Genomic DNA, 219353 nt, shown 5'->3' with positions numbered 1-219353 from the left:
AACTGCGCGGCGGCACGGTCATGCGCGGAGCGCCCGATCCTCAGGCGTGGTCGCTGGCCCGCTTGAGTGCCCAACTCGCCGAGTTGCCGCTGCCGATTGGCGACGCTGAGGTGCGCCTCGACACGCCGCAGGGCGTCTGGTTGCTGCTGCCGCATTTGGGCGGCCACAGGGCGGCGCAGGGCGCGGACATCGAAGAGGCCAGAGCGAGAATGAGCGACTTTCCAGAGTAAAGGGGGCGAGAAGGGCGAGTGGAGCGGTGAATGAGCAGCGCTTGATTTCTTGAGAATAGGAGCCGCTATCATGCTCTCCATGCAGCCGGGCGACACCCTTTTAATAGAAGATGAAAGCGCTCAGCGGGCCTTTGGGGCCTTGCTCTCGGCGCAGCTCGCTCCGCACACCGTCCTGTTTCTGGAGGGCGAACTCGGCGCGGGCAAAACCACCTTGACGCAGGGCCTGATCGCCGCGCTGGGCTTTGAAGGTCTGGTCAGCAGTCCCACCTACGCCCTGATGCAGCTCTACCCCACGCCGCAGGGCGCGGCGCTGCACGTGGACGCTTACCGCGTGCAGCATGCCCAAGAACTCTACGAAATGGACTTGGAGCGCCTCAGTGAAGAAGCCCGCCTGAGCATCATCGAATGGGGCCAACTTTTTTACGGTGACTTTCCGGAGTCCTGGCTGCTGAAACTGGAGCACGACGAACAGGGGCGGCGAATCACCCGGCTGCGCTGAGGCGGCTTTTGTTTTTCCTCAGCTCAGTCCGCCTCTGGCATAGAGGCCGCCCACTACGAAGGTCAGCAGCACGAACGTCAACGACGCGGCAGTCAGACCAAGGGCATTTTTTGAAGTTTTTTGGGCGCTGCGCTGCGGCAGCCAGTAGAGCAGCATCAGCAGGCCCAGTGCGCCCAGACCGCCAAGGTAGTGCACATACTTTTGCACGATGCCTAGCCCCTGGTCGAGCAGTTTGATGCCGATCAGCGCCTGAACCATCAGCGCGATTTGCAGCACGATCAGCGAGGCGCGTTGCAGCGGGCCAAAATTCTTGAGGACGTACGCGCCGCGCCAGTTGATAACGAGAGCGGCGAGAGCGGCCAGCACCACCAAACCGCCGACGGCGTTGTGAACGAGGGGCTTTACGATAAGTTCATCCATGCCGAGTCTCCTTGAAGTGTTGCAATCTCTGCTTACCTACCGGTAAGTCAACTAATGCCGAGTCTAGGTTAACCCTGACGGCATGTCAACGTCTGCTGCGGCTGGGAAAATGAAATGTTAAAAAAGTGAGCAAGGTAAGCTGGAAGTCAGTTAGAAAGAGCTAAACTCACACTATGAAAGGCTTAGGCTGGCCCCTCCTGTTTGCGCCGCTTCTCTGGGCGTGCGGCACGGCGGCTGGGCCGAGCCTGAGTAGCGCCGGTCTCAGCGGCCCCGCCCTGCAAAACGCGGCGAGTGTGCCGCCGATCAGCGCCGGAGAACTGCTGGCCGCGCCCACCAAGCTGGCCATCGGCGGAATGAAGATCAGCGCCGAGGCCACGCCGTACCTGAGTGCGCTGACGTGCGTGGGCCGGCCCTGTGCCGGCAACTTCGTGGTGCCAGTCACGCTGCGCTCTAGCACCGGCCCGCTCAATACTTTTAAGGTCACGGGCGTTTATGTGATTACCGAGGGGGGGGTGTGGCGCTCCGGTGTCGAATCGCAAGACCGCCGCCACTGCTCGGGCGCGGCCAACTGCTTGCAAGCGGTGGGGCGCGGCAGCGCCAACTTGTCGAGCAGCGACGCCGTGCAGGTCGTGCTGATGTTCCAAGACGCGGCAGGCAAAACCTACAAGCTGCGCGACAGCAAAGCGGTGGTCAGCGGCGGGCAGTAACCAGAGCGCCGCAGCCCCCGCCAATGATGGGCGAGTTCCAAAGAACGCACCACGCTCAAAGGCGCTAGGCTGTGCGCATGGCTAAGCTCAGCGGAACCACTGTAATGCTCACCGGAGCGGGCGGCGCACTGGCGACTGCTATCGCCCAAGAACTCATCGACGCAGGCGCAGAACTCATTTTGGTGGGGCGCGGTGAAGCGCTTAAACGCGCTGAAGACCGCTTTCCCGCCAAAAAAGCCCTCGACCTCGACTTGACCGATCCCGACTGCGTGGACATTCTCAAAAAGCAGCGGGCCGACGTGCTGATTCACACCATCGGTGCATTTAGCGCACAGGACGCCCACAAAGCCAGCGAAAAAGATTATCAAGCGATGTTCGGAGCCAATATGCAGTCGCTGTTTCACGCGGCTCAGGGCGTCTTGCCGCACATGATCAAGCAAAAAGAAGGCATGATTTTGGGCGTCTCAGCAGGGCAAGCCGCCAAGATGAGCGGCCCCGGCGCGGCGCTCTACACCGCCAGCAAAGCGGCAGTGGCGGCTTACCTGCTCAGCATCCACGACGAACTCAAAGCCAAAGGCGTGACCACCCTGACCCTTTACCCGATGGGCGCAATCGACACCTCCTCCAACCGCGAGTCGGGCCTGACTTGGGAAGCCACCATCGACCCGCGTGCGTTGGCGCAGACCCTCGCCCACGCCATCACCCGCCCGGCGCGGGCGCACATGACCGAACTCAAGGTGTATCCAGAACTCTAAACCGTTCGTCAAAAAAGAAGCGCTTACTGCCGGCTCAGGGCCACTTGCCGCTCGCGCCAGACCTGAGCGGTCAGCAGCGCGGCGGCCTGTACCGCCAGCGACGGCGCGTACCAGTGCGGGCGTTTGAGCAGGGTCAATGCGCCCAGCAGCAGCAGTTGGCTGCTCAGCCCCAAGTTGGCGCTGAGCGTCAGGGCAGCGAGCGGCGTATACGCTTGGCGGTCTTGCGGGGTGGGCTGAGGGCCGGCCACCGAGCGCAACCGAGCTTCAAACAAGCGGCTGAGCATCTGCTCCTGCGGTACGAAGTACAGCGCATAGAATTTTTCCAGTGCTGCCAGCACCGCCGGATTGTCGCCTTGCTGCGCCGCTGGGGCGCGGAAAGTTTCGCCTCTGGCGGCGCGGTAATCGCGCTCCCACAGGTAATCGGTGCTGAGAATCAGGCTCAGCAGCAGCGTGGCACTGGGGCCGATCAGGGGGCCGTGTAGGGCTGTGAGCAGCGCCAAATTGCCCAGCACGTCCATTTCGCTGTCGAGGTAGCGCCCGCTGAGGGTGGTCTGATCGGTGGCGCGGGCAAGTTGGCCGTCGAAGTTGTCGAGAACGGTTTTGAGTTGCAGCAGCAGTGCCGGAGCCAGCCAAGCGCCGCGCCGCAGCCCAGCGGCGGCCAGCAGCGTCAGGCCGGTGTGAAACAGCACCACCTGGGTGGGCCTCAACTTGGTGCGGGCGGCGGGAGCCACCAATAGTTGCGCTAGAGGCCGGAAGATTCGCTCGGCAGCCCACTCGTCGGCGGGGCGGGCCTTGCGGGTTTGGGCGAGACCGGGGGTCATGCGGGCTTGGAGGCGACTTTGGCGGTGGAGTTGGCGGCGGTGGGTAGCGCGGCCAAAAACACTACTAGCGCCGCGCCCAGCGCTTCTAGAATGCCGCGCGGGTAAGCTGTCAACAGGTGACTTAGCAGTACCCCTTCTAACGCGCTGAGCGCCCGCATCCAGGTGGGGGCGGCGGGGTTGAGGCTGGCGAACGCGCCCAGCGCCAAAGCCCCCAGCACGGCGGCCAGCAGCCACAGCAAAATTTTCAAAAGGAGCGTGAGCGCTTTCACGGACGGGTTTGCTCGGCAATCATGGCGGGCATTCTAGCGACGTGAGGTTGGAACGCGGTGAAAAAGTGTATGGCCGCGCAAGGTCGCCGCCATTTGGCAGGCCCGCCCTGTTTTACACTCAGGCTATGTTTGCCTCTTCCCCGCCCAGTTTGCCCGCCCGCGTGCGCGTGTCGCGCTTGCCGTTGCCGCCCGCTCCAGCTGTACAGCTGCGGCTTAAAACCCTCTTTGCTGCTCAGCCCGGTTTGCCCCTTTCACAGCTCATGGCGGGCACGGTGGCGGTGGCCGGAGGCAAAGTCATCGGCGCGGCGCTGAGCTGGCCGGGCGCGGAGGGTCAGCTACAGTGCGGCCTGGAACTCGAAAGCGGCTGGCGCGGGCGCGGTATCGAAGAAGCGCTGCTCGGGTTGCTGACGCCTGACCAATCCATAACCGAGCAGCCCACAGCTGACCGACCCAGAACTGAGCAGCTGTGAGCGCCACCGACTTGTCCGCTTCGCTCAATCCGTTTGCTCCGGCGCGTCGCTCGCTGAGTATCGGGCTGCTGCTGGGCGTGCTGCTGATCGCCTTCGAGTCGCTGGCGGTGGCCACCGCACTGCCGGAAGTGGCCCGTGAACTTCATGGCCTCAAGCTCTACGGCTGGCCGCTGAGCGCTTTTTTTATGGGCTTTATGGTCGGCACGGTGGGGCTGGGTGCGCTGGCTGACCGCGACGGGCCGTTCGTGCCGGTGTTGATCGCGCTGCTGCTGTTCGCTGCTGGCCTCGGCGTGGCGGGACTCTCCCCCAGCATGGCGGTGCTAATCGGCGGCCGCATTTTGCAGGGGCTGGGCGGCGGTGCCATCGTGTCGGTGGCGTACTTGGTCATCAACACCGCTTACCCTGACGCTATGCGGGCCAGAATGCTGGCGCTGCTGAGTAGCGCCTGGGTGCTGCCCGCGCTGCTCGGCCCGGCTCTGGCGAGCTACGTGACGGGGCGCTGGTCGTGGCGTGGGGTGTTCTTGGGGTTGCTGCCGCTGGTCATCTTGGCTGCTGGGTTGCTGCTGCCTACCCTCCGCACCTTGAGGGGCGCGGGCACGCCGCTGAGCCGCACTCGCCTGTGGGCAGTGGTGTTGGCCGCGATTGGCGTCACGCTGGGGCTGGCGGGCATCACCGAGTTGGGGCAGGGCAAATGGCTGGGCGGCTTGCTGCTGCTGCCGGGGCTGGGGCTGGCTCTGCCGGCGCTGGGCCGCCTCTTTCCGGCCCGCATGCTGGCTCTCGGTACGCCGCTGAGCGCGGGGTACGCGGTGCGGTTTTTGCTGGCCTTCGCTTTTTTTGGCAGCGAGTCGATTTTGCCGCTGGGCTTGGCGGAGCTTCGCGGCCTGACGCTGCTGCAAGCCGGGCTGTTCTTGACGGGCGGAGCGCTGATCTGGTCGGCCACCAGTTTGATTCATTCGCGCTTTGACGAGCGCACGCAGGGCCAGCGGCGCTCCTCGGTGGTGCGGCTCGGCTCGCTGGCGATCGGCAGCGGCCTGTTGGGCCTACTTGCCGCGCTGGTCTTTCCCGCTTTGCCGATTGCGTTGGGGGTCTTTTTCTGGATTTTGGCGGCGTTTGGCATGGGTCTGGCCTTTCCGGCACATGTTTTGGTGGTCATGCAGCACGCGCCCAGCGGGCAACAAGGCGAAGTCAGCGGCACGCTGCAACTCGCCGACATGCTCGGCAGCGCTCTGGGTGCGGGCCTCGGCGGAGCGCTGGTGGCGGCCCTCGGCGCGGCGGGCGGCGTGCCCTGGCAACTCGGCTTGACCTTCGGACTGGCTTTCTTCACCGCTGTGGTGGCGGGGCGGCTGCGCGGGCAAAGCGGAGCAGGCACAGCAACTTCTGAGGGCGACCTTGCCCATGACTGAAGCACTTCAGTCTGTGCCGCATTACCATCTCAACTCGCCCGCCTCAGTGCGCCAGAGGATTGGCTTGCTCGGCGTGTTCGTTCACGGTGAATGAGACAGCCCGCAACTGGCTGACTTCAATTGGAATCTTTGAAGCAGCATGGGCCAAGCGCGGTGGCGTTCAGCTTTGCTAAGCCGTTTGAGCGGGCCGAACCAACCGCTCCTGTCTGCCCTCACCCTAAGACTCGCCTCCCGTCACCTTCCGAGCGGGCTGTTAAACTTGCCTTCATAACGACTGAAAGGCTTCCGATTGTGCCTGCACATCTGGACAAGTACCAGCCCGTGCCCTAAACTTTGAACTGAGTATAAAATTATCTATTTGTCCCGTTCTCGCCTCAGGAGGTACTTTCCGTGACTGCCACTCAAACCCCACCGACTGCCCAGCATCAACCCCAGCCCTCTCCCATTCAGAAGGCCGCCGTGATCGGCGCGGGCGTAATGGGCGCGGCAATTGCTGCCCAACTGACCAACGCGGGTATTCCGGTGGTGCTGCTCGATATCGTGTTGCCGGATAAGCCTGACCGCAACTTTCTGGCCAAAGCAGGCATCGAACGCGCTCTGAAAGCCAGCCCCGCCGCTTTCATGGCCCCTGAGAACGCCAAGCTGATCACGGTGGGCAACTTGGAAGACGACCTCGCCAAAATCAAAGACGCCGACTGGATTATCGAAGCGATCATCGAGAAGCTGGACGCCAAGCACGATCTCTGGGAGAAAGTGGAGAAGGTCGCCAAGAAAACGGCCATCATCTCCAGCAACTCCAGCGGCATTCCAATGCATCTTCAAGTGGAAGGCCGTTCGGACGACTTCAAGAGCCGTTTCGTGGGGGCGCACTTCTTCAACCCGCCGCGCTACCTGCACCTCCTGGAAGTCATTCCCACCGACCAGACCAGCCCGGAAGTGATTCGCGCCTTCTCCGAATTTGCCGATCACACGCTGGGCAAAGGCGTGGTCGTCGCCAACGACGTGCCGGGCTTCGTGGGCAACCGCATCGGCGTTTACGGCATGGTGCGGGCCATGAAACGGATGGAAGAAAACGGCCTGACCCCCGCCGTGGTCGATCAGCTGACCGGCCCGGCGATTGGCCGCCCCAAGAGCGCGACGTTTCGCACCGCCGATCTGTCGGGCCTGGACATCATCTATCACGTCGCCAATGACATCGGCAAGGTGACGGGCGACGACGAGGACTTTACCCTGACTGACACCTTCAAGAAACTGGTGGAAGACAAGAAGTGGCTGGGCGACAAGACCGGAAGTGGGTTCTACAAGAAAACCAAAGATGAGCGCGGCAAGACCAAGATTCTGACGCTGAATCTGGACAATCTGGAGTACGAAGACCAAGCACCAGTCAAGATCGGTGTGCTGGACGCCCTCAAAGGCAAGCCGCTGAATGATCGCGTCAAGGGCCTCTACGAAGTGGAAGGCAAAGAAGGCGACTTCATGCGCGGCGTGATGAACGACGGCTTCTGGTACGCCGCCAAGATGGCCGGAACCGTGTCGGGGCAACTTCAGGACATCGACAACGCGCTGAAATGGGGCTTCGGCTGGGAGCAGGGGCCGTTCGAGACGATGGACGCGCTGGGTGTGCAAACCGTCATCGGCAATCTGGAGAAAGAGGGCCGCCGCCTGCCGCCGCTGCTCCAGAAGATGAAAGACGAGGGCCGCGATAAGTTTTACAACGGCGCTGAAATCGTGGACGCCAAAGGTGAAATGCAGCCCTACGCCGCGCCGTATTTGATTCTCAGCGACCTCAAAAAAGACGCCAGCAAGGTCGTCAAGAAGACCGGTGGCGCGAGCTTGGTTGACCTGGGTGACGGCGTGCTGCTGCTCGAATTCCACTCCAAGATGAATGCGCTGGGTGAGGACGCCATTCGGATGATCGGCACGGCGCACAAAACCGTGCAGGAGATGGGCTACGCCGGACTGGTTGTCGGCAATCAGGGCGAGAACTTCAGTGCGGGCGCGAATTTGCCGCTGATTTTGTCGCAGGCCCAGGACGAGGAGTGGGACGAACTCGACGCGGCCATCAAGCTGTTTCAGCAGGCCACGACCAGCCTGAGATTCTCGCCGCATCCCGTCGTGGTGGCTCCCTTTAACCTCACGCTGGGCGGCGGCACCGAGATGGCCCTGCACGCCGACGCCGTGACCGCCAGCGCCGAAACGTACATGGGCCTCGTCGAAGTCGGCGTGGGCCTGATTCCCGGCGGCGGCGGCACCAAAGAAATGCTGCTGCGCTTCACTGACCAAACCTTGCCGGGTCAGCCGCTCCTCCCCGCCGTGCAACGCGCCTTTGAGCTGATCGGCACCGCCAAAGTCAGCACCAGCGCTCAGGACGCTCGCAAACTCGGTTTCCTGCGCAAGAGCGACGAAACGGTGATGAACCGCGACAACTTGCTGGCCGAGGCCAAGCGCAAGGTGCTGGAACTCGCTCCCGGCTACGTGCAGCCCGCCATGCGGATGGACATTCCGGTGATGGGTGAAGCGGCGATTGGCGCGATCAAGAGCGCCCTCTACGGTTTGGTGGAAGGCGGCTATGCCAGCAAGTATGACCGCGAAGTGTCGCTGCAACTGGCCAACATTTTGGCAGGCGGCGCGACCAACAATCGTCAAGCCCGCGTAACTGAGCAGCAACTCCTTGACCTGGAACGTGAGGCCTTTTTGACGCTGGCCGGGAAGAAGGGCACGCAAGACCGGATCGCACACATGCTCAAGACCGGCAAGCCGCTGCGGAACTAAAACGGCGTCGGTTCACACCTCTGTCCACTTTGGAGATACTTCCCCATGACCCCCACCCCCAAATCTTCCTTCCCCGTCTTCGCCCGCGTGCTGCTGGGCGTGGGCCTCGGCGCGGCGGCCACACTCGGCACCGGCTGGTACTTTGCCGACGGTCTGGTGCGGGCGCGGCCTGTCAAGCGGCCCGTTTACAAGACCCGCGTGCTGGCCGTATCGCGCGAGAACCACGAGACGATGATTCAGCTCACCCGCAATTACGCCACTGCCCGCGCCGGGGCCGTCACACTCGACTGGGACGCTGAGGACGGCGGCTCGCTGCTGGGGCCAGTGGTGGAGGGCGGCTCCAAGTGGGTCAAGCGGCCCCTGCTGCGCGGAGGACAGTACCTCAGGCCGGGTTTGGCGGTGCGGCCCAGTTCGGTGGGCCTCGGCAACCCAGCGGGGCGCGGGCTGATCTTCGACAATCTGGTGCTCAGCGGCGAGCACGGCCCGCTTCCGGCCTGGTTCGTGCCGGGCAAGGAAGGCGCAATCGGGGCCAACCCCCAGCAAGACTGGGTCATCATCATGCACGGCTATCAGGGCCTGCGCCAAGACGCCCTGCGCTTTTTGCCGACCTATCACGACTTTGGCCTGAGCAGCTTGGTGGTCACTTACCGCAACGCGCACGGTGCGGGCCGCACGCCGCAGGGCGTCTACCGGCTCAGCGCCGAGGAGTGGGAAGACCTGGAAGTGGCGGTGCAATATGCCCGCGACCACGGAGCCAAGCGGATTGTATTGATGGGCCTGAGCATGGGCGGCAGCATCACGCTGGCGTTCATGCGGCGCAGCAAACTGGCCCAGTATGTCAACGCGGTGGTGCTCGATTCGCCCGCCCTAGAGTGGCGCGAACTGATCAAGCATTTTGCCGTCCGGCTGCGGCTTCCGGTGTTCCTTGCGCCCATCGTGGAGAAGCTGACCACCCTCAAGAGCGGCCAGGATTTCGACGCGGTCGATCACCTCAGCCACGCCCACGTCTATGACCGCCACATGCTGATCTTTCATGGCAGCGCCGACGACACCGTGCCCGTTTCGCAGCTCGACCGCCTGTTCGAGGCCCGGCCCGATTTGATCGAGTACGTGCGGGTGGAAGGCGCAGAACACCTCCGAAACTGGAATATGGATATAGAGAATTACGAGCGCCGCCTGCGCCAGTATCTCAGCCGGATGCTGGGGCCGCTTGAAGCTCAACACTCTGAAATAAATACCCCTTCTCAAAAGGAGAATCCCAATGTCTAACCCCACTGCCAATCCTGCGCGTGAAGCCGTGATCGTTTCCGCCGTCCGCACCGCCGTTGGGCGCGGCGTTAAAGGCACCCTCGCTAACACCCGCCCCGACGATCTGGCCGCGCTGGTCATGAAAGAAGCGCTGGCCCGCGTCGGCGTTGATCCCGCCATCGTGGAGGACGTGATCTTCGGTTGCGCCATTCCCGAGGCCGAACAAGGGCTCAACATTGCCCGCCTCGCCGCGCTGCAAGCTGGATTTCCCGATTCGGTGGGCGGCGTGACCGTCAACCGCTTTTGCTCATCGGGCCTGCAAACGGTGGCGATGGCGGCGGCGGCTATTCAGGCCGGACACTTCGACGTGATCTTGGCGGGCGGCGTGGAGAGCATGAGCATGGTGCCGATGAGCGGCCACAACCCCAGCCCCAACCTGAGCCTCGTCGACAAGCGCCCGGAAGCCTACATCAACATGGGCCTGACCGCTGAGAACGTGGCCGCCCAGTACAACGTCAGCAAGGAAGATCAGGACGCCTTCGCGGTGCGCAGCCACCAGCGGGCCGCCGCCGCGCAGGACGCGGGCAAATTCAAAGACGAGATCGTGCCGGTGCCGGTGCGCGTAGACAAGGTCAAGGGAACAAAGATCACTTCCGAAACCGTGATGTACGCCGACGACGAACTGATTCGCCGCGACACCACCTTGGAGGGCCTCGCCAAGCTGCGCCCCGCCTTCAAGATGGGCGGCTCGGTGACGGCGGGCAACGCTTCGCCCTTCTCGGACGGAGCCTCGGCGCTGCTGCTGATGAGCCGAGAGAAGGCCGACGAGCTGGGCCTGAAGCCGCTGGCCAAGTTCATCGGCTTCACGGTGGCGGGCGTTGGGCCGGAAGTGATGGGCATCGGGCCAGTCGAGGCCGTGCCGAAGGTCTTGAAGCAAAACGGGCTGACCCTGGCGGACATGGACCTGATCGAACTCAACGAAGCGTTCGCGGCCCAGAGTCTGGCTGTCATTCGCACGCTGGGCATCAACGAGGAGATCACCAACGTCAACGGCGGGGCGATTGCGCTGGGCCACCCGCTCGGCTGCTCGGGGGCCAAGCTGACCACCACCGCCATTCACGAACTGCGGCGGCGCGGCGGCGGCAAAGCGCTGATCACCATGTGCATCGGCGGCGGCATGGGCGCGGCGGGGATCATCGAAGTGTATCCGGCGGAAGGGCAGGCGGCGGACTGAGCGCCAGTTTCAAACTTCAGTAAGCGTGTGTCCCCCGGTGAAAGCTGGGGGCGCGTTTTTTTGCTTAGCAGGCCAAGTATCTTACGCCAAGCTGACCATTACGGGAGTATAACGGGGAGGATGAAACCCTTAGTTCTTCTTACTCTGGCCCTCGGCAGCCTTGCCAGCGCCCAGAACGTCGATCCCACGCCCACTGTCGAGCTGCGGATTCTGGAAACCACCGATCTGCACACCTCCGCGCTCGGCTACGACTACTACCAGGACAAGCCCACTGGCGAGTTCGGCTTCGAGTACACCGCCACGCTGATCGAAAATGCCAAGAAAGAAAAGCGCAACACGCTGCTCTACGACAACGGCGACCTTATTCAGGGCAATCCGCTGGGCGATTACGTGGCCCGCGTCGATCCGCTCAAGCCCGGCGAAATGCACCCGATGCACGCGGCCATGAAGCTGCTCGGCTACGACGCGGGCAACCTCGGCAACCACGAATTCAATTACGGCCTTCCCTTCCTCCAGCAGGTGATGGCGGCGGCTCCCATGCCGATGGTCAACGCCAACGTCTACATCGATGACGGCGACAACAACCCCGACAACGACAAGAACGCCTTTACGCCCTACCTGATTCAGCGCAAGATCGTGTATGACGCTCAGGGCCGCCCGCAGGTGCTCAACGTGGGGGTGATCGGCTTGCTGCCGCCGCAGATCATGCAGTGGGACAAGACCAACCTCGACGGTAAGGTCACGACCCGCGACATCGTGGAGACGGCCAAAAAATTCGTGCCAATGATGAAAGCTCAGGGGGCCGACATCATCATCGCGATTGCCCACAGCGGCATCAACGCCGACTACGTGCCGGGGCAGGAAAATGCGGCCACCGAACTCACCAAAGTCGGCGGTATCGACGTGGTGCTCAGCGGCCACAGCCACCAGGAATTTCCGGGGCCGGTCTACAAGGATATTCCCGGCGCGGACATCACCAAGGGCACCATTAATGGCAAAGCCGTCGTGATGGCCGGATTCTGGGGCAACGATCTGGGCATCATTGACCTCAAATTGCAAAAAGTGGCGGGCGTCTGGAAGGTTCAGGATACCCAGTCGGCGCTGCGCCCGATCTGGGACAAGGTGGCCAAAGTCAATCTGGTCAAACCCGACCCGCGCATCGCTCTGGCGGTCAAGGCGGCCAACGAAGGCACGCTGGCTTATGTGCGCGGCAAGGTGGCCGACCTCTCAGCCCCCATCAACTCGTACTGGGCGCTGGTGCAAGACGACCCCAGCGTGCAGCTCGTCGCCAGTGCCCAGATCGCCTACGTCAAGGCGGCTTTGGCGGGCGGCAAGTACGCCGACTTACCAGTGCTGTCGGCGGCGGCTCCCTTCAAAGCGGGCGGACGCGCCGGAGCGAGCTACTACACCGATATTCCGGCGGGCACGCTGGCGATCAAGAACGTGGCCGATCTGTATGTTTATCCCAACACGGTGCAGGCCGTGCTGGTCACGGGAGCACAGGTGCAGGAGTGGCTGGAGCGCTCAGCGGCCCAATTCAAGCAGATCGATCCCAAGAACACCGCGCCGCAAGACCTCGTCGAGACCAGCTTTCCCACCTATAACTTCGATGTCATCGACGGCGTGACCTACCAGATCGACGTCAGCCAGCCCAGCCGCTACGACGTGGGCGGCAAGCTGGCCAATCCCGGCGCTCACCGCATCAAGGAGCTGATGTTCGGGGGCAAGCCGATTGACCCCGCCGCGCAGTTCGTGGTCGCCACCAACAACTACCGCGCTTCTGGCGGTGGTAACTTCCCCGGCCTCGACGGCAAGAACATCATCTTGCAGGCTCCCGACGAAACCCGTGAAGCCCTCGTCCAGTACTTCCAGGCGCAGAAGACCGTCAACCCCACCGCCGACAACAACTGGAAACTGACGCCGCTGCCGGGCGTGAGCCTGCTTTACGCCACCGGCCCCAACGCCCAGAAATTCCTGCCCGCCAACGCCACCTTGCAAAAAATGCAGGACGACGGTTTCGCCCAGTACGTGATCAAGTTCTAGACCTCTGAACACGTAAAAAACCGGCCATTCCCTGATCTGGGAGTGGCCGGTTTTTTACGTTGCTGTTAAGCCAGCGTTTCTTCCAGTACCTTCACTCTGCTGAGCTTGCGGTGTGCCGTCAGTGCCTGAGCAACCACCTGATCCATGTTGTAGTACTTGTAAGTCGCCAGCCGCCCCACGAACATCACGTTCGGCGTCGCCTGGGCTAGTACCTCGTATTTCTTGTACAGGAGAGCGTTCTCGGGCCTCGGCACCGGATAATACGGATCACCCTCGGCGCGGGGCAGTTCGTAGACCACGCTGGTCTGGGCGTGAGATTGCCCAGTGATGTGCTTGAACTCGCTGACGCGGGTGTAGGCGTAGTCGTTGGGATAGTTGACCGTCCCCACCGGCAGCATTTGCTCCTGCGCGTGCGTCTCGTGAACAAATTCCAAGCTGCGGTAAGGCAATTTGCCGAAGCGGTAGTCGAAGTAGGCGTCCACTGGGCCGGTGTAGATCATCTGAGCGAACGGCACGAAGTCGGCAATCTCGCGGTAATCGGTGTTGGTCATCACCTTGATGTTGGGGTGGGCCAGCATCCGCTCAAACATCCGGGTATAGCCGTGCAGCGGCATCACCTGATAGGTGTCGGCAAAATAGCGGTCGTCGCGGTTGGTGCGGGTCGGCACGCGGGCCGTCACCGAGGCGTCAAGTTCGGAGGGGTCTAGGCCCCACTGCTTGCGGGTGTAGCCCCTAAAGAACTTGTTGTAGAGGTCGCGCCCGACCTTGCTGACCACCACGTCCTCGCTGGTGCGAATCTTCTCGGCGGGTTCGGCCACCGAGGCGAAGAACTCTTCGACCTGAAAGGCAGTCAGGCTCAGGCCGTACAGCTGGTTGACGGTATCGAGGTTGATCGGAATGGGAAGTAGTTGCCCGTCCACGCTGGCCTTGACCCGGTGCTGGTAGGGCCGCCACTCGGTGAAGCGCGAGAGGTAATCAAAGACCTCACGGCTGTTGGTATGGAAGATGTGCGGGCCGTAGGGGTGAATCAAAACGCCCGCGTCGTCGTAGCGGTCGTAAGCGTTGCCGCCGATGTGCGCCCTTTTGTCCACGATCAACACCGACTTGCCTTCTGAGGCCAGCCGCTCGGCCAGCACCGACCCGGCAAAGCCCGCCCCCACGATCAGGTAATCGAAGCCGCTGGACATTAAGGGCAGCTCAGTCATCTGCGGCCTCAGTTTTTGTAGCCTTACGGCCTCTCGCTTCATTCATCCGTGTCTCCATCTCGGCCCAAGTCTGCGACCACGACAGCCCGGCCAAATAAGCGTCGGCACGGGCTTGCCGGTCATGGCCTTCCGGCTGGTGGCGTTCGGCAAGAGCGGCTTCACAGGCCGCCTCGAAGTCGTCGGCGCGGTTGGCAATTCGCACTAGATCTTGCTCACCGTAGGGCCGCACCACGTCGCGGATTTCAGTCGACACCACCGGCACGCCCGCCGCCAGGTATTCCGGCGTCTTGGTCGGCGAGATGAACTCGGTGGACGCGTTGCGGGCAAACAGCAGCAGCGCCACGTCCCAGTGCGCCAGATACTGAGGCAACTCGGCGTAGCTTTTCATGCCCAAGTAGTGCAGGTTGGCGGCGCGGGGCAAATCGCCTTCCTGAATTTTGACAACTGGCCCCAGCAACACGAATTGCCACTCGGGGCGGCGCTCGGCCAACTCGGCGAGCAGGGCGGTGTCGAAGCGCTCGTCGATCACGCCGTAAAAGCCCAAGCGGGGGCGGTTCAAGTCGGCTTGATCGGCGGGATCGGGCAGCTCGCGGCGGGCGCGGGCAAAGTGGGCCTTGTCCACGCTGGAGGGAAACGGGTAGGCGTGTGGGTGCTGCTCGCGTTTGGCTTCCCAGAGGCGGTGGCCGCCGGTAAAGACCAGATCGGCCCGCGCCAAAAGCTGCTGCTCGCGGGGGCGCAACTCCGGCGGCGCGAAGCGGAAATTGGCCAGCTCGTCCATGCAGTCGTAAATCACCAAGCTGGGATCAAGCGCGGTGACCAGCGGCATTTCCATCGGGGTGTAAACCCATAAGGTGTACTCGTGCCACGCTTCGCTGAGGGCCAGTTCATTGAGCATGGCCGCCGTGCGGGCCTGTGAGGCAGCAGCGTCTAAGCCTTCCAGCAAGCGCGGCACAACGACCGTGACCCCGTATTCGGTAGAGCGGATCTCCAGTGAGCTGTCCCACTCCCCGAAAAGGGGCGGCTCCACGTAATACACCCGCCGGTCACGCGCCGCCTGACCCATCAAATGCTGCGGGCGCTGAAAGACGAAATCCCATCTGAGGTGGGCCAAACAAATCAAGTCGCCCTGCCGTGCCATTTTTGCCGCGTTTTCTTCCACAGTTTTTCTCCCAATGACTTGCCGAACGAAGCTGGCAAGCCCCCAAATTGATTTATAAATCTCAATTCACTTGTGAAAACCTGTGTAAAGATGACCGAAGTGCAATTCAGTCCACATTGGGTTTCCATCAACCAAAAATTGGCTGTTGATGAAGACAAGAAAGCGGTGTTGTCCAAATTGCTGAGCCTTTCTAGACTTGCCGAGTTTAGCCGCAGAAGTGGGGCACAAATAGAGCGATTTGCCTCAGAGGGCTTCATTTGATGTTTAGCGGAGGTCAATCTTGACCCAAAAACACTTCATCTCTTGCTTAAGACTTCAGGCCACTTCACCCAAGCTCAATTTGGAATGGGTTGGGGAAAGAGTTGGGTCAGTTCCTCTCTCCCATTGGCTCCTGAACTTTTGCTCGGTCTCTGTATGCCTACACGCCGCGTAAGCGCTGCCACCCGCACTCTTGTTTCCTTTTGTCAAGGTCTGCCGTGCTAGCTTTTTCGGTATGCGCGTACTTCACACCGCCGACTTCCACGCTGGGCGCACTTTGCGCGGCTATGACCGCACCCCCGAAATCCGCGACGCCCTGAATGAAATTGTGGGGTTGGCCCGCAGCGAGAAGGTTGATGCCGTGCTGGTGGCGGGCGACCTCTTCGATACGGTCAACCCGCCCGCCGACGCTGAAGCGGCCATCTTCGCTTTTTTTCTGGCGCTGCGCGACGCAGGTATTCCCAGCATCGTGATCGCCGGAAACCACGACAGCGCCTCGCGGCTCTCAGGCCTCAGCGGGCTGCTCGGCTGGGTGGGCGTGCAGGTGGTGGCCCAGCCCAGCCACGATCCGCGCCAGATGATCCGCACGGTGGAAACCAGAAGCGGCGAGAAATTGGTGGTGGGCGCACTCCCCTACCTCTCCGAGCGCCGATTGGTCAAAGCCGCTGACGTGATGGGGGCCGAGGTCGGCTTGTGGCGGCAAAAGTACCGTGAGGGCATGAAGTTCTTTCTGGGTCAGCTGGCGGCGGGCTTTGAAGCGGGAGCGGTCAACATGCTGATGCTGCACGCCACCCTCGACGGCGCGGTGGCCAGCGGCTCGGATAGGGGAATGCAGTTCGATTTGACCAACGCTTATACCGTCTCGCCGCTCCAGCTTCCGGCGGCGGCGCAGTATGTGGCGCTGGGCCACGTCCACAAGCCGCAGGAACTCGGCGCGTCCCCGCTGGCCTGCTACTCGGGCAGCATTATCCAGCTCGATTTTGGGGAGGGTGGCGAGAAAAAACAGGTCAATCTGGTGGAAGTCGAAGCGGGGCGGCCTGCCAAAGTCCACCCTATTCCGCTCGTCAGCGGCAAGGAGCTGAGAACCATTCGGGCCGATCTGGAAACATTGGATGCCCGCCTCAGCGCTGTGAAAGGCTTTGACGGCCTGCTGAAAGTGGTGGTGCGTGCGCCCGCTGGAACCGCTTTGCCCGGACTCAAAGACCGGGTGCTGCGGCAATTCCCCAATGCGCTGGGGGTGGAGCTGGAAGCCGTCAAGGATGAGGCGACGGTGCAGGCGGCGAGCCGCGAGGGCTTGAGCATTGAGCAGCTTTACGAGCGCTATCACCAAGAGCGGCGCGGCGAGTTGCCGGACGCCCTGCGGCGGGTCTTCAAAGAAACCGATACAGCGGTGCGTGAAGCGGCTGGGGACGGGATATGAAACCTCTTCAGCTCAGCGTTCAGGGCTTCATGCCGTTCCGCGATCAGGTGGAGGTCGATTTCACTGACCTGCAACTCTTCGCCATTCAGGGAGCCACCGGCAGCGGCAAGAGCAGTCTGCTCGACGCCATTACCTACGCCCTCTACGGTGAAACCGACCGCCTCGGCCAGACCGGGCTGGACGCGCTGATTTCCACTGGCGAGAAGTCGTTTACCGTCAGCCTGACCTTCGAGAGCGGCGGGCAAACCTACCGGGTGGTTCGCAACAAGGGGCGCAAAGCCGCCGAAAATCAGGTCAGGATCGAGCAGCACAGCCTAGACGCGGCGGGTAAAGTCAGGTGGCTCAACCTCTCCGAGAACACCACCCGCGCCACCCAGAACCGCATCAGCAAGGTCTTGGGGCTGGATTTCAAAAGCTTTACCCGCGCCGTGATGCTGCCGCAGGGCAAGTTTGACGCCCTGCTGCGTGGCTCCAAAGCCGAGCGCCAGAAGCTGCTGGGCGAACTGACCAACATCGGCCACGTCGCCGAGATGCACTCGCACGCCGCCGAGCGCAGCAAGACCCTCAAGTTTGAGTTGGCGGGCGTGCATCACCTCCTTGAGGGCGAGTATGCGGGCGTGTCTAGGGCGGCGCTGGACGATCTGAAAGCCGAGCGCAGCCGCCTAGAAACTGAGGCGCAGACGCTGACCGATGACCGCGACGCCCTGCAAGCCGAGTTGACCCGTTTGCGGGCGCAGGAGAGCTTGCATCAGGAGTGGGAAGCGCAGGGCCGCAAGCTGAGCGACCTCAACGTGCAGGCGACGGCGGCAAGGGAAGGCGCGGCGCGGGCCGAGCGGGCCAGAACAGTAGCGGGGGCGCTCCCACTCTTGGACACCGCCCAACAAGCGCGGGCGGCGGCGGCCGGAGCCGAGCGAATTGCCCACCAAACCCAAACGGCTCTCGGTGCGGCGCAAACGGCCCTGAACCAAGCGGCGGGAGGTGAGCAGGCGGCCCTGAGCGCACAGGAGAGCGGCAGCCAGCAGGCCAACCAGCGTTTGGAGCGGGCCGAGCGGGTGGCCGAGGCTTTACCGCTGCTGCGGAGCGCCGCTCAGGCTGAGCAGGCCGCTGAACGGGCGAGCAGCGCCCAGCAAGCTGCCCAGACCGCCTTGGCCGCCGCCGAGCGCCAGCAAGCCAGCCTGACCCAAGCCGAAGCCAGCGCCCAGCAGCAAGCCGAGCGCATTCCTGATTTGGAAGCCCGCGCCGAGCTGCTCAAGAATGCCCAGAGCGATCTGGCCCGACTCAAACGTGCTGGGGGCAACCTTCAAACCACCCACGCTCAACCGCTGCCCTGGGACGAAGACGCCCACTTTGCCGCCCACGAAGCCGCCCAGAAGCTGGAGCACTTGAAAGCCGAGAAGGTCAAGCTGGAAGCTGAAAAAGCCGGACTCAGTGCCGGACGCGCCCGCTACGCGCTCGACGAGCAGTTGCAGCGCCAGGAAAAAAGTGAGATGGAGCAGATCGAGCAAGACGGGCGGCTGCTCAAAGCCGACTTCGAGCGGGCCGAAGCGGCTCTGGAGGTCGCCGTCAAGCAGGCTGGGTTGAGCGCTCACCGCGCCCACCTGCACTTGGGGCAGCCGTGCCCGCTGTGTGAACAGGAAGTCCGCACCTTGCCGAGCGGCCCCATCGCCGACGTGGAGGAGCTGAGGGCTACCAAAGAAGCCGTTCAGCAGCGCTTAGACGAGCGGCGTGACCGGTTCAAGAATTTGCGGGCCTCCAGCACGGTTCGCTTAGGGCAGCTTGAAGAAAAGGCCCGTGAACTCAGCGACTGGGAAGCTGCCCTGCATGATCGTGAAAGCGATCTGCGAACCGGCGCAGCCAAGTACAGCGGCGAGGAACCCGAACAGGCCAAGCGCTTGCTGGCGGGGCTGGCCGCGCGGGTGCAACTGGCCGGCCGCGATCCGGCGGGCGAGCGGCAAAAAGTGCTGAACGAAGTCAGCAGTCTCAAAGCCGCGCTGGACAGTGCCAGAGCCGCCCAGGCCAAAGCTGGAGCCAGCCACGCCGCCGCCGCCGCCACCTTGCAAGGAGCTCAGGCCGCCCTCGCTGAGCGCCGCGCCGAAGCTGAGCAAGCTGGGGCCGCGCTGCAAACAGTCTTGCTGAGCCTGAGCTTGTCTGCCGAGCAGGTGCAGGCCGCGCCCGATCCGGCGGAGGAGCGCCGCGCTGCCCAGCAGCAGCTCAAAGCGCTGGCGGGCGCACTCGACAGCGCCCGGCGCACGCTGGCCGACGCGCAGGCCCGCCAAGCTGCCGCCGCCGCTACTTCTGAAGCTGCACGAACCAATGCCGATCAGCGCGGGGCTGACGCTATTCGTGCCGAGGCTGCCTTGCAAGCGGTGCTGGACAGTCTCGGCCTCAGCGCTGAAGAGGTGCAGGCGTCCGCTTTGCCCGAAGCCGAGATCCGTGCCCTCGAAGCAGCTTTACGCAGCCACCTCGCCGAGCGTGAGCAGGTGCTGGCAGCTCTGAGCGCCCTGGAAACCAAACTCGGCGGCGTAACATTTGATCCGGCCCGTTTGTCACAGGCGCAGCGCGATTTGTATGCGGCGGAAGCGGCGCTCGGCGCGGCACGCGGTCGCATCGGTGAGTTGGCCGAGTCGCTGCGGGCCGGAGCCGAGAGATTGGAGCGCAAATCTGAACTGTCGGGCAAGGCCGGTCAACTGGCCAGCACCCTCGATCTGTGGACGACGCTGAGCAACTCGCTGCGGGCCAACGAGTTTCAGCAGTACCTGCTGCAAGAAGTCGAGAGCCGCTTGCTGGCAGGCGCGGGCGAACTGCTGTTTGAGATCAGCGATGGGCGCTACCGTCTGGCCCTGGACGGCGGAGACTACATGGTGCAAGACCTCTGGAACGCGGGAGAGACGCGGGGCGTCAAAACCCTGTCGGGCGGCGAAACCTTTCTGGCAAGCCTCTCGCTGGCGATTGCCCTCAGCGACTACCTCGCCGGAAACCGCATTCTGGGCGCACTCTTCCTAGATGAGGGCTTCGGCACCCTCGACCCGCAGGCGCTCGACTCGGTGGCCGGAGCGCTGGAAAATCTGCGGACGCAGGGCCGGATGGTCGGCGTGATTACCCACGTGGAGAGCTTGTCGGAGCGGCTCCCCAGTCGCCTGCTGATCAGCAAAAGTGTGGCCGGAAGCAGTGTGCAGCGGATTGACAGCTAGCGTCCCATCAGTGATTTTGTGCGATGACTTTCACCATTCGGTCTTGATAAGCCCGCAAATCGAGGGTGTTGCCGGGGGCCTGATCCATCATCAGGGCGAAGGCCAGCACGTGCCCCGATTTGCCGCGCACATACCCGGCCAGGCTGGAGACGCCCGGCAGCGTGCCGGTTTTGGCCCGCACGTCCAGCCCGCTGCCGACGAAGCGCCCAGCCAGCGTGCCGCCGAGAGCGCGGGCCTCGGCGCTGGCCTCGCCGGTTGCGCCACGCGGCAGCGCTTCGATAAACAGGTTTTTGCGCTGGGTAAAGGCATCTAAGGGCGTGATCGGGGTCTTTGAAGCAGTGATCGGCAAGTCGTACATCCGGCTCAACACCGTCACCAGGCTGCGCGGGGTTAGGCGGTTACCGCCCGACAACCCTGAGGCGTCGTTGAGGCTCATTGGCGCGGCGTTGACACCGACTTTGGTCAGGAAGGCGCGGAGTCCGGCGACCATGCCCGCGTGGGTCACGGCTCCGTTGCCGGCCACCTTGCTGCCGAGTTCGGCGGCGATCTGCTCGGCCCAGACATTGTCGCTGGGCTTGAGGGTTTGCTTGGCCAGCTCGATCAGCGGTTGGCTGCGAACGGTGGCGAGGCCGAGTTCGGGTGGGGGCGCGGGCAACGGCGGCGAAGCGCCCGGAATCACGCTGCCGAACTGCTGCACCGCCGCTTGCCCGACCACATGACCCAGCGAGCTACTCTGCCCGCCGCCCACCTGAATGCCCGCCGCCCGCAACTGGCCTTCAAAGGCGCTGATGACGCGCTCGGCGTAGCGCTCGGCAGTGTCATTCCAGCCCGGATATTCACTCAGACGCACTGCCACCACAGGAGTACCCAGCGGCAAAGCAGGCCAAGTGCTGCTGTCGACTGTGGGCGCTAGGCGCACCTCGCCAACACTTTTGATGCCTTTGGCTGAGAGCTGCTTGGCGAGCGCGGCCAGAGAATAGCGGCCCTGGATGCTGAAGCTGGGATCGCCGCCGCCGCGCAGGGTAACGGAGCTGAGCGCTGAGGCTTTGCCGTTGACTTCTGCGGCGCTGGCCGTCACATCGGCGCTGTACCACGCCTGCGGCCCAGATTGGCTGAGGCGGGCGGCCATACTGACGATTTTTAGGGTAGACGCTGGAGTAAACAGCTCGTCGGGGCGGGAGGCTTCCACCACCTTGCCAGTCGTGAGGTCGCGCACCAGCAGGCCAGTGTGGGCGGGGCTGGGCGGGCGCTGAAGAAGCGCTGAAACCGCCGGACTCAGCACCGGGCGCAGCGTCACCTCCGCCGCGCCAGCGAGTGAGGCGGCCAGCAGCGGCGCAATCAGGAGCGGCACAGTAAGCAGAGAACGCACCGACACAGGGTAACAGACACGGGTGAAAAAGCGAACAAATAGCTCTGGTGAAGATGCTCTGGTAGAGCTGCTCAGGTCATGCAGATGACTGGGTCAGCCTTGAAATCCCCCCTGAGGGGAGGCGGGAAGGAATAGTTCAATTAACGTCAGTTTCAGACATTTTCCTTGACACCCTCCCCCCTAGGATCTAGCCTGAACACATGATGACCAAACGAAATCGCGGCTACACCATCAAGCGTCTTTGGCTGGCTGGGCTTCTGTTGATGGCTGGTGCCGGGGCGAGCATGCCGGGAATGAAGATGGATAAGGCGCAGGCAAGCCAGTCTCCGGCAAGTCACTCCAGCCCAGCCTCCGGCATGGCGAGTGACACGCTCGGCCACCTCAAGGCCTTGAAGGGCCGCGCTTTTGATGTGGCGTTCGCGCAGGCCATGACCCAGCATCATCAGATGGCGCTCGATATGGCCGCCTTGGAATTGGCTGAGGGTACCCGGCAGACGGTCAAGGCGGCGGCGAAAGCCGTGATTGCTGGGCAGACCAAAGAGATTGGGCAGATGAAGGCTTGGCTCAGCACTTGGAAGGCGGCTGCGCCGAGCGGCAAGATGGCCTTGACTCAGCCCAAAGCGGGTCAAGTCGACCGTTGGTTTCTGACTGAAATGCTGCCGCATCACCGGGGCGCAGTGGAGATGAGTCGAGTGGCCCTCAAAAACAGCCAAAGCGCCGAGGTCAAGACGCTGGCCCGCCAAATCATCGCCGCTCAAAACAAAGAAATCAGCCAGTATCAAACATGGCTGGGGGCGCTCAAGTGAGTGAGCGCTGCGGCAGCGAACCCGGCCACCTGTGAATGCCTGAAGATTCGCGCAAACGTGAAGTGGCGCTGATGAGGGCGCTGATTCAAGACCCCGAGAGCAGCACTACTTCAGCCAAGCTCAACCCTTAAAAGCCGGAACCTTGCCCCCGTAAATCTGGTAAGCGTCGCACACGTCTTGCAGCACGCACTTGCCGCACTTCGGGAAGCTGAAGCTGCACACCCGCTGCCCGTGGCGCAGCAAATTGATGTGCAGCTCATAGAGCAGTGGTGGCTCCGGTGGCAGCAAACTGAGCAACGCTTTGTGCGCCGCCTGCTCACCCATTTTGGGAATCGCCCCGATGCGGGTGGTGATGCGGTGAACGTGGGTATCCACTGGGAAAACCGGCTTGGCATAGTTGAACAGCAACACCAGCGAAGCGGTCTTGACGCCGACTCCCGGCAGAGCAGTCAGCCATTTGAGGCCCGCCTCAGGCGTTAGCTCGATCAGAAAGTCCAGATCGTAATTACCGCGCTCGGCTTTGACGGCTTTCAAAGTGGCCTGAATGCGTGGGGCTTTCTGGTCGGGGTAATTGCTCAGGCGTATAGCGTGGGCCACCGCCTCGGTCGGGGCGTCCACGATGGCGTCCCAGTCGCCCAATTCGCGTAACTCCTGATAAGCGGCGTCCTCGTTGGCGGCGGTGGTGCGCTGAGACAAAATGGTGCTGATGAGTTCGTGCATGGCCTCGCGGCGCGGCGTGAGCGGCACCTCACCGTACTCGGCACGGAAGCGCTTATACACAGTGAGCAGTAAGGCAGCCCGTGCTTCGGGGGGCTGGTTGACGTTGAGATCGTGATTTGTGTCGGTGTCGGGCAACTCGAACAGCGGCAGCTCAGGCATAAGCTTCACGCTAGAACCTGGGCGGGTGGGTTGGGTGGGTGAAGCGCTCAGGTTTCCTCCACCAACGGCCAAGAAAAGCCCAGCCACTTCACAGGGCTGGGCGAAAATTTAATGTGGTTGGAGAGCGCTTATTTACGTCCACTCGCCTCGGCGTTGTCGGCGGCGCTGCTCAGATTCGCGCCCTTGCCGGGCGTTTCGTCGCGGCCCCCTTCGGCAGGGTCGGCACGGTCAGCGGTGTCTATGCCGCCGGTGCCTTTGCCCTTGTCCTCGGCGGGAATCGGGTGGCTCTGGCCCTCGGCGGGCGAAGTGTCGGCGGGATCGCTGCTGATCTTGGGATCGGTCATGCCAGCATGATGCTCCCCGCACGAAGCCGAAAAGTTCAAGACAAAGTGAAGAGAGCTTGTGGGATGCCGCTTACTCAGTGCCCCCCGAAATGCCCCATCTGCGGCACATTCGGCAACCAGGCGGGGCGGGCCACCACTTCGCCGAAGAGGTCGTACTCGTCGCTTTCCTCAATGCGGGCTTCCACGATGTCCCCAATTTTGATCTGTCCGGCGAACTCGCCCGCGTAGAGGTAAACCTGTCCGTCAATGCCCGGTGCGTCGCCTTTGGTGCGGCCAATCAAGCGCGTTCCGGCGGCGTCGCCTTCGTCATCGTTGAACTCGTCGATGATGATCGGCATGACCCGGCCCACTTTTTCAGCCAGTTTCTCAGCGCTGATACGTTGGGCCACTTCCATAAAGCGGGCCAACCGTTCCTGCTTGACGTCCTCCGGCACGGGGTTGCCCAGCGCGTTGGCATCGGCTTCTTCCACATCGCTGTAGGGAAACGCGCCCACGCGGTCTAAGCGGGCGTCTTGCAGAAAGGTCAGCAACTCCTGAAAGTCGCTCTCGGTTTCGCCAGGAAAACCCACGATAAAGGTCGAGCGGATCACCAGTTCGGGGCAGATCTCACGCCAGCGCCGGATGGTGTCGAGCTGCTTGCCCGCTCCGGGGCGGCGCATGGCCCGCAAGATTTTGGGGCTGGCGTGCTGGAGCGGGACATCCAAGTACGGTAAGATCTTGCCTGCCGCCATCAGTTCCACCACTTTTTCCACGTGCGGATACGGGTAGACATAGTGCATTCTGACCCAGGCTCCCATTTCACCCAACTTGGCGGCCAGGTCGGTCAGATGGGCGCGGACTTGCTGCTCCTGAAATTCGCTCTCGCGATACCGGATGTCCACGCCGTAAGCGCTGGTGTCCTGCGAGATGACGACCAGTTCTTTGGTGCCGCCCGCCACCAGCCGGTAGGCCTCATACAGCACGGCGGCGGCGTCGCGGCTGACTTGCTTGCCGCGCAGCTTGGGAATGATGCAAAACGAGCAGGTGTGGTTGCAGCCCTCGGCAATTTTGAGGTAAGCGAAGTGGCGTGGGGTGAGCTTGACACTGGGCGCGAACACGTCGCCGTGCGAGGTGGCCTCACGCACGGGCGCACTCACGCCGCTGCGGGCACCCGGCGCGGCGGTCGGCAGCAAATCGGTAAAGGGGTTTTGCTCCATCGGCAGCAGCTCGCGCACGTGGCGCATCACATCGTCCACCGCTTCGCTGCCGGTAATGGCCGCCACTTTGGGATGGCGCTCCAGAATCTTTTCGGGCCGCTCGCCGAGGCAGCCGGTCACGATGACTTTGCCGGTGGCGTCCAGCGCCTCGCCAATCGCTGCCAGACTTTCCTCTACAGCGGGCGTGATAAAGCCGCAGGTGTTGACGATCACGGTATCGGCCTCGCCGTAGTTGTCGGCAATCTGGTAGCCTTCCACACGTAACTGAGTCAAAATCCGCTCGGAATCCACGAGGGCTTTGGGGCAACCCAGGCTGATAAAGCCCACTTTATTTTTATGTTGGGGCTGGCTTGCAAATTGATCGGTGAAATCAAGAACGGTCATGCTTCTTTGCTCCTCAAGGCGGCCTGGCCCTGAGTGAGGACGCCGCATGTCAGCCGCCCAGTATAACGGAGCGGCTTGGCGGCAAAGGTGAGTTCTGCTGTCGGGCTGTCGGAATTCGGAACTTCAGTCGTCGCCCAGTTCGCCCAACCGCACTTCCTCCATGATCTCGTCGGGAGTGAGTTGGAGCAAGTCGGCGTCGTGGATCATGTTGCGCTCGGCGCGGAGTTCTTGCAGCACGGCGTCCAGCTTGGCGTGCAGCTCGCGGGTGTCTTCGTTCTGGGCGTTTTGAATCAGGAACACCATCAAAAAGGTGACGATGGTGGTGCCGGTATTGATGACCAACTGCCAGCCGTCTGAAAAGCGGAACAGCGGCCCGGTGACCACCCACACCACCAAGCTCGTCAGCGCCAGGGTAAAAGCGGTGGCCGTACCGGAAAAGTCGGCGATGCGTCTGGAGAGGCGCTGAAATCGGGCTTCTAGACTGATGGTACGGCGCTTGATCGGCGCAATGGTTATAGGTGGAGTGTGGGGCAAAACGTCGGTACGCGGCATGGCAACACCTCCTGACGGCAACAGGGCCTTAAAGAGTCTGTGCCCAGCGGTTAAGCCTGACTTGAAGCCAGCTGACGTTTAAGCCAGTGGAGGCCCAAAACTCTGTACCCTACTGAGATGACTTCCCACATCCCCGATTTGATCGCCAAAAAGCGCGACGGCCAAGAACATAGCCGCGCTGAGCTGGAAACCCTGGTTCTGGGCTACACACGCGGCGAGGTGCCGGATTACCAGATCAGCGCCTGGCTGATGGCGATCTACTTGCGCGGCATGACGCCCCGCGAAGTGGCCGATTTGACCTTGGTGATGGCAGGAAGCGGCGACCAATTTGACTTGAGCAGCCTCAGCAACACCGTTGACAAGCATTCCACCGGCGGTGTGGGCGACAAGACCAGCCTCATCCTGACGCCGATGCTGGCGGCGCTGGGCCTGACGGTGGCCAAGATGAGCGGTCGCGGGCTGGCCCATACCGGCGGCACCATCGACAAATTGGAGAGCATTCCCGGCTGGGACGGCACTTTATCGGACGAGGCATTTCTGGCACAGGCCCGCGAAATTGGGCTGGCTTTGGTGGGTCAGAGCAAAGACCTCGCGCCCGCCGACGGCCTGCTCTACGCTCTGCGCGACGTGACGGCCACCGTCGCCTGCTTGCCGCTGATCGCCAGCAGCATCATGTCCAAGAAGCTGGCCAGTGGAGCGCAAACCATCGTGCTGGACGTGAAAGTCGGCGCGGGCGCGTTTATGAAAACACTGGACGACGGGCGCGAACTGGCCCGCGCGATGGTGGACATCGGCAGCCACGCGGGGCGCAAGGTGCGGGCAGTGCTGACCGATATGGACGCGCCGCTGGGCCACCTGGCAGGCAATAGTCTGGAAGTGCAGGAAGCGGTTGCGACCCTCAACGGACACGGCCCGCACGATCTGACTGAGCTGTGCGTGGCGCTGGCGGTAGAAGCGCTGGCCGCTTACGGTCAAGACCCGCATGAGGCCGAGTCACGCGCCCGTCAGACCCTGCAAGACGGCTCGGCCCTTGCCAAGTTCCGCGCCTTCGTGGCAGCGCAGGGCGGCGATCCCACCTTCGTTGACCACCCCGACAAGCTGGATGTGGCCCCCGGACGCGCCGAAGTGCTGGCCGAGGCGAGCGGTTATTTGCAAGCGGTGGACGCCTTGGCGGTGGGTCAGGCGGTGCTGGTGCTGGGCGGCGGGCGCGAGCGCAAAGGCGAGCAGATCGATCACGGCGTCGGGGTTGAGTTGGTCAAGAAACCCGGCGAAGCAGTGCAAGCGGGCGAGGTGCTGGCCCGGATTTATCACCGAGACGGACGCGGCCTGGACACGGCGCTGGAGCTGCTGCGCGGCGGCCTCAGCGTCGGATCAACTCAGCTGGAAGTGCCGGAGCTGATTTTGGGTCGGGTGGAGTAAGTGAAAAGCGGTGTCTAGCCGGGCTGTTTTGGCGGTGGTGGCTGGCCTGATTGTTCTGGTGCCACTCGGTCTTCTGGCCAGTTCTGTCTGGAACCCAGGTTTGGATTTGCGGAGTCCCAGCGACGCCAGAGAATGGATCAGACTCTGTGCCAAAGGCCGTGAAGACTTGTACTGTCAAACGGCCCGAACTGTCCTGAGAGACATCAAGGGCCCAATCGTTTTCCTCATTCCCAATCAAGGCGACAGAGACACCACGCGGGATATTCTTGAGTGGATGGGTGGCAAGCTCAATCAGAGCGATTTAGAACGACTGGTACGGGCCAATCTCTTTGCCGGTTCAAGCCTTCAGCATGGCCCGCTCAAAGCCTTGGACGGACAGGAGCGCAACATCAATTGCCGTGTTCCTAACCGCAGAGATGTTTGTGAAGTGGACGGTTTGATTGTGGGCGGCAAGGCCAATTTCGCTTCGCGGAACTCGGCGGATGGAGCCGTTTACTTGGCGACGAGGCGGCCCAACACCAAGGGGTACGACTTTTTGCTGCCTCTCCAGTAGGCAGGAAGGGCCGCTTACACTTCCAAGGTGCAGACCGTCATTTCTGTTACCCTTACTCCATGCGTCTCCTTTTGCTGATCGTCGTGTTGGTGCTGCATTTGGTGTTCGGCTTGCTCAACATCAACTCGCTGATGTTCACGCATGACATCAACATGGGCTTTGCCGTTTACACCGGGCCGCTGGGCCTGATTTTGCTGATCACCAGCGCCCTGGTCGCTGTGCTGGCTTACGTGGCCGCCAGTTTCAGCAGCCTGCGCCGCGAGGCCGATACCGCCAAGCTGCTGCGCGACCTCGATTCGGTGCGCCAGAGCCTCGACAGCCAGGAAGCCAGCCGCTTTGCCCAGCTTCAGGCGGCGCTCGACAAGCGTTTTGCGGGCTTAGACACCCAACTGACCCAGAGCCGCAGCTTGCCGCCCGCGTCTGCACTGCTGACCAAAGACGACGGCGTGAGCAACGGCCAACTCAAGCAGGATTTGGGCGCACTCAGCGCTTTTTTGCGCCGTAAACTGGGCGATTAGGTTCAGCCAAAAAGCTTTTTAGCAAGAATTTGTACTCAGTCCAGCTCGGCCGCTCTCGGTGGGCGCAGCGTTGGTCCTCCCGCTAGAATGCCGTGATAAAGGAGCGTTCCCCTTGGCCCTCGACAAATTTTTCCGCAGGCGTCGCCCGCAGGTCAGCCCGCCCAGCGAAGCGGATACCCCTGATTTGTGGGGCAAATGCCCGCAGTGTAAAGAAAATGTGTATCTGCGTGATCTGGCGCTGGGCGCTTACGTCTGTCCGCACTGCGGTTTTCACCACCGCCTCGGCGCGTCCAAGCGCATGGAAGTCTTGTTCGACGCGCCGCTGATGCAGTGGTCGGGCAGCATCTACCCGGTGGACGCGCTGAACTTTCAAGACACCGAAAGTTATCCGCAGCGTCTCAAGCGGGCGCAAATCAAGACGGGCCGCCCCGACGCCATTCTGACCGGGCGCGGCCAGATCGAAGGCGTGAGCGTGGCCGCCGCCATCATGGATTTCGAGTTTTCCGGCGGTAGCATGGGCAGCGTGGTGGGCGAAGAGATTGCCCGCGCCGCCGAGCGGGCCGGTGAGGAGGGCTTGCCGCTGGTGCTGGTGGCGGCTTCCGGCGGAGCCAGAATGCAGGAAAGCGCCTTGTCACTGATGCAGATGGCCAAAACGACGGTGGCGCTGGAAGCGCTCTCCAGCCGGGGGCTGCCGTACATCAGCATTCTGACCGACCCCACCACCGGCGGCGTGACCGCCAGCTTTGCCACCATCGCCGACGTGATCGTGGCCGAGCCGGGAGCCCTGATCGGCTTCGCGGGGCCGAGGGTCATTCAGCAGACCATTCGTCAGAACTTGCCGGAAGGTTTTCAGCGGGCCGAATTTCTGCTTGAACACGGCATGGTGGACATGATCGTCGATAGGCGCGAGCAGCGCGGTGAGCTGGCCAAGCTCCTGCGGCTGCTGCTTCCTGAAGCGTCCGTGCCCCAGCGGGAGCAGGCGTCGTGAGCGAGGGCAAACCCATTAAACCCACCGCTGAAACGCTGCGCGAACTCGGAGCCCGTATCCGCGACCTCGAGGGCACCGCCAAAAGCACCGGGCAAAATCTGGACACCGCCCTGACGCCGCTGCGTGCTCAGCTCGCTTACCTGCGCGGGCAAGTCAGCATGACCCGCTGGGAACGGGTGCAGCTCGCCCGCATCGCCGGACGGCCCACCGCGCTTGATTACGTCGAGCGCCTGACCTCCGAGTTCGTGGAGTTGCACGGCGACAGAACCTACGGCGACGACCAGGCCCTGATCGGTGGCCCGGCCCGCTGGCAAGGGCGGCGCGTGATGCTGATCATGCAGCAAAAGGGACGCGACACCAAAGACAAGATCAAGCGGCGTTTTGGCAGCTCCAACCCCGAGGGCTACCGCAAGGCTGTGCGCTTGATGGACTTGGCCGACAAATTTGGGCTGCCGGTGGTGGCGCTCATTGACACGCAGGGCGCTTATCCGGGCTTGGAAGCCGAGGAACGCGGCCAAGGCTGGGCGATTGCCGAGAGCATCCAGCGGATGAGCCGCCTGAGAGTGCCCGCCGTCTGCGCCGTGATCGGTGAGGGCGGCAGCGGCGGGGCGCTGGCCATCGGGATCGGCAACCGGGTGCTGATTATGGAAAACGCCTGGTACTCGGTGATTTCGCCCGAAGGTGCGGCCAGCATCATCTGGAAAGACAGTGCCAAAGCCCCCGAAGCGGCGGAAGCCCTCAAGCTCACTGCGCCGGATCTGCTCGAACTCGGCATCGTGGAAGAAGTCATTCCCGAACCGGTGGGTGGAGCGCACCTCGATGTGGACGCCGCCGCCGAAGCACTGGGCGAAGCGGTCGGCCGCCACTTGGGCGAACTCGCCCAGCAAACGCCGGAGCAGTGGGTCAGCGGACGGGCGGCGCGGTTTCGGCGGTTGGGCGCTTACCGGGAAGACTGAGGGCCGGAGCGGGTTTGACCAGCCCGGCCGTCTTTTTCTCCCCCACAGGCCTTTCTTCCTCTTACCCGCCTCAATCCGTCACAATAAAGGCTATGACTGCCGTTTCTCCTGATGTCCGCTTGCCCGGCCTCCACGCCGAAGCGGGCGATCCGCACACCCGTTTGAGCCGCGCTCTGGCCGACCTCGAAGGGGCCGACTGGGGCTTATTCTTGGCCGATCAAGCCGCGCTGGCCCGCCAACTCTTCGCGCAATTCGGCCCCGGTACGCTGCGGGTCGATGCCCGCTTGGGGGTCAGCCGCGAGGTGTTCGCCTCGGCTGGGCTGGCGGTGGCCACCATCGACGCTGACTGGCGCGGCGCGGTGGCGGTGTGGCTGCTCGAACCCGACGAACGCGCCCTCAAGCGGGCCAAACGGGCGGGCGTGCCGGTGCTGGTAGACGCCACGCTGGCCCCCGGCGGCGGCTGGCTGGGCCGTGAGGCGACGCTGATCGTTTACCGCGACGCCGCGACCATCAGCGGTTTCGGCGACGTGACGGCCTCGGCCCTTTTCGGCGCGGGCAGCGCTCCGCCGCGCCGCGCTCCCGCGCCCAGCGACCTCGGCATGGCCATGATCTTGCGTGATCTGGCGACCTTGCCGCTCAGACTGGCCCGCGCCGCCCGCACCACCGTCTCGTTGATGGAGCGCTTCGCGGGCGCGGCGCAGGAAGTCGGACCAACCGCGCTGCTGCTCGCGCCTGACAGCGCACCCGACAGCCACGCGCCCCTCGGCGGCGTGCTGGCGGCGTCGCGTAACGTGGGCGCAGGCACACTGATCACTCCGGGCGTGCAAGGGCTAGACGCGGTGCTGGCTTTGCTGCGCGGCGAAACCCAAGTCTGGGATGAGCAAAGTCAGGCCAACCAAGCCCCATCCGCTTCTTCAACGGTGAGCAGGGACGACAGGAACGAAAACGACAAGAACGAAGCGGGCGCAACCGGCGCAGCGCTGAGTGAAACCAGTCCAAGCGAAACCAGCTTGCCTGCTTCCACTGCTGCTCAACCTGCTGCCCAAACCGCCCGCCCGCTTGCACCCACTCCCGAGCCGCTGTCCTATGTACCGGAGATCGTTTTTTCAGACAGTGCGCCGCATCCCGAGCCGGAGCGCAGGCGTGAGGAAGTCGAGGAACAAGCGCCCGAACTGACAGACGCGGATTCGGAGGCCGAGTCTCCAAGCACAGCCGCGCCCGCCGACTTGCCTGACACGGGCCGCAGGCCGCAGCGCTGGCCCAAGTCGGGGCGGCGGCAAGAGCAGCGTTCAGAAGATTGGAACCGCTCGGCTCAGTCCGGTCAACCCGAACCCGAAGCGGAGCAAGCCCAAGACCGTCTTCAGGACACAGCTTCAACTGGAGAAAACGCTGCCGGCTCGGCTGAAAGTCAACCGGCCGAGCTTGCTCCTGAGCCGCCCGCCCTGCCCAGCGAGCCGCCTCAACCTGAAATCGTGCTGACCCCCGACCTGCCGCCCGCCGAGAGCAAAGACCCCACCGAGGGCCTCAGCGACGAGCAGCGGGCTGTTTTCGCTCGGTTGCGCGACTGGCGCAACGCCGAGGCCAAGCGTCAGGAGATCAGCCGCTTCATTATTGCCAGCAACGCGACGCTGGCCGAAATTGCCAGAAGCGCTCCGAGAGACGAAACCGAACTCCGGAAGGTGCGCGGCATGGGGCCGGAACGGGTTCGCAAGTACGGCGAGGCGATTTTGGGTACGGTGCAGCCGGACTGAGTACGCACTGAGCACGTCAAGCGGGACGCCCCTACTACAGAGGCGTCCCACTTTCTTGTGTGTCAGATGTCTTCGCTGCCGCTGTCCATTCTGACCACTTTGGGCCGGAACTCGCCCAACACGTCCACCAATTCGCTCTGAGCAGCGATCACGTCCTGAATGCGCTTGTAAGCCTGCGGCGCTTCGTCGATGCCGCCGCCGAGCAGGGTCACGCCTTTGTCTTTCAGGTAAGCGCTGACTTCCGACTTGCTCAGCGTATTCTGAGCGGCTTTGCGCCCGAGTTGGCGGCCCGCGCCGTGCGAAGCGCTGGCCAGCGAAGGAGCGTGACCTTTGCCGCGCACCAAGTACCCTGGATCGGCCATGCTGCCGGGAATCAGGCCGAGTTGTCCGGCGGCGGCAGGGGTGGCTCCCTTGCGGTGAACGATGAGTTCCGAGCCGCCGACCTGCTCTTTCCAGGCCAGGTTGTGGCTGTTGTGGGCGCTTAATGCGGGCGTCTGGCCCAGCGCTTTGGCGATTCGGGCATGAATCTGCTCGTGGTTGGCCAGCGCGTAACGGCCCGCCAGGTTCATGGCCTGCCAATACGCCTGGCCCTCTTCACTGTCCAAGCTGAGCCAGGCCAGCTTTTTGGCGCTGGGATGCAGGGTCGGGTGCAAGCTCTCGGCCAGCTTGGTGAAGTGACCCGCCACCTGCGCCCCAAAGCCGCGTGAGCCGCTGTGGGTGAGCAGGGCGAGGTACGTTCCGGCGTCCAATCCCAATTCCGATTGACCCAGCGTAAAGCTGCCGAACTCGGCGAAATGGTTGCCGCTGCCCGAGGAGCCGATTTGATCGGCGGCTTTGTCGTGCAACCGGCGCAAGATCGGCTGGTCATCCCAAACCGCTTCGTCCAAGACGTCGTGGCCGATGCGCTCACGGCGCTCGAAGCTGACGCCAGCACCGAAGCGGGTGTGCTTTTGCAGGAGGGCCAGTGCTTCGGCAGTTTTGAGGGTATCGGCGGGCACGGCAAAGACGGAGAGGCGCATCGAGCAGCCAATGTCAACCCCCACACCGTAAGGGATCACCGCGTTTTCAGCGGCCAGCACGCCGCCAATCGGCAGCCCGTAGCCGACGTGGGCGTCGGGCATCAGTGCTCCGGCGCGGGTGATTGGCAAGCGCATCGCCACGTTCATTTGATCGCGTGCGCCCTGATCGATCAGGGCCGCGCCAAATTGGGCATACGGCAAGGCGGCGGAGCGCAGGGCGTCGGCGGCGTGCAGGTCGGTGTGGGCCTGCTGAGTCAGCAACTCGCGCACCAAGTCGGCGTAGACGCCACTTTGAAAGCCAGCCGGATCGGCCTTGACCTTTGAAAGTTCATCCAGAATGGCGCTGCGCTCCAAGCCAGCCGCTTCCCGAAGCTGCGCGGCGGCCAGAGCCAGCCCAATGCTTTTGTTGGTAAATCCCAGTTTGGTGATGTATTTGCCGTTCATGGTTCGTTCCTAAATTGGATGAAGTGAAGTGGAGCGTGGGCTGCCTGGTACGGGGTCTGAATCTGAACTTTGCCTCATGGCTGGCCCTCCTTGGTGTTGGCTTACGGCACAGTCTGCCGCGCCGCGCCGGCTTTTGCCTGCGCCAAATGGCTCACCACCGCCAGAATCTGGCTAAGCCTTGTGACTGAAAGGCTGTAACCAAATAGCCTTGCTCAGTCTTCCGAAGCCTGCACTGCGCCTCTCCCCTGCCCCAAACGGCGTCCGAGGCCCCAGTAGTACAGCTGCGCCAGCAAAAACACGCCCGCGCCCAGCCAGAACACCCGCACGCCGCCGCTTTGCCACAGTGCTCCGCCCAAAACCGGGCCCAGCGAGTAGCCGAGCGCTTCGGTGGCCATCACCACGCCCCAAGCAGCGGCGCGGTTTTGCGGCGGGAGGGTCTGGCCCACCAGCCCGTTCCAGCCGGCCATGAAGGTGCCGTAGCCGAGGCCGATCAGCGCGGCGATCAGCCACAACGAACGCGTCAGCAGCTCGGCGGAGTAGCCGGCCAGCCCAAAAGTAAACGCCAGCAGCAACAGTCCCGGCCCCAGCACGGAGCGGGGGCTGAGTTGGTCGGCCAGGCGGCCCGCCAGCAGCAGCGCCGCCAGCAGGCACGCTCCGCCCAGCATGGCTGGCCCCAGCAGATCGGTGAGGCTGAGGTTTAAGCGCCTCAGCAACGGATAAAACAAAGTCACCAACAAGCCTGGTGCGAGCATCTGGGCAAAGGCGGCGGGCAGGAGGGCGGCGACTTTTTGCCACTGGGCCTTCCAGTGCTCAAAGCTTTGGCTTCGCGTCTCACTGCCGCCGGTTTCCCCACCACTCAGGCGCAACGCTGCCAAGCTCAGTGCCAGCACCGTCACCACCGCTTGTGCGGCCAGCAGCAAGGTGGGCACTCCGGCGGGCGAGCGCAGCATCAGTTGGCCGATGCCCAGCGTGCCCAGCGCGATTCCGGGCGCGACGCTCAGGTTGGTCACCGACAGCGCCCGCGCTTCACGCCCGGTGAGGGCGTACTGCTGCGACACCGCCATCACGCTGGGCCACAAGGCCGCGTAAAAGACGCCCCAAACAGCGGCCAGCACCAGCAGAGGCCAAAAGCCCGCGCCACCGAGCACCGCCAGAATCACGCCGAGTCCCAGCACGCTGCTGCCGATCAGCGCTCCGCCGAGGCCGAGGCGCTGCGTCACCAGACCCACCGGCCCTTTGGCCAGCGCGTCCATCAGATAATGAATGCCCACGATGCTGCCGACCTGAGCGCTGCTGAGGCCGTACTGAGCGGCCATCAGCGGCAAGAACGCCACGACCAAGCCTGCCCGCACAAACTCGCTGACCATCAGCAGGGCGATCAAGCGTAGAGGCAAGCTGGGCCGAGTCCAAAGCACGCTCCAACTTAGCGCGTTGGCTGGCTTCACATCACGGCCTTCACTTTCTTCATCTCAGCGACTTTAAGGTAAACGTTATGAAGTTGCATTTGCTGGCGTTACTGGCGCTCCTCCCGCTGAGCCAAAGCCACGCTGCCGGTTCAGAATCGGCGCTGCTGAGCGGCATCAACGCCTTGCGTGCTCAGGGTATTTCCTGCGCGGGAGTCTCTCGCCCCCGCAGCGCTCCGCTGACCTGGACGGCCACCAACAGCAGCGCGGCCCGTTTGCAGGCCACCTACATGGCCCAGACTGGGCGCGTCAGTCACACCGGAGCGGGCGGCACTTCGCCGCGTGTGCGGGCCGCTTCGACCGGTGTGCGCGGCCCCAACATGAGCGAGATCATTTATCTGAATGTGGGTTTGAACGCTTCTCAAGCTGTGAATTGGTGGCGCAACTCGCCGGTTCACTGCTACGCCCTGACCAATGCGGCTTACACCAAAGCGGGCATGAGCATCGTGCGGGCCGGGCGCGGCACAGCCTATGTGATGGTGCTGAGCAACTGAGCTGAGGCGTGAGGAGGGCACCAAAGAAAGGGGCGAGGAAATCTAAGTTCCCTCGCCCCTTTCTTTGATAACTGAATCTTGGCTTACTTGGTGGGCAGCATCACCGCTACGCTTCTCAGGGTCAGGCTGGGGATGGTCGTCTTGAGGGTGGCCGCGCCCGTCGCCAAATTGAGGCTATAGAGCGTGGTGGAGGTGCCGGCGCTGACGCTCAGGTAGGCTTCGTCTAGGCCGTAGATGTCCAAGCCGGTGTTGGCAGTGGCGTCCACGCCCAGCGGCCCAACCGTGTTGAGGACGCTGAAGTTGCCTGCCGGAGCCGGATCAGCCGCGCTGGTGTGCTTGACCAAGATGTCGAGGTCGGCGTCCACACTGTAGAGGGTGGTGGCGGTGGCGTCAGGTTTGAAGTCCTTGAAGCTGTTGGTATAAGCGGCGGCGACCAAGTTGGGATTTTTGCCGGTGTTGGCGTCGGTGGACAGGAAGGTGAGGGTACCGTCAGCCGTGACCGTGCCCGACGTGGCAGCGGTGGTGGCCGGAGTCAGGCGGTAGTTCATATCATTTGCCGAGAGGACGCGCAGGCGCTGAGCCGCCGGGTTGAAGTCAATGACCTGCGCCGTGCCGACACCCGGAGTCGCTGCCGACACGGTAAAGGTGGCCGCGCCGCTGTCGGTGTTGATGGTGTAGAGCTTGCCGTTGGTGGTCAGGCCGGTGAGCAGACCGCCGTTGGTGTTGAAGTCGATGTCGGCCAGGGTTTCGCCACTGCCGAGTCCGGTGATGCTGGTGGTGGTCAAGCTGGCCGCCGCGTTGTCTGCGCCGAACTTGGCGAGCTGCCCGCTGCTGGTCAGGCCGTAGACCAAGCGGCCCTGCGGCGCGGCGGGCACGGGCGCGGCAGGCAAGCTGAGGGCGATGCTTTTCAGGGTCAAGCTGGGAAGGGTGGTTTTGAGGGTGGCCGCGCCCGTCGTCAGATTGAGGCTGTAGAGGTTGGTGCTCCCGTTGCTGCTGGCGCTGAGATAGGCTTCATTCAGGCCGTAGATGTCAAAGCCGGTGTTGCCGTCGATGTTGATGCCCAGTGCGCCCACGGTATTGAGGACGCTGAAGGTGCCTGCCGCGTCCGCCGCGCTGGTGTGCTTGACCAAGACATCGAGGTCGGCGTCCACGCTGTAGAGGGTGGTGGCGCTGGCGTCAGGCTTGAAGTCCTTGAAGCTGTTGGTGTAGGCGGCGGCGACCAGGTTGGGGTTTTTGCCGGTGTTGGTATCGCCCGCGATGTAGCTCAGCGGGCCGTCCAGGGTCACGGTGCCTGCCGTGGCAGCGGTGGTGGCCGGGGTCAAGCGGTAGTTGATGTCGCCCGCCGAGAGCACGCGCAGACGCTGAGCGGCCGGGTTGAAGTCGATCGCTTGCGCCGTGCCGACACCCGGAGTCGCTGCCGATACGGTAAAGGTGGCCGCGCCGCTGTCGGTGTTGATGGTGTAGAGCTTGCCGTTGGTGGTCAGGCCAGTGAGCAGACCGCCGTTGGTGTTGACATCGATATCGGCCAGGGTTTCGCCACTGCCGAGTCCGGTGATGCTGGTGGTGGTCAGGCTGGCAGCGGCGTTGTCTGCGCCGAACTTGGCGAGCTGCCCGCTGCTGGTCAGGCCGTAGACCAAGCGGCCCTGCGGCGCGGCGGGCACATTGGGCTTGGGATCAGGCTTGGGCGCGGGCAAGGAAGTACAAGCGGCCAAACTCAGCGCGGCGAAAAGGGCAGCAGACGGAAGAATAATTTTGTTCATGGTTCTCCTTACGGATAGGGCAAAATGAGGAAGCCTCGGTACTTAGAGCATTTGTCAAAAAAGAAGTTCTTTTTTGACCGACTAACGGGAGTGGAATAGAGAGAGCATTTGGGAGGATGGATGGCTGAGCGTGCTTTTTGCTCAGACATCTATTCGCACAGATGCTCTAGGCCAAAACCGCCGACTCCAGCTTGCGGATGGGGGTTCGTTTAGAGGTATCCAACTCTAAGGGGGGTTGGATGTGGAAGCACGCTTAGATAAACACAAGATGAAAGAGCTGGTGAAGCGTTGAGCTGAGCGTGAAGGGTGAATTTCCCCACAGCCGCGCTGACCGCTTCATCTTCAGCGCAGGACAAAGGGAGCAGACTGCACTCATGAGTGCGCCCACTTCTGAGCAAGCTGAACTTACGGGCAGCGGCGAGCGTTTTCCCGACACTGCGCCCAAGCCGGCCACCAGTCCAGAACTCGCGGCCCCGTCGCCACCCCAGGAACTGGAACTCGGGCAAGTCGCCGCGCCCGCCTTTAAGCGCCGCTTGGTGGCACTAGACGCTTGGCGCGGCATGACCATTTTGCTGATGTTGCTGGTCAATAACGTGTCGCTGGGCCAGTACACCCCCGCCCAACTCGTCCACGCGTCCTGGGACGGGGGCCTGACGCTGACCGACTTGGTGTTTCCGTGGTTTCTTTTCTGTGCGGGCGCGTCCATTCCGTTCTCGCTGGGCAAGCGCACCGAGAGCCGCTGGTGGCCCGACCGAGACACCGTCATCAAGCTGTTTCAGCGGGCCATTCCGCTGTACTTGGTGGGAGCGCTGCTGACCAGCGTGGAAAACAAAAGCCTGATCTGGGGATTGGGCGTGCTGCAACTCATCGCGCTGGCCTCGCTGTGTGCCGGACTGTTCGCCCGTTTTCCGTCGCTGTCGCGGCTGGGCGTGGCGCTGGGGCTGCTGCTCGGCTACCGATTTTTCCTGCTCAGTGCTCCGTTTAGCGAAACGGAAAATGCCGTGCAGCAAATCAACGACTTGTTTCTGAGCGGCATTGGTCTGCGCGGTCTGACCTCGGTGATTCCGGCCACCGCCCTGGTGCTGCTCGGCAGCGTGGCGGCTCAACCTCTGCGCGACAAGAAACGCGAAGTGCCGCTGCTGCTCGCGCTCGGCGTGGCGCTGACGGTGGCGGGCTGGCTGACGGCAGATTCGCTGGGCTTCAACAAAGCGGTCTGGACGCCCTCCTACATCCTGTATTCCGCCGGACTCGGCACGCTGGGGATGCTGGCCTTTTATTTGGTTGGCGATACCCGCCGGGGTCAGTTCGCTTGGCTGCTCAGCCCCTTTACAGTCGCGGGACGAAACTCTTTATGGGCTTACGTCTTTCCGATTTTGCTCAAGCTGTGGATTCTCAACATTTGGCAAGTCAACTGGACGGGTCAGCAACGCAGCATCTTGGCCTCGCTGCTGACCCTCGCGCAACGGCAGTTTGGGGTTCAGGGCGGCGGCTGGCTGTACACCCTGGGCTACGTGGGCGCGGTTTGGCTGGCGCTGTGGGTGCTGGCGCGGCGCAATTTCATCTGGAAGCTGTAGAAGGAGAGCGCCGCTTGCTGCCTGCGCGTTTCATACTTGGCTGACTGCCGCCGAGTACCTTAGAAAACTTAGTACCTTAAAAGAGTCGTCGCTCCTTGTTTTTTCTTCTCTCCCACGAGGTTTTCTGATGTTTAATTTCCCCACTTCCAAAGCCCAAATCCTGCTGGCCCTTCCCCTGTTGCTCGGCTCGGTCTACGCTGCTGCCCCGGCCCCCGCCCCCAAAGATGCCGCCTACGCTTACGGCAGCTCCGCCTTCAATGCGCTGGCGCAGGATTCTTACGCGGTTCGCGCCCTCAAAACGCCGGAGTTCAGCACTTGGCTGGAGGGCAAATACGCCGCCGCCAATTTTCCGCTGAGCGGCGGCAAAACCCTGCTGGCAGGCTTGGCGGCCCGCAAAGCGGCCATTGCGGCGGCCAGCGGCGACCAGCGCGATCAGTTGGCCCAAGACACAGCGCAGTGGGCACACACCTTCATCAAAAAAATTCTGCCGAATTTCAGTTTGGAGCGCGGCTACGAGTTCGCCTACGCCGTCAGCAGCGGGCAGCGCCAGTGCTTGCTGCAAAGCCTGCTGATCTCGGCGCTGCTTCAGCAAACCGGGCTGGACGCGGGCGCAGTAATGGTGTGGCAAAACGACAAGGGGCAGGAGAGCAACCTCGGTCACGTCGTGGCGCTGGTGAGGCTGCCCAGCGGTAAGGCGGCTCTGCTCGACGACGCCAGCGATCCCAAGCCGTTTATGACCCACCAGGGTCTGCTGCTGCGCGACGGTGACGCCTACCGCTTTGTCCACCCCGTGTATGACGGTGAAAAGATCACCGGCTTCAAGCGGCCCGACACCCAGAAGAGCGTGGCGCTGGCCTCGGCGCGGCCCCTCGACCTGGCTTACCTCAAGTCGCAAATCAACTACTACCGGGGCGAGCGCACTGACGGCGGCTTTATGGGCGCTGGCGGCAATTACGCCGGCAAAAGCACCCAGACTGGACTGGCCCAGAGCGCCAAGTTCTTGCAGCAGGCCATCAGCGACGATTCCCAAAACGCGCTGGCGACCTACGTGCTGGGTTTGGTGCAGCGCAAACTCGGCCAAAACGTGCAGGCCAAGGCCAGCATCTTGGCGGGCGTCAAGCTGTATCAGGTTCAAGGCCACCTTCCGGCTGGCCCCGCCGACGCGCTCAAATGGGCGCAGAGCAACTAAATGCGTAAGGTCAATGTTCTAGCCGCTTTGCCGCTGGCCCTGCTCACGCTGGCTTACGCCCAGAGTCCCATTTCCATTCCGGCCAAACCTCTCAAATTGCCCGGTGAAACGCAGCCGATTGCGCCCGGCACCCGCCGAGCCGCGCCCATTCCCGAAATCACCCTGACCCCGCCGGTAGCTCAGGTGCTGAAAATCCAGTATCTCAGCAACGGTCACATCGAAGTGGCGGGCGCGGTGGTGCTGTTGCAACCGAATGAAGTGGATCAGGCCCGCCAATTGGCTGCCCGCGTCGCGGCCCGTACCCTCGCGGCGCGGCCCAGCCTTAGCGAGGTGGACGTCAGCATATACAACAAAGTGGGGTACGGCGGCTTCGGCGGCCCGCTGCCAATTCTGACGCTCAGCGCTCCGCGCAGCCGCATCAACGAGGTCGCGGCGTGGGCAGCAGGCAGCGCCACGTATGACCGGGCTTGGGAAGCGCTGGGCAGCGTCACGCCCGGAGGCGGCGACACCGGCAAAATCGCCGACAAGGTGCGCGAGCAGACCATCAACTTTTACGGCAGCGTGGATCAAAAGCTGGCCGACGCCCGCACCCGTAGCGCCAGCCAAGTCAAGGGCGGTATCCAGGATGGTCTGCTTTACGGCGGCAATATCCTGAGGCCCCTTGCCGCCCTGACCTTCGACGACGCCCCCCACCCGATGTACGAGCCGCTGCTGCTGGATTTGCTCAGGCGCGGTCAGGTAAAGGCCACCTTCTTCGTGATTGGCCGCAACGCCCGCGCTTACCCGTACTTCGTGCGCGACATGGTGCAGCAGGGCCACGAAGTCGGCAACCACACCTACCACCACGTCCGGCTGCCGCCGCTGAGCCTCAATGCCGCCATCACCGAAATGAGCCTGACCAACCAAACGCTGCGCCGCCTCACCGGGCAGCCCATCAAGTACTTCCGGCCCCCCGGCGGTGATTACACTCCCCAAACATTGGACGCGGCGCGGGCGCTGGGCCTGAGCACCGTGTTCTGGACGGATGACCCCGCCGACTTCCAAAACCCCGGCGACGCGGTGCTGGAAAGCCGCTTTGACCGCAAGCTCCACCCTGGCGGCATCGTGCTGCTCCACGACAACGCGGTAGAGACCATGAATGTCTTCGGTGATTTTCTCAAGTATGCCAAGCGGCGCGGCGTCAGCCTGACCACCGTAAGCGAGATGCTTGCCGGCAAGAGCGCCGGCCTGATGAAGCCGGCAAGCCCAACACAAAGTGCCAAAAAAGGGCTAAACATTGACAAGCTGGGGCAGGGCCACTAAACTCTATTTCGCTTGTCCTGTACAAGTGTTTGTGGAGTTTATCTCCCGTACTTGGCTTTGCTGGGGTGGCGGAATTGGTAGACGCGCACGCTTGAGGTGCGTGTAAGGTAACTTGTGTGGGTTCAAGTCCCATCCTCAGCACCAAACAAAACGCTAGGTCTCTTAACTTTGTTTTGAATCCTGAACCGCCGAGAAACCTCACTCGGCGGGCGTTTTTTTGGCTTGAGAGAAAGCGTTAAGGCGTCATACGAGCGCTCTCAAACTCCCGCCGCAGCATGCCCAGCTTGACGCTGTCCCAGCGCTGCCCATCCCAGCTTCGGGCTTCGGGAATGCGGGCGCACTCGCGGTAGCCGACCCGCTCGGCGGCGCGGATCATTCGGGCATTGCCGCTCATGGTGATGAGGTGAGCGGGCTTCTCGGCAAAGGTGACGGCTGTCCAGAGATTCAGCGCCCGCGTGCCGAGACCGCCGCTCCAGTGCTGCGGATCAAAAATCACCACGCCGAGTTCTTACCAGCCGCCGCCTGAGGGAGCCTCCTCGAAGCGGCTGAGAAAGCCGATGCACTCGCCGCCTAGCGCCACGATCTGCTGATCTTCATTCCAAGGACTCGCGTCGGCGCGTTCGGTGTAGGCTTCAAAACTCAGGAATGGGCACTCTTTGTCGAAATACGGCCCGTCCCAGCGCTGCCATTCGGGGTTTTGTTCGGTGTACATCCAGCGGTAGAGCGTCGGCAAGTCTTGCGGCAGTCGGGAACGGACGCTCAGAGCGGATAAGCGACTCACTCGCTCACCGTCAGCGGAAACACGCCCGTGAACAGTCTCGGCCACGCCAAATGCGCCGCTCCTACGTCCAGCTTCAGGCCGCTGTCGGCAAAATGCCGTTCCCACAGCGCCCAAATCTGCGGCGTGATGCTGGCCTGCAAGTGCTGTTCGGCGTCTGCTCGCTGCACCCCCAAATCGTAAGGACTCGGCGCGTCCAACTTGCCCCGCACCTCGGAGCGCACGGAGGCCTGATACAGCGCGTCGTCCACCATCTGCGAAAAGAGAGCCTGAACCTGCACGGCGCGGCTGACGATGTTGCCGGAGAGTTTGCCGAACGCCACGGCGCTGCCCAGCGTGTTTCCTGCTGTATTCCAGGCCGAGTAGCTGGCGAGCTTGGCAAGGGGCAAGCCTTGCAACATGGCCCACAGCCGCCGCTCGGCTCCGTTGGGATAGGCGATATCGGCCAGCGCCACACGGCGTCCGGCGGCCAGCTCCTCAGTCAGACGGTCAACAAAGGCAGGGAGGTGGCGCTCAGCGGTGTCCACGCTAGCAAAATCCGGTTGGCGGTTGGCTTGCCGCTTGCCGGGAGTGTTGACCATCAGCACGAAGTCGGCCTCGGCGGGGGTGTCTGCAATTCGGCAGCCTGCCGCCCGCAGGTGGGCGCGAATCAGTTCGCCAGCGAGCCTGTCTTCGTAAATCAGCTCGGCGTTTTGACCGCCCAAGCCGCTGTAAATCACGTAAGCGCGTTGCGACGCCGGACTCAGGGCGCGGGCGATCAGGGCGCACGGCACCTCATCGGCTCCAGGGTAGATGTCCACCTTGCTCCAGAGTTCCAGTGCGTCGGTTTGGCCCTCCAGGGCGCGGCGGTCGAGCGCGGCCAGCCCGTATTCGGCGGTGTCGTCCAGCGTCAGGCAGAGGTGCTCGATGACGCCCGACTTCGCCAACTCCAGCGCGGCGAGGTGCAGGGCGTGGTTGCGCTTTCTGGTGCCCAGCCAATCGCTGAGGATGTCGGGCGGCAGGGCGGCGCGGGCCTGCTCCAGCGCGGGGCGCTCGCCTTCACCGTGCCGGGAGAGGCGGTCAGCGGCCACGCCGTAAGCCCGCAGCCAGTGGCCCCATTCGCCGTAGTAGGGTTTCTCCTCGTGCGGGTCGTTGTCGTGGGCGACGCGCACCACCACCCCGAAAGCGTAAATCTTGAGAAGCGGATTGAGCGTCTTGATTTCGTTCAGCACTTCTAAGCGTGCCAGCACTTCCGCCAGCGAGTCCGTGACGCGGCGGGCCGGAATCATCCCGCCGAGCGTCAGGGTTTCCAGACAGACCACCAGCACGTCCGAACTGGGAGCCATTTTGAGCAGCCATTGGCGCAGCTTGCCGGTGTCGCCGGGCGTGAAGAAAAACGGCAGGGCTTTTTGGGGCGGCACGCCGACTTCAGCCCCCACCATCTGGGCCAGTAAAGTCGGCAAGCTGAGGGTCACGGGGCGGGTATCCGGCGGAACCAGCAGCAGGCGCGTCACCCGCCGAGCAGCTCCGTCACCCACGTCACCACGTCGCCGCGCATGTTTTGGCTGGTGTAATGGCCCACCCCTGGATACACGCGGGCGCTGAATTTCTCGGGGCAGCCTGCCGTTTCGTAAGCCCGTGCCAGCGCGGTGGCGGTGGGGGCGTGGTGCTGCTCAAAAGGAAAAATCGGGTCGCTGTCGCCGCTGAGCAGCAGCAGAGGCGTGGGCGCAAAGCCCTCGGTGTGGGTGTTGGGGCGCTGGGCTTCCAGAAAAACGCGGACGCCGGGGGCGTTGACGCTGGGTTCTTCCCAGACACCGGAGGTGATCAGCGCCGCCGCGCCGCCGATGCGTTTTTCCTTGCGGGCGAGGGTTAGCGCCACGTAGCCGCCCATGCTGCTGCCCGCCACAAAGAGGGGGAGCCTGCTATTGGGTTTGGGGCCGAATTCGTCTTGCAGCACCGTGAAAAACGCCTCGGCCTCGGCCACGCTGCGGCGGGCACTTTCCCAGACAAACTCGCGGTGGTTGAGGCCCGTCTGGTTGAGCGCCCTTTCACCGTGCAGCGGCGCGTCGGGGATGATGACGGCCACGCCCTGAGCGGTCAGCGGCGAGTAGACGCCGAGCTTGCCTTCCTTGGCCGCGCCCGCGCCGTGATAGACCACCAGCAGGGCGCAAATCGGCAGGCTGGGCCGCTCCACCAAACACGGAATACGGGCAAAAGTGCGCCGCTCGATGCTGTACGGCACGCCGCCGATATTGGGCGCGGCGTGCGGGTCGTCCACTGAAAAAGTGCGGTCATCGGTCATCGGTTCTCCCCCATTTGACCCGCATTCTCTCATAAAGCTGGGCATCTGGCTTAAACGTTGGCCCCCCACTCGCGCAGCCGCTCCCGCAAAGCTGCGCCCCCAACTCGCCGCACGTCGCCGCCGTACTCCCGCGCGGCCCACGCCGCCGCCACGCCCGCCGCTTCGCCCATGCTGTGACAGTTTTGCTGCACTCTGATAGAACTCTGCGCCTCGAAGCTGCTGCTGGCCGATCTTCCCGGCACCAGCAGATTGGAAATGCCCTGCGGCACAATCGCCCGGTAAGGAATCTCGTGATAAGCGTCGGCGGCAAAGTAAGGCGCGGTGCCCTCACGTTCGTGCAGGAGTTTGGCCCCGCCTTTGACGCTGTGAATATCCACCGGGTAATGGTTTTTGCAGATGCTGTCTTCAAACTTGCGGCATTCCAGAATATCGGTGAGGGTCAGAGTGTAGTCACCCACAATGCGCCGTGTCTCGCGCACGCCGACCATCGGGGCGTAGGTTCCCAGATAAGCGTCCTCGCAGCCCGGCAAGTACAGGCGGCAAAAGTTGATGAGCCGCTCAATGCTCTCCCGCCCGTCTGTTTGGGCTGCTGACAAATGCCAGGGATTTGCGCCGTCGTTGAGGTCGGCCCGGATGCGTGGGCAGTTGAAACTCAGCTCACTGGCTCTGCCCGGCACGCTGAACGCTTGGAAGTAATCGCCGTCGCGCTCTTCCAGCACGCCGTCTGAAATGGCTTGCCGAAACAGCGGTTCCAGGCTGCTCTTTTTGTTCCAGACCATCCAGAAGTGCATGAAGCGCGGCGATTCTTGCCACTGGCCGTTTTGGGTCAGGAAAGCGCACAGCCGCTCCAAGTCCACCCCTGCCAGCGAGAAGCGCAGGCTCATGGCCTGGTGCAGGCCGTCCTCGTCTCCGGCGTGAAAGGGGACGCCCGCCGCCGCTGCCACGTCCGCGTCTCCGGTGGCGTCGATAAAGGCGTCGGCGCTGATGGCCTGCAAGCTGCCTTTGTTGTGAATGACCAGCGAAGTGATGCGCTCATCCTTCACAATCGGCGCAACCACGTTGGTGTGATACAGCACCTCGCCGCCCGCTTCTATAAGCATGCGCTCCAGCACATACTTGAGGCCCTCGGGGTTAAACCAGTTGTCGTTGCCGCCCCCGTCATGTGCGCCGTCGCCGCGTGAGAGCAGGCGGGCTTTGAGCTGATCAGTCAGGCCCCGGTTGAGATTGACACCCCCTGAAACATTTTTCATCAGCGGCGTAACCCAGGCGTTGGTTCCGGTGCCGCCCAGACTGCCCTGCGCTTCCAGCACCAGGACTTTTGCGCCTTCGCGGGCCGCCGCTATGCCTGCAATGGCCCCCGCCGTGCCGCCGCCCGCAATCAGCACATCCCAGCGCTGGGGGAGGTGGGTGTAGGGCAAGCTGAGCGGGAAGTTCACTTGATATTGACCGTGCCGTAAGACTTGCCGTTGACGAAGACCTCGAAGGGATTGGTTCGGGCGGGCGTGCCGGGATCGGTGTAGATCTCCGCTACACGGCCCGTGACGGGCGGGCAGCCGACGCTTCCGGCCAGTGGACGTCCCTGAACAGAGAAGGCCAATCGGCTGGCACTGCGCCGCTTGGCTTCAAAGTTGGTGAAGTGATAGCAGCCGCCATCAGCCACACTGACCGTGACCGTGAGCGCTTCACGGGCTCCCACGCTGTCGGGCAGCTTCACGTCAAGCACTTCCAGCGCAACCGGCGGACTACTCGCCCCGCTTGGTTTGGTTTGACAGGCGCTCAGGCCGAGCGTCATCAGTAGAAACATCCTCTTGAGATTCACCGTTGACCTCCCTACTGGCTTACGGGTTGACTGTGACCATGCCATACGATTTGCCGTTGACGAAGACTTCAAAAGGATTAGAGCGGGCGGGATTGTCAGTGTCAGTGTCAGCATAAATCACGTCTTGGTAGGCGGCGTAGGCGAGGCAAACCACGTTCTTGCCAGTTTTTTCGCTGCCCTGCGCGAGCAGCTTGAGTGACGTCTTCGTGCGCTGCTGCACTTCAAGGCTCTTGAATTTGAGGCAATCACCCACCAAAACCGTGACTTTGATCGGCAAGTCTTCGCTGGCTCCGATGCGGTCGGTGAACGCCACTTTGGTTACGTCCAGCAGTACTGTTTGAGTGGTCGGCCCACCCTGACAACCCGTCAACGCCAGCGCCGCCAATCCCAATAAAGGCCAAGTTTTCATGCGTTTACCCCTTCACCGCGCCCTCGATCCCCTTCATAAAGTAGCGTTGCAGCGAGGCGAACACAATTAAAATTGGAATAATCACCAGTACTGCGCCTGCCATGGTCGCCCGACTGTTGGTCGCAAAAGTACCCGATAACTCCAGCAGCCCCGCCGAGAGCGGCAGCATTTGCGGGTCAAGCGGCAAAATCCGCGCCCACAGAAAGCTGTTCCACAGCGCCACGAATTCCAGAATGGCAAACGCCGCGATGGTCGGCATCGACAGCGGCAACATGATCCGCCGCCAGATGGTCAGCTCTTTTGCGCCGTCGATGCGGGCGGCCTCGATCAGCTCGATTGGCACGCCCATGTACGCCTGACGAATCAGAAACAGCCCGATGATACTCGCCACGCTCGGCAGCACGATGGCGGCGTACTGGGTAATGGTGTCCCAGACAGGGCCGCGCTGTTCGAGTAGACCCAGCTTGATGGTGGTGATGTAATTGACGATGAGGCCCGCTTCGTTGGGCAGCACCACTAGAGCAAGGATGGCGTAAAAAATCAGGTCGCGGCCCGGAAAGCGCATTTTGGCAAGGGGGTAGGCCGCCAGTGCCGCAAAAGTGACGCTGGCAATCACGCCCACCGTGCAAATCACGACGCTGTTGAGCACCATCCGCAAAAAAGGAACGGTGGTGCCGCTCAGCACTGCCGCGTAATTCTTGAGGCTGAGGCCGCTGGGCAGCAGCTTGGCCTCGTAGATGTTGCCGGTCGGCTCCAAACTGGTAATCAGCGTCCAGTAAAACGGGTAGAGCATCACCAGCGCGATGGTGGTCAGCACCGTGTAGGCCGCGAAATTATGCAGGCGCGTGCGCCGCCGTTTCTGCGCTCTGAGATGAGCGGCCTGGGGAGAGGTGGTGGGGTCAGTCTTGGGAGAAGTGGTCATTTAACCGTCCACCCGCCCGCCGCGAGTCATCTTGAAGTTGATCAGCCCAAACACCAGGCTGATGACCGCCACCACGATGCCTGCCGCCGCCGCGTAGCCATAGCGGAAGTCCTGAAAGGCCTTGGCATAATTGAAAAACAGAGCCGTATAGGTGCTGCCGACTGGCCCGCCCTGCGTCATCACGAAGATTTCCTCAAAGACTTTGACGGCGCTGATGGTGCTCATCAGGCTGCACACCAAAATGGTGGGGCGCAGGCCCGGCAAGGTGATATTTACAAAGACCTGCCAGCGCGTGGCTCCGTCGATCACCGCCGCTTCTTCCAGCTCCCGCCCGATGCTTTGCAGGCCCGCTAAATACAGCACCATGTAATAGCCGATGCCCTTCCACAGCGTCACGAACATTACCGCGTAGAGCGCTGAGCCGGGGTTGTTGAGTAGGCTGCTGTCGCGCTGCATCAGGCCGAGGTGCATCAGCACGAAGTTGACCGGGCCGGACTGCTGGTACATCCATGTCCAGATCAGACCGACCACCGCGAACGAAGTTACGACGGGCACGTAGTAGGCAGTGCGAAAAAAGCCGATGCCTTTGAGGGGACGGTTGACCAGCATCGCCACGCCAATGCTGAGAAGCTGAATAAACGGCACCACCAGCAGGTATTTGAGGCTGTTGACGACGCCGCTCCAGAATTGCTGATCCTTGATGAGTTCGCGGAAATTGTCCAGCCCGACAAACTCTGGCGGCGAGATGATGTTGTATTTGGTAAAGGCCAGATACGTGCCGAAGATGACCGGCCAGGTGTGGTACAGCATCAGCAGCGCCAGAAACGGCAGCATGAAGCCGTAGGCCAGCAGCGTGGTGCGAATGGTGCGGCGGCGGCCTGCGCTTAGGGGAGTTGGGGTGGGGCGGGTTAAGCTCAAGTTGTTTCCTTTAGAGTGGCGATTGCTCCCAACTTCACTTTCCCACCACTGTCAGCCCCACCAGCGTCGGATTGGCCTGCTTGCTTTCGCTTATCAGCGTCACCGTTTTAATCACTTGATCGGGCTTGGGATTGACCCAATCCAGCACGCCCAGATTCACGGCCAGCCCGTCTTTGGTTTGGCCGCGCCAGCCCGGAGCCTGCACCATGCTGCTCGGCGTCAGTTCCGTCCAGGCGCGGATGTGGCGGCCATATTCCAGCGGTTGCACGATTTTGCTGCCATCGGCATAGGCGATTTCGTAGCGGCCTATCAGCTCGCGGTTGACGGGAGTGGTCCAGCCCGTGGTGTGCAGGAAGGCGAGGCGGGCAGCTTTCTGGTTGAGTTCAATGGTGGCTTGCGTGGGCAAATCCGACGCCGCGCCTCTCGCACCTTTGAGCATCACCGCCCCGCTAATGGCAAAGCGGTACGCGCCAATTTTGACATTTCCGGTGGGCAAGCCTGACAAATCGATGTCTGGCCCCTTGTGAATCCAGCCGTTTTCGTCGTTGTCGGCCAGCGTGCGGGTTACCAGTTTGGAGAGGTCGACCAGTTGCCCGGCGTGCTGAGCGTAAGGCGTCGGCGCGTAGAGGTCGCGGTAAGTCGTTTCGGCCAATGTGGGGTCCACTTCGGCCAGCGGTTTGGCGGCGGGGTTCCAAAAGCTGTTGCCGCCGCGCACATAATTGACGCCCTGATCGGCCTGACCGTCCCAGATGCTGGGATTGCCGAAGTAGCCCGTCCAGCGGGTCTGAATCATGCCATTTGCACCACGTTTCAGCGCCGCCGCCGCATACGTCTCGGTATTGAGCGGGTCGCCCCAGCTCGTGCCCAGAGCGGTAAATCCAGCGTCTTTGATGGTGCTGAGAATGGGGTAATCGGGAGCCGGATTGTAGTTCCACGAAGCGACGGTCAGGTCTTTGGGAAGCTGGGCGGGCAAGCTGCTCACCACCGAATCGGCAAAGGCGGCGTCGTGCCAGATGATCGTGCCCACGTTCATAGACTTCAGGTAATCGTGCAGCTTGATGGTGTCGTCCACGAACAATTTCTCGAAGCCCACCGCTTTGCCGTTCTCACGGGCTGGGAAACGGTCACGGTTTCTGACTTCGTCGTGGCCGAGGTGAATCTGCTTGGGCTTAAAGGTTTCCACCGCTTCCTTGAGCACCGGAAACAACACACGAGTGTACGTTTCGGGGTTGAGCGTGTCGTAGGCGTAGGGATTTTGAGACTGCGGGTCTTGCACCAAATCTAGGTTTTTGCCGCCCTGAAACATCCAGGCGACGTGACCCAGCGTCTCGATCAGCGGAATCGGCTCCAGGCCGTAGCTGCGGGCCAGGTCGGCCACCCGCGCCGCCTCCGCCTTGGTTGCCCCGCCCGCTGAGGCCCAGCCGCCCGCTCTGGCCACGTCCCACTGCACGTAATTGCTCATGATCAGCACGGCGTTGTATTTGAGTTCGGCCAGCATCGGAATCAGGCGGTCATTGACGCCTTTGCTGTACGAGTCGAGGTAGATCATGGCGACACGCTGTTTCAGGCCCGGAAAGTCCTGAATGCGGGCAAAGCGCAGCCCAGCAGGCGTCAGCAGTTGCCGCAGCGTCTGAGCGCCGTAATACGCGCCCCTGGCATCGGCTCCGACGATGTAGGCTCCCCCAGCATCCACCCACAGCGCGTAGCCTTCCGGCTGCTCGGTATACAGGCCCGCTGCTTTGGCTTTGGCCGCCAGTTCGGTGTCTGCGCGGGTGCCGATGGTGATATTGAGCTTGCCACTGTCGGCTAATTTTTGCTCCAGGCGGGTTTGCCACTCGGCTTTCAAATCACGCGCTGCCCAGCTCAGTTCCGGTGCGCTCCCCACCAATTTGAGGCCCAGATTCGTGAGCGGCAATACTCCGGCGGAAAACTCAGCTTTCTGCGGCGCGGGAATCAGCACTTTGCTGGGTTGGGCCGCCAGCGCGTCCAGCACAGGAGTCAGAGCGGCAGGCGCAGCCAGGGCGGGCGTGAGAAGAAGGGCAGCGGTAAGGAGTACCTTCTTTCCTCCCTTTCCCACAAGTCCAATCACAAACTGGCGTTCCAGGCTTTCACAATATCGTCGAGCGCCGCTTTGGCCGTTTTCTGACCCAACATGGCCGCTTCGACATTATCTTTGAAGACTTTGTTGAGCTTGGAGGCGTCAGGATAGATCAAAGTCAAGTCTTTGGCTTTTTTGAGTTCTTTGCTGCTGACCAGTCGGCCTTGATCGGTGGCGTTGGTGCCGCCCGCTTTGAAATACTTGTCGCCGCTGGCTTTGACCGTCGAAGGAAAGGTCGTCTGGGTCACTTTGGAAAAAGCCAGTTGATTGGTGTCGTTGGTTAAAAAGAGAGCCAATTTCTGGGACAGTTCTTTGTCTTTCACGCCCTTGGGAATCACCATTCCCATCAGTGGCGTATGAATCAAGTTTCCAGCAATGTTAATGGGGTAAGGCGCGACTTTGGTCAAATTATAGACATCTTTGTTGTCGTTGGCGACCCGCAAAATAAACTGCGGCCCAGTAATCAGCATCGCCAGTTTGCCCGAGGAATACAGCTCGGTGGCCCCCACATAGCCGCGCCGCATGGTGTCTTCAGGGATATAGCCTCTTTTGTAGAGGTCAACATAGGTTTGGAGAAGCTGAATGTGCTTGTCCGAATTGAAGACGGCTTTGCTCTTGTCGCCACTTAAAATCGGTAAGCCTGCTTCTTGAAACAAGTACAGCAGGCCCGTGCCGTTGATGTTGGGCATAAAGCCGTACAAGCCGGTTTTGTCTTTGACTTGCTTGGCGGCGGCGATCATGGTTTGAATGGTCAGTGGGGGTTTGTTGGGATCGAGTCCGGCTTTCTTAAAAATGTCGGTGTTGTAAGCGACGACTTTGGGTGCCCAGTACCACGGCGTGCCGTAGACTTTGTTGTCAAAAGTAAAAGTGGACAGCGGCGAGGCGAAATAGAGTTTCTTCTGGGCGTCACTGAGCGGCATGGCTTCCAGTGCGCCCTGCTGCACCATTTTCACCGTCATGTCGCTGCTGAGATTCACCACGGCGGGCGGGCGGCCAGCGGCGACGGCAGCCAGCAGCTTTTGCTCGATGGCGGTGGCGGGCACGTCCACCCATTTCACTTCTACAGTGGGGTTTTCTTTTTCAAACTGGGTAGACAAGCGGTTCATCTCGTCGTTAAACAGCGGCGCGAGCGAGATGGTCCAGAATTCAAGAGTGGTCTTTTGAGCGCTGGCCGCAGAAGCGCTGAGCAAAGCGGCGCTCAGCAGCAGATTCCTTTTTAGCATTTAGCCAATTTATCCTGTCTTTGGCCGCTTGAGGTAAGAAGGCCAGTCAGACAAGCCCAGTCAGCCAAATCGCAGTCAACTGGTGGTAAGTGGAATCAGATGTGCACTTTGAACCGCGCTGCACGCCAAGACCTCGCCGGACTCGGTGTCCAAAGTCAGGACGGTATAAGCGGCGTTGGCATGGCGAAACAACTCCTGCCGCATGGCTTCACGCGGAGTCAACCCGCTCAGCGCACACAGTAGGCCCGTGAGAGCAAGGCCGTGTGACACCGCCAGCACCACTTCACCGGCCTTTCGGGGGCGGGCCGTCTCAAACCAGTCCAGCATCCGCGCGGTGGTCTGGGCAAAGCTCTCGCCGCCGGGCGGGTGCAGCAAGCTGAAATCCTGCGTCCAGGCCTCGGCAAACCGGGGATTCTCGGCCAAAAGTTCGCTGAGCAGGTGGCCTTCGTGCTCGCCAAATTCCTGTTCGCGCAGCCTTACATCGGTGGTGATAGGCAAACCGAGCCGTGCGGCCACCTCGCCCGCCGTCTGCTCGGCCCGCAGCAAATCGCTGGCCCAGATTTGGCTGGGGCGGCTCTCCAACGCGGCGATGTGGCTGGCCAGTTGCCCCGCCTGCGCCTGACCCGTTTCGTCCAAAGGCACCTGAGAACGGCCCTGTATTTTACCGGCGCTGTTGTGGGCGGTGCGGCCATGCCTTGCCAGCAGCAACGTGCTCACGGCACCACCCGCGTTCCGGCTTGGCCCGCCGCCGCCCGTTCCAGTACGCCCGCCTGCATCCCGCTGGCAATAGTGGCGTAGGCCGCGCCGCGCCTGAGGGCGTCGAGGGCGGCCCGCACTTTGGGAATCATCCCGCCGCCGATCCAGCCTTCCGCAATGCCTTCTTCGGCTTCCTCGCGGCTGAGCTGCTCCACCAGTGATGCAGCGTCGGGAAAATGGCGGTACACCCCGTCCACGTCGGTCAAAAAGATCACGCCTTCCCTCAGCGCTCCGGCGACTGCGCCCGCCACTGTATCGGCGTTGATGTTCAGTGCTGCTCCTCTCTTGTCCACCGCCACACAGCCCACCACCGGCGTCAGGCCGACGCTGAGCAGCTTGCGGAGCAGTTCGGCGTTGACACTGACGATTTTGCCGACTCTTCCCAGTTCACCGCCCAGCGGCTCGGCCACCAGCAAGTTGCTGTCGTGGCCCATCAGGCCCACCGCGCTGCCGATTTCGTAAGACAGTTCTTTATTGAGCTGTCCCAGCGCCATCTCAATGACGTGCATGGCTTCGGGCGTGGTGACGCGCAGGCCGCGCACGAACTCACTTCTCAGGCCGCGCCGCTCCAGTTCGCGTTCGATGACGGGGCCGCCGCCGTGAACGACCACCAGCGAATGCTCACGGCAAAGGGCGGCGAGTTCGTGGGCCACCGTGCGCCGCAGCTCCACATTTTTCATGGCGTTGCCGCCGTACTTGACGATCATGCTGCTCAGGATAAAGCGCCGGGCTGCCCGAAGTCAGCGCTCAGCTCAGCGCGGCAGGCTGCGGCTCGGGCTGGCAGTGCAGCGGCTTGGCGTACCAGGTCATGACTGGGCGGGCGTCGGTGGCAAAAGTAAACCCGAGGCGCTCCCAGAACTTGACGGCCCTTTGGTTGTCGCCCAGTACGCTGGCCAGCAGCCGCCGACTGTCGGGCAGACGCTTTTCCAGGTCGCGCACGACCCGCTCGCCCAGCCCGCGTGACTGAATATCGCCGCGAATCAGCAGCAAATTGATGGTCACGTCGCCCGCGTAGGGGTAATTGAGTTTGTAATCGAGGCTGCCCACCGCTTCGCCGCCCTGATAGAGCAGCTCCAAGTGGCGGCGCGAATCGTAGAGCGCGGTTTCGATGTCCCGCGTGACTTCTTGCAGAGACGGCACCCGACTGCCCAGCAGCGCGAAATAGCTGGGTGTGGCTTGGTACAGATGGTGGAGCAAAGGTGCGTGGTGCAGAGCGACGGGTTGTACCTTCAAGGGTCATTCCTCCCCTTCCTGCATAAGGAAGCACCCTACACAGGGGAAATACGAGCGCGGACGAACTTTAAGACCCCACCAGCATACCCTTCGGTGTCAAATGAAAAGTGAAAAGGGCTTATATGGTGGTGGGGGTAAGGTGCTGGCCCCCTGAGCCCCCTGTCTCTGTTTCCGTACCAAACGGCTATGGGAAATGAACGGTGAGCGACCTGACTGGCGGCTGAGATCGGCCCACCTATAACCCCGCAGTGCGGAACTTCTGCCCGCTGCCTGACTCCATTTCAAATAAGACCTCCTTGCTACCATGCTTGCATGACCGCCGTTCTTCCTGACCTTTCTACACCCGTTGCCAACCAGCGCGGCTTTTATGCCCGGCGCTTAGAGGCCCGCACGCCGCAGTTTCCCGGTGCGGTGCTGGCCCCGATGGCCGGGTACAGCGACGCCCCGATGCGCCAGCTCTGCGCCGAGGCCGGGGCGCTGTGGACGGTCAGTGAAATGATCAGCTCACGCGGCCTGGTGCTGGGCAACGAGGACGCCGATTTGATTATCGGCAAACCCTACAAAGGTGAAGTGGGCCGCGTGGTGCAGCTTTTCGGAGCCGACCCTGACATCTTGGCCGAAGCCTCCCGCAAAGCCGCAGAGTGGTTCGATGCCGCCGCCATCGACCTCAACATGGGCTGCCCCGTGCCCAAAGTGCGCGGCAAAGGCGGAGCCTGCCTCCTCCAAACGCCCGAAGTGGCCTACACCCTGATCTCGGCCATGCGCGGGGCCGTGCCGCTGGACGTGAGCGCCAAAATCCGGCTGGGCTTCGATACCAACCGCGCTGTGGAAGTCGCGCAGGGTCTGGAGGCGGCGGGCGTGAGCTTGATTACCGTTCACGGGCGCACCTCGGCCCAGCGCTACACCGGGCAGGCCGATTGGGACGCGATTGCGGCAGTGGCCGCCAGCGTCCGCGTGCCGGTGATTGGCAGCGGTGACGTACTGAGCGCTGAGCAGGCCCGTGAGCGCCTCAAAACCGGTGTGGCCGCTGTGATGATCGGGCGCGGCGCGGTGGGCCAGCCGTGGATTTTCAGCGAACTGCTGGAAGACGGTTTTGCGCTTCCTGATTTGAAGGCGTGGGCGTCTACCGCGCTGCGCCACACCCGCTTGAACGCCCAGTGGTATGGCGAATGGCGCGGCATGAAGCAGATGAGAAAAGTTTTGCCGCGCTACTTGGCGGGCGCTGAGCCTTTGCCGAGCGAGTTGCGTGACGCTTTGGTGCGCCTCGACACCTTGCTGCAGGCCGAGGCGCTGCTGCGTCCCCTGGTAGGTCAGATGGAAGACGGGCGGGCCGACTTGGCAAGTGCCTAAGTAAAAGCTGGCTGAATGATGAAAGCGACTTTGGCCGGACACCGCAAGTGAATAAGTCAAGCGAGTATGCTCTAATACCCCCATGAATGTCCGCGAATATTACACGTACCTTGCTGCTGCACGCGAGCAACTGTGGAATTTTTTGCGTGCATTGCCGGAAGATGATCTGAATGCCGCCCTTATTGATGGCGACCGCTTTCACAACATCAAAGACCTCTTGCTGCACGTCATTGACATCGAAGACCACTGGGTGCATGTGATTGCGCGTGGAGACGGCCTCGAGGCCAGCGCTTTTCAGCACGACTGGGTCAGGCCGCAAGCCGAGCAGTACCAGCTTTCGTGGATTTTGGATTACGGCAAAGCGGTGCAGAGGCGTACTCAGGATTTTCTGGAATCGCAACCGGATTTCAGCGCTTCGGTCAAGCTGGTTCAAGACGATCCGGCCTCGGCCAACGCCACTTTGGATCAACTGTTGTGGTACGTGATGACCCATGAGGTTCGCCATACCGCTCAAATCGCCCTCTTGGTGCGTCAACTCGGCCACACTCCGCCTTGGCTCGATTACCTGCGCTTCGTGCGGCCTCAAATGCCCGAAATCGCTCTTGAAGATGACGCTGGCCTTGAGGACGAAGAGTAAAGCCGGTCAGCAACAGGAATAATCTGACCGCCGATTTGCGGTTGGGAACTTTTATAGAGTGTAAAGAAAACGCCCACCAATAAGGGGGCGTCGAAATCAATCTCGGTTTGTTGGGGAATGTGGCCTTAGCTTGCCCAGAGGCTGCGAGCGCCGTTGGTTTGCTTGGTGGTATCGACGGTGGGGCTGGCAAACGCTGCGCCGACCAAAGCGAGGGCCAGCAACGCGAGGATAGTTTTCTTCATATTTCACCTCCTGAGTCTCAGATAGCTCCCACTTTAGCCGACTTTATTCATTGTCGCAACGCTACTTTGTACTGCAAAATTGGCTCAGCGGCATGGTGGAAAAGGTAAGCAGTTGGCAAGAAGGTAAGGCCTGTCTCCTTGTGTTCACCTTCTCTATTTTCTGATACCCACTCGACCTGAAAGTCGACCGCTGTTCCAGTCGTTTGACTGTGCAGAGGCGGCGTCAGAAGGGGTATGCTTTTCAGATGTCGGCAACGCTCCAAACCACCGAACGGCCTACGCCCTCCAGCCCCTCTAATAGCACCCCACCAACAATGCCGCAACCCGTGCCAGCAAGCCGCCTGACGCATCAGCCTCAGCGCGGCTTGCTCATCGTCATGACCGGCGCTTCGGGGGTGGGCAAAGGCACCCTGCGCGAAAAATGGCTCAACGACCAAGACGTTTTTTACTCGATGTCGTGGACGACCCGCCCCGCCCGCAGCGGAGAGCGTCCCGGCCTCGATTACCACTTCGTAACGCCGGAGCAGTTTGAAGCCCACGCTCAGTCCGGCGGCTTTTTGGAACATGCCGAGTTTGTCGGCAACCGCTACGGCACGCCCAAAGGCCCGATTGATGAAGCGCTCTCACGCGGCCAAGACGTGATTTTGGAAGTGGAAGTGCTGGGAGCCATGCAGGTGGCCGCCCAGTCCAGCGAAGCGGTGCTGATTTTCATCATGCCGCCGAGCCTCACCGAGTTGCGCCGCCGCTTGGAAGGCCGCGCCACCGAGACGCCCGAGCGAATTGAAAAGCGGCTGGCCCGCGCCCGCGAAGAAATCCTGGAAGCCCACCATTTCCGCTACGTGGTGGTCAACGACGATTTGGACCGCGCCGTGGATGATCTGTGCGCCGTCCAGCGGGCCGAGCGGCTCAAAGCCCAGCGCTACAGCGCCGCCGATTTGCAAAGTATCGTAGATCAGTGACGGCGAAGCGCCCGTGAACGTGCTGATTCTCGGTGGAACTCAGTTTATCGGGCGACACACCGTGGAAGCCGCCCTCGCGGCGGGGCACCGAGTCAGCGTCTTTAACCGGGGCCAGTCGCCGGATGAGCTGCCTGCCGAAATCGAGCGCCTGCGCGGCGACAGAGATCAGGGCAAATCGGGCCTGACCGCGTTGATGGGCCGCCAGTGGGACGCCTGTGTGGATGTCAGCGGCTACCTGCCCCAGCAGGTCAGAGCCAGCGCCGAACTGCTCAGTGGGCAAGTCGGGCGCTACGTGTATATCAGCTCGCGGGCCGTCTACGCCGAGCCGTGTCCGCTGCCCATTACCGAGCAGTCGGCCTTGCAAGCGCCCGCTGCCGAAGACATAACCGAGATCAATGGTGAAACCTACGGCCCACTCAAAGTCGCCTGCGAACAGATCGTGCAAGCCCTCTACCCTGACGCCTGCACCATTCTACGGCCTCAAATCGTGGTCGGCCCGCATGATGCCAACCCGCGTTACCCGTACTGGGCGGTGCGGGCAGCAAGGGGCGGCGTGATGCTGGCTCCCGGTGACGGCTCCGATCATTTGCAAGTTGCCGATGTGCGCGACGTGTCCCGATTTGTGCTGAAGGTGATCGCAGACGGGCGTTCTGGAGTCTTCAATCTGGCGGGGCCGCGCCTGATCTGGGCCGATTTTTTGCGGCGCTGCGGCGCTACGGACGTGCATTGGGTAGATGCGGACACACTCAAGCAGGCGCTGCTGGATACCGAAGAACTCAGCTTGTATGTGGCCGACACCGATCCGCAGGCGGGACGCATGAACGTCAGCTTTGACCGGGCCATCCAAGCGGGCTTCACGCTGACGGCTCCCGAAGTCACGGCGCGGGACACGCGAACTTGGTGGAGCCGCCAGTCGGTGCCGTTTACCCTGACGCCCGAACGCGAAGTGCAGGTGCTCAGCAGACTTGACCCGACTTGAGCAGCGCTATTCTTGTGCCATGACCAAGCGCCCAAGTTTGCCGCAAAATATCCTCTCTATTCAGTCATGGGTCAGTTACGGGCATGTCGGCAACGCCGCCGCCGTGTTTCCGCTTCAGCGGCTGGGCTTTGAGGTGTGGGCCATCAACACGGTGCAGTTTTCCAACCACACCGGCTACGGTGCTTGGACGGGGCCAGTGTTCGCGCCGGAAATGGTGGCTGAGCTGATAGACGGCATAGAAGCCAGAGGCGTGCTACCGACGTGCGGCGCGGTGCTGAGCGGCTACATGGGCAGTGAGGGCACGGTGGCGGCGGTGGTGGACGCGGTGAAACGGATTCGGGCCGCCAATCCCGAGGCCCTGTACTGCTGCGACCCGGTAATGGGCGATTACGGGCGCGGCGTGTTCGTGCGGCCCGAGTTGCCGGAGCGCATCACGGCGCTGGCCATTCCCGAGGCCGACATTCTGACGCCCAACCAATTTGAGCTGGAACTGCTGACAGGCCAGAAGATAGAGACGCTGGAAGACGCCCTGAAGGCTTCTCGCCAACTCAGAGAGCGGATGCGTGGGGGCGGCCCCCGCGTGGTGGTCGTGACCAGTTTGGTGCGTTCGGATGCATCACCTGAGAGCATTGAAACCCTCGCCGTCACCGCCGAGGGCGCTTGGTTGTGCTCCACGCCGCTGCTGCCGCTTGAGCCGCCGCGCAACGGCACCGGGGACGCCATCGCCGCGCTGTTTCTGGGGCAATACCTGAGCAGCAACCAAGCGGGCGAGGCGCTGAGCTTGGCGACCAGCGCTTTGTATGCCCTGCTAGAAATCACCCACGCCGCTGACAGCCGTGAAATTCAGCTGGTGGCCGCGCAGGACGAATATAATCGGCCAAATCGGGTGTTTGAAGCGGAGCAGGTGGGGTGAGTCAGATTGAGGCCAGTTCGGTCAGCGCTCGATTCGCTCCATGAAGATGCTGTTGCCAAGCTTGGCCGTATTGCTCCTCTTGATCGGATCACTCTCGCAGGCGGCCGGTCTAAACGTCCCACTGGAAGCGCAACGATACCTGCAAGGCTGCATTACCTCAATTGCAGTCGCGGAAGTCAGGGAGCCGAGCCTCGCTGACACGCTAACTGGGCCGCTATCTTGCGACTCCCCAGCCTTCGATATGGCCCAATCGTATTACGGCGAGTCGAGCAGCCCTGCCGTCGCTGGAAGCCGAGTCAACTTGGGCGCGGGCAAGCTTGGAGACTTCAGAGTGACGGTCACAGACATTAGCGGCAAAGTCTGGACTGGCACCGAGTCGAATAGGCCCAAGGTCAAGCCCCGGCTCCCTTCCCCGCAGTGGCTTGCTCAAGCTCAAGCAGCGGCGTACCAAGTTGCAGCCCAAAATACAGCCCGAAGTTGCGTCACGGCCATAGAGATTTACAAAGTGAACAATCTTGAACGCCTCCAACCTGAATGGGAAGGCAAAGGTTGTGTTGAAGTGGACTTGGTGGCAGCGGGCAACAGCGCGGCCATTGAGAAGAGTCTCATCACATTCCGTCCCGATACTGAGGAAGGCTACCAAGTCACTGTTTGGCCCAAACTGGGCGGCGAAGTGGTAGTGATGCCTGCTACGTTGACACTTAAGCCGCCCAACCTGCAAAAAGAGCCGTCCAGTCCACCGACGCTGCCTCAACCACTTGGCTTCATTCTGGGCTGCTTTCTTGCTTTTCTTGTGGGTGGTCTCACATTGCTACTCACCACCTTTAAGTTGCCGAGTAGCCGGATAGTGGGTGGTCTAGGGATGGGTTTAGGCATGGTGCTGGTGGCTACAGCGCTGCTCTTCCCGACGAATTGCTGTCCGACCACCAACGACAGTTGGGTGCCATTCATTGTCAGTGCGTTCGGTGAACTCGCTCGGCTGTTGCTCACTGGTGCGCCCCTACTAATACCGCCGCGTCTGGCTCACTGGTGGGGACGTGAAGCTTGGTGGGTCAGTGTGGGCAATGCTGTGCTGGTCGGTGTATTTGTGCTGGTTGGGATAGGAGGAAGTTTATCAGTTGAGGGGCTTTCGGATGGCCTCCAAGCCACGTTCCAATCTGTTCTGCCTGTTCTCTCTGCCGCTTTGGTAGTGTGGGTGCTTTGGCAGCGGCTACGGCGCGGCAAGCCACCAACCGTCTATCCCTGAACCCAGTTCACTTTCCCGCGCTAAACTCCGGCCATGAGTCACCAAACCGTTCGGCTCACCTCCCAAGGTGAGGTCGCCACCCTGACCATCATTTCCAAAAAAGGCAGTATGGGGCCAACTTTCTGGCGAGAAATGGCCGAAGTCTTGCCCCAACTTGCTCAGGCCAGAGCGCTGATCATTCGCGGCGAGGAGTTGTTCAGCGCGGGGTTGGACGTGAAAGCCTCGGCCCAGAGCATCGGCGAGTCACTGGGCAATTTAGAAAAGTTCCGCGCCCAAGTCGCCCCGATGCATCTGGCCTTTGAAGGCGTGGCGGCGCTGCCCATTCCAGTGATCGCCGCCGTACACGGCTGGTGCATCGGAGCAGGCACCGAACTGATCAGCGCCTGCGATATTCGTCTGTGCAGCGCGGACGCCCGCTTCAGCTTGCCGGAAGTGCGCCTCGGCATCGCTGCCGATCTGGGCGGCCTCCAGCGCCTCCCCGCCATCGTGGGGCAGGGCTGGGCGCGGCAACTGGCCCTCACCGGAGAGCCGATCGACGCCGTCAGAGCCGAGCGCATTGGCTTGGTCACTGAAGTGCTCACAGACCCCGAAGCCTTGTTTGCCCGCGCTGCGGAGTTGGCTGCTCACCTCTCCAGTTTGCCGCCAAAGGCGCTGGAAGGCACCAAAAAAGTGCTCAACGCTGCTTTGCCCCATGCCGAGAGTCTGAGTCAGGCGGTGGACTGGAACGCCGAGCACATGACAGCGGAGGGGCTGGCGGCGGCGTTTCGGAAGTGAAATAACTTTGGTCGCTGTGCTCATTCTCCCCTTCCAGCGGAGCTAAAAGCGAAGCCCTTCATCTTTATTCCTCTCCCTTTTCAGGGGGTCGTGAGCAGCAAAAACCACCACAACCACAAGGAGACACCATGACCCAGCCACACCCCGCAACTTCGACCTTCCGCCCTGATTTGCTGGCGGGCAAGCACGCCCTGATTACCGGCGGCGGCAGCGGCATCAACCTCGGCATTGCCCAGAGCTTCGCGGCGCACGGCTGCGCCATCACGATTCTGGGCCGCAACCTCGAAAAAGCCCAGAACGCGGCGGCGGGCATCGTGGCAGAGGGCGGCAAAGCCATTGGCGTCAGCGCCGACGTGCGCGACTTCGCGGCCATGCAAGCAGCAGTCGCGCAGGCCATAGCCGCTCAGGGCGACTTCGACATCGTGCTGGCGGGTGCGGCGGGCAACTTCCCGGCCCCGGTGGACGGCATCAGCCCCAACGGCTTCAAAACGGTGGTGGAAATCGATTTGATCGGCACCTACCACACCATCAAAGCGGCGGCCCCGCACCTGAAGCAGCCCGGCAACATCCTCAGCATCAGCGCCTACGGTGTGCCAGTGCCGATGCAGGCGCATGTGGTGGCGGCCAAGGCCGGTGTGGACGCCCTGACGCAAACGTTAGCGGTGGAGTGGGGGCTGCGCGGCGTGCGCGTCAATGCCATCATTCCCGGCCCGATTGACGGCACCGAGGGCATGGCCCGCCTTGCGCCCGACGAAAAAACGCGCTCGCAATTTACCCGCACTGTGCCGCTGGGCCGTTTCGGGGTGCCGCAAGACATCGCCAACGCAGCGCTGTTTTTGGTCTCCGACGCCGCCAGCTACATCACCGGCGTGATTTTGCCGGTAGACGGCGGCCAGAACATGCTCGGCGGTGCGCCGCAGTACCAGATGTATTTGGCGATGCAGGCGGCGGAAAAAGCCAAAACCAGCTAAGCAAAAAGCCAGCTAAGCTCCTTTGATTTCACCGCCCATCCGCCCCGCTGCGGTGGCCCTGCGCCCGCTGGCCGCCACGAGTTTGCCCGCCTGACCCAACCCAAAGGCGGGCATATCGACGTACACCGTTTCGTACTCTCCTGCCGCCACGCGGTAAGTTTCGTGCCAGATACCCACCGTGCCGCCCGATGTTCTGGCGCTTTGGTTAAAGGCCCGCCACGCCGGAAGGTGAACGTGCTGGCGCGACTGGGCGTAGGCGTTGAGGTGTTCGCTGCTGCGCCAGAACTGAATCAGGGTGGTTCCCGCGAAGCGCCCGCCGAGGAGGCCGAGTTCCGGCGCTTTCTCCAGTTCGGCGAGCATTTTGGGCATCGCCAAAAACACCGGCAGCCATGCCGATACCTTCCACGGCTTGTTGATCCGCATTCCGATCATAAACACCACGAAGTCCCCGTCAAGCTCGGCAGTCAAGCGGCTGGGTGCAGGGTTGGCACGGGTGCTGACCGTCTGTGTGTCTGGGCCAGTTGTTGCGCTGCTGGGCGTCATAGGTTGCTCCCTGACCGCTAACCATCCATTTTGAATGGTCTACTCTGGATGGTCTGAAGAAAGTGTAGACTGTCAGGGTGAGTGATGCAAGTCAGGCGCTGGGCCCTTCGGCTTATATCGTGCTGGGACTGCTGAGTCAGTGCGGCAGCGGCACCTCCTACGACCTCAAGCGCTGGGCTGACGAATCGGTCGGCCATTTCTGGAACTTTCCGCGCTCGCAGCTGTACGCCGAGCCGCAGCGCCTCGTTTCGCTGGGCCTGCTCAACGACACACAGGAAGACGGCGGGCGGCGCAAACGCACTTATCAGGTGACGCCAGCGGGGAGAGCGGCGCTGCAAGACTGGCTGTCTGAGCCTGCCGGTTTTCCCGAACTGCGCGACCTCGGCCTGCTCAAGCTGTTTTTTGCCGAGGAAGGCTCGCCTCAGCAGGTGCGGCAACTCGCTGCCGAGCAACTGCAAGTTCACCGCGAGCGCTTGGCGGTGTATCAAGCGCTCAGCCGCCTTCCTGACCTCTCAGCGGCAGGCCCGAGTGCGTTTGGGCGGCACACCTTGCGGATGGGTTTTTTGTACCAGGAAGCCAACATCACCTTTTGGACAGAGCTTTTGGATTCGTTTTCTGTGCCGCCGCTTCTGGTGCCAGAGCCGCCTATGTCAAAGTAGGAAGCGATGCGCCGCTTCAAGTTGCCCCGCCTCCATCTGCCCCCGCTGAACGTCTCTCGCCTCGGCTGGGCGTATTTGCTGCTGCTGGCGCTGGTGTGGGCGCTGGGCGAGTGGGTGGCCGAGCGAACGCTGCCGACTTTGCTGCTGGCCTATGTGCCTCCGGTGCTGCTGGCTTGGCCCGCGCCAATTTTGCTGCTGCTGGTGCTGCTGAGACTGGTGCGGCGCGGCGACGTGCGCGGCCTTTTTCCGGCGCTGCTGTCATGCGGGGCGGCACTGTTTTATTTGGGTTTCACCTGGCACAGTGCCGAGCCTCCCCAGCCTAGTGATTTCAAATTGCTGACCTACAACATCGCTCGTGGAAGGCTCGGCAACGTCGAGCGGCTGTCCAACCAAATCCGCGCTGCAAATGCCGACATCATCACCCTGCAGGAAACCAACGGCGTGCGTTGGCCGTTTACCGACGAGCTTTTGGCCAAGTTGCCCGGCTACTTCGTTTCGCGCTCCGGCACGCTGGGGGCCGAAGTCGTCACGCTCAGCCGCTTTCCGGTGGTGTCCACCCGCGAAGTCGTTTTGCCCAACACCACCCGCCGCTTTCTGGTGACGCGTCTCAAGACCCCGCAGGGCGAATTGACGCTGATCAACCTGCACCTTTCAACCGTGATGCTCAGCAAAGTCTTGGACGGTGAAGCGATGACCACCCGCGGCAACCGGCAACAGCAGTTAGAAATTTTTCAGCGCGAAGCCGCCGCCATCAGCGGGCCGCTGATCGTCGCCGGAGACTTCAACACTCCGCCGCGTGGACGAATTTACCGCGCCCTGACCGCCGAGTTGAGTGACGCTTGGGACACGGCTGGGCGGGGCTTTGGCTACACCTTCATGGCCAGTTGGCCGGTGTTGCGAATTGACCATGTGCTCTCGCGCGGTTCCGCTGCTGTGAAGCTCAGTGCCGTGAGCGCCGAAGTGCAGCCTGCTGGCGGCAGCGATCACCGGGCGCTCTTAGTCGTGCTGCGCTTCACGCCTCAACAAACCCAGCTCCCATAGAGTGACGCGTCTCGTTTACGCTCTCACTGCGCCGGGAGTATGCTGGCCGCTATGCGAATCATGGCTGTGTTTGCCCATCCTGATGACGAAATAGGCTGTATCGGCACCCTCGCCAAGCACGCGGCACGCGGCGACGAAGTGATGTTGGTCTGGACGACTTTGGGCGAACTCGCTTCACAATTTGGCGACGCCCCGCACGAAGAAGTCACCAAAATTCGCCGCCAGCACGGCGCGTGGGTGGCCGACAAGATCGGCGCTCAGCACCACTTTCTCGATATGGGCGACAGCCGCATGACCGGTAGCCGCGCCGAGGGGTTGCAACTCGCCCGCCTCTACGCTCAGTTTCGGCCCAATGCCGTCATCACCTGGAGCGACGACCACCCTCACCCCGACCACCGCATGAGCGCCAAAATCGCTTACGACGCCATCACCTTGGCCCGCATTCCTAAAATCATTAACGAAGCCGATCCGGTTTTGCCGCCGCCCGATCTGAGCGACACGCCGAATTTGGAAAGCGGCGAAGAAGTTCAGAAGCGCGAGCCCTGGCGCGAGAGCATCCGTTTCTACCAGTACTACGCGCCCGCCAGCCCCTATCCCGAAGTCCTGATCAACGTAGAAGATACGTTGGAGGTGGCCGCCGAGGTGATGGGCTTTTATCAAGACTTTTACAAGTGGGCTTGGAGCTCCGAGCAGTTCCGCGAGGGCCGTGAGCGCACCGGGCAACTCGGCGGTGTTAAGGCGGCGGAGCGTTTCAATGTCCGCATGGCCCACCTGCGGGCGCGGGACTTTCTGGACTGATCCTCAACTCAGAAGCCGCCGCCGACTTAAGGTGGGCGCAGCCAGAGTCACCAACTCAGGCGAGGCATTCTCATCCCAGCATCAAGTCGTGAAATTCTTCGAGGAGCGTCTCGCCTTCCTCAATGCTGCGGGCCACCACGAAGATGGTGTCTTCTCCGGCGATGGTGCCCACAATGTCGTCGCGGCTGAGCTTGTCGAGCAGCAGGGCAATGCCCGAAGCGTGGCCCTCGGCGGTGCGGATCACCAGCATGTTCTCGCCCCGGTCAACGTCATGCACCATGTTTTGAAACAGGCGGGCGAGTTCGCCTTCCAAGTTCTCGTTGCCGCGCACCTGCGCCAGCGAGTAGCGGTGCCGCCCTTTGCCCATCGGCACCCGCACCAAGCGCAGCTCGTTAATATCGCGGCTGACGGTGGCCTGCGTCACCTGAACGCCCTCTGAGAGTAAGCGTTCTACCAACTCGCCCTGGGTAGAGACATTTTCGCGGGCAATAATTTCTTGAATACGCTTTTGGCGCTGATCCTTGCTGAGCATAGGCGGGCATTCTAGCGCATAATTATGCAGTAGAATGCTGCATATACACTTGCAAAGCTTCGTCCAGCAATCGGGTGGCCACCTCGCGTTTGCTCAGGCGCGGCCACTCTTCAAAGCTGCCGTTCGGGCGCACCAAGGTGACTTGGTTGTCGTCGCCGCCAAACGAGGTGCCCTGCTGGGTAGGGTAGTTGAGCAAAATAAAGTCGGCGTTTTTGCGCTGCGCTTTGAGGGCCGCCCGCTCCACACCTGCGTGCGTCTCCATTGCAAAGCCGACGAGCACCCGTCCGCCTTTCTCGCGGCCCAGCGCAGCCAGAATGTCGGGGTTGGGCGTCAGGTGGATACTGACCTCACCCGCCGTTTTGGCTTCCTTCTCAGTCTTTGGGGTGGCGGCGCGGTAATCGGCCACGGCCGCCGTCATCACCACGATCTCGGCGTCTTGAGCGGCCTCCAGCACCGCAGCGTGCATCTCTAGGGCGCTTTCCACCTTGACCAGTGTGATGCCCGCCGGGTCGGGCAAATTCACTGGCCCGCTCACCAAAGTTACGGCTGCCCCGCGTGCTTGGGCTTCTAGGGCCACTGCGTACCCCATTTTGCCGCTGCTGGGATTGGAAATAAAGCGCACTGGATCGAGGTATTCGCGGGTAGGGCCAGCCGAAACGACCAAGCTCAGCCCTTTGAGGTCTGGAGTATGGGCAGGGCCGGAAGCCTTGAGCAGTTCCAGCGCCGCCGCCGCGATTTCTTCCGGCTCGGCCATCCGGCCTACACCCGCGCCCTCGCCCAGCGTGCCGAATGCGCCGTGCTGCGGGCCCAAAAAGTGGTGGCCCCAATTTTTCAAGGTCTGGGCGTTGGCCGCTACGGCGGGGTGTGTCCACATTTTTTCGTTCATCGCCGGAACCCACAGCACCTTGCCGCGCACGCTCAGCAGGGTGGCGCTGGCCAGATCGGAGGCCAGGCCATGCGCGGCGCGGGCCAGCAGGTCGGCGCTGGCTCCCACGATCACGCTGATGTCTGCGCGGGCGAGGGTCAGGTGTTGAGCGTCGGGTCTGGCTTCAAACCAAGTCGCGTCGGTGGCGATCTCGCGCCCTGCTGCCGCCGTAAGGCTCAGCGGCGTGACAAACTCAAGCGCGGCGCGGGTGGCGATCACGTCCACCTCGAAGCCAGCTTCCCGCAGCCGCCGCAGCACACTCGGCGCTTTGACGGCCGCCATGCTGCCCGCCACGATAACGAGGGCGCGGGGTGAAAAATCAGATGTACTCACCGCCCCAGCTTAGCGGAAGGAACAAAAGAAAGCGGCGGGAAGGAGAGCTTCTCTCCGCTCCTTTCCCGCCGCCTTTTACAGGCTAATTGCTCAGTCCATTGACTCAGCCGAGATAATCAGTCGCGTTCGCGTTCGCGCTCAGCGTTGAGCTGGGCCTGCAACTGGGCCTGGCGCTGGCGCTGGTAATCTTGCTGGAAGCGGCTTTCGTCGATCAGTTGCTCGCCCACTGTCAGCTTGCCGGTGGCCAGTTCGCGCATGGCCTGCGTCACGAGGTTGTGGGTTCTGGCCTTCACATCCGGCGGCAACACGCTGGGCGCACCGGCTTTGAGCTGAATGGCGCGTTTGGCCGTCACCACCGATAAGCGGTACTTGCTGTCGGTCAGGCTAAGGAGCTTGTCAATATCTTGTTCGGCCATAAAAAACCTCGTCACTCGCGCAGGAGTTTAACTAGAAGGAATCGCTGCAAAAAAGTCAGGCGCGGCCCGCGAGAAGCAAATGCGGGCAGCGGTTCAGCCGCTTACTCTAGCGCATTTGGAGGGCCCCAATGAGGCTTGCCTTACCCCCAAAGGCTGGGCTAGCATGACGGGCGGCCAAAAGCGCAGCGTCCGGCCCAGAACTTCAGCACCCAAGAGGCAGGTGAGCGGCATGGTGAACGACAACGAACAACCCCCCAGTATGGCTTCCGTTGTGGCCACTGGGCCGCGCCACCGTGTTTTACTGCTGCCGTTTTCAGTTCGGAGGTTGCCATGTGCTACTTTGCTGCACTCTTTAAATTTTATTCTGATGTGATCTGCGGCGCTTTGCCATGCTGACCTATTACCGCAGTGTGGGCGGTAAGCTCACCATTTTGGACACCTACACCGACGGCTGCTGGATAGATGCGCAGGCTCCCAGCGCCGAAGAACTTGCCCGTGTGGCGCGTGAGACGGGCCTTGACCTCGATTACCTGAGCTACCCGCTCGATCCTGACGAACGCGCCCGCTTCGAGCGCGAAGACAATCAACTGCTGATCATCATGCAGACCAGTTACCGCCTCGGCGAGGACTCGGACATTCCTTACGACACCGTGCCGCTGGGCATCTTGCACAACGATCACTGCGTGGTGACCGTCTGTTCAATGGCCAATCCGGTGGTCAAGGACGTGATCAATGGAATGGTCAGGCAAGTCAGCACGGGCAAGCGCAACCGTCTCACTTTGCAGCTTTTCTTGCGGAGTGCCCAGCGCTTTTTGATCGACGTGCGGCATATCAATAAACAAGTCGACCGCACTGAAGACAAACTCGAAAACTCCACCCGCAACCAAGAACTCTTGGAACTTCTCAAGCTGGAAAAGAGCTTGGTGTATTTCATGACGGGTCTGCGGGCCAACGAAGCCATGATGGAGCGGGTCAAACGTGACCGCATCTTTGAACTCTACGAAGAAGACCGCGACCTCCTCGACGACGTGCTGATTGAAAATTTGCAGGCTATTGAAATGGTCGGCATTGCCAGTAACATCCTGACCAGCATGGCGGGCGCGTTTGCCAGCATCATCAGCAACAACGTCAACCAAGTGGTGAAGTTCTTGACCATCAGCACCATTTTGATTGCCATTCCGACGCTCATCACCGGCATTTTCGGCATGAACGTGCCGCTGCCTTACCAGGACAAAGCTTGGATGACGCTGGCGATTTTCATCTTTATGGGCCTGACATTGACTCTGGTGGTGTGGTTAATGAAGCGCTGGGACGTGTTTTAGAGCGGGTAGTGAGTGTCAGAAGTCTGCCAGAGCGGGCGGCCTAGACTCGGCGCTATGGGCGTATGGGGTTTGCTGGGCGGGATTGCGAGTTTTGCCATCGGGGTGGTGCAAATGCTGGCGGGTGATTGGCGCGGAGCACTCTGGACGGTGCTGGGCGTGGCCCTGATGTACGTTCGGGCACGCCGGCGCTAAACTCCTTATTGTGAAATCTTTCTTGCGCTCATCTCCCCTGCTGCTCACGGTTTCGCTGCTGTGCGCCTGTGCGCCCGCCGCCACCAAGACCGCTGGCAACTCGGTCAACACTGCCGACAATCCGCTGCGGCCCGGCGACGTGTACGTGCTGACGGGCACCGATCAAAATGGCAAAGCCTTTGACGGCAAACTCAAGCTTACCCAAGCCAAAACCCAGTACAGTCCGGCGCGGCAGCAGTATTTCGTGGACGCCGACAAAGGCTACCTCGTCACCAACAGCGGCGGCATCATTGCTGAAGCTTGGTTGAAAGTCGGCGCGAGCTACGTGGTCTGCGTGCCGGACGAAAACGAAACCCGTTTGCCGTACCGGGGCTCGTCTTTGCGGGGAACCAACAGCGAAATCACGGCAATTATCAACAAGTACAGCGGCACCGACAGCAGTTATTACGGTGGGAGCAGGTGCTTGATCAGTAAAGGCTAAGCGGCTCCCCTCTCCTTACCTCCTGCCTCACCACCAGCCCCGGCGCTTGAAATACAGCGCCATGATCAGGCCCACCAACACGAAGCTGCCCCAAGCGAGGGCGTAGCCGTAAGGCCACTGCAATTCCGGCATGAACTTAAAATTCATGCCCCACACGCCCGCCAGAAAGGTCAGCGGCAAAAAAATGGTGCTGACCACCGTTAGGGTGCGGATCACTTCGTTCATGCGCTGCCCCTGAAAACCCAGTGACATGTCGAGTAGGCTGGTCAGCGCCTCGCGCTCGCCCTCTAAACGCAGTACGGCGCGGTCGAGGTTGCTCAGGGCGTCGCGGTAAAGAATAGCGTCGCCGCCCTCGGCGTGGCCGTGACGCACCAGCAGCAGCAGCGCTTCGCGGGCGTCGCTGCACAAGCGCCTCACCTTTGCAAGGTCGTGCTTGTATTCAAAGACGGTGGTGATCAGGTCTCGCGGCTCGTTCTTGAAGACCTGCTCCTGCATTCCTTCAATGCGGGTTTCCAGGGCATTGGCATAAAGGCCAAAGGTATCGGTGCCGTGTTCCAGCAGCTCGTAGGCCACTTCGGCGGGCGTGTTGACCGACTCGCGGCCCACCATTTTCCACACGTCGCCGAGGTACAGCGTGCCGCGCCGCGAAATGCTGAGGATGCTGCCGACCTCGTGCGCGGCGCTGGGTTGAAACAAAAACAAGCTGATCCGCTCGGTAAATTCGTCGCACTCCTCGGGCTTGGAGAGGGTGCGGTAGGTGATGAAATCGTGGGCCGGATACGACTCGAAGCGGCTCCAATGGCCTTCTTCCTGCGCGTCTTCCATCGCCAGCGGGTGCAGGGGAAACGCAGCGCGAATGGACTGCCATTCTTCGGGCGTTGGAGCCTGCACATCCACCCAGACGTTTTGCGGCACGGGTTTTTGCGAATCGGAGGTCTTTTGCTCGGCTGAGCTGGCGGGCGCGGCGTGCAGCAGGGCCAGCACCTGCGCCCAGTCCAACTCCTCGCCGCTGAGCGTTTTGGCGCGTATCACGCCGCAAGTTTAGCGCCCTGAGCCAAAGCCCGTGTCTGGCGTTATCCTGCTGGGCATGACTGCCCAAGCCGCCCTTCTCGTCGCGCTCGGCGGAGCAGCCGGGGCTGTGACCCGCTACGCCCTGAGCCTGTGGATCGTGAGCCTGCTGAGCCGCTCAGCTTGGGCCGCCTTTCCCTTCGCCACGCTGCTGATCAACGTTTCCGGTTCGTTCGTGCTGGCTTTTTTGCTGACTGCAATCGGGCGCGGGGTGTTGCCGCCCGAATTGAGATTGCCGCTGGGTGTGGGCTTTCTGGGCGCTTACACGACTTTTTCGACCTTCAGCGTAGAACTTGACGGCCTCTTGCTGCGCGGCGAGTGGGGCAGGGTCGCGCTTTACTTGCTGGGCAATGTGGGGCTGGGAATGGGAGCGGCGTTGGCGGGACGGCTGCTGGCTTTGCGCTAACGGCTTGACGTTAATGCCAGTGCGCTAGCCTGCGCTTATGCCTTCCGCCGCTCCCCAAACCACCCTCAATTTGCGCGACCTGCTCTTTTATGTGGAGCAAGTCCTTTCACGCGGTATTCCCGGCGCGGTGTGGGTCAGGGCCGAAATTGCCTCGCTGACCGACCGCCGCCACCTTTACCTCGATCTGGTGCAAGTCGGCGAAGACGGGCGCGAAGTCGCCAAGTGCCGGGCAACGCTGTGGGCACGTGAGCGCTTTGCCTTAGAAGCCAAGTTCCGCCGCGCCACCGGAGGCGTGCTGATGGCCGGAATGAGCGTGTTGCTGTTTGTCACTGCCGAGTTTCACCCGCAGTACGGCTTTTCGCTGCACATCCTCGACGCCTCGCCGGAATTTACCTTGGGCGACGCCGCGCTGCGCCTGGACGAACTCCGCAAAACGCTGGCCCGTGAAAAGTTGCTCGACAAAAACCGCTCGCTGCCCATCCCGCAAGACTTCACCCGCTTGCTGGTGCTCAGCCCGACGAAGGCGGCAGGCCTCGGAGACTTTCGGGGCGAACTCGACCGCTTACAGGGAGCGGGCGTGCTGGACGTGCAGTATTTTGAAGCCACCTTTCAGGGCGTGGCTGCCGAAGCCAGTTTGCTAGGCGCTCTAACAGCGGCCCTCGACGCCCACGCGGAGGAGGCGGCCGACGCTCTGGTCATTATTCGCGGTGGCGGGGCCAGCTTAGATTTGGCGTGGCTCAACAGCGAAGTGCTGGCCCGCGCTGTGGCAGCGTTTCCCATGCCGGTCATCACTGGCATCGGCCACGCCCGCGACGACACCATTCTGGATGAACTCGCCAACGTGCGAACAGACACGCCCAGCAAAGCGGCGGCGTACATCGTCGGCACCGTCGTCGAGCGGGTTGAGGAAACGCTGGCAGCCTATCAGACCATTCGTTTGTACAGCCGCGAGGTGCTGGGTCAGGCTGAAAGCGGCACCGAGCGGCTTAACGAGCGTATCCACCGCGCCGCCCGCACCACGCTGGACGCCGCTTCTGCCAGCTTGGATGCCACCATGCGCCAGGTTCTCGGCCTGACACCGGAGCGCACCCTGGCACGCGGCTACGCTCTGGTCAGAAACGCGGCGGGAGAGGTGGTGACGCGGGCCGGGCAAGTCAGCGCGGGTCAAGCGCTTGAGTTGAGCTTTGTGGACGGCGCGGTGGATGTGGTGGCAGGTGGCTAGGACATTTTGAACAGCCGAAGCGAATACGTCTTGTCGGTGACGGTGGCGTAGCGCTGGCCCCAGAAGGCTGGGACGCTTCAGCCCATAGCCCTCAAAGCCAAAAAGCACGCCCCTCCGTAGTGGAAGGGCGTGCTTTTGAATTGAAGTGAGGCTTAGAGCTTACTTCTTGGCGTGAATAATCAGCTTAAACGGCACACTCACTTCGGAGTGGGCACGGTAAGCAATTTCGTACTCGCCAATTTCTTTGACGGCTTTGGGCATGTCCAGCTTGCGGCGGTCAACCTCAAAGCCCTTCTCTGCAAGCGCGGCGGCCACGTCGGCGTGGGTCACTGCACCGTAGATTTTGCCTTCGCCGGCTTTGACGCTGAGTTCGACGCTGAGGTCTTTCATGCGCTCAGCCATATTCTCGGCGGCTTTCTTCTCTTGGGCCAGCACTTTGTTACGCGATTTGATCCGCGCTTCCAAGCTCTGCATGTTGTTTTTGTTGGCGGGCAGGGCCATGCCCTGAGGGATCAGGAAGTTGCGGGCGTAACCAGCTTTGACGTCCACCACTTCACCGACCTGCCCCAGTCGGCCCGGTTCGAGCAAGATAATCTGCATAAGTATCCTTACTTCCGAACCAGTTTCTCGGTGTAGGGCAAGAGTGCGAGCTGACGCGCCAACTTGACAGTCTGGGCGATGCGGCGCTGGTGCTTGGCCGAGAGGCCGGTGCGGCGGCGGGGCAAGATTTTGCCGGTGTCGGAGACGAAGCGGCGCAGCATCTTGACATCTTTGTAGTCGGTGATTTCGAGTTCGCCGATGGCAAACGGATCAACCTTGGGCTTACGGGGGCGCTTGGGCCCTTTGGCACGCGGTTTGCGGTCACGGTCAGTTTGGGTCATGGTGTCCTTAAGGGTGGTGCATCCTGCCTGACCTCAACGGCCTTCAAAAGGTGAGGTTTAAAACGGCAGGTCTTCTTCCGGCGGAAAATCATCGAGGCCCTGATCAATATCTAAGCCTGCCGAACGGTTCCCCTGCGGCGATGCTGCCGCCCGCGCTGGTGGTGCGCTGCGCGTCGGTGCGCTGCCCGTGGCCTGCATACGGGGCGCACTGGAGGTGGCTGCGGGTGTGCCGACACCCACGCCTCGGGCTAAGGCTTCAACTTTCGTTGCCTCTACTTTGGTGGTGTTGCGCTTGTTGCCGTCTTTGTCTTGCCAACTGTCGTTGACCAGCCGTCCCTGAATCAGCACCGGGTCGCCTTTGCTGAGGTTCTGGCAAGCTTCTGCCAACTCCCGCCACAAGGTAATGTCGATCCAGTGGGTCTTCTCTTGCTGGTTGCCGTTCCGGTCTTTCCAGGTTTCGTTTACCGCCATGCTCAGGCCGAGAACCGCGTCCCCGGTGGGGGTGTAGCGCAGTTCGGGATCACGGGCAAGGTTGCCGACCACCATTACGGTGTTCCAGCCGCCGCCCATCCGCACGCCGCCGCCAGCGTCTTGAACCAACTCTGGCTGAGTGCCGAGCGATTCCATCCGCAGCGCTTTGACGCGCACCTGCGAGCGTTTGCCGCCTTCGGGCGCTTCCCACTGGCTGTAATCCAAGGTGCCTTCCACCAAAACCGGGTCTCCGGCCTTGAGGTTGCGCTCAGATTGCCACTCGGCGGGCTTACCCAAAATGCTAACGCGGTGATACCAGGGCAACTTGCGCTCTTTGCCGTCATTGCCCATCAGGTGATCTTCGCCAGCAATCGTGGCTTCAAACACCGGCACCCCGCTGGGGGTGTAGCGCAATTCGGGGTCGCGGGCAAGGCTGCCAACCAGATAAACGTGATTCATTCCACGGGCCATGTGAGTTCTCCTGTACGTACTAATCGTAGCTAATGGGCTTGGGGCTGGTTGCGGGCGTGGCCTGGGTGTACGAATACACGAAGGTAAGACAAGGTTAACAAAATCGGGGCGTTACGTCAAGAGCGTAACAAAGGAAAGGGCAGATCAAGCTTTCTTGGTCTTCCACTCCGGGCGGTCTTTGACCACCAAGACGCGGCGCACGTTGTCGCGCAGACGCAAGCTGGCAGCGATGTCCTTTTCGGGATCGCCGGCGGCCTTGATGGTGTACATCAAGTAGTAGCCCTCGCGGTCTTTCTGAATCGGGTACGCCATCCGGCGGTTACCCGCGTCGTCGAGGTTCATCACTTCGGCTCCGGCGTTTTGCACGGCGTTGCTGATGTAATCTTTCTCGATTTGAAGCTGATCCCCGCTCAAATTGGGGTTGAGAATCAGGTTGAGATCGTATTGATTTTGCATAGTTTCACCTCCTGTTTTGTGTGATTCGGTGCGTGGGTACAAAGGAGCAGACACGCAATTTAACAGTGTAGCAGACGAGGCGCGGCGGCGCAAAGGCTTATGCCTTTTTCGTCCTCTGTGCGGCTTATCTGACAGGGCGGGCGCATCAAGCTGTTACACTTCTCATATGCCGCGTATCTTGGTGGTGGACGACGACGCTGCCATCCTTAAACTCATCAGCGTTATTCTCTCGCGGGCTGGCCACGAAGTCCGCACCAGCAGCCATCCGGTTGAAGCGCTGGAAATGCTCAACGTGTTTACCCCCGATTTGGTCATCAGCGACGTGGTGATGCCGTACATGACCGGCCTAGAATTTTTGGAACAGGTGCGGGCCAATGAAAAGCGATCGGCCATGCCGTTTATGCTGCTGTCGAGCCACGCCGAGCGCGGCGACGTGCGGCGCGGTATGAACTTGGGAGCCGACGATTATCTGCCCAAGCCGTTCACGCCCCAAGATTTGCTGACGGCCATCGACGCCCGACTAAGGCGTGCGGGTTTGGCGGCGCAGGGAGCCAGCGGCACTGAAGCCAAGGCGCTGGGCACCGCCCAAGTCATCTGGAAGGGTGACGGTGTTTCTTGGGTGTCGCGCAAAGCTCTGGAGCTGTTCTTTTACTTGCTCGAACACAAAGAAGTCACCAGTTGGCAAGCTGCCGAAGCGCTCTGGCCCGAAAAAGACGAAGCGCGGGCCAGCAGCTTGTTCCACACGACCCTGCACCGCTTGAGGCGTTCGCTGAGCAACGAAGCGGTGGTCAGCACCAACCGCCGCTATACCCTCTCCGAGGAAATCAATCCGACTTACGATGCCAAGCGCTTTGAACTTTTGGCTAAGCAGGCCGAAGCGGGCAGTCTCGGCTTGGAGGAGTTGCGCGAACTCTCCAGCATGTACGGCGAATTTTTGCCGGGAGTCGACTCGCCCTGGGCCGACGATGTGCGCTCGCGTCTCGAACAAGCCCAGCTCTCGGTGCTGAGCCTCGCTGCCCGCGCCGCCGGAGAAGCGGGCCGGGTCAAAGACGCCGCGCAGTTTCACCAGCGGGCGCTGACGATTGATCCCCTCAGCGAGCAAGATTGGAATGGACTTGCCAAGGCGCTCAGCGCTCTCGGTGATCCCCGCGCAAGGCTGGCCGCTCAGCGTGAAGCGTGGTGGGCTGTAGATCTGGACTGATTCTAAATCGATGAAGGGCGTTTTCTAATTCAATGAGACGGCTCATGGTGCTGTTCGCCGTCTTATGAAGATAAGCGTTAATACGGCATTGTAGGGCAATCTTTTGTGGAAATGTGGCGGACGCCACGCTTTGGCTGCTTCGTCTCCGAGACTTTTTCACGGCTGTGCAAGCCACTCCCAGAGGCCCAGATGAAGCTCCCTGGGGGTGTGTTTTTTAGCCCACGTCCAGATTCAAGTGATGAGCGCCTTTAGGCAATTCACATCCCCAACTCTCGTTGCGCTAAGAGCTTATTAAGGGAGCATAAATCAGCTCAGGGGCAGCGCTTAACCGCTGGCGGGCTACCTTCATTAAGATGACCCCTAAGCATCGGAAAGGCGCTGAGGCTTCTCCCCACCTCAGTGAAGATGAATTATTATGGAACAACGCATTCTCCTGATTGAAGACAACCCCGACATCACCCGCGTGGTGCAGTACGAACTTGAGCAAGCGGGCTACCGCGTTTTGACTGCGCCCGACGGCGTGACTGGCCTGACCAGCGCCCGTGAAAACGCTCCTGACTTGGTGATCCTCGACCTCGGCCTGCCTGACTTCGACGGCGCTGAGATTGCCCGCCGCCTGCGTAAAACCAGCGCGGTGCCGATTATTATTTTGACGGCGATGGACGCGGTAGACCGCAAAGTCAACTTGCTGGAAGCCGGCGCTGACGACTACATGACCAAGCCCTTTCATCCTGAAGAACTGGTGGCCCGCGTCAAAGTGCAGTTGCGCCACCAGCAGCACGGCGAGGTCATTCAGATCGGCGCACTGGAAATTCACCCGCAAAAGCGGCTGTGTCATTACAACGGCCACGAAGTTCGCCTCTCGCCCAAAGAGTTTGATCTGCTGACTTTTCTGGCGCGGCAACCGGGCCGGGTCTACTCGCGCCAAGAGATCGAGCGCGAGGTCTGGAACGGCGAACTGCCCAGCAACAGCAACGTGGTCGACGTTCACATGGCCAATATGCGGGCCAAGCTGCGCGACCTCGACGGCTACGGAATTATTCGCACGGTACGCGGGATTGGGTACGCGCTCAAGACACCCTGATTGGGCGAGTAAATCTTCAAACTTTGAACAAGTTGACGCCGTATCTTTTGTACTACCGGCGTCATTATTTATTGAGACTAAACCCAGTAAACGCCAGACAATTCGAGGGCTGTTTCGAAAAGCTGTGAACGGATACAGGCAAGCGCCGCCGTGCTCGCTGGCGTTTTTACTTTCCTCTCATTGGCCACTAGAGTATTTTACGCAGCGTCATTCAGGCCTTACCGGACTACGCTCATATCATCTCAATATGATGGACAGTGGCCCTTCACAGTAGATCCAGTCATTATCTACTGAGTTGATTTTCACAGTAATTCTGTTTGGATCCCTTTTCCAACGGGTACGAAGTCCAACCTGGCAATGCTGCCAGAAGAACCAAAGAATCCGGCTGTTCTTCTCATACCTTGATCGTGAAGCCAGATAAAGACGCTTCTGATTTTGTCGAGATGGGAAGGAAGTTTTATTCCTGACCTACTGGCACTCAGCGCAAAAGCCGTGAACTTCTAGTCTCACGTCGGCCACTTGAAAGCCGCTGGGCAACTGGCTGGGCGGCAGGTGCGGCGCGTCTTTGACTTCGAGATCGAAGATGGCTCCGCACGAACGGCAGACCGCATGGTGGTGGTGATCGTCGCGCCGAAAATCGTAACGGGTGGCCTGCCCAGCCCGCTCAATCGTCACGGCCAAGCCGCCTGCGACCAGAGCGTCGAGGGTGCGGTAAACCGTGCCGAGGCTGATGCTGGGCAAGTCTTGGCGCACCGCTTTGTGGATAGAAGCCGCGTCAGGATGGCTGCGGGTGGTCTGCAGCGCCTGAAGCACCGCCTGCCTTTGCCGCGTATTTCGAACCATCGTCATGGACTGAGTCTAGCAAAAATGCGGCGGGACGCTTGTAACGTCGAGAAGTGGGTCTTGGGGTGCGCCAACAGCTTGAAGTTGGCCGCCTTTGCCTTCCTTGGAAACAGGCCCTTCAAGCTTTACCCTCTTTGCTCAGGGAAAGCAGTTTTAAGGTCTGGATCCGATTGGCGCTCAACAAAGTCTCCGCGCCCAGCTTGGCCTGCACCGCCCGCAAGTCCTCACCAATCGCCAGCACCAACACGCTGTCTCCGGCCTGAAGAGTGGTGGCTCCTTTGGGAACCAAAAATTCGCCGCCCCGGTGTACCAAAATCACCAGCGCACCGGGCGGCAATCTCAAATCCATAATCCGCTTGCCGTCGGCCTCGCTGCCCACCTTGACGTCCACCTCGGTCATGTCATTCCGGCCCGTGCCGGTGGGCCGGTAAGCAATCGGGTAAACCGGGCGCTCAGGAATTGCCTCGCGCACTTTGAGGAGCCGGGCCACCGCCGTGAGGGTGGTGCCTTGCAGCAGCACGCTGGTCAGCACGATGAAAAAGACCACGTTAAACAGGATCTTCGCGCCGGGAACACCCGAGAGCAGCGGGAAGGTCGCCAGCACAATTGGCACCGCGCCGCGCAGGCCCACCCACGCCACCATGCTTTTGTCGCGCTTAGGCATTTTGGAAGCGGCCAGACTCAAGTACACGCTGACGGGCCTTGCCACAAACACCAAAAACAGCGAGCAGGCTAGCGCCAGCCCAGCGGTGGGCAGCAGTTCGTGCGGATTGACCAGCAGCCCCAGCATCAAGAACATGGCAATTTGCATCAGCCACGACACGCCGTCCAGAAAATCAAGGACGCTGCGCTTGTGAATAAAGTCGGCGTTGCCCAGCACCAATCCAGCGATATACACCGCCAAAAAGCCGCTGCCGTGAACGCTGGCCGCTGCGCCGAAAATCATCAACGCCAGCGCAATCACCATCACCGAATACAGGCCCTCGAATTGCAAATTGAGTTTGTTGATGGCCCACAAGCTCACCCGCCCCAGCACGTAGCCGAACAGCGCTCCCAGCAGCATTTCCTGAAAAAAACTCGGCACGATGGAAAAAGCGCTTAGCTCAGGCTTTTGGATCAGGGTAATCAGGCCCAGCGTCAAAAAGACGGCCATCGGGTCGTTGCCGCCGGATTCGAGTTCGAGGAGCGGGGTAATTTCGCCGCGCAGTCCCAGCCGCCGCTCCTTGAGCACCGTAAACACGGCGCTGGCATCGGTAGAGCTGACCACTGCGCCCAGTAGCAGGGCGGTGAGCCAGGGTATTCCAAACACGAAGTGGGCAAACGCGCCCATCAGGCCGGTGCTGGACAGCACGCCGAGGGTTGCCAGCGACAAGCTCTTTTTGAGAACGGGCCGCACCAGCAACCACTCGGTACTCAAGCCGCCCTGAAACAAAATAAAGCACAGCGCCACTGTTCCGGCCCACTGCGCGAACAAGTAATTGCTGAATTCGATGCCGCCGGGGCCGTCGCTGCCCGACAGCATCCCCACGCCCAGAAACAGCAGCAAACCCGGCACGCCCAGCCGCCCCGAAGCTTTGCTGCCCACGATACTAGCCAGCAGCAGCGCTCCGGCGATCAAAATGTAAAAGCCGCCGCTCACGCTGCCTGCTTCCGTTTAAAGCCCGTCATCCTAAAGGCGGTTGGGCAGCCGGGCAACCTGACCCCAAAAGGCCACCAGTGAGCCGACCATCTGGCGCAAGCCGTCGGGATCGGCAGGCTTGATCAGGTAAGCGCTGGCGTAGGCGTGGTAGGCGCGGCGAATTTGCTCTTCGGTGTCGTTGCCGCTGAGCATCACCACCGGCAAGCGGCGCAGGGCGAGGTCGCTGTGACTTTTAATGGCTTCAAGCCACTGCAAGCCGTCCTCGCCGGGCAAGCGGTGGTCGAGCAGCACCAAGCCGATGCGGGCTTCGCTCAGCAGCAGTTCCCGGGCTTCTTTGCCGTCTCTGGCCACGTACAAGCACACGGAGCCGGCAGCCGAATCTACAGCTTGCAGCTCTTCTAAAGCCGCCCGAATCAGGCCCACATCGGCTTCGTTGTCCTCAATCAAAAGGACATGCAGCGTCTCGCCCTGCTTTGCTGTTTCCATTACTTTTTCCCGCCTCGCTCGGCAGGAGCAGGCGCGGTGATTGAAGCGGGAATCAACATTTGCTCAAGATAACGGCTGGCCTATGAGGAGATTGTCAGTTTCATCTAACCCTAAACGCTGAGAAGTCGGGACGCTCGCTCAGCTCCGCAGGGCGTAGCCCACGCCGCGTACGGTTCTGAGCAGGCCGTAGCCGTCGAGGTCGCGCAGTTTGGCCCGCAGATTGGCCATGTGAACGTCCACCACGTTGCTGCCGTCGGGCAAGCGGCCTTGCCAGATGTCTTGGCCTATTTCTTGGCGCGAGTAGACCCGTCCGGGCTGGCGAATCAGCAGCGCCAAGATATCGAACTCTTTGGGCGAGAGCCGCAACTCTTCACCTTTGTAGCGCACCAAACGCTTTTGCGGATCGAGTTCGAGGTCGCCCAGCGTCAGGCTTTCCGAGCCGCGCTGGCGCAGTTGGACTTTGATGCGGGCCAGCAGCTCGTCGGGGTGAAAGGGCTTGATAACGTAGTCGTCTGCGCCGAGGCCCAGCAGTCTCACCCGCTCCTCGACAGTGTCGCGGGCGGTCAGCACAATCACCGGGACGGTGCTGTTTTTGCGCAGCCGCTGCACCACGTCGCCGCCGTCAAAATCCGGGAGGCCGAGATCGAGCAAAATCAGTTCGGGTTGGTCTTCACGCGCTTTGATCAGTCCGGTCATGGCCGTGTCGGCGTGGTCGACGTCAAAGCCTGCGTCAGAGAGATCAAGGCGCAAGACGTTGGCGATATCGAGATCGTCCTCGATCACAAGTATGCGTTGGCGGGTCACGCCATACATTGTACTCGAAAAGATTGGTTTTCCTTAAACCTTCTCACTTGGAGTGGGCATTTTCTCAGTCTGCTCATGGGCGCTGCCGTGGGCTCAGCACAGGGATTGGGGGTTTGGCAAGGAAACTTCCGGTTACGCGGCGGCATTCGTGTTAATCTGTTTGCACTGCGTTTACGGACGCCTTTCACGGCTTTGACGGCAAAAACTTGCTGCACCCCATTTTGCTCGCCGAACGCTTGATTGCCTTTCTTTTGATGTCCCTCTTTTTTATGGCCCACGCTCGGCGGCCGATTGCCAAAGAGCAAAGCCTAAATTCCCGTCCTCTTCAGCACCCCGGCTGTTTTGCCGGAGACAAGGAATACCCATGAATCCACAACCCACTTCCCACGACGCCCTGGAAGTCATCCCGCTCGGCGGCATGGGCGAAATCGGCAAGAACATGTTCGCTTACCGCTACGGCGACGAAATTCTGGTCGTCGATGGCGGCCTCGCCTTTCCCGAGGCTCACCAGCTCGGCATCGATTTAATTATTCCCAAGATCGATTACTTGCAAGAAAACGCCGCTCTGATCAAAGGCTGGATTTTGACGCACGGCCACGAAGACCACATCGGCTCGCTGCCTTACATCATGCCGAGGCTGCCGCGTGTGCCGATGTACAGCGCGGCGCTGACTTTGGGCCTGTTGCGCGAGAAGCTCAGCGAGTTCGGGATCAAGGAAGCCGACACTGACCTGCGCGAAGTGGAAATCGACGCTCAAGTCAAAATCGGGCAGCACTTCGTGGTGGACTTTTTCCGAATCACCCACTCGATTCCTGACAACATGGGCTACGTGCTGACCACTCCGGTGGGCAAAGTGGTGCATACCGGCGATTTCAAAATTGACCGTACCCCGACGGACGGCAAACTCAGCCAGCTCGACCGCATCGAGAAGGCCGGTGACGAGGGCGTGCTGCTGCTGATCAGTGACAGCACCAACGCCGAGCGGCCCGGTTGGTCGATCAGCGAAGCTGAAGTGGCCGAGAACATGGAAGAACTCATCAAGTCGGCGCGGGGGCGGGTCTTTATCACCACCTTCGCCTCGCAGACGCACCGCGTTCAGAACATCATCAAAAGCTCCGAGAAACTGGGCCGCCGGGTGGTGATGGAAGGGCGCAGCATGCTCAAGTACGCTCAGGTGTCGCAGCAACTCGGTTACATGGAGTTCAAAGACCCCCTCGTGACCAGCGACGAAGTCGGCAGTATGCAGGACTCGCAGGTCCTTTACATCTGCACCGGGTCGCAGGGGCAGCCGATGAGCGTGCTCTCGCGCCTCGCCTTTGGTAACCACGCCAAGATCGCCCTCAAGCGCGGCGACACGGTGATCTTGTCGAGCAGCCCGATTCCCGGCAATGAGGAAGCGGTCAACACCGTCATTAACCGGCTGTATGAAATTGGCGTGGACGTGCTGTATCCACCCAACCAGAAGGTTCACGCTTCGGGGCACGGCAGCCGCGAGGAGCAGCTTCACATCCTGAATCTGGCCCGCCCCAAATACTTCCTGCCCTGGCACGGTGAGCCGCGTCACCAGATCAACCACGCCCGCCTCGCCCAGACCGCCACCCGCCCGCCGCAGCGCACGCTGGTGGCCAAGAACGGCGACATCGTGCGCCTGACCCCCGACGACTTCAAAGTGGTCGGCACGGTTCCGGCGGGCGCAGTGTACGTGGACGGCCTCGGCGTGGGCGACATTGGCGACGACATCATCATGGACCGCATGAGCATGAGCCAAGAAGGAGTGCTGATCATCACGGCAGTGCTGCACCCCACGCCGCATATTGAACTCGTTTCACGCGGCTTTATTCGCAGCAACCGTGAACTGGAAAACCAGATTCGCAAAGTGGCGCTTGAAGCGGTGGAGCAGGGCACCCGCGACAAGAAGCGCCTCGAAGACATCCGCGACGACATGTACGGAGCCGTTCGGCGGTTTGTCCGCAAGGTGACGGGCCGCAATCCGGTGCTGATTCCGCTTTTGGTGGATTGAGGGCTGAGCGCAGTTGAATTGAAGGGGCGACGGCTGAGATTCTCAGCGGGTCGCCCCAAATTTATGTTTGCTTGCTGGGCATACGCTGGCACTTGAGGCGGTGTTGGTGACGAATAAGGTGGGGGAGTTTGGGAGGATTAATCGAAATGAAGGAGAGCGTTTTCGGGCGAACACCATTCCACAGATTTATTGAGGTAAGCTCCTCATGAAGAAAAAGTGTGTAATCTGCAGCCGTAAAATGCTAAGACCATTGAGCTCAGATGACCCATTGGGGCAATACTTTACCAAAGAACACATTTTCCCAGCTGGTATAGGTGGAACTTGGGTAAAAAATGACTTAATATGCAAAAAATGCAACAGTGAATTTGGCAGCTCCATAGATGTGGCAATTCAGGAAGCATTGAAGCCGATATCCATCGTACTAAACGTGAAAAACTCAAGAACCAGCAGATATCCCATTTTTGACTTTGAATCTAATGGAGAAAAATACAGAGTCATTGCCGAACAGGCTCAAATCACAAATCTGAGATTTGAAAGGCCGATCCTCTCTGAAGATGGAAAATTCATCTCTGCTTCTGGGCCGAAGGGATCAGAGTCTCACATAGATAAATCACTTACAGGATTTGCAATTAAATTAGGTTGGGATCTGAAGAATCTGATTAAGGGTATTCCTTTGACTGAGATTGAAATTGCGCCGCTTGTTCCCATAGATATCGATTTAGATATCAGTAAAAAAGATATTAGATTATCATTAGTTAAAATAGCTTATCTTTCTTTGCTATCTCTCGGAACACAGAGCCAGCTTTCAGCCATAAACTTAGATTTCGTGCGCTCTAAGCTTTTCAACGGCGATGCGTCTGACGTAGAGATTGTATTGACACCAGATGGCACACGATTCTTGAATGACAATGCACACGCTACGTTCGTTCACGTGTTAAACGCGTACACGATAGGCGTTCAATTATTTTTTTATGGCGCGATAACAGTTCTGATAAAATTTCCATCTCACATTGATAAAGTCTTAGAACCATTTGCCAAAGGGGTAATTATTTTTCCTAAAACTGGCGAACTTATTGAAACGGATAATCCGAATTTTATCCTCGGAGATGCCAATCCAGAGATAGGCTATGCCGCTCTCAAGCAGATGATGCAAATGGCTATTGCGAAGGGGGAATTTTTAGCTATGCTACGAAGAGCTTGGTTTAACGCAGAGTTGAATACGGTAGGGAGTTTTTATTTACTTTAATAATAGCATTCTACAGCGACTGGGTTCATAACTCCCGATCTAACTTCACTCACGCCTGAAACCCCTTCCCTCCCCCCTGCCTGTTCGCCCATGCGGGCGGCTTGGGCGCGAAGCGGCTGAGAATGGTGGCCTGATCGTAGGCCAGATACGACTTGCTCCAGGCGAAGGTGCTGTTAAGCGCCCGAATAGCGTCGCTGCTGCCCACAGGCCGCTCCAACTGATACACCACGAACTCCTCGCCGCCCTCCATCCGCAGGAACGTCGGCATACTTCCGGCATGTTCGTCCAGCACGCTCTGAAATTCGCTGAGGGCGTCGGGGCTGGTCTGCTCCAGGTCAATGTCCACGTACATGACTTTGGGCACGTCGGTCAGTTGCTCGGCGGTTACGACTTCCTCGGCCACCACCCGCAGGCCGCCCTCCTCGCTCTCAATTTCCACGATGACGAGGGCGGGCGTGTCGTTCACCAGTTTGTCCTGAATGCGGTCATAGGCGCGGCTAAACCCGACCAGTTCAATGGTGGCGCTCTCGTCGGCCAGATTGAAACGGGCCATCATCCCGCCGGATTTGGTGGGCTTTTTAACCACGTTCTCGATCATGCCCGCCAAGACCGCCTTGACGCGGGGGCCGCGTCCATTCGCACTGGCTTTCTGCGGCTGCTTTTGGATTTGGGCCATGAACCAGTCTTCTAGCACGGCGATCCGGACGGTGGCCGCCTCACGCAGGCCCTCGTATTGTTCCAGAGGGTGGCCGGAAATGTAGAGGCCCAGCGCGTCTTTTTCTAAGCTGAGCTTCTCCAGCTCGCCCAGCGGCGTCACGCCCCCCCGCAGCTTGGGTTCGGGGGCGGTTTCGGCCATGCCGAACAGCGCGTCCATTCCGGAATTGAGCATGTTTGCCGCGCCCTGCGCCCAAGCTAAAGCGTCTTCTAGACTTTCCAAGAGCTGTTTGCGCTCTCCAAAGGCGTCAAAGGCTCCCGATTTGATCAAGCTTTCTAAGCCCTTGCGGTTGCAGGTCTTGTTGTCGATGCGCGAACAGAAATTAGCGAATGAGTTGTACACGCCCGCCCGCTCCCGCTCATCCAGAATCTTGACCACGGCGGCTTCGCCCAGTCCTTTGAGGGCGTAGAGGCCGAAGTAGATCTGAGTGCCGTGAACCCTGAAGTCCGCGCCTGATTGGTTGATATCGGGCGGCAAGACTTCCACACCCATTTTGCGGGCGTCGCTGGCGTACTCGGCCACTTTGTCCGAATCGCGGCGCTCTACCGTCAAGAGGGCCGCCATAAATTCAACCGGATAGTTTGCTTTGAGCCAGGCGGTTTGGTAGGTAATCACACCGTAAGCTGCCGAGTGGGACTTATTGAATCCGTAGTTTGCAAATGAATCCAGCAAATCGAAGAGCTTATTGGCTTCTTCTTTGGGTACGCCTTTACCTCCCGCGCCCTCGACGAAAATCTGACGCTGACGGGCCATTTCTGCCGTATCTTTCTTGCCCATCGCTCGGCGCAGCAAATCCGCACCGCCCAAGCTGAATCCGGCCACTTCCGAAGCAATCTGCATAATCTGCTCTTGATAAACTGGAATACCGTAAGTTTCCGACAAAATCTTTTCTAACCACTGAGCCGAATTGGGAAACCCGTCACGCACATAATCCACGGTCTCTAAGCCGTGATGGCGGCGAACATACGTGGGAATATTTTCCATCGGGCCGGGCCGGTAAAGTGCCGAGAGCGCGATGATGTCGGCCAGGCGGCGCGGCTTGAGGCGGCGGGAAGCGTCGGCTATGCCTGCGCCTTCCAATTGAAAAACTCCTTTGGTGTCGCCCCGACTCAGCATTTCAAAGGTCTTTTCGTCGTCAAAAGGAATGGTGTCGAAATCTATATCTTGTGTCTTATATTCTGGCTGTGATTCACGCAAAATCCGCTTGGCTTCATCTAAAAATGACAAAGTACGCAGGCCGAGGAAGTCCATCTTGATCAGGCCGATGTCTTCCACCGCTTTCATGTCGTACTGACAGACCATGCCGATGCCGGAAGCGTCACGCATGACCGGCACCAAATCGGTGAGTTTTTCCTTGCCGATGACCACACCCGCCGCGTGTACCGAAGCGTGACGGGTCAAGCCTTCGAGTTGCTGGGCAAATTCGTAGGCTTCTAGAAGTTGCTTGTCGTCGGCCAGCAGTTGCTGAATATCGGGTACAGCATCGCGGGCTTGCTCCAAAGAAAAGCTCTTGCCGAATTTAATCGGAATCAATTTACTGACTTTATCCACTTTGGCGTACTCGAGACCCATCACGCGGGCCACATCCTTAAGACAGGCCTTAGAAGCCATCGTTCCGAAAGTAGAAATCTGAGCGACTTTGTCTTCGCCGTATTTCTTTTGAACATAGTCGATCACTTCTATGCGGCGAGCGTCATTGAAATCGATGTCCAAATCAGGCATGGAGATGCGGTCAGGGTTGAGGAAGCGCTCAAACAGCAAGTCGAATTCAAGTGGATCGAGATTGGTGATACGAATAGCGTAGCAGACGATAGATCCGGCTCCTGAACCACGCCCCGGCCCGACGCTGATCCCGTGATCTTTGGCCCAGTTGATGTAATCGGCCACAATCAGCAGATAATCGGGAAAGCCCATGTTGTTAATGACGCTCAGTTCGTATTCGGCGCGGCGCAGCAAAACGAGCGCGTGTTGATGATGGGCGCGGCAGGTCGTTTCTTCTTCGCTGCCGGGGTCTAATTCAATGGCTGTATCGCTGGCTTCCCCTTTGGAGCGCTGCCAATCCAAGCAGGCGTAGTCGGGGATTGGACCAGATTCGGCGTTCTTTTCCATGATTTCGAGGGCCGGATAGGGCGTGTACTTTTCGCCTGCTGCCTTGCCCCGCGCTTCCCACTCACTGCCCATGAAAGCGGTCAGGGTCAGCAGGGTATCGAGGTCGCAAGTGGCCGCGTCGCAGCCGTCCGTGCGCGACAACACCCGCTCGCGCTCGCCCACTTCCAGCGCCGCCAGACTCCGCGTGGCGTACTCGCGCAGCAGCGCTTCGGTGACGTGGTGCGGGTAGCGTTTGACACTGCCAGCGTACGTTTGGACGCGCAATTCCTCGGCCATCGTGCGCCCTTCGGGAATGGGCAGGGCCGGCATCTGATACACCCGTTTTTTGCCCACGGGCAAATCCACATTGCACAAATCGGCAACGTTGGCGGCGTTGTCAAAGACCTGCTCACCCCATACCGACGGCGGCAGAGCAAGTTGCATTTCGTCCAGCGACTTGACATAAAACTCGTCGCAGGGAAACTTGAACCGGTTTTCATCGGCCATCACCGCTTTGGTTTGAATGGCGAGCAGCGTTTCGTGGGCGGTGGCGTCGGTTTTCTTGACATAGTGGCCGTCATTGGTCGCCACCATGCCGATACCGAGTTCGTCAGCCCAAGCTTTCAGAATCGGATTGTTTCTCTTTTGCTCAGGCAAGCCGTGGTCTTGAATTTCGATATAATAATTCTCGCCGAACAAATCCCGGTACCACAGCAGCCTTGCTTTGGCTTCGGCTTCGCGGCCTTGCATCAGGAGCTGCTGCACTTCACTGCCGAGGCAGCCTGAAAAAGCGATGATGCCCTTGTGATGTTCAGTCAGCAGTTCATGGTCAATGCGCGGCTTATAGTAATAGCCTTCGGTATACCCACGGCTGCTCAAGCGGCAGAGGTTTTGATAGCCCTCGAAGTCGCGGGCCAGCAACGTCAAATGAAAGATCCCCTTCTCGCCGCTGACGCCGGGCTTTCTGTCGCGCCGTGTGCCGTGTCCGGGCACCACGTAGGCCTCGTAGCCCAAAATCGGCTTGACTTCGGCGGCCTGCGCGTAGTTGTAAAAATGCACCGCGCCGTGCATATTGCCGTGATCGGTCATGGCCAGCGCTGGCGCACATCCCTCGGGCGTTACTTCTTTGGCCCATTTCAGCAAGTCCTTGAGCTTGGCCGCGCCGTCGAGGAGGCTGTACTGGGTGTGCTGGTGCAGGTGGGCAAACCGCTGCACTTTATCAGCGCTGGGAGCGCAGCAAGAGCCGTCGGGCAAGTGGAGATGGGAAACAGGTTGGTCGGCAGCGGTCATGCATCCAGTCTAGGCCGGCAGCACAAGAAGCACTGTGCGGGCTGGGGATTGACGCTCCCCTTCTCAGCCTTCTTCGAGTGGGTAGGCCCGGCCCGCCGTGACCGCTAGCCGCAGCAGATAAGCGTAGAACACCCCCACCAAAACCCAGACGCCCCAGCCGGGAAAGGTGCCGATGTGGGCGGCGTCGATCAAAGAGATCGGGGTAAAAATCTGCTGCTTGCTGCGAACAGTGTCGAGTTTGGCAATCCAAGCGATTAAAATGCCCACATAAATCCACAGATAATTGCGCCGCAGCCGCCAGCCCAGTGAGTCCCAGCGGTTCATCGGGCTGCGCGGCTTGGCCAGTTCGCCGAGCAGAAGTTGGTGCCAATTGGGGTCGACTTTATCGCCCAGCATCGCCGGATAAAAAAACCGTTCCATGATTCGCGTGCGGTGGTGGCTGATTTCGAAGGTGCGGAAGCGCCGCGCTTCCAGGTGCAAAAAAAAGTAATTCATCAGCATGGCGAACAAAAACACCACGTGGCTGTTGTTGTCGTCGCCCAGCGCGAAGCTTGCCAGGCCCGCCGTCGTTACCACCGACCAGTTGGTGGTCATATCGAGGCGCTGGCGGTAAGCCGTCATCTTGCCGACCTCGGCGCGGTAGAGGTGAATCAGCGCGTTGGCTTCATTGGTGCTGTAGCTCGCCGCCGTCAGCGGCAGCGGCGAGGTGGAAGGGGGCGCGACGCGGGGCACGTCCCCAGCGTAACCCAGAGCGCGGCAAGCAAAGTGAAGTCGGTCTACACTCACGTGCTATGGACGGCTCCGCACAACTTAAAAAGCTCCGGGCAGCGCTGCTAACTTGGTTCGATCGCTCGGCCCGTGATTTGCCGTGGCGAATGGTCGACGCAGCAGGAAAGCGCGATCCTTACCGCGTCTGGGTCAGCGAGATTTTGCTGCAACAGACCCAGGTGGTGCGGGGCCGAATCTATTTTGAGCACTTTGTCGAGCAGTTTCCCAGCGTGGAAGCGCTGGCCGCCGCGCCGCTGGAGGACGTGCTCAAAGCCTGGGAGGGCTGCGGTTACTACGCCCGCGCCCGCAACCTCCACAAAGCGGCGGCGCGGATGGCGGCTGAGGGAATGCCCATGACCTACGTCGGCTGGCTGGCCTTGCCGGGGGTAGGGCCGTATACGGCGGCGGCCATCAGCAGCTTGGCTTACGGCGAAGCGCGGGCGGTCAACGACGGCAACGTTCGGCGGGTGCTGTCGCGCCTCCATGCCGAAGCCCAGCCCACTGCGGTCTGGGTGCAGCAGCAAGCCGATACGCTGCTCGACCCCCAGCGGCCCGGTGACTGGAATGAAGCGCTGATGGATTTGGGCGCGACGGTCTGCCTGCCCAAGACGCCCAACTGCCCGGCTTGCCCGCTGACCGAGCAGTGCGCCGCCTTCCAAAGCGGTACGCCGAAGCTCTACCCGCTGCCCAAGCCCGCCGCCAAAGTCAGAGCGGTGGAAGCGGTGGCGTTGCTGATCGGTGACGCCGAGTGCGCTTATCTGGAGCAACGCGGCGGCACGCTGCTGGGGGGTCTGTACGGCTTGCCTTTAGAAGAGGGCAGCATCCAAACTGCTTTGCCCCGCTTGCTGGAGCGCCTCTCGGCCCACTCGCCGCAGCTGCTCGGCACGGTCAGCCACAGCATGACCCATCGCCAGATCACGCTGCACGTCTATGCGGCGCAGGCCAGCCAAGAGCGCCAGCAAGTCGCCCAGCGTCCCCTCTCGCGCTTAGATCACAAGGCTTTGGGGCTGCTGCCCCCACAAGGTGCGGCGCAAGTGCGGCTGCTGTAGATCTACCACCCAAATCTCCACACACTGGAAATTCTGAGCGTAGAATAACCCTGTGAGTACCCGCAGCAAAAGCAGCAACAGCCTCATTCGCAGCGGAGCCAAAACCGCACTGAAATTGCGTGACGCTGCCGCCACGCCGCTGTATTGGTGGTACGCCCAGCACCTCGAGCGCCAAGTCAAGGCACACGCCCGTTTGCCGCAGCATCTCGGCCTAATTTTGGACGGCAATCGCCGTTTTGCCAAAGTCGCCGGAATGCAGCGCGAACTCGGCTACGAATTTGGCATCGATAAGGCCCACGAGGTGTTGCAGTGGTGCTTGGAGCTTGGTATCCCGGTGGCGACCATCTGGGTGCTGAGCACCGACAACGTCAAGCGTGACCCCGCCGAAGTGGCCCACTTGATGAAGCTGTTTGAGCGCGAAGCCCGCAATTTATCCATTGACAAGCGCATTCACGGCAACAGGGTGCGGGTGCGGGCGATTGGGCAGCACCACGACTTTCCCGCTGAGGTGACGGCGGCGCTCGGCGAGTTGGAGGAAAAAACCCGCCACTACGACGGCATGCTGCTCAACATCGCGGTGGGGTACGGCGGGCGCGAAGAGATCGTGGACGCCGTCAAAGCGCACTTGGAAACCCAGAGCGTGGCAGGCCGCAGCGTAGCCGAAGTCGCCGCCGAGCTGCACCCCGACCACCTCAGCGCCCAGATGTACACCACAGGTGTGCCCGACCCCGATTTTATTATCCGCACTTCCGGCGAAATTCGGCTGTCGGGTTTTATGCTGTGGCAAAGCGTCTACAGCGAATTTTATTTTTGTGATGTCTACTGGCCGGGCTTCCGCCGCGTGGACTTTTTGCGTGCCCTGCGCGACTTTCAAGACCGTAAACGGCGGTTCGGGAAGTAGGACGCGTTTCAGAGGTAAGTGGGATGCTTTTCTCTGAGAGGGCCGGATTTTCAGAACAAATCTATGCGCTGTGCCGAGCTAGATGAACGGGTTTGAAGCGTGAGCGTCACGGGTAGACGCTGCGCTGCCTGCCGAGTCGGGAACCAGGCCCTTCCGAGTTTGACGACGATCAGCAAGCCCTCGTCGTCTCCCAGCGGCGTGAAGGCGTTCGAGGCTGTGCCGAACACGTCCAGCCCCAGTTGCTGCTGAAGGCCTGCCGCGCTTTGCGCCACATCTTCCACCGCATATCCGATCTCGCTGACACTCAGCAAACTCTCTGGGCCGAACGCCTGATCTGAAGTATTGGTGAGGCGGTGACGGGCGATGCACTCCAAAACGTTGCCGTCCGCGTCACAGAAGTAGAACATCTGGGCGTTCCAATCAGGGTTGGCGCTAAATTCATCGTTGCCATCTTCTTGCAGCAATGTCGCCCGCTCCTGAATCCAATGTTTAGCCGCTGCCAACTGGTTTTCAGGAATGTTGAAAGCGAAGTGATACGCCCCCTGCATCTCAGGCCGCTGCTGAAAGTTCAGGCGGGTGTGACCGACTTGAACCGTGAACGAAGTAGCGGTGCTGTCCAGCAGTGGCAAGCCGAGTCCCCCGACATAAAAACGCCGCTGGCTGTCAGGGTCACGGCAGGCGAGTTCAAGCTCGGTGATCCTCACAGCCAGCCCTTCTCCCGCGCGGCCTTCGCTGCTTCTACCCGGCCCCCCGCGCCCAGCTTGCCAATCGCTTCCGACAGATAATTCCTGACCGTGCCCTCCGAGAGCTTGAGCATCTGGGCCATTGCGGCGGTGCTGGCCCCACTTTCAGCGGCGGCCAAGACTTGCCGCTCGCGCTCGGTCAGCGGCGACTCGGCTTCCCAGGCTCCCTCGGCCAGCGTAGGATCAATCGCCCGCCCACCCGCAAAAACCCGGCGAATGGCGTCGGCAAGCTCGGCGGCGGGCGCGTCTTTGAGCAGGTAGCCGCGTGCGCCCACGTCCAGGGCGCGGCGCAGGTAACCGCTGCGGGCAAAGGTGGTCACGATGATGACGCGGGTACTGGGCAGAGCCTCACGCACCTTGGCGGCCAAATCTAAGCCGCTCATCCGGGGCATTTCGATGTCGGTGACCAGCACATCCGGCTTGAGTGAAAGGGCCAGTTCCAGCGCTTGCTCGCCGTTAGCCGCGCCGCCCACCACGTTCAGGTCATCTTCCAGCGATAATAGGGCCGAGAGTGCGCCCAGCACCAGCGCCTGATCTTCGGCCAGCAGAATACGAATCATGCCCTGACTTTACCCAAATTGGGCAGCGCACTCGGGATTTGAATGGGAAACTTGGCGCTCAGCCGTGTGCCGCTCTCCCCTTCTCGCCTGAGTTCGCCGCCCAGCGCCCGCACCCGCTCGCGCATTCCGGTCAGGCCGCTGCCCTCGGGAGTTGCGCCGCCTACTCCGTCGTCGGTGACTTCCAGCCAATACGCACTTTCTTGCTCTTCAATCCGGATGGTGCAGGTTTTGGCGCGGGCGTGCCTGACCACGTTGGTCACGGCCTCGCGCAGCACCATGCTCAGGCCCGCTTCGGTGGCGGGCGGCAACTCCAGCGGGGGCCGCTCTAGAATCAGCCGCACGCCCGCCGCGTCGAGGGCCACTTTGCTGCGGGCCAATTCGGCGCTCAGGCCGCTGCCTTTGTAGCCCTGCACGGCGGCGCGGACTTCGCTCAGCGCTTCGCGGGAGATGCGCTCCACCTCGCGGATTTCCTGAGCGGCCCGCGCCGGATTTTTCTCGGCCAACTTGCTGGCCAGTTCACTTTTCAGCACGATCACGCTGAGGGTATGGCCCAGCAGATCGTGGAGATCGCGGGCAATCCGTTCGCGCTCGGCGTCGGCGGCCAGTTTCTCTTTTTCCAGTTGCACTTCTTCCAAGCGCTGCTGAGAAATGCCCTGACGGAATCCGGCGTGGTTGCCGTACATGGCAAAGCTGGAGAGCAGCAGCACCTGCACGATGTCAAATAGACCCAGCGGAGCCGCGCCGAACCAGCCTGGCACGAACATGGCAAACACCACGCCGATCAGCCCCCACAGCGCCACCCGGAAGCTGCGCTGAAATCCGGCAACGGCGGCTCCGTAGACCAGAAACGTGAAGCCGTTGCCGCTGAGCAGGCCGGGCAGCAGCGTGAGTCCGGCGAACATGACCAAGCACCACACGTAGGCCGCCAGCACCCAGAACTGATGCGTCTCAGTGTGCCGGACATGCCGAACGCGGGCCTCGCGCTGGTTGTAAAGCTGCGTCCACAACCAGACGAACACGACCACGCCCAGCACCGTGAGCAGCTTGACAGTTTCCGGCTGGCTGCTGCCGAGCACTCCCGAGATGGGAAAGTACAGGTACACCAGCCAGACCAGCGGAAAGAGACGCCAGAAGCGTCCCCATTTTTCCTGTTTTCGTTCGGACGGCATACGCTGAGTTTAGCGCCGCGCTTCGTTGCGCCCAGCGGCCCACAGCGCGATCAGCAAGAACACTGCGCCGTAACCGATTAACCAGGCCCAGTGAATCCACTCGGCACCGGCGGGCTTGGCTCCAAGCGCTGCCCAGCCGAGTTGGCCGTAATGATAGGCAGGTAAATACGGGGCAATGGTCTTGATGAAGTCGGGGGCCACTTCCAGCGGAATGAAGATGCCAGAAGCAAACAGCATCGGCAACGAAATCAGGTTGGCGACGCCGCCCGCCGCGTCCGGCCCGACCAGAAAGCCGAGTGCTAGGCCCAGCAGCGCAAACGGAATCATGCCCAGCAGCAGCCGCACGAGCACGCCCACCACCACGCCCGGACTCAGCCAGATGTGGCCGACAATTCCGGCAAACAGCAGCAGCGCCGTCACGCTGAGCAGGCCCATCACCAGCGCGGCGCTGATCTTGGCCCCGAACAGCATGGCAGGCGTCACCGGAGCGACCCGCAGCTGCCGCCACCACCCCGAGGCCCGCTCGGCGGCCACGGCCACGCCGAAGCCGAACAGGGCGGTGCTGATCAGCGCGTAGGCGGCATACGACACCAACATGTACGCCCCCGCGTTGACGCCGCTGAGCTTGCCGCCGGCATTGGACAGTCCCCACAAAGCAAAGAAGAGAATCGGGAGCAGCAAGGCCGGAACGAGGTAAGCGCGGTTTCTGAGTAGGCGAGTGACTTCGCTGCGGGCTAGGGCCAAGAAGGGGCGCAAGCTGGAAGAAGAGCGGCGGGCAGTGCTGGCAGTGGATGTGGTCATGCTGGGTTCTCCTGTGTGGGTTTGGGAATGCGCGGGCGATTTAAGCTTTGGTCTGGCGCAACACCCCGGAGGCGTAAGCGATCTGGTAAGCGACGAAGACGGCAAACAGGGCGTAGGTCAGCGGGCTGCCGGAGGTAAAACTGCTGGCGTTGAACTGGCCGGGGTCGAACGAGTTGCCTGTCGAGTTATAAAACTGGCCGCTCAATACAATCGGCACCACCCGCCACAGCAGCCGCACCACGAACAAACCGAACACGGCCGCGCCGATCCAGACATTCGGGACGTAACGCACCGCCTCGCCCGCCGCGTCACGTTCAAAGCGGGTGTGGTGCAGCGACCAGTACGCCAGCCCCGCGCCGATCAGCAAGCCCGCTGCACCCGCGCCGTAGCTCGCCAGGGTGTGCGGCACAATCAAAGTGGCCAGCAGCAACGCGCCCAGAATGAGCGAGCGAATCAGCAGACGGCGGCGACCACGGGCGTCTAGAAATTGCGGGCCTACCGTGAACCGGAAGCGCCGAATCAGCATCCAGACGACCAGCAAGCCTCCGCCCAGCAGCGGCCAAACACTCGGATGAACGGCAGCGGTCATGCGCTTACCGCCCCTGGGCTTGTCAAACTGTCGCTGGTCAGGCTCAGGAAGGCGTCTTCAAGGCTGGCCTGCGAGACTTCAAGGTGCTTCAAGTCGGGGTCGGCGTCCAGCGCGGCACGCACCAGAAGTTCCGGTGTGCGGCTGCTGAAACTGGCCCGTCCTTCGGCGGCAAAGGTAAAGGTGTCGGCTCCCGGCAGGGCGCGGAGTTGCTCGCCTGCGAGCTGGCTGCTGAAGCGCACTTTGCTGACGCCCACCCGCTCGCGGATGCTGCTGGGCGTGCCATCAGCCACCAGCTTGCCTTTGTTGAGCAAAATCACGCGGTCGGCGGCGCGGTCGACTTCTTCGAGGAGGTGGGTGGTCAGCAGCACCGTGCAGCCGCCGCTTCGCAACTCGGCAATGCCCTGCCAGAAGGCGTTGCGGCTCTGAACGTCCATTCCCACCGTCGGTTCGTCCAGCAGCAGCAGCTTGGGTTGGCCCACTACTGCCAAAGCAAAGCTCAAGCGCCGCTTTTGCCCGCCTGACAAACCACTCACCCGCTGCTTGGCCTGCTCGGTCAGGCCGGAAAGGGTCAGCGCTTTGTCTACGGTCATCGGACTTGGATACAGCGCGGCGTAAAGCGTCACCAACTCGCGTACGCCCAGCCCGGCGGGCACGTTGATGTCTTGCAGCATCGCGCCGACGCCCGCACGGGTCGTGGTGCTGCGCGGGTCGCTGCCCATCACCCGCACGGTGCCTTGCGTGGGGCTGCTGAGGCCCAGCATCAAGTCGATGGCGGTGGTCTTGCCCGCACCGTTGGGGCCGAGCAGGGCGCTGAGCTGGCCCGCTCTCAGTTCCAGATTGAGATCGGACAGGGCCGTGAGCGTGCCGAAGCGCTGGGTGAGGTGCTCGAAGCAGACGATATCGTTCATGCCGTCAGTTTGGGCTCCGGCGACCGTGCGGCGTAGTGCGGGGTGTCAGGCAAGTGAGGTGACAAGTGTCATTCGTAGCGTTTCGCGTTTGCCTTTTTGCCTTTGGCCCACCATAAATTTAAGCAATGTTGGCCAAGTGGGTTGCGGCCTGCCCAAACTCGCTAAACTGGCCTACATGTCCGATTCGTCCGCCGTTGTTCAACTGGCTCTGCGTGCCGCGCTGAGCGGCTGGGCCGTCAGTGAAGTGCGGGGCAACCAAGCCCGCGTGCTGCCCGCGCCTGACCTCGATACCCTAAGTGCTCATCTGGCGGCGGTCGATCCAGCTTGGAGCCTCACGTGGGCTTGCGAAAGTGCCGCGCCCTTTGTGGTTCGCGCCCGTCTTACGCTCGGCGGCGCGGTACGTGAGGGGCTGAGCAGCGCCCAACGCTTGGAAGACGCCAAGAAGCTGGCGTTGGCCGACGTTTTTCGTTATTTCGGTGTTTACTCGGCGCTGGAGGCTCCTTGGGTCGACTACGATCCTGAAGAGGGAGCCAATACCAGTGAACTCGGCGCTGGTGATTTTGGCGCTGAGGCTCAAACTGCCCGGCCCGTCACACCGCTTCCCAGCGCTCCCAAAGATCCGCAAATGGAGAGTGCCCGCGCCCATATCGACACCTTGATGGAGCAGCTTCGTCAGGGTGGCAAGGGCGGTGAGGCGATCAAACTGCTGATGCGCGGCTACGGCGAAACGGTTGAGGAAAGCCGCGCCATCTACAAAGAGCTTCAGGCGCTTCAGCGGCGTTAAAGGCCAAGATGATGCTCAGGAAGTTTATTGCCATCGGTGATGTTCACGGCGATTACGATCTCTTGTGGGCGGCTTTGCGGGCGGCGAGCTGCGTAGACGCCGCAGGCTTGCCCACTCCCCCTGTCCAGCAGGGCCTGTACCAGGTGGTGCTAATCGGCGACTTGGTGCATCCCAAAACGCTTGCCGACTACAGCCGCTTGACGGGTCTGGCTGAGTTCAATCCCCGCGATGAAGACCACCTGTTCGCGGCGGCGCGGGTGCAGGTGCGCGAGCTCGAACGGGTGCGGATGTTTCAAGAAGCTGCGCCGAGGTCGGTGCACTGCGTGCTGGGCAACCACGATGATGGCGTGCTGCACCACCGCTACCTTTTGCAGACGGCTGGTGGCCTGACCCACAACGAATTCGACCCCGAGCGCGGCGGCGTCCGGCTGCCCGACCACCTGCGGCACTGGTTCAGCGGCTTCGTGCGCGAGTTGCGGGTGGGCCGGGTGCAGTTTGCCCACGTCGGGCCGCTGCCGGCTTTTGCTTATTACGACGATCTGTTTTACACCGACAAAGCGCCCAAACATTGGTGGCATGACACGCCCGAATACGTCATGATGGCCGATTTGGCTTACGGCGTGTACGGGCATACCCAAATGCCAGACGGTATTTATCTGGACGAGGCGGCCCGCTTTGCCATGATCGACGCCCTTGGCAACCGCGAATATTTGGAACTGATGACCGATTCCTCGCAGCATGATCCGGTCATCAGCGTCAGGGCCGTGCCGTTCTAAGGGCCGTAGGGTTCGGGCCAACCCCGTCGCACCAAAATCTAGTGTCACGCGCGGCACGCCTCTGCTCTGGCCCACCCGCTAAACTGGCCGGATGACGGCCCGGCCTCCCCTATCAGCACCTTCAACCAGCAGCTCCCCAGCGCTTCACCTCTCCAAGCCGCGCTGGAATGTCATCGTGATCGGTGGCGGCCACGCCGGAATCGAAGCGGCGTGGGCGGCGGCCAAGTTTGGCCCAGTGGCGTTGCTGGTCAGCAACCCGGCCACCATCGGCAGAATGCCGTGCAATCCGGCGGTAGGCGGCCCCGGCAAAAGCCAGATGGTCTTTGAAATCGAAGCGCTCGGCGGCTTGATGCCGCGCCTCGCCGACGCCACCGCCATTCATACCCGCGTGCTGAACGCCAGCAAGGGGCCAGCGGTGCAGTCGCTGCGGGTTCAAAATGAGCGCGATGCTTACGCCGAACATGCTCAAGAATACTTGCTCAATACGCCAAATCTGGAAGTGGTGCGCGGCGAGGCGGCTGACCTCGAAGCGGACGGTGAGGGCTGGCAAGTCGTCACCACCGATGGTCGGCGTTTGGCGGCCCGCAGTGTGGTGATCGCGGCCGGTACTTTCCTGCGCGGCCTGACTTGGTACGGAAGGCAATCCCGCGCTGAGGGACGGCAAGGTGAGCCGCCTTCGCGCTTCCTGTCGGCTCCGCTGGCCCGCGCCGGACACGTTCTCAAGCGCTACAAAACCGGAACGCCGCCGCGTGTGCGGGCCGACGCCGTGAATTTCAGCGAGTTGCTGGAAGTCCCCGCCGATCCCAATCCCCGCGGCTTCACGGGCACGCCCGGCCCCAACGCCACGCTCTCCCCCACTTGGCAGACCCACACCACCCCCGAAACCCACCGCCTGATTCAGGAAAACTTGCACGAATCACCCATGTACTCGGGCGACATCGAAGGCTTAGGGCCACGCTACTGCCCCAGCATCGAAGACAAAGTGGTGCGGTTTGCCCACCATGACCGCCACTTGCTGTTTGTCGAGCCTGAAGGTCTGGAGACCAGCGAAGTGTATTTGCAGGGCTTTTCGAGTAGCTTGCCGCCGCGCCTGCAAGACGTATTGGTGCGTTCTTTGCCGGGATTCGTGCGGGCCGTGATTCACCGCTACGCCTACGCTGTCGAATACGATGTGGTGGATTCGACCGAGCTGACCCTGCACCTCGAATCGCGCTTGCTGCCTGGCATCTTTACGGCGGGCCAGCTCAACGGCACCAGCGGTTACGAGGAAGCGGCGGCTCAGGGCTTGGTGGCTGGTACGGCGGCAGCTCGGCGCTCGCTCGGCTTGGCGCAAGACCCGCAACAAGCGCCGATTGTTTCCCGTGAAACAAGTTACATCGGCGTGATGCTCGACGACTTGGTGTTCAAAGGCAGTGACGAACCCTACCGAATGATGACCAGCCGCGTGGAACACCGTTTACTCCTTCGCCAAGACAACGCCGACGAGCGGATCAGTGAACAAGCCTACCACCTGGGATTGATTGATGAGCAGCGCCTCCGAGCGGTCGAGCAGAAATACCAGAAGATTACCGCTGGTGCTGAATCCCTCAGCAAGCAGCGGATTCAGGGGCAGACCGGAGACGCTTGGTTGCGCCGTCCCGAGATGAGCTTGGCTGATCTGGAAGCGGTTGGCTTCAAGTTACCTGAATTGAGCAGCACCGAACGTGAAGCGTTGGAAATTCGAGTCAAATACGCGGGTTATATTCAGCGCACCGAGCGGCGACTCTTGGCGGAAGACAGAGCGCGTGAGCTGAGCCTCGTCGGCGTAGATTTTTCAGCGGTCTGTGCGCTCTCCAATGAAGCCCGCGAAAAGCTGCGCCGCAGCCAGCCTCAAACGCTGGCTCAGGCGTCGAGGCTGCCCGGCGTGCGGCATGGAGATGTTTCCAGTTTGCTGATTCATCTCAAGCAGCGTGAGCGCGTTTCACGTGAAACAACCTGAGTAGATTCGTGCCGACTTCGGCTTTTTCTGGCGATGTTTCACGTGAAACGTTGAGTGTCGGCTGTACGTCAATTTGACAGCAGCCTTGTTTCACGTGAAACTGAGGGCTGGGCAGTGGCCGGTGTTAGGCCCGGAGTCAAAAGAGGTCGATAGATGAAGAACTTGATGCGAATTTTGATTGCTCCCCATGTGCGGCTTCCATGACGCCGGAAGGCGAATTGTTGCTGCTGGACGCTGGTGCTGAATTACAGCTTGATTTGAAGCCTTATTTACTGGCATTCGCTCAACTTCAGAGCGCGTTGATTGAGGGCAATCGACAACTCAATTTGACGGCACTGACCACCGAGCGAGATATCATTTTGAAACATTTCATCGACTCGCTGAGCTGCGATGTCGGCGGCTGGCTGAGTGGAGCGGGCCATGTCCTCGATTTGGGAACGGGGGCCGGCTTTCCAACGTTACCGCTGGCGATTGTCAATCCTGCCGTCCAGTTTTTGGCCGTGGACGCCACCCGCAAAAAAATAGAGTATGTCAGCCGCACCGCTGCGTCGCTCGGGTTAAGCAATGTGGAAGTTTTGGCCAGCCGCGCCGAGTTGCTGGGTCGCGATTCGGCGCACCGCGAGCAGCATCAGCGGGTGGTGGCGCGGGCGGTGGCGGCCTTGCCAGTTCTGGCCGAGCTGGCACTCCCACTGCTGCAAATCGGCGGCCTGCTCGTTGCCCAAAAAGGCCAGCTCAGCGCGGAGGAACTTGCAGCGGGCCAGCAAGCCGCCGCTGAGTTGGGCTCAGAGTTGTTTCATGTGAAACACTTCGAATTGCCTATCTCACGAGATCAGCGCAGTGTGGTGGTCATGCGCAAACTCAGTGCCACGCCCAGCCGCTATCCGAGGCGTGAAGGTATTCCCAGCAAACAACCCTTATTCTGGGGCCACGAGCAGATCAAGCGCAGCGAGGATAAAGAAGCATGACGGTAAACAAGGAATGAAAACAATCGGTATTGTGAATCAAAAGGGCGGCGTGGGCAAAACCACCACGGCGATCAATCTGGCCGCGTATTTGGCGGCAGGTGGACGCAAGGTGCTGCTGCTGGATATGGATCCGCAGGGCAATGCCAGCAGCGGCCTGGGCCTGCGCGGTGTGAAAGAAGGACTGTACCAAGCCCTCAGCGAACCGTCTAGAGTGGCTGAATGGATCACTGAAACCAGCCAAGAGCGGCTCAGTGTGTTGCCTGCCACGCCGGATTTGGCTGGAGCGGGTGTGGAACTGGTAGACGAGCCGTACGCCCTGCGCGACTTGCTCGGCCAAATTGAGGGTTTTGAGGTGGTTATCATTGACGCTCCGCCGAGTTTGGGGCCGCTGACCATCAACGTGTTGGCGGCGGCGGACGCGCTGCTGATTCCGCTGCAAGCCGAGTATTATGCGCTGGAGGGCTTGGCGGGGCTCACCGAAACGGTGGAGCGGGTCAAAGAAGCACTCAATCCCAAGCTCAAAATCTTGGGTGTGGCGATCACCATGTTTGACGGGCGTACCAATTTGGCGCAGGAAGTTGAGCAGAGTGTCAGGGCGCATTTCGGGGAACTTGTGTTCTGGAGCGTGGTGCCGCGCAATGTGCGGCTTTCGGAAGCGCCGAGCTTTTCCAAGGCGATCAACCAATTCGCACCCCTGTCGAGCGGCGCAGCGGCTTACAAGCGCCTCGCCGAGGAGGTGATGCAGCGTGCCGAAAAAATCTAGCTTGGGACGCGGCCTAGACGCGCTGCTCAGCCGTCCAGCCAATGCGTTGTCCGCTTCGCAAAACCTCAAAATCGATCAGATCGTGCAGGCTGCTTATCAACCGCGCCAAGTGTTTGTGCCGGAGTCGCTGGCAGAACTGGCACAGAGCATCCGTGACAAGGGAGTATTACAACCGCTTTTGGTACGCCCACGCGGCGAGCACTTTGAAATCGTGGCGGGCGAGCGGCGCTGGCGAGCCGCGCAACTGGCTGGCCTGACGGAAGTGCCGGTGATGATCCGTGACCTTGCCGACCGCGACGCGCTTGAAATTGCCATCGTCGAGAACTTGCAGCGTGAGGACTTGGGGCCGCTGGAAGAAGCGCGGGCTTATCAAACTTTGCTGGATCAGGGGCTGAACCAAGAAGGAGTGGCCAAAGCGGTCGGCAAGGGGCGAAGCACGGTGGCCAACGCGCTCAGGTTGCTGAGTTTGCCTCCCGAAGCGCTGGTGGCGCTTGAAAACGGTGAAATCAGTGCTGGACACGCCCGCGCGGTGCTGGCGATGCCGGAAGCAGATCGGCTGTGGGCTCTAAACGAAATTTTGAGCCGCCACCTGAATGTACGCGGTGCGGAGGCCCTTAAGCGTGAGGAACGCGGCAGGGCAGGAGAGAGCCGCCCGATCAAAGTCAACCCGCCTCGCCCTTGGCGGCAAGTCGAGCTGAGCCTCAGCCGGCGCACCGGAACCAAAGTCAAAATCACTGGCGACGACAAAGGCCGCTTGGAACTGAATTACGGCTCACGCGACGAGCTGGAGCGGCTGCTTGAGCTTCTCGGTTACGCTGCTGAAGAGTAAAGGTCAATAGCCAAGCGGGCCACCCAGTCAAAGGTGGCCCGCTTGGTTTTGGAGACTGTTTTTAGCGGCCCACGGCAAAAATATTCGGCCAAGGCCGGTAGCTGCTTTTCAGGGTGTCTTGTTTGAACGTTTGGCCGTTCCTGACGAACAAGCGGTCAACCTCAATGACTGCGCCCTCCGCCGCCCAGTCCACCTGCTTGCGCTCACCTTTCTTGAGGCTGGCATCAAAGACAGTTTTATCGGCGGGGGAAGGGGTGGTGCTTAAAATACGCGGCTCCTGCACCCTTACGTCAAAGTCACGCGCTTTGCCGAACACCCGCACCACCAGCAACTTCTGGGCGTCGTCCCAATCGGACTGAAACCAAAGTGACCCGCCCGTGTCGTTGGCAAAGCGCAAATCTTGGGTCGGCTGATAGATGGTGGCGTCTAGGCCCTGCGGGTCGTAGTAGTACACCTGATAGCTGTGGTTGCGCCGCTCCACAATAGGCAAGCCTGCGCCGTACAGCGCCCGAAACACGGTGGTGCTGACCTGGCAAATGCCGCCGCCGATGCCCGAAGCGGTGCGCTCCCCTGCAATTACCAAGCCCGGTACGAATCCGGCTTTGGCACTGATGGGGCCGAGCATCTGGTTAAACGAAAACACCTTGCCCTCAAACAGCTTGTCCTGAAAGGCCTGCGTGCCGACATGGATATTGGTGACGCGGTCTGCGCTGGAACCGTCATAGCCGGTTTGCCCACCGGCCAGAAACGCGGTGATTCCACGTGAAACAAAGTAATCCAGAGTTCGTTTTGGAGCGGCGCTGCTGCTGGGCGTCAGTTTGACCAAAGTGGTCTGGCCGTCTTTGAGAGCGGCAGCTACAGCGCTGCGGGCGGCGGCTTGGTCGAGGTCAAAGCTGTTGTGCTGAACGATAATCCATTGGCCGTCCGGCTGTTCTTCGAAGCGGGCACTGGTAGGCGGAGCCGTCAGCTTCTTAAAAAAGGCCGTCAGATCGGCGTCCAAGCTGACCGTCACTTTGCCTTGGGCGCGGAGTTGCACCAGCCGTCCCGGCGCAATCACCAAAGTTTCACGGTAGGGAATAGCGGTCTTTTTACCGGCAATGACGGCAGGCAAGCTCGCTTCAAAGCGCAGAGTCAGGCTGTCAGTGGTGTTGGGCTGCGGTTGAGCGGGCTTTGGAGAAGCCGGAGGAGAAACGGGCGCAGGCGGCGCTGGATTGGGGGAGGGAACCACTGGCGGCTGCTCCGGTGCGGTGGGCGCAGGGGCCGCAGTAGGCGAGGGAAGAGGAGTGGGCGCAATCTCTTGAGCGCTGGCGACCAGCGGCGAAATCAGCAACGCCGCCGTGAGCAGTAAACGGGAAGAAGCAGGCAAAAACGACATGCCGCCCAGTATTCCATGCCGAGAAAGTTGAAACGTGACACTCAGCTTTTGCCCCCATCGCCTCAAGAGTCCGGCCAAGAAAGCCGAACACCAATAAAAAAGCCGGAGCATTTGCCCCGACTTCAGTTGTTACTTGACGGTGGACTAAAGCAGGCTCAATCGTCTGCGGCTTGGTTCGTTTTCTTGGGAACGGCCGGATTGTTAATGAACTCAGTGGGATCAATGGCGTCAAAGCCGATCAGCTTTTCATAATCCTGAATCTTGACGTGCAGGCGCTTGACATCTCCCTCGACCATGCCGTAATCGAAAGTATCCCAAATAACAGTGGTTTTGAAGTTGCCGCCTTCAAAATCCGGCACTTCACGGGTCTTCTTCAGGCCTTCTTCCAGCGCTCTGCGGCTTTCGATACCCAGATTGCGGAAAGCCACTTGCATGACGTCGCGGGAAAAGTCGCGGGGGCCGTAAATGCCGGCGCGGTAAACCGTTTCATAAAACTTTTCCCAGTCCGGCACCAATTTGGCCGCAGGCATCGAAAACTGAGACACGATGGTGCGAATGGCTTCCAGAGTGCGCTGCGGGTAGTAATACAAATACATCCGCACGCCTTCCAAAAAGAAGTTGTAGTGCGCCGCTTCGTCTACCGCGATAGTCTGCGCGACTTTGGCGAGCACAGGGTCAGAAAAGCCCTGCAAATGCGGCTTATCGCTTTTGCCCTGGGCGATTTTCATCATGTTGAGGTAATTGAGCTGGGTGGCCCGCTCCTGAAACACGGTGTAGACCATATTGTGCAGCGCGTCGGGGAAGGGCAACTCCCACGTTTGGGCCTTCAGGCGCTCCTTGTACTCGAACAACCACTCTGGCGTGCGCTGGCGCGAAAACAACACCGAGTTTTCCCAGGCGTCGGCGTGCTTTTCTTCTTCACTGCCCCAGCGCATTTGAAAGTGGCTGCGGCCATGCGAGCGGCGCACCAAGTTGATCAAGCTGCTGGTGAAATCGGGGGCGTACTGCTCAACCGCAAAGAAGCCGGTGAGCACTGTCATGATTTCGGGCGGCAAATTGGGCGAGAGGGCCCGCCAATCAAAGGACTTGTCCGGATTCCAATTGCGGGTTTCTTGACTGCGGGCGGTGTACCAGCGGTACAGGCCCAAGAATCCGCGCTCGATCAAACGGTCTTTTTCACGGTTGCTCAGCAGCCCGGCAGGGGTCGGCGGCACATCGGCCAGCATATTGGGGGGCATAACATCAGCCATAACAAGAGCCTCCTTGACTCGTCTCGCCGCATTAACGATCAGGCAGAACGGAACTCTCTGAGGCGGACGTGGCCACAAGATATCACCCTGCTCTGGGTCACAAATCCGTCTAACAGACAATTCGTCAGTAAGGAAGAGCGAAGTTTGAACTCGGTTCAATCTTTGTAGTAGTCGGCGCTGGGCAGCGAAAAGAGTTCGCGGCCTTCGGTTAAACTCTCAGCATGACTTTGCCTGACTCCGCTTCCCACTCCGAGCTTCAAGTCGCGCCGCAAGTGGGCGACCTCGCGCCTGATTTCACCTTGCCCTCGACCAGCGGCGATTCGGTGACTCTCAGCAGTTACCGCTCACACAAAAACGTGGTGCTGGTGTTTTACCCCTTGGATTTTTCGCCGGTGTGCAGCATGCAGCTTCCTGAATACTCTGGCCGCCAAGACGACTTTGCCGAAGCGGACACGATGGTGCTGGGCCTTAACCGCGACAGCCTGCACACCCACAAAGCCTGGGCCGCCGAGTACGGTATTGAAGTGCCGCTGCTGGCCGACATGAAGCTGGAGGTGGCCCGCAGCTACGGCGTGGCCATCGAAGACCGCGCCATTTCGGGCCGCGCCGTGTTCCTGATTGACAAAGAAGGCAAAATCCGCTTCCGGTTCGTGGAGGAAAAGGCCGGTGACTACACGCTGCGGCCTGAGCAGGTGCTGGAAAAGATCAAAGCGCTCTAGGCGTTCATTCTTTTTGCTTCTCCTGCATGGCGACCCAGTCTTCCCAGGCCAGCGCCGGAATTAGCGCGAAACTTCCGGCGAACAGCGAAGCGATAGCGGCGGGCACCCGCACCGGCGTTTTGCCGTTCAAATACAAGTACAGCGCTCCCAGCGTACTGACCATCCCGATGTCCATGAACATGACTCGGGCAAAACTGCTGCGCCTTAGCGTTTCGGGGGTGCTCAGATCACCTGCGCGGGCGCGGCCGAGTACGGCGCTCAGCACCAGCGTGATGTATAGACCGGCGTAGAGTTTGAGTCTCGGCCATCCGGGGCGGCGGTACTGGTCTAAGTCCATGCCACAGCCTACAGGCCCCAGCGCTCCACAGTTGAGCAGCGGCATTTGGCTTACCCTAACGCCATGACCGCCTTCACTGCGACTGCCTTTACGGTGCTCCCTTCCAGCGCCCTGCGTCTGACTGGCACTGACCGCCTCGATTTCGTGCAGGGCCAGATGACCAACAACCTCAAGGCTGCGCCGACGCCCGGTATGGTCGAGGCCTGCTTTTTGAGTCCCAAAGGGCAGATTGAGTTTTTTGCCCGAATTTACAAGCGTGAGAACGACTTGTATCTGCACTTGGCTGAAGGCGTTGCGCCCGCTCTGGCGGCCCGCTTCGGCAAATACATCATCTTTGACCAAGTGGAAGTGCAGGACATCAGCGGCGAACTCGCCAGCTTGCATGTCTGGAGCCAGCAGGTGCCGGGCTGGGACGCGGGCGGCCCCGAGGTGCAGAGCTTTGAACTCGGCGGCGGCGTGGTGCTGGCCGGACGAATCGACCGCACCGGAAGCGCGGGGCTGGATCTGCATTATCTCCGCAAACACCAAGCTGAAGTGCTGCTTGCCATCGGCGGAATTGAGCGTTCCCACGCCGAACTGGAAGCCGCCCGTATCGGGGCCGGAATCAGTGACGCCGTGCAAGATGGCTGGGCCGGGTTCTTGCCGCAGGAAGTCGGCCTGGAGCGGGCCATGAGCTACCGCAAGGGCTGCTACGTGGGTCAGGAGATCATGGCGCGTCTGGAAGCGCGGGGCAATACCCGTTATCAGCTCGCTCAGCTTGAGAACGCGCAAGGCCAGCTTCTGCCCGCCCGCGCCGAGATTACGCTCAGCGGCAAAGTGGTGGGCCGCAGCGGAGCGAGCGCCGGATACACCGCGCTGGCCCGCCTCCGCAAAGACGTGCCCGAAGGCGCAGTGCTGGAGGTGGGCGGGGTGGCGGCGAGTGTGAAAGTGCCGCTGGCCGCCGCCGAGTGAGAACGCTCAACTTTATCCCTCTGCCCTGAACCGAGCGGCTACACTAACGGGCAGTGAGTTTGCCCGAACCCCAGTCTAAATCCGCACCCCCCGCCACTTTTGCGCGGCTGCGCGGGCTGTATCTGCTCGGCTTGGCGGCGCTGGCCTTGCCCGGCGTGCTGATCGGCGTGCCGCTGGGCTTTGCCTTGCAGCCGCGCTGGGAGAGCAGCGTCATTTTGTTGTTGGCCGGCGTGGCTTTGTTTTGCGTGCTTCTGAGCTTCTGGCTGGCGTTCCGGCAAGCCCGCAGCTCGGAAGTCGGCAGCAAACTCAGCGCCGCCGTGCGGCTGGCTTCTGCGCCCGCCGTGCCGCTGCTGATGGCCTGCACCTTGTGGCGGCGCTCAGACGCCCTGCTGCTGCTGCTGCCGCTCTCGCTGCTGGCTTTGGGCCTTGGCTGGTGGCTGCTGCGCGGCTGGGCTGAGCCGCAAGCGCCGCGCTGAGCCGCCCGCCTTCCTCACACGCTTTATCCCCACAGCTCCAAGGCCGCCCGCGCTTCCTCGACTTCGTTCCAAGGAACTGTTTCGTTTAAGCGCTCCAGCGTTTCTTCCGGCCCTTTTCCGGCCAGCAGCACGGTGTCGCCGGGGCCAGCCAAGCGCACTGCGTGGCCGATGGCCTCCCTGCGGTCTGGCACCAAACAGTAATTGCTGCGCCCCGCTGCCTGAGCGCCCCCGGCCATGGCGCTCAGGATGTCTGAGAGGGGCGTGTCGCGGCAATCTTCTTCAGTGAAAACAGCTTCGTCGGCCAAGCGGGTGGCAACCTCGCCCAGCGGCCCGCGCTTGCTGGGATCGCGGGGGCCGCCCGCCGAGCCGATGACCACGATCAGTTGCCCGCTGGTGGTGGCACGCAGCGTGCCGAGCGCTTTTTCCAAACTCGGCGGCGTGTGAGCAAAATCGACGATGACTCTCGGCCCCAAGGAACTGGGCATGGACGTTTGGCGCGTCACCTGTTCCATTCGGCCCGGCACGCCCGCGAAGCTGGCCAGACCCGCCGCCAACTGTTCGGCCGTGGCTCCCAAGTGGTGCGCCGCCGCCATGCCTGCCAGCGCGTTGCTGACGTTGAAGCGGCCAATCATCGGCAAGAAGGCGTCGAAGGTTCCGGCGGGGGAGACGACTTTGAAGGCGAGGCCGCCGGACTGCTCCTCAATGTGCTGGGCTTGCCAATCAGCTCGGTTGCCCTCGGTGCTGTAAGTGACGTGCTGACCCAACTTGAGGCGCTGTGTCCACGGATCATCGGCGTTCAGCACGGCAAACGGCGAGCGCTCGATCAGTTTGCGTTTCTCGGCGAAATACTGCTCCAAAGTGCCGTGAAAGTCCAGATGCTCGCTGCTGAGGTGCGTCCAGATCGCCACGTCCCATTCCACTGCCCGCACCCGCTCGAGGGCGAGGGCGTGGCTGCTGGCTTCCAGCACCACCGCTTGTCCGCCAGTGTCCGCGAGTTGGCGCAAGGTGGCCTGCACCTGCGGCGCTTCGGGGGTGGTGAAATGCGCCGGAAAGTGCTGCAACGCTCCGTCACCGAGCTGATAGCCCACCGTGCTGAGCAGGCCGGTGTCCAGGCCCGCTGAGCGCAGCAGATGGGCGGTCAGCCAACTGGTGGTGGTTTTGCCGTCGGTGCCGGTGACGCCCACCACCTTGAGGCGGCGGCTGGGGTTGCCCTCCAACTCGGTGGCGAAATCGGCCAGCGCGGCGCGGGCGCTGTGAACTTCAACGTAAGGCAGCGGGCAAGCTTCGGCCAGTGGCCAGCCTTCACCCGCTATCGCCGCCGCGCCGCGCTGCGCCGCCTGCTGCGCGAAGCTGTGGCCGTCCACTTTCGCGCCGCGAATCGCCACGAACACGTCGCCGGGACTGACCCAAGCGGCGTTGTGGGTCACACCTGAAACCTCAGGGTTGGCAGCGGGGGCGGTGAGCTGGAGGGCGGCGCAGAGGTCGGCAAGTCGCATACAACTCCAGAATACAGCCCGTGACCGCTTGACCCCTCAGCGCAGCAGTGGCAGGCCGTAGCCCCGCGCTTCTATTTGTTGGCAGACCCAACTGAACGCTGAGGGATCGTGAACAAAATCGAAGTCGTCGCCCGGTACCCGGATGACCGGGCTGTGGTCGTATTCGTCGGCCCAGCGGTCATACAGGGTGCCGAGGCGGGCCAGATACTCGTCGGGAATGCTCTGCTCGTAGTCGCGCCCGCGCACGGTGATGCGGCTCTTTAAGGTCGGCAGCGAGGCGTCGAGGTGAATCAGCAGATCCGGCACCCGCAGGGCTGGTAAAATGCCCTGATACAGGCCCAAATAGGTCTGCCAATCGCGCTCCTCCATCTGGCCGCCTTCGTAGAGGTTGCGGGCAAACACCCCGGCGTCTTCAAACACGGTGCGGTCTTGAATGACGTACACCGCGCCGTTGACCAAGGTGAGGTGCTGCTCCAAACGTTTGCTCAGAAAGTAGACCTGCGAGTGAAACGAGTAGCGCCGCATGTCCCGGTAAAAGTCTTCCAGGTAAGGATTTTCGGCGTAAGGCTCGTAGACGGGGCGCAGGCTGTAGCGCTCCGAGAGCAGGCGGGTCAGGCTGCTCTTGCCGCTGCCGATGTTGCCGCTGACCGCTAAATACATACAGAGGCCGCTCTCACCGTGCCGCCTTGGCAGCCCACTCAGGATTCAGGTTCAGCGCCGCGTCAATGCGCTCCAGTAAGTCGCGCTCGTGGTCGGGGTTGGTCACGAAGTCCAGCTCATCGGCGCTAACCGTCAACACCTGACCCGGATAGCTGCGGAAGTATTCGTCATAGCGGCGGGTCAGCTCGGCCAAATACGTCTGCGGCATGGCGTCTTCAAAGGAGCGCTGCCGAATGGCGATGCGGCGCAGCAGTTCCTCCGGCTCGGCCCGCAAATACACCACCAGATCCGGCACGGGTAAGCGGGGGCTGAGGTGGCTGTACAAATCCTGATACAGCTCGAACTCGGCGTCTTTGAGGTTCATGGCCGCGAAGATAAAGTCTTTGTCAAACAGGTAATCGCCCACCACATTTTGCTGAAACAGCCCCGCCTGACTCAGCGCCGAGAGCTGTTTGAACCGGAACAGCAAAAAGAAGACCTGCACCTGAAAGGCGTAGCTTTCCGGCGAAGCGTAAAAGGCGGCTAGAAAGGGGTTTTCTTCGACCACTTCGAGGTGGAGCTCCGCGCCGTAGCGCTGGGCGAGGCGAGTAGACAAACTGGTTTTTCCCACGCCGATGGGGCCTTCGACAACCACGTACATGCTCCCAACCATAGCGCCTCGCCCGGTGACCCGGCTTAAGTTTGCGCCGCCGCGCCGCGCTCTGCTACACTGACCTTTGCCGCCGTGACGGGAAGAGCCAATGTTCCAGCATGGCCCTTGACTGAACTGGACCGGACACCAAACAGAAGAAGGTACACCTATGGACGCCGCACACCGCAAAGAGATCATGAACGCCTACGGCAAAGACGCGCAGGACACCGGCAGCACCAGTGTGCAAGTCGCGCTCTTGTCTGACCGGATCAGCAACCTGAGCAAGCACCTTGCCACCAACAAAAAAGACAAAGCCGGTCAGCGCGGCCTGCAACTGATGAACGGCCAGCGCCGCCGTCTGCTCAAGTACCTGGAAGGTCAGGATTACGACGCTTACATCGCCCTGACCAACAAACTCAGCATTCGCCGGGGCCAGCGCGTCGTTCGCTAAGTCGGAAATGAAGAAGGCCGCCTGGGAGCAATCCTGGGCGGTTTTTTTATTGAACCAGTGGCTTGTGGCAACAGTGTTAGGGGCTGCGGGTAATCGCCGCTCTGATCACCCGTCCAGCCGTACCGAAATCGATCTGCATGTTGTCGTAACCGCCTGCGCCGTAGTTCCAATGAGGCAGCTTCAGAATCTGTTCCAGCGTGCCGAGCTCGTTGGGACTGCCGTAGAGCGCCAGCACCTGTTGCCTCGTTTGACCGAGCAGCGCCTTCTCAGCTTTATCCGGATCGCCTCCGCGGGGCGGATGAGCAGGTGGGGCACTGAGGCTCAGGCTGCGGCGCAGATCATCAGCGCTGGCGTACTGGATACCCAAATGGGTACAACGCTGGGGAGCCAGAGCCATCAGTTTGGCGCTTTGCTCTTGCAGCGAGGAGTCAAGAACGGCAGAGAGTGCTTTGATCTCCTCTAGCCCGCTGAACTGGACGAACAGGGGCGAGGCGCTGATCCGCTCGTTGTGCACCATGTCGCCCTGCACCAGCCCACCCTGCGGTGAGAGGCTGAGGCCCGACCCAGCAGCAAACCCCAGCGCCCGGACTCGCCAGACGCCGACCACCCGCGCCCGGCGGGCGTCCACGTCGGCGTGGTAACCCGCCGCGATCTCGCAGAGACCGTGCAGCCGTCCGTTAGGCCACACCATGCGGCTCACGAATTCCCCGGCCAACGCCTGAGTTTCCTTGTTCTTTACCAGCGCAAAGACCACCTTGGCCGCCAAATTGCGCTTGGGCAGCAGCAACACAGTCTGACCGCCCGACAGGATGTAGGCCGCTGCCGTCTGGCTCGTGACTGTCAGCGGCGTATTGAGCCAAGGTTCCGCCGCGACGGGCTGGCCCCTGATATCGGTCAGTGCAGGCTGGGTGAGGTAAACGGACTTGGCATTTCCAGTTCCCCGGTTTGCGCCCGCTTGGGTGATGACCGTGCCTGTGAGCAGAACGTGGGAGCCGGGAGCGAAGGTGGGCGCGGCGGAACCACCAGCGAGGAGCGCTGTCAAGATCAACGGGGCAAACATGGCTCAGTCTCGCGTTGAGAGCTGACGACGGGGTGACGCGCCCTTCATCAAGACGAGGGCGCTAAGCTCAGGCATGACCCGCACCGTCCGCGCCGTCGCCGTGCAACCAAAATGGCACGCCCACGACTTTCTGAATGCCGCCGCCTTCGAGCGCTGGATGAAGCAACAGCTCGAACTGGCGCGGCCTCACTTGTCTGAAACACGTCCAAATCTGGTCGTCCTGACTGAACTCAACGGCTTGCCCTTGGTGCTGCGCGGCGGCGCTTTGGCAGCGGCCACCGGTAAATTCGAGTGGGCGGCGGCCCTGCTTTTTGTTCAGCATTTACCCCGGGCGCTGCCGATTTTATTAAAAGAGAAAGTCTCGCCGATTCGCGCCCTGCAACTGGCCCGCGCCAATGAAAACGCGGCGCTGTATCTTGAGACGTGCCAGAAGTTGGCCCGCGAATACGGCGTGTATTTGGTGTCGGGCAGTACGCCGATGCCGCATTATCAGTTGTGCGGCACCCGGCTGAGGCGTGAAGGCAGCGCCCTTTACAACCAAACCCTGATCTTCGCTCCAGACGGCTCACTGATCGGGAGCGCCGATAAAGTTCACCTGACTCCCGACGAGCAAGCCGGCGGCGTGGACTTGACGCTGGGGAAGCTGGAAGACCTGCGGGTGTTTCCCACGCCGGTCGGTGATTTGGGTGTGGCGATTAGCTTAGACGCCTTCCGGGCCGACGTGATCGGCAAGCTGATGAACGGCGGCTGCACCGTGCTGCTGCAACCCGACGCCAATGGCAGCACCTGGACGGGCAAGGAGGGCATTTATCCGGCAGGCCAGCAGCCGCGTGACCAGCCGCTGGCTTGGCTGGAGAGCAGTTGGCAAGTCACGGACAGTAATCAGATTCGCTACGCCGTCAACCCGATGGTGGTGGGCAATCTGCTGGACATGACCTTTGACGGCCAGAGCGCCATCACTGGGCCAGACGAAAGGGAGGTGACTGAAGGGGGCTTCCCGCCGCGCAGCTACGTTATGACGCCGCTGCGCAGGGGTTTTCTGGCGCTGCTGCCCTGGGTCTCGGACGGCACGCCGCAGGAGCTTCGGGAAGTCGGCCAGCAGCTCGCTGCCGGGTCGGGCCACGTGCTCGAAAACGCTTACCTCAGCGGAGCCGTACACGCCGATTTGCACCTTCCAGCGTCTACCCTGGTGCCGCCGCCCGTCACGCCGCACGAGCGGGCGCTCACGGCTTTTTTGGAGGGGCAAGCCAGCTTGCCGCCCTCGCCGCTGCGCTGGGGCTGGGCCGCGCTGCTGACGTTGCTGGGAGCAGCTTGGTGGCTCATCAGGCGGCCTCAGGGGCGCAGGTAAACGCAGCGTCTCTGGGCCTTAAGCCATTTTACTGAGCGACCCAGATTTGACAAGGCTGAGACTGGCCCCTATACTCCCTTACGCATCTGAGCAAGCCTTTTGAGATGCGCCCCGCCGCCGCGCGTGGGGGGTTGGCCGAGCGGTTGAAGGCGACAGTCTTGAAAACTGTAGTAGGGCAACCTACCGGGGGTTCGAATCCCTCACCCTCCGCCACCGTAAGCAAGCCTCAGCGGAGTAAGCGCTGGAGAGATGGGTGAGTGGCTGAAACCCCAGTCCTGCTAAGACTGTATACCTCACAAGGGTATCGAGAGTTCGAATCTCTCTCTCTCCGCCATAGGTGCCTGTAGCTCAGCTGGATAGAGCGTCTGACTACGGATCAGAAGGCCAGGGGTTCGAATCCCTTCAGGCACACCACACAGAGTTTAAAAAAGAATCTCGTTTTCGGACGGGATTTTTTATTTGTATACATCGCCGTTTATAGAAATCCATAAAACTGACGCCTACGAAACTCCTCAAGCTGTTGAAGAGCAGCGCTTCAGCGCAAGCGTTCGCCTGAAACGCTAAACTGAGTCATGGCCGAGTTCGAGAAACGCACCAACTCAACGCAGCGGCAGGTGGTTTCCCAACTCCAGCGGCCTTCCCAACCCAGCGTCAGCTCTATTCAGCGGCGCAGTCAATCCGCGCCCAACTCGGCACGGCCCGCAGTTAAACCGCTGCCTGCCGCCTTTCAGTTGACCCCCGCCAGCGCCATGACCTCAGTTACTGCTCAGCGCCGAGCGGCTGGCGCTGTTTTGGAAGCGGCCACACTCAGCCGGGCCGATCAGGTGGCAACCCAGCAAATTCAGCAGCGTCTGGCCGTGCAGCGCGAGACTCTACGGGACAGCCACACGGCTTTGCAACTTGGCGGGTTAACGCCTCAGCCTGAACATCTCTTGGAGCGCTCCAGGCCCCGTCCGGAAGCGCCAGTGCCTGACCTCACGCCAATTCAGCGTCAGGCGTTGAGTCAGACGGCAAGCAACACTGTCAGCAGCGCCCTGAGTGCCAATGCCCGCTTTCTTCCACCCACGCAACGTGCGGAGGTAGCCAACGCCGCTGTGCAGCGCTTCAAGGCGCAGGGCTTAGATCCCGAACCCTTACGCGCCCTGATGGTGCAACGTGCTCCCGATGAAGCCACCCGTGCGGCGGCTCAGGTTGCCATTACCGCTCAACGTCAGGTGGAGCAGCGCCAGCACCAAGAACGTGCCGATCACGCTCTGCTGACCCGGCACGCCGCTTTGCAGCGTCAACTTCAGGCTGCCGAGCAGCATCACGCCGCTGAGCAGACAAGCGCTGTCGAGCGCATTGAAGCCAGACGGGGCAGTGGTCAACCGCTGGCGCACGATGTCCGCAGGCGTCTGGAAGTTGGCCTGAATCATGACTTGACGGGCGTGCGGGTTCATACTGACAGCGAAGCGCACCTGATTGCCAAGCAAATGCAGGCCGTTGCCTTTACCAGCGGCAAAGATATCTACTTTCAAAGCGGCACCTTCGATCCGGTCAACAAGCTGGAACTCTTGGCGCACGAAGCTACACACGTCAAGCAGCAAGACAGTGGACACGTCGGCAGGGGCATTGATCCGGACGCCGGGTTGGAGGCGCAGGCGCAGGAGATGGGCAAACGGGTGGCCAGTCAATCGCCGGGGCGAGCGGCGTTCGGCACTGCCGCGCCCCGCAACAAGCATGCCCCCGGCTCGCTGACGGCTGTTCAGGCTTCAGCGCAACGCGGGACGGCTGTCCAAGCAGTTCAGCGCTTGTCAAATCCCTTCAGCAGTCTGGCAAATATGGCGAAAAAGAGCACCCAAGCGCTTTCGGACACCGCCAAGCGGGCGTCTGGCGCGGCGAGGCGCGTGCTGCAAAGTGTCGGTAAAAAGGTGCAGGCCGCTGCCAAACCGCTGGCCAGCACCATCAGCAAAGCCAGAACGAGTCTTGCTGCTCAAGTCGCTAAAGTGTCGGCCTCACTGAGGCAAAAAGCTGCGTCGCTCATCGTCAAATCTAAGCGGCTGGCTGCACCACTGACCAGCAAAATCAACAAGGCCATCAAAGGGGCCAGAGCCAGTGCCGCACGGGTCAAGGCTTCGTTGCAACGCTGTGGAGCCAACTTCGTCAGCGCGGCGCGTGCCAACTTCAGCGGCCTCAAGCGGGAGGTCAGCAAAGTGACGGCGCAGGTGAAGCGGCGCGGTCAGCCAGCTTGGCAAGCTGGAACTCAGGCCGTCAGAGGCGCAGTCTCCTCGGTAAAAGAAGGCGGACAAGCCCTTTTGCAAAAAGCGTCTAACACTGCTCAGTCGATGCTGAGTGCGCTTCGGCAGAAGACCGTCGAACTCAAAGCTGCCGCGCAACGAAAACTCGCCAGCGGCCTGGACACCGTGAATAAGCTCAAGCAAAAGGCGGTGAGTGCGGCGGTGAGTTTGAAAGCCAAGCTGAAATCCACCGGCCAGCACATCGCCGCTGGAGCGTCAGCAGGTTGGAGCAACGCCTTGAAGTTTGGTAAGACGACACTGAGCGCTGTCGGTCAAAAGATCAGTGCCATTGCCCACAGCCCCAAAACCCAATCAATTCTTGCCAAGCTCAAGAGCGCAGGCATTCAGGTGGCCAAAGTCGGCACCGCTATCGTGGTGGGCGGCGCGGTGATCGCGGGCGCAGCCGCGTTGACGGTGGCCACGGGTGGATTGGCTGGCCCAGCTCTGGTCGCTGCCCTATTTGCCTCGGGCGCACTCGGCGGCGCGGCCTCACAGGTGGTTGGCAACGCACTGGAAGGAAAGAAACTGACTGACGGCATCAGCGCAGGAACTATCCTGACTGACGGTCTGATGGGCGTCGCGGCTGGGCCAGCGGCTAAATTGGTAGGTGGCGTGGCCCGCGCGGTGATCATCAAGCCTGTGGCAGGATTGGCCGGGCACGTTATGAGCGGCGTTGGCGGGCGTGTGGCTCAGGGAGCCGGCAGGCTGCTGACCCGTTACGCGCCCAGCGTGCGGCCCCTGGTTGCAGGTGCTGCCAGCGCTGCCCGAACCCGGTTGGTCTCCCTTGCGGGCAGGGTGGTGGGGATTCCTGCACGGCTGGCCGCGACCAGGGGAGGCCGCCTCGCAGCCAGCGCAGTCAGCGGCACCAGGTCGCTGATCACCCGAGGCAGCAACTGGCTGGGCCACAGCTTACCGGGCCGTGGTCTCAAAGCTGCTGACAACTTCGTTTCTGGTGGGCTGCGCCGCGTGGCAGGCGTGCCGGGACGGGTCGGGGCGGCGCTTGGCCGGGGACTGAACAGAGCGGGAACGGCAGTGCGGAGCTTCATCAAATCCAAGCCCGGCCTCAACCGACTTTCCGGAGCAGCCAGAAACGGCGTTGAGCGGCTTAGAGACCGAATAGGCGTGGCAGGAATCCGGGCCAGAAATGCTGTGACTGGGCCAGTAAGAGCGGCCTACAGTGGGCTGAAGGGGAATGCAGTACGCGCCGAATTAAATTTGCGGCGCAGATTTGCTACGAGCGGTCTCAATATAAATCTCAACACTTCTCTTACGGGGCGGGTAATTGACGCCGCCGAGCGCTCTCTCTCGAGCATGAAAACATACATCACCGCAGAGGCCCGCACCATTTCGGTAGAAGTACGGGAAGCATTTTATGGATCGGGCGGCATTGGAGGCGCTCTGCGTACCGGCAGTAAAATTGAAGATTTGATTGCCGCCAACCCAGCGCTTCGGGGAGCGTGGAACAAAGAACTCAATTACGCGACTCGCACCATGACCGATCAGATTGCCCGCACCATGCGCCGCGAGGCCAGCGCCGTAGGACAGAGCCTTTCGAGGACGGTGTCCCGCAACACTGCCGCCAGCACTATTACCCAAGACGCTGTTCGAGAGTTCGCGCTCAGAAATATGCGCGGCTCATTTATGACAAAGGCTACAAACATCTACCGCTCTTCTCTTCCGAGTGTCACTGACTTTAATCCTCAAAAAGGTTGGTTAGGTCAAGTGCCAGGTTTATATGCCCGTGGGATGGGCCAAATGGCCCGTGGTGCGGCAAATAAGTTGCGCCAGATCAGATACGCCGGAGGGATGGCGGGCGGCGCTGCCACGGCTGGCGGTTGGTTGAGTGAGGAATACTTTAAAACGTTCAGTGGTGGAGTAGCCGGCTACTATCACACGGATCCGAGTAAGCGCAGTGGTTCACCGCTAGCAGCAGGGTTGGGCGGGACAAGGAGTTTGACTCCGGCGATTACGGGGCTCACCGGATTGTCGCCGGAAGCGCAGGGCGGGCCTAATATGATTCTCACACCACTTGATCAGCAAGCTAAAATTTATGCTGAAAAGACGGGCGTAGCCAATCAGACTGATTTGCATGAACTGGGACATGAAGAAGACAAAAAGCACCCAATATCACCATGAACATTGTCCCCAAATGGCTCACCAAGTTGCTGGGGGGCGACACCAGCCCAGTGCAGCCCCCGGTCGTCTACGACTCGGTTTGGGAAGCGGTGCGGGGTTTTGTCCACGACCCCAGGTGGGAGGTCGAGCTTCTGGCTGAGCGCGATGATTGGTTCAAGATCAAATTCGATAAAGTAGTGGGCGAACTCATCCGCGACCCGGAAGAGGAGTGGTTCCATGTGCGCTTCAGGGTGCCGTTCACCGAGGAACAGAAAAACGCTGAGCTTGCACTTTACGAGTGGTGGTCAAATTACAGTGCTCGACAAACTGTTTTCCGCTGGGATATTGACCTAATAAATCAGGAATATACAGCAGACGGTTTCGCCTTGTTCGCCGATCAATTTGACCAAGTGGAATGTATCCGGGCGTTATTCAATAGTGCAAAATTGCTGACTGAGGAAACGAATCAGATTGTAGTGGGCCGACATCATGATTACGAAATAAATGGTAAGCGAAACAACCCTTCGGTAGCTCTTGCGCTCTGGGAGTGGTTTGAAGGGCCGCTCGCGCCAGTTGGAACGAAGATAGAGCACTCAGGCTACCGTGAGCACAGTTACTGGATGGGTTCTGCCGTTGGAGCTGTCAGCCAGGAGCAGTGGTTTTACTACGCGCTCATTCGTTTTGGTGCTGGTGACTACATGAAATATATGCAGCAAGATGACGAACGGCGCTTGATGCTCTATAAAATGCATCTGGATATTCAGCGGCGCTATCCACGTATTCGCAACTTTGTGGCTTTGACCCCGAATCCAGTCAACAACGGCTCTCAGGAAACCAGTTTGCCGATTGTGGTGTCCAGTGGCTCTTCGCCCGCGCCCATCTTCGAGCGCTGCTTCAAAGACCTTTACAACGTGTTGATCGACTACACCGAGTGGTTTAATTATGATTTTACGCCTGAAACAGCCCCCTGGTTCGACCACTCAGTGAAAAAACCTCAATCCGGTTATATTCGTACACCGGCTTCAGAGTCACCACGCATGGATCTCCCCAAAGCTCCTAAAAACTGACCTTGATATCTGCTGGTGCAACTCTTCCGCATGGCAGAGTCGAAGCGCTAGCATGAAACCATGTCACAGCCCAGTAAAGCCAAAAGGCCTGTAAAATTTGGCCGTCAGGCCGTCAGCCGCCCACCTTTTGCCATCAATGATCTCACGTTTTCGTCACTTCCCCTGTCGCTGGCCGAAGAAAAAGAACTGGCGGGTGCGGGAGCAGTGGCGGGTGATGGGGTGATTGACGCCCTGCTGGAAGTTCTGGGGAAGATTCTGAATACCCGTGCCAGTGAAGACAACACTGTAAGCCTCACTTGGCTGCTCGACAACCTGACGCCTAGCGATCTGGAAGGCATTGTCGAGCATCTGCGCCTGCCTGAATCGGAGCCAAAAGCTGAATCAGCGTCGTAAGGCTGGGGTGAAGTGGTCAAAAAGACAAGCAGAGCGTTGAGGCCCAAAAGAGGTTTTGCTATGGGTTCAGATTTCCTGAGCTAATCAGTTCTGTTCATCTCTGACTTTGTTCAATGCGCCGGTAGACCACAGTGCCCACAGCACCAGCAGCGGTTGGAAGGCCATCCGAACGAGCCGCGAGCGGTCGGTGTTGAGGCCAAACGCCGGAGTACGAGTCAGGTACTGCGAGATGTTGCCGGGAAAGACGGCCACGAAGAAAGCTGCTGCCACTTTGCCTACCGTTCGGCGCTGCCCAGAAAGCACGATGAGCGAAGCGCCCAGCGAGAGTTCTGCGACGCCGGAAGCCAGCACCACGAAGTCCTTATCAAGTGGCAGCGATTTGGGTACTTGAGCTTGGAAATCTTGACGCTTGCTGGTGAGGTGAGAGTAGCCCGCAAACATCAGTGCGCTGCCCAGCAGCCAACGGGCTGCTGTCTGGAGTGCGGAAGGTGGTGTCACGATGCTTTTGGCTGGAGAGTCTGGAGGAAGCGTCATGCGTCAAATTAACACTTCTGGAGTGCAAGGGGCGCTCCAACTTCATTCACTTTCAGCCAAGCACTCCAACACCCGCCGCAGCCCCGTGTCTAGCCCCGCCAGCGCTTCGCTGATGCGCCACGCTGCCCGGTCACGCAGCCCCACGAAGTTGCTGATACCGCGCACCTCGGCCACTGGAACGCCTGCCAGCAAGGCAGCGTGCGCCACTCCCGCGCCTTCCATGCCTTCCACCAGCGCTCCCGGCACACGCCTCAGCAGCTCTGCCGCGCCTGCCACGCTGCCGGTTACACTGCTTACAGTGATAAAGGGGCCGCAGGGCACACCCAAGCTCAGGCTCGCGGGCCAGCAAGCAAAGCGGCCTGTGTTGCCCGCTGCCACTTCCAGGCCCAACGCGGAGAGCGGCAAAAATGAGCTCCCATCCCAAGCTCCCAAGTCGGCCTGCACGATTTCGCAAGCCAGCGCTACGCCGCCCACTGTCAGGCCGCTGCCCTCAAAAGCCCCGCCAATGCCCGCGCTAATGGTGAGGTCATAACTGGAAGCGCTCAAGGCCGCCTGAGTCGCCAGCGCCGCCGCCACTGCGCCCACGCCGCTCACCACGACTTGTATTTCTACGCCGCTGACGTTGAGGGCATACAGCCGCTCAGCTTCTCCGGCAGTGGCGACCACGATCAGGGCGCGTTTCAAGGCTTAGCGCTGGACTGCGGCGTGATGATCGGCAAGACTTTTCGTTTCAGCAGGGCGGCGTACAGGTAGCCGGTATGGGTTTGCTGGCCGTCCTGATACGTCACTTGACACCAATCAGTGCAGTCGCCGACCTTGACTTGCTGCCCCCTCGGAACCACCAGGAGGACTTTGGCTTTCAGGGACGGCTGCGCCCGCAAGTTGGTGTTGTGGCGGGTGGTGGCCTGCGCCCGAAAAACGAAATGCGCGTCCTGAGCAGCGGCGGGCAGTGTCAGGGCCAGCGCCCCAAGCAAAGCGGTAAGGGTGTGCTTCATGGTGTTCATTGTGAAGGCGGCCGCAGCGTTTGCCCACAGCGCTTTAACGAAGGGTGAAGGTGCTGGTCAGGAGAGGCGCTGGGCGTGAAAGGTTTGGGCAATCACGAAATTTTCGGCAAACCAACCTGTTGACCAGTCTAGACACAGCATTGCCGTGGGCGGCGGCTGGTGTGGACTGCGCCTTCCCTTCCAAAGCAAGCTGGGACGCATCCCATAAAGCTCAAGGACGGTGGCATACTGCTCCAGCAGGCTCAGCGGGCCATGGGCCAGTTCACCTACGCCGAATGACAAATCCGGTGGCAGATAAACATTTTCAAAGAGGCCATATTCCAGAACATCATGGACGCCGCGTAAATCTTGCTCAAACTGCTTTTCTTCTGTGGGGGCAGCGGCAAACATCAAGCGTGCCCAGTCTTCTTGCCAGCTTCTCAGTCGCGGATGATGCAACGTAAAGCGCGGAAGTGTGGGTTCAAAAGCCAAGCAGTGCTCAGCAACACCTGCGGCGATGACTTGCCAGCGCTCGTGAACAGCTTGCCCCCGTTCGTCTTCGCCAATGAGTGAAAACTCAAGTTCAAGGTCGCCTTCTGAACGCCGTGCCGCTTCCAGTCTGGCCTCAACCAAATCGTCATCTACGGCTTGCTCAAGGTTCTCAAGCCTCGCTCCGAATTCTTCTTTGCCCCTTTCTTCCATGTCCTTCGCTCCTTTTTGAATACCGCCACGAAAAAGCCGCCCCCAGCTTGGAGGGCGACTGAATCAATAGCTTCACGGCAAAGTCAAACGCGGCTTGTCGGGCAGGGTGCGGGCGAGGCGCTGCACTTCGCGCAGGGTGCTTTCGGCGTCCTCACGAATCCCGAGGCGCTTAAAGCTCTGCGCCAAACTTTCGGCGTCGCGCTTTAAGAGCGACTGAAAGTGAGGGTTGGTCTGGTCACTGACCTGTGGAAAATCAATCATCATCACGCTCCCCTCCCACCACAGGAGGTTGTAAGTGCTGTAGTCGCCGTGGACGAGGCCGAGTTTAAGCAGCCGCGCCATGCCTTCCAGCGCTTGCTGCCAAGCAACCTGGGCTTCTTCGGGGGTCAGTCGAATATCGCTGAGCCTCGGCGCGGGCCGGTCTTCGTCGCCGATAAAGCGCATCAGCACGGCGGGACTGGTCTGGACATAATCAAATGCCTCGGGGCCGATCAGCGGCTCGGGAACATTCAGGCCGGCTTGCCAGAGTTGCCACAACACCATGTACTCGCTGGCCACCCACAAGTCTTGCAGAGCCGCTGCACCTTTGGAGCCGCGCTTGGCAATCGCCTTGCTCACCGCGTCACTGGTGCTGGCGAGTCCCACGCCGTAATCGCCAGTGTTTTTGAAGCTGCGGGCGGCCACGTCGCGGTAAATCTTGAGCGCCAAGAGGCCGTCGTCATTTTCAGCGAGGTAAACGGTGGCTTCCTTGCCGCTTTTGATTTCGGCGAGCACCTCGGTAATCAGGCCCAACTCTTCGAGCTGGGTCAGCACCGGATCCTTGGCATCGGCGTCAGTGCTCATGGCTGAGAGCTTGCGCCTGCCCTGCGGCTTGCGGCGCTTGCGGCTGAGCTTTTGCTCTTGCTCCGCGTCGTCGCCGCTCACGTGGCGGTCTAAAAGCTGGCCCTTCAACTGGGGCCTTGAACACTAACTGTTCGGGTTGTGTAGGGGGGAACCGCTGAAACTTGGTGCAGCATGCATACTCCGTAAATCAGAAAATGGGGCGACGGGGAGAAAGCCTCGTTGCGCGTCTTCAATCAAAACAAGCTCGGTCAAAACAAAGTAGTTGTCAGTCATGTTGCTGCACCTCCTTTCAGGTGATGGCTCAGCTTAGCAGGTGAGGCGGCCATGAGGAAGGGTGCAGCGCGGCGGGTAAGCCAATGTGCTTAGCACTCTTCTTGGCCCAACAAGCCAGTGGCAACCGACAAGCTCTACTTCAGCGTTTTGCTAATCGCCGCGTTGCTGAAAAAGTCGCTGGCTTTCGCGCTGCTCGGCACTTTGCCCTGCTTTTGCAAGTACGCCACCGCCTTTGTCCATGCGGCGGGGTCGCTGTAGCCCAGACCGCTGACTTTGGTGGCGCTGCTCTGCATCAGCGGCAAACTGGCCTGCAAGACGCTGAGCGTGCCGCCGCCGCTGCCGAAGTCCTTGAGCCCAATCTTGAAGGCTTGGGCTGGATCGTTGATGGTCAGGCGCATGGCCCGCTGCGAGGCCCGCACCACTTTTTTGGCCAGCGCCGTCTGGGCGTTTTTGTCGGTGGTGATGATCCCTACGCCCACCATCGGGTAAGCCGCCGTCACATCGAGGGTGCTGACCGGCACGCCCGCCGCTTTCAGGTTCACGACTTCGTTGTTGACAAAGCCCACCGCCGCGTCTACCTTGCCGCCGCGCACCGCTTCAAGCTGGGTAAAGCCGATGGAAGCCAGTTTCACGTCGCTTTCTTTGAGGCCCGCTGAGTCGAGCAGTGCCCCCAGAGCAAAATAAGTGCTGCCGAAGGTGCCGGGAATGCCGATGACTTTGCCCTTCAGGTCGGCGGGGGTGCGGATATTTTTGCTGGCCAAACTGAACACCGTCGCCGGAACTTTTTGGTACATCGCCATGATGTATTTGACTGGCTGACCCGCCGAACGCGCCAAAATCGCGTCTTCAGGATCGCCCACCACAAAGTCGAGTTTGCCTTGCAGCAGCAGCGGAATAAGTTCGGAAACGTAACCGTGCTGATACTCCACGTTCAGCCCCTCGGCCTTGAAGTAGTCCAGCCGCTTGGCGACGTAAAACGGCGTGAACTGCACATTGGGGATATACCCCAGCCCGATATGAATGGTGGGCAGTGGTGTCGTTTGGGCCTGGGCCGCACCGAGCAGGCCCAAACTGAGAACAGCGGTGAAAAGAAAGCGTGACATACTCAGCAGTTTAGAGCTGGGGGCGCTCGTGCAAGTGTTACGCGGCTGAGGCAATCTGATGGGAGCTTACAGTAAGGGCAGTATGAGCGGTTTTTAAGCCAGCTCACAAGGCAGGTCTAAAGAAAAGGAAGTGGCAACCCACCTGCTTTTTCTGGCAGGATGCCAGCATGAGTATCCTCAACTTCGTGGGCCGCGCCGCGCTGGCTTCTATTTTCGTTCAGGGCGGCCTCTCGGCGCTGCAACACCCCCAGCAACGCGCCAAACTGGTCGAGCGGGCCGGACTCCCGGAACCCGAGCTGCTGACCCAAATCAACGGCGGCATCATGGCCGCGTCGGGCGTGCTGATGGCGCTGGGCATCATGCCGCGCACCTCGGCGCTGGCGCTGCTCTCCAGCATGGTGCCCACCACGGTTATCGGCCACCCGTTTTGGCAAATGGAGGGAGCCGAGCGCCAGGGTCAGATGCTGCACTTTGCCAAAAACGTGGCCATGATGGGCGGTCTGCTGCTGGTGGTGGCCGACCGGGGGAAGTAACAGCAACGGGAGACAGGACACAGAAGACGAAGAAAAACCGCGTCCATTACTAGGACGCGGTTTTTTCAAATCTGGTCTTACTTCTGCTTGCTGGCTTCTGCCTTGCCCTGCTGATCGAGCGCCTTGAAGTCCTCGTCGCTGAGAATCAGGCCCGCCGCCGCCACATTTTCTTCGAGGTGCTTGACTTTGCTGGTGCCGGGAATCGGCAACATCACCGGGCTGCGCTGCAAAATCCATGCCAGAGCGATTCCGCTGGCGCTGACCTGGTGTTTCTCGGCCACACTGCTGAGCAAGCTGCCTTCTCTGGCAAGGCTGCCCGACGCCAGCGGGAACCAGGGAATAAAGCCGATGTTTTGCGCCTCGCAGTAGTCCAGCACTTCTTCGCTTTGGCGGGTCACCAGGTTGTAGAGGTTTTGGACGGTGGTCACTTCAAAAACCTGCTGGGCGGCTTTGATCTCTTCCACGCTGACTTCAGACAAGCCCAGGTGGCGAATCAGGCCTTCGTCCTGCATCTGCTTCATCACGCCGAACTGCTCGTCACGCGGCACTTTTTTGTCGATGCGGTGGAGTTGCCACAGCGGAATCTGCTCGATTTTGAGGCGGCGCAGGCTCATCAGCACGCACTGACGCAGGTACTCGGGGCGGCCCAGCGGCGGCCAGACGTCGGGGCCGTGACGGGTCAGGCCGCCTTTGGTGGCGATTACGGTGTCGCCGTAAGGGAAAAGCGCTTCGGCAATCAAATCTTCGGAAATGTAGGGGCCGTAGCTGTCGGCGGTGTCGATAAAGTCGATGCCGAGTTCGGGAAGGCGTTTGAGAACCTTGAGGGCTTCCTCTCGGTCATCCGGCTCGCCCCAAATGCCTTTGCCGGTAATCCGCATGGCTCCGTAACCGAGGCGGTTGACGCTGAGGTCGCCGCCGATCTTGAACTGGCCGCTGGCCTGTGCACTGAGTGAATGGGGTTGAGTCATGCTCAGGGTTCTAGCGCTCCCAGCGCCTGAGCAATGCGGCAGCGCTCTCAGGGTGAAGGTCTGCTCAAAACGCCGCTCAGCGCGTAGGCCACTCTTCGAGCATCCGTTCGCTGCTCCGCGCCGCTTGGTCTGAGGCTTCGGGGTCGGGTAAAAAGTTGCCGTGAAGCACAGGAGAAAGGGGAGTATCCAGCTCGTCGTACAGCACCACCCGGTTACGGCCCGTCTGTTTGGCCTGATACAGTGCGGTGTCGGCGCGGGCCGCCGTTTGCGCCAGTGACTCGCCTTGTTCGCGCAGCGCCACGCCCAAGCTGACCGTCAGCGGCGTGGCGTCGTCGGTGTACTGCACGCTCTCGCGAATAGACTCGGCGAACAGATAAGCCAGCGTCGGGGTACTGGCAGGCAGCAGCACCAAAAATTCCTCGCCGCCCCAGCGCCCCACCGCAGGTTGCGGCGCGGACGAGCGCGGGGAAATGCCGAGCTGGCGGTAAATCAGTTGGCCCACCGACCACAGCAAGCGGTCGCCCTCGGCGTGTCCAAAACGGTCGTTGACCTGCTTGAAGTGGTCAATATCCACCATCATCACGGCGGCGCTTTCATGCGGCTTGTAGGTCTGCCACAAGTTGATCAGCGCCCGGCGGTTGGGCAACGTGGTCAGGTCGTCGGTGTAGGCCAGGCGCTCATACACGCGGCGCGATTCATGGGCTTCTTCCCACCACTTCCGGTACAAGTACAGCAGGAAAAACACGCCCACCGTCGCGGTCATCAGCGCTAGAGAAATCCAGCGTTCCAGCGAAGGATCGCGGCCAATCAGCAAAGCGCTGATGGAGAGGTGAATGCCCGAATAGAGCACGGTGGTGAGAACGACCCAACGGGGACGCTGAAACAAAAAAATGCCAGCGGCAACAATGTACAAGCTATTTTCTGCAAACGCACTCAAGCCGTCGGGGCCAAACAAGCGCAGCACATTGAGTGCCAGGCCGTTGGCGCACAGGAGGGCGAGCTTCAAGACCTCGTAGCGTGCTGAAAGCGTGCGCGAGCGCCCAAAAATGGCTCCGCCGAGCAAGACCAGCAGCAGCGGCACATAAGTTGGCCACCAAACCGGCACGGCCCCTATCAGCGAACCCCACAGAATAAAGAACCCCAAGGGAATAGAAACGAACAGCGTGGCCTCAAAAATCTTGGCGTGCTTTTCGCGGTGTTCCTGAAGAATCGAGGGTTCTATGTTGTTGGGGACAGGCTGCTTCAAGGGCGCTCCAAGAGTGGGCCGAAGAGAGATCTAAGATCAGCTCCAGTTTCACTTCGCTCGGCTGGAAACGGCCACCAACGTAGCGCCGAGTGTCACACAGCTTTCTTGCTTGTCAGATTACTCACATTACTCATGGAATTCAAATGGCTGTATAGGCGCAGGCGACAAGCCGAAAGTTAAGGCAAGCGCACCGGGTCGCAGTTGCCTGACAAGCTCTCCTCGGCGCTTTGCGCCACCACCACCTGTTCAGTTTTGCCCACATAACCGATGCAGCGGGCCAGCGCGTCCATATAGTCTGGGTCGCTGGCTTTGGCTTTGGCGTCTTGAAGGATGATGACGTCTTGTTCGAGTTGCGTTTGCTGACTGCGGGCCAGCCCAGTTTGCTGCGTCCAGGTCAGGTAACGGTAGCCACTCTGGCCCAGCAAAAATGTCATTTGGACGATGCCCAGTGCCGCGAGCAAACTGGCGATCATCATGGTCAGGGGCAGGCGGCGCACTTCCTCCCAGCGCGGCAAACGGAGTTTCATTGCTGATTAGTCTAGCGCAAGTGCTCCGTTGTAAAGTTGGCTCAGCCGTCCGCTATCCGAAGGTGAGCGGCTGCCCGGAAGGCGCACACAAAACGGCGGCCCACCTGCTCAGGCCGCCGTTTGCTCGTCTTCAACCGTACGGCCCGCTCTGCTTTAGGCCTTGCCCAATGACACACTGCTCAGCGTGCCACCCGCCAGCACCGAGGCAAATTCTTCGCCCGACAGGGTTTCGTGTTCGATCAGGGCGGTGACGATGCTGTGGGTGCGGTCGAGGTGGGTGCGCATCAGCTCTAGGACACGCTGGTACTGAGACTCGATCAGCAACGAGACTTCTTCGTCGATCAAGCGGGCGGTGCGCGGGCCGTAGTTGCCCATCGCCGTGCCGCCGAGGTACATACTGGCCTCACTGCTGAGCGCCACCTTGCCGAGCTTGTCGCTCATGCCCCACTCGGTCATCATCCGGCGGGCGATGTTGGTGGCCTGCTGGAAGTCGTTTTGCGCTCCGGTGGTGACTTCCCCGAAGACGATTTCTTCGGCGGCGCGGCCCGCCAGCGCCACGGCGATCATGTCTTCGAGCGCGGCCCGCACGTAATGCACCCGGTCTTCACGCAGCGGCATCATGTAGCCCGCCGCCCGTCCACGCGGCACGACGGTCAGTTTGTGAACGCGGTCGGCGTGCGGCAGCAGTTGCGCGGCCAGCGCATGCCCGACTTCGTGGTAAGCCGTGACGCGGCGGTCTTTTTCGCCGATGACCATGCTGCGCCGCTCCGGCCCCATCAGCACCCGGTCACGCGCCTCGTCGATGTCTTTGTTGGTAATCCGGCTGCGCTGCTCTCTGGCCGCGCCCAGCGCCGCTTCGTTGAGCAAGTTCTCCAAGTCAGCGCCGACCATACCGGGCGTCTGCTTGGCGATGGCGGCCAGATCCACGCTCAAATCCAGCGGCTTTTTGCGGGCGTGAATCTTGAGAATGGTTTCGCGTCCCCTCACATCGGGCGCGTCCACCACAACTTGCCGGTCAAAGCGTCCGGGCCGCAACAGTGCAGCGTCGAGCACGTCGGGGCGGTTGGTGGCCGCCAGAATGATCACGTCGTGGCCGGTGCCGAAGCCGTCCATCTCGACGAGGAGTTGGTTGAGGGTCTGCTCGCGCTCGTCGTTGCCGCCCTGCATCCCGGAGCCGCGCTTGCGGCCCACTGCGTCGATTTCGTCAATGAAGACGATGCACGGCGAGGCTTTGCGGGCCTGCTCGAACAAATCACGGACACGGGCCGCACCGACGCCGACAAACATTTCCACAAAGTCCGAACCGCTGATCGAGAAGTAAGGCACTTTGGCTTCTCCGGCCACGGCGCGGGCCAGCAAGGTTTTGCCGCTGCCGGGAGGGCCGACCAGCAAAACGCCGTGTGGGATGCGTGCGCCCAGCGCGTGGTATTTCTCGGGGTGCTTGAGGAAGTCCACCACTTCAGTGAGGTCGGCTTTGGCTTCGTCGCAGCCCGCCACGTCGCCGAAGTTGACTTTGACCTGACCTTCTTGAAACACGTTGGCTTTGGATTTGCCGAACTGACTCGCGCCGCCGCCCTGATTGCCGCGTGCGCCGCGCCAGATCACCAGCAGCACCAGCCCGATCAAAATCAGCGGCAGCAGTTGAGTGATCCAGCCGAAGGGTGAGCCGCCGCCGACCACCTGGGTTTCCACTTTGGCGGCCCGCAACGCGCTGAGGGTCTGCCCGGTGGGCGGCACCACCACGTCGAGCGTGCGGCCCTCGCCCTGCACGGTGGCCCGGACGTTGCCGTCACCGTCAATGACCACCCTGCTGACCCTGCCGGCGCGGACATCGGCGAGGAAATTGGACGCGGTGTAGTTCTGGTCGTTGCGAACGGCGGCTGGCTGTACAGGCGACTGCTGCGCTCCCGCCGCGCCGAGTAGCAGCGAGCTGATCAGCACTGGAGCCAGCCAGCCCGTGACGCGCCGCTGCCACGCTGAGCAAGAGCGTTTGGAAGAAGTGGTTTGCCGGTCAGTCGGGCGGCGCAGGGTCATGCCGTATGGTACGGCGCACCGGCCCGGGCTTACTGATTGAGAATGACAATTGCCGAGCAGACTGTCAAAAATGGGCAGAGCGCTCTTGTCACCTTCCGCTTCCGCTCCTTTCTTTTCACTGTCCGGTTTTCACTCTCCGGCACCCAATGTGAATAAAACCATGAGAAGAAATTGGGCCAGCTTCAGGTTCAAGTCAGGCTCGATGCAGTATGCTTAATGTATGCGAAATGCCTTTTTGCTCGGCTCTTTGGCGCTTGGCCTAAGCGCCTGTTCAGTGACGGTTCAGTCCAACGCGGGCCTCAGCGGCTCGCGCAGCAATCTTATCTCCAGCTTTACGCCCGCACGCGGCGAAGGCAGCACCTACCCGATCGGCAGTCAAGTCAGCTTTAATCTCACCACCCGCACGGCCGGCTACGTCACTCTGATTTCGCTCGACCCCAACGGGCGCGGCAATGTCTTGGTGCGCGGCGCGGCAGTGGGCGCGGGCACCACCACCTTCCCGCGTGCCGAAGACCGCGTGACTTACGACGTACGCGAGCCTTACGGCCTTCAGCGGGTGCGGGCCATCTTTACCCGCGTGCGCCCCACCGTGGACGTGGTGCTGCAAGGCCAGTACAGCGGCGACACTTGGAACACCGTGACCAGCTCTTACCTGCGGCCCTACGCCCTGACTGACCGCGACGTGCAGGAAACTTTTTTCTACATTCGCTGATAGCCAGCGGATCAAGAAGTGCGCCCCTCGGTGACGAGCTGGGCGCATTTTTACCGTGCCGATTTTTGCTGCGCCGAGGCGCTAAGCTGCTGAAATGACCACGCCCCTGGACACCGCGCTCAGCTTCGCCGCCGCCAGTGCGCGGGTAGACGCTTACGTTTCGCAGTTTAAGGAAGGCTACTTTCCGCCGCTGTTGCTGCTGGCCCGTCTCAGTGAAGAAGTGGGCGAGGTGGCCCGCGTCCTCTCGCACGAAAACGGCAAAACGCCCAAAGCCGGCGAAGACGTGGGCGACTTGGAGTTGGAACTGGCCGACGCCCTGTTCGTGATGCTGTGTATGACCAACTCGCGGGGCCTGAGCTTGGAGCGCGGCTTCGAGCGGATGATGCAGAAAGTCGAAACGCGCGACGCCCAGCGCTGGACGAAGAAAGAAGAGGCGTCGCCCCGCACCTTCTTGACCGATCCGCGTTACCCGGTTGGCCCGATGCCGGTGCCGGGTGAGGTGTCCTTGCAAGCACGCGCAGAAGCAGTGGAAGCCATTCGCGCTTTGCCTGCCGAGTTGCGCTCAGCGGCGGCCAACCTGAGTGACGCCCAACTGGATACCCCCTACCGTGAAGGCGGCTGGACACTGCGCCAGGTCGTTCACCACGTTGCCGACAGCCACCTGAACGCCTACGCCCGCCTCAAATGGGCGCTGACCGAGGAGCGGCCCACCATCAAGCCCTATCAGGAAAGCCAGTGGGCGAGCTTTGCAGATTCGGCCCTGCCTGTAGAAGTCAGTTTGGTGCTGCTCGACAGCCTGCATCAGCGCTGGGTGGCTGTGCTGGAGAGCTTAAGCGAAGCGCAGTGGGCGCGTGAGTTCGTGCATCCGGTGGGTGGCGAGGTGCTGAGCGTGGGCCAAGCGGCGCGGCGCTACCAATGGCACGGCCAGCACCACACCGCCCACCTCTTGCGGCTGCGGCAAGCGCAGGGCTGGCCGTTGCGCTAAGTTGGGGGCCGTGAACTACGACGATTTTGCCGATCTCTACGACCATCAGTACGACCTTTACCGCGACGATTTGCATTTTTACGGCGGACTGGCTGAGCGCGTCGGCGGCAAGCTGCTGGAAGTTGGAGCGGGCACCGGGCGCGTGACCAGCTACCTGGCGCGGCGCGGCGCAGACGTGACCGGCTTGGAGCCGAGCGCCCGCATGTTGGAGCGGGCCAGAGCGCGGGCGGAGCGCGAAAACCTGGTGCTGCATCTGGTGCAAGGCGACGCCAAGACCTTTCAATTAGAAACCCGCTTCGACCTGATCATCGCCCCCTTCAACGCCCTGATGCATCTCTACACCCCCAACGAGCAGTTGCAGGCGCTGGAAAACCTGCGTGCTCACCTGATCCCCGGCGGCCAACTGGTGTTTGATTTGAGCGTGCCGCGCTACGGCCAGCCCGCCACCATGCGGCATGAGGGCGAGACGTTTTATGTCGGCAAGGAGCGCACCGACGTGTTTTTGGTGCAGCGCCTCGACGAAGTCAAGCAGCGCGTGACCACCGATTACTACGTGGACACGGTGGGAGAGAACGGAGCGCTGCGCCGCCGATTTTTCAGCTTGGAGCAGCGCTACTACACCCGCTACGAAGTGGAGTGGCTGCTGCGCTGCGCGGGCTTCGAGTCGCCCCGCGTGCAAGGCGGTTTTCAAGGTGGGCCGCTGGAAATGGGCAGCGAAACGATGGTATTTTTGACGCGGCGTAAGGGGTAAATGCGAAAAAGAGCGAACTGCCCGAGTTCGCCCTCTTTCCGCCTAGCGCTTCTATTTCTTTTGCAGCAAGGCAATGTAAGCCTTGAGTGCGTCGGCCTCGCGGCCCTGCTTGAAGGGGTTGAAGGAGCCGCCTGCGGGTGCGCCGCCTGTGCCTGCTTGCCCCGCCTGACCCTGCCGATTTTGCCCGCCAAAGCCGCCGCCCGGCAAGCCCGGAATGCGGATGCCGCCTTGTTGGGCGCTGCCCTGTTTGGCCCGCGCCGCGCGGCGGTCTTCTTGACGTTTGAGGTCGAGGTCATCCAGCGCCGTCACCTGCTTGTCGGTCAGAATTTTGTCTTCAATTTGGCTGAGCATCTTTGTCGCGTCCGCGCCGCTGATACTGGCCGAGGTTTGCAGCTTTTGCAGCAGCGGCACCAGCTGTTTGGCCTGCGCCTTGGTCACCGCCTGCGCCTTATTTTTTTCGAGTTCAGCCATCAGCGATACGCGGCTGGCGAGGTCGAAGACTGGGCGCATGGCCTGAAAGCGGGCACGCTGGGCAGGATCGATTTGGCGCTGCTGTCCGCCCTGCCGCTGAGCGGGTTGGCCTTGCTGGGCAGACGCTGCACCGAGCAGCAAAGAAGCGGAAATGGTCAGGATTTTGAGGATATTTTTAGACATCATGAATCGACTCCTTCTTTCAGATCCAATTTGAACACTTGGACAAGTTATATTTACAGCGGTGCTGTGCAGAAACAGTGAAGAGAGAGCTCACTTATCTTTGAGAAGACTTCTCATTAAACTTGATACATCTTCTAACTTCATCTCCAATTTAAATTGTGCCGATTCTACTCATAGCGCAAACTGTCCACCGGATCGAGTTTGGCCGCCTGCGCCGCCGGGTAGTAGCCGAAGAAGATGCCCACCAGGGCGCTGAACAAAAAGGCAATGCCAATCGTGACGGGAGAGAACACCGGAGTGATGCCTGCCAGTGTGCCCAAATAAGCTGCGCCTACTCCCAGCACCAGCCCGATCACGCCGCCGCCCACCGACAGGACGAAGGCTTCGACCAAAAACTGAGTCAGGATGTCGCGGGGTTTTGCGCCCAGCGCTTTGCGGACGCCGATTTCGCGGGTGCGCTCGGTGACCGACACCAGCATGATGTTCATGATGCCGATGCCGCCGACCAGCAAACTGATTCCGGCGATTGCGCCCACCAGCAGCGTCAGGGTGGTGGTGATGCTGTTCAGGCTCGCCAGCGAGTCGGCCTGATTCTGAATCTGAAAATCGTCGTTGGCCGGGTCGGTGATTTTGTGGCGGGTTTCCAGCAAACTGGTAATTTCGCTTTGCAGCGGGGTCAAATCGGCGGCGGTGGTGGCCTGCACATACACGTTGCTGACGGTGGGCTGGCCGCCACTGCGGGTGGTGCTAAAGCGCTGCTGGAAGGTGGACAGCGGCACGATGACTTGCCCGTTGGGGTTGCCGAAGCCGCTGGCTCCCTTGTCGGGCAGCGTGCCGATGACCGTAAACGTCACGTTGCCCAGCCGGACTTTTTGATTGAGTGGATCAGCGCCGCTGAACAAGTCCTGCACCAGCTGATAACCGATGACCGCCACCCGTTTGCGGCCTTTTACGTCCTCGTCGGTGAAGTAACTGCCAGTGGCCAGCGGGCTGTTTCTGACCGTTTCGTAAGCGGGCCAGGTGCCGATGACGGTGGCCTGGGTATTGAGGCTTCCGGCTTTGGCCTGCACGCTGCTCTGGGTGCTGGGGGCCACCCCCGCGATCCTGGCCGAGTCGAGCGCCGCAATCGCCTCGGCGTCTTTGAGGGTAATGGTCTGGCGCGGGCCGCCGCGCACCAGTGAGCCGCCGCCGAAGTTGCTGCGTGCGCTGCCCACCGTCAGAAGGTTGGTGCCCAGCGCTTCCAGGTTTTTGGTGACGCCCGCCGTGCTGCCCGATCCGATGGCTGTCAGCGCGATCACGGCGGCCACGCCGATGATGACGCCCAGCGCCGTGAGCATACTGCGCAGCGGCGAACCCAAAATCGCCCGCCAGGCCACTGTCACTGCGCCGCCCAGGCCCATGCCGCCGCCTGTGCGGGAGCGGTGCTGGCCAGTTGGGGTTTGGCTGATAGGAGTCTGGCTGGGCGGTTGCGGCGCGGCGTCCTTGAGGGGTTGGGTGGTCATAGCATCGCCGCTTGGACGGTAAGCGGGGCCGCCCGTTGGCCGCGCGTGGGGGTCTGGCGCTCGTCTCGCTCGATCACTCCGTCGCGCAGCCGCACCACCCGCTCGGTGTACTCCGCAATGTCATTTTCGTGGGTCACGATCACCACCGTCTTGCCCTCGGCGTGCAGTTCACCAAACAGGTTCATGACTTCCTCGGAGGTGTGCGAATCCAAGTTGCCGGTCGGCTCGTCGGCCAGCAGCAAGCGGGGCGAGAGGCTCAGCGCCCGCGCCACCGCCACCCGCTGCTTTTGCCCGCCGCTGATCTGCGAGGGCAAGTTCTTGGCTTTGCTCTCCAGCCCGACCCGCCGCAGCACGTTCATGGCGATTTCGCGGCGCTCGGCGGCGGGGTATCCGGCGTAGGTCAGCGGGACTTCGACATTTTCGAGGAGGTTTAAGCGCGGCAGCAGGTGAAACGCCTGAAACACGAAGCCGATCTCCTCGTTTCTGGCCTCGGCCCGCTCGTTTTCACTCAGCGCCGTCACGTCGCGCCCGCCCAGCAAGTAGCGGCCCTCAGAAGCGCGGTCGAGTAAGCCGATAATCTGCATCAAGGTGGTCTTGCCGCTGCCCGACGGCCCCATCAGCGCCACCATCTCGCCCACGTTGACCACCAAGCCCACGCCCCGGAGCGCCTCGAACACCACTTCGCCGGTCTGGTAGGTTTTGCGAACGGCGCTGAGATCCAAAACGGGTAGGTCTGAAACGGGAACGCTCACCGTCCACCGCCGAAGCCCCCGACGCCCGGAACGCGGGTGGGGGTGCCCGTCCGCGCCGCGCCTGCGCCGCCAGGGCTGCTGGGCACCGTGCCAGCCGGCAACACCACCACGTCGCCGGCCTTCAGTCCCTCGGTCACGATGATGTTGGTGCCGTCATCGGCTCCGGTGCGGACGCGGGTGCGCTCCGCCGTGCCGTCTGCGGCCTGAAGCTGAACATAGCTGCGCGTTCTGACTGCTTCCACCGCTTTTTTGGGAACCGTCAGGCCCTGAGCTTGGCTCTGGATGATTTCGGCTTCGGCGGTCATGCCGGGGCGCAGGGTGCCTTCAGGGTTGGGAAGCTGCACCGTTACCGTGAAGTAAGCGATGCCGGAATCGGTGGTGGCCTGCGGGCTGATCCGGATGACTTTGCCGCTAAAGGTCTGGCCGTCGAGGGCGTCCAAAGTCACGTCTGCTTGTTGGCCCGCTTTGATGGCCCCGATCTCGGTTTCGTCGATCTGCACCGGGAGGTCGATCTGCGAAGCGTCGATCAAGGTGGCGATTACCGTGCCGCCCACGCTGCTGCCGGTGACGCTCTGGCCGCTGCTGACCGGCACCGTCGCCACCGTGCCGGACATCGGGGCATACAACTTGATGCCCGCCTGGGTGGTTTGGGCGTCTTGCAAGCTGACCTGAGCTTGCTGCACCGCCAGTTGGCTGCTGCTGAGATCCTGCTGGGCGCTGAGGGCTTTGGCACTCTGCTGAGCGCGGGCTGAGCTTAGAGCTTGCTGGGCTGTGCTGAGGGCGCTCTGGGCACTTTGCACCCCGAGGCGGGCCGTTTCCAGATCCTGAGCGCTGATGCCGCCCACCGCGTAGATAGTTTGCTGATTGGCGTAAGTCTGCTGGGCGGCGGCGAGGTTGCTCTGAGCGGTGGTTAAGCTCTGCTGGGCGCTGACGACGCTCTGCGCGTCTCCGGCGCGGCTGCTGGCCTGCGACGCCCGTAGCGAAGCGAGCTGCGCCTGGGCTTTTTGCAGCGCGAGTTGGGCGTTTTGCAGGCCGGTGTCGGCGGTCAAGCTGCTGAGTTTGGCAATCAGTTGGCCCTTGGTGACGCTCTGGCCCACCGTGGGCACCAGCGTCAAGGTGCCGCCCGTCGTGGCCGAAACACTGCTGCTGGTGGCTGCCTGCAAAGTGCCCGGCCCGCTGACCGACACCTTGACCTCACCCTCGGCGGCGGTGGCCGTCTGAACGGTGACCACTGGGGTCTGTGCCGTTTTGGTGCGCTGATACCAGTAAGCTCCGCCGCCGCCGATCAGCAGGGCCGCCACGATCCACGGCCAGATTTTGCGTGTTTTGCGCTGGGGAGCGGGCCGAGACGCCGCTGTGCTGGGTGTGGACATCGTTTACAGCCTTCCTGATCGAACGGGGCCGTGTCTAGGCGGTTGGGACGCTGGGTTCTGCATACCTGACAGTAAAACCGGAACCCACGAACACCCCGCGCAGGCTTTGTGAAGGTTTGACGCAGACGCCGCGCCGCTCTGTGCGCCGAACCTTTACACGCCGGATTTAAGATCAATTCATGAGCGCCCTGATTTTAATCGTAGAAGACGAGCCGCATCTGGCCGAGGTGCTGGAAGCCTACGCCAAGCAAGAAGGCTTCCGCAGCGAACGGGCCGCCGACGGCAACGCCGCGCTGACCCTTTACCGCGCCGCCAAGCCGGATCTGGTGCTGCTCGACATTATGCTGCCCGGCAAAAATGGCCTGGATGTGCTGCGCTCGATTCGCCAAGACGGTGCCACGCCGGTCATTCTGGTGACCGCCCGCGCCGAGGAAAGCGATCACATCGTGGGCCTGGAACTCGGCGCAGACGATTACGTGGTCAAGCCGTTTCGCCCCCGCGAGGTGATGGCCCGCGTGCGGGCGGTGCTGCGCCGCGCCTCCGCCGCGCTCGAATCCGGTGACGCGCCGCTGCGGGTGGGGCCGCTGGAGATAGACCGCCGCGCCGTGACTGCCAGCGTCAGCGGACAAGAACTGCAACTGACGCCCACCGAGTTTCGGCTGCTTTCGCATCTGGCCGCCGCGCCGGGCCGGGCGTTTAGCCGTGAGGAACTCTTGCAGGCTGCCCTGCCCGACTCCGACGCTCTGGAGCGGGTGGTGGACGCGCACCTGGCCGGAGCGAGGCGCAAACTGGAAGCGGCGGGCGCGGCGGGCCTGCTGCACACTGTGCGCGGCGTCGGCTATAGATTGTCCGAAGGGTAAGCGGCTGGCCCGGTTTTCAACTCCTTGCCCAGCCCGCCCACTGCCCAAGACTTTGCCCCAAATGAGGCCAACTCCGCCATGACGCCCAACGCCCAACAAGCCAATCCCGATTCAGCCGCGCCCAGCCGCACCTGGCCCTGGCAGCGCCTGTCGGTGAGCATCATTGCCGCCATGCTGCTGATGATGGCGATCATGGCGCTGAGCTTGGTGGCGGTGTCTAATTACTCGGTGCAGCGGCAATTCGACAACATGCCGGCAGAATTTCGCGCTCAGTTTGACTCGGGTGAACAGAGCGGGCCAAACAACCAAACCAACCCCATTCAAAATCGCCCCACCAACACTGGTGACGTGGGGCGCAAACTCGCGCAGGGCGTGACCAAATCCTATTTCATGCTGGTGCCGTCTGTGGCTGCTGGGCCAGCTTCTGCGCTTGGCTCAGTGTCCCCGCGCCTCAGCCGGAGCGAGCGAATCCGGCGTGAATTGCTGAACAACCTCATCTGGGCAGTGGCAATTTCGGGCGTGGTGGCCGTTCTGATCGGGGCGCTGCTGGCCCGCTTGATTGCCCGTCCGGTGGCTGAAGTCTCCGGAGCCGCGCAACTGGTGGCCAGCGGAGACCTCTCGGCCCGCGCCCGGCAGTGGCCCGGCAACGCGGAGCTGATCCATTTGACCCGCAACTTCAATCAGATGGCCAGCGGCTTGGAACTCCTCGAGCGCGAACGCCGCGAGATGATCGCCGACATCGCCCACGAACTGCGCACCCCGCTGGCCGTGGTGCAGGCCCGCCTCGACGCTTTTGAAGACGGTGTGCTGGAACCCACCACGCAGGAACTGGCCCTGATGTCGACTCAAATTGGCCTGCTGACCCGCTTGGTAAGCGATCTGCGGACGCTGTCGCTGGCCGAGGCGGGCCGCTTGCCGCTGCAACTCGCGCCGCTGGATTTGTCGGCGCTGACCTCACGCATCGGGCAGTCTTTTGTCAGCAAAGCGCAGGCGGCGGGCATTGCCCTGCATCTGACGACCTCGGCGGGTGAGCTGCCGATCCAAGCCGACCGTGACCGCTTGGGGCAAGTCTTGGTCAATTTGCTCGAAAATGCTCTGCGCTACACCCCGTCCGGCGGGCAAGTCTGCGTTTCGGTGCGTGCCACATCCAGCGGCACAGACGCGGCCCAGGCCGTGCTGAGCGTGCGCGACTCTGGCCCCGGCTTTCCGGCGGGCAGCGAACGGCAGGTCTTTACCCGCTTTTTTAGGGCCGACGAGAGCCGCACCCGCGATTCGGGCGGCAGCGGGCTGGGGCTGGCGATTGTGGCTGCCATCATCGGCGCACACGGCGGCGCGGTGACGGCCCGCAACGCACTGAGTGGCGGAGCGGAAGTGGAAGTCCGGCTGCCGCTGCACGAAGAAGCGCCCAGCGAGTGGAGCGAGGCGCTGGCTTCATCCGGCGCAGGCTCTACACTCTGAAGCGATGCTGCTGAGCTTAGACTGGGACGCTTATTCGGGCTGCCGAGCACTGGTGTTCGACGCGCCGATTTGGGGCACGCCCGACCGCGAGCATGACCGCTTGGCGGCTTGGCAGGCCCGCGCCCTCAAGCGTGATGTGCAGGCGCGGGAGTGGGACGCGCTGGAGGCCGATTTTCCGCTGTATCCCGGTTGGCAAGACTGGGCGCAGTACGCCGGACGCCCGGCCTGGGTGTGTTGGAGTCACGCCCACGCTTGGCCGTGGCTGGAGCAGTTTCCGGGCCGTGAAGTCCTTAACATCGACAGCCACCACGATCTGTACTCGCTCAGCGGCGACCCCGGCAAGCTGCGCCCCGGCAACTGGGCGGGCCTGGGGTTGGCGGCCGACCTGATTTCGCATTACCGCGTGCAGTACCCGGCGTGGCACGGGGAAGTGCCGGTGGCCGAGGGGCATGACCTTGAGCGCACGCTGGCCGAACTTCGCCCCCAACTGAGTCAGGGATTGCGGGGCCGCCTGAGCCTCAGCCGCGCCGATACCCTCCCCCCGAAGCATGAAGTAGAGGCGCTGCTGCTGGTGCAGTCACCGTCTTGGAGCAGTCCAGCACATGACGCGGCGTTCGCGGCGCTAGTAAAGGCGCTGGACGCAAAGCCCATCAGCCGACCATCTGTGCGAAACTGGCCCAACTCCTTACCGCAACTCTAGAAAGGGGAGCTGGGCTCAGCGCTCGAAGTCGCTTTGTTGGCAGTTTTCTTCTCGCCGCTTCCGAGGTTTTTGGATGGTTTGTCGTCTGTACAGGTCGCTATGACTGCTGCTCGTTCTTCCAGCGCCCTTTATTACCAAGTGGGCGTCTTTGGGCTGATTCGCAGCAAAGACACTTATCTGACCGTCACGCCGCATCAGCCGGTTTTGCCGGGCGCGGTGCAGTTGCCCGGGCTGCTGCTGACCAGTCCCAGCGGCGCGGGCCTGGCCGAGTCGGGGCTGCGCCGCGCTCTGCTCTCGCAGGTGGGTTTGGCGGTCAGTGCGCTGTCGGTGGTCGCCAGCTTTGCCGTTCGGCTGCCGGAAGGCGACTCGCGCCTGAGCCTGATTTTTGGCAGCGAGTACGTCTCGGGCATTCTCAATCCCAGCTCGGAAGTGCTCGGCGCACAGTGGCTTGACCCCGAGGAGCTTCGTCGCGCCGGCGCTCCGCAGTGGCTTTTTGCCGCCATCCGTGAATACGAAGCGTTTCACGGCACGCCGCCGAGCGGAGGTGAAGAGCGCCCACGCCGGGTGGGGTTGCGCTCTATTTTGGGTCGCCGCAGCGAGTGAAGGGATGCTCAGCTGCCGCGTAGCCAAGCCCACACCGCCGCCCGCGCCAGTGGCCTAAAGCCGAAACTCTGCACAGCGGGAGACTGAACGTCCTGTGCGGTGTAAGGGTTGTAGAGGGCCAAGTGCAAATCCGGAGTTGCGCCCGCGAGGGCCGTTTGGCGGTGGCGGTGGGCCGTGATGAGCAGCAACAGGCGGCCTTCTCGCTCGGCCTGCGCCCGCAACTCGGCCCAGTTCAGCGCCGACGGATCGTCGTAAGCGTGCAACTTGACCGCGTACCACTCGGCCAGTTCGTCTGCCAGCGTCTGGGCCTCCACGCTGGCCTCGCTGACATTTTCGCGCTGGGCTTTGGCTTGGGCCACCAGCAGTAGCGGCTGACCCACCGCCACCGATTGGGGGTTGCCCACAAAAGTCAGGCCCCGTGCCCATGCCTCGCCAAACAGCTTTTCATCTTCCTGCGCCTGTTTATTCTGCTCGACTTTTGCCGGAAAGCGCCGCGCCAAATCTGAGAGCCTTTCGAGTTTGTCTTGCACCTCCAAACCGGCTTCCAGCGCTTCCTGCACAGCTTTGAGGGTGGCTTCCTGCACCTCTCGCCGCCCCAGCGCCATGACCATATCGGCTCCGGCGCTCAGGCTCAGCACCGCCGCCTCGCCGCGCCCATAGTGAGCGTCAATCGCCTGCATGCCCATGCTGTCGGTAATAATCACGCCGCCGTAGTGCCACTCGTCTCGCAGGAGTCCAGTCAGAATGGGCCGCGACAGAGTGGCCGGATGCTCGGCGTCAAGCGCGTCGTAAAGGATGTGGGCCGTCATCACGGCGGGGGCGTCGGTGAGGCAAGCCTTGAACGGAGCGAGTTCCAGCGTCTCCAGCTCGGCGCGGGATTTACCCACCCTCGGTAGGGCGCGATGCGAGTCTTGGTGGGTGTCGCCGTGGCCGGGGAAATGTTTGACGCAGCCCGCCACGCCTGCCCGTTTCAGGCCGCGCAGAGCCGCCGCACCTTGCTGGGCCACCAAGTCCGGCGACGCTCCAAACGAGCGCTCGGCGATCACCGGATTGTCAGGGTTCACGTTCACGTCCAGCACCGGAGCAAAATTCCAATTGATGCCCACTGAGCGCAGTTGCCGCCCCGCCGCCGCCGAAACGTCTTCGGTGAGTTGCAGGTCACCCGCCTGGCCGAGGCTCATGGCGCTGGGCGGCGCGGGCCAAAAGGTGGGCCGGACAATCGCGCCGCCCTCGTGGTCGATGGCGATCAGGGCTTCTTCGCCCATGATCTCCCGCAACTCGGTGCAGAGCTGACGCAGTTGCGCTTGGCTCTCCACATTTTTGCCGAAGAGACACACGGCCCGGATTCCGTTTACGCGCAAATATTCGGCGGTGTCCACGTCTAAGCGCGGGCCGGGAATGTCCACCATCAGCAGGGCACCGGCTTGCATCCGTTTTTGGGTCATGCCGCTAAGCTAGCAAAATGCGCCGCAATGGGCGCATTCGGATTGGTTGGGGTTGTATGAACCGCTGCGTTCAGTTGGTACAGCGTTTGGCGCTGTAAAGGCGGTTGAGGGTGCCGATGCGCTCGTCGGCTGCCCGCTGGACTTTGTCGTTGGTGTATTCGTTGGCGACTACGCCCGGCAAGAACAAAATGGCCCAGGCGACGTTCTGGCCGCTCAGTCCACGGTTGTTTCCAGCTTCCGTGCGGGCCAGTTCGGCGCGGCTGATCTCTGACCTGATTTCATTGCAAGATAAGTCGGCATCCGGCTTGCGTGAATTGGGGTTGTAGCGGGGAGCGCAGGAAGCCAGCATCAACGAGGCGGTCAGCAGCAAGACAACTTGTTTCATGGATGTTCCTCCGCTCCTCTGATAGCACACACCCAGCCGGTTCGCCGGTAATTTACGGCTTTAGTTTGCCCTCACCCACAAAGCCCCACTCGGCCCCAAGGTCACGCCGGGGCGGGGTGCTGGGTTGCCGCGCAGCGCCGAGAGGGGCGGCAGGCTGGCCAGAGCTGTTTCCAGCATCAAATTGGCCAAGTGCATCCCGAGGCAAACGCGCTCGCCGCCGCCGAACGGCAGATAACTCCACGCCGGGGGCCTAAATCCGGCTTGCCAGCGCTGCGGCCAGAACTCGCCCGCCCGCTCCCAGCGCGTGGCGTCACGCCCGCTCAGGTAAGGGCTGTAGAGCGCCAGTGCGCCTTTAGGCAGCCGCACGCCCTCGAACTCGCTGTCTTGGGCCAGGCGGCGGCTGCCCATCCAGCCCGGCGGATACAGCCGCAAAGTTTCTTTGATGACGGCGGGATGACGCTCGGAGGTGTGCCACTCGGGAAACTGGGCCAGGTGCCAGGCTGCCCAAGCCAGCGTGTGGGTGGTGGTGTCGTGGCCCGCCGCCAGCGAAATCCTTGCTTCGCGCACGCCGCCGGGGAGCTTGGCGAGCAGGGCCAGCAGATCGTCGCTGCCCTGAGTGAATCGGCGCTGAGTCAGTCTCCGCTGGGCCAGCCGCCCCAGCTCGGCGTCAAAGCGGGCGAACAGCAGCGGTCGCGGATAAGCCGGAGTCGGAAAGGGAAAGCGCAGCGGCGCGAGAAAAGCGTGCAGCAACTTGTCCGGAAACTCGCCGCTGAAATACGCCGCATTGAGCATCGCCAGCACTGCGCCGTCAGCCCACTGGAGGGCGTCGAAATCAGCCTTAAAAAATTGGGCGTTGAACTCCCGCAGGGCTGACTCAATGCGCGTTTTGAGCGTTTCCAAGTGCGCCTTGCCAAACCCCGGATTCATCAGTTGGCGGCGCGGCCCGTGCCCCGGCGCGTCGGTCAGGATGATCCCGCCGGCCAAGTAAGGCACCACCGCCGAGAAGCCGCCCGCGCTGGCAAAGGTGTTCAAATCGGTCAGCATGCGCTTGTTCCAAGCTGGCGAGTAACCGACCACCGTCCTAAGGCCGAGCTGAAGTCCGAACAGTTCACCCAAGGCCGCGCCTTCCTCAATCAGCTCCAGCGGCTGGCCGCCCCAGCGCTGTAAGTGGCCGGAGAAAGGCAGGGCGCGGGGACGCGGCAAGTCGCTGAGATTCAAGCCCCGCTCACTTGCCCGCCGAGGTCGTCGTAGGGCAGCCCCAAGACCTGTCCCGCGCCGTTCCAGCCGCTCAGCAGCGAGAGCGGCACGCCGCCGCCGGGATGCACCGTGCCGCCGACTTGCACCAGATTGCGGGCCGCCGTATGTGTCCAGCCGGGGCGCAAGCTGCCCAGCAGGCCGTGCGGGGCTGCGCCGTAAATCGCGCCGCCCATCCCGGTCAGGGCGTAAAGCGCCGGATCAAGCGGCAGCCAACTGCTGACTGGCAAGGCCGCGCCGTACTTCTCTGCGTAGCGGGCCTGTAAGTTGTCCAAGAGGGCCGCGCCGTAAGTGTAAGGATCGGCGACGATATTGGGATTGGGCGGCGCGTTGATGAGCAAAAAGGCCCGCTGGCCGTCGAGGTGCAGGTACAGCGCCGGATCGCTGGGCAGCTTACCGAGAGCAATATCGCGCCATTCCTGCCGGTACTCCGCCGGAAAAAACAGGTGGTGGGCGCGGCCCACGTCGCGCTCCAGCCGCAGTTGCAGGGCAAAGCCGCTGATGCCGCGCGGCGCTTTTTCTGGCGGCAGCCCCAGCCAGCGGGTGGTGGTGGCGTGGTCGGCGGCGCTGACCCACTGCTCGGCGCTGTACGCTCCCTGATCGGTGTGCGCCCCGATAATCTGGCGGCCGGAGCGCAGCAGGTGCTTGACTGTCACGCCGTACTCGAATCTCACGCCGAGCTGCTCGGCTTCCTCGCCCAATCGGGCCGCCAGCGCTCCCAGGCCGCCCGACGGGCCTTCGCCCAAATGCCACACGCCCAGGCCCAGTTCGACCCAGGCGATGTTGTGCAGCACGGCGGGAGCTTTGTAAGGATTGGCCCCCAAGTAAGTGGCAAAGCGCAGCCAGAAGGGCGTCAGCAGCGGGCCACTTTGCACCAGTTGCGCCAGGCTTTTCAGCGGCGCGGCGCGGCGGCCCTTGGTGAGCGCGTAGCGGGCCAGCTGAACGCGGCTGGGCGGCGGGCCAAACAAAAACGTGGGCGCGGCGTCTTGGTACATTTGGCGCGAGACATCCAGCAACCGGCGGTACTGGCTGGCCTCGCTGCGGCTGAGCTGCGCCAGTGTGCTGTCCAAGCTGCCCGCCACGTTCAGCGCTTCGGGGGCAAAGGTGCGCCCAGAGAGCTTGCCCGCGTAGTGGTAGGTGGTGGTGGGCCGCGCCGGCGTCAGCAGCGGCTGGGCCCACTCTAAGCGCTGATACAGCCCCCGGAAGATGTCGGGCATGGTCACGACGCTGGGGCCGCTGGAAAAGTCTGTCCAGCCCAGCGCCGCTTTGCCGCCGGGGCGCTCCAAGCGGTCAAGCACCGTGACCGACGCTCCGGCCCGTGCCAGCCGCAGCGCCGCCGCCAGCCCCGCAAAGCCTGCGCCGAGAACGATGGTACTGGGAGGCCGAGAACGCGTCATGCTTGAAAAGATACACGGCTGGGCGCTTTGTCCGGCGATACCAACTGAGCTGAGCTTACAAATGGCGGCCTGCCCGCTCTGCGTCCACTCGAATGAGGGCGCTGTGTTGAGCGACGTTTGGCCGCTCAGCCTGGAAGCCAGCATGAAATTTGTCATACTTCTGTGTGAACGGCTTTTGTAAGGTTGACAAGCAGAATGCAGCTCTGCTGACGTCTGGGACGGTTGTAAGCGGGACAGGGGTGAGCGGTCTAGCCGAGTCCAGTCGAGTGAGGGTAGCTGATGTTTCCTGATTTCCGAAAATTCTCTTCTTCCGCCGCTGCGCTGACGCCCCGGCAGGCGTCCCGCGTTTTTTCGTGGACGCGCTTCATGATTTTGCTGGCGCTGCTCCTGATCTTGGTCGGCAGCATGAGCGGCGTGCTGTGGGCCAACCGGCGCAGCGGCGAAGCCATTCTCAAAGCGCAGGCGCGGGACGGTTTGATGCAGCTTGTGCGCGTGACCGGCGACAACGTGGGCGCTTATTTGCAGACCGCTTTGCAGATCGTGAGCATCAACCGCTCGCTGATTTTGTCGGGGCAGCTCGATGTCAGCAGCAGCGCTGACGTCACGCTGACGTTCAACACCATGCTGTACGCCATCAAGCAGCTCGACGGCGTGCTGCTCGGCCATACCGACGGACGTTTTGAATATGTGCGGCGCAGCGGCAGTGGGCTTTACATCAAAGTTATCGAGCGGGGCGGACAAAACAGCAGCGAGGTGACCCAGCTCGACGCTGAGAACCGGGTGGTGTCCCGGGTCACGGCGGCAGATCCCTATGACCCGCGCACCCGACTCTGGTACAAGCTGGCGCTCGAAAAACCGGGCCAGAGCGTTTGGACGCCGCCTTACGTGTTCGCCTCATCGCAGTTGCCCGGCGTCACGGTGGCCACTGCCCTGATTGCCCCCGGCGGCACGCGAGTGGTCGTCGGCACCGATGTCCGGCTCAGCGGCCTGGTGCAGCTTCTCGAAAACCTCAAGCTGACGCCCGGAGGCCGCGCCTTTATCACCGACAGTCAGGGCCACGCCATCGCGACTTCAAGAGCCTGGCCGCGTGACGTGCAGGGCCGGGTGCCGACACTCAAAGAAGTCGGTGATCCGGCGCTGGGAGCCCTCTTGACAGGCGGCGCTTTGCTGAGCCTCCAGAAAAACGCCGAGCTGACCCGCCGCTACAGTGTGGGCAACGAAGCCTACTCGGCGGTGCTGCACCGGGTCGAAGTGCAGCCGGGGGTGTACTGGGTGGTCGGTGTCTACGCGCCTGACCGTGATTTTGTCAGCGACCTGAGCGGGGTGGCCCGCCAGCAACTGATTCTCACGGCGGCCCTGATCCTCCTGACCATCTTGGTGGCTTGGCCGCTGGCCTTCAGCGCCACCCAACCCTTGGCCGCGCTTCAGCGCCAAGCCAGCACCGATGCCCTGACCGGCCTGCGCAACCGCGCCAGCTTTTTGGCTCAACTCGCCGAGGATCTGGGAAGAAAAACCCTGAGCGATACCGAATTGGGTGTGGCGATTCTCGACCTCGACAGCTTCAAGGCCATCAATGACACGTTCGGACACGGAGTTGGCGACGAAGTGTTGCAGGCGTTCAGCACCTTTTTGCTGGCGGCGACCTTGCCCGGCGACACGGTGGGGCGTTTGGGCGGCGACGAATTTGCGCTGCTCCTGCGCGGCCCAAATCAGGCCGAGGTGCGACTGCGCTTGGAAGGCCTCTTGGAACAGCTGGCCCTGAAACCGCTGGAAGTGAGGGGAGTCAGCCGCGAGCTTCGGGCCACGGCGGGCCTGACCTTCCACGTGCCTCAGGCGGCGGCCACACACTTGGCCCGCAGCCGCGAGCAACTGGCCAGTCATCTGCTGGCCCGCGCCGACGCCGCGCTAATTGGCGGCAAGCGGCTGGAGAAGGGCCGTGTGTGGGTTGGTGACGAAGTCGAGCGCTGAGGTCAAGGCGAGGTCAACGCCCCGAATTTTTAGGCCGCTCAAATGAGCGCCGGAATGGGGAAAGTCGGCCTGTCATCCGGAGTTCGGTGATGGAGCGCTAAGCGCTGTGGTCGCTTCGCTCTAATCAAACCGCCGGACGAAATGGTATCTTGAGATGTATAGACTACTGGCTATATACTGGCACATATTGTATCTTGAGGTATGTGGACTACAACAGGTGGTACCAACCTATTTAATACTAGCCGATCTTCGGTCAGAATTATGCTCACACTGAACTCAATTCAGAATCCTGGCCCTACGCGGGCATTTTCTCTTTCCCACCTTGTGAGCATGTGATGCAACTTGTCTATGACTCGCTGACCGGTAATGTCCGCCGCTTCGCTGAGGATGTGGCGCGGCAGCTCGGCGGAATGCCGATTTTTCCTGTCAGTAAAGCTCAAGAGTTGCCTGACGACGATTACTTGTTGCTGACCTATACCTTCGGCACCGGCGGCGTGCCCGCCAGCACTCAAGCGTTTTTGCAACAGCGGGCTTCGCGCTTATGTGGAGTGGTGTCGAGCGGTTCGTTTCACTGGGGCCGCAACTTCGCTCGTGCCGCTGACGTGATCGCCGGGCAGTACGGCGTGCCGGTGGTCGCCAAAGTCAACAAAGCTGGCAGTGCTGCCGACCGCGTACGGGTGCTGGACTGGATCGGCGAGCGCAACAACCACAAAATAGAGAATGTGAACTGATGGAACGCTGGATTGAACTCAACAACAAAGTGATCGCCGGAAATGTGGTGCAGCCTCAACATGACAGCGAAGCGCTGCAAGTCTACTTTCAGGAGAAAGTCAACCCCAATACGGTCTTTTTTCATGATTTGAAAGAGAAAATTCGGTATTTGACCGATCACGGCCTCTGGGACGCAACGCTTTTTGAGCGCTACAGTGCCGAAGAAGTGCGCTCAGTCTTTGAACGTGCCTACAGCTATAAATTCCGTTTCAAGAGCTTTATGGGGGCCAGCAAGTTTTACAACGAGTACGCCACCATGACGCCGGATCGGAGCCGCTGGCTGGAGCGCTACGAAGACCGGATGGCCATCACGGCGCTGGCCCGTTCGGAAAGCGCGGATGAAGCGCTGGAACTCGTTCACCATTTGGTCAACCAAACGTTTACGCCCGCCACGCCCACGCTGATGAACTCCGGCAAAGCCAACACTGGGCGCTTGGTGAGCTGCTTTTTGCTGCAAGACTGCACCGACAACTTGGATTCGATTACCAAAACGCTGTCGTTCGTGGCTGAGCTCAGCAAGGGCGGCGGCGGCATCGGGGTGGAGGTCAGCAACTTGCGGGCACGCGGCGAGAGCCTGCGCGGCATTCAGAATGTCACCAAAGGCGTGCTGGGCGTCGCCAAGATGCTCGACAACATGCTGCGCTACGCCGATCAAGCCGGGCAGCGGCCTGGAGCGGGGGCGATCTATCTCAACGTGATGCACGCCGACTTTCTGGACGTGCTGAGCGCCAAGAAAATCGCTTCCGACGAGGATTCCCGCCTCAAAACCCTCAGCGTCGGCGCGACCATTCCTGATGTATTCATGGAAAAAGCGCGGCTGGGCGAGGATATTTTCCAGTTTTACCCGCATTCGCTCTGGCAAGAAACCGGAAAAGAGTTCAGCGACATCGATTGGACACGCGACTACCAAGCGCTGGCCGACAACGCCAATATCCGCAAGAAGCGCGTTTCGGCCCGCCGGGTGCTGGAAGACATCGCTGTGACGCAGGGCGAGAGCGGCTATCCGTACCTGCTGTTTGAAGGCAATGCCAACCGCGCCAACCCGATTGCCAACGTCGGCAGCATCAAAATGAGCAACCTCTGCTCCGAGATTTTGCAGCCCACCTTGCCCAGTTACTTTCACGCCTACGGTCAGGAAGCCAAAGACCGCATCGGGCTGGACGTGTCGTGCAATCTATCGTCACTGGTGATCGAGCAGACCATGAACAGCGGCGACATCGGGCGGGTGGTATCGGCGGCCATTGGCCTGCTCGACAACGTGGCCCGCTCGACCAGCGTCACTGAAGTTCCTGCCGTCAAGCGGGCCAACGACGAGATGCGTTCGATTGGTTTGGGCGCAATGGGCCTGCACTCGTTTCTGGCGGGCAAGGAGCTCGTCTACGGCAGCGCCGAGGCGTTAGAGTTCGTGGACGTATTTTTTGCGGCGGTGCATTACCATGCCCGCAAAGCCAGCATGCAGATCGCCCGCGACACCGGCTTCGTCTTCAAGGGCTTTGAAGGTAGTCGCTATCAGTCCGGCAAGCATTTTGCCCAGTACCTAGAGCGTGAATTTGTGCCGCACACGGCCGAAGTCACTGCCCTGTTTGAAGGCCATTCCCTGCCCAGCCGCGCCGATTGGCAGCAGCTCGTCAGCGATATCAAGCAGCACGGCCTCGCGCACTCGTTCGTGATGGCGGTTGCGCCCACCGGCAGCATCAGCTATGTCTCGCACGCCAGCGCCAGCATCATGCCGATCACTGAGCGCGTGGAAACCCGCACCAGCAACAAGGCGCGCACCATTTACCCGATGCCGCACCTCTCTCCCGATACCGAGTGGTATTACGAGGAAGCCTACGACATGGATCAGCGCCGGGTATTAGACACGGTGGCCGCTGCCCAAAAGCACGTGGATCAGGGCATCAGTTGCACCCTGTTTGTGCCGAGTACCACCAGCACCCGCGCCCTGCAAGCGTATTACCTGTATGCCTACCGACTCGGCATCAAAACGCTGTACTACACACGGATGCGCAAAACCAACTTGGAAGAGTGCTTGAGCTGCGTCGTTTAATCTTTTCTCTTAATCTCGCTTGAATCTCTAAGGAGTATCTATGTCCCCTTTCTCTGCCGCCAACTGGTCTGAACCCGAAGACAGCTTTTCCACCACTTTTTACGAAAAATACACCTCTCAGCTTTGGTTTCCTGAAGAAATTCCGCTCAGCAACGACGCTTTGGTGTGGAAGGCGCTCGGTGATGAAGAACGCTGGACATACATTCACGCTTCGGCGGGCCTGAACGCTTTGGATACCTTGCAAGGTGAAATTGGAATGCCGGTGCTGAGTGACTTGGTCGAAGGCCACATCCGAAAGGCCACGCTTCAGTTTCAAGCGACCATGGAGAATATCCACGCCCGCAGCTACAGCTTGATGAATAAAACCTTTCTGTCTACCAGCGAAGAGCGCGAAGTCTTCGAGTGGATCAGAACGCAGCCGCAACTTCAATTCAAAATCAGCTTCATTCAGGGTGTCTTCGCTGATCCTGACGTGTCCAATCTAGGCCTCTGGAAAAAGCTGGCGGTGTCTTGCATGCTGGAAACGGCTTTATTCTACAGCGGCTTCTTTTACCCTCTGTATATGGCTGGGCAAGGCCGGATGGTGTCGGCAGGCGAGATTTTCAATTTGATTATCTTGGATGAAGCGCTGCACGGCGTGTATGTAGCGCTGCTGGCACAGGAGAAGTTCAATTTGATGAATCCTGCCGAGCAGGCCTACGCCAAAGCCTGGTACAACCAAACTTTGCAGACGCTTTATCAAAACGAACTGGCTTATACCGATGTGCTGTATGCCGGGGTGAACTTGACTGGCGAAGTCAAGCGTTTTATCCGCTTTAACTGCAATGTCTTGGCAGACAACTTGGCTTTGGAGCGCCCCTTTCCCGACGAGGAAATCAACGCCGTGGTGCAAAACGGCATCGAAGCACGCGGCACCACCCACGATTTTTTCAGCGCCAAAGGCAGCAGTTACAGCAAAGTGCGGGTCGAAACGCTGAGCGACGCCGATGTGGAAGCTATCTGGGCCGGCGGATTCCCCGATCTGGACAATACGAATCAGCCTGTGCGGGTGAGCCATGACTGAGGCACCGAGCAAACCGTTCGTGCTGCTGACCCAAAACGACTGCCCTAATTGTGAGCGCCTCAAAATGATGCTGGCCAAGCCGCTCAAAGGCGAATTTGACGGGCAGATCATGACGGTTCACCGCCAAAACGACGCGGACGAATTCGCCGCCCTGACCGCCGCGCACTTCATTCAAACTACGCCTGCGCTGCTGCATCTGCCGTCGGGCAAGGTGCTGCTGCAAACCTCGGGGTTGGGCGAAGTTCAGCGGTTTTTGCGGGGTTAACAGAGAGTCAGCCCCCAACCTCAGCCAGCGCCCGGCACCGTTCGGCCAATGTGCCAAACGTATCGTGGAGCTGCGCCGGCGCGGCAATTCGCACTTCACAGCACAGGCCCAGCAGCATGGCGGCAAATGCCTCCAAGTGCTCCCGCTGGGCCTGCACCCTTGTCCCGCCGTTTTCCTCGGTCAAGGTGACGCCCCAAGTCGAGACTCGTCCGCGCAGCGTACTGGAAGGCAGGCCCAGCCAAACATCGATGTGGTGACTTTCAGGCGTGTCGGGCCAAGTGGCCCGCAAATGGCCCAGCACGTCGAAGTCCCCGGGCGGCACAAACGAAGCGTCCAGCACTGTGAGAGCCGACATCCGGTCTAATCGGAAACAGCGCAGCGCCTCGCGGCTGTGGCAGCGTCCCACCGCGTACCAACTGCCGCCGAACTGAGCGACGCGGTAGATGTCCACCGTTCGCAGCGAGTCCACGTTGAGGCGCGAGCGGTAAGCAAACTGCGCGGCCTTGGCGTGGCGCACGGCCCTCAGCAGCGTGACCAGTAGCGCAGCGTCGGTGCTGACAGTCCACGCCTCCGTGTCGAGTTGCACCGCTTCTTCGATGGCCTCCATTTCTTGGCGTAGGGCGTGCGGCAGGGTACGGCGCAGTTTGGCCCCTGCGCTGTGTGCGGCCGGCGTCAGGGCGGTGAGGCCGAGGTGTTGAAGGGCCTTGAGGCCCAGCGCGAGGCTGAGGGCTTCTTCTCCGCTGAACATCAGGGGCGGCAACCGGAAGCCGGGCCTCAGTCGGTACGCGCCGCCCACACCCCGCTTGCCCTCCACCGGAATGCCCAGGTCTTGCAGCCGCGCCACATAGCGCTGCACCGTTCGTGGGCTGACTTCAAGGCGACGGGCCAGCTCACTGCCCGTCACCTGTTCGCGTTCTTGCAGCAGTTCCAACACTGTCAGCACCCGCATGGATGGGTCGTACATACGGATTATTTTGCCCCAAAAACACGACAAGTTCTGACGGGTATCGGGATTAAGCTGAGAGCAGAACCAACCAGACCCATTTGGAGGTGTTTGTATGACTCAGACTGAAACCGCGCCCGTGATCGTGACTCCCGAGCAGTTCCTGACGTACTGGCAAGGCCAGCGTCGCCTGACCCGCCGCGTGATCGAGGCCTTTCCAATTGCGCAGACCGAAGATCAGCTCTTTAGCTTTTCTATCGGCGGCATGCGGCCTTTCGGGGTGATGGCGTGGGAAATTTATCAGGTCAGTGCCCTGACGCTGGGGGGCTTACTCAGCGGCGAGTGGCCGATGCCGGATTGGCGTGAAGGCGTTTCCTTTGAACGGGCCGCGCTGCTGAAGGCTTGGGACGATTTGACCGAGCAGATCAACCGCGATTTTCTCAAAGTGGACATAGCTTTTTATGCCCAGCAACACCTTTTGCCTTGGGGCGAGATGAGCGGTTGGGCGGCGGCCATTTACGCCGTCGACAACGAAACGCACCACCGGGGCGAGGGCTACGTGTATTTGCGGGCGCTGGGGATTGAGCCGCCTGCTTTTTATGAGCGCTGAGCGCTCTCTCTTGACGAGTCAGGCTCAATGAGCGCATCCGATTCTTGGAGAGGTATACACCATGAACATTCTCGAAACCTACGATTACCTTGTGCGTGCTCGCCGTGATTTGTGGACTGCGCTAGAGGCCGCGCCGGACGAGGTGCTGTCGCGGCCCATGCTGGACGGTGAGCGCTTTCACTGCATCAAGGACTTGGTGGCCCACACGGCAGGAGTGGAAGACGGCTGGCTTCATTGCACCATTTTGCAAGACACTCCTGTGGAGGACTCTTTCCCGGCAATCAGAGACGCCGGGAGTGGCCCAGTTTACGCGGATTTCGCGCTGTCAGCATTGCTGGAGTATTGGCGGGCGGTGGAGCAGAGCACCCTGGCCTTCCTTGCCGCGCTCACCGAAACCGACCTGGAACGGGTCGTGGAAGACTCGCCCACCGAATCCTTCAAACTGGACGGCCTGCTGTGGCACGTGATGCTGCATGAGGTTCGGCACACCGCTCAGATTTGCGCTTTGCTGCGAACCCAGGGTGTCCAACCGCCCTCGCTGGATCTGTTGTTTTATTTGCCGAATTTGAAAACTGAGTCTCAAGCTTGAGTGGTGAATGGCAACTGAGTACTGTAGACGGCGTGCAGCACTCTGCCCCCGGTTACAAGCTGTCTTGAACACCGTCGTGCGCTGGGCTTCGTCACTCCTCTGGACTGTTGGCCGCCGCTTTTTGCACCAGTGGCATGATGGTCAGTCCCTGCACCGCGATGGTAAACAGCACGATGAAATAGGTGGCGGTGATCAGATCGGCGCGGTAAGCGCTGGGAGGCAGGCCCAGCACCAAGCTGATGGCGATGCCGCCGCGCAGGCCGCCCCAGGTCAGCAGCCGCACGGTGTACGCGCCGTAATTGCCCCAGCGCCGCACCAAGCCGAACGGCACGGCCACGCTGACGTAACGCGCCGCCAGCGCCACAACGATCAGCAGCGCTCCCGCCGCGAACTGCTGAACGGTGCTGGGCGTCAGCAGCACGTCTAGGCCGATGAAGGCGAACAGCAAAATATTGAGCACCTGGTCGATGGTTTCCCAGAAATTCATAACCTGTTCGCGGGTCTCTTCGGTGAAAATCCGGTCTTTGTAAGCGGAAATGACCAACCCGAACACCACCATCGCCAGCGGCCCGCTGACACCCAACCCCAGCGCCAGCACGTAGCCGCCGATGACCAGCGCGAGGGTGAGCAGCACCTCCACCGCCGCGTTTTCGATAGTGCGGGTCAGGTAAAGGCCCACCAAGCCCAGCACTCCGCCCAGCAGCACGCCGCCCAGCGCTTCGCGGGCAAACAAGCCCAGCGCGTCGACTACGCTGGCGGCGTGTTCGCCGTTTCCGACCAGCCCGCTCAGCACCAGAAAAATCACCACGCCCACGCCGTCGTTAAAGAGGCTCTCCCCGGCGATCAGCGTCTCCAAGCGCGGCGGCACTTTGGCCCGCTTGAGGAGGTCGAGTACGGCCACAGGATCGGTGGGCGAGATCAGCGCTCCGAACAAGAGTGCTCCGATCAGCGGCACCGCCAGACCCAGCGCCCCGAACACCAGATAAGAGCCGAAGCCCACCAGCACCGTGCTGATCAGGGTGCTGAACACCGCCAGCGTCAGAATGGTGACGCGCTGCTTGAGCATCTGAGCCGCATTGAGACTCAGCGCTCCGGCAAACAGCAGCAGGCTCAGGATGCCGTTGAGCACAAAGTCAGTGAAGTTGAGCGTTTTGAGCATGAAGCGGGCGTAGTGGCCGACGCCGGGCAAAGCCAGCGCGTCTAAGACCACCAGCACGACGCCGGCCAGTGCGCCGGAGAGGGCCACGCCCACGGTGGTCGGAAAATGCAAGAAGCGTTCGTTAAGGTACGCCAGCGCGGCGGTGACGCAAAGGAGGAGCGCGAAGGCGGTCAGCATGACGAGCAGTGTAGCGGGGTGGGGGTTTGTTTCGTGCTGCCGCCCCGCTAAACGTAGAATGACGGCATGACCGAGATGGATGAGCGCTATGAATTTGAGCCTGAAGATTTTGGAACAGAGGACTTTGAGCAAAGCGGCCTTGACAACGAAGCGCTGTACTTGGAGCGGCTCAACGGCGCTGACCTTTACTTTGAAGTGGTCGGGCCGGAGGACGAGGAAAGCGGCGACAAGCCGACTTTGCTTTATCTGCACGGCGGCCCCGGCTACAACGCGCTGACCTTCCGCGACCTGGTGGGCGAGCGCCTGAGTGCTTACCGGGTGATTTATTTGGATCAGCGCGGCGGCGGGCGCAGCGGCCCCTTAGACGACACCGAGCAGGGCAGCGACGCCCTCGACCTCGACACCCTGACGGCGGACGTGGAAGCGGTGCGCGAATTTCTGGAGATCGATAAGATTACCCCCATAGGACACGGCTTCGGCGCACTGATCGCGCTGGAATACGCCCGCCGTTTTCCTATGCACACCAATCGGGTGGTCTGCATCAACCCGTGGGTTCACTTTCCCGATCTGGCCCTGACCTTACTGGAGGAAGCCAGCGCCCGCCGCAGCGTCAAACTCGACGATCCGAGCGCCGAGGTCAAGGCCGCCGCGCCCGAAGGCCAGCATCCTCAGGTCGGTGCGGCCCGTATTGAAGCGGCCTTTGGCCTGATCAACGCCCGTGACCTGCTCAACGCCCTGCACTTCAAAGACGCGCCCAGTCGGATGCGCTTGGAATTTTCCGACGTGGAAGGCCAATTGATGGGCGGGGCCGAGGTGCAGCAGGCGTTGGTCAATCAGGGGCTGTGGGAGTTTGAATACCCGCCGTTTCTGACCGAGATCAAGCGCCAAATCTATGTGATCGCCGGAACACACGACGCCACCAGTTACCCCGCGCAGGTGCAGTGGGTCGAAGACCTGGCCGATGCCGAAGTGACCTTGCTCGACGCCGGCCATTACCCGTGGCTGGATGACGAGGACGAATTTGTGGAGGCGCTGGAGGAAGCGCTGACCCGCTGAACAAAGCTCACAGCACGCAGCGCACGTCCTGGCCGAAGTATTTCTTGCTCAGGGCCGTGTAGCTGCCGTCGGCCAGCATCTTTTTGAGGGCGATGTTGACGGGGCCCAGCACCTCGTTGTTGGCAGACAGCTCGGTGCCGCTACTGCGGTTCATGACCAGCGTGATGTCTTGCGACCACAGCAGCGGGCTGACCTGAATGACCTTCGCGCCCGCCGCTTTGAACATCTTGAGGGCAGCATAACGGTCCATCACCAAAGCGTCCATCTTCCCGGTCAGAAAGGCCAGCAACGCCTGATCATCATCGTTAAAGACGTTGACCTGCTTTTCGAACGGCAGGTTGCGCACGTAATAAAAATAACTGCTGCCGGTCACGACGGCGACGCGCTTGCCTTTGAGTTCATTGTCGTAGGTGGGGCCGCCGGGCCGGGCCAGAATCACCCCGCCAGTGCAGGCCAGCGGCTTGCTGAGCGTCACGTCGCTCAGCGGCTGTGGCAACTGGCTGTCGATGACCGCGTCGTAGTTGCCTGACCGCAGACCCTGCATCAGCGCCTCGGGCGTGCCGACCTTGCGCCAGGTGATAGTGCTGACCTTCATCTGCTTGCCGATGATACTCAGCAGTTCGGTGGCAAAGCCCTCGAAGGCTGCTCCATTTTGGTTGATAAGGGGCGGTTGGGCCGTGCTGAAAGCCAATTTGAACTGTCCCTTGCCCTGAATGTTGGCCAGGCCAGCGGCCTGAACCGGACTGGCTAATCCGATGATTGAGCCGAGCAGGGCCAGATGAGCGAGATGAATGCGGAATCGTAGCAAGGTAAGAGCCTCCTGAACAGATCATCCTCGCCGTTCGGGAAGGTGCCGGGCTGGAAAAGCCGTCAACAGACTGACCGCTCCAAAACCGACTGGCACATCCTTACGCGAAGATGTGCCAGCCTAGAGTTTCCTTTCTTTTCAACTTCTGACAAACTGCTCTGGAGCGCCCCAGCCCCGTCTACGACTACATATTGTGCAGAACGTTCATGATGTCGCCGTCTTTCATCACGTACTCTTTGCCTTCGGTTCTGACCCAGCCTTTGCTTTTGGCAGTGGTCCAGCCTCCGGCTTCCACCATTTTTTGCCACTCGATCACTTCGGCCCGGATAAAGCCGCGTTCCAAGTCCGAGTGGATTTCTCCGGCGGCTTCGGGGGCTTTTTCACCTTTGTGAATCGTCCAAGCCCGCACTTCTTTTTCGCCGGAAGTGATGAAGGTGATCAGGCCCAGCGTGTCGTAGCCGACTTTAACAAGTTGATCGAGGCCGCTTTCCTGTACGCCGAGGTCATGCAAAAAGGCGCGGGCGTCTTCTTCTTCCATCTCGGCCAGTTCGCCTTCAATCTGGGCGCTGATCTTGACGACGTGTGAACCTTCCTTGGCGGCGTGATCGCGCACCAATTGGACGTACTCGTTGTCGCTGGCCAGATTGTCTTCACCGACGTTGGCAACGTAAATGACCGGCTTGTTGGTAATCAGGCCGAAGTCTTTGGGTACTTCGCCTTCCACCTGTGCGGCGCGGGCGGGTTGGCCCTCGCCCAGCACTTTCAAAATGGCCTCAGCGATTTCAAGTTGCTCTTTGGCTTCCTTGTCGCCGCCTTTGGCTTTTTTGCTCAGGCCCACCACGCGCTTTTCTAAGCCCGCCAAATCGGCCAAAATCAGCTCGGTGTTGATGGTTTCGATGTCGTCCAGCGGATCGACTTTGTTGGACACGTGAATCACGTTGCCGTCTTCAAAGCAGCGCACCACGTGGGCAATCGCGTCGACTTCGCGGATATTGGCCAGAAACTGATTGCCCAGTCCTTCACCCTGCGAAGCGCCCTTCACGAGGCCGGCGATGTCCACGAACTCCACGAACGTTGGGATGATTGGCGGCACCCGCTCGCCTTTGGTAAAGACCTTGCTCAGCGCGGCGAGGCGCTCGTCCGGCACGTTCACACGGCCCACGTTGGGTTCGATGGTGGCAAACGGGTAATTGGCGGCCAGCGCTCCGGCGCGGGTGATGGCGTTAAACAGCGTCGATTTGCCGACATTGGGCAAGCCAACGATTCCGATACTCAAACTTGACATGCGCGTTTCTCCTTACGCGCCCGCAGGCGCAACGGAAAGCAGTTTAGCGCACAGCAGCGGTTGAGGGAAACCTTGGGCTGGGGTGCTGGTCGGCGGAGCGTGGCTCACGGCTTAATCAGGAGTGTTCCCACGTCCGCCGAGGGCTGAGACGGCCCCAGCGTCACACTGGCTTTTGCGCCGGGTTCGCTTCCTTCGCCGCCGAGCGCGTTGCCGCTGCGGTCATAGCCTGCCAGCACCTGAAAATCGCCGTCAGGCAGGTAAGCGCTGAACTGTCCTGCGGCGTCCAGTACCGGAGCAAAGGTGGAGGTGGTGCCCAGGATACTGAAGGTAAAGGTATTGCTGATGGCTGGAGCGCCGAGCGCGGCGGCGGCGTTGATGAGGCCGTAGCCGGTCAAATCGTCGCGCCCCGCCGTGCCGAGGTCGGTGGCGGTGTCCTGCATAATGTTGAGCGCCTGCGCAGGGGTGCTGGCCACGCCTTTGCTCAGCAGCAGGGCGGCGAGGGCGCTGACCTGCGGCGCGGCCTGCGAAGTGCCGGATTCGAACTGATAGCTCGGCTGATTTTTGTCGTAATTCCAAGAGGTCGAGAAAATAGAATCCGACACCACTACGCCGCCGAGCTTGAGATTCATGTTGTAAGTGGGATTACTGGGGTCGGCCCCGCCGTAAGCGGCCAGCGTCACTTGCGGGTAGCGCTGGCTGTATTCGGCGTGGAGCGGGAGTCCCCCTGCGTCAGGCCGCACCGAGGCCACGCTGACGGCTCCCGCGCAGGCTGCCGGATAGTACGGCTGGGTGCCGCCGCCGTTGCCCGCCGCGACCACCACCAACACCCCGCGCTGCGTGGCTGAGGCAATCGCGTCGCACAGCGGCTGAGCGCCCGCCACGCTGATCGGCCCGCCCAGCGACAAGTTGATGACCTGAGCCGGATGCGGATTGGTGTATGTGACCGACCGCAGCGTGATGGGCTTGCCGGAAGCGTAATCAATGGCCATAGCCACACCGCTTTCCGAGGCGCTGCCGAAGCGGTCGATTGCCCGCACCGGCAACACCTTGATCGGAGCGCTCAGCGCCGCGCCCACCACGCCGCTGGTGCTGCATCCGGCACAGGGCGAGGCGAAGCTGCCCTCGCCCGCCGCGATAATGCCGCTGACATGGGTGCCGTGACTGCCGGTGGTGCCGCTTTCGCCCGGATCGGTGGGATCGGTGTCGGGGCCGTAGGCGTCGGTGGTGACGATGTCCAGCGCCCCCTCACCACTTTTCCACAGCCTGCCAGCAAAATCGGGGTGGTCAAAGCGCACGCCGGTATCGATGACGGCCACCGTGACCGGATTGAGGTAGGGGGTGTTTTTCATATCGCGCCAGACTGCCGAGTAGCCCATCAAGCGGTAAGCGTACTGAAGCTGGGCATACTCGTCGGAAGGCAGGTAAGGCGCTTGCAGGGCCGGTACCGGTACATCCTGCGCCCGCAGCACCGCGTCCGGCACGGCGTAATTGACGCTGGGATCGGCCCGCAAAGCGCTGAGGGTGGCGCTGACATCGCTGGTGTCCAGCTTGAGGGTTTGCCCCGACTGCGCCGCGAGCGAGAGGCTTTGCACGGGCAGCGCTAGGCTTTCTATTCCTCTGTTCGGTACCCTACCCGCCGTCAGCGCGGGCAGCGCCGAGAGCAGCGCCGATTCGGTTTTGTAGTTGACGATCACGCCCCGCGCTCCGGCTGAATTGCTGAGGGCTGAAGGGTTGACCCGCAGCGGCGCGGCAGGCAGCACCGAGAGCGCCGAAGGGCCTTGAGCGCTGATTTGCCCGCTCACCTGTCCGGTCAGGTGATAGAGGTCGGCGCTGACGTTGAGGGTGGTGGTGCCTGCCGCCCCGCCGCGCAGGGGGTGGGCTTTCCAGAGCAGTTGCAGTCCGGCGCTGAGCTGCTTGACATCTGCTTTTGTCAGCGCGGCGGCGCTGCGGTTGAGGGTCAGTGTCGTTTTCACGTTGCCGCTGCCGCTGAGTGGGTAAGCGCTGAGCCAACCCGGCAAGCCGGTGAGGTTCCAGGTGCCGTCAAAGGGAGCGCTGTAGGCGTCGCTCAGCGCGTTGGCGGCGGATAAGCTCACTTGGCTGGGCAAGCTGGCCGGAGCGCCCGGGTTAGACGGCCCCGCCGTGCCCGCGCCGTCTGACGGATCAGGCACAGTGGTTTGGGGGCAGGCGGTCAGCAGCAAGCTGAAGCCCAGGAGCGCGGTCAGGGTGGCGCGGTTCATTGCTTATCAGCATGCCGCTTTTTGCCTGATGGGGGATGTGACGCGGTGGGCAGGGAGTAAGGCTGCGCTGGGGGGATGGGCCGCCGAGCGCCGATGCGTCACAATAAGCGCCATGCCGAGTGGGCGCGTTCACAACATCATCAACACGGCCACCTACGGCTTGATCGCTGCGGCGACCCTGTGGGCACAGTCACAGCAACTCGTGGTTCTCACGCTGCCGCAGGCCGCCAGCTTCAGCGTTGCCTATGCGGTGGGCACCTTCTTACTGTCGCCGGACCTCGATTTGGCCGAGGGACGGGTGGACAGCAAACGCCGCTGGGGGCTGCTGGGTTTCATTTGGGTGCCGTATGGCCGCATGTTCAGCCACAGGGGTCTGTCGCACACATGGCTGCTGGGGCCGCTGACCCGCTTGGTGTATCTGGGCTTGATTGCCCTGCTCCTCTACAGTGCGCTGCTGTTGGTGTGGCCAAAGCTGCACTGGCCCGCGTCTTGGCCCGCCACCACCTCCTCGCCCAGCCTTGAAGTGCTGTTGCCGCTGGCGCTGGGGTACTACGTCAGCCAGTGGCTGCACCTGATCGCCGACGGTATCAGGCCCGATCACGGCATGCGGCGCAGTCAGCAAAAATTCAGGAAGCTGCGCGGCGGGGCGCGGCGGCTGGGCAAGGGGCGCTGAGTACAGCGTTCGGGCTCGCCGTCAACCCATAACCTGCACCCAGCCATCTCCAGCTCAGCTCGGCACATCCGTCCCCGGCTCTCGGCGCTATCCTCGCGCTATGGCCCGCTTCCTGCCGGTTTCCCTGATGGCCCTTTGTCTGCTGCTCGGCGGCTGCTCGCCCGGAGGCGTGAGCCGAATCCGCGCTCAAGTCCGTGACTGGCCCGGCGAGGCGGGGCAAGTTATGATCCTCGGCGGCGGCGGCGCGGCTTTGACCAGCAGCGCTATCGACAAGGTGGGGCGCTTTACCTTGCCTTTGCCCGGCGCGGCGGCGATGGCTCCGTTATTGCGGCCCACTTTGCAGCCGAACCTTGCGGCGGGCTGCACCGACAAGGTGGCGGTCAGCGACCCGGCGGCCCAGTTTTACCTGCTGCCGAGCATCAGCGCCTCGGCGGCGGGAACGGCCCTCACGCTGGTGAGCCAGACCCGCAGCAACGTGCCGGGCGGGCCGCTGGACCAGCGCGTTTATATCTACGCCAGCACACCAGCCCGTGTGCAGGGTGACTCGACGTGCGCGGTGGCGGCGTCCAGCACCAGTTACGCCCTGAATCTCAAGGCGGGCTGGAATTACGCGGTCATGCGCCGCCCGACGCCCAGCAGTCCAGCACGCCTTGAGAGTGTGGGCGACGACGGCTTTGAAGGCTGGGAAGTGGCAAAGGGGAAGTGAGGAAATGGGCTACGGGGACGTGGTGAAAACGAATCGAGCCTCAGCCGTTCTTAGCCCCGTTTCCGTTCAGCGCTGACCTACTTGGCCGCTTTGGGTTTCTTGGTCTTGCCCTGCTTTTTGGCGGCGGCTTTTTCGGCCCGCATTTTGTCCTGAAACTGTTTGGCCGTGTCTTCCATCAGTTGAGCGCCCTGCTGATCGACCGCCCGCTGCAATTCAATCAGGGTCTGCCCGCTCATGTTGCGGAGTTGGGCTTCGATTTGCTTGCCAATGAAGTTGTAGCGGATGGTGGCATTGGTGCTCAGCGTGACTTCGGTGCCGCCGGGAATGTTCTTGAAGACCCAGCTCTGGGTGTATTTCTCGATGGGGCCGAAGGGCTTCACCGCTTCCCAGCCGCCGCGAAACGGCGCTTGAATCTGGCCGTATTTGGCGGTGTACGACAAACCCAGCAGGCGCCGCTCCAACTTGATATTCACCAGTGTGCCGCTGGCCAGTTTTTCCTCGCCGACGTAGTTGGCCAAGCGGATATTGGGATCCCAGCGGGTGCGGCGTTTGGGATCAAGAACCAGCCGAAACAGCACGTCGGGCCGTGAGCGAATAACGATGGTGTCTTTGAAACTAAGCGGTTGAGCCATGATCTCCATACTCTAACTCACGGCTCTAGCTCAGGCGGCGGGCCACCTCGGCGCGGATTTCGGTGAGTGCCGACTCAGCGAGAGCGGGGGCGGCACTTTCAGATGAAAGGGTTTCAACTGAAAAGTCAGCCAACGGCACCCAACTGACACAGCCGAGCAGCTCCGGCGTTTCCTCGACCCTGAGTGGCGGCGTCAGCGGCCAGACCCGCAGCACCACGGCGTGCAGCCAGGGGCGGTTGCGGTAGTGAAATCGCCGCTCAATCGCGCTGGCATTCAAGGCCTGCATGTCTTCTAGGGCCAGCGCTTTGTCCAGCGCTTCTATTTTGTAGACCTCCAGCACCTCGGCGCGGGCAGGCACGACAATTTGGCCCGGCGCGGGGTCGGAGCGCAGCAGGCCGCTGAATTCGGAGCGCACCTCGGCGGCGTTTTGGTGGAGGAAAGTGGGGTAGAGCAAAAACTCTCGGTGCTGGACTTCAAAGCCGTCGTGCGTTTCCATGATGCCGCCTTTGCGCAAAATCACGGCGGTCTGGCCGGTGGTCAGGGCCTGGGCTTGGGCGTCCCATTCTTTGAGGGCGGTCAGGGTCATGCGGGCAGAGTAGCGCAGCGGCTGTGTGAGTAGTACGGTCATTGGAATAGAAACTGGACGTGAGAAGTTGGGCGACTAAACTCAAGGTATGCCTGATTTGCTCGCCCTCGCACCCAACGTCTTTTTGTTCCCGGCTGCTGTCAACTCGCTGGTGTTTGTGCAGGGCAGCGGCGTCCTGGTGGTCGATACCGGCCTAGACGAGCAGCACGCCCGCAAGCTGCTGCGCGGCTTAGAAGCTCAGCACCTGACGCCGACGGCCATTCTCAACACCCATTCGCACGCCGATCATCACGGCGGCAACGCGGCTTTCCTCAAGCGCTTTCCTGATTTGCCGATCTACGCGCCGCCCTTTGAAGCCGCCATCATTGCCAATCCGCTCTTGGAGCCGTTTTACCTTTATGGTGCACACCCGCCGCAGGCCCTTCAAACCAAGTTTTTGCTGGCTCCAGCAAGTCCGGCGCAGGCCGTTGAATCCGGATTGGTTACGCTCGGCGGCGTGGACGTGGAACTGATCGAAGTGCCGGGCCACGCTTCTCAGATGTACGCCGTGAGGGTGGGGGAAGTGCTGTACGCCGCCGACGCGCTGTTCGGGCTGGAAGCGCTGAGCAAGCACCCGCTGACTTTTTGCGTGGACAGCGCCGCCATGAAGCGCAGCGCCCAGAGCCTGCTGAGTCAAGGCTTACCCAGTCTGGGCGGCGTGCGCCTGACGGTGCCGGGGCACGGCCAGTCCACTGAAGAGTTGCCCGCTCTGGTGGCTGCCAACCTCAGCGCCTTCGAGCGGGTCACGCGGGCCGTGCATGAAGCTGTGACACACGCCTCCACGGTGGATACGGCCCTGACGCGCGTTTGCGACAGCTTGGACGTTGAAATGACCAATCCCGGCGCAGTCGTGCTCAACCGCAGCGTGGTGAGCGCCCACCTCGCGGAGTTGGTGGGGCTGGGCCATGTGAGCATGCGTGTGGAGGGCAATCAACTCCTCTTCACGGGGCAGCTTTGAGCGCGTGAGCCTCTCTCCTGCACAATGTTAAAGGCCTCCTTACGGCCACATCACCCAGACGGCGCGGTGGCGGCGGTACGGTGAAGTCATGACTAAAAAGAGCAAGAACACCGCCGCACCAGCGAGCAGCGCCAAAGCCAGTGCAGGCAGCGTTAAAGACACCAAAAAGAAGGCCGCCCCGATCACCGTGAATGACGTGAGCGACGCCATGACGCCTGCCGAAGCCTCGGTGGGCAAGCAAACCGACGCGGCGCATGAGGGCGGGGAATTCAACCAACTGGTCAACCACCACTACCTCACCGAAGAGCAGTTCGGGATCGTTTCGGAGACGTTGCAGCGCAACTTGGCGACCAGCATCAACTTGTACCTAAAGTTCAAAAAGTACCACTGGGACATCCGGGGCCGCTTTTTCCGCGACCTCCACCTGGCCTATGACGATTTCATCGACGAAATCTTTCCCAGCATCGACGAGCAGGCCGAGCGCTTGGTGGCCCTCGGCGGCAGTCCCAAAAACGCCCCGGAAGACTTGGCCCGCTACAGCGTGGTTAAAGTCCCCACCGAAACCGTGCGTGACGCCCGCACCCAGGTGGCCGATCTGGTCAGTGACCTGAGCCGCGTGGGCAAAGGTTACCGCGACGACAGCGGCACAGTGGACGACGCCGAAGATCACGCCACCGCCGATATGTACAACGGCTACGCCGGCACCATCGACAAAATCCGCTGGATGCTTCAGGCGATGATGGACGACGAGCAACTGAACTGACTTTGAAGAATGAAAGGCGGAGGGAAACCTCCGCTTTTTTGTGTTCTGGGACATGCAATGGGGGGTAGAGGTGAGCGACCAACCTAAACAGCCGACCAAGAAGTTTGATTACAGCCTTCACTACGCCGAACTCGATCTCCGCGCCCATCCTGAGTTGTACCGAATCGGCGTGGGCGAGCAGGGCGTCTTGCTGGTGCAGCCGTACAAGGCCGAGATTTTACCGCACTGGCGCTTTGCCACGCCCGAAGCAGCAGAGGAGAGCAGCCAGAAGATTTACCAGTTGTTTCTAGATTATTTGGCGGCGGGTGACGTGGTGGGCGCGGACATGGCCCGCAAGTTTTTGCAGATGGGGTATACCCGTGCTCGGCGCTACGCCAACCACAAAGGCGGCAAAAAGTACGACGGGCCAGTTCCAGACGACAAAAAAGGGGTGAGCGGCGCACATGGCCGCCCCGAGTTGCCGCGCACGCCTGAAGACCCCGTCAAAGCCGAGTCCGCCCGCATCTTTAAGGCCAAGTGGGATGAAGCGGCGGCCAACGCCGAGTACAAACAGCTCAAGCAGGAGCACAGGGAGCGGTACGGGTGAGCGGAGCCGAAGTGAATCGGTTCAGCCCTCACTTCACCTCAAAGCCCATCTCCCGCAGCGCTTCCTCGGCGGCCTGCTGATCTTGCGCCGAGCTGCCGCCCGAAAGGCCGAGGCCGCCGATCACCTGCCCATTTTCCACCACCGGATATCCGCCGCCCAGCGCCGTCATGCGCGGGTGGTGGTTGAGCGGCGACACTTCGGGGCTCTGGACGATTTCGTTCCAAACGTGGGTGGGGCGGCCAAACGAGGCGGCAGTCCAGGCTTTGTTGATCGCCACCTCCGCCACCAGAAAGGGCGCGTGGTCGGCCCGCTCAAAAGCCCGCAGGTGCCCGCCCGTATCGGTCACAGCAACCGCCATGTCCACGCCGAGACGCTTGGCAGCGGCGCGGGCCGCCGCAATGAGTTCGAGCGCCGCGCCGCAGGAAATGTTGGGCGTAGAAACGGATTTGGCTGGAGTGCTGGTCATGTGGGTGCTCCTTGGTGAACTTTGAACTCGCGCTCAGCGCACCGCCGTTCCCTCGGCTGTTTTCTCTGCAAACTGCTCGCGCAACTCTCGCTTGAGAAACTTGCCCGTCGCGCCAATCGGAATGGCGGCCACCACTTCGTAGGCGTCGGGCAGCCACCACTTGGCGAATCGGGGAGACAGAAAGGCGGTCAGCTCGGCGTGGCCCGGGTGGTCGTGGCCTTGCCGCAGCACCAGCACTGCCAGCGGCCTTTCGTCCCACTTGGGATCGGGCATGGCGATCACGGCGGCCTGCGACACGGCGGGGTGGGCCATCAGGGCGTTTTCCAAATCCACGCTGCTGATCCACTCGCCGCCGGATTTGATCAGGTCTTTGGCCCTGTCCTGAATCTGCATAAAGCCGCGTCCGTCGAGGGTGGCGATGTCGCCGGTATCAAACCACTGCTGGCCGTTAATCTCCAAGAAGTTGTCCTGGCCTGCGCCGCCGTAGTAGCTTCCGGCGATCCACGGCCCGCGTGTAATGAGGCGGCCCATGCTTTTGCCGTCGTGTGGCAAAATATTGCCCTCATCATCCAGAATTTCGAGTTGCACGGTGGGCACCGCCACTCCCTGCTTGGCGGCCAGCGCGTAGCCGTCGTCGCTGGCAAACTTTATTCCCGGTGGCGTGATGCTGACCGTGCCGAGCGGGTGCGTTTCGGTCATGCCCCAGGCCTGGGCCAGCTTGAGGTGGTGGCGCTCCGAAAACGCCCGAATCAGCGCTTCGGGAGCGGCCGAGCCGCCCACCACAAGGCGCTCGAGCTGGAGTTGATACGGCTTGCCAGCTTCGGCGGCGCGGTCAAGCTCGGCCAGCAGTCCCATCCAGATGGTCGGCACGCCCGCCGTGATGGTCACTTGCTCGTCTTGCATCAGCTTGGCGAGGCTCGGGCCATCTGAAAATGCTCCGGCAAACACCAGTTTCGCGCCGTAGAGCGAGCAGGTGTACGGCAGCCCCCAAGCGTTGACGTGAAACATCGGCACAATCGGCAGCACGGCGTCGCTTTGACCGACGTTCAGCGCGTCTTTGGGCGCGGAGGCGAGGCTGTGCAGCAAAGTGGAGCGGTGCGAGTAGGTCACGGCTTTGGGGTTGCCGGTCGTGCCGGAGGTGTAACACATGCCCGCCGCGTCGGTTTCCAGCATCTCGGGATAGCGGCTTTGCGGCGCGTGGTTCATGATCCAGGTGTCGTAGTCCTCGACGCCGTCCATGGGTTTGGGCAGCGGCCCCAGCACCACGATTTTCTCGATGCTGGGGCAGTTTTCCAAGATGGTGGGAATCTTGTCGGCAAATAGGTTTTCGATCAGCAGCACTTTATCCTCGGCGTGGTTGATGATCCAGCAGAGTTGGTGGGGGTGCAGCCGAATGTTGAGGGTGTGCAGCACCGCGCCGGAACTGGGAACGCCCAGATAAGCCTCCAAGTGCCGGTAGGAGTTGACCGCCAACGTCGCCACCCGCTCGCCCGGCCCCACGCCCGCCGCCGTGATGGCGCTGGCCAGCCGCAAGGCACGTTCAGCGACCTCGCCATAAGTGGTGCGGTGAAGTTTGGCAGTGGGCTGGCCGTCTTCGCCGCGTCCCGCCACCATCAAGCTGACAATTTCGCGCTCGGCAAAAAAGTGACGGGCGCGTTCGACGATTTCGGGAATGAGCAGTGGAACGTCCATCATGGTGCTTTTCATCAGGGTTCTCCTTGAAACAGTGGGGAAAGTTGGGAAAGTGGGCCGTGAGTTGTGCTGTGGTAAGCAGTCTAACCAAAGTGAGTGGGTGGAGCGGCGTGCTGGCTTACGTGGCTTCCTGTTTTGGGAGTAGTGCGGCCCACTGCTTAACTGGCAGCCTGTCCCAAAAGCCCTGTGCTGCCCGTTGACAGTTGGTCTGAGCGCCCGCCCCGCCGCTTGTGCTTTTCGTGTCAGCGCGGCCGTGAGAATCTTGAGCCATGTCTGGTTCTTCACCGTTGGAGCGCGGCGCGGCGGCAGTCTTGACCGCGCTGGCACTCGGTTGCGGGGCTTGGGCGCTGCTCCCTGCCTTCAGTCCCGCTCTGCACCGACCAACCGTGACCCACGCGGCGCTGCCCGTTTCGGCCACCGCTGAGGCCGCCCCAACTTATGCCACCACCGCCAGCGTGAGGCCGCTGATTTCTGGCAGGCTCAATCTCAACACCGCCACCGAAGAGCAGCTCGAAGCCCTGCCCAGCATCGGCCCAGCACTGGCTGCCCGCTTAATCGCTGCCCGCCCGTATCACACCCTCGCCGACCTTGACGCGGTGCGCGGGGTGGGGCCGGTGCTGCTCGGCAAACTGACCCCACTCGTGTCGTTTTGATGCTGGGATTCACGTGGCGCTGAGTTGGAATCCGGCTACCGGAGAAGTGCAGGCGGACGCGACCTACTCGCCGCGCCGCTGGCCCGTTCCGGCTTATCCGGTTCCAGCGGCGCTGGCAGTCATTGGCGGCGTGCTGCTGGGCTTCGGAGCGCTCTGGGGCGCGGCGGTACTTGTTGTGGCCCTGGCGCTGAGCTGGCCTGCCGGCAAGGGTTGGCTGCTGGGGGCCTGTCTGGTGTTGGCGGTGTGCGGCTTCGCGCGCGAGCGGGCCTGGCAAGCCGCTCCCGACGCGCTTTTAAGCTGGGTGGGTGCTCAAGCCACCCTGATTGGCGACTGGGACGGCCAACTGCTGCACCTCAGTAGCCCTGCGGCGGCAGTGGCGCTGGCACCCAAGCCCAAGGGGCCAGCCGGACGCCTGACCGTCCGTGGGCGGCTGGTTCGCCCAGAGGGTCGGCGCATTCCTGGCGGCTTCGATTACGCGTTTTGGCTGCGGATGCAGGGTGTGCGCGAAGTCTTGGTGGCCGCCGAGATCAAGCATTTGAAGCCTGAAGGCGGGGTGCGCGGTTGGTTTCGGCGGGGCCTGAGCGCCGGTCTCTCACCGCGTGAGTCGGCCCTGCTACGGGCTGTGGAATTGGGCGAGCGCAACGATATCTCGCAGGAAAGCTTCAATGACGGCCTGAATGTCCGCGACGCTTTCACGCGGGCGGGTTTGGCACACCTGATGGCGCTCAGCGGGCAAAACGTGGCGCTGCTGGTGGGAGCGCTGACTTGGCTCCTGGCCCGTTTATTGCCGCTCAAATGGACAAACGCCCGCTACCCGCTGATGCTCACGGTGCTGGCGGGTTTTTTATGGTTGGTCGGCCCCACGCCCAGCATCACCCGCGCCGTGCTGATGGGCGTCTTGGTGCTGCTCTCGTTGTGGCTGGGGCGCGGTAAGCTCGACGTCTACGGTGTGTTGGGCTTGGCGGCCATCGCCAGCTTGCTGTATCAACCGGCTTGGTTGTTTGACGTGGGCTTTCAACTTAGTTTTCTGGCGGTGCTGGGCCTGAGTGTGTCAAACAGGGTCGCTGCTCTGCTGCCCGCAAAGTGGCCGCTGTGGCTGCGCCTCGCGCTGGTCGCCACCCCCTGCGCCGAACTCGCCACTTTGCCGGTGGTGCTGCACACCTTCGGCCAGTTGCCGCTGCTGAGCCTCCCCGCCAACCTCGCCGCCGCCGCGCTGATGGCCGTGCTGGTGCCGCTCGGCTACCTCGCCGGACTGCTGGGGCCTCTGGCGGTGGCGGTCAATTGGGCGCTCGGCCCGCTGTCGGAAGCGCTGCTGAAAGTGGTGGATATTTTTGGCCGCGCTCCGGTGCTGACCTGGGGAATGATCAGTCCGGCAGGGTTCGCGGTTTACGCGGTATTTGCCGCTGCCGCTGTGCTGACCCTTTACCGCCTCCTGCCGCTGTGGGTCTTGCCGCTCACCGCCTTGCTGGGCGGCGTGTCCACTGCTTTGCCGAGCCTGCTCAACCCACCCAGCGAAATCGTCTATCTGGACGTCGGACAGGGCGACAGTTCGCTGATTCGCACTCCCAAGCTCACCATGCTGATTGATGGCGGCGGCACTCCCAGAGGCGATTACGACGTCGGCAAAGGCACGGTGCTGCCTGCCTTGCGGGCCATGAACGTGCGCTCCCTCGACGTGATGGTCGCCACCCACGCCGACGCCGATCACATCGAAGGCCTGATCAGCGTGCTGCTGGGCTTGCCAGTAGGCGAGTTGTGGATCGGTCAGCGCAAAGACGACCCCAATCTCAATATGCTGCTCAGAGCCGCCGAGGCCCGCCACGTGCCGGTGCGCGAAGTACGGCGCGGTGACAGCGTACAAGCCGGAAAAGCCACCTTCACGGTGCTGTGGCCCACTGGCAAAGTCTGGTCGGATGCCGACAACGAAAATAGCGTGGTCATCAAGTTCGATACGCCCAAGTTTCACACCGTCTTTCTGGGCGATCTTCCCGACCCGCTGGAAAGTGAGCTGGGCGTCGGCAAGTTGGATGTTCTCAAAACGGCCCACCACGGCAGCCGCTTTTCGAGCGGTCAAGCGTTTTTGGACGAAACCCGCCCGCATGACGCCGTCATCAGTGTCGGGCGATCTAACAGTTACGGTCACCCCAACCCGCAAGTGCTCGACCGCCTTCAAGCGTCCGGTGTAAAAGTCTGGCGCACCGATCAGGTGGGAACCGTGCGCTGGCCCTTGCCTTGACGGTGTGGCTGTCGGCTTAGCGTTGCAGTCGGCGAAAAACAGCAACCCTAACTCCTGCCTTTTGGCTCAGTGGTAGGGCTACACTCCAGCCATGTCTCTTTCCGTTCGCCGGGTCACCGATCCGCATGACCCCGCCCTTGAGGCCTTCGGGCGCATTCAGGAAGCCGCCTACTATCAGCCGGAGATGCTGATTCCCGCTGAATATTTTGGGCCGATGATTGTTCAACCGCCGCAGACTGGCCAGCGCCAGAACATTATTTTGGTGGCCGAGCAAGGCGGTGAGGTGGTGGGCGGCACCCTCTTTCACCTGTTGAGCAGTGGTGCGGGCTTCAGCTCATTTATGGGGGTGGCCCAGTCGGCGCGGGGAACGGGAGCCGCCCGCGCCCTGCACCGAGCCCGAATGCAAATCATCGGTGAGGTGGGCGCGGTGGGCGTATTCGCCGACGCCGTACACCGCCAAGCGCTCAGCGCCGAAGATTTGGCCGCCGAAGCGCGGGTGGGCAGCGACCCCACTTTGCGGCGCGTCAAGCTGGGCGCTCTGGGCTTTTTTACAGTGGACATTCCGTATTGGCAACCTGTCGGCGGCCCCGAGGGTGGCCCGCTCAAAGACTTAGATCTGCTGTACTGCCCGCTCGAAACGTCTGGGACTGTTTCACTGAGATTGGTCACAGATACCATGCAGGCGTACTGGCAAAGCTGGTTGGGCGCTGATCGGGCCGCCGAAGAAGCCGCAGCACTGGCGCAGCGCACCGAACCAAACCCAACTGGACAAAGCTCAGTGGCGCTGCTGAGTGCCACCGAGCGGCCCAAGGCTTTTTCCCAATCTTGAAACTCAGTCGTCGGCGCTGACCGCTTCCTGCTTAGGTGAGGCCTGCTGCGCTGCGCTGCCACGCTCCGCCTGAATAAACTCAGCCGCCTTCTCGGCAATCATGATGGTCGGGGCGTTGGTATTGCCGCGCACGACACTGGGCATGATGCTGGCGTCGGCGACCCACAGGCCTTCCAAGCCGCGTACCTTGAGGCGCTCATCGACTACGGCGAGGTCGTCGTGGCCCATCTTGCAGGTGCCGACCGGGTGGTAAATGGTCATGGCCTGCGCCCGAATGTACTCGCGCAGGTCGTCGTCGCTTTGAACCTCTGCGCCCGGCATGGCTTCGCGGGTGCGGTACGCCGAAAGCGCTTCTGACTCTCCGACTTGCCGCGCCAGCCGCATTCCGCGCAGCAGCACGTTCATATCGGCTTCGTCCGAGAGGTAATCGGGTTCGATCAGCGGCTGGGCCTGCGGATCGGCGCTGGCCAAACGGATACGCCCCCGACTCTTTGGCGCGACCAGCGAAGGCAGCAGCGTGAAGTGGTGGCCGTCCAATTCCAAAAAGCCGTGATCCACGAACAGCGCTGCGCCGTTGTGAAACTGCAAATCTGGGGCGTCTAGGGCAGAATCGGATTTCATAAAGCCGCCGGTTTCAGCGATGTTGCTGCACAGCATCCCTTGCTGGTCACTCATGTACAGCGCGAAATTGGCTTCGCTGGTGGCGTCTTTGAGGCTCACCGTCTGGGTTTCGTAAACCAGCGGCACAAACAGGTGGTCTTGCAAGTTCTGGCCCACGCCTGGGAGGTCGTGCAGCACTTCGATCCCTGCCGCTTCCAGTTCCCGGCGCTCGCCAATGCCCGAAAGCATCAGCAGGTGCGGGCTGGTGATCGCTCCCGCCGCCAGAATTACGCCCCGCTCGGCCCGAACCGTGTGCAACTGCTCGCCGCTGAGGTACTCGGCCCCCACCGCTCGCCCGCCTTCCAGCACAATGCGGGTGACATGCGCTCCAGTGCGGGCTTCCAGATTGGGCCGTGCCAGAGCCGGTTTGAGGTAAGCGCTGGCCACCGAATGCCGCACCCCGCTTTTCTGAGTGACCTGATAGCGCCCGACGCCTTCTTGCGACTCGCCGTTGAAGTCACTATTGGCCGGGAAGCCGATTTCCTCAAAACCGGCCGTGATGGCGTCGCAAATCTCGTGGGTGTACCGTCGGTTCTCGACGTGCAGCGGCCCGCCCGCGCCGTGAAACGCACCCGCGCCGTTTTCGTTGTCCTCGGCCTTGATGAAATACGGCAGCACTTCGTCGTAGCTCCAGCCCGAATTGCCCGCCCCGGCCCAAGCGTCGTAGTCGGCGCGGTTGCCGCGAATGTAGACCATCGCGTTGATGCTGCTCGAGCCGCCGAGCATCTTGCCGCGTGGCCAGTACAATTTGCGCCCGGACAGATGCGGCTGCGGCTGCGTTTCGTAGTTCCAATCCAGCGGCGACTTGAACAGTTTGGCAAAAGCCGCCGGAATGCCGATTTCCGGCGCTTCGTCCGGCACGCCCGCTTCGAGGAGCAGCACCCGCGTTTGGGCGTCTTCGCTCAGCCGCGCCGCGACCACACAGCCGCCTGAACCCGCGCCGATCACCAGATAATCCACAGAAGTTGGAGCGGTTTCGCTTTTGCCCTGCGTCATGTGCCCTCCACGCCAAAGAAGTGGGAATGACCACCCTGCCTCACGGATTTGAGGTGCGGCGGTAGAACTTGGATTGAAAAGACTTCAGTTCGCGTTGAGCCAGCATACGCCCGTGGAAGACCAAAAAAAATGAGCCCCGCTTCCCAATTGGTGGGAGCGGAGCCAAACGTCGGGCTAACCTTTAAGCGGCGGGCGCTTCGCTGCTGGTTTCTTCCGCGCCACGCCGGGTGCGGTTGGGGCGCTCGGCGGTGGTTTCTGTCGGCGCGGGGGTGCTGGCGGTGGGCGCAGTGGCCGCAGGAACGTTGGCAGCGGGCGCGTTGGTCGTAGAGACACCCGAGATGCGGCCCAAAGTTTCGCCAAAAGCCCGCATGGCGTCGCTGGCTTCCAGCTCAGACACGGCGCGGGCATTGAGGGCTTTGAGTTCTTCGCGGGTCACGGCGTATTCGGGCGCGTCGTGACCCTTAAGGCCGCGCAGCACGCTGTACGCGCTGGCCGACTCGATCTCCGCGCCTTTGGTGGTCGTCACGGTGCTGGCGCTCTCCATCCCCGCGCCGATCAAGGTGATGTTGTCGGGCGAGACCATCGTGACCCTATCGCCGCGCTCCTCCATGTGGGCGGCGAGTTGCAACAGGCCGCGCAAATGAAGCATGTGCTGAAACAGTTCCAAGTGCGCGGTCATCGCGCCCGCTTTCTTCAAGAGGTTATCCATACTGGTATTATTACGGTGTTGGCGTAATTGTCAAGCTCGAATTAAGCTGGACGAATCAAAATGAAGAAACGCTCAAGTCAGGTTGAGGTCAAAGCGTTGCCGCTCGGTATATGACTGCCCCGCTCGGTCTTTGCCAAACAGCACCAACTGAGAAGCCGTGAACGCCAGCGGCTGAGTTTCCAGATCGCTGAACTCCTGCTGAGCGCTTTCGATGGCCTGCTTCCAAGTCACGTTGAGGCTGCGCCACTCCAGCGCCAAAGTCAGGTGCGGGTGGTAGTTCTCCAAAGCAAAATCGCCGGGTGCTTGGCCCAGTTCGCTCACCAGGTTGCGGTGAAGCTCGTGCAAAGCGGGCGCGTCCACCGACAAAAAAATTACCCGCGAGCCGAAAAAGTCCACGCGCCCAAGAGTGACGGGCGCGGCGGTCTGGCGCTCAGCCACCGCTGCGGCCACGCTTTGCCAACGCTTTTGGGGCAGCGCGGCAGGAGCCAGCAAGGTCACGTGCGGCACGGTGATGACGTGTTCCAGTTTGGCTTGCCAGGCCAGTACACGGGCCGTGAGTTCGGGCGGCGGGGTGATGCCAACAAAAAAGGGAGGCAAAGAAGGTGCAGGCATGCCTTAGCCTAAAGCCATGAACTTCTTGGTATTGGGCGGCACCCGCTTCGTGGGGCGGCAAATAGTCCTAGAACTCCTCGGGCGTGGCCACCGCGTGAGCATCCTGACGCGCGGGCAAACCGACGACGACCTGCCGCCGGAAGTGGAGCGGCTGCGCGGCGATAGAGACGCGGGCGATTTGAGCGCTCTCACGGGCCGCACCTGGGACGCCTGCTTGGATGTCAGCGGCTACGTGCCCCGCGTGGTGACCCAGAGCGCTGAACTCCTCAAAGACGCCGTGAAACGCTATCTCTTTATTTCCACCGTCAGTGTTTATGCAGACGGACAGAGCGGGCCGATCACCGAAGATTCAGCCTTGGCCGTCTTGGAAGACTCTAAAAGCGAGAACATTCAAGCCGACTACGGAGCGCTCAAAGTGGTCTGTGAAGCGCAAGTGCAGCGGATCTACGGCGAGCGGGCCACCACCATACGCCCCGGATTGGTGGCGGGGCCGTTCGATCACACTGGGCGTTTCACCTACTGGGTGCTGCGGGCGGAGAGCAGCGGGGCAGCGCTGGCTCCCGGCGACGGTCAGGACATCACTCAGGTAATAGACGCCCGCGACTTGGCAGCGTTCGTGGCGCATCTGCTGGAGCACCATACACCGGGCATCTTCAACGCAGTGGGTGAGCCGATAACGTTTGCCGCTTTTCTCGCTGGAGTCTCAGCGGGCGTGGACGCTCATCCCGATTGGCATTGGATTTCGCAGGCCGATCAGCAACGCCTCGCGGCAGGGGAGAGCTGGCCCATCTACTCGCACCGCGAACCTATTCTCAATATCGAGCCTGTGCGGGCCAAAGCGGCGGGCCTCAAGCTGCGCCCCCTCTCCGACACGGCGCGGGACACGCTGGCCTGGGCCAAGCAAAGCGGCGTTGAGGGCACGGGGCCGAGTGCAGAACGGGAAGCGGCATTGCTTTCTCAACTGTCTTGACGGCGACTCGGCGGCTCAATTGCGAGTTTTTACCCTTGCGCCGCGCTGCACAAGAGCGCTAAGATGCTCCGGTTGGAAACTTCGCGGCTGATTTTTAACCCGTCAAAGTTTCTGCGGATGCGCGGCGTGAACGCTGACCACGCTCGCACAGTTTTAAAGCCACGACTTCGGTGCACGTTTGACCGCGCCGGAGCACTGTTCAAGCCCTAGCGCCTGCCGAGCAGCAAGGCAGCGCCAGCCACCCACTGAGGAGTGATTTACTCTGCCCACTACCCAACAGCTGCTCCGCAAGGGGCGCACCACTTTGCAAAAAAAGAGCAAAGTTCCCGCCCTCAAAGGCAGCCCTTTCCGGCGCGGCGTTTGCACCGTCGTCAAGACCACCACCCCCAAAAAGCCCAACTCGGCGCTGCGTAAAATTGCCCGCGTGCGCCTGTCCAGCGGTTTTGAAGTCACCGCATACATCCCCGGCGAAGGCCACAACCTTCAGGAGCACAGCGTGGTGCTGATTCGCGGCGGACGTGTCAAGGACTTGCCCGGCGTGCGTTACCACATCGTCCGTGGATCGCTCGACACCCAAGGCGTGAAAGACCGCAACAAGAGCCGCTCCAAGTACGGCACCAAGAAGCCCAAAGCGGGCGCTGCTGCCGCCGGCGCGAAAAAGAAATAAAGAAGTAGGCCGCACTCGATTTGCCGCCTTCTTCGGAGGCCAGGCCAATGAATCAGTGAGTCGTAATTACGCAAATGCACCGTAAAACCGTGCTTCATCAGTAAGCGCTTTGGAGTACCAGGGCGCTGAAGCCCGCCCCCACCGACATTTGGTGCGTTGGGCGTAGAGAGGGAGACAAAATGGCCCGTCGCCGTAGAGCAGAAGTTCGTGAATTGTTGCCCGACCTCGTTTATCAAGATGTGCTGGTCAGCGCCACCATCAACCGCATCATGGAAGACGGGAAGAAGAACCTCGCCAGCCGTATTTTTTACGGCGCGATGAGCGTTGTTCAAGACCGTACCGGCCAGGAGCCGCTCAAGGTTTACAAGCAGGCCTTCGAGAACATCAAGCCGCGCGTGGAAGTCCGCAGCCGCCGCGTGGGCGGAAGCACCTATCAGGTGCCGGTGGAAGTCAGCGTCCGCCGCGCCCAGAGCTTGACCCTGCGGTGGATGAAGTCCGCCGTGGACAACCGTCCTGAGCGCACCGCTGTCGAGCGCCTCGCTGCCGAGATTTTGGATGCGGCGCAGGGACGCGGCGGAGCCATCAAGAAAAAAGACGATGTGGAGCGCATGGCCGAGGCCAACCGCGCTTACGCGCACTACCGCTGGTAAACAAAGCAGCAAGGCAGACGGCGGCTGTAGCGTTTTTCGCTGGGTCGCCGCTTTGTCCGCCTCCCACATACCGCGCTTCAGCACCTAACCTGTTCGTAAGTCAACCCACTCAGGGAGTTTTAAAATGACGATCAAAGCAAGCACCGCTTATCTGGAGCACTTCCGCAACATCGGTATTGCCGCGCACATCGACGCCGGCAAGACCACCACCACCGAGCGCATCCTGTATTACACCGGACGCACCCACAACATCGGCGAAGTCCACGATGGCGCGGCCACCATGGACTGGATGGAGCAGGAGCGCGAGCGCGGCATCACCATCACCGCCGCCGCCACCACGGCCAAGTGGAAGCACTCCGGCACCGACCAGGAATACGTCATCAACATCATTGACACCCCTGGCCACGTGGATTTCACCATCGAAGTGGAGCGTTCCATGCGCGTGCTCGACGGCGCGGTGGCTGTCTTCGATAGCTCGCAGGGCGTCGAGCCTCAGTCCGAAACCGTCTGGCGTCAGGCCGACCGTTACGGCGTGCCGCGCATTGCCTACTCCAACAAAATGGACAAGACCGGCGCGAGCTTTGAGCTGGTGCTGAGCGACATCCGCGAGCGCCTCGGCGCAATCCCTGCTCCCATTCAGTACCCGATGGGCGAGGAAGCCGAGTTCAAGGGCATCATCGACATCGTGCGGATGCAGGCCCATGTCTTCACCAATGACTTGGGTACCGATATCGAAGTCGGGCCTATCCCTGAGAAGTTCAACGCTAAAGTCGCCGAGATGCGTGCTCAGCTGATCGAAGCTGCCGCCGAAGTGGACGAAATCGTCATGGAGAAGTACCTCAGCGGCGAAGAACCCACCATAGAAGAACTGATGTACGCCGTTCGTCAGGGCACCATCGCCAAGAAGATTTTCCCGGTCCTCTGCGGCAGCGCTCTCAAGAACAAAGGTGTGCAGCTCCTTCTCGACGCCGTGATCGATTACCTGCCCAGCCCGCTGGAAGTTCCAGCCATTCGCGGCATTCTGGAAGACAGTGAGGAGACCCACGACTTCCCCGCCGATCCCGAAGGCCAACTCGCCGCGCTGGCTTTCAAGATCATGGCCGATCCCTACGTGGGCCGCCTGACCTTCGTGCGCATCTACTCGGGCACCATGCACAGCGGCTCTTATATTTACAACGCTTCCAAGAACAAGCGCGAGCGTGTGGGCCGCCTGCTCAAAATGCACGCCAACAGCCGTGAGGAAGTTACAGAACTGCGTGCGGGCGAACTCGGAGCCGTTATTGGCCTCAAGGACTCTGGCACCGGCAACACCCTCATCGGTGACGGCGACAACCACGTTCTCTTGGAGAGCATTGACGTTCCAGAACCAGTGATTAAGCTGGCCATCGAACCCAAGACCAAAGCCGATCAGGAAAAGATGGGCGTGGGCCTCCAGCGCCTTGCCGAAGAAGACCCCACCTTCCGCGTCGAGACCGATCAGGAAAGTGGTCAGACCACTATTGCCGGCATGGGCGAGCTTCACCTTGAAATTCTGGTCGACCGCCTCCGGCGCGAATACAAAGTGGACGCCAACGTCGGCGCTCCGCAAGTCGCCTTCCGCGAAACCATCACCCGCGCCGTTGACGTCGAAGGCAAGTTCGTGCGCCAGTCGGGCGGACGCGGCCAGTTCGGTCACGTCAAGATCAAGGCCGAGCCACTCGAACCCGGCTCCGGTTTCATCTTTGAGAACGCCATCGTCGGCGGTACCGTGCCCCGCGAGTACGTCGGCCCCGCTCAGAAGGGCATCGAAGAAGCCATGCAGAGCGGCCCGATGCTCGGCTTCCCCGTCGTGGACATGAAAGTCACCATTTATGACGGCTCGTACCACGAAGTCGATTCTTCGGAAATGGCCTTTAAGATCGCTGGTTCTATGGCCCTTAAAGAAGCCGTCCAGAAGGGCGCTCCGGCCCTCTTGGAGCCGATTATGCGCGTCGAAGTCACCGTGCCCGACGATTTCATGGGAGATATCATCGGCGATCTTAACAGCCGCCGTGGCCAGATTCAGGGCATGGAAGCGCGTGGCAATGCCCAGCTCGTCAAGGCGTTCGTCCCGCTTTCCGAGATGTTCGGCTACGCCACCGACATGCGCTCCATGTCGCAGGGCCGCGCCAGCTACTCGATGTTCTTCGATCACTACAGCCAGGTGCCGAACAACATCGCTCAGCAACTGATGAAGAAGTAACACCAAATTCAAAGAAGCGGGTCATCTCTTCGGAGGTGGCCCGCTTTTTTGACGGGTATTTGACAAAGATAATGTTAAGATGAACCATGAAGCCTGAAAAACTCTCTTGGGTCACGATCCCGCTGCTGATCTCCGTCATTCTGAGCATTTTGGGAATGCTGAGCCTGCCGTTTATAGGCTTTTTCATGAATCTGATTTTCGGTGCCGCTATGAACGATGCTTCAACGACGGCGTCAGACGCTCAAGCGCTCGGCTGGGTCAAGCTTTTTACCGGCTCGACTTTGTGGATCATTTTCTTTTTCAGCTTGGCCTGGACTGTTTTTCAGTTCCTGACCTACCGGGCGATACAGGAAGGCAAAGGCTGGGCCAGAATCGCCGCCATCGTGATCGCCATTTTGGGCCTGCTGAACTTTCCAGTCGGCACGGCGCTGGGTGTCTTCATGCTGGTCGGCGCATTTGACCCTGCTGTACAGGAATACGCCAACCGCTAAGGCCGGACGCAAGTAAAAGTCAAATTTAAAGGGGTGTTTCGCTGTTCGTTGATGTGAGACACCCCTTGCCATTTCCTCCCCAATCCATTATTCTGTGAAGTCGGTGCGCTGAAAAGCGTCGGCGCAACGTGCCGTGAGGCTGGGCCTTGAGAAACTCAAGTGCAGCGGCCCCGGCGGGAATCAACCCAATGTGGACTTTATGCTCGACCGCAACCCGATCAAAGGGAAATTTTCTCTTGTCGCAGAGCAGAGCATGTCGCCCACCACTTGGAGGAGTAATCACATGGCAAAAGGAACATTCGAGCGCAACAAGCCCCACGTCAACATCGGCACGATCGGTCACGTCGATCACGGCAAAACCACCCTCACCGCCGCCATCACCTACACGGCTGCCTCAATCGACGCCAGCATCGAGACCATGCGCTACGACCAGATCGACAAGGCCCCTGAAGAAAAGGCCCGTGGCATCACCATCAATACCGCCCACGTCGAGTACTCCACCGCTGCGCGTCACTACAGCCACGTGGATTGCCCCGGTCACGCCGATTACGTCAAAAACATGATCACCGGCGCAGCCCAGATGGACGGCGCGATCTTGGTCGTGTCGAGCGCTGACGGCCCGATGCCCCAGACCCGCGAGCACATCCTGCTCGCCAAGCAAGTCGGCGTGCCCCACATCGTCGTCTTCATGAACAAGGTCGACATGGTCGACGATGAAGAGTTGCTCGAGCTGGTCGAGATGGAAGTTCGCGAACTTCTCGCCAAGTACGACTTCCCCGGCGACGATGTGCCGGTTGTCAAGGGCAGCGCTCTGCGTGCCCTCGAAGCCTTGACCGCCACGCCTAAAATGGCACGCGGCACCGATAAGTGGGTCGACAACGTCTGGGAACTGCTCGACGCCGTGGACTCCTACATCCCCACTCCTGAGCGCGACACCGACAAGGCTTTCTTGATGCCCGTCGAAGACGTGTTCACCATCACTGGACGCGGCACCGTCGCTACCGGACGCGTCGAGCGCGGGATCGTCAAGGTTCAGGACGACGTCGAGATCATCGGCCTGCGCGATTTGCGCAAGACCACTGTCACCGGCATCGAAATGCACCGCAAGCTCCTTGATTCCGGCATGGCCGGCGACAACGTCGGCGTGCTGTTGCGCGGCGTGGCCCGTGACGACGTGGAGCGCGGCCAAGTTTTGGCCAAGCCCGGTTCGATCAAGCCGCACACCAAGTTTGAAGCTAGCGTTTACGTGCTGAGCAAGGACGAAGGCGGACGCCACAGCGCGTTCTTCGGCGGCTACCGTCCTCAGTTCTACTTCCGCACGACCGACGTGACGGGCGTGGTGGAACTGTCCGAGGGCGTGGAAATGGTGATGCCCGGCGACAACGTGACCTTTATCGTCGATCTGATCAAGCCGATTGCCATGGAAGAAGGCCTGCGCTTCGCCATCCGCGAAGGTGGCCGCACCGTCGGCGCGGGCGTCGTCACCAAGATCGTGGAGTGAGTGAAATGGTAGCCCCTAAAATCCGTATCAAACTGCGTGGCTTTGACCACAAAGCGCTCGACCAGTCGGCCAGCAAGATCGTCGACACCGTGCGCCGTACCGGAGCGGACGTGACCGGCCCCGTGCCGCTGCCGACCCGCATCCGCCGCTTCTGTGTGTTGCGCTCGCCTTTTATCGATAAAGACAGCCAAGAGCACTTTGAAATCCGCACCCACAACCGCTTGGTGGACATCATGAATCCCACCAAGAAGACCATCGACAGCTTGATGACCCTCGACTTGCCCACCGGCGTCGACATTGAAATCAAGACCGTGGGCGGACGCGCATGAGCAAGGGCATTCTCGGTACCAAAATCGGCATGACTCAGATCTGGAAAGGCGACCGCGCCGTTCCGGTGACGGTGGTGCTGGCCGGGCCTTGCCCGGTGGTGCAGCGCAAAACGGCGGCCACCGACGGCTACGAAGCCGTGCAAGTGGCCTTCTCGCCTAAGTCTGAAAAGCGCATCACCCGTCCGCAACTCGGCCACCTCAAGAAAGCGGGCGTCGGCGGCATGCGCTACCTGCGCGAGTTCCGTGACTTCACCCCCGACGGTGACACCATCACTTTGGACATCTTCGGTGAAGGTGACAAGATCGACGCCACCGGCATCAGCAAGGGGCGCGGTACTCAGGGCGTCATGCGCCGCTGGAACTTTTCCGGCGGCCCCGCCAGCCACGGTTCCAAAAAGTGGCACCGCCGTCCCGGTTCGATCGGGCAGCGTAAAACGCCAGGCCGCGTTTACAAAGGTAAGCGCATGGCCGGACACTGGGGCGTCGAGCGCGTCACGGTGCAGAACTTGGAAGTCGTGGAAATCCGCGCCAGCGAGAACTTGATTCTCATTAAAGGCGCGATTCCCGGCATGACCGGCAGCTTGGTGGAGCTTCGTCAGGCCGTCAAGGGAGCGAAGTAATGGCTCAGATTAACGTGGTGGGCGCGAATGCCCGCACCATCGAGTTGGAGTTGCCCAAGGCAAACCCCAATTTGCTGCACGAAGTTGTCACTTGGCAGCTCGCCAAGCGCCGTGCCGGAACGGCCAGCACCAAGACCCGTACCCAGGTCAGTGCGACCAGTAAGAAGATGTACAGCCAAAAAGGCACCGGCAACGCCCGTCACGGCGACCGTGGCGCTCCCAACTTCGTGGGCGGCGGCGTGGCCTTCGGCCCCAAACCCCGCAGCTACGCTTACACCCTGCCCAAGAAAGTCCGTCAGCTCGGTCTGGCGATGGCTCTCTCTGACCGCAGCGAGCAAGGCAAACTGCTGGCCGTGGACGGGTTTAACCTCGACGGCAAGACCAAAGGCTTTGTGAGCTGGGCCAAGGAAAACGGGATGGACGGCTCTGAGCGCGTGTTCCTCGTTACCGACGACGCGAACGCCCGCCGCGCCGCCCGCAACTTGACCTGGGTCACGGCTTTGCCAGTGGCCGGCCTCAACGTCTATGACATCTTGCGCCACGAGCGCCTCGTCATTGACGCCGCCGTGCTGGAACCCGCCAAGACCGATGTCCCCCAATCCAATTCGGAAGGTGAGCAGCAGTGAGCAGCATCTACGAAACCCTGCAAATCCCGGTGATGAGCGAAAAAGCCTACAAAGGCATGGAAAAGGGTGTCTACACCTTCTGGGTCAAGCCCAGCGCCACCAAAACCGATGTCCGCAACGCGGTTCAGCAGGCGTTCGGCGTCAAGGTGGTCAAGGTTACGACCTTTAACGTCGAAGGCAAAGTCAAGCGCGTCGGCAAATTTACCGGCAACCGCAATGACCGCAAGAAGGCCATGGTCAAACTCGCCGATGGCCAGAAAATTGAGGCCCTCGAGGGTCTGGTTTAAGGAAGGTTGAAGCATGGCCGTTAAGAAGTACCGTCCCTATACCCCCTCGCGCCGTCAAATGACGACCGCTGATTTTTCGGGGTTGACCAAAAAGAAGCCTGAGAAAAACCTCACCGAAGCGCTGCCGAAAACAGGCGGGCGTAACCACCACGGACGCATCACCAGCCGCTTTATCGGCGGCGGTCACAAGCGCGTGTACCGCATCATCGATTTCAAGCGTCGCGGGAAGGCTGGCGTCAACGCCAAAGTCGCCTCCATCGAGTACGATCCCAACCGCAGCGCCCGCATTGCCCTCCTGCACTACCTCGACGGCGAGAAGCGTTACATCATCGCGCCGGAAGGCCTGGCCGTCGGCATGATGGTTCAGACCGGCCCCGAAGCTGAACCCAAAGTCGGAAACGCCCTGCCTTTGCGCTTCGTACCCGTCGGCGCGGTTGTCCACAGCGTCGAGCTCACCCCCGGTAAGGGAGCACAGCTCGCCCGCTCAGCTGGCACCAGCATTCAGCTTCAGGGCAAGGAAGGCGACTACGTCATCCTGCGTCTGCCCAGCGGCGAACTCCGCCGCGTGCACACCGAGTGCTACGCCACCATCGGAGCCGTCGGCAACGCCGAGCACAAGAACATCAACCTCGGTAAAGCCGGACGCAGTCGCTGGTTGGGCAATAAGCCTCACCAACGAGGCAGCGCCATGAACCCGGTGGATCACCCACACGGCGGTGGTGAAGGCCGTACCGGTGCAGGCCGTCAGCCGGTCAGCCCTTGGGGCCAGCTCGCCAAGGGTCTTAAAACCCGGCGCAAGCGCAAGAATTCGGATCGTTTCATCATCACCCGCCGCGGCGGGAAGTAAGGAGGGTAGGACATGCCCCGTAGCCTGAAGAAAGGGCCATTCGTGGATGACCACCTCCTGAACAAGGTGGACGCCCAGAACGCCAAAAAAGACAAGCGTGTGATCAAGACCTGGAGCCGCCGCAGTACGGTGGTTCCGGAGATGATCGGTCACACCATCGCCGTGTACAACGGCAAGCAGCATGTGCCGGTCTACGTGAACGAGCAAATGATCGGCCACAAACTTGGCGAATTCAGCCCGACCCGCAGTTACCGTGGGCACGGCTCTGAAAAGTCCGCCAAAGGGAGCAAGAAGAAGTAATGCAGGCTAAAGCGATTGCACGCTACATCCGCATCAGCCCACGCAAGGTTCGCCTTGTCGTGGACGTGATTCGCGGCAAGAACGTCCGTGACGCCGAAGACCTGCTGCGCTTCGTGCCCAAAGCCGCCAGCACCCCGGTGGACAAGGTGCTCAAAAGCGCCAAAGCCAACGCGGTCAACAACCACGACATGATCGAAGACCGCTTGTACGTCTCGCAGATCTTCGTGGACGCCGGCCCGACCCTCAAGCGCCTCATCCCACGTGCGCGTGGTACGGCCAACATCATCAAGAAGCGCACCAGCCACATCACGGTCATCTTGGAGGAGCGAGCCTAATGGGAAATAAAGTCAACCCGAACGGCTTTCGCCTTGGCATCACCAAAGGCTGGAACAGCCGCTGGTACGCCGGCAAGAAAACCTACAGCAAACTGGTCAAAGAAGACGAAACCATTCGTCAACTGGTCAACCGCGAACTCAAGGCTGCCGGCATTGCCCGCATCGAGATCGAGCGGGCTGGTCAGCAAGTCAATGTCATCATCAGCGCCGCTAAACCCGGCATCGTGATCGGCAAGGGCGGCGAGAGCATCAAGAGATTGCGCGGTCAGATCGAGCGTGTGGTGACTGCAGGCACGGTGGCGGTCAACGTCGCCGAGATCCCCAATCCCAACACCTCTGCGCCGTTGGTGGCCCTGCGGATCGCCGAGCAGATCGAGCGCCGCTTTGCTTTCCGCCGCGCCATGAAGCAGGCTGCCCAGCGCGTGATGGAATCTGGCGCACGCGGCGTCAAAGTGGTGATGAGCGGACGCCTCGGCGGAGCCGAGCAGGCCCGCACCGAGAAGGTTCTCGAAGGCCGTGTGCCGCTGCACACCCTCCGCGCCGACATCGATTACGGCACCGCTCTGGCCAAAACCGGCTACGGCATCATCGGCATCAAAGTCTTGGTGTTTAACGGTGAAGTCATCGGTGGTAAAACCGAAGCCGTTGCCAAGCCCGCTCGTCCTGAGCGCAGCGAGCGCCGTCCTGAAGGTGGCGACCGCAACAACCGCCGCCGCCCCACGGCACGCCGCCGCACCGGAGGTGAATGATGCTGCTTCCCAAGCGCACCAAATACCGTAAGCAGATGCGTGGCCGCATGCGCGGTGACGCCAAAGGCGGCGACTACGTCGCTTTCGGCGACTTCGGCCTGATCGCCATGGAGCCGGCTTGGATCAAGAGCAACCAGATCGAAGCCTGCCGCATCGTGATGAGCCGCCACTTCCGGCGCGGCGGGAAAATTTACATCCGTATTTTTCCCGACAAGCCCGTGACCAAAAAGCCCGCCGAAACCCGAATGGGTAAAGGTAAAGGCGCTGTGGAGTTCTGGGTCAGCGTTGTCAAGCCGGGCCGCGTGATGTTTGAAGTTTCCGGCGTGACCGAAGAGCAGGCCAAAGAAGCCTTCCGCTTGGCTGGCCACAAGCTCCCTATTCAGACCAAGATGGTCAAGCGCGAGGTTTACGATGAAGCTCAGTGAGTTGCGCCAAATTGACGCGGCGAACCTTCAAAAAGAAGTCGCTTCGCGCAAAGAAGAACTGATGAAGTTGCGTTTCCAGGGCGCGGTGGGCAACTTGGCCCATCCGCACCAAGTCAAGCAGCTTCGTAAGGAAGTCGCGCAGTTGCTCACCCTTCAAAGCGAGCGTCAGCGCCAAGCTGAACCCAGCCAGGACGGTGACAAGTAAGATGGCCAGAAAGACCCTTCAAGGCGTGATCGTGAGCGACAAGGCTGACAAGACGGTAAGCGTCAAAGTCGAGCGCCGCTTCGCCCACCCGCTGTACGGCAAGATCGTGACCCGCAGTCACAAATACGCGGCCCACGACGAAAACAACGAATTTAAGACTGGCGACCGCGTCGAGATTTTGGCGGTGCGTCCGATCAGCAAGTCCAAGACTTGGAAAGTCACCCAGTTGCTCGAGCGCCCACGCGGCATCGAGACCACTGCGGTGGAAACTGAAGGCGGTCAAGCATGATCATGCCTCAGTCCCGTCTCGACGTGGCCGACAACAGCGGCGCGCGCGAGATCATGTGTATCCGGGTGCTCAACTCCGGCGTCGGCAGTAAAGGCCTGACCACCGGCGGCGGCGGTAACAAACGCTACGCCCACGTCGGCGACATCATCGTCGCTTCGGTCAAAGACGCTGCTCCTCGCGGCACCGTCAAGAGCGGCGACGTGGTCAAGGCCGTGATCGTCCGCACCAGCTTCGCCATCAAGCGGGCTGACGGATCGGTCATCCGCTTTGACAAGAATGCCGCCGTGATCATCAACAATCAGGGCGAGCCTCGCGGCACCCGCGTTTTCGGGCCGGTGGCCCGTGAGCTGCGCGACCGCCGCTTTATGAAGATCATTTCGCTGGCCCCGGAGGTGCTGTAATGCCTCAAGGAAAAATCAGCGCCCCCAAACCGGGCAAGCACCACAGCAACAAGCTCCACGTCAAGAAGGGTGACAACGTGATTGTCAACCGTGGCAAGCACAAGGGCCAGACTGGCACCGTACTGTTTGCCAGCCCTGAAGATCAAAAAGTCGTGGTGGAAGGCGTCAACCTCGTCAAGAAGCACGTCAAGCCCAACCCCGGCAGCACCTCGGGCGGCATCGAAGAGCGCGAAGGCGCGATGCACGCTTCCAAAGTGCAGCTTGTCGATCCTGAAACCGGCAAGGCCACCCGCATCCGCAAAACCATCGTGGACGGCAAGAAAGTCCGCGTGGGCGCTCAGAGCGGCAAAACCATCGATTAAGTTTTGGGGCGCGTCTTAAGGCGCGTCCTGGGCGTTATTCCCGCCCAAAGAAGGAAGACATATGCAGCAGCTCAAGCAAAAATACAATGACGAAGTGCGCCCCGCGCTCGTTCAGCAGTTTGGTTACAGCTCGGTGATGGCCGCGCCACGCATCGAAAAGATCGTGGTCAACGAGGGTCTGGGTTCCGCCAAGGAAGACAGCAAGGCGATTGACAAGGCCGCCAAAGAACTCGGCCTGATCACTCTGCAAAAGCCGATCATCACCAAGGCCAAGAAGAGCATCTCGAACTTCAAGCTGCGTCAGGGCATGCCAGTCGGCATCAAAGTGACGTTGCGCGGCGACCGGATGTACGTCTTTTTGGAAAAGCTGGTCAACATCGGCTTGCCGCGTATCCGCGATTTCCGTGGCGTCAACCCCAACTCCTTTGATGGACGTGGTAACTACAACCTCGGCATCAAAGAGCAGCTGATCTTCCCTGAGATCACCTACGAGATGGTCGACAAGACGCGCGGCATGGACATCACCATCGTGACCACCGCCAAGAACGACGAAGAGGGCCGGGCACTGCTCGCGGGCATGGGCCTTCCTTTCCGCAAGTAACTGCGTTATAATTTCGAGTTGCGCGTGACGTCAAAAGCGTTTCACGCGCATGCTTGTTGAAGCTACCGTATTCAAAATGCGGTGACCAAGCAAGCCAAGGAGAAGGAAGCATGGCGAAAACGAGTAAAATCGTCAAGCAGAAGCAGCGCGAGAAAGTCGTGGCCAAGTACGCTGAACAGCGTCACGCCATGAAAGAAGCGGGCGACTACTACGGCCTTTCGCAACTCCCCCGCGACGCCAGCCCCACCCGGCTGCACAACCGTTGCGAGTTCACGGGTCGTCCCCGTGGTTTCATCCGCTTTTTTGGCGTCAGCCGCATCGTGCTGCGCGAAATGGCCAGCCGTGGGGAACTCCCCGGTGTCCGCAAAGCGAGCTGGTAAACACCTTTCTTGGATACGAACCGCAACTTTTTTGCGGTGATCGTCTGAGTAAGCGTCGATTCCCAAGAAGAGAATGCCGCCAAATCTTTTTTTAGGCGGTTCTCAGTGGGTCAAATCTTGCAGGGAGCCAACACTGGCTCTTTGCCGAAGTCCGGGGAACAATTTACTTTTGTTCTCGGAGGAATAATGCTGAGTGATCCCATCGCCGATATGCTCACGCGCATTCGCAACGCGACGCGCACCTACAAAGAAACCGTGGATGTTCCGGCTTCTAAATTCAAAGAGCAACTCGCTCAACTGCTGGTCAAAGAAGGCTTCGTGGCGTCCGCCGAGCGCGTGCGCGACGAGGGCATGAAATTTGACGTGCTGCGCCTGACGCTGCGCTACGGCAACAAAAGAGAGCAAGTCATCAAGCACATCGAGCGCATCAGCCGTCCGGGCCGCCGCGCTTATGTCAGCCACGACAACCTGCCCCGCATCCAGCGCGGTCTGGGCGTGGCTATCGTGTCGACCAGCAAAGGTTTGCTGGCTGACCGTGACGCACGCAAAGAGGGCGTGGGCGGCGAAGTCGTCTGCGTCCTCTGGTAAGGAGGCGCTATGTCCCGAATCGGTAAACAACCCATTGCTGTGCCGAGTGGCGTAACCGCCAGCATCGTTGACGGCGTATTCAAGACCAAAGGCCCCAAAGGCGAACTGACCGTTCCCTTTAACACCGCCTTGACCGTCAAGCAGGAAGGCGACCAGATCGTGGTTACCCGCCCCGATGACCGCCAAGACCACCGCTCCTTGCACGGCCTGACCCGCACCTTGGTCGCGAACGCCGTCAAGGGTGTCTCGGACGGCTTCACCATTAACTTAGAGCTGCGCGGCGTCGGCTACCGTGCCAAGCTGACCGGCAAGAACCTCGAAATGTCGGTGGGCTACAGCCACCCCGTCATCATCGAGCCGCCAGTGGGCGTCACCTTCACAGTGCCGGAACCCACCAAAATCGACGTGTCGGGCATCGACAAGCAGCTCGTCGGTCAAGTCGCCGCCAACGTTCGCAAAGCCCGCAAGCCCGACGCCTATCACGGCAAGGGTGTGCGCTTCCTCGGTCAAAAAATTGCCCTCAAGGCCGGTAAAGCCGGTGCGACGGGCGGGAAGGGTAAGAAATGAGTACTGCCAACCAGACCAATACGCGCCGCAAGCTGCGTAACCGCAGTAAAGTTCGCGCCGCCGCCGCGCCGGAGCGCCCCCGCTTGAGCGTTTACCGCTCGAGCAAGTACATCTACGCCCAACTGATTGACGACGTCACCGGCACCACCATCGCGCAGGCCGGAGGCAAGGCAGTCAAGGAAGGCAACAAAACCGAGTCTGCCGCCGCTGTCGGCAAGGCACTGGCCGCCGCCGCCACCGAAAAGGGCGTCAAGGCGGTTGTGTTTGACCGTGGTCAGTACCGCTACCACGGACGCGTGAAGGCGCTCGCAGATGCGGCGCGGGAGGGTGGCCTTGACTTTTAACCGACGAAACGACCGCAACAACAGCGAGAACAGCGAGTTCGAAGAAAAGCTGATCAACGTCAACCGCACCGCCAAGACCTATCAAGGTGGACGGCGCTTCCGTTTCGCTGCGCTCGTCATCTTGGGTGACCGAAATGGCCGCGTCGGCATGGGCATTGGCAAAGCCAAAGAAGTGCCGGTTGCTATTGAGAAAGCCAAATCGGTGGCCCGCAAGAACATGATCACCGTGCCGGTCGAAAACGGCACCATTCCCCACGAGATCGTGGGCGTGTCGACCAGCAGCCGTGTGCTGCTCAAGCCCGCCAGCGCGGGTACTGGCGTGATCGCGGGCACCGTGCCGCGTAGCATTGCTGAGTTGGCCGGCATCACCAACCTGCTGAGCAAAGAAATCGGCAGCCGCAACCAAATCAACGTGGCCTACGCCGTGTTCGACGGCTTCAAGAACCTGCGGACGGCCAAGCAAGTGCGTGCCCTGCGCGGCGTCGATACGAGCCGCAGCACCGAACAGAGTCCCAAAGAACAGAGTCCCGCTGCTCAGTCCGCCACGACGCAGGCTGGCGAGGCGGAGGCTGGAGGGAGCTTGTGAGCGATTCTACCACCATCAAAATTACCCTCAGGCGCAGCGTAATCGGGCGTCCTCAGTCGCAAGTGGACACCGTCCGTGCGCTGGGCCTGCGCAAAATTGGCGACAGCCGTGAAGTCTCCAACGCGCCCGCCATTCGCGGCATGGTCAGAACCGTGCAGCATCTGCTGGAAGTGGAATCATGAAACTGAGTGACCTGTTCCCCACGCCCGGTTCGCGCAAAACCCGTAAACGGGTTGGACGCGGCCCCGGCGGCACCGATAAGACCGCCGGACGCGGTCACAAAGGCCAGAAATCGCGCTCCGGCGCGGGCAAAGGCCAGTTCTTCGAAGGTGGTCGCTCGACCCTGATCAGCCGCCTGCCCAAGCGCGGCTTTAACAACGTCGGTACCACGTACGAAGTCGTCAACCTTGCCCAGCTCGACCGCTTGGAAGGTGACAGCTTTGACCGTGCTGGCTTGGAAGCTGCCGGACTGGTTCGCCGGAAAGGCAACCCGGTCAAGCTGCTGGCACGCGGCACGGTCAGCCGGGCGCTGACCCTGCACGTGGACGCCGCCAGCGAGAGCGCCGTCAAGGCCATTGAGGCGGCGGGCGGCACAGTCGTTTTGCCTGCCCCCAAAGCCCCTGACGCTGCCGAGCAGAAGACCCGCTAATGCTGAAAGCCTTCCGCGACGCCTTCCGTATTCCGGATTTGCAGCGGAAGATCGTCTTTACGCTGCTGCTGTTGGCGGTTTACCGTCTCGGCAACGCTATCCCCACGCCGGGCGTCAATGTCGCCAACCTCTCGCAGACTTCAAATCCTTTGCTGGGCCTGATCGGGATGATTTCTGGCGGCAACCTCTCGCAGTTCTCCATCTTTGCGCTGGGGGTGCTGCCGTACATCACGGCCAGCATCGTGATTCAGCTGCTGACCACCACATTGCCGGCCCTCGAAAAGCTCTCTAAAGAAGGCGAAGAGGGCCGCAAGAAGATCAACCAGTACACCCGCTACGCCGCGATTGCTCTGGGTGCAGTGCAGGCCACCGTGTTTTCACTGTTTGTCAGCAGCAACGCGGCCAATATCGCGGTGGGCTGGACGCCAGGACTGTTTACTCTGTTGGTGATGATCTTGACCCAAGTGGCGGGCGTCGCCTTTGCCATGTGGATTGGCGAGCGCATCACCGAAGTCGGCATCGGCAACGGCATCAGCCTCATCATCACGCTCGGCATTATTGCCCGCTATCCCACCGAGATCGGTGCGACGGCGACGCTGTTCAGAGAGGGCAACCTCGGCATTCTGAGTATCGTGGCGTTTTTGGCGATCATCATCGTGGTGGTCGTGGGCATTGTCTACGTTTACCAAGCTGAGCGGCGGGTGCCAGTGCAGTACGCCCGCGCCCGTGGCGGTACGCCCAGCTCTTCGGGGCGCAATTACAGCGGGCAGGCCACCTATTTGCCGATCAAGCTCAACCAGGCGGGCGTCATTCCGGTGATTTTCGCTTCGGCCATGCTGATTTTGCCAAACTTGATTGAGCAGGCCACCGTCAAACGTGCGCCTGCGATATCGACCTTTATTCAGCAGTACCTGGCGGCGGGCAGCGTCTGGTACACCGGTATTGAAGTGCTGCTGATTATCGGCTTTACCTTCCTCTACAACAGCGTGCAATTTGACCCCAAGCGGATTGCCGAGCAACTGCGTGAGGCAGGCGGCTTTATTCCCGGTGTGCGGCCCGGCACGCCTACCGCTGGCTTTTTGGGCAACATCAGCATGCGGATTTCGCTGTGGGGCGCTCTCTTCTTGGCGATTTTGGTGGTGGTGCCGCAATTGGTGCAGCGCTGGACTGGCGTGACCACCTTTCAGTTTTCCGGCACTGGCCTACTCATCATCGTGGGTGTGGCGCTCGAAACCCTCAAGCAGCTCGAAGCCCAACTCACCGTGCGCCGCTACGACGGTTTTATCAGCAAGGGCCGCATTCGCGGACGCCTCTGAGCGGCAGTTCTCCTTTTCCAAGTTAGACCTTTTTAAGGCGCACCTCATCGTGCGCCTTATTCTGTTGGAGAAATTAGGCCGCCTTGAAAAATGCAGCGAAGCAGGCACCGTCCCGAAGCGGAAGAAAGGACAAGAATGACCCAAAATAAAACGGTTCAGATTGACATTTCCGGCAAACCATCGCAAGATCAGCACCAAGTGGTGATTTTCCTTGGCCCGCCCGGCGCAGGAAAAGGCACTCAGGCTGAGCGTCTGGCCTTTGATAAGCAGCTCATCAAAATCAGTACCGGCGATATTCTGCGCGACCATGTGGAGCGCGGCACCGAATTGGGCCTGCAAGCCGCGCCAATTATGAAAGCCGGTCAATTGGTGCCGGATCATTTGTTGATTGCCCTGATTCGTGACCGCCTCGCCAGTATGGACAGTGTACGGGTGATTTTCGACGGCTTCCCGCGCACCACTGCTCAGGCCGAGGCACTGGACGGTCTGCTGGATGAACTCGGCGCACCGATCAGCGCAGTGCCGCTGCTTGAAGTTCCCGAAGAACTGCTGATTGCCCGTATCTTGGAGCGCGGTAAGACCTCAGAGCGTAACGACGATGAGGAGGTGGTGGCCCGCGAACGCCAAAATGTCTACCGCACGCAGACCCAACCGCTGATCGATTATTACTCCGCAAGAGGCCAGCTCAAGACCATCAACGGCGTCGGCAGCATGGACGAGGTTTACCAGCGCTTGCAAAACGCGATCGGCTAAAGAAACCGAGTAGGCAAGCCAGCGGGCCACCCCCTTTAAGGAAGTGGCCCGCTGGCTTGCCTGCTTAGTTGCTCAAAATCTGAGCTTACTGGCGGTCTTTCAACTCCACATAATGCTGATCGGTGGCTCCGGTGTAGACGGCGTCAGGGCGCAGCAAACGGTTGTCGCGGGTGTATTCGATCACCGAGGCGCACCAGCCGCTGACACGGGCCAGCGCAAAAATGGTGGTGAAAAACTCTTTGCTGATGCCCAAGTCGGAATAGACCGTGCCGCTGTAAAAGTCCACATTCGGATAAATACCACGCGAACCCATTCGGTCGACCACGATTTTCTCGATGGTCTCCAAGATCTGGTAATAATTGCTCTTGCCTTCTTTGTTGGCGACGTGTTCGGCGTAGTCGCGCAGCACGCGCGAACGCGGATCGAAGTTTTTGTAGACGCGGTGGCCCACGCCCATGATCTTTTCTTTGTTGTCCAGCTTTTTGGTGATGTAGTCGGCGGCTTTGTCGGGCGTGCCGACCTCGTCGAGCATGTCCATCACGGCTTCGTTGGCTCCGCCGTGCAGCGGCCCCTTGAGTGCGCCGATGGCTGACACCACACAGGAATACATATCGCTCAGCGTGCTGGAAGTCGCAATGGCCGTGAAAGTGCTGGCGTTCATGCCGTGATCGGCGTGCAGCACCAGTGCGATATCAAAGAGCTTGGCCTGCTCGGCGCTTGGCTCTTTGCCGCTGAGCATGTAAAGGAAGTTGGCAGCGTGGGTGAGATCGGCGCGGGGGGCCACGATGTCTTGGCGGTTATGCACGCGGGCAATCGCGGCGCTGACGGTGGAAAACTGAGCGATGAGCCGGACGCTGATAGCGTAGCGGGCCGCTTCACTGGTGTCTTCGGACTGCGCGTCATACAGGCCCAGCGCACTGATGGCGGTGCGCAGCATCTGCATCGGGTTGGCCGCCGGCGGGAAGCTCGAAATTTCTTTGATCAGCTCGGCGGGAATTTCGCGGTTGGCCCGCAGCTCGGCGTCAAACTTGGCCAGTTCGGCGGCGCTCGGCAACTTGGCGTGCAGCAGCGCAAAACTGAGCTCTTCGAACGTGCTGTTCTCGGCCCACTCCTGAATGGGAATGCCGAGGTGGGTGAGAATGCCTTGCGCTCCGTCAATGAAGGTGAGTTTACTTTCAGTAAACAGCACGCCCTCTAAACCTTTGGCGATTTCAGTCATGTTGGAGTCAGTCTACCACTCTCCTCACCGCGCCCCGTCTTTGCTTTTTGTTACGAAGGCAGGAACGTGCCGGGGCAGGTGTATTTACTCACCGCCTCAGTCTTCCAAGAAGGCCGCTTTGACGAGGCTGAGCAGCTCCGGCGTGCCGTACTTCTGTACCAGGGCGAAGCTGCTGGGGTGCTCGGCGGCGGCGGCTTCCACATCGTCGAACATCCGGTCAAACAGTTCCTCGGGCATGTTCATGGCCGGGGTCAGGCGCATGGTACGGGCAGCGTTCAGCGAGAAATTGAGCAGCACGCCGGAGCGGTAAAACGCCACCAGCGCCAGCATGCCAGTCACTTCGGCAATCAGCTCGCCTTGCAGTTTGAAAGGCAACTTGGCGACAGGGTGGAAGTTCATGGCAAACAGCATTCCCGCGCCGCGCACTTCTTCGATCAGGGCCGGATGCTGGCGCTGCACAGCTTTGAGGCGGGTCAGGCCGCGTTCGCCCAGCCGCCGTGAGCGGGCCGGATAATCGTTGTCGAGCAAAATCTCCAAGCTCTTGAGGCCCACCGCCATCGCCAGCGAGTTGCCGCCGAAGGTGTTGGAGTGGCGCTTGATGGTTTCCACACTGCCCAGCAGCGGCTTGTAGATCTCGTGGCGCACGATGGTCGCGCCCACCGGCAGCATCCCGCCGCCCAGCGGCTTGGCCAGCGTCAGGATGTCGGGGATCAATCCCTGCGCCACGCTTTCAAACCAGTGCCCGCTGCGGCCCAGTCCGGTTTGGATTTCGTCGGCGATCACGATCACGCCTTTGGTGCGGCAAACTTCGCCCACCCGCTTGAGAAACCCCGGCGGCGGAATCCGGACGCCCGCCTCGCCCAGAATCGGTTCCAGCAGCACCGCAATCACCTGATCGCCCACCCGTTTGATCGCCCGCTCGACGGCCTCGGCGTCGCCGTAGGGCAAGGTGATGACTGCCGGATTGAGGATATTTTTGAACGGCCCCTGCAAATTGGGATTGGGCGTGACCGCTAGCGCTCCCAGCGTTTTGCCGTGATAAGCGCGGGTAAAGTTAATCAGGTACTTGGCCTTGGGGCGGGCCGCTTGGGCAAATTTGATGGCCGCTTCGACCGCTTCGGTGCCGCTGTTGGAAAAAAACACGCGGGAGTCGTGGTGATCGCCGCTTTCACGGGCCAGCAGCCGCACCAAGTTGGTTTCCAGCGCCGCCCGCCAGGTGGTGATCGACTGCTGGCCGAACATGACTTGATCGGTTTGCTCCAGAACCTGGCGCAAAAACAAGTTGAGTTCCGGCGGGTTGTCGCCAAATGGCAAGGCGGCGTAGCCCGAAGCGTTGATGACCGTCTGCCCGGCGCGGTCTTCCAGTTCCCAGGGCGACTTGACTTTGAAGGGGCCGCCAGTGCCGACCACTTCCAGCAGCCGAATCAGCTTGCCGTGACCGTATTTTTTCTCTAAGTAGACCGTTTGTGCGTCCGAGAGCTTGCCGCTCAGCACATCGTCGGCGCGGATAAAGTCGTGGGTGGAAGTCATACCCGCCATTCTAGAGCGGCAGGTGAGCGGCAGACGGCTTCATTTGCCCTTCTTGAGTGTCTTCTCGCTTTCCAGCAGGCGCTTGAGGGCCGCTTCGCTGCGGGTCAGTCCCTCGAACGCAGGCGTCTTGAGGGTGCGCGGCTCGTAGTCGTCCAGCACTTTTCCGGCGAGGTAGCGGTCAAAGATGACCGGGCAAATGTAACTGCCGCGCGTCACGGCGGGCGTGTTGCCGAGGTCGGCGGCCACGTATTTGACGCATTCGACTAGCGTTTTCTGAGCAGCCCTTTCGCTTTCCGGGGTGCCTGCTTCGGCCAGAAATTCGGCGGCCAGCAGCGTGCCGCCCCAGGTGCGGAAATCCTTGGCGGTAAACGGGCCGATCACGTCATGGAGGTAAGCGTTGAGGTCGCTTGAGCGCACCCGGCGGCGTGTATCCTCATCCACACTCTGAAACAGCCACGGCCCCGGCAAGTCGAGCAGCTTTTGGAGGTTGGCGGCCAGCGTCTTGTCGACGGTTTGTTTGTGCTGCCAGATCGAATGCTTGCCCTTGAAGTCAAAGGAAATGGTATTGCCTTCCACCTTGACGTGGCGCTGGCGCAGGGTGGAGAGGCCGTAGGTTTTGTGGGCGCGGGCGTAGATGTCGCTGCCGACCCGGAAGCGGGCGACGTGCAACAAACGGGTCATCAGCGCCAGCACTTTGCGGCGGGGCAGACCACCCTTTGCGTCTGCCGCGAGGCGCAAATCGGTGGCCGTGACAGTGCGGAGGTTGGGCAGGGCCGTGGCGAAACGGGTCAGTCGCTGCCACTTTTTGATGGCTCCGGCCTGAACGAAGTCGGTGTGGTAGCGGTACTGCAACCGTCCGGCGGCGTCGCGGCCAAAAGCCTGCACCTCAGCGTCGGGGTCTGGACTGACAAACACGCCTTGATAAGCAGGCGGCACCGCGAGGGCCGAGATCCGCTCGATCCCCGCTTGGTCTTCGTAAGGCGTGCTGTCCGGCCAGAAATACTGGAACTCACCCGCTTTCTGGCCCTCACGGCGCAGGTACTCGTCTTGCAAGAGGTCGGTGCGGGACGGCATCAATCGCCCGCCTGCATCGGCAGTTGCCAGTCAATGCTGCCGCGCCCCGCCGCTTCAAGGGCCGCATTGACCTGACTAAAGGGCTTGGTGCCCATAAATTTGGTGACGCTCAGCGGCGAGGGGTGGGCCGATTCCAGAATGACGTGCTGCTCTCCGGTAATCAGCTTGGCTTTCTTGCGGGCGTACGCGCCCCAGAGCACGAACACCACCCGCTCCGGCTTGGCATTCACCGCTTTGATCACGGCGTCGGTCAGCGCTTCCCAGCCTTTCCCGGCGTGGCTGTTGGGCTCGGCCTGGCGCACCGTCAGCACGGCGTTGAGCAGCAGCACGCCCTGAGCGGCCCAGGTTCGCAAATCGCCGTGTTTGGGAATCTGAAAGCCGACATCGTCGCGCAGTTCTTTGTAGATGTTGACCAAGCTCGGCGGCACCCGCACGCCCGGACGCACGCTGAACGCCAGTCCCTGAGCTTGCCCCGCGCCGTGGTAGGGATCTTGGCCCAGAATCAGCACCCTGACCTCATCGAGTGGGGTGAGTTGTAGGGCTGTGAACACGTCTTCCGGTGGCGGAAAAACTGGGCCAGCCGCCCGCTGAGCATCCACAAACTGCATCAGGGCGTGAAAATACGGCTTGGCAAATTCGTCTCGCAGCGCTGCCTGCCAGGATTCAGGCAAAGCGGGCAGATCGGCCGCAACTTCGGGGGCCGCGCCGAATAGGGAGGCTTGAGCGTCAGGCATGGCGAAATTAGAGCGCAGGCCGCGCCGGGTGATTGTCTGAATTGATGAAGGGGGTGAAGATAAGAAAAGATGAGGCCGCGCCTCACCTACTCAGCTCCGTAGGCTCAATCTCACACGCCCCATCTCACACGCTCAGCAAGCCGAGTTGCACACTTCTGGTCACGGCGGCGGCGCGGCTCTGCACCCCCAATTTGGAATACAGCGCCTGCGCGTGAAACTTGATGGTGTGTTCGCTGACACCGAGCTGTTTGGCGGCGCGTTTGTTGCTCAGGCCCGCCGCGAGGAGTTCCAAGACCTCGTGCTCGCGGGGCGTCAGGTGGACATTGCCGAGCAGGTCGGGCAGGGAATCAGGATCGCTGGTATCTGAAAAACTGGTATCCGCAAAAGCAGTGCTTGACAGTTCAGTATCCAGTTGCAACAACTCGGCCTGCTCAGTGGGGAGAGCTGCCAAGCCTGCGGCCGCCGCCAGCACACCCGCCACCACTTCCATTGGCCCCGCGTCGGGCGGCAGGGCGGCCCAGCCGGAGAGGGCCAGATCAGCCAAAGCGCCCACCCACACCGGACTGCCCAGCGCCACCACGCCGCCCACGAAGTCGCGCAGCGTGCCCAAGTCACTCAAAGCATTGTCGTCAAGCAGCAGCACATCGGCTTCCTCAGCACTTTTGACGACAGTCAGGCCCGCTTCCAGCAAAAAGGCGCGAACCCACGCCGCCGCAGCGGGAGAGCGCAAGCCAATGAAAATGTGGAGGTCAGAGAGCAGGTCACTCAACACCGATCAAGCCTCGCATGGATGGTGCGCGGCGTGTGAAAAAGGTGGAGGAGAGCAGTCCAGTTTTGAGATCGTTCCTCCACTCCCGTTTTTTCGGTTCTCACAAGCCACACGCTCCTTCTACCTTTCTCCCAGCGTCACGGTGACGGCTTGCTCCGAGCCGCCGCGCAGCAAGCCGAGCGTCAGGTGTTCGCCCGCGTGGCCGCGCACTGCTTCCAGCAGTTGGCCGGGGTGACGGATGGGTGTATTGGCAATGCTCAGCAGCACGTCACCGAGAAGGATCCCGGCGCTTTGGGCGGGGCTGCCGTCTTCGATCTGCACCACCGTCAGGCCGATTTTTCCGCGCCGAGGATCAGCGCCGCGTCCGGCCCAGCCCTCACGGTTCCAGCCGCCACGTGGGCCGCTCCAATCGCCCTCACCCCAGCTGCCGCGACCACGTGGGCCAAACTCGCCGCGCTGTGGGCCGCCGCGTCCGCCCCGTTCCTGTGGGCCATGTCCACGCGGGCCACTTTGGTGGGGCTGGGCTTGATTTTGGGTTTGTTCTCCGTCAGCGTCGGGTACGTTGTGCGGGGCGTCGCTGGGGAAGTGAACCGGCTGGGTGCCGATCCCCAAGTAGCCACGCGGTACCCGGCCATCGCGGGAGAGCAGGCCCGCGATTTTCAGCGCCCGCTCGGCAGGTACGGCCAGCAGCTCGCCGCGTGACATCCCGGCATTGGCCACGCCGATCAGGCCCCCGCGTGCATCAAAGACGCCGCCGCCCGACACGCCTCTAAAGGGTGCCGCTCCGGTGGGCATCAGGCCGCGCTGGGGGAGAGACGCGCCCATAAAACCGAGGGCCGCTTGAAGACCCCGAGGGGTGCGGCCCACCACGCTGAGCAGTTCACCGACTTGTGCGCCCTGACTGGCGCTGACGGCGGGAAGGCCGAGATTCCCGGCCCGCAGCAGCGCCAGATCGCTGGCGGGGTCGCGGCCCACCACCTGAGCGCTGAGCTCGCGGCCATCCGGCAAGCGCACCTGCACTTCGTCGCCGTGCAGGACGTGCGCCACCGTCAGGATTTCATCTGGGCCGGTCACGACGCCGCTGATGCTGCGGGCGGCCAAGACGGTGACCACCGATTGAGAAGTTTGAGCAACGGCGCTGGAAAGCGCTTCAGACAGATCGGAAAACGTGTTGTTTTCGGGGGGAGTGTTCCTTGTCATGCGACTATCTTGCGCCGCTGCCCGCCATTTGACTTCCGCCGAATGGCCAGCTAGCCGTTTGGGGAGGGAATGGGGGCGTGAACACTGCAGGCACGAACACAGACGCCCCACTTCCTCAACCACCATCGCAATTCAGAGAGACATTTGTCAGACCGAACTTGCTAAATTATGAGAAATGCCTCAAGAGATGCTGAACATTCTGACCTTGCCGCTGCTGTTTTCAACTCTTGCTGGGCTGTGGATTTACCGCCACCGCCCTGAGCAGCGTCCTCAACTACTGCTGAGTTTGTGTTCGCTGTTTGTGGTGTCGGCTTACGGCTATTCGCAGCAGCCTGATCCAACGCTGTTCGGGTTGCTGCTGACGTTTATGGTGATGCTCAGCAGCTTGTTGCTGCACCACTGGGACGTGTTGCTGCTTCCCGTCAAGCGCCAATAAACAACCCGCGCCGAGTTCCCTGTGCGTCAATACCCCACCCCTGACAGTTGTCGGAGGTGGGGTATTGATCAATAGTATTTTGGGGCACTCTTCGGCTTTGAGTCGATGTCCCTGATTGTATAAATTATTAACAATCAATGAGACGTACAAGCCAACAATCTCCTCAACGCGCTTGCCGTGAGAGGTCGTGAGAGATGAGAGCCAGTCCTTTCAAGGAAATGCTGCATGTCTACGGCGCGTGGTCATTCGTTTTTGAGGAGGAGCACTATGAAAAAAGCAGGGCGGCAAGGACTGATCTTCAGCTCCCTTTCTCCTTTGTTGGGGACTGGCCCAAACCTCGGTCAGCTGCTCCGATCCAAGGAGCAAGCGGAAGCGGATTGCGCTCGTCCTTCAACTCCCAATTGACGCAAACCTTGCGCTGACGGGTATCCAGAATCTGACGAACGGAGCGCTTTTCACCACCTGGCTCCCGAGCCCGTCGTACTCGCGGCCCACTCCCCGCGCCTTTCCGGTGCGGCTCTCTCTACAGGAGTTGTTATGAGGCAACGTTTCACGCCGCTCACTTGGCTTGTCGCCACGCTGACCGTGCTGCTGGGCACTGTGCTGGCACAAACGCAAAACGCCCCAGTCGAGGCCGCCAAGCTCTCGCTGAGCAGCGGTCAGTTCGGCTTGGTGTATCAGATATTTTCAATCACCATCGCCACCATGGGCGCAGGCTTCATTTTCTTCGTAATGGCCCAGCAAAATCTGTCGCCCAAGTACCGCCCGGCGATGGTGGTCTCGGCGCTGGTGGTGGCCGTGGCCTGCTACCACTACTTCCGAATCTTCAACTCTTGGAACGAGTCCTATGCCCTGAACGCCGGAGCCTACGTCGCTACGGCTGTTCCCTTCAACGACGCTTACCGCTACGCCGACTGGATTCTGACAGTGCCGCTGCTGCTGGTCGAAACCGTGGCGGTGCTGGCCCTCGCCAGCAATATCGCTTCGGGCATGATTTGGCGCTTGGCGGTGGCCGCCTTCGTGATGATCGCCACGGGCTATCCCGGTGAAATCTCCGGCGACACCACGACACGCCTGATCTGGGGAACCATCAGCACCATTCCGTTTATCTATATCGTCTACACGCTGTTTGTCGAATTGGGCAAGTCTCTGGATCGCCAGCCGCCACGGGTGCAGGTGCTGACCCGCAATCTGCGGCTGCTGCTGTTCGCTTCCTGGGGCTTTTACCCGATCGCTTACCTGTTGCCCGTCATTCTGGGCGGCGGCAGCTTGAGTGCCAACGGAGTCGTTGGGCTTCAAGTGGGCTACAGCATCGCGGATATTCTCGCCAAAGTCGGCTTCGGCACCCTGATTTACTTTATTGCGCTGGAAAAGACTGCCCATGACCGCAGTGTGGGCGTCCCGGAAAACAGCACCAGCCCGGCGGCCACTGAACGCCCCACCTAATCCACTCACCTGAGACTGCCGGAGACCTGATGAGCATGACCAAGCCCGCCCCAGCCGTTCGCCCTCTGTTTATCTTCGTGCGCCGCCATCAGGGTTTCGTGGCGCTGGGCTTGGTGCTGCTCGTTGCCTCGGCACTGGCCCTCGACTACTTCCGCAGTGATCTGTTGGGGCCGCATCTGATCGGCCTGCGCCTGATCTACGCGGCCATCACTCTCCTGACCGTCACGTACATCTGGATTGTCAGCATTTGGGACGGCGGAGCTGCTGAGTAGCTGCAACTTTTAGCGCTGCCGGCTCATCCCGTTGAGCCACCACAAAAATTCGCCGGAACTCAAAAGGCGTGCCGTAGCTTTTCGCTGGGTACGCCTTGTTGAGTTCCTCGCCGTACTCCTGCAAAAATTCGGCGCTCTGCGCGGCGCTGAGTTGAGCCAGGACGGGCCGCAGCGCCGTCCCTTTGACCCAGTCCAACACGGCATTTTCTTGGGCGGGTAGCAGATGAAGGTAAGTGGTTTCCCAAGCGTTGACACGGTAGCCCAGTGGAGCCAACACAGCGGTGTATTCGGCGGGGCCGTAGGCGCTCAGGGCGGCTTTGTCACGTTGCTGGCCGCTGAGCAGCAGTTTCCAGTGCGGGCGGGCTGAGACTTCCGCCAGCAGCGTGTGGCTGGGCGCGTCGAAGTTACCCGGCACCTGAAAAGCGAAGGTGCCGCCCGGAGCGACCCAACCGGCCAAACGGGGAATCAGTTCGGCGTGGTTATCGACCCACTGCAAGGCGGCGTTGCTCAGCAGCAGATCCACGGGGCGCTCGGGTTGCCAGGTGCGCAGGTCGGCCCGAACGAAGCCGAGGTGCGAACTGACAAATTGCTCGGCCTGTTCCAGCATTTCGGGGCTGCTGTCCACACCGGTCACCTGTGCTTTCGGCCAGCGCCGACTCAGCGCGGCGCTCAGGTGGCCGGTGCCGCAGCCGAGGTCGGCGATTTGTTGGGGGTCGCCCTGCACCTGCGCGAGCAAATCAAAAAAGGGCCGATCCCGCTCGATTTGAAACTGAAGGTACTGCTGGGGATTCCACATGCGCCAAGTTTAAGCAGCCGCTCAGTGGTGCTAGTGTAACTACTCTAGAGACAACACTAACCTTCAACCCCGTCCAAATAAAACCACTTCCCGCTTTCCTGCACAAAAGTGCTGCGCTCTCGCAGTTCGCGGCGCACCCCCCGTTCCTGGTATCGGGCGGTGAAACTGACGGTGTCGCCCGCAGCGCGTCGCACATTCAGGCCCAACCACTGCGGCTGCGTCCCCACCTCCAATTCGGCGGGTCTGGTCGTGGGGTGCCAGGTGGTCAGCAGATAAGTGGCGTCTTGCAAAACGTAAGCGCTGTAGCGCGACCTCATCAGCGCTTCGGGGGTCTGGGCCGGTTGCTCACCGCTCAGGCGCGGGCCGCAGCACTGAGCGTAAGGTTGTTTGGAGTTGCAGGGGCAGAGCTTGAAGGGAGGAAAAGGCAACGGCGGCATGCCTCCAGAGTAACGCGGTGGGCGCTGAACTCACTCGACCGACCAACTCAGTCAGCTTCAGCTTGAAAGTTCGCGCACCAGCTCCCGCGCCAGCAGCGGGCCCAGCAAAAACCCTTTGCTGCCCAGCCCGCTGAGGTGGTACACGCCCGCTGCGTCTGGTTCAGAGCGCAGAGGCGAAAGCCGCACGCCTGTCCAGCGGCCCGTGACTTGCACGCCGCTGAGGTCACGCAGGGCCGCTCCTTTTTGCAGCACCCAAGCCAGTGAGTTGAGCGGCAAACCGCCTGCCAAAGCTGCCGCGTGACTGGCCGCAGGCGTTTCAAAGGTGGCTCCCAACACGCCGCCCACCGCTGCCGGAGACAGGTAAGCGCCGAAACTCAGCGGCTGCTGGGGCGCTTGACTGAGCAGGAGCAGGCTGCCCGCTCGGTGAGTTGCGCCTTCGAAGTGACTGCCATGCTCGCCGCCATTTTGATGACTGAATTTAGCGCCCAACGAGCCGCCGCAAAAAATGACCCGCTCGGCTTCCAGTACCTCCCCGCTTTCCAAAGCCACGCCGCTGGCCCAGATTCGCGCCGCTTTCCCGCGCACCAGCCGCGCCCCCGAGGCCTGCTTGAGCGCTCTGACGAAGGCCGCGCCGCTGACCCAGCCGCCTTCCGGCAATTCGAGAACACTCTGCCAGCCTGGTGGCAATCCGGCAGGCTCGCGCCAAATGTGCGGCAGTTCGGCGGGCAGGGCGGCGGCCCATTTGCGCTGGGTCTTTTCGTCGGGTACGGGGCGCAGCACTCCAGTTTGGCCGTGTGGGATGCGCTGGCCCGCTGCCTGTAATTCGGCAATCAGCGCCCAAGTGCAGCGCAAACCCGCTAAAGCTTGAGGCTCCACCTTGCCGCTTTGCCCGCGCACCGGATTGAGCAGCGCGGCGGGCACGTCACTTGAGCGGCCCGCGCCCGCGTCCAGCAGCGTGACGCGGTGGCCTGCCTGCGCCGCGAAGTAAGCCGCCGCCGCGCCCGCAATGCCGCCGCCGATGATGAGCAGTCTCACCGCTGCACACTCACGGCTTGTGCGCCACCAAAAACTCGCGTTTGCCCACCAGGCCTCGCCGCCTTTTGGCCGCCAAGCCCGCCGCCAGCAAACTGCGCCGTACCGCGCCCGCTGCGCTGTACGTTGCCAGAGTGCCGCCCGCCGCCAAGCTATCCGCCAAGCGGGCCAAAAAGTCCGGCGTCCAGATTTCGGGATTTTTGGTGGGGCTGAAGCCGTCGAGGTAAATGGCGCTGGCCCACTGGCGCGGTAGCGGCGCGGCGCTGGCGTCGGCAAACTCTACCCTCACCTCATATTGTCCGTGCCAGAGGTGGAGCTGGCCTGCTTTGGTGCCTGCGTCCCATGCCCCCAATAGCGCCGTCCACAGCGGATGGGTTTCGCCCGCCGCGACCTGCGCCAATGCCGAGGCCGCCAGCGGAAAGGCTTCGTAAGCGAGGTAACTCAGCGCCGCGCCGCGCTTCTCGGCACTCGTCAAGGTGGTGCGGAAGTTGAGGCCCAGCCCAAAGCCAATTTCCAGCACCTGTGCAAAAGGGTGGAGGTGCGTTCCGGTGGCTTCCAAAAACACCGTGCGTGACTGTGCCCCCGCGCCGTGCATGGACGAATACCACTCGCCGTAGCGCTCGCTGAAAAGCGTGAGTGTACCGTCCGAGGTGCGTTCAGCTGTGCTCGCTTCAGCCATGCCTGTTCATTTTCCCAGATCGGCGGGCGGAATCGGCGCACCTTCGGCGGGAGCGGGCAGCAGCAATTCGTTTTGGCGCACGAAGGCCCACATGAAGCGCGGCACCACCATCAGCTGCGTTTTGTAGGCTTTGATGGCCTCGATTTGGCGTTTGCGCTGATGATCTGTCACCGGATAGCGGTTCCATTTCAGCCCTTGCCAGGTCGGGCGCGGCGGGGCCAGCGGCAGTTCTTCGTGCTTGCCCTTGGGAAGGGGCCACTCCAGCCCGCCGTGAACGAGGTAAAAGTACAGCTTCTCGCCGCGCTGGGTCGCCAGCCGCGACGACACGTAAGCGGCGGTGCGGTGGTCAGGGTGGCCGTCTTGGGCGCTGGGGGCCAGCACCGTGTCAGGCTTGACCTGATCGTAGACGGCGGCCAATTGGCGGTCTAATTCCTTGCCGGTATAAGGCTTACCCGGCGCGAAGGTTCCGGCATACGGCACCCGGTTAACGCCGGTATGCGGGCTGGTGTACGGCGACAAATAATTTTGCAGATAAATCGGGGTCAGACCCTGATCGGGAAACCCCAAAAAGAAAATATGGTCTTTGGGAATGCCCAGCGCCGCCGTCGCCGCGCGGGCCTCGTTCATCCGGCGCAGGCCGAGGCGCAGCATATCGGCGCGGTCTACGTTTACTTCGCGGTTGGTGGCGCGGGCGTCCCACTCGAAGCCGTCGCCGCTGGTCAAAAAGACCACGTAGACTTGTCCGCCGCGCTCTATCACGTCTTGCAGCAGCCCGCCCGCCGCCAAAGTTTCGTCGTCGGGATGCGGCGAGACGAACAGCACCCGCCCGCTGAGCGGCTCCATAATGGGCAACGCTGCCGCCGCCGCCTTGACTTGGTGAACGGTCAACCTTCCGGTGGGCAGCCAGTACCAGCCGTTAATAAAGGCGGCCAGCAGCAGCAGGATAACGGCCGCTGCTGCCAGACGTTTCCATTTGCGCGGCCTGTATAAACGCATCAGCACCCATCAATATAAAGGAAGCTTTAAGCTTACGGTGAGCGCTGTGCGTATACTCGCTCTCAAATGCCTGCTGCCTTGTCCGCTCTGATCGCCCCTGCCGCGCCCACTTACGGTCTGGAAGAAGAAGTCTTCGTCCTCTACGGCGGGCGCACTTCGCTGGGCAGTTTGTGGGATATGGGGGGGCTGTTGTGGCAAGACCCGGGCCGCAACTGGGCGGCCACCGCCACCAATTTCCGGCGGGGGGAGGCGGCCAGGCGTGAGGTGATGAGCAGCGTGGAAGTCAGCACCCGAGTGGAGTTCAGCGCCGCGACGCTGTTTGCCGCTACGTTGTCGCGCCGCCGCGAACTCGCCCGCGTTTTTTCGTCGGGTCAACTGATCGCCCTCGGTGCCTTGCCGGGCAGTGACCGCTATCACACGGCGGGGCTGCACATTCACGTCGGTGTGCCGGACGCCGAGCGCCAGCGGGTTTACGGCAATCTGGCTTACTTCTTGCCGGTGCTGACCCTTGCCAGCGCCAGCAGCCCTTACTTTGGAGAGGGCGAGGGCGGCCCGCTTTCGCGCATCAAGTCGTCGTTTGCTTTGGGCGAACTCGGCAGCGATCCCTACGAGCGGTTTCAGGATTTGATCATCACTCGCCGGCTGGGTACGCTGGAGTTGCGCGTCCTCGATCCGGTTCCCGATCCAGAGCGGCTGTGGGCCATTGTGCAGGCGGTGGAAAAAATCGCCAAGTTGCCCGGCACCTTGCCGTTTAGCCGCCAGAGTTACAACCAGTTGCGGGCACAGATGCTCGGCGGCTCATCCGACGCCCTCTTTGAACGCGCCGATGAACTTGCGGAGCGGGTGGGCTTTTCTACCGATTGGCTGCATTTTACCGAAGCAGACCGGGTGCGAGGCCACACTGAGGTTCACGGTTGGGCCAGCACCTGCGCCCACCTCGATGGCCTTTACCGCAGCGGCATCTGGCAAGACCTCGGCACGCCCCACCCGCTGCCGGCAGCTTGGCGAGGGTACGCCGGGTTCGCCCGCTATTACCTTCCCAAGTTGCCGTATATCGCCCGTAAAGCGTATGTGGAAAATAAGAAATAAAGAGATTGTGGCGTGTGTGGGGCATCTTAAGAAGCGTTGAATGTCCACACTGCTAGACTCTGCACATGCTGAAATTTTTGCTCAATGTTCTCAAGCGCCTCTTGCCCATCGCCCTGATTTGGGGCGCGGTCTTGCTGTTTTTGCAGCGCGTTTGGTTTTACCGCGATCCGGTACGTATTACCCCCACCGACGACGATTTGCTGACCAGTCCCTGTGACGGCCAAGTCGTTTACGTGCGCCGCGTGGAAAACGGCGAGATCGTTAGCGAGAAGCTCGGCCAGAAAATCAAAGTCAGCGAAATTACCCACGCCGAATGGCCCGAAGGCCAGACGCCCGGACACGGCTGGCTGATCGGGATTTACATGTCGCCCTTAGACGTGCATTTCAATTACGCGCCGATGAAAGGCCGCATCACCGGCATCGTTCACAACGGAGCCAAACTCAATTTGCCGATGGTGGATATTTGGGAATACATCCAACTGACGTATCTGCGGCGGGCGGTGGATTTATTTGCCAAGCGCTACGCCCTGGAAAACGAGCGCCAAACGGTGTTCATCGAGGGCCGCGTCAAAGTGGCGATGGTGGAAATCGCCGACAAGTTCGTCAACAAGATCAGCACCTACGTCAGCGTGAACGATACCCTGCGCTCCGGCCAGAAAATCAGCTTCATCGAGCGCGGCTCGCAGGTGGATTTGTTTATCTTCGGTGACGTGGACTTCTTGGTGGGCGTGGGCGACCAAGTGTACGGCGCACAAACGCCCATTGCCCGCCTCAGCAAGCCTCAAGGGTAAAGCTCACCATGACGGAGCACTTGCTGCACTGGCTGGGGACGCTCAACCCGCAGGTCGTCCATTTGGTGAACGCCTTGCTGCTGCTACTGGAAGGCATCGGGCTTCCCTTTATTCCCTATGAAGCCAGCATGTTGGCGCTGGGTTTGATGATTCAGGGCCACGACACCACACTTTGGGAATCGATTTTGTTCGGCACCATCGGCAATACCATCGGCAACCTGATCGGCTACTACATCGGGCCGCGCGGGATCAAGCTGATTCCCAAAAAAGCGCAGCAAAAGCTGGGCCTGACCCAAATCCAGAACATGCTGACCCAGTACGGCCCGTGGATGGCCGTCATCAGCCGCTGGTTCGGGCCGTTCAGAACGCTGTTTATTTTGTATGCCCGCGAAGCTGGCCTTAAGCCCTTGCCGTATATCGCCTGCTCTTTTCTTGGAGCGCTGTCCTGGACGGCGGTGTGGCAAATTGGGATGTGGCTGGGCGGAGTGGCCTTTATTGCGGTCTGGCACCGGTATCAAATCTACGGGCTGGTCGGGCTGGTGGTTCTCAGCGTTCCCGCTTACTTTATTTATAAAGCAGTTAAGAAAGCACGCGGTGAGGTTAACACGGCGCAGCAAAGCCGTGAAGAAGCCAGGACAGAGCAGGAGTTGTAAAAAGGCTTGGTAGTTTGCCTGAATAATTAATAAAAACTCCTCCCCTCTGCGTTCGGAACGGCCATTCCGAACGCAGAGGGGAGGAGTTGTGCTGGAAGAAGAAGGTCAATTCAGCAGCATGCTTTGGCCTCAGCGCGGCGTGCCGAAGTCCTGTACCCAGTATTGTTTGTAGCTGCCGCCCTCGAAGTAGCCCACCCCCAACTCTTTGAGAATGGGATTGAAGATATTTTTGCAGTGGCCGGGGCTGCTCAGCCAGCTGGCCATCACATCGGCGGGGGTCTGCTGTCCGGCAGCGATGTTCTCGGCCACGCTGCGCCACTGGTATCCGGCGGCGGTGATGCGCTGATCGAAGGTGCGGCCATCCGGGCTGGTGTGGTCAAAGTAGTTCTTGGTGGCCATATCAGCAGCGTGTGCCTGTGCCGCGCCGGCCAGCAGAGTGTTCCAGCTCAGGGCTGCTGCGGGCGGGTAAGCCACGCCGCCGCAACTTCCCCCCGCCGCGCGGGCCACGTTGACCAAGCGGAGCACTTCGGAAGTAAAGCCGCTGGTCGGCGTCGGCGCGGGGGCTGGAGTGGGAATTGGGGCTGGTACGGGCGGCGGAGCAATTGGAGTGGGTGTGGGAGCTGGCGCAGGTGGTGTGGGCGCGGGGGCTGGAGGCGCGACCGGAGTAGGTGCAGGAGCCGGCGCTGGCGGTGTGGGCGCAGGGGTCGGGGTGGGAGTGGGAGCTGGTGCAGGTGGTGTGGGAGTCGGAGGCGCTACTGGAGCGGGAGTAATTGGTTGTGCGGGCGGCTTGGGCATGACGATTGGGGGCGCTTGAACCGTGACTTCAAGGACATAATTGCGCTCAGGGTGGTCTTTCTGAACGATTCTGACCTGCACTGCGCCGGGTTGGTACGCGCTCAGTAAGCCGCTCGCCGTGACTGCGACGATGCGGGGGTCACTGCTCTGCCAACTCAGCAGCCCAGCCGCAGGCACTTGGCCGCTGATGGTGACCGGGACTTGCAGACTTTCGCCTACGCTGAGGCTTAACGCTTTGGGCATGGTGGAGGGATCAAGGGCCGTGTCGGCAGCGGGGGGAGCGCTCCGGACAGCCACCGCAGGCTGAGCGCTTTGGTCAGAAGTCGGTGGGACCGCCACCTGCGAACCACAAGCGGATAGAAAAAGCGCGGTCATCACCAGTAAGCCGAGCTGTTGTTTAGACTTCATTGACATACTTTATTTAAGCGCACCTTGATGGACAATGCCATGAAAAACACTCCAAGAAATGCAGAATTTTGCGAAATTCTTAAAAAAACTATGACAGATTTATAACAAATTCTCGCAATGAAGCCGCTTGCTCCGGAGGAAAACCAGATGCGACCGTAGTGTAACCCAACTAACTTTAGGAATTGGGGGGGTGTAGCTAGATTTATGACAAAAATGTGTGACACAATACAAAAATCGTCACCAAATAAGGAAGGCCAAACGTGGCGGTTTGGCCCTAGAACAGGTTGTCCACTGCGGAGCGAACTCAGGCTTAAGCTTTGATGCCCTTATCGCCCTGCAAGGTGCGCTCAACCGTCGCGGTCACTTCTATTTCAAAGCGGCGCAGGTGCTCGCGCAGCCGGCTGAGCTCTACGCCGTCGAGGTCAGGCAACCACAAGACGCTGCGGCCCAGCACAGCAAAAGCCACTCTTTCCTCGTCGTCTTCGTCTTCAACCGGATCGAGCATCAAGGTGCCGTAATCGAGGCCCTGATTCATCAAATTCATGCCCATCAGCACGTCGGCAATGGCGTCTTCTTCCACGTAGAGATCAAGGTCGAGGTGCAGCCGCACCAACACGCCGCCCTGCTCGTCGGCCTCGGCGTAAAGGGCCACCCGCGAATCCCCGTCTTGCACCAGTGCGCCTTCGTCCATCATCTCCACGCTCAGCCCGCTGCCCTTCAGGGACGCCACGATGCGTTGCAGCTCATTTAGGTTGCGGGTCATGCGGCGAAGTATAGCGCCTGTAAATGAAGCGCACTGAGTGGGTCAGTACAGCGCGGCGGGCGGCAGAAAACGTCAGTCTTTGCCGCTCTGGGCGCTGTCTTTGGCGGGCCTGAGGGCCGATAGGGCCACGCCCTGCATGTAGCCCGCGCCGTCCTCGCCCAGCACGTCTACGCTGGCGGTCAACGGATGCAACTTGATCACTTTGCCGCACGCGCCGGACTCGGTGTGGCACACTCGGGCGTTTTTGCGCGGCATTTCTTTGAGGAGGTCGACGTACTGCGTGTGCTCATACTGAAGGCAGCACAGCAAGCGGCCACACGGCCCGCTGAGTTTTTCGGGATTGAGCGGCAACTGCTGGTCGCGGGCCATCCGGATGCTGACCGGCGCAAATTCTTGCAGGTGATTCGACGAACAGTTCTCGCGCCCGCACGCACCGAGCGCTCCGATAATCTGGGCCTGTTCACGCGGGCCGATGGCCACGAAATTGACTCTGGCTTTGGTCTGCTCGCGCAAATCCTGAATCAGGTGGCTGAGTTCGAGGCGCTCCTCAGCGCTGTAGCTGACCGTAACCAAGCTGCCATCTAAGGTAAACTCCACCGCCACGATTTTGACCGGCAGGGCGCGGTCACGGGCGCGGGCACGCAAAAACCATTTGAGGTCTTCGCCGGCCTGCTCCAGCCGGGTCCAGTCGCTGAGGTCTTCTTGGGTGGCGGCCCGCAAAATCATGCCGTAGCGGGCACTGCCTTCCGGCTGAGCCGCGCCGCGCACGGTGGCGACTTCGGGGCCGCGTTTGCCCTGCACGACCACTCGGCTGTTCACCGGGTGTTGGTTCTCGGTGAGCATAGAGTGAAGTTTGGGGCTGCGTTCAAAACGAATCGGCTGAATCCACACGTTGAACCTAAGATGACACGCCGGAGCGGCGGGCGTGGGGGGGCGGGTCACGAAGGCGCGGGGAAGAGGGAGCGTAGACTGTGAGGAAAGCCCCGCTTGCTGCCGCCTGTGTGCCGCCTGAACGCCGATCAAAGCGCCGCCACCGAGCGTGATCAACTCAAGGAGCGTGTTTATGTCTCAAGCTGATTCTGCCCCGCCCAATGCCAATCCTGACGCTCCTGAACGTGCTTACAGCGACTTTACGCGCAGCCTGAGCTACGGCGATTACTTGCGGATTGATACCCTGACCAGCGCCCACCAGCCGGTGACGCAGGCGCACGACGAGCATTTGTTTATCGCCGTGCACCATGTATCTGAAGTCTGGCTGGGCCTGATCGTGCAGGAGTTGCGGGCGGCCATGACGCTACTCTCGGCAGGCGTGACCGACGCGCCGCTCAAGATGCTCAGCCGGGTGGTGCGGGCGCAGGAGCAGATGACCAACGCCTGGGAAGTGCTCAAAACCATGACGCCCGCCGATTACTTGCAGTTTCGCAGCGCGTTCGGGCGGGCCTCGGGTTTTCAGTCGGCGCAGTACCGGATGATGGAATTTTTGCTGGGCAACCGCAACGCCACGTTGCTGCGCCCGCACCAGCACCGCCCTGACCTCTACGGCCCGCTGGAAGCTGCCCTCAACGCGCCGAGCTTGTATGACCTGGCCCTGCGTCTGCTCTCCGAGCGCGGTCTGGCCATTGCGCCGAGCGTGCTGGAGCGCGACTTTTCCCAGCCCTACATTCAGAATGAAGCGGTGCTGGCCGCTTGGCTGACCGTCTACCGCGACCCCGAGCGCTACTGGGACGTGTATGAGCTGGCCGAGAAGCTGATTGACGTGGAAGACAATTTCCGGCGCTGGCGCTTTAACCACCTGACCACCGTGGAGCGCACCATCGGCTTTAAGACCGGCAGCGGCGGCACCAGCGGCGCGGGGTATCTGCGAAAGGCGCTGGACACGGTGCTGTTTCCTGAGCTGTGGCAGGTGCGAACGGAGCTGTAGACGGATTCGGAAAGGTAGGTGAGTTCAGGCCCGCTCGAACGCCACCTGACCGTCCACTACCGTCAGCATCGGCCAGCCTTTCAAGTCCTGACCCACCCAAGGATTGAACTTGGCTTTGCTCTTGAAGGTGGCGGGGTCAACCGGGCGCACCGTCTCCAAATCCAGCAGGGTGAAGTCGGCGGGTTGCCCAGCTTCCAAGCTCGGTACGGGCCAGCCCAGTACGCGGGCCACGTCGGTGGTGAGCAGTTCCACGATTTTTTGCAGGCCCAGTTCGGCCCCAAAGTTGGTCCACAGCAGCGGAAAGGCGATCTCGATATAGGCGATGCCCGAGGGCGCTTGCAGCAAATCGAGTTCCTTCTCGGCGCGGGTGTGCGGGGCATGGTCGGTGGCGAGGCAGTCCACACTGCCGTCCTTGAGGCCCGCCAGCAAAGCCTGGGCGTCGCTCTGGGTGCGGAGCGGCGGCGCGACTTTGTAGACCGCATCAAAGCTCCGCAGCGCCTCGTCGGTGAGCAGCAAGTGGTGGGGGCAAACCTCGCAGGTGATGTTGACGCCCTGCGTTTTGGCGGCCTTGACCAGCTCCAGGGCGCGGGCGGTGGAGAGGTGCTGGATGTGCAGCCGCCCACCGGTCATGCGGCAGATTTCGATGTCGCGGGCGATGTGGGCCGTTTCTGCCGCCGCCGGGTTGCCGGGCAGGCCCAGCGCCTCACTGACTGGCCCCTCGTTCATGACGCCGCCCGCCCGCAGGCCCGCGTCCTCGGCGTGTACGCTGACTACCTTGCCCAGCGAGTGCGCGTACTCCAGGCCCAGCCGCAGCGTGCGGGCGTTCTCGTTGGTGCGCCCGTCGTCGGTGAACACGGCGGCTCCGGCTTCGGCCAGCAGCGCGAGTTCGGCCAGTTGCTCGCCGTCCTGCCCCCGCGTCAGGGCGGCGGCGGGGCGCAGGCGGGCAAAACCGAGCGCGGCGGCCTTGTCGATCAGGGCGCGGACGATGGCGGGGTCGTCCACCACGGGCGCGGTGTTGGGCATAGACACCACCGTGCCGTAACCGCCCGCCGCCGCCGCTGCCAGGCCCGAAGCGAGGTCTTCTTTCTGCTCCTGCCCCGGCTCGCGCAGGTGGGCGTGGGGCTCAATGAAGGCGGGCACGATGGTCGCGCCGTTGCCGTCCAGGGTTTGACCTTCTTCTGGTAAGTTCCAACCTTTAATCAGGCCGTTTTCTATGGTCAGGCTTTCAGATGTGTCGGAGTTTGGGCGGCGGATGTTGGTGATGGTGAGTGTGCTGTGCTGGGTCATAAGGGGCCTCCGCGAGCTTGAAACGTTGAAAAAAGGAACATCACGCCCGGCCCACCAGCAAGTGATACAGCGTGCTCATCCGCACCGCCTGCCCATTTTCCACCTGCGCCAGAATGCGGCTGCGTGGGCCGTCGGCGGTCTCACTGCTGATCTCCACATCCCGGTTCATCGGCCCCGGATGCAGCACTACCGCTTCATTGGGTGCAAAGGCCAGCAAGTCCTCATTGACCTGATACACCCGCGCGTAGTCTTGCAAGCTGCCCACGTACCCGGCGTCCATCCGCTCCTGCTGGAGCCGCAGCGCCATCACCGCGTCGGCATTCCTGACGGCTTCGCGGGGGTCAGTGGTCAGCGTGACGCCCTCGGCGGCCAGTTCACGCGGCAGCAGGGTGGCGGGGCCACACAAAATCACCTTCGCGCCCAGCTTGGGCAGCAGTTCGGCGTTGCTGCGGGCCACCCGCGAGTGGCGCACGTCACCAATAATCGCCACCGTCTTGCCTTCCAGTGTGCCAAATTCGCGCCGGATGGTGTAGGCGTCCAGTAGCGCCTGGGTGGGATGCGCCCGCCGTCCGTCGCCCGCGTTGATGACCGGCTTGCCACTGTAGCGGGCCACCAGATGCGCCGCCCCCGCCGCTTGATGGCGCACCACGAAGGCGTCTACCTTGTAGGCGGTCAGCACTTCTATGGTGTCGCGAATGCTCTCGCCCTTGTTCACGCTGCTCGCGCCCGCCGCGAAGCTCACCACGTCGGCGCTCATCCGCCTCGCCGCCAGTTCAAAGCTGACGCGGGTACGGGTGGAATTCTCAAAAAAGACGGTGCAGACGGTCAGGCCTTGCAGCGCCGGAACCTTTTTCACGGGCCGGTCAAGCACCTGCATCATGGTGTCGGCGTTATCCAGCAGCGCGTTGAGCCGCTCGGCGCTCCAGTCTTGAAAGTCCAGCAGGTGTTTGGGTTTACTTGACAGGGCGTTCACTGCTGAGCCGCCTGAACTTCTTCGAGGTCCCACAGTTCCACGCCGTCTGTGCCGTCGGTTTCTTGCAACTTCACCTTGACCACTTCGCTTTTGGCGGTGGGGAGGTTCTTGCCAACGTAATCGGCCCGAATCGGCAGTTCGCGGTGGCCCCGGTCGACCAGTACGGCCAGCTGGATGCCTTCCGGACGGCCCAGATCGATCAAAGCGTCCAGCGCGGCCCTCACGGTGCGCCCGGTGTACAGTACGTCGTCCACCAGCACCACGCGGCGGCGGTCTAGGTCAAACGGCACCTCGGTTTCGCGGATGATCGGCTGCTTGGCAATTTCGCTCAAATCGTCGCGGTAAAGAGTGATGTCCAGCCGTCCCAGCGGCACGTCCACGCCTTCGAGTTCCTGCAACTTGGCTGCGAGACGGGCGGCAATCGGAATACCCCGCGTATGAATGCCGATCAGTGCGAGATTTTCGGCTCCTTTGTTGCGCTCCAAAATCTCGTGGGCAATTCGGGTCAGGGCGCGGCGCATCTCGTCGGCGCTCAGAATAGAAGCTTTCATGCTTTACCGCCTTCCAAACGGCAAAAAAACGGGCCGTCCATCTCATCATGGCGGCAGGTCAGGGCTGTGTCTAAAGCGGTCATCTTGCTCCTTTTGGGCCTCACAGGGCCGCGTTAAAAGTGCGGAGGGGTTTGGATTGTCCGAATTTGGGGCGCTCGGGCCGCTACGCAGCATAGCGCAGAAAGACAAAGAGGTGTCAGGCGGCAGGGGGCTTTTGAGAGCCCTGAAAGGTGCGCCACGTCGAGAAGCCGCCCACCGTCAGCATCACCGCGATAAAGAAATAAACCCACACCGGCAAATCGTGTCCGGCCACCAGCACATACAAATAAGCGCCGATAAACAGCAGGCCGGTGATCAGCATCGGCAGCAAGGTAGAGCGCTTTTGCCGCCAGCGCCGCAGCCACCAAGCGCTTGAGACGGCGAAGAAGGGCATACTCCCGAAGTAAAGCACCCCAAAAATCACCGGATTGACGCCGTAGCGCTCGGCCAGCGTGTTGACGGTCATCAGCAGGGATTCGAGCATGGCTGAAGCCTACTCCAGAGCCGGGTTGCATTTACGCCAACTTCTCCGTAGAGATAATTGAAATCTTAAGCTGCACTAAACTTGACAAGACCGCACTCAGATTTTAGCATGTCGTCATCGGTGAAGGATGACGCAGCGCCATCCCAAGCCAATCTTGATCTCATGCAAGGAGGAACCCAGATATGATGCGATTTGATCCGTTCCGAGAAATTGAAGAATTGAGCCAGCGTGTTGACCGGGCCTTCGGTCAAGCTGCCCAAGCACCCGCCCGCTTCGCTCCGCCGGTTGACGTTCACGAAGACGAGCAGGGCCTGGAACTCTCGCTCGATCTGCCGGGCATCCAGCCTGAGAACATCAGCGTGGACGCCGAGAACCAGACGCTGAGCGTGCAGGCCGAGCGCAAGTACATTCGCGCCGAGGGCCGCACCGCCCACCGCGTTGAACGCGTGTACGGCACCTACTCGCGCACCTTCAGCGTGCCCGCCAAGTATGATCTGAGCAAGGTTGACGCCAATTTTGACAACGGCACCCTGACCATCAAGGTGCCGCGCAGCGAGGCGGCCCAGAAGCGTAGCATCAGCGTGAAGTCCGCTACCACCCTCAACGTGGAGGGCAAAACTGACACCGAGAACCACAACGCCTGAGCGGTTTACGCGCTGACATTCTTCTCACCGCTTCCTCTTTGGGAAGCGGTTTTCTGGTTCTCAAGGAGCTGGCTCACAGCTTGACCCCGTCGCCCGCGCTACCCTGCTGGCCGTGACCGCCCGCACCCGCCAAACCCTGCTCAGCGCCGAAGACGTGCGTGTGGTGTACGGCGAGCGCGTCATTTTGCGCTCCGTCAGTCTGCAAGTGTCTGGCGGTGAGCGGCTGGCCCTGCTGGGGCGCAACGGCGCGGGCAAAACCACTTTGCTGCGGGTGCTGGCAGGCGAGCGGCGCAGTGACGACGGCTCGGTGTGGCGCTCAGAAGGCCTGCGCCTCTCGGTGCTGGATCAGCAGCCGCTGTACCAAGCTGGCGTGACGGTGCAGGAACTGACCGCCGCCGCCAACCCGTACCAAGCCGCCGTCACCGAACTGCGCGAACTTGAGCATGATCTCTCCGACCCCGCCAGGTTGGAGCGCTGGAGTGCCGTGCAGCACCGCTTGGAGGACCTAGACGCCCACGCCTGGCCCGCCCGCGCCGCCCGCACGCTGGCAATGCTCGACCTGACCCGCTTCATGTCCAGAGAAGCCGCGACCCTCAGCGGCGGCGAAACCACCCGCCTGAGTTTGGCACTGTGTCTGCTGACCGAGCCGGACATCTTGTTGCTCGACGAACCCACCAACCACCTCGATATCCGGATGCGCGAGTGGCTGGAAAATTGGCTGATTTCGTTTGGTGGGGCCGTCATTTTGACCAGCCATGACCGCGAGTTTCTGGACAAAGTGGCGCTCCGCAGCTTGTGGATCGAGGGTGGCGAGACCACGCCTTACCCCGGCGGTTACACACGCGCCCGCCAGCTCCGCGACCAAGAGCGCCAAGCTAAAAGCAAAGCCGCCCGCCTCAGCCGCCGTGAAGCGGGGAGGTTGGAAGGCAGCGCCGAGCGGCTGGACGTGTGGGGCCGCCGCTCACGCTCGGTCAAAAGCCGCGCCGAGCGCTTGGAGCTGACCGACGCCCCGCAACCCGAACGCGCTCTCAGGATGCGGCTGCTGGCCGGACAATCGCGGGCCAAGCTGCTGCTGTGGGCCGAGCATGTGGGGAGGAGTTACGGCGGTAAAGTCATTCTAGAAAACGTCTCGCTCAAGCTGCGCCAAGGCGACCGGGTGGCCCTGATGGGCGCAAACGGCACCGGCAAAACCACTTTGCTCAAACTGCTGTCCGGCGAACTGCACCCCGATCCGGCCCCGGCAGGCGAAGCGCCGGGTGTACTGAGGCTGGCCGCTGGCGTCACGCTGGCGAGCTTGGATCAAACCTGGCACGGCCTGAGTCCAGACCAGCCGCTCCACGCTCAATTTGAAGAGCGCTTCGGCAACCGGGCGGGGGCGCTGCTGGGCCGCGCCGGATTTTCCAGCTTGGACTGGCCCAAAACGCCGCACGAGCTGTCAGGTGGCGAGCGGGCGCGGGCGGGCCTGGCCCTCGTCAGCGCCCTCAGGGCCGATCTGCTGCTGCTCGACGAACCCACCAACCACCTCGATGTGGAGGCTCTGGAAGCGCTGGAAGCCGCTGTTCACGCTTACGGCGGCGCAGTCGTGATCGTCACGCATGACCGCCGCTTTGCCCGCGAGGTCAGCAACCGGCTGTGGCTGATCGAAGACGGCCACCTCACGGAAGTGGAAGGCTGGGGCAGCCGCGTCACGCTCGACCCGGCCAGGAGTCTGGAAGGCGACCCGCCGCCGCCGCCCCCGCCGCCGAGCGCCCGCGAACGCATGGGCCAAACGGAAGCGCGGCTCAGGGTGATTGATCAAGAACTCAACGCGGCCACTCACGCGCCGCTGACCCAGCGAGAAGAAGGAAGGCTGCGCTCCGAGCGCCACCGTCTGCGCTTAGCGTTGCTTGACCTTTACGCCGAGGTCTACGCCGCACCCCAATTTGATATTGAAGTGCGCGAAAAGCACTTGCGGGTGCGCGGCCAGCACTTAGGCAGTCAACACCCTGAGCAAGGCGGCATGTTCTGGGCCGCCTGTGACGAAAGCTGCGGACATTTCGCTTGGGACGGCTCTACCTTGCGCCTCATGGGCCTAGCACCCGCGTGGTACGCCGCCGACTTGCTGGGCGGGACACTGCGTATTTTGTTTGAACATTGGCAGGTGGGGCGCGTGCAACTCGGCGAAGGCGGGAGGGTGCTGAGTCGGCGCAAATACTTTGAGTTGATCGGCATGGTCAAAAGCTAAAACTGCTTTCCTGCTTTTTCTATAAGCCGCACACCCCAACCCAAAAAAGCCCACCCCGGAAGGTGAGCCGTCGTTTCAAAAAATTTTAAAGGGAGATTTACTGAGCGGCGTTCGCTGCGTTGGCGCGGTTGATCGCCTTGGCGAGGCGGCTCTTTTTGCGGGCAGCGGTGTTCTTGTGCATGGTGCTGCCTTTGGCGGCCTTGTCGAGCAGGCTCTCGGCCTTGCGCTGAAATTCCTGTGCGTCGGCGGCGTTGGTGGTCGCGGCCACGACCGCTTTTTTGGTAAAGGTCTTGATGGTGCTCTTGCGGCTGCGGTTGATCATGCGGCGCTTGAGGCTCTGGCGGTGGCGCTTCTGGGCGGACTTGTGACGTAAAGCCATGTTGATTCTCTCTTTCTCCGCGTAGACGGAGCGGTTCCGGTGCTGCTCTTTCGGAACACGGGGCGTCGGGGGCAGTGTCCCTGCCTGGCCCGCGCACATGCCTGAGCGTAGACGCTCAAGCATGGACAGCCTCTCCAATTTAAGGAAAAGGCAACTTTGAAAGTTTACACGTCTTGCTTAAAGCTTGCAAGTTTTAGGATGGGGGGATGTTCGGTTCCCGTAAGTCTTACCGCTCAGACTCAGTCGATTCACCCGCCGAGAAGCCGCCCACCCGTCCCAAAACGCCGGAAGAACAGCAGGCCGCTTTGATGGAATATGCCCTGCGGGCCTTGTCGGCCCGTGCGCTGAGCGCCGCCGAACTGCGCGGCAAACTCGCCAAGCGCAGCGAAGAAGAAGACCAGATTGAGGCCGTGCTGGAGCGTCTTACTGAGCTGCGCTACTTGGACGACTCGCAGGTGGCCCGCATCGAAGGCCAGCGGCGCGGCGTGGGCGCTTACCGGGTGCGGGCACGCCTCAAGCAGCGCGGCGTGGAGGAAGAACTGATCGCCGAAACTTTACAAGCCCGCGACCCCGAAGAAGAAGTCGAGCAGGCCCGCGCCCTGCTGGAGCGCCGCCTGAGCAGCATCCGGCGCGGCAACAACCCCAAAGCCAAAGCTTACGGCCTGCTGGCGCGGCGCGGCTACGGCGGCGAGGTGATTCGGCGGGTACTGGAGGGGCTCGACTGGACTGCGGACGCCGGTGACGAAAGCTGGCTGGGCGAAGAGGACGAAGGGAACTAGGCGGAGTGGGTTGGGCAGAGCGAACTGGGCGCAGCCGCGCTTGACACCCTCCCAGCACGCCGCTAGACTGGCTTCCGCACGAAAACTGCTTGGCGGTGAGTAAGCGCGTGGTTCGGGGCGTAGCGCAGCCTGGTAGCGCACGTCGTTCGGGACGACGGGGTCGGAGGTTCGAATCCTCTCGCCCCGACCACATGAAAAGCCTTCCCGACACTGCCCTTGCGGCACTGGGAAGGCTTTTTTCGTGTGGCCCGCCGCGCCGTTTTTTAGGATTGTTCTCTGGAGTGTTTATGCGTGTATTTGCCATCGCCGATCTGCACCTTGCCTTCGTGACGCCCAAACCGATGACGGTCTTCGGTGCGCAGTGGGCCGGGCATCCGCAGGCCATTTTCGAGCAGTGGCGCAGCATAGTCCGCGCAGACGACTTGGTGCTGCTGCCCGGCGATTTGTCGTGGGCCATGCGCCTGCCCGACGCCGTCACCGACCTCGCTCCGGTGGCCGAGCTACCCGGCACCAAAGTGCTGCTGCGCGGCAACCACGATTACTGGTGGCCCACCATCAGCCGCCTGCGCTCGGCGCTGCCCGCTGGCATGTTCGCGGTGCAAAACGACGCTCTGAGGTTCGGTGAAGTGGGTCAGGGCAACATCGTGGTGTGCGGCACACGCGGCTGGATCACTCCCGCCTCGGAAGCGTTCGGCCCCGACGACACCAAGATTTATGCCCGCGAAGCGGAGCGGTTGCGCCTCTCGCTACAAGCCGCCCGCAAACTCGCCGACGACACCACCCAGACGCTGCTGATGCTGCACTACCCGCCGACCGGCCCGCAGTTTGCCGCCACCGCTTTCACTGAGCTGATCGATGAGTACCGCCCCGACCAAGTGCTGTACGGCCACTTGCACGGCCTGCCCTTGGAGCGCAGTTTGCAAAGCTGGAACGGCATTCCCACGCACTTGGTGGCCGCAGACGTGCTGCGGTTTAAGCCCAAGCTGATTGTCGGCTAAGGGTTACAGCCCCCGTTTCGCCAACCAGATCATGTGCCTGGCTCCCTTGCCGGGGCGGGCGCGGGCGACTTTTTCTTCCACAGTGTAGCCCGCTTCTCGCAGTCTGCGGGTAAAGCGGGTGTTTTTTTCGGCGGACCAGATCGCCAGCACGCCGCCGGTTCTTAGGGCCGCTTTGGTCGACGCCAGTCCTCTGAGTGAGTAGAGCTGCTCGTTTCCCGGGTGGGTCATGGCGTCGGGGCCGTTGTCCACGTCCAGTAAAATGGCGTCGTAAGCGTCTTGGCTGCTGCGAATCAGTGCGCCCACGTCACCCACATGCACGCGGCTGCGCGAATCGGCCAGCGGGTTTCCAGCGCACTCGCCCAGCGGCCCACGGTTCCACTCGATGACGCCCGGTACCAGTTCGGCCACCGTCACCGCCGCTGCTGGGCCGAGCGTGGTCAGCGCCGCCGCCAGGGTAAAGCCCATGCCCAGCCCGCCGATCAGTACGCTGGCGTCTGCTCCGTGCAAATGCTGACAGCCCCACTCGGCCAGCAGGTCTTCGGAAAAGTGCATCCGGCTGTTCATCAGCTCGCTGACGTAGCCGGAAATCTGGATCGAGAATTCGTCGCCGCGCCGAGACAAAATCAGGCTCTCGGCGCTGCCGGGAATCGGGGCGCGTCCGATTTGGAGAAAGGGGGTCACAGCATTGCTCTAGGCATCAGCGCTTAAGGCTCTATCGGCCCGGTGGACATCGGATAGCTGCCGATAATCTTGGCGAAGCTGGCCTTGCGCAGCACGCTGCCGAGCGCCGCTGAAATCTCGGGGTCGCCCGCGTCGCCTTCAAAGTCCACGTGAATCAGGTAGCTCCAGGCCCGGTCTTTGCGGGGGCGGGAAACAATGCTGGACATGTTCAGGCCGCGCAACTGGTTGAGGGTTTCCATCAGGGAGCCGGGGGTGTGGCGCACCGCGAAGACGATGCTGGTCTTGTACGGCCCCTCGCTCGGCAGCGCTTCACGGTGAGACAGCACCAGAAAGCGGGTGAAGTTAAACGGCTCGTCCTCGATGCCGCTTTGCAGCACTTCCAGGCCGTAGAGTTTGGCGGCCCGCTTGGAAGCGATTACGCCCTCGTCGCGTGCGCCGCGTCCGGCGAGGTCTTTGGCGCTGCCCGCCGTGTCGTAGGCGGCTACCGGCGTCAGGTGGTGTTTTTTCATGAACTCGGTGCATTGGTCGAGGGCTGGTTGCTGCGAGTAGACCCGTTTTATGTCAGTCAGCAATACGCCGGGCAGGGCCATCATGGCGTGTGAAACCCGCACCACCACTTCCTTGGTGACGTGCAAATCCGTTTCGGCCAGCAGGTCGATGGATTGCAAAATAGAGCCCATCAAGCTGTTTTCGACCGGCAACACCGCCAGGTCGGCCTGGCCGCTGGTGACCGCTTCCAGCACTTCATGAAAGGTGGCGTAGCCGTGAACGGCGGCATTTTCGGCGCTGTTCAGCGCGGCAATTTCGCTGTATGAGCCGGGATTGCCCTGATACGCCACTTTGACGGCGGTCTCCGGGTGGGGCAGGGCGTCTTCGGGAAGGCTCATGGTCATGCATGAAGCCTAGCGCAAGGTGGGCGGCTGGGGGCGGCTGCGCTAGGCTCAGGGCTATGCCTGTCTCCCCTCTGCTTGAGCTGGACGCCACCGATCTGATCGCCGCCGTCGCCGCCAACACCGCCAGCGCCGAGGAAGTCACGCAGCTGTATTTGGGCCGCATTGAAGCGCACAATCCGCAGCTTCACGCGGTCATCGCCGTCAACCCGCAGGCGCTGAGCGACGCTGCCGCGCTGGATAAACTCAGTGCCGTTCAGCGCGGAAAGCTGCACGGCCTGCCGATCCTGATCAAAGACAACATCGACGTGGCGGGCCTTCCGACCACGGCGGGCAGCGCTCTGATGAAGGACAACGTCGCGGCCACGGACGCGCCCCTGGTCGCCAGGTTGCGGGCGGCGGGCGCGGTAATTTTGGGCAAAGCCAACCTGACCGAGTGGGCCAACTTCATGACGGTGGAGATGCCCAACGGCTACTCGTCGCGCGGCGGGCAAACCATGAACCCCTGGAAGGCCGGGGCCGATACCGGCGGCAGCAGCTCCGGCAGCGGCGCGGCAGTGGCGGCAAGACTTACGCCCGCCGCCATCGGCACCGAAACCAGCGGCAGCATTTTGTCTCCGGCCCACCAGAACGGCGTGATCGGGCACAAGCCGACGGTGGGGCTGATTTCGCGCAGCGGCATCGTACCGATTTCGCCTTCGCAGGACACGGCGGGGCCGATGACCCGCACCGCCCGCGACGCGGCCCTGATTGCCAGTGTGCTGGCCGAGCCGGACGCAGAGCCTCAGGTTTTCGAGCTTCAACCCGGCGCTCTTAAGGGCGCAAAAATTGGCGTGATGCGCGGCGGTTTCTGGAAGGGCCTCGCGCCCGAGCAACTGGAGCGGCTCAACAACGCGCTGGAAGTGCTGAAGGCGGGCGGCGCGGTGCTCCACGACGTTGACCTCCCCACCGAAAGCGAACTCAGAGCGGCGGGCTTTGAAGCGCTGCTTTATGAATTCAAGCCTGCGCTCAACCGCTACCTGGCTGGGGTGACTGCCGGGCCGGGCAGCCTAGCGGCGGTGATTGAAGCCTCCGACGCGGATCCAAAGGCATTGCAGCGCTACGGGATGGTTCTTTTGCAAGCGGCGCAGTCGACCAAAGGCGACCTCTCCGAGCGGGCTTACACGCAGGCGCGGGCCAAGGATCTGGACTTGGCGGGCGAGCGGGGGCTGTTTCCCCTCTTTGCCGAATACGACGCGCTGATCTTCCCGTACTACAGCGGGTATTCGGTGGCGGCCAAAGTGGGCCTGCCCAGCGTCAACGTGCCGATTGGCCTCGCGGCTGGCCTGCCCACCGGCCTGCAACTGTGCGGCCCCGCGTGGAGCGACGCCCGCTTGCTGAGCCTCGCCGCCGATTTGCATGAGCGGCTGGGCGGGTTTGTGGCCGCGCCTGAAGCGGCTGAATCTACTGCCGGGTCTACTTTGGGCTCGACTGCCGGATAAGGTTTGCCGGAAAGCTAAAGGCTTTTGTGTACTCACCGGGCCGGGGCAGCGGGTATTGTGTGGGCTATGACGCTGACCCTTCTGGTGGCCACGCCGCAAC

General features: G+C 61.5%; 232 protein-coding genes and 5 tRNA genes (2 of these 237 cut by a window edge). 131 read left to right on the top strand and 106 right to left on the bottom strand.

Annotation, left to right across the window (positions count from 1 at the left end):
- Positions 1-230 carry the 3' end of a hypothetical protein gene (locus EHF33_RS09570; RefSeq protein WP_124870561.1) on the top strand. Its footprint begins 1747 nt before the window's first position, so 230 of the gene's 1977 nt are visible here — the last part of the coding sequence; its start codon lies off the left edge, out of view; its stop codon occupies positions 228-230.
- A 70-nt stretch (positions 231-300) separates the two neighbouring features.
- Positions 301-729 carry a tRNA (adenosine(37)-N6)-threonylcarbamoyltransferase complex ATPase subunit type 1 TsaE gene (tsaE, locus tag EHF33_RS09565; RefSeq protein WP_420889937.1) on the top strand — a complete coding sequence of 143 codons (429 nt, stop codon included), beginning with the start codon at positions 301-303 and terminating at the stop codon, positions 727-729.
- An 18-nt stretch (positions 730-747) separates the two neighbouring features.
- Here the strand turns inward: tsaE and EHF33_RS09560 are convergent, their stop codons facing one another.
- The gene (locus EHF33_RS09560; protein ID WP_124870558.1) at positions 748-1149 is read right to left on the bottom strand and encodes a hypothetical protein; all 402 of its coding nucleotides are present in this window, start codon (positions 1147-1149) and stop codon (positions 748-750) included.
- A gap of 173 nt (positions 1150-1322) precedes the next feature.
- Between EHF33_RS09560 and EHF33_RS09555 the strand changes: the two genes are divergently transcribed.
- Together EHF33_RS09555 and EHF33_RS09550 are read left to right on the top strand one after the other, a co-directional pair.
- Positions 1323-1856: a hypothetical protein gene (locus EHF33_RS09555; protein WP_124870555.1), complete on the top strand. Its 534-nt coding sequence runs from the start codon at positions 1323-1325 to the stop codon at positions 1854-1856.
- A gap of 77 nt (positions 1857-1933) precedes the next feature.
- A complete protein-coding gene (locus EHF33_RS09550) occupies positions 1934-2611 on the top strand; it encodes an SDR family oxidoreductase (RefSeq protein ID WP_124870553.1) in 678 nt (225 codons plus the stop codon).
- A 23-nt stretch (positions 2612-2634) separates the two neighbouring features.
- On the opposite strand, the gene EHF33_RS09545 is transcribed toward EHF33_RS09550, so the two are convergent.
- Together EHF33_RS09545 and EHF33_RS09540 are read right to left on the bottom strand one after the other, a co-directional pair.
- Positions 2635-3432, bottom strand: coding sequence for a CDP-alcohol phosphatidyltransferase family protein (locus EHF33_RS09545; protein WP_124870550.1), 798 nt, complete (start codon positions 3430-3432; stop codon positions 2635-2637).
- Positions 3429-3680 (bottom strand): hypothetical protein, encoded by a 252-nt coding sequence (locus EHF33_RS09540; RefSeq protein ID WP_124870548.1) that lies wholly within the window; start codon positions 3678-3680, stop codon positions 3429-3431. The genes EHF33_RS09545 and EHF33_RS09540 overlap by 4 nt, the downstream gene beginning before the upstream one ends.
- A 146-nt stretch (positions 3681-3826) precedes the next feature.
- On the opposite strand from EHF33_RS09540, the gene EHF33_RS09535 reads away from it, so the two are divergent.
- From EHF33_RS09535 to cpdB, 6 genes are all read left to right on the top strand, one after another.
- Complete coding sequence (locus EHF33_RS09535) at positions 3827-4171, top strand: hypothetical protein (RefSeq protein WP_124870545.1); 345 nt, start codon at positions 3827-3829, stop codon at positions 4169-4171.
- Positions 4168-5574 (top strand): MFS transporter, encoded by a 1407-nt coding sequence (locus EHF33_RS09530; RefSeq protein ID WP_241191124.1) that lies wholly within the window; start codon positions 4168-4170, stop codon positions 5572-5574. Before EHF33_RS09535 ends, EHF33_RS09530 begins: the two co-directional genes overlap by 4 nt.
- A gap of 477 nt (positions 5575-6051) precedes the next feature.
- Complete coding sequence (locus EHF33_RS09525) at positions 6052-8346, top strand: 3-hydroxyacyl-CoA dehydrogenase/enoyl-CoA hydratase family protein (RefSeq protein ID WP_124873048.1); 2295 nt, start codon at positions 6052-6054, stop codon at positions 8344-8346.
- 45 nt (positions 8347-8391) lie between these two features.
- Positions 8392-9615 (top strand): alpha/beta hydrolase, encoded by a 1224-nt coding sequence (locus EHF33_RS09520; protein WP_124870542.1) that lies wholly within the window; start codon positions 8392-8394, stop codon positions 9613-9615.
- Positions 9608-10828, top strand: a complete 1221-nt coding sequence (locus EHF33_RS09515) for a thiolase family protein (protein WP_124870539.1) — start codon at positions 9608-9610, stop codon at positions 10826-10828. The genes EHF33_RS09520 and EHF33_RS09515 overlap by 8 nt, the downstream gene beginning before the upstream one ends.
- 120 nt (positions 10829-10948) lie before the next feature.
- Positions 10949-12871, top strand: coding sequence for a 2',3'-cyclic-nucleotide 2'-phosphodiesterase (gene cpdB / locus EHF33_RS09510; protein ID WP_124870536.1), 1923 nt, complete (start codon positions 10949-10951; stop codon positions 12869-12871).
- Between the two features lie 65 nt (positions 12872-12936).
- Here the strand turns inward: cpdB and glf are convergent, their stop codons facing one another.
- Together glf and EHF33_RS09500 are read right to left on the bottom strand one after the other, a co-directional pair.
- Complete coding sequence (gene glf, locus EHF33_RS09505) at positions 12937-14076, bottom strand: UDP-galactopyranose mutase (RefSeq protein WP_164473449.1); 1140 nt, start codon at positions 14074-14076, stop codon at positions 12937-12939.
- Complete coding sequence (locus EHF33_RS09500; RefSeq protein WP_124873046.1) at positions 14069-15214, bottom strand: glycosyltransferase family protein; 1146 nt, start codon at positions 15212-15214, stop codon at positions 14069-14071. Before EHF33_RS09500 ends, glf begins: the two co-directional genes overlap by 8 nt.
- 111 nt (positions 15215-15325) lie before the next feature.
- On the opposite strand from EHF33_RS09500, the gene EHF33_RS21100 reads away from it, so the two are divergent.
- From EHF33_RS21100 to EHF33_RS09490, 3 genes are all read left to right on the top strand, one after another.
- Positions 15326-15496 carry a hypothetical protein gene (locus EHF33_RS21100; RefSeq protein ID WP_164473448.1) on the top strand — a complete coding sequence of 57 codons (171 nt, stop codon included), beginning with the start codon at positions 15326-15328 and terminating at the stop codon, positions 15494-15496.
- Between the two features lie 232 nt (positions 15497-15728).
- Entirely contained in the window at positions 15729-16913 is a 1185-nt protein-coding gene (locus EHF33_RS09495; protein WP_124870529.1) for a metallophosphoesterase family protein, read from the top strand.
- Entirely contained in the window at positions 16910-20104 is a 3195-nt protein-coding gene (locus EHF33_RS09490; RefSeq protein ID WP_124870526.1) for an AAA family ATPase, read from the top strand. The genes EHF33_RS09495 and EHF33_RS09490 overlap by 4 nt, the downstream gene beginning before the upstream one ends.
- Before the next feature lie 7 nt (positions 20105-20111).
- On the opposite strand, the gene EHF33_RS09485 is transcribed toward EHF33_RS09490, so the two are convergent.
- Positions 20112-21473: a D-alanyl-D-alanine carboxypeptidase/D-alanyl-D-alanine-endopeptidase gene (locus EHF33_RS09485; protein ID WP_124870523.1), complete on the bottom strand. Its 1362-nt coding sequence runs from the start codon at positions 21471-21473 to the stop codon at positions 20112-20114.
- A gap of 200 nt (positions 21474-21673) precedes the next feature.
- Between EHF33_RS09485 and EHF33_RS09480 the strand changes: the two genes are divergently transcribed.
- A complete protein-coding gene (locus tag EHF33_RS09480; protein ID WP_124870519.1) occupies positions 21674-22279 on the top strand; it encodes a DUF305 domain-containing protein in 606 nt (201 codons plus the stop codon).
- A gap of 120 nt (positions 22280-22399) precedes the next feature.
- Here the strand turns inward: EHF33_RS09480 and EHF33_RS09475 are convergent, their stop codons facing one another.
- The 4 genes from EHF33_RS09475 to EHF33_RS09460 all read right to left on the bottom strand — a co-directional run bounded on the left by EHF33_RS09475 (position 22400) and on the right by EHF33_RS09460 (position 25634).
- The gene (locus EHF33_RS09475) at positions 22400-23158 is read right to left on the bottom strand and encodes a monofunctional DNA glycosylase (RefSeq protein ID WP_124870516.1); all 759 of its coding nucleotides are present in this window, start codon (positions 23156-23158) and stop codon (positions 22400-22402) included.
- A gap of 128 nt (positions 23159-23286) precedes the next feature.
- The gene (locus tag EHF33_RS09470; RefSeq protein WP_124870514.1) at positions 23287-23502 is read right to left on the bottom strand and encodes a hypothetical protein; all 216 of its coding nucleotides are present in this window, start codon (positions 23500-23502) and stop codon (positions 23287-23289) included.
- Between the two features lie 74 nt (positions 23503-23576).
- Entirely contained in the window at positions 23577-25082 is a 1506-nt protein-coding gene (gene rimO / locus EHF33_RS09465) for a 30S ribosomal protein S12 methylthiotransferase RimO (RefSeq protein ID WP_124870512.1), read from the bottom strand.
- 123 nt (positions 25083-25205) lie between these two features.
- Positions 25206-25634, bottom strand: coding sequence for a low affinity iron permease family protein (locus tag EHF33_RS09460; RefSeq protein WP_164473447.1), 429 nt, complete (start codon positions 25632-25634; stop codon positions 25206-25208).
- 117 nt (positions 25635-25751) lie between these two features.
- Between EHF33_RS09460 and EHF33_RS09455 the strand changes: the two genes are divergently transcribed.
- The 6 genes from EHF33_RS09455 (at position 25752) to EHF33_RS09430 (ending at position 31819) form a co-directional block, all read left to right on the top strand.
- A complete protein-coding gene (locus EHF33_RS09455; protein WP_124870509.1) occupies positions 25752-27053 on the top strand; it encodes a thymidine phosphorylase in 1302 nt (433 codons plus the stop codon).
- Between the two features lie 10 nt (positions 27054-27063).
- Positions 27064-27606 (top strand): hypothetical protein, encoded by a 543-nt coding sequence (locus tag EHF33_RS09450; protein ID WP_124870506.1) that lies wholly within the window; start codon positions 27064-27066, stop codon positions 27604-27606.
- Positions 27607-27665: 59 nt separating this feature from the next.
- On the top strand, positions 27666-28124 hold the full coding sequence (locus EHF33_RS09445; protein ID WP_124870503.1) for a LapA family protein: 459 nt from the start codon (positions 27666-27668) through the stop codon (positions 28122-28124).
- Positions 28125-28236: 112 nt separating this feature from the next.
- Positions 28237-29112, top strand: coding sequence for an acetyl-CoA carboxylase, carboxyltransferase subunit beta (gene accD / locus EHF33_RS09440; protein ID WP_124870499.1), 876 nt, complete (start codon positions 28237-28239; stop codon positions 29110-29112).
- On the top strand, positions 29109-30068 hold the full coding sequence (locus tag EHF33_RS09435; protein WP_241191123.1) for an acetyl-CoA carboxylase carboxyltransferase subunit alpha: 960 nt from the start codon (positions 29109-29111) through the stop codon (positions 30066-30068). Before accD ends, EHF33_RS09435 begins: the two co-directional genes overlap by 4 nt.
- Before the next feature lie 92 nt (positions 30069-30160).
- Positions 30161-31819, top strand: a complete 1659-nt coding sequence (locus EHF33_RS09430; protein WP_124870496.1) for an HRDC domain-containing protein — start codon at positions 30161-30163, stop codon at positions 31817-31819.
- Positions 31820-31881: 62 nt separating this feature from the next.
- On the opposite strand, the gene EHF33_RS09425 is transcribed toward EHF33_RS09430, so the two are convergent.
- Both EHF33_RS09425 and EHF33_RS09420 read right to left on the bottom strand, forming a co-directional pair.
- On the bottom strand, positions 31882-33282 hold the full coding sequence (locus tag EHF33_RS09425) for an RtcB family protein (protein WP_124870493.1): 1401 nt from the start codon (positions 33280-33282) through the stop codon (positions 31882-31884).
- A 212-nt stretch (positions 33283-33494) separates the two neighbouring features.
- Complete coding sequence (locus tag EHF33_RS09420; protein ID WP_241191122.1) at positions 33495-34727, bottom strand: MFS transporter; 1233 nt, start codon at positions 34725-34727, stop codon at positions 33495-33497.
- Between the two features lie 47 nt (positions 34728-34774).
- Between EHF33_RS09420 and EHF33_RS09415 the strand changes: the two genes are divergently transcribed.
- Positions 34775-35239, top strand: a complete 465-nt coding sequence (locus EHF33_RS09415) for a CAP domain-containing protein (RefSeq protein ID WP_124870491.1) — start codon at positions 34775-34777, stop codon at positions 35237-35239.
- An 83-nt stretch (positions 35240-35322) separates the two neighbouring features.
- Here EHF33_RS09415 and EHF33_RS21455 read toward each other — a convergent pair whose 3' ends face one another.
- Positions 35323-36999 (bottom strand): DUF4394 domain-containing protein, encoded by a 1677-nt coding sequence (locus EHF33_RS21455; protein WP_241191121.1) that lies wholly within the window; start codon positions 36997-36999, stop codon positions 35323-35325.
- Between the two features lie 374 nt (positions 37000-37373).
- Between EHF33_RS21455 and EHF33_RS09400 the strand changes: the two genes are divergently transcribed.
- The 4 genes from EHF33_RS09400 to EHF33_RS09385 all read left to right on the top strand — a co-directional run bounded on the left by EHF33_RS09400 (position 37374) and on the right by EHF33_RS09385 (position 41208).
- On the top strand, positions 37374-38573 hold the full coding sequence (locus tag EHF33_RS09400) for a heparan-alpha-glucosaminide N-acetyltransferase domain-containing protein (protein ID WP_124870488.1): 1200 nt from the start codon (positions 37374-37376) through the stop codon (positions 38571-38573).
- Positions 38574-38700: 127 nt separating this feature from the next.
- On the top strand, positions 38701-39762 hold the full coding sequence (locus EHF33_RS09395) for a hypothetical protein (protein ID WP_124870486.1): 1062 nt from the start codon (positions 38701-38703) through the stop codon (positions 39760-39762).
- Positions 39763-41064: a polysaccharide deacetylase family protein gene (locus tag EHF33_RS09390; protein WP_124870483.1), complete on the top strand. Its 1302-nt coding sequence runs from the start codon at positions 39763-39765 to the stop codon at positions 41062-41064.
- Between the two features lie 59 nt (positions 41065-41123).
- A tRNA-Leu gene (locus EHF33_RS09385) sits at positions 41124-41208 on the top strand.
- Positions 41209-41299: 91 nt separating this feature from the next.
- Here EHF33_RS09385 and EHF33_RS21450 read toward each other — a convergent pair.
- The 14 genes from EHF33_RS21450 to EHF33_RS09320 all read right to left on the bottom strand — a co-directional run bounded on the left by EHF33_RS21450 (position 41300) and on the right by EHF33_RS09320 (position 53501).
- Positions 41300-41563 (bottom strand): GNAT family N-acetyltransferase, encoded by a 264-nt coding sequence (locus tag EHF33_RS21450; RefSeq protein WP_241191120.1) that lies wholly within the window; start codon positions 41561-41563, stop codon positions 41300-41302.
- Between the two features lie 9 nt (positions 41564-41572).
- Positions 41573-41845, bottom strand: coding sequence for a hypothetical protein (locus EHF33_RS21445; RefSeq protein ID WP_241191119.1), 273 nt, complete (start codon positions 41843-41845; stop codon positions 41573-41575).
- On the bottom strand, positions 41842-43335 hold the full coding sequence (locus EHF33_RS09375) for a DUF4127 family protein (RefSeq protein WP_124870480.1): 1494 nt from the start codon (positions 43333-43335) through the stop codon (positions 41842-41844). The genes EHF33_RS21445 and EHF33_RS09375 overlap by 4 nt, the downstream gene beginning before the upstream one ends.
- Positions 43332-44123 carry an alpha/beta hydrolase gene (locus EHF33_RS09370; protein ID WP_124870477.1) on the bottom strand — a complete coding sequence of 264 codons (792 nt, stop codon included), beginning with the start codon at positions 44121-44123 and terminating at the stop codon, positions 43332-43334. Before EHF33_RS09370 ends, EHF33_RS09375 begins: the two co-directional genes overlap by 4 nt.
- 50 nt (positions 44124-44173) lie before the next feature.
- Complete coding sequence (locus EHF33_RS09365) at positions 44174-45559, bottom strand: FAD-dependent oxidoreductase (protein WP_124870474.1); 1386 nt, start codon at positions 45557-45559, stop codon at positions 44174-44176.
- Positions 45556-45942: a hypothetical protein gene (locus EHF33_RS09360; protein WP_124870470.1), complete on the bottom strand. Its 387-nt coding sequence runs from the start codon at positions 45940-45942 to the stop codon at positions 45556-45558. Before EHF33_RS09360 ends, EHF33_RS09365 begins: the two co-directional genes overlap by 4 nt.
- A 19-nt stretch (positions 45943-45961) precedes the next feature.
- On the bottom strand, positions 45962-46351 hold the full coding sequence (locus EHF33_RS09355) for a hypothetical protein (RefSeq protein WP_124870467.1): 390 nt from the start codon (positions 46349-46351) through the stop codon (positions 45962-45964).
- Positions 46352-46355: 4 nt separating this feature from the next.
- Entirely contained in the window at positions 46356-47273 is a 918-nt protein-coding gene (locus EHF33_RS09350; RefSeq protein WP_124870464.1) for a carbohydrate ABC transporter permease, read from the bottom strand.
- Positions 47274-48107, bottom strand: a complete 834-nt coding sequence (locus tag EHF33_RS09345; protein ID WP_124873036.1) for a carbohydrate ABC transporter permease — start codon at positions 48105-48107, stop codon at positions 47274-47276.
- A 118-nt stretch (positions 48108-48225) separates the two neighbouring features.
- A complete protein-coding gene (locus EHF33_RS09340; RefSeq protein ID WP_241191118.1) occupies positions 48226-50280 on the bottom strand; it encodes a beta-N-acetylhexosaminidase in 2055 nt (684 codons plus the stop codon).
- Positions 50277-51512: an ABC transporter substrate-binding protein gene (locus EHF33_RS09335; protein ID WP_124870461.1), complete on the bottom strand. Its 1236-nt coding sequence runs from the start codon at positions 51510-51512 to the stop codon at positions 50277-50279. Before EHF33_RS09335 ends, EHF33_RS09340 begins: the two co-directional genes overlap by 4 nt.
- A gap of 75 nt (positions 51513-51587) precedes the next feature.
- On the bottom strand, positions 51588-52229 hold the full coding sequence (locus EHF33_RS09330) for a histidine phosphatase family protein (RefSeq protein ID WP_124870458.1): 642 nt from the start codon (positions 52227-52229) through the stop codon (positions 51588-51590).
- Positions 52226-52975: an acetylglutamate kinase gene (argB, locus tag EHF33_RS09325; protein ID WP_124870455.1), complete on the bottom strand. Its 750-nt coding sequence runs from the start codon at positions 52973-52975 to the stop codon at positions 52226-52228. Before argB ends, EHF33_RS09330 begins: the two co-directional genes overlap by 4 nt.
- A gap of 40 nt (positions 52976-53015) precedes the next feature.
- Entirely contained in the window at positions 53016-53501 is a 486-nt protein-coding gene (locus EHF33_RS09320; RefSeq protein ID WP_124870452.1) for a GNAT family N-acetyltransferase, read from the bottom strand.
- A 312-nt stretch (positions 53502-53813) separates the two neighbouring features.
- Between EHF33_RS09320 and EHF33_RS09315 the strand changes: the two genes are divergently transcribed.
- The 8 genes from EHF33_RS09315 to EHF33_RS09280 all read left to right on the top strand — a co-directional run bounded on the left by EHF33_RS09315 (position 53814) and on the right by EHF33_RS09280 (position 61572).
- Positions 53814-54851: a tRNA dihydrouridine synthase gene (locus EHF33_RS09315; protein ID WP_241191117.1), complete on the top strand. Its 1038-nt coding sequence runs from the start codon at positions 53814-53816 to the stop codon at positions 54849-54851.
- Between the two features lie 82 nt (positions 54852-54933).
- Positions 54934-55488 (top strand): DinB family protein, encoded by a 555-nt coding sequence (locus EHF33_RS09310; RefSeq protein WP_124870449.1) that lies wholly within the window; start codon positions 54934-54936, stop codon positions 55486-55488.
- 556 nt (positions 55489-56044) lie between these two features.
- The gene (gene gmk, locus EHF33_RS09305; RefSeq protein ID WP_124873030.1) at positions 56045-56689 is read left to right on the top strand and encodes a guanylate kinase; all 645 of its coding nucleotides are present in this window, start codon (positions 56045-56047) and stop codon (positions 56687-56689) included.
- Between the two features lie 13 nt (positions 56690-56702).
- Positions 56703-57668, top strand: a complete 966-nt coding sequence (locus EHF33_RS09300) for an NAD-dependent epimerase/dehydratase family protein (protein ID WP_124870446.1) — start codon at positions 56703-56705, stop codon at positions 57666-57668.
- A 19-nt stretch (positions 57669-57687) separates the two neighbouring features.
- The gene (gene pdxY / locus EHF33_RS09295; protein ID WP_124870443.1) at positions 57688-58581 is read left to right on the top strand and encodes a pyridoxal kinase PdxY; all 894 of its coding nucleotides are present in this window, start codon (positions 57688-57690) and stop codon (positions 58579-58581) included.
- Positions 58582-59086: 505 nt separating this feature from the next.
- Positions 59087-59827: a hypothetical protein gene (locus tag EHF33_RS09290; protein ID WP_124870440.1), complete on the top strand. Its 741-nt coding sequence runs from the start codon at positions 59087-59089 to the stop codon at positions 59825-59827.
- Positions 59828-59860: 33 nt separating this feature from the next.
- Complete coding sequence (locus tag EHF33_RS09285; RefSeq protein ID WP_124870437.1) at positions 59861-60601, top strand: enoyl-CoA hydratase-related protein; 741 nt, start codon at positions 59861-59863, stop codon at positions 60599-60601.
- Between the two features lie 128 nt (positions 60602-60729).
- On the top strand, positions 60730-61572 hold the full coding sequence (locus EHF33_RS09280; RefSeq protein ID WP_124870434.1) for an SDR family oxidoreductase: 843 nt from the start codon (positions 60730-60732) through the stop codon (positions 61570-61572).
- Positions 61573-61584: 12 nt separating this feature from the next.
- Here EHF33_RS09280 and EHF33_RS09275 read toward each other — a convergent pair whose 3' ends face one another.
- A complete protein-coding gene (locus tag EHF33_RS09275) occupies positions 61585-62115 on the bottom strand; it encodes a DUF4188 domain-containing protein (RefSeq protein WP_124870430.1) in 531 nt (176 codons plus the stop codon).
- 77 nt (positions 62116-62192) lie between these two features.
- Between EHF33_RS09275 and EHF33_RS09270 the strand changes: the two genes are divergently transcribed.
- Genes EHF33_RS09270 through EHF33_RS09260 form a run of 3 tightly spaced genes read left to right on the top strand, consistent with a single transcriptional unit; the run spans position 62193 to position 64613 of the window.
- A complete protein-coding gene (locus EHF33_RS09270; protein ID WP_124870427.1) occupies positions 62193-62774 on the top strand; it encodes a PadR family transcriptional regulator in 582 nt (193 codons plus the stop codon).
- Positions 62775-62780: 6 nt separating this feature from the next.
- Positions 62781-63815, top strand: coding sequence for an endonuclease/exonuclease/phosphatase family protein (locus EHF33_RS09265; RefSeq protein ID WP_124870425.1), 1035 nt, complete (start codon positions 62781-62783; stop codon positions 63813-63815).
- 51 nt (positions 63816-63866) lie between these two features.
- The gene (locus EHF33_RS09260; RefSeq protein WP_124870422.1) at positions 63867-64613 is read left to right on the top strand and encodes a PIG-L deacetylase family protein; all 747 of its coding nucleotides are present in this window, start codon (positions 63867-63869) and stop codon (positions 64611-64613) included.
- 70 nt (positions 64614-64683) lie between these two features.
- On the opposite strand, the gene argR is transcribed toward EHF33_RS09260, so the two are convergent.
- From argR to rpoZ, 3 genes are all read right to left on the bottom strand, one after another.
- Complete coding sequence (argR, locus tag EHF33_RS09255) at positions 64684-65145, bottom strand: arginine repressor (RefSeq protein ID WP_124870419.1); 462 nt, start codon at positions 65143-65145, stop codon at positions 64684-64686.
- A 22-nt stretch (positions 65146-65167) separates the two neighbouring features.
- Positions 65168-66403: a bifunctional phosphopantothenoylcysteine decarboxylase/phosphopantothenate--cysteine ligase CoaBC gene (gene coaBC / locus EHF33_RS09250; RefSeq protein ID WP_277425525.1), complete on the bottom strand. Its 1236-nt coding sequence runs from the start codon at positions 66401-66403 to the stop codon at positions 65168-65170.
- Between the two features lie 116 nt (positions 66404-66519).
- Positions 66520-66819, bottom strand: a complete 300-nt coding sequence (gene rpoZ / locus EHF33_RS09245) for a DNA-directed RNA polymerase subunit omega (protein WP_124873026.1) — start codon at positions 66817-66819, stop codon at positions 66520-66522.
- A gap of 389 nt (positions 66820-67208) precedes the next feature.
- On the opposite strand from rpoZ, the gene EHF33_RS09240 reads away from it, so the two are divergent.
- The 3 genes from EHF33_RS09240 to EHF33_RS09235 are packed head-to-tail and all read left to right on the top strand — an operon-like array spanning position 67209 to position 68814.
- On the top strand, positions 67209-68141 hold the full coding sequence (locus tag EHF33_RS09240; RefSeq protein ID WP_124870416.1) for a magnesium transporter CorA family protein: 933 nt from the start codon (positions 67209-67211) through the stop codon (positions 68139-68141).
- A gap of 54 nt (positions 68142-68195) precedes the next feature.
- On the top strand, positions 68196-68333 hold the full coding sequence (locus EHF33_RS21095; RefSeq protein ID WP_164473446.1) for a hypothetical protein: 138 nt from the start codon (positions 68196-68198) through the stop codon (positions 68331-68333).
- A 10-nt stretch (positions 68334-68343) separates the two neighbouring features.
- Positions 68344-68814, top strand: coding sequence for a hypothetical protein (locus EHF33_RS09235; RefSeq protein ID WP_124870413.1), 471 nt, complete (start codon positions 68344-68346; stop codon positions 68812-68814).
- Positions 68815-68841: 27 nt separating this feature from the next.
- On the opposite strand, the gene EHF33_RS09230 is transcribed toward EHF33_RS09235, so the two are convergent.
- Positions 68842-69846: a magnesium transporter CorA family protein gene (locus tag EHF33_RS09230; protein WP_241191116.1), complete on the bottom strand. Its 1005-nt coding sequence runs from the start codon at positions 69844-69846 to the stop codon at positions 68842-68844.
- Between the two features lie 55 nt (positions 69847-69901).
- On the opposite strand from EHF33_RS09230, the gene crcB reads away from it, so the two are divergent.
- On the top strand, positions 69902-70288 hold the full coding sequence (gene crcB, locus EHF33_RS09225) for a fluoride efflux transporter CrcB (protein ID WP_124870411.1): 387 nt from the start codon (positions 69902-69904) through the stop codon (positions 70286-70288).
- Positions 70289-70325: 37 nt separating this feature from the next.
- A complete protein-coding gene (gene xseA, locus EHF33_RS09220) occupies positions 70326-71510 on the top strand; it encodes an exodeoxyribonuclease VII large subunit (protein WP_124870409.1) in 1185 nt (394 codons plus the stop codon).
- A 159-nt stretch (positions 71511-71669) separates the two neighbouring features.
- Here xseA and rplI read toward each other — a convergent pair whose 3' ends face one another.
- From rplI to rpsF, 4 genes are all read right to left on the bottom strand, one after another.
- Positions 71670-72110 carry a 50S ribosomal protein L9 gene (gene rplI, locus EHF33_RS09215; RefSeq protein WP_124870406.1) on the bottom strand — a complete coding sequence of 147 codons (441 nt, stop codon included), beginning with the start codon at positions 72108-72110 and terminating at the stop codon, positions 71670-71672.
- Positions 72111-72118: 8 nt separating this feature from the next.
- Positions 72119-72391, bottom strand: a complete 273-nt coding sequence (rpsR, locus tag EHF33_RS09210) for a 30S ribosomal protein S18 (RefSeq protein WP_124870403.1) — start codon at positions 72389-72391, stop codon at positions 72119-72121.
- Positions 72392-72448: 57 nt separating this feature from the next.
- On the bottom strand, positions 72449-73333 hold the full coding sequence (locus EHF33_RS09205; RefSeq protein WP_124870400.1) for a single-stranded DNA-binding protein: 885 nt from the start codon (positions 73331-73333) through the stop codon (positions 72449-72451).
- A 144-nt stretch (positions 73334-73477) separates the two neighbouring features.
- The gene (gene rpsF / locus EHF33_RS09200; RefSeq protein WP_124870396.1) at positions 73478-73789 is read right to left on the bottom strand and encodes a 30S ribosomal protein S6; all 312 of its coding nucleotides are present in this window, start codon (positions 73787-73789) and stop codon (positions 73478-73480) included.
- Positions 73790-73955: 166 nt separating this feature from the next.
- Between rpsF and EHF33_RS09195 the strand changes: the two genes are divergently transcribed.
- Both EHF33_RS09195 and EHF33_RS09190 read left to right on the top strand, forming a co-directional pair.
- The gene (locus EHF33_RS09195; RefSeq protein WP_124870393.1) at positions 73956-74990 is read left to right on the top strand and encodes an AfsR/SARP family transcriptional regulator; all 1035 of its coding nucleotides are present in this window, start codon (positions 73956-73958) and stop codon (positions 74988-74990) included.
- Between the two features lie 415 nt (positions 74991-75405).
- Positions 75406-76074, top strand: a complete 669-nt coding sequence (locus tag EHF33_RS09190) for a response regulator transcription factor (protein WP_124870390.1) — start codon at positions 75406-75408, stop codon at positions 76072-76074.
- Between the two features lie 468 nt (positions 76075-76542).
- Here EHF33_RS09190 and EHF33_RS09185 read toward each other — a convergent pair whose 3' ends face one another.
- The 4 genes from EHF33_RS09185 to EHF33_RS09170 form a co-directional block, all read right to left on the bottom strand.
- Positions 76543-76923 (bottom strand): Fur family transcriptional regulator, encoded by a 381-nt coding sequence (locus tag EHF33_RS09185; RefSeq protein WP_124870387.1) that lies wholly within the window; start codon positions 76921-76923, stop codon positions 76543-76545.
- Positions 76924-77035: 112 nt separating this feature from the next.
- Complete coding sequence (locus tag EHF33_RS09180) at positions 77036-78556, bottom strand: potassium/proton antiporter (RefSeq protein WP_124870383.1); 1521 nt, start codon at positions 78554-78556, stop codon at positions 77036-77038.
- 30 nt (positions 78557-78586) lie between these two features.
- Positions 78587-79042 carry a response regulator gene (locus tag EHF33_RS09175; RefSeq protein ID WP_124870380.1) on the bottom strand — a complete coding sequence of 152 codons (456 nt, stop codon included), beginning with the start codon at positions 79040-79042 and terminating at the stop codon, positions 78587-78589.
- Between the two features lie 138 nt (positions 79043-79180).
- Positions 79181-79855 carry a response regulator transcription factor gene (locus EHF33_RS09170; RefSeq protein WP_420889936.1) on the bottom strand — a complete coding sequence of 225 codons (675 nt, stop codon included), beginning with the start codon at positions 79853-79855 and terminating at the stop codon, positions 79181-79183.
- Between the two features lie 355 nt (positions 79856-80210).
- On the opposite strand from EHF33_RS09170, the gene EHF33_RS09165 reads away from it, so the two are divergent.
- Together EHF33_RS09165 and EHF33_RS09160 are read left to right on the top strand one after the other, a co-directional pair.
- A complete protein-coding gene (locus EHF33_RS09165; RefSeq protein ID WP_124870374.1) occupies positions 80211-81866 on the top strand; it encodes a ribonuclease J in 1656 nt (551 codons plus the stop codon).
- A 250-nt stretch (positions 81867-82116) separates the two neighbouring features.
- Positions 82117-83112 carry an HNH endonuclease gene (locus EHF33_RS09160; RefSeq protein ID WP_164473445.1) on the top strand — a complete coding sequence of 332 codons (996 nt, stop codon included), beginning with the start codon at positions 82117-82119 and terminating at the stop codon, positions 83110-83112.
- A gap of 49 nt (positions 83113-83161) precedes the next feature.
- On the opposite strand, the gene dnaE is transcribed toward EHF33_RS09160, so the two are convergent.
- Both dnaE and EHF33_RS09150 read right to left on the bottom strand, forming a co-directional pair.
- Positions 83162-87205, bottom strand: a complete 4044-nt coding sequence (gene dnaE, locus EHF33_RS09155; protein ID WP_124870368.1) for a DNA polymerase III subunit alpha — start codon at positions 87203-87205, stop codon at positions 83162-83164.
- 63 nt (positions 87206-87268) lie between these two features.
- Positions 87269-87937: a DUF2270 domain-containing protein gene (locus EHF33_RS09150; RefSeq protein WP_241191115.1), complete on the bottom strand. Its 669-nt coding sequence runs from the start codon at positions 87935-87937 to the stop codon at positions 87269-87271.
- 59 nt (positions 87938-87996) lie between these two features.
- On the opposite strand from EHF33_RS09150, the gene mutY reads away from it, so the two are divergent.
- Both mutY and EHF33_RS09140 read left to right on the top strand, forming a co-directional pair.
- Positions 87997-89022: an A/G-specific adenine glycosylase gene (gene mutY / locus EHF33_RS09145; protein WP_124870365.1), complete on the top strand. Its 1026-nt coding sequence runs from the start codon at positions 87997-87999 to the stop codon at positions 89020-89022.
- 52 nt (positions 89023-89074) lie between these two features.
- Positions 89075-89923 carry an isoprenyl transferase gene (locus EHF33_RS09140; protein WP_420889935.1) on the top strand — a complete coding sequence of 283 codons (849 nt, stop codon included), beginning with the start codon at positions 89075-89077 and terminating at the stop codon, positions 89921-89923.
- A gap of 50 nt (positions 89924-89973) precedes the next feature.
- Here the strand turns inward: EHF33_RS09140 and EHF33_RS09135 are convergent, their stop codons facing one another.
- From EHF33_RS09135 to EHF33_RS09110, 6 genes are read right to left on the bottom strand one after another with little or no spacing between them, the layout of a single operon-like run.
- On the bottom strand, positions 89974-90627 hold the full coding sequence (locus tag EHF33_RS09135; RefSeq protein WP_124870362.1) for a VOC family protein: 654 nt from the start codon (positions 90625-90627) through the stop codon (positions 89974-89976).
- Complete coding sequence (locus EHF33_RS09130; RefSeq protein WP_124870359.1) at positions 90624-91226, bottom strand: response regulator transcription factor; 603 nt, start codon at positions 91224-91226, stop codon at positions 90624-90626. Before EHF33_RS09130 ends, EHF33_RS09135 begins: the two co-directional genes overlap by 4 nt.
- On the bottom strand, positions 91223-92395 hold the full coding sequence (locus tag EHF33_RS09125) for a sensor histidine kinase (protein ID WP_124870355.1): 1173 nt from the start codon (positions 92393-92395) through the stop codon (positions 91223-91225). Before EHF33_RS09125 ends, EHF33_RS09130 begins: the two co-directional genes overlap by 4 nt.
- 9 nt (positions 92396-92404) lie before the next feature.
- The gene (locus EHF33_RS09120; protein WP_124870351.1) at positions 92405-93196 is read right to left on the bottom strand and encodes an ABC transporter permease; all 792 of its coding nucleotides are present in this window, start codon (positions 93194-93196) and stop codon (positions 92405-92407) included.
- Between the two features lie 40 nt (positions 93197-93236).
- The gene (locus tag EHF33_RS09115; protein ID WP_124870348.1) at positions 93237-93785 is read right to left on the bottom strand and encodes a CcdC protein domain-containing protein; all 549 of its coding nucleotides are present in this window, start codon (positions 93783-93785) and stop codon (positions 93237-93239) included.
- On the bottom strand, positions 93782-94693 hold the full coding sequence (locus tag EHF33_RS09110) for an ABC transporter ATP-binding protein (RefSeq protein WP_124870345.1): 912 nt from the start codon (positions 94691-94693) through the stop codon (positions 93782-93784). The genes EHF33_RS09115 and EHF33_RS09110 overlap by 4 nt, the downstream gene beginning before the upstream one ends.
- 175 nt (positions 94694-94868) lie before the next feature.
- Between EHF33_RS09110 and EHF33_RS09105 the strand changes: the two genes are divergently transcribed.
- From EHF33_RS09105 to EHF33_RS09080, 6 genes are all read left to right on the top strand, one after another.
- Complete coding sequence (locus EHF33_RS09105; protein ID WP_124870342.1) at positions 94869-95477, top strand: single-stranded DNA-binding protein; 609 nt, start codon at positions 94869-94871, stop codon at positions 95475-95477.
- A gap of 8 nt (positions 95478-95485) precedes the next feature.
- Entirely contained in the window at positions 95486-96253 is a 768-nt protein-coding gene (locus tag EHF33_RS09100; RefSeq protein WP_241191114.1) for a metallophosphoesterase, read from the top strand.
- Between the two features lie 91 nt (positions 96254-96344).
- A complete protein-coding gene (gene mnmG, locus EHF33_RS09095) occupies positions 96345-98231 on the top strand; it encodes a tRNA uridine-5-carboxymethylaminomethyl(34) synthesis enzyme MnmG (RefSeq protein ID WP_124870339.1) in 1887 nt (628 codons plus the stop codon).
- 200 nt (positions 98232-98431) lie between these two features.
- On the top strand, positions 98432-99196 hold the full coding sequence (gene rsmG / locus EHF33_RS09090) for a 16S rRNA (guanine(527)-N(7))-methyltransferase RsmG (RefSeq protein WP_124870335.1): 765 nt from the start codon (positions 98432-98434) through the stop codon (positions 99194-99196).
- Positions 99197-99209: 13 nt separating this feature from the next.
- Positions 99210-99959, top strand: a complete 750-nt coding sequence (locus tag EHF33_RS09085; RefSeq protein ID WP_124870332.1) for a ParA family protein — start codon at positions 99210-99212, stop codon at positions 99957-99959.
- The gene (locus EHF33_RS09080) at positions 99943-100788 is read left to right on the top strand and encodes a ParB/RepB/Spo0J family partition protein (protein ID WP_124870329.1); all 846 of its coding nucleotides are present in this window, start codon (positions 99943-99945) and stop codon (positions 100786-100788) included. Before EHF33_RS09085 ends, EHF33_RS09080 begins: the two co-directional genes overlap by 17 nt.
- Positions 100789-100849: 61 nt before the next feature.
- Here the strand turns inward: EHF33_RS09080 and EHF33_RS09075 are convergent, their stop codons facing one another.
- Both EHF33_RS09075 and EHF33_RS09070 read right to left on the bottom strand, forming a co-directional pair.
- Positions 100850-102163, bottom strand: a complete 1314-nt coding sequence (locus tag EHF33_RS09075; protein WP_124870326.1) for a VanW family protein — start codon at positions 102161-102163, stop codon at positions 100850-100852.
- Between the two features lie 155 nt (positions 102164-102318).
- The gene (locus tag EHF33_RS09070; RefSeq protein WP_124870323.1) at positions 102319-103413 is read right to left on the bottom strand and encodes an acyl-ACP desaturase; all 1095 of its coding nucleotides are present in this window, start codon (positions 103411-103413) and stop codon (positions 102319-102321) included.
- A 221-nt stretch (positions 103414-103634) separates the two neighbouring features.
- On the opposite strand from EHF33_RS09070, the gene EHF33_RS09065 reads away from it, so the two are divergent.
- Positions 103635-104132 carry a peroxiredoxin gene (locus tag EHF33_RS09065; RefSeq protein WP_124870320.1) on the top strand — a complete coding sequence of 166 codons (498 nt, stop codon included), beginning with the start codon at positions 103635-103637 and terminating at the stop codon, positions 104130-104132.
- Between the two features lie 4 nt (positions 104133-104136).
- Here the strand turns inward: EHF33_RS09065 and EHF33_RS09060 are convergent, their stop codons facing one another.
- The gene (locus EHF33_RS09060; RefSeq protein WP_124870317.1) at positions 104137-104469 is read right to left on the bottom strand and encodes a hypothetical protein; all 333 of its coding nucleotides are present in this window, start codon (positions 104467-104469) and stop codon (positions 104137-104139) included.
- Between the two features lie 63 nt (positions 104470-104532).
- Here EHF33_RS09060 and ygfZ point away from each other — a divergent pair, with 63 nt between their 5' ends.
- Together ygfZ and EHF33_RS09050 are read left to right on the top strand one after the other, a co-directional pair.
- Positions 104533-105420, top strand: a complete 888-nt coding sequence (gene ygfZ, locus EHF33_RS09055; RefSeq protein WP_124870315.1) for a CAF17-like 4Fe-4S cluster assembly/insertion protein YgfZ — start codon at positions 104533-104535, stop codon at positions 105418-105420.
- Between the two features lie 53 nt (positions 105421-105473).
- Positions 105474-105896 (top strand): hypothetical protein, encoded by a 423-nt coding sequence (locus EHF33_RS09050; RefSeq protein WP_124870312.1) that lies wholly within the window; start codon positions 105474-105476, stop codon positions 105894-105896.
- 23 nt (positions 105897-105919) lie between these two features.
- On the opposite strand, the gene EHF33_RS09045 is transcribed toward EHF33_RS09050, so the two are convergent.
- From EHF33_RS09045 to EHF33_RS09035, 3 genes are read right to left on the bottom strand one after another with little or no spacing between them, the layout of a single operon-like run.
- Positions 105920-107392: a UDP-N-acetylmuramoyl-L-alanyl-D-glutamate--2,6-diaminopimelate ligase gene (locus EHF33_RS09045; protein ID WP_124870309.1), complete on the bottom strand. Its 1473-nt coding sequence runs from the start codon at positions 107390-107392 to the stop codon at positions 105920-105922.
- A 36-nt stretch (positions 107393-107428) separates the two neighbouring features.
- Positions 107429-108052 carry a deoxynucleoside kinase gene (locus EHF33_RS09040; protein ID WP_124870306.1) on the bottom strand — a complete coding sequence of 208 codons (624 nt, stop codon included), beginning with the start codon at positions 108050-108052 and terminating at the stop codon, positions 107429-107431.
- 13 nt (positions 108053-108065) lie between these two features.
- The gene (locus EHF33_RS09035; RefSeq protein ID WP_124870304.1) at positions 108066-108692 is read right to left on the bottom strand and encodes a deoxynucleoside kinase; all 627 of its coding nucleotides are present in this window, start codon (positions 108690-108692) and stop codon (positions 108066-108068) included.
- A 187-nt stretch (positions 108693-108879) separates the two neighbouring features.
- Between EHF33_RS09035 and rpsO the strand changes: the two genes are divergently transcribed.
- The gene (rpsO, locus tag EHF33_RS09030; protein ID WP_277425535.1) at positions 108880-109134 is read left to right on the top strand and encodes a 30S ribosomal protein S15; all 255 of its coding nucleotides are present in this window, start codon (positions 108880-108882) and stop codon (positions 109132-109134) included.
- Between the two features lie 76 nt (positions 109135-109210).
- Here rpsO and EHF33_RS09025 read toward each other — a convergent pair whose 3' ends face one another.
- Positions 109211-110194 (bottom strand): hypothetical protein, encoded by a 984-nt coding sequence (locus EHF33_RS09025; protein WP_124870297.1) that lies wholly within the window; start codon positions 110192-110194, stop codon positions 109211-109213.
- Between the two features lie 73 nt (positions 110195-110267).
- Between EHF33_RS09025 and EHF33_RS09020 the strand changes: the two genes are divergently transcribed.
- The 7 genes from EHF33_RS09020 to EHF33_RS08990 all read left to right on the top strand — a co-directional run bounded on the left by EHF33_RS09020 (position 110268) and on the right by EHF33_RS08990 (position 117393).
- Positions 110268-111542: a nitrilase-related carbon-nitrogen hydrolase gene (locus tag EHF33_RS09020; RefSeq protein WP_124870295.1), complete on the top strand. Its 1275-nt coding sequence runs from the start codon at positions 110268-110270 to the stop codon at positions 111540-111542.
- Positions 111543-111667: 125 nt separating this feature from the next.
- Positions 111668-111755: transfer RNA gene (locus EHF33_RS09015), tRNA-Ser, on the top strand.
- 30 nt (positions 111756-111785) lie between these two features.
- Positions 111786-111876 (top strand) — tRNA-Ser (locus EHF33_RS09010).
- A 3-nt stretch (positions 111877-111879) separates the two neighbouring features.
- Positions 111880-111956 (top strand) — tRNA-Arg (locus EHF33_RS09005).
- 158 nt (positions 111957-112114) lie between these two features.
- A complete protein-coding gene (locus EHF33_RS09000) occupies positions 112115-115954 on the top strand; it encodes an eCIS core domain-containing protein (RefSeq protein ID WP_124870292.1) in 3840 nt (1279 codons plus the stop codon).
- On the top strand, positions 115951-117000 hold the full coding sequence (locus tag EHF33_RS08995) for a hypothetical protein (protein ID WP_124870289.1): 1050 nt from the start codon (positions 115951-115953) through the stop codon (positions 116998-117000). The genes EHF33_RS09000 and EHF33_RS08995 overlap by 4 nt, the downstream gene beginning before the upstream one ends.
- 60 nt (positions 117001-117060) lie before the next feature.
- On the top strand, positions 117061-117393 hold the full coding sequence (locus EHF33_RS08990; RefSeq protein ID WP_124870286.1) for a hypothetical protein: 333 nt from the start codon (positions 117061-117063) through the stop codon (positions 117391-117393).
- 84 nt (positions 117394-117477) lie between these two features.
- Here EHF33_RS08990 and EHF33_RS08985 read toward each other — a convergent pair whose 3' ends face one another.
- From EHF33_RS08985 to EHF33_RS08960, 6 genes are all read right to left on the bottom strand, one after another.
- Positions 117478-117927, bottom strand: coding sequence for a DoxX family protein (locus EHF33_RS08985; protein ID WP_124870283.1), 450 nt, complete (start codon positions 117925-117927; stop codon positions 117478-117480).
- Positions 117928-117969: 42 nt separating this feature from the next.
- Complete coding sequence (mqnB, locus tag EHF33_RS08980; protein ID WP_241191113.1) at positions 117970-118611, bottom strand: futalosine hydrolase; 642 nt, start codon at positions 118609-118611, stop codon at positions 117970-117972.
- The gene (locus EHF33_RS08975) at positions 118608-118922 is read right to left on the bottom strand and encodes an SH3 domain-containing protein (protein WP_164473444.1); all 315 of its coding nucleotides are present in this window, start codon (positions 118920-118922) and stop codon (positions 118608-118610) included. Before EHF33_RS08975 ends, mqnB begins: the two co-directional genes overlap by 4 nt.
- A 66-nt stretch (positions 118923-118988) precedes the next feature.
- Positions 118989-119612, bottom strand: a complete 624-nt coding sequence (locus EHF33_RS08970) for a hypothetical protein (RefSeq protein WP_124870278.1) — start codon at positions 119610-119612, stop codon at positions 118989-118991.
- A gap of 72 nt (positions 119613-119684) precedes the next feature.
- Complete coding sequence (locus tag EHF33_RS08965; RefSeq protein WP_241191112.1) at positions 119685-120536, bottom strand: RIO1 family regulatory kinase/ATPase domain-containing protein; 852 nt, start codon at positions 120534-120536, stop codon at positions 119685-119687.
- Positions 120537-120862: 326 nt separating this feature from the next.
- The gene (locus EHF33_RS08960) at positions 120863-121831 is read right to left on the bottom strand and encodes an ABC transporter substrate-binding protein (protein ID WP_124870275.1); all 969 of its coding nucleotides are present in this window, start codon (positions 121829-121831) and stop codon (positions 120863-120865) included.
- A gap of 167 nt (positions 121832-121998) precedes the next feature.
- On the opposite strand from EHF33_RS08960, the gene EHF33_RS08955 reads away from it, so the two are divergent.
- Complete coding sequence (locus tag EHF33_RS08955; protein ID WP_124870272.1) at positions 121999-122364, top strand: DoxX family protein; 366 nt, start codon at positions 121999-122001, stop codon at positions 122362-122364.
- Between the two features lie 77 nt (positions 122365-122441).
- On the opposite strand, the gene EHF33_RS08950 is transcribed toward EHF33_RS08955, so the two are convergent.
- The 4 genes from EHF33_RS08950 to ftsH form a co-directional block, all read right to left on the bottom strand.
- On the bottom strand, positions 122442-123332 hold the full coding sequence (locus EHF33_RS08950) for an aldo/keto reductase (protein WP_124870269.1): 891 nt from the start codon (positions 123330-123332) through the stop codon (positions 122442-122444).
- 76 nt (positions 123333-123408) lie between these two features.
- Complete coding sequence (locus EHF33_RS08945; RefSeq protein ID WP_124870265.1) at positions 123409-124578, bottom strand: GGDEF domain-containing protein; 1170 nt, start codon at positions 124576-124578, stop codon at positions 123409-123411.
- Between the two features lie 176 nt (positions 124579-124754).
- Positions 124755-125105 (bottom strand): cell division protein FtsB, encoded by a 351-nt coding sequence (locus EHF33_RS08940; protein WP_124870262.1) that lies wholly within the window; start codon positions 125103-125105, stop codon positions 124755-124757.
- A gap of 153 nt (positions 125106-125258) precedes the next feature.
- Positions 125259-127139 (bottom strand): ATP-dependent zinc metalloprotease FtsH, encoded by a 1881-nt coding sequence (gene ftsH / locus EHF33_RS08935; protein ID WP_124870258.1) that lies wholly within the window; start codon positions 127137-127139, stop codon positions 125259-125261.
- A 220-nt stretch (positions 127140-127359) separates the two neighbouring features.
- Here ftsH and EHF33_RS08930 point away from each other — a divergent pair, with 220 nt between their 5' ends.
- The 3 genes from EHF33_RS08930 to EHF33_RS08920 all read left to right on the top strand — a co-directional run bounded on the left by EHF33_RS08930 (position 127360) and on the right by EHF33_RS08920 (position 129587).
- Positions 127360-127851 carry a DUF4384 domain-containing protein gene (locus EHF33_RS08930; protein ID WP_124870255.1) on the top strand — a complete coding sequence of 164 codons (492 nt, stop codon included), beginning with the start codon at positions 127360-127362 and terminating at the stop codon, positions 127849-127851.
- 94 nt (positions 127852-127945) lie between these two features.
- Positions 127946-128836 (top strand): YfiT family bacillithiol transferase, encoded by an 891-nt coding sequence (locus tag EHF33_RS21815; RefSeq protein ID WP_124870253.1) that lies wholly within the window; start codon positions 127946-127948, stop codon positions 128834-128836.
- A gap of 10 nt (positions 128837-128846) precedes the next feature.
- Positions 128847-129587 carry a class I SAM-dependent methyltransferase gene (locus tag EHF33_RS08920; protein WP_124870250.1) on the top strand — a complete coding sequence of 247 codons (741 nt, stop codon included), beginning with the start codon at positions 128847-128849 and terminating at the stop codon, positions 129585-129587.
- 51 nt (positions 129588-129638) lie between these two features.
- Here EHF33_RS08920 and EHF33_RS08915 read toward each other — a convergent pair whose 3' ends face one another.
- The 4 genes from EHF33_RS08915 to EHF33_RS08900 form a co-directional block, all read right to left on the bottom strand.
- The gene (locus EHF33_RS08915; protein WP_241191111.1) at positions 129639-130244 is read right to left on the bottom strand and encodes a hypothetical protein; all 606 of its coding nucleotides are present in this window, start codon (positions 130242-130244) and stop codon (positions 129639-129641) included.
- A 164-nt stretch (positions 130245-130408) separates the two neighbouring features.
- A complete protein-coding gene (locus EHF33_RS08910; protein ID WP_206431574.1) occupies positions 130409-131743 on the bottom strand; it encodes an ABC transporter permease in 1335 nt (444 codons plus the stop codon).
- Positions 131740-132495, bottom strand: a complete 756-nt coding sequence (locus EHF33_RS08905; RefSeq protein WP_124870247.1) for an ABC transporter ATP-binding protein — start codon at positions 132493-132495, stop codon at positions 131740-131742. The genes EHF33_RS08910 and EHF33_RS08905 overlap by 4 nt, the downstream gene beginning before the upstream one ends.
- Entirely contained in the window at positions 132492-133868 is a 1377-nt protein-coding gene (locus EHF33_RS08900) for an efflux RND transporter periplasmic adaptor subunit (RefSeq protein ID WP_124870245.1), read from the bottom strand. The genes EHF33_RS08905 and EHF33_RS08900 overlap by 4 nt, the downstream gene beginning before the upstream one ends.
- Positions 133869-134047: 179 nt before the next feature.
- Between EHF33_RS08900 and EHF33_RS08895 the strand changes: the two genes are divergently transcribed.
- From EHF33_RS08895 to EHF33_RS08880, 4 genes are all read left to right on the top strand, one after another.
- Complete coding sequence (locus EHF33_RS08895; RefSeq protein WP_124870243.1) at positions 134048-134728, top strand: response regulator; 681 nt, start codon at positions 134048-134050, stop codon at positions 134726-134728.
- A gap of 78 nt (positions 134729-134806) precedes the next feature.
- Positions 134807-136186 (top strand): sensor histidine kinase, encoded by a 1380-nt coding sequence (locus EHF33_RS08890; RefSeq protein ID WP_124870240.1) that lies wholly within the window; start codon positions 134807-134809, stop codon positions 136184-136186.
- A gap of 4 nt (positions 136187-136190) precedes the next feature.
- A complete protein-coding gene (locus EHF33_RS08885; protein WP_124870237.1) occupies positions 136191-136886 on the top strand; it encodes an arginase in 696 nt (231 codons plus the stop codon).
- A 99-nt stretch (positions 136887-136985) separates the two neighbouring features.
- Positions 136986-137489 carry an NUDIX hydrolase gene (locus EHF33_RS08880; RefSeq protein ID WP_124870234.1) on the top strand — a complete coding sequence of 168 codons (504 nt, stop codon included), beginning with the start codon at positions 136986-136988 and terminating at the stop codon, positions 137487-137489.
- Positions 137490-137497: 8 nt separating this feature from the next.
- On the opposite strand, the gene EHF33_RS08875 is transcribed toward EHF33_RS08880, so the two are convergent.
- From EHF33_RS08875 to EHF33_RS08860, 4 genes are all read right to left on the bottom strand, one after another.
- Positions 137498-138934 (bottom strand): glycoside hydrolase family 3 protein, encoded by a 1437-nt coding sequence (locus EHF33_RS08875; protein ID WP_241191110.1) that lies wholly within the window; start codon positions 138932-138934, stop codon positions 137498-137500.
- Between the two features lie 70 nt (positions 138935-139004).
- The gene (locus EHF33_RS08870) at positions 139005-139319 is read right to left on the bottom strand and encodes a hypothetical protein (RefSeq protein WP_124870230.1); all 315 of its coding nucleotides are present in this window, start codon (positions 139317-139319) and stop codon (positions 139005-139007) included.
- 60 nt (positions 139320-139379) lie between these two features.
- Positions 139380-140537 carry a cytochrome P450 gene (locus tag EHF33_RS08865; protein WP_124870226.1) on the bottom strand — a complete coding sequence of 386 codons (1158 nt, stop codon included), beginning with the start codon at positions 140535-140537 and terminating at the stop codon, positions 139380-139382.
- On the bottom strand, positions 140534-141970 hold the full coding sequence (locus tag EHF33_RS08860; RefSeq protein WP_124870223.1) for a phytoene desaturase family protein: 1437 nt from the start codon (positions 141968-141970) through the stop codon (positions 140534-140536). Before EHF33_RS08860 ends, EHF33_RS08865 begins: the two co-directional genes overlap by 4 nt.
- 279 nt (positions 141971-142249) lie before the next feature.
- Between EHF33_RS08860 and EHF33_RS08855 the strand changes: the two genes are divergently transcribed.
- From EHF33_RS08855 to EHF33_RS08835, 5 genes are all read left to right on the top strand, one after another.
- Entirely contained in the window at positions 142250-143938 is a 1689-nt protein-coding gene (locus tag EHF33_RS08855) for a sensor domain-containing diguanylate cyclase (RefSeq protein ID WP_124870220.1), read from the top strand.
- Between the two features lie 335 nt (positions 143939-144273).
- The gene (gene nrdI / locus EHF33_RS08850; protein ID WP_241191109.1) at positions 144274-144669 is read left to right on the top strand and encodes a class Ib ribonucleoside-diphosphate reductase assembly flavoprotein NrdI; all 396 of its coding nucleotides are present in this window, start codon (positions 144274-144276) and stop codon (positions 144667-144669) included.
- Positions 144669-146756: a class 1b ribonucleoside-diphosphate reductase subunit alpha gene (gene nrdE, locus EHF33_RS08845; RefSeq protein WP_124870214.1), complete on the top strand. Its 2088-nt coding sequence runs from the start codon at positions 144669-144671 to the stop codon at positions 146754-146756. Before nrdI ends, nrdE begins: the two co-directional genes overlap by 1 nt.
- 40 nt (positions 146757-146796) lie before the next feature.
- Positions 146797-147819, top strand: coding sequence for a ribonucleotide-diphosphate reductase subunit beta (locus EHF33_RS08840; RefSeq protein ID WP_124870211.1), 1023 nt, complete (start codon positions 146797-146799; stop codon positions 147817-147819).
- Entirely contained in the window at positions 147812-148084 is a 273-nt protein-coding gene (locus tag EHF33_RS08835) for a YbbN family protein (RefSeq protein WP_124870208.1), read from the top strand. The genes EHF33_RS08840 and EHF33_RS08835 overlap by 8 nt, the downstream gene beginning before the upstream one ends.
- 7 nt (positions 148085-148091) lie before the next feature.
- On the opposite strand, the gene EHF33_RS08830 is transcribed toward EHF33_RS08835, so the two are convergent.
- The gene (locus EHF33_RS08830; protein WP_124870205.1) at positions 148092-149048 is read right to left on the bottom strand and encodes a helix-turn-helix transcriptional regulator; all 957 of its coding nucleotides are present in this window, start codon (positions 149046-149048) and stop codon (positions 148092-148094) included.
- Between the two features lie 94 nt (positions 149049-149142).
- Here EHF33_RS08830 and EHF33_RS08825 point away from each other — a divergent pair, with 94 nt between their 5' ends.
- Together EHF33_RS08825 and EHF33_RS08820 are read left to right on the top strand one after the other, a co-directional pair.
- Positions 149143-149637 (top strand): DinB family protein, encoded by a 495-nt coding sequence (locus EHF33_RS08825; RefSeq protein WP_124870202.1) that lies wholly within the window; start codon positions 149143-149145, stop codon positions 149635-149637.
- Between the two features lie 61 nt (positions 149638-149698).
- On the top strand, positions 149699-150226 hold the full coding sequence (locus tag EHF33_RS08820) for a DinB family protein (RefSeq protein WP_124870199.1): 528 nt from the start codon (positions 149699-149701) through the stop codon (positions 150224-150226).
- Positions 150227-150317: 91 nt separating this feature from the next.
- Here the strand turns inward: EHF33_RS08820 and EHF33_RS08815 are convergent, their stop codons facing one another.
- Entirely contained in the window at positions 150318-151562 is a 1245-nt protein-coding gene (locus EHF33_RS08815) for a cation:proton antiporter (RefSeq protein ID WP_124870196.1), read from the bottom strand.
- Positions 151563-151628: 66 nt separating this feature from the next.
- Here EHF33_RS08815 and EHF33_RS08810 point away from each other — a divergent pair, with 66 nt between their 5' ends.
- Positions 151629-152618 carry an alpha/beta fold hydrolase gene (locus EHF33_RS08810; RefSeq protein ID WP_241191108.1) on the top strand — a complete coding sequence of 330 codons (990 nt, stop codon included), beginning with the start codon at positions 151629-151631 and terminating at the stop codon, positions 152616-152618.
- A gap of 7 nt (positions 152619-152625) precedes the next feature.
- Here EHF33_RS08810 and EHF33_RS08805 read toward each other — a convergent pair whose 3' ends face one another.
- The 3 genes from EHF33_RS08805 to EHF33_RS08795 form a co-directional block, all read right to left on the bottom strand.
- Positions 152626-153426 carry a substrate-binding periplasmic protein gene (locus EHF33_RS08805; RefSeq protein WP_124870193.1) on the bottom strand — a complete coding sequence of 267 codons (801 nt, stop codon included), beginning with the start codon at positions 153424-153426 and terminating at the stop codon, positions 152626-152628.
- A 184-nt stretch (positions 153427-153610) separates the two neighbouring features.
- Positions 153611-154711: a redox-regulated ATPase YchF gene (ychF, locus tag EHF33_RS08800; protein WP_124870191.1), complete on the bottom strand. Its 1101-nt coding sequence runs from the start codon at positions 154709-154711 to the stop codon at positions 153611-153613.
- A 104-nt stretch (positions 154712-154815) separates the two neighbouring features.
- A complete protein-coding gene (locus EHF33_RS08795; protein WP_124870189.1) occupies positions 154816-156948 on the bottom strand; it encodes a S8 family peptidase in 2133 nt (710 codons plus the stop codon).
- A 112-nt stretch (positions 156949-157060) separates the two neighbouring features.
- On the opposite strand from EHF33_RS08795, the gene EHF33_RS08790 reads away from it, so the two are divergent.
- Together EHF33_RS08790 and EHF33_RS08785 are read left to right on the top strand one after the other, a co-directional pair.
- The gene (locus tag EHF33_RS08790; RefSeq protein ID WP_124870187.1) at positions 157061-157621 is read left to right on the top strand and encodes a metal-binding protein; all 561 of its coding nucleotides are present in this window, start codon (positions 157061-157063) and stop codon (positions 157619-157621) included.
- A 100-nt stretch (positions 157622-157721) separates the two neighbouring features.
- The gene (locus EHF33_RS08785) at positions 157722-158327 is read left to right on the top strand and encodes a hypothetical protein (protein WP_124870185.1); all 606 of its coding nucleotides are present in this window, start codon (positions 157722-157724) and stop codon (positions 158325-158327) included.
- Between the two features lie 77 nt (positions 158328-158404).
- Here EHF33_RS08785 and EHF33_RS08780 read toward each other — a convergent pair whose 3' ends face one another.
- Together EHF33_RS08780 and EHF33_RS08775 are read right to left on the bottom strand one after the other, a co-directional pair.
- Positions 158405-158959 (bottom strand): SRPBCC family protein, encoded by a 555-nt coding sequence (locus EHF33_RS08780; protein ID WP_124870184.1) that lies wholly within the window; start codon positions 158957-158959, stop codon positions 158405-158407.
- A 25-nt stretch (positions 158960-158984) separates the two neighbouring features.
- Positions 158985-159545: a DUF1802 family protein gene (locus tag EHF33_RS08775; RefSeq protein WP_124870183.1), complete on the bottom strand. Its 561-nt coding sequence runs from the start codon at positions 159543-159545 to the stop codon at positions 158985-158987.
- Between the two features lie 88 nt (positions 159546-159633).
- On the opposite strand from EHF33_RS08775, the gene EHF33_RS08770 reads away from it, so the two are divergent.
- The 3 genes from EHF33_RS08770 to EHF33_RS08760 all read left to right on the top strand — a co-directional run bounded on the left by EHF33_RS08770 (position 159634) and on the right by EHF33_RS08760 (position 161891).
- Positions 159634-160542, top strand: a complete 909-nt coding sequence (locus EHF33_RS08770) for an MBL fold metallo-hydrolase (RefSeq protein ID WP_124870182.1) — start codon at positions 159634-159636, stop codon at positions 160540-160542.
- Positions 160543-160630: 88 nt separating this feature from the next.
- Positions 160631-161305, top strand: a complete 675-nt coding sequence (locus EHF33_RS08765) for a Dps family protein (RefSeq protein WP_241191107.1) — start codon at positions 160631-160633, stop codon at positions 161303-161305.
- Between the two features lie 52 nt (positions 161306-161357).
- On the top strand, positions 161358-161891 hold the full coding sequence (locus tag EHF33_RS08760; RefSeq protein ID WP_124870181.1) for a DUF4385 domain-containing protein: 534 nt from the start codon (positions 161358-161360) through the stop codon (positions 161889-161891).
- A gap of 28 nt (positions 161892-161919) precedes the next feature.
- Here EHF33_RS08760 and EHF33_RS08755 read toward each other — a convergent pair whose 3' ends face one another.
- Both EHF33_RS08755 and EHF33_RS08750 read right to left on the bottom strand, forming a co-directional pair.
- Positions 161920-162357, bottom strand: a complete 438-nt coding sequence (locus tag EHF33_RS08755) for a GlcG/HbpS family heme-binding protein (RefSeq protein WP_124870180.1) — start codon at positions 162355-162357, stop codon at positions 161920-161922.
- Positions 162358-162390: 33 nt separating this feature from the next.
- Positions 162391-164064 (bottom strand): long-chain fatty acid--CoA ligase, encoded by a 1674-nt coding sequence (locus EHF33_RS08750; RefSeq protein ID WP_124870176.1) that lies wholly within the window; start codon positions 164062-164064, stop codon positions 162391-162393.
- 254 nt (positions 164065-164318) lie between these two features.
- On the opposite strand from EHF33_RS08750, the gene EHF33_RS08745 reads away from it, so the two are divergent.
- The 3 genes from EHF33_RS08745 (at position 164319) to EHF33_RS08735 (ending at position 167767) form a co-directional block, all read left to right on the top strand.
- On the top strand, positions 164319-164702 hold the full coding sequence (locus EHF33_RS08745; RefSeq protein ID WP_124870173.1) for a ComEA family DNA-binding protein: 384 nt from the start codon (positions 164319-164321) through the stop codon (positions 164700-164702).
- Between the two features lie 46 nt (positions 164703-164748).
- Entirely contained in the window at positions 164749-166938 is a 2190-nt protein-coding gene (locus EHF33_RS08740) for a DNA internalization-related competence protein ComEC/Rec2 (protein WP_241191106.1), read from the top strand.
- A 91-nt stretch (positions 166939-167029) separates the two neighbouring features.
- Entirely contained in the window at positions 167030-167767 is a 738-nt protein-coding gene (locus EHF33_RS08735; protein ID WP_124870167.1) for a GNAT family N-acetyltransferase, read from the top strand.
- Between the two features lie 3 nt (positions 167768-167770).
- On the opposite strand, the gene EHF33_RS08730 is transcribed toward EHF33_RS08735, so the two are convergent.
- The 3 genes from EHF33_RS08730 to EHF33_RS08720 all read right to left on the bottom strand — a co-directional run bounded on the left by EHF33_RS08730 (position 167771) and on the right by EHF33_RS08720 (position 170744).
- Positions 167771-169423 carry a GMC family oxidoreductase gene (locus tag EHF33_RS08730; RefSeq protein WP_124870164.1) on the bottom strand — a complete coding sequence of 551 codons (1653 nt, stop codon included), beginning with the start codon at positions 169421-169423 and terminating at the stop codon, positions 167771-167773.
- Between the two features lie 181 nt (positions 169424-169604).
- A complete protein-coding gene (locus EHF33_RS08725; protein WP_124870161.1) occupies positions 169605-170132 on the bottom strand; it encodes a multidrug DMT transporter in 528 nt (175 codons plus the stop codon).
- A 72-nt stretch (positions 170133-170204) separates the two neighbouring features.
- On the bottom strand, positions 170205-170744 hold the full coding sequence (locus EHF33_RS08720) for a 2'-5' RNA ligase family protein (RefSeq protein ID WP_124870159.1): 540 nt from the start codon (positions 170742-170744) through the stop codon (positions 170205-170207).
- A gap of 16 nt (positions 170745-170760) precedes the next feature.
- Between EHF33_RS08720 and EHF33_RS08715 the strand changes: the two genes are divergently transcribed.
- The 29 genes from EHF33_RS08715 (at position 170761) to EHF33_RS08575 (ending at position 188803) form a co-directional block, all read left to right on the top strand.
- Positions 170761-171714, top strand: coding sequence for an NAD-dependent epimerase/dehydratase family protein (locus EHF33_RS08715; protein ID WP_124870156.1), 954 nt, complete (start codon positions 170761-170763; stop codon positions 171712-171714).
- Positions 171715-171976: 262 nt separating this feature from the next.
- Positions 171977-172381, top strand: a complete 405-nt coding sequence (rpsL, locus tag EHF33_RS08710; RefSeq protein WP_041221741.1) for a 30S ribosomal protein S12 — start codon at positions 171977-171979, stop codon at positions 172379-172381.
- Between the two features lie 179 nt (positions 172382-172560).
- A complete protein-coding gene (gene rpsG, locus EHF33_RS08705; RefSeq protein WP_124870153.1) occupies positions 172561-173031 on the top strand; it encodes a 30S ribosomal protein S7 in 471 nt (156 codons plus the stop codon).
- Between the two features lie 124 nt (positions 173032-173155).
- On the top strand, positions 173156-175252 hold the full coding sequence (gene fusA / locus EHF33_RS08700) for an elongation factor G (protein WP_124870150.1): 2097 nt from the start codon (positions 173156-173158) through the stop codon (positions 175250-175252).
- Between the two features lie 86 nt (positions 175253-175338).
- Positions 175339-175743 (top strand): hypothetical protein, encoded by a 405-nt coding sequence (locus EHF33_RS08695; protein WP_124870147.1) that lies wholly within the window; start codon positions 175339-175341, stop codon positions 175741-175743.
- A gap of 283 nt (positions 175744-176026) precedes the next feature.
- Entirely contained in the window at positions 176027-177244 is a 1218-nt protein-coding gene (gene tuf / locus EHF33_RS08690) for an elongation factor Tu (protein WP_124870145.1), read from the top strand.
- Positions 177245-177249: 5 nt separating this feature from the next.
- On the top strand, positions 177250-177573 hold the full coding sequence (gene rpsJ / locus EHF33_RS08685; protein ID WP_109824828.1) for a 30S ribosomal protein S10: 324 nt from the start codon (positions 177250-177252) through the stop codon (positions 177571-177573).
- Positions 177570-178193, top strand: a complete 624-nt coding sequence (gene rplC, locus EHF33_RS08680) for a 50S ribosomal protein L3 (RefSeq protein ID WP_124870141.1) — start codon at positions 177570-177572, stop codon at positions 178191-178193. The genes rpsJ and rplC overlap by 4 nt, the downstream gene beginning before the upstream one ends.
- The gene (gene rplD / locus EHF33_RS08675) at positions 178193-178819 is read left to right on the top strand and encodes a 50S ribosomal protein L4 (protein ID WP_124870138.1); all 627 of its coding nucleotides are present in this window, start codon (positions 178193-178195) and stop codon (positions 178817-178819) included. The genes rplC and rplD overlap by 1 nt, the downstream gene beginning before the upstream one ends.
- Before the next feature lie 32 nt (positions 178820-178851).
- A complete protein-coding gene (rplW, locus tag EHF33_RS08670) occupies positions 178852-179106 on the top strand; it encodes a 50S ribosomal protein L23 (RefSeq protein ID WP_241191320.1) in 255 nt (84 codons plus the stop codon).
- Between the two features lie 13 nt (positions 179107-179119).
- Positions 179120-179953, top strand: coding sequence for a 50S ribosomal protein L2 (gene rplB, locus EHF33_RS08665; protein ID WP_124870132.1), 834 nt, complete (start codon positions 179120-179122; stop codon positions 179951-179953).
- Between the two features lie 12 nt (positions 179954-179965).
- On the top strand, positions 179966-180253 hold the full coding sequence (gene rpsS / locus EHF33_RS08660) for a 30S ribosomal protein S19 (RefSeq protein WP_124870130.1): 288 nt from the start codon (positions 179966-179968) through the stop codon (positions 180251-180253).
- On the top strand, positions 180253-180588 hold the full coding sequence (gene rplV, locus EHF33_RS08655; RefSeq protein WP_124870127.1) for a 50S ribosomal protein L22: 336 nt from the start codon (positions 180253-180255) through the stop codon (positions 180586-180588). Before rpsS ends, rplV begins: the two co-directional genes overlap by 1 nt.
- Complete coding sequence (gene rpsC / locus EHF33_RS08650) at positions 180588-181337, top strand: 30S ribosomal protein S3 (protein ID WP_124870125.1); 750 nt, start codon at positions 180588-180590, stop codon at positions 181335-181337. The genes rplV and rpsC overlap by 1 nt, the downstream gene beginning before the upstream one ends.
- Positions 181337-181762, top strand: coding sequence for a 50S ribosomal protein L16 (gene rplP / locus EHF33_RS08645; RefSeq protein WP_124873005.1), 426 nt, complete (start codon positions 181337-181339; stop codon positions 181760-181762). The genes rpsC and rplP overlap by 1 nt, the downstream gene beginning before the upstream one ends.
- Positions 181749-181967: a 50S ribosomal protein L29 gene (rpmC, locus tag EHF33_RS08640; RefSeq protein WP_124870122.1), complete on the top strand. Its 219-nt coding sequence runs from the start codon at positions 181749-181751 to the stop codon at positions 181965-181967. Before rplP ends, rpmC begins: the two co-directional genes overlap by 14 nt.
- Position 181968: 1 nt before the next feature.
- Complete coding sequence (rpsQ, locus tag EHF33_RS08635) at positions 181969-182256, top strand: 30S ribosomal protein S17 (protein WP_124870119.1); 288 nt, start codon at positions 181969-181971, stop codon at positions 182254-182256.
- The gene (gene rplN / locus EHF33_RS08630) at positions 182253-182657 is read left to right on the top strand and encodes a 50S ribosomal protein L14 (protein WP_124870116.1); all 405 of its coding nucleotides are present in this window, start codon (positions 182253-182255) and stop codon (positions 182655-182657) included. The genes rpsQ and rplN overlap by 4 nt, the downstream gene beginning before the upstream one ends.
- Complete coding sequence (rplX, locus tag EHF33_RS08625; RefSeq protein WP_124870113.1) at positions 182657-183019, top strand: 50S ribosomal protein L24; 363 nt, start codon at positions 182657-182659, stop codon at positions 183017-183019. The genes rplN and rplX overlap by 1 nt, the downstream gene beginning before the upstream one ends.
- A 61-nt stretch (positions 183020-183080) precedes the next feature.
- Complete coding sequence (gene rplE / locus EHF33_RS08620; protein WP_124870110.1) at positions 183081-183620, top strand: 50S ribosomal protein L5; 540 nt, start codon at positions 183081-183083, stop codon at positions 183618-183620.
- A 110-nt stretch (positions 183621-183730) separates the two neighbouring features.
- Positions 183731-184000, top strand: a complete 270-nt coding sequence (rpsN, locus tag EHF33_RS08615) for a 30S ribosomal protein S14 (protein ID WP_124870107.1) — start codon at positions 183731-183733, stop codon at positions 183998-184000.
- Positions 184001-184186: 186 nt separating this feature from the next.
- Positions 184187-184588 (top strand): 30S ribosomal protein S8, encoded by a 402-nt coding sequence (rpsH, locus tag EHF33_RS08610; protein ID WP_124870103.1) that lies wholly within the window; start codon positions 184187-184189, stop codon positions 184586-184588.
- Between the two features lie 9 nt (positions 184589-184597).
- Complete coding sequence (gene rplF / locus EHF33_RS08605; protein ID WP_124870100.1) at positions 184598-185155, top strand: 50S ribosomal protein L6; 558 nt, start codon at positions 184598-184600, stop codon at positions 185153-185155.
- Positions 185152-185499 (top strand): 50S ribosomal protein L18, encoded by a 348-nt coding sequence (rplR, locus tag EHF33_RS08600; RefSeq protein WP_124870097.1) that lies wholly within the window; start codon positions 185152-185154, stop codon positions 185497-185499. Before rplF ends, rplR begins: the two co-directional genes overlap by 4 nt.
- Positions 185489-186085, top strand: a complete 597-nt coding sequence (rpsE, locus tag EHF33_RS08595) for a 30S ribosomal protein S5 (RefSeq protein ID WP_241191105.1) — start codon at positions 185489-185491, stop codon at positions 186083-186085. The genes rplR and rpsE overlap by 11 nt, the downstream gene beginning before the upstream one ends.
- Before the next feature lie 14 nt (positions 186086-186099).
- The gene (rpmD, locus tag EHF33_RS08590; protein ID WP_124873004.1) at positions 186100-186267 is read left to right on the top strand and encodes a 50S ribosomal protein L30; all 168 of its coding nucleotides are present in this window, start codon (positions 186100-186102) and stop codon (positions 186265-186267) included.
- Entirely contained in the window at positions 186264-186734 is a 471-nt protein-coding gene (gene rplO, locus EHF33_RS08585; protein WP_124870091.1) for a 50S ribosomal protein L15, read from the top strand. The genes rpmD and rplO overlap by 4 nt, the downstream gene beginning before the upstream one ends.
- A complete protein-coding gene (gene secY / locus EHF33_RS08580; RefSeq protein ID WP_124870089.1) occupies positions 186734-188050 on the top strand; it encodes a preprotein translocase subunit SecY in 1317 nt (438 codons plus the stop codon). The genes rplO and secY overlap by 1 nt, the downstream gene beginning before the upstream one ends.
- A 135-nt stretch (positions 188051-188185) precedes the next feature.
- Positions 188186-188803 carry an adenylate kinase gene (locus EHF33_RS08575; protein WP_124870087.1) on the top strand — a complete coding sequence of 206 codons (618 nt, stop codon included), beginning with the start codon at positions 188186-188188 and terminating at the stop codon, positions 188801-188803.
- An 85-nt stretch (positions 188804-188888) separates the two neighbouring features.
- Here the strand turns inward: EHF33_RS08575 and EHF33_RS08570 are convergent, their stop codons facing one another.
- The 6 genes from EHF33_RS08570 to EHF33_RS08545 form a co-directional block, all read right to left on the bottom strand.
- A complete protein-coding gene (locus EHF33_RS08570; protein ID WP_124870084.1) occupies positions 188889-190022 on the bottom strand; it encodes a citrate/2-methylcitrate synthase in 1134 nt (377 codons plus the stop codon).
- A gap of 96 nt (positions 190023-190118) precedes the next feature.
- Positions 190119-191552, bottom strand: coding sequence for a class-III pyridoxal-phosphate-dependent aminotransferase (locus EHF33_RS08565; protein ID WP_124870080.1), 1434 nt, complete (start codon positions 191550-191552; stop codon positions 190119-190121).
- 39 nt (positions 191553-191591) lie between these two features.
- The gene (locus EHF33_RS08560) at positions 191592-192626 is read right to left on the bottom strand and encodes a DNA topoisomerase IB (RefSeq protein ID WP_124870077.1); all 1035 of its coding nucleotides are present in this window, start codon (positions 192624-192626) and stop codon (positions 191592-191594) included.
- Entirely contained in the window at positions 192626-193360 is a 735-nt protein-coding gene (gene ung, locus EHF33_RS08555) for a uracil-DNA glycosylase (protein WP_124870074.1), read from the bottom strand. Before ung ends, EHF33_RS08560 begins: the two co-directional genes overlap by 1 nt.
- 124 nt (positions 193361-193484) lie before the next feature.
- Entirely contained in the window at positions 193485-194090 is a 606-nt protein-coding gene (locus EHF33_RS08550) for a helix-turn-helix transcriptional regulator (RefSeq protein ID WP_241191104.1), read from the bottom strand.
- A 159-nt stretch (positions 194091-194249) separates the two neighbouring features.
- A complete protein-coding gene (locus EHF33_RS08545) occupies positions 194250-195329 on the bottom strand; it encodes a S1C family serine protease (protein WP_124870070.1) in 1080 nt (359 codons plus the stop codon).
- 175 nt (positions 195330-195504) lie between these two features.
- Here EHF33_RS08545 and EHF33_RS08540 point away from each other — a divergent pair, with 175 nt between their 5' ends.
- From EHF33_RS08540 to EHF33_RS08530, 3 genes are all read left to right on the top strand, one after another.
- Positions 195505-195765, top strand: a complete 261-nt coding sequence (locus EHF33_RS08540; protein ID WP_124870067.1) for a hypothetical protein — start codon at positions 195505-195507, stop codon at positions 195763-195765.
- 537 nt (positions 195766-196302) lie between these two features.
- Positions 196303-197211, top strand: coding sequence for a bacteriorhodopsin-like (locus EHF33_RS08535; protein WP_124870064.1), 909 nt, complete (start codon positions 196303-196305; stop codon positions 197209-197211).
- 35 nt (positions 197212-197246) lie between these two features.
- Positions 197247-197483 (top strand): hypothetical protein, encoded by a 237-nt coding sequence (locus tag EHF33_RS08530; protein WP_124870061.1) that lies wholly within the window; start codon positions 197247-197249, stop codon positions 197481-197483.
- Here the strand turns inward: EHF33_RS08530 and EHF33_RS08525 are convergent.
- The 5 genes from EHF33_RS08525 to EHF33_RS08505 are packed head-to-tail and all read right to left on the bottom strand — an operon-like array spanning position 197452 to position 201423.
- The gene (locus EHF33_RS08525; protein ID WP_124870058.1) at positions 197452-198279 is read right to left on the bottom strand and encodes a methyltransferase domain-containing protein; all 828 of its coding nucleotides are present in this window, start codon (positions 198277-198279) and stop codon (positions 197452-197454) included. The two genes, EHF33_RS08530 and EHF33_RS08525, sit on opposite strands and share 32 nt — an antisense overlap.
- 56 nt (positions 198280-198335) lie before the next feature.
- Complete coding sequence (locus tag EHF33_RS08520; protein WP_124870055.1) at positions 198336-198716, bottom strand: YchJ family protein; 381 nt, start codon at positions 198714-198716, stop codon at positions 198336-198338.
- A 57-nt stretch (positions 198717-198773) separates the two neighbouring features.
- Positions 198774-199751 carry an FAD-dependent oxidoreductase gene (locus tag EHF33_RS08515; RefSeq protein ID WP_241191103.1) on the bottom strand — a complete coding sequence of 326 codons (978 nt, stop codon included), beginning with the start codon at positions 199749-199751 and terminating at the stop codon, positions 198774-198776.
- Positions 199752-199761: 10 nt separating this feature from the next.
- Positions 199762-200427 carry a tRNA (5-methylaminomethyl-2-thiouridine)(34)-methyltransferase MnmC2 gene (gene mnmC2, locus EHF33_RS08510; RefSeq protein WP_124870052.1) on the bottom strand — a complete coding sequence of 222 codons (666 nt, stop codon included), beginning with the start codon at positions 200425-200427 and terminating at the stop codon, positions 199762-199764.
- A gap of 6 nt (positions 200428-200433) precedes the next feature.
- Positions 200434-201423, bottom strand: coding sequence for a PIG-L deacetylase family protein (locus tag EHF33_RS08505; RefSeq protein WP_124870049.1), 990 nt, complete (start codon positions 201421-201423; stop codon positions 200434-200436).
- A gap of 66 nt (positions 201424-201489) precedes the next feature.
- Between EHF33_RS08505 and EHF33_RS08500 the strand changes: the two genes are divergently transcribed.
- The 3 genes from EHF33_RS08500 to EHF33_RS08490 all read left to right on the top strand — a co-directional run bounded on the left by EHF33_RS08500 (position 201490) and on the right by EHF33_RS08490 (position 203956).
- Complete coding sequence (locus tag EHF33_RS08500; protein ID WP_124870046.1) at positions 201490-202512, top strand: glutamate-cysteine ligase family protein; 1023 nt, start codon at positions 201490-201492, stop codon at positions 202510-202512.
- Between the two features lie 65 nt (positions 202513-202577).
- A complete protein-coding gene (locus tag EHF33_RS08495; protein ID WP_124870043.1) occupies positions 202578-203303 on the top strand; it encodes a phosphatidylserine decarboxylase in 726 nt (241 codons plus the stop codon).
- A gap of 8 nt (positions 203304-203311) precedes the next feature.
- Positions 203312-203956 (top strand): DedA family protein, encoded by a 645-nt coding sequence (locus EHF33_RS08490; RefSeq protein ID WP_124870039.1) that lies wholly within the window; start codon positions 203312-203314, stop codon positions 203954-203956.
- A 129-nt stretch (positions 203957-204085) separates the two neighbouring features.
- Here the strand turns inward: EHF33_RS08490 and EHF33_RS08485 are convergent, their stop codons facing one another.
- The 3 genes from EHF33_RS08485 to EHF33_RS08475 form a co-directional block, all read right to left on the bottom strand.
- A complete protein-coding gene (locus tag EHF33_RS08485) occupies positions 204086-205159 on the bottom strand; it encodes a CAP domain-containing protein (RefSeq protein WP_164473442.1) in 1074 nt (357 codons plus the stop codon).
- Positions 205160-205469: 310 nt separating this feature from the next.
- Positions 205470-205922: a hypothetical protein gene (locus tag EHF33_RS08480; protein WP_124870034.1), complete on the bottom strand. Its 453-nt coding sequence runs from the start codon at positions 205920-205922 to the stop codon at positions 205470-205472.
- Between the two features lie 72 nt (positions 205923-205994).
- Positions 205995-206765, bottom strand: coding sequence for a PSP1 domain-containing protein (locus EHF33_RS08475; RefSeq protein ID WP_124870031.1), 771 nt, complete (start codon positions 206763-206765; stop codon positions 205995-205997).
- A gap of 220 nt (positions 206766-206985) precedes the next feature.
- Between EHF33_RS08475 and kynA the strand changes: the two genes are divergently transcribed.
- Positions 206986-207843 (top strand): tryptophan 2,3-dioxygenase, encoded by an 858-nt coding sequence (gene kynA / locus EHF33_RS08470; RefSeq protein WP_124870027.1) that lies wholly within the window; start codon positions 206986-206988, stop codon positions 207841-207843.
- A 24-nt stretch (positions 207844-207867) separates the two neighbouring features.
- On the opposite strand, the gene EHF33_RS08465 is transcribed toward kynA, so the two are convergent.
- The 4 genes from EHF33_RS08465 to EHF33_RS08450 all read right to left on the bottom strand — a co-directional run bounded on the left by EHF33_RS08465 (position 207868) and on the right by EHF33_RS08450 (position 211177).
- Positions 207868-209130 carry a dihydroorotase gene (locus tag EHF33_RS08465; RefSeq protein WP_124870023.1) on the bottom strand — a complete coding sequence of 421 codons (1263 nt, stop codon included), beginning with the start codon at positions 209128-209130 and terminating at the stop codon, positions 207868-207870.
- Positions 209131-209170: 40 nt separating this feature from the next.
- Positions 209171-210103: an aspartate carbamoyltransferase catalytic subunit gene (locus EHF33_RS08460; protein WP_124870020.1), complete on the bottom strand. Its 933-nt coding sequence runs from the start codon at positions 210101-210103 to the stop codon at positions 209171-209173.
- Positions 210100-210654 carry a bifunctional pyr operon transcriptional regulator/uracil phosphoribosyltransferase PyrR gene (gene pyrR / locus EHF33_RS08455; RefSeq protein WP_124870016.1) on the bottom strand — a complete coding sequence of 185 codons (555 nt, stop codon included), beginning with the start codon at positions 210652-210654 and terminating at the stop codon, positions 210100-210102. The genes EHF33_RS08460 and pyrR overlap by 4 nt, the downstream gene beginning before the upstream one ends.
- Positions 210655-210850: 196 nt before the next feature.
- Positions 210851-211177 carry a hypothetical protein gene (locus EHF33_RS08450; protein WP_124870013.1) on the bottom strand — a complete coding sequence of 109 codons (327 nt, stop codon included), beginning with the start codon at positions 211175-211177 and terminating at the stop codon, positions 210851-210853.
- A 182-nt stretch (positions 211178-211359) separates the two neighbouring features.
- On the opposite strand from EHF33_RS08450, the gene EHF33_RS08445 reads away from it, so the two are divergent.
- Complete coding sequence (locus EHF33_RS08445) at positions 211360-211821, top strand: Hsp20/alpha crystallin family protein (protein WP_124870010.1); 462 nt, start codon at positions 211360-211362, stop codon at positions 211819-211821.
- A gap of 112 nt (positions 211822-211933) precedes the next feature.
- Entirely contained in the window at positions 211934-214045 is a 2112-nt protein-coding gene (locus EHF33_RS08440; protein WP_124870007.1) for an ABC-F family ATP-binding cassette domain-containing protein, read from the top strand.
- A 97-nt stretch (positions 214046-214142) separates the two neighbouring features.
- On the opposite strand, the gene rpsT is transcribed toward EHF33_RS08440, so the two are convergent.
- A complete protein-coding gene (rpsT, locus tag EHF33_RS08435; RefSeq protein ID WP_124870004.1) occupies positions 214143-214424 on the bottom strand; it encodes a 30S ribosomal protein S20 in 282 nt (93 codons plus the stop codon).
- Between the two features lie 206 nt (positions 214425-214630).
- Here rpsT and EHF33_RS08430 point away from each other — a divergent pair, with 206 nt between their 5' ends.
- The 3 genes from EHF33_RS08430 (at position 214631) to EHF33_RS08420 (ending at position 216201) form a co-directional block, all read left to right on the top strand.
- Entirely contained in the window at positions 214631-215203 is a 573-nt protein-coding gene (locus tag EHF33_RS08430) for a regulatory protein RecX (protein WP_124870001.1), read from the top strand.
- Between the two features lie 113 nt (positions 215204-215316).
- Positions 215317-215393, top strand: a tRNA-Pro gene (locus tag EHF33_RS08425).
- 97 nt (positions 215394-215490) lie between these two features.
- Positions 215491-216201, top strand: coding sequence for a metallophosphoesterase (locus tag EHF33_RS08420; protein ID WP_164473441.1), 711 nt, complete (start codon positions 215491-215493; stop codon positions 216199-216201).
- A gap of 3 nt (positions 216202-216204) precedes the next feature.
- On the opposite strand, the gene EHF33_RS08415 is transcribed toward EHF33_RS08420, so the two are convergent.
- On the bottom strand, positions 216205-216882 hold the full coding sequence (locus tag EHF33_RS08415) for a spermidine synthase (protein ID WP_124869995.1): 678 nt from the start codon (positions 216880-216882) through the stop codon (positions 216205-216207).
- A gap of 23 nt (positions 216883-216905) precedes the next feature.
- A complete protein-coding gene (locus tag EHF33_RS08410; RefSeq protein ID WP_124869993.1) occupies positions 216906-217775 on the bottom strand; it encodes a prephenate dehydratase in 870 nt (289 codons plus the stop codon).
- 56 nt (positions 217776-217831) lie between these two features.
- On the opposite strand from EHF33_RS08410, the gene EHF33_RS08405 reads away from it, so the two are divergent.
- Together EHF33_RS08405 and EHF33_RS08400 are read left to right on the top strand one after the other, a co-directional pair.
- A complete protein-coding gene (locus tag EHF33_RS08405) occupies positions 217832-219253 on the top strand; it encodes an amidase family protein (RefSeq protein WP_124869990.1) in 1422 nt (473 codons plus the stop codon).
- A 66-nt stretch (positions 219254-219319) separates the two neighbouring features.
- On the top strand, positions 219320-219353 hold the 5' end (the start) of the coding sequence (locus EHF33_RS08400) for a YqgE/AlgH family protein (RefSeq protein ID WP_124869987.1). Its footprint extends 497 nt past the window's final position; only the first 34 of its 531 coding nucleotides appear in the window; its start codon is at positions 219320-219322; its stop codon lies off the right edge, out of view.

Origin of the sequence: Deinococcus psychrotolerans (assembly GCF_003860465.1) — a bacterium.
In the GTDB taxonomy this organism is placed as follows: domain Bacteria; phylum Deinococcota; class Deinococci; order Deinococcales; family Deinococcaceae; genus Deinococcus; species Deinococcus psychrotolerans.
The sequence above is the reverse complement of the archived record's forward strand: the minus strand, read 5'-3'. Positions and strand labels throughout refer to the sequence as shown.

Coding starts and splice junctions, on each gene's coding strand:
- tsaE (WP_420889937.1), top strand. CDS start 301: ATGCTCTCCATGCAGCCGGGCGACACCCTTTTAATAGAAGATGAAAGC.
- EHF33_RS09560 (WP_124870558.1), bottom strand. CDS start 1,149: ATGGATGAACTTATCGTAAAGCCCCTCGTTCACAACGCCGTCGGCGGT.
- EHF33_RS09555 (WP_124870555.1), top strand. CDS start 1,323: ATGAAAGGCTTAGGCTGGCCCCTCCTGTTTGCGCCGCTTCTCTGGGCG.
- EHF33_RS09550 (WP_124870553.1), top strand. CDS start 1,934: ATGGCTAAGCTCAGCGGAACCACTGTAATGCTCACCGGAGCGGGCGGC.
- EHF33_RS09545 (WP_124870550.1), bottom strand. CDS start 3,432: ATGACCCCCGGTCTCGCCCAAACCCGCAAGGCCCGCCCCGCCGACGAG.
- EHF33_RS09535 (WP_124870545.1), top strand. CDS start 3,827: ATGTTTGCCTCTTCCCCGCCCAGTTTGCCCGCCCGCGTGCGCGTGTCG.
- EHF33_RS09525 (WP_124873048.1), top strand. CDS start 6,052: ATGGGCGCGGCAATTGCTGCCCAACTGACCAACGCGGGTATTCCGGTG.
- EHF33_RS09520 (WP_124870542.1), top strand. CDS start 8,392: ATGACCCCCACCCCCAAATCTTCCTTCCCCGTCTTCGCCCGCGTGCTG.
- EHF33_RS09515 (WP_124870539.1), top strand. CDS start 9,608: ATGTCTAACCCCACTGCCAATCCTGCGCGTGAAGCCGTGATCGTTTCC.
- cpdB (WP_124870536.1), top strand. CDS start 10,949: ATGAAACCCTTAGTTCTTCTTACTCTGGCCCTCGGCAGCCTTGCCAGC.
- glf (WP_164473449.1), bottom strand. CDS start 14,076: ATGACTGAGCTGCCCTTAATGTCCAGCGGCTTCGATTACCTGATCGTG.
- EHF33_RS09500 (WP_124873046.1), bottom strand. CDS start 15,214: ATGGCACGGCAGGGCGACTTGATTTGTTTGGCCCACCTCAGATGGGAT.
- EHF33_RS21100 (WP_164473448.1), top strand. CDS start 15,326: ATGACCGAAGTGCAATTCAGTCCACATTGGGTTTCCATCAACCAAAAA.
- EHF33_RS09495 (WP_124870529.1), top strand. CDS start 15,729: ATGCGCGTACTTCACACCGCCGACTTCCACGCTGGGCGCACTTTGCGC.
- EHF33_RS09490 (WP_124870526.1), top strand. CDS start 16,910: ATGAAACCTCTTCAGCTCAGCGTTCAGGGCTTCATGCCGTTCCGCGAT.
- EHF33_RS09480 (WP_124870519.1), top strand. CDS start 21,674: ATGATGACCAAACGAAATCGCGGCTACACCATCAAGCGTCTTTGGCTG.
- EHF33_RS09475 (WP_124870516.1), bottom strand. CDS start 23,158: ATGCCTGAGCTGCCGCTGTTCGAGTTGCCCGACACCGACACAAATCAC.
- EHF33_RS09470 (WP_124870514.1), bottom strand. CDS start 23,502: ATGACCGATCCCAAGATCAGCAGCGATCCCGCCGACACTTCGCCCGCC.
- rimO (WP_124870512.1), bottom strand. CDS start 25,082: ATGACCGTTCTTGATTTCACCGATCAATTTGCAAGCCAGCCCCAACAT.
- EHF33_RS09460 (WP_164473447.1), bottom strand. CDS start 25,634: ATGCCGCGTACCGACGTTTTGCCCCACACTCCACCTATAACCATTGCG.
- EHF33_RS09455 (WP_124870509.1), top strand. CDS start 25,752: ATGACTTCCCACATCCCCGATTTGATCGCCAAAAAGCGCGACGGCCAA.
- EHF33_RS09445 (WP_124870503.1), top strand. CDS start 27,666: ATGCGTCTCCTTTTGCTGATCGTCGTGTTGGTGCTGCATTTGGTGTTC.
- EHF33_RS09430 (WP_124870496.1), top strand. CDS start 30,161: ATGACTGCCGTTTCTCCTGATGTCCGCTTGCCCGGCCTCCACGCCGAA.
- EHF33_RS09425 (WP_124870493.1), bottom strand. CDS start 33,282: ATGAACGGCAAATACATCACCAAACTGGGATTTACCAACAAAAGCATT.
- EHF33_RS09415 (WP_124870491.1), top strand. CDS start 34,775: ATGAAGTTGCATTTGCTGGCGTTACTGGCGCTCCTCCCGCTGAGCCAA.
- EHF33_RS21455 (WP_241191121.1), bottom strand. CDS start 36,999: ATGAACAAAATTATTCTTCCGTCTGCTGCCCTTTTCGCCGCGCTGAGT.
- EHF33_RS09400 (WP_124870488.1), top strand. CDS start 37,374: ATGAGTGCGCCCACTTCTGAGCAAGCTGAACTTACGGGCAGCGGCGAG.
- EHF33_RS09395 (WP_124870486.1), top strand. CDS start 38,701: ATGTTTAATTTCCCCACTTCCAAAGCCCAAATCCTGCTGGCCCTTCCC.
- EHF33_RS09390 (WP_124870483.1), top strand. CDS start 39,763: ATGCGTAAGGTCAATGTTCTAGCCGCTTTGCCGCTGGCCCTGCTCACG.
- EHF33_RS09370 (WP_124870477.1), bottom strand. CDS start 44,123: ATGACCGATGACCGCACTTTTTCAGTGGACGACCCGCACGCCGCGCCC.
- EHF33_RS09355 (WP_124870467.1), bottom strand. CDS start 46,351: ATGAAAACTTGGCCTTTATTGGGATTGGCGGCGCTGGCGTTGACGGGT.
- EHF33_RS09350 (WP_124870464.1), bottom strand. CDS start 47,273: ATGACCACTTCTCCCAAGACTGACCCCACCACCTCTCCCCAGGCCGCT.
- EHF33_RS09345 (WP_124873036.1), bottom strand. CDS start 48,107: ATGCTGCCGTTTCTGGCGCTGCTGATGCTGTACCACACCTGGCCGGTC.
- EHF33_RS09335 (WP_124870461.1), bottom strand. CDS start 51,512: ATGCTAAAAAGGAATCTGCTGCTGAGCGCCGCTTTGCTCAGCGCTTCT.
- argB (WP_124870455.1), bottom strand. CDS start 52,975: ATGATCGTCAAGTACGGCGGCAACGCCATGAAAAATGTGGAGCTGCGG.
- EHF33_RS09315 (WP_241191117.1), top strand. CDS start 53,814: ATGACCGCCGTTCTTCCTGACCTTTCTACACCCGTTGCCAACCAGCGC.
- EHF33_RS09310 (WP_124870449.1), top strand. CDS start 54,934: ATGAATGTCCGCGAATATTACACGTACCTTGCTGCTGCACGCGAGCAA.
- gmk (WP_124873030.1), top strand. CDS start 56,045: ATGCCGCAACCCGTGCCAGCAAGCCGCCTGACGCATCAGCCTCAGCGC.
- pdxY (WP_124870443.1), top strand. CDS start 57,688: ATGACCAAGCGCCCAAGTTTGCCGCAAAATATCCTCTCTATTCAGTCA.
- EHF33_RS09285 (WP_124870437.1), top strand. CDS start 59,861: ATGAGTCACCAAACCGTTCGGCTCACCTCCCAAGGTGAGGTCGCCACC.
- EHF33_RS09280 (WP_124870434.1), top strand. CDS start 60,730: ATGACCCAGCCACACCCCGCAACTTCGACCTTCCGCCCTGATTTGCTG.
- EHF33_RS09275 (WP_124870430.1), bottom strand. CDS start 62,115: ATGACGCCCAGCAGCGCAACAACTGGCCCAGACACACAGACGGTCAGC.
- EHF33_RS09265 (WP_124870425.1), top strand. CDS start 62,781: ATGCGCCGCTTCAAGTTGCCCCGCCTCCATCTGCCCCCGCTGAACGTC.
- EHF33_RS09260 (WP_124870422.1), top strand. CDS start 63,867: ATGCGAATCATGGCTGTGTTTGCCCATCCTGATGACGAAATAGGCTGT.
- argR (WP_124870419.1), bottom strand. CDS start 65,145: ATGCTCAGCAAGGATCAGCGCCAAAAGCGTATTCAAGAAATTATTGCC.
- rpoZ (WP_124873026.1), bottom strand. CDS start 66,819: ATGGCCGAACAAGATATTGACAAGCTCCTTAGCCTGACCGACAGCAAG.
- EHF33_RS09240 (WP_124870416.1), top strand. CDS start 67,209: ATGCTGACCTATTACCGCAGTGTGGGCGGTAAGCTCACCATTTTGGAC.
- EHF33_RS21095 (WP_164473446.1), top strand. CDS start 68,196: ATGGGCGTATGGGGTTTGCTGGGCGGGATTGCGAGTTTTGCCATCGGG.
- crcB (WP_124870411.1), top strand. CDS start 69,902: ATGACTGCCCAAGCCGCCCTTCTCGTCGCGCTCGGCGGAGCAGCCGGG.
- xseA (WP_124870409.1), top strand. CDS start 70,326: ATGCCTTCCGCCGCTCCCCAAACCACCCTCAATTTGCGCGACCTGCTC.
- rplI (WP_124870406.1), bottom strand. CDS start 72,110: ATGCAGATTATCTTGCTCGAACCGGGCCGACTGGGGCAGGTCGGTGAA.
- rpsR (WP_124870403.1), bottom strand. CDS start 72,391: ATGACCCAAACTGACCGTGACCGCAAACCGCGTGCCAAAGGGCCCAAG.
- EHF33_RS09205 (WP_124870400.1), bottom strand. CDS start 73,333: ATGGCCCGTGGAATGAATCACGTTTATCTGGTTGGCAGCCTTGCCCGC.
- rpsF (WP_124870396.1), bottom strand. CDS start 73,789: ATGCAAAATCAATACGATCTCAACCTGATTCTCAACCCCAATTTGAGC.
- EHF33_RS09195 (WP_124870393.1), top strand. CDS start 73,956: ATGCCGCGTATCTTGGTGGTGGACGACGACGCTGCCATCCTTAAACTC.
- EHF33_RS09190 (WP_124870390.1), top strand. CDS start 75,406: ATGGAACAACGCATTCTCCTGATTGAAGACAACCCCGACATCACCCGC.
- EHF33_RS09185 (WP_124870387.1), bottom strand. CDS start 76,923: ATGACGATGGTTCGAAATACGCGGCAAAGGCAGGCGGTGCTTCAGGCG.
- EHF33_RS09175 (WP_124870380.1), bottom strand. CDS start 79,042: ATGGAAACAGCAAAGCAGGGCGAGACGCTGCATGTCCTTTTGATTGAG.
- EHF33_RS09170 (WP_420889936.1), bottom strand. CDS start 79,855: ATGTATGGCGTGACCCGCCAACGCATACTTGTGATCGAGGACGATCTC.
- EHF33_RS09165 (WP_124870374.1), top strand. CDS start 80,211: ATGAATCCACAACCCACTTCCCACGACGCCCTGGAAGTCATCCCGCTC.
- dnaE (WP_124870368.1), bottom strand. CDS start 87,205: ATGACCGCTGCCGACCAACCTGTTTCCCATCTCCACTTGCCCGACGGC.
- mutY (WP_124870365.1), top strand. CDS start 87,997: ATGGACGGCTCCGCACAACTTAAAAAGCTCCGGGCAGCGCTGCTAACT.
- EHF33_RS09130 (WP_124870359.1), bottom strand. CDS start 91,226: ATGATTCGTATTCTGCTGGCCGAAGATCAGGCGCTGGTGCTGGGCGCA.
- EHF33_RS09125 (WP_124870355.1), bottom strand. CDS start 92,395: ATGCCGTCCGAACGAAAACAGGAAAAATGGGGACGCTTCTGGCGTCTC.
- EHF33_RS09120 (WP_124870351.1), bottom strand. CDS start 93,196: ATGACCACATCCACTGCCAGCACTGCCCGCCGCTCTTCTTCCAGCTTG.
- EHF33_RS09115 (WP_124870348.1), bottom strand. CDS start 93,785: ATGACCGCTGCCGTTCATCCGAGTGTTTGGCCGCTGCTGGGCGGAGGC.
- EHF33_RS09110 (WP_124870345.1), bottom strand. CDS start 94,693: ATGAACGATATCGTCTGCTTCGAGCACCTCACCCAGCGCTTCGGCACG.
- EHF33_RS09105 (WP_124870342.1), top strand. CDS start 94,869: ATGTCCGATTCGTCCGCCGTTGTTCAACTGGCTCTGCGTGCCGCGCTG.
- EHF33_RS09100 (WP_241191114.1), top strand. CDS start 95,486: ATGATGCTCAGGAAGTTTATTGCCATCGGTGATGTTCACGGCGATTAC.
- mnmG (WP_124870339.1), top strand. CDS start 96,345: ATGACGGCCCGGCCTCCCCTATCAGCACCTTCAACCAGCAGCTCCCCA.
- rsmG (WP_124870335.1), top strand. CDS start 98,432: ATGACGCCGGAAGGCGAATTGTTGCTGCTGGACGCTGGTGCTGAATTA.
- EHF33_RS09085 (WP_124870332.1), top strand. CDS start 99,210: ATGAAAACAATCGGTATTGTGAATCAAAAGGGCGGCGTGGGCAAAACC.
- EHF33_RS09075 (WP_124870326.1), bottom strand. CDS start 102,163: ATGTCGTTTTTGCCTGCTTCTTCCCGTTTACTGCTCACGGCGGCGTTG.
- EHF33_RS09070 (WP_124870323.1), bottom strand. CDS start 103,413: ATGGCTGATGTTATGCCCCCCAATATGCTGGCCGATGTGCCGCCGACC.
- EHF33_RS09065 (WP_124870320.1), top strand. CDS start 103,635: ATGACTTTGCCTGACTCCGCTTCCCACTCCGAGCTTCAAGTCGCGCCG.
- EHF33_RS09060 (WP_124870317.1), bottom strand. CDS start 104,469: ATGGACTTAGACCAGTACCGCCGCCCCGGATGGCCGAGACTCAAACTC.
- ygfZ (WP_124870315.1), top strand. CDS start 104,533: ATGACCGCCTTCACTGCGACTGCCTTTACGGTGCTCCCTTCCAGCGCC.
- EHF33_RS09045 (WP_124870309.1), bottom strand. CDS start 107,392: ATGCGACTTGCCGACCTCTGCGCCGCCCTCCAGCTCACCGCCCCCGCT.
- EHF33_RS09040 (WP_124870306.1), bottom strand. CDS start 108,052: ATGTATTTAGCGGTCAGCGGCAACATCGGCAGCGGCAAGAGCAGCCTG.
- EHF33_RS09035 (WP_124870304.1), bottom strand. CDS start 108,692: ATGTACGTGGTTGTCGAAGGCCCCATCGGCGTGGGAAAAACCAGTTTG.
- rpsO (WP_277425535.1), top strand. CDS start 108,880: ATGAACGCCTACGGCAAAGACGCGCAGGACACCGGCAGCACCAGTGTG.
- EHF33_RS09025 (WP_124870297.1), bottom strand. CDS start 110,194: ATGTTTGCCCCGTTGATCTTGACAGCGCTCCTCGCTGGTGGTTCCGCC.
- EHF33_RS09020 (WP_124870295.1), top strand. CDS start 110,268: ATGACCCGCACCGTCCGCGCCGTCGCCGTGCAACCAAAATGGCACGCC.
- EHF33_RS09000 (WP_124870292.1), top strand. CDS start 112,115: ATGGCCGAGTTCGAGAAACGCACCAACTCAACGCAGCGGCAGGTGGTT.
- EHF33_RS08995 (WP_124870289.1), top strand. CDS start 115,951: ATGAACATTGTCCCCAAATGGCTCACCAAGTTGCTGGGGGGCGACACC.
- EHF33_RS08990 (WP_124870286.1), top strand. CDS start 117,061: ATGTCACAGCCCAGTAAAGCCAAAAGGCCTGTAAAATTTGGCCGTCAG.
- EHF33_RS08985 (WP_124870283.1), bottom strand. CDS start 117,927: ATGACGCTTCCTCCAGACTCTCCAGCCAAAAGCATCGTGACACCACCT.
- EHF33_RS08975 (WP_164473444.1), bottom strand. CDS start 118,922: ATGAAGCACACCCTTACCGCTTTGCTTGGGGCGCTGGCCCTGACACTG.
- EHF33_RS08970 (WP_124870278.1), bottom strand. CDS start 119,612: ATGGAAGAAAGGGGCAAAGAAGAATTCGGAGCGAGGCTTGAGAACCTT.
- EHF33_RS08960 (WP_124870275.1), bottom strand. CDS start 121,831: ATGTCACGCTTTCTTTTCACCGCTGTTCTCAGTTTGGGCCTGCTCGGT.
- EHF33_RS08955 (WP_124870272.1), top strand. CDS start 121,999: ATGAGTATCCTCAACTTCGTGGGCCGCGCCGCGCTGGCTTCTATTTTC.
- EHF33_RS08950 (WP_124870269.1), bottom strand. CDS start 123,332: ATGACTCAACCCCATTCACTCAGTGCACAGGCCAGCGGCCAGTTCAAG.
- EHF33_RS08940 (WP_124870262.1), bottom strand. CDS start 125,105: ATGAAACTCCGTTTGCCGCGCTGGGAGGAAGTGCGCCGCCTGCCCCTG.
- ftsH (WP_124870258.1), bottom strand. CDS start 127,139: ATGACCCTGCGCCGCCCGACTGACCGGCAAACCACTTCTTCCAAACGC.
- EHF33_RS08930 (WP_124870255.1), top strand. CDS start 127,360: ATGCGAAATGCCTTTTTGCTCGGCTCTTTGGCGCTTGGCCTAAGCGCC.
- EHF33_RS21815 (WP_124870253.1), top strand. CDS start 127,946: ATGACCACGCCCCTGGACACCGCGCTCAGCTTCGCCGCCGCCAGTGCG.
- EHF33_RS08915 (WP_241191111.1), bottom strand. CDS start 130,244: ATGATGTCTAAAAATATCCTCAAAATCCTGACCATTTCCGCTTCTTTG.
- EHF33_RS08910 (WP_206431574.1), bottom strand. CDS start 131,743: ATGACCACCCAACCCCTCAAGGACGCCGCGCCGCAACCGCCCAGCCAG.
- EHF33_RS08900 (WP_124870245.1), bottom strand. CDS start 133,868: ATGTCCACACCCAGCACAGCGGCGTCTCGGCCCGCTCCCCAGCGCAAA.
- EHF33_RS08895 (WP_124870243.1), top strand. CDS start 134,048: ATGAGCGCCCTGATTTTAATCGTAGAAGACGAGCCGCATCTGGCCGAG.
- EHF33_RS08890 (WP_124870240.1), top strand. CDS start 134,807: ATGACGCCCAACGCCCAACAAGCCAATCCCGATTCAGCCGCGCCCAGC.
- EHF33_RS08885 (WP_124870237.1), top strand. CDS start 136,191: ATGCTGCTGAGCTTAGACTGGGACGCTTATTCGGGCTGCCGAGCACTG.
- EHF33_RS08880 (WP_124870234.1), top strand. CDS start 136,986: ATGACTGCTGCTCGTTCTTCCAGCGCCCTTTATTACCAAGTGGGCGTC.
- EHF33_RS08875 (WP_241191110.1), bottom strand. CDS start 138,934: ATGACCCAAAAACGGATGCAAGCCGGTGCCCTGCTGATGGTGGACATT.
- EHF33_RS08870 (WP_124870230.1), bottom strand. CDS start 139,319: ATGAAACAAGTTGTCTTGCTGCTGACCGCCTCGTTGATGCTGGCTTCC.
- EHF33_RS08860 (WP_124870223.1), bottom strand. CDS start 141,970: ATGACGCGTTCTCGGCCTCCCAGTACCATCGTTCTCGGCGCAGGCTTT.
- EHF33_RS08855 (WP_124870220.1), top strand. CDS start 142,250: ATGTTTCCTGATTTCCGAAAATTCTCTTCTTCCGCCGCTGCGCTGACG.
- nrdI (WP_241191109.1), top strand. CDS start 144,274: ATGCAACTTGTCTATGACTCGCTGACCGGTAATGTCCGCCGCTTCGCT.
- nrdE (WP_124870214.1), top strand. CDS start 144,669: ATGGAACGCTGGATTGAACTCAACAACAAAGTGATCGCCGGAAATGTG.
- EHF33_RS08840 (WP_124870211.1), top strand. CDS start 146,797: ATGTCCCCTTTCTCTGCCGCCAACTGGTCTGAACCCGAAGACAGCTTT.
- EHF33_RS08835 (WP_124870208.1), top strand. CDS start 147,812: ATGACTGAGGCACCGAGCAAACCGTTCGTGCTGCTGACCCAAAACGAC.
- EHF33_RS08830 (WP_124870205.1), bottom strand. CDS start 149,048: ATGTACGACCCATCCATGCGGGTGCTGACAGTGTTGGAACTGCTGCAA.
- EHF33_RS08825 (WP_124870202.1), top strand. CDS start 149,143: ATGACTCAGACTGAAACCGCGCCCGTGATCGTGACTCCCGAGCAGTTC.
- EHF33_RS08820 (WP_124870199.1), top strand. CDS start 149,699: ATGAACATTCTCGAAACCTACGATTACCTTGTGCGTGCTCGCCGTGAT.
- EHF33_RS08815 (WP_124870196.1), bottom strand. CDS start 151,562: ATGCTGACCGCCTTCGCGCTCCTCCTTTGCGTCACCGCCGCGCTGGCG.
- EHF33_RS08810 (WP_241191108.1), top strand. CDS start 151,629: ATGACCGAGATGGATGAGCGCTATGAATTTGAGCCTGAAGATTTTGGA.
- ychF (WP_124870191.1), bottom strand. CDS start 154,711: ATGTCAAGTTTGAGTATCGGAATCGTTGGCTTGCCCAATGTCGGCAAA.
- EHF33_RS08795 (WP_124870189.1), bottom strand. CDS start 156,948: ATGAACCGCGCCACCCTGACCGCGCTCCTGGGCTTCAGCTTGCTGCTG.
- EHF33_RS08790 (WP_124870187.1), top strand. CDS start 157,061: ATGCCGAGTGGGCGCGTTCACAACATCATCAACACGGCCACCTACGGC.
- EHF33_RS08785 (WP_124870185.1), top strand. CDS start 157,722: ATGGCCCGCTTCCTGCCGGTTTCCCTGATGGCCCTTTGTCTGCTGCTC.
- EHF33_RS08780 (WP_124870184.1), bottom strand. CDS start 158,959: ATGGCTCAACCGCTTAGTTTCAAAGACACCATCGTTATTCGCTCACGG.
- EHF33_RS08775 (WP_124870183.1), bottom strand. CDS start 159,545: ATGACCCTGACCGCCCTCAAAGAATGGGACGCCCAAGCCCAGGCCCTG.
- EHF33_RS08770 (WP_124870182.1), top strand. CDS start 159,634: ATGCCTGATTTGCTCGCCCTCGCACCCAACGTCTTTTTGTTCCCGGCT.
- EHF33_RS08765 (WP_241191107.1), top strand. CDS start 160,631: ATGACTAAAAAGAGCAAGAACACCGCCGCACCAGCGAGCAGCGCCAAA.
- EHF33_RS08760 (WP_124870181.1), top strand. CDS start 161,358: ATGCAATGGGGGGTAGAGGTGAGCGACCAACCTAAACAGCCGACCAAG.
- EHF33_RS08755 (WP_124870180.1), bottom strand. CDS start 162,357: ATGACCAGCACTCCAGCCAAATCCGTTTCTACGCCCAACATTTCCTGC.
- EHF33_RS08750 (WP_124870176.1), bottom strand. CDS start 164,064: ATGAAAAGCACCATGATGGACGTTCCACTGCTCATTCCCGAAATCGTC.
- EHF33_RS08745 (WP_124870173.1), top strand. CDS start 164,319: ATGTCTGGTTCTTCACCGTTGGAGCGCGGCGCGGCGGCAGTCTTGACC.
- EHF33_RS08735 (WP_124870167.1), top strand. CDS start 167,030: ATGTCTCTTTCCGTTCGCCGGGTCACCGATCCGCATGACCCCGCCCTT.
- EHF33_RS08730 (WP_124870164.1), bottom strand. CDS start 169,423: ATGACGCAGGGCAAAAGCGAAACCGCTCCAACTTCTGTGGATTATCTG.
- EHF33_RS08725 (WP_124870161.1), bottom strand. CDS start 170,132: ATGGATAACCTCTTGAAGAAAGCGGGCGCGATGACCGCGCACTTGGAA.
- EHF33_RS08720 (WP_124870159.1), bottom strand. CDS start 170,744: ATGCCTGCACCTTCTTTGCCTCCCTTTTTTGTTGGCATCACCCCGCCG.
- EHF33_RS08715 (WP_124870156.1), top strand. CDS start 170,761: ATGAACTTCTTGGTATTGGGCGGCACCCGCTTCGTGGGGCGGCAAATA.
- rpsG (WP_124870153.1), top strand. CDS start 172,561: ATGGCCCGTCGCCGTAGAGCAGAAGTTCGTGAATTGTTGCCCGACCTC.
- fusA (WP_124870150.1), top strand. CDS start 173,156: ATGACGATCAAAGCAAGCACCGCTTATCTGGAGCACTTCCGCAACATC.
- EHF33_RS08695 (WP_124870147.1), top strand. CDS start 175,339: ATGAAGCCTGAAAAACTCTCTTGGGTCACGATCCCGCTGCTGATCTCC.
- tuf (WP_124870145.1), top strand. CDS start 176,027: ATGGCAAAAGGAACATTCGAGCGCAACAAGCCCCACGTCAACATCGGC.
- rpsJ (WP_109824828.1), top strand. CDS start 177,250: ATGGTAGCCCCTAAAATCCGTATCAAACTGCGTGGCTTTGACCACAAA.
- rplC (WP_124870141.1), top strand. CDS start 177,570: ATGAGCAAGGGCATTCTCGGTACCAAAATCGGCATGACTCAGATCTGG.
- rplD (WP_124870138.1), top strand. CDS start 178,193: ATGGCTCAGATTAACGTGGTGGGCGCGAATGCCCGCACCATCGAGTTG.
- rplW (WP_241191320.1), top strand. CDS start 178,852: ATGAGCGAAAAAGCCTACAAAGGCATGGAAAAGGGTGTCTACACCTTC.
- rplB (WP_124870132.1), top strand. CDS start 179,120: ATGGCCGTTAAGAAGTACCGTCCCTATACCCCCTCGCGCCGTCAAATG.
- rpsS (WP_124870130.1), top strand. CDS start 179,966: ATGCCCCGTAGCCTGAAGAAAGGGCCATTCGTGGATGACCACCTCCTG.
- rplV (WP_124870127.1), top strand. CDS start 180,253: ATGCAGGCTAAAGCGATTGCACGCTACATCCGCATCAGCCCACGCAAG.
- rpsC (WP_124870125.1), top strand. CDS start 180,588: ATGGGAAATAAAGTCAACCCGAACGGCTTTCGCCTTGGCATCACCAAA.
- rplP (WP_124873005.1), top strand. CDS start 181,337: ATGCTGCTTCCCAAGCGCACCAAATACCGTAAGCAGATGCGTGGCCGC.
- rpmC (WP_124870122.1), top strand. CDS start 181,749: ATGAAGCTCAGTGAGTTGCGCCAAATTGACGCGGCGAACCTTCAAAAA.
- rpsQ (WP_124870119.1), top strand. CDS start 181,969: ATGGCCAGAAAGACCCTTCAAGGCGTGATCGTGAGCGACAAGGCTGAC.
- rplN (WP_124870116.1), top strand. CDS start 182,253: ATGATCATGCCTCAGTCCCGTCTCGACGTGGCCGACAACAGCGGCGCG.
- rplX (WP_124870113.1), top strand. CDS start 182,657: ATGCCTCAAGGAAAAATCAGCGCCCCCAAACCGGGCAAGCACCACAGC.
- rplE (WP_124870110.1), top strand. CDS start 183,081: ATGCAGCAGCTCAAGCAAAAATACAATGACGAAGTGCGCCCCGCGCTC.
- rpsN (WP_124870107.1), top strand. CDS start 183,731: ATGGCGAAAACGAGTAAAATCGTCAAGCAGAAGCAGCGCGAGAAAGTC.
- rpsH (WP_124870103.1), top strand. CDS start 184,187: ATGCTGAGTGATCCCATCGCCGATATGCTCACGCGCATTCGCAACGCG.
- rplF (WP_124870100.1), top strand. CDS start 184,598: ATGTCCCGAATCGGTAAACAACCCATTGCTGTGCCGAGTGGCGTAACC.
- rplR (WP_124870097.1), top strand. CDS start 185,152: ATGAGTACTGCCAACCAGACCAATACGCGCCGCAAGCTGCGTAACCGC.
- rplO (WP_124870091.1), top strand. CDS start 186,264: ATGAAACTGAGTGACCTGTTCCCCACGCCCGGTTCGCGCAAAACCCGT.
- secY (WP_124870089.1), top strand. CDS start 186,734: ATGCTGAAAGCCTTCCGCGACGCCTTCCGTATTCCGGATTTGCAGCGG.
- EHF33_RS08575 (WP_124870087.1), top strand. CDS start 188,186: ATGACCCAAAATAAAACGGTTCAGATTGACATTTCCGGCAAACCATCG.
- EHF33_RS08570 (WP_124870084.1), bottom strand. CDS start 190,022: ATGACTGAAATCGCCAAAGGTTTAGAGGGCGTGCTGTTTACTGAAAGT.
- EHF33_RS08565 (WP_124870080.1), bottom strand. CDS start 191,552: ATGACTTCCACCCACGACTTTATCCGCGCCGACGATGTGCTGAGCGGC.
- EHF33_RS08560 (WP_124870077.1), bottom strand. CDS start 192,626: ATGCCGTCCCGCACCGACCTCTTGCAAGACGAGTACCTGCGCCGTGAG.
- ung (WP_124870074.1), bottom strand. CDS start 193,360: ATGCCTGACGCTCAAGCCTCCCTATTCGGCGCGGCCCCCGAAGTTGCG.
- EHF33_RS08545 (WP_124870070.1), bottom strand. CDS start 195,329: ATGACAAGGAACACTCCCCCCGAAAACAACACGTTTTCCGATCTGTCT.
- EHF33_RS08540 (WP_124870067.1), top strand. CDS start 195,505: ATGCCTCAAGAGATGCTGAACATTCTGACCTTGCCGCTGCTGTTTTCA.
- EHF33_RS08535 (WP_124870064.1), top strand. CDS start 196,303: ATGAGGCAACGTTTCACGCCGCTCACTTGGCTTGTCGCCACGCTGACC.
- EHF33_RS08530 (WP_124870061.1), top strand. CDS start 197,247: ATGACCAAGCCCGCCCCAGCCGTTCGCCCTCTGTTTATCTTCGTGCGC.
- EHF33_RS08525 (WP_124870058.1), bottom strand. CDS start 198,279: ATGTGGAATCCCCAGCAGTACCTTCAGTTTCAAATCGAGCGGGATCGG.
- EHF33_RS08520 (WP_124870055.1), bottom strand. CDS start 198,716: ATGCCGCCGTTGCCTTTTCCTCCCTTCAAGCTCTGCCCCTGCAACTCC.
- mnmC2 (WP_124870052.1), bottom strand. CDS start 200,427: ATGGCTGAAGCGAGCACAGCTGAACGCACCTCGGACGGTACACTCACG.
- EHF33_RS08505 (WP_124870049.1), bottom strand. CDS start 201,423: ATGCGTTTATACAGGCCGCGCAAATGGAAACGTCTGGCAGCAGCGGCC.
- EHF33_RS08500 (WP_124870046.1), top strand. CDS start 201,490: ATGCCTGCTGCCTTGTCCGCTCTGATCGCCCCTGCCGCGCCCACTTAC.
- EHF33_RS08495 (WP_124870043.1), top strand. CDS start 202,578: ATGCTGAAATTTTTGCTCAATGTTCTCAAGCGCCTCTTGCCCATCGCC.
- EHF33_RS08490 (WP_124870039.1), top strand. CDS start 203,312: ATGACGGAGCACTTGCTGCACTGGCTGGGGACGCTCAACCCGCAGGTC.
- EHF33_RS08485 (WP_164473442.1), bottom strand. CDS start 205,159: ATGAAGTCTAAACAACAGCTCGGCTTACTGGTGATGACCGCGCTTTTT.
- EHF33_RS08480 (WP_124870034.1), bottom strand. CDS start 205,922: ATGACCCGCAACCTAAATGAGCTGCAACGCATCGTGGCGTCCCTGAAG.
- EHF33_RS08475 (WP_124870031.1), bottom strand. CDS start 206,765: ATGCTCACCGAGAACCAACACCCGGTGAACAGCCGAGTGGTCGTGCAG.
- kynA (WP_124870027.1), top strand. CDS start 206,986: ATGTCTCAAGCTGATTCTGCCCCGCCCAATGCCAATCCTGACGCTCCT.
- EHF33_RS08465 (WP_124870023.1), bottom strand. CDS start 209,130: ATGACCCAGCACAGCACACTCACCATCACCAACATCCGCCGCCCAAAC.
- pyrR (WP_124870016.1), bottom strand. CDS start 210,654: ATGAAAGCTTCTATTCTGAGCGCCGACGAGATGCGCCGCGCCCTGACC.
- EHF33_RS08450 (WP_124870013.1), bottom strand. CDS start 211,177: ATGCTCGAATCCCTGCTGATGACCGTCAACACGCTGGCCGAGCGCTAC.
- EHF33_RS08445 (WP_124870010.1), top strand. CDS start 211,360: ATGATGCGATTTGATCCGTTCCGAGAAATTGAAGAATTGAGCCAGCGT.
- rpsT (WP_124870004.1), bottom strand. CDS start 214,424: ATGGCTTTACGTCACAAGTCCGCCCAGAAGCGCCACCGCCAGAGCCTC.
- EHF33_RS08430 (WP_124870001.1), top strand. CDS start 214,631: ATGTTCGGTTCCCGTAAGTCTTACCGCTCAGACTCAGTCGATTCACCC.
- EHF33_RS08420 (WP_164473441.1), top strand. CDS start 215,491: ATGCGTGTATTTGCCATCGCCGATCTGCACCTTGCCTTCGTGACGCCC.
- EHF33_RS08410 (WP_124869993.1), bottom strand. CDS start 217,775: ATGACCATGAGCCTTCCCGAAGACGCCCTGCCCCACCCGGAGACCGCC.
- EHF33_RS08405 (WP_124869990.1), top strand. CDS start 217,832: ATGCCTGTCTCCCCTCTGCTTGAGCTGGACGCCACCGATCTGATCGCC.